Origin of the sequence: Rhizobium sp. NFR12 (genome assembly GCF_900108545.1) — a bacterium.
GTDB classification, from domain to species: Bacteria; Pseudomonadota; Alphaproteobacteria; order Rhizobiales; family Rhizobiaceae; genus Neorhizobium; species Neorhizobium soli.
The window spans coordinates 284,621-514,301 of record NZ_FNWM01000001.1; the positions used below are offsets into that span (position 1 = coordinate 284,621).

208 protein-coding genes (2 of these 208 cut by a window edge) are annotated in these 229,681 nt (G+C 61.4%); 146 read left to right on the forward strand and 62 right to left on the reverse strand.

Annotated features, from left to right (window positions below; all coding sequences use genetic code 11):
• Window positions 1-203 carry the start of a disulfide bond formation protein B gene (locus tag BLW69_RS01360; protein ID WP_092660953.1) on the reverse strand. The gene continues 307 nt to the left of window position 1, outside the view, so 203 of the gene's 510 nt are visible here — the first part of the coding sequence; its start codon is at window positions 201-203; the stop codon falls past the left edge of the window.
• A 219-nt stretch (window positions 204-422) separates the two neighbouring features.
• Here BLW69_RS01360 and BLW69_RS01365 point away from each other — a divergent pair, with 219 nt between their 5' ends.
• Complete coding sequence (locus BLW69_RS01365) at window positions 423-1,172, forward strand: SDR family oxidoreductase (protein WP_092659419.1); 750 nt, start codon at window positions 423-425, stop codon at window positions 1,170-1,172.
• Between the two features lie 40 nt (window positions 1,173-1,212).
• Here the strand turns inward: BLW69_RS01365 and BLW69_RS01370 are convergent, their stop codons facing one another.
• Window positions 1,213-1,647, reverse strand: a complete 435-nt coding sequence (locus BLW69_RS01370) for a winged helix-turn-helix transcriptional regulator (protein ID WP_092659421.1) — start codon at window positions 1,645-1,647, stop codon at window positions 1,213-1,215.
• A gap of 185 nt (window positions 1,648-1,832) precedes the next feature.
• On the opposite strand from BLW69_RS01370, the gene ligD reads away from it, so the two are divergent.
• Entirely contained in the window at window positions 1,833-4,511 is a 2,679-nt protein-coding gene (gene ligD, locus BLW69_RS01375; RefSeq protein ID WP_092659423.1) for a DNA ligase D, read from the forward strand.
• Window positions 4,512-4,877: 366 nt separating this feature from the next.
• Here the strand turns inward: ligD and BLW69_RS01380 are convergent, their stop codons facing one another.
• Window positions 4,878-5,684: a non-homologous end joining protein Ku gene (locus BLW69_RS01380; RefSeq protein WP_092659425.1), complete on the reverse strand. Its 807-nt coding sequence runs from the start codon at window positions 5,682-5,684 to the stop codon at window positions 4,878-4,880.
• Between the two features lie 14 nt (window positions 5,685-5,698).
• Window positions 5,699-6,616 carry a non-homologous end joining protein Ku gene (locus BLW69_RS01385; protein WP_092659426.1) on the reverse strand — a complete coding sequence of 306 codons (918 nt, stop codon included), beginning with the start codon at window positions 6,614-6,616 and terminating at the stop codon, window positions 5,699-5,701.
• Window positions 6,617-6,834: 218 nt separating this feature from the next.
• On the opposite strand from BLW69_RS01385, the gene coxB reads away from it, so the two are divergent.
• Genes coxB through BLW69_RS01410 form a run of 5 tightly spaced genes read left to right on the forward strand, consistent with a single transcriptional unit; the run spans window position 6,835 to window position 12,482 of the window.
• A complete protein-coding gene (gene coxB, locus BLW69_RS01390; RefSeq protein WP_092659428.1) occupies window positions 6,835-7,902 on the forward strand; it encodes a cytochrome c oxidase subunit II in 1,068 nt (355 codons plus the stop codon).
• Window positions 7,899-10,415: a cytochrome c oxidase subunit I gene (ctaD, locus tag BLW69_RS01395; protein ID WP_092659430.1), complete on the forward strand. Its 2,517-nt coding sequence runs from the start codon at window positions 7,899-7,901 to the stop codon at window positions 10,413-10,415. The genes coxB and ctaD overlap by 4 nt, the downstream gene beginning before the upstream one ends.
• Window positions 10,412-10,795, forward strand: a complete 384-nt coding sequence (locus BLW69_RS01400; RefSeq protein WP_062461668.1) for a hypothetical protein — start codon at window positions 10,412-10,414, stop codon at window positions 10,793-10,795. Before ctaD ends, BLW69_RS01400 begins: the two co-directional genes overlap by 4 nt.
• Entirely contained in the window at window positions 10,792-11,433 is a 642-nt protein-coding gene (locus tag BLW69_RS01405; protein WP_092659432.1) for a cytochrome c oxidase assembly protein, read from the forward strand. The genes BLW69_RS01400 and BLW69_RS01405 overlap by 4 nt, the downstream gene beginning before the upstream one ends.
• Window positions 11,430-12,482 carry a c-type cytochrome gene (locus tag BLW69_RS01410; protein WP_244508718.1) on the forward strand — a complete coding sequence of 351 codons (1,053 nt, stop codon included), beginning with the start codon at window positions 11,430-11,432 and terminating at the stop codon, window positions 12,480-12,482. Before BLW69_RS01405 ends, BLW69_RS01410 begins: the two co-directional genes overlap by 4 nt.
• Window positions 12,483-12,537: 55 nt before the next feature.
• Here the strand turns inward: BLW69_RS01410 and katG are convergent, their stop codons facing one another.
• Window positions 12,538-14,742, reverse strand: a complete 2,205-nt coding sequence (katG, locus tag BLW69_RS01415) for a catalase/peroxidase HPI (RefSeq protein WP_092659434.1) — start codon at window positions 14,740-14,742, stop codon at window positions 12,538-12,540.
• A gap of 138 nt (window positions 14,743-14,880) precedes the next feature.
• Here katG and BLW69_RS01420 point away from each other — a divergent pair, with 138 nt between their 5' ends.
• Window positions 14,881-15,873: a hydrogen peroxide-inducible genes activator gene (locus BLW69_RS01420; RefSeq protein WP_092659436.1), complete on the forward strand. Its 993-nt coding sequence runs from the start codon at window positions 14,881-14,883 to the stop codon at window positions 15,871-15,873.
• On the opposite strand, the gene BLW69_RS01425 is transcribed toward BLW69_RS01420, so the two are convergent.
• Complete coding sequence (locus tag BLW69_RS01425) at window positions 15,804-17,237, reverse strand: endo-1,3-1,4-beta-glycanase EglC (RefSeq protein ID WP_092659438.1); 1,434 nt, start codon at window positions 17,235-17,237, stop codon at window positions 15,804-15,806. The two genes, BLW69_RS01420 and BLW69_RS01425, sit on opposite strands and share 70 nt — an antisense overlap.
• 228 nt (window positions 17,238-17,465) lie before the next feature.
• Window positions 17,466-18,371, reverse strand: coding sequence for a LysR substrate-binding domain-containing protein (locus tag BLW69_RS01430; protein WP_092659440.1), 906 nt, complete (start codon window positions 18,369-18,371; stop codon window positions 17,466-17,468).
• 159 nt (window positions 18,372-18,530) lie between these two features.
• Between BLW69_RS01430 and argH the strand changes: the two genes are divergently transcribed.
• The 6 genes from argH to speB all read left to right on the forward strand — a co-directional run bounded on the left by argH (window position 18,531) and on the right by speB (window position 24,621).
• Complete coding sequence (gene argH / locus BLW69_RS01435; RefSeq protein WP_092659442.1) at window positions 18,531-19,991, forward strand: argininosuccinate lyase; 1,461 nt, start codon at window positions 18,531-18,533, stop codon at window positions 19,989-19,991.
• Window positions 19,988-20,860 carry an amino acid ABC transporter permease gene (locus BLW69_RS01440; protein WP_092659444.1) on the forward strand — a complete coding sequence of 291 codons (873 nt, stop codon included), beginning with the start codon at window positions 19,988-19,990 and terminating at the stop codon, window positions 20,858-20,860. The genes argH and BLW69_RS01440 overlap by 4 nt, the downstream gene beginning before the upstream one ends.
• A gap of 8 nt (window positions 20,861-20,868) precedes the next feature.
• Window positions 20,869-21,639, forward strand: coding sequence for an amino acid ABC transporter ATP-binding protein (locus tag BLW69_RS01445; protein ID WP_092659446.1), 771 nt, complete (start codon window positions 20,869-20,871; stop codon window positions 21,637-21,639).
• 50 nt (window positions 21,640-21,689) lie between these two features.
• Window positions 21,690-22,523 (forward strand): ABC transporter substrate-binding protein, encoded by an 834-nt coding sequence (locus tag BLW69_RS01450; RefSeq protein ID WP_062581841.1) that lies wholly within the window; start codon window positions 21,690-21,692, stop codon window positions 22,521-22,523.
• Between the two features lie 145 nt (window positions 22,524-22,668).
• On the forward strand, window positions 22,669-23,547 hold the full coding sequence (locus BLW69_RS01455) for a polysaccharide deacetylase family protein (RefSeq protein WP_092659448.1): 879 nt from the start codon (window positions 22,669-22,671) through the stop codon (window positions 23,545-23,547).
• Between the two features lie 21 nt (window positions 23,548-23,568).
• The gene (gene speB / locus BLW69_RS01460; protein ID WP_092659450.1) at window positions 23,569-24,621 is read left to right on the forward strand and encodes an agmatinase; all 1,053 of its coding nucleotides are present in this window, start codon (window positions 23,569-23,571) and stop codon (window positions 24,619-24,621) included.
• A 4-nt stretch (window positions 24,622-24,625) separates the two neighbouring features.
• On the opposite strand, the gene tsaA is transcribed toward speB, so the two are convergent.
• Window positions 24,626-25,153, reverse strand: coding sequence for a tRNA (N6-threonylcarbamoyladenosine(37)-N6)-methyltransferase TrmO (tsaA, locus tag BLW69_RS01465; RefSeq protein ID WP_092659452.1), 528 nt, complete (start codon window positions 25,151-25,153; stop codon window positions 24,626-24,628).
• Between the two features lie 222 nt (window positions 25,154-25,375).
• On the opposite strand from tsaA, the gene BLW69_RS01470 reads away from it, so the two are divergent.
• Window positions 25,376-26,695 (forward strand): Nramp family divalent metal transporter, encoded by a 1,320-nt coding sequence (locus BLW69_RS01470; protein ID WP_062581848.1) that lies wholly within the window; start codon window positions 25,376-25,378, stop codon window positions 26,693-26,695.
• Here the strand turns inward: BLW69_RS01470 and BLW69_RS01475 are convergent.
• A complete protein-coding gene (locus tag BLW69_RS01475; protein ID WP_092659454.1) occupies window positions 26,667-27,881 on the reverse strand; it encodes a LysR family transcriptional regulator in 1,215 nt (404 codons plus the stop codon). The genes BLW69_RS01470 and BLW69_RS01475 overlap by 29 nt on opposite strands.
• 175 nt (window positions 27,882-28,056) lie before the next feature.
• Here BLW69_RS01475 and BLW69_RS01480 point away from each other — a divergent pair, with 175 nt between their 5' ends.
• The 7 genes from BLW69_RS01480 to minE all read left to right on the forward strand — a co-directional run bounded on the left by BLW69_RS01480 (window position 28,057) and on the right by minE (window position 35,805).
• Window positions 28,057-29,433 (forward strand): dihydroorotase, encoded by a 1,377-nt coding sequence (locus BLW69_RS01480; protein WP_092659456.1) that lies wholly within the window; start codon window positions 28,057-28,059, stop codon window positions 29,431-29,433.
• A 4-nt stretch (window positions 29,434-29,437) separates the two neighbouring features.
• Window positions 29,438-30,676: a Zn-dependent hydrolase gene (locus BLW69_RS01485; RefSeq protein ID WP_092659458.1), complete on the forward strand. Its 1,239-nt coding sequence runs from the start codon at window positions 29,438-29,440 to the stop codon at window positions 30,674-30,676.
• A gap of 13 nt (window positions 30,677-30,689) precedes the next feature.
• On the forward strand, window positions 30,690-31,778 hold the full coding sequence (locus BLW69_RS01490) for a DUF917 domain-containing protein (RefSeq protein ID WP_092659460.1): 1,089 nt from the start codon (window positions 30,690-30,692) through the stop codon (window positions 31,776-31,778).
• A 350-nt stretch (window positions 31,779-32,128) separates the two neighbouring features.
• Complete coding sequence (locus BLW69_RS01495) at window positions 32,129-33,781, forward strand: urocanate hydratase (protein ID WP_092659462.1); 1,653 nt, start codon at window positions 32,129-32,131, stop codon at window positions 33,779-33,781.
• Window positions 33,782-33,872: 91 nt separating this feature from the next.
• Complete coding sequence (gene minC, locus BLW69_RS01500; protein WP_092659464.1) at window positions 33,873-34,676, forward strand: septum site-determining protein MinC; 804 nt, start codon at window positions 33,873-33,875, stop codon at window positions 34,674-34,676.
• Between the two features lie 53 nt (window positions 34,677-34,729).
• The gene (gene minD, locus BLW69_RS01505; RefSeq protein WP_062461610.1) at window positions 34,730-35,545 is read left to right on the forward strand and encodes a septum site-determining protein MinD; all 816 of its coding nucleotides are present in this window, start codon (window positions 34,730-34,732) and stop codon (window positions 35,543-35,545) included.
• On the forward strand, window positions 35,542-35,805 hold the full coding sequence (minE, locus tag BLW69_RS01510; protein ID WP_062461607.1) for a cell division topological specificity factor MinE: 264 nt from the start codon (window positions 35,542-35,544) through the stop codon (window positions 35,803-35,805). Before minD ends, minE begins: the two co-directional genes overlap by 4 nt.
• Before the next feature lie 5 nt (window positions 35,806-35,810).
• On the opposite strand, the gene BLW69_RS01515 is transcribed toward minE, so the two are convergent.
• Window positions 35,811-36,461, reverse strand: a complete 651-nt coding sequence (locus BLW69_RS01515) for a hypothetical protein (protein WP_175487236.1) — start codon at window positions 36,459-36,461, stop codon at window positions 35,811-35,813.
• Window positions 36,462-36,485: 24 nt separating this feature from the next.
• Window positions 36,486-36,704, reverse strand: a complete 219-nt coding sequence (locus BLW69_RS01520; RefSeq protein WP_062461605.1) for a hypothetical protein — start codon at window positions 36,702-36,704, stop codon at window positions 36,486-36,488.
• Between the two features lie 275 nt (window positions 36,705-36,979).
• On the opposite strand from BLW69_RS01520, the gene BLW69_RS01525 reads away from it, so the two are divergent.
• The 3 genes from BLW69_RS01525 (at window position 36,980) to BLW69_RS22660 (ending at window position 40,028) form a co-directional block, all read left to right on the forward strand.
• Window positions 36,980-39,025 carry an NAD(+) synthase gene (locus BLW69_RS01525; RefSeq protein WP_092660957.1) on the forward strand — a complete coding sequence of 682 codons (2,046 nt, stop codon included), beginning with the start codon at window positions 36,980-36,982 and terminating at the stop codon, window positions 39,023-39,025.
• 110 nt (window positions 39,026-39,135) lie between these two features.
• Window positions 39,136-39,831 (forward strand): superoxide dismutase, encoded by a 696-nt coding sequence (locus BLW69_RS01530; protein WP_092659466.1) that lies wholly within the window; start codon window positions 39,136-39,138, stop codon window positions 39,829-39,831.
• A 41-nt stretch (window positions 39,832-39,872) separates the two neighbouring features.
• A complete protein-coding gene (locus tag BLW69_RS22660; RefSeq protein WP_092659468.1) occupies window positions 39,873-40,028 on the forward strand; it encodes a hypothetical protein in 156 nt (51 codons plus the stop codon).
• Window positions 40,029-40,061: 33 nt separating this feature from the next.
• On the opposite strand, the gene BLW69_RS01540 is transcribed toward BLW69_RS22660, so the two are convergent.
• The 4 genes from BLW69_RS01540 to BLW69_RS01555 form a co-directional block, all read right to left on the reverse strand.
• Entirely contained in the window at window positions 40,062-41,087 is a 1,026-nt protein-coding gene (locus BLW69_RS01540; protein WP_092660959.1) for an acyltransferase family protein, read from the reverse strand.
• Between the two features lie 34 nt (window positions 41,088-41,121).
• Window positions 41,122-42,435: an O-antigen ligase family protein gene (locus tag BLW69_RS01545; protein ID WP_082476449.1), complete on the reverse strand. Its 1,314-nt coding sequence runs from the start codon at window positions 42,433-42,435 to the stop codon at window positions 41,122-41,124.
• A 10-nt stretch (window positions 42,436-42,445) separates the two neighbouring features.
• Window positions 42,446-43,813: a polysaccharide biosynthesis/export family protein gene (locus tag BLW69_RS01550; RefSeq protein WP_092659470.1), complete on the reverse strand. Its 1,368-nt coding sequence runs from the start codon at window positions 43,811-43,813 to the stop codon at window positions 42,446-42,448.
• A gap of 151 nt (window positions 43,814-43,964) precedes the next feature.
• Window positions 43,965-44,645: a sugar transferase gene (locus BLW69_RS01555; protein WP_092659472.1), complete on the reverse strand. Its 681-nt coding sequence runs from the start codon at window positions 44,643-44,645 to the stop codon at window positions 43,965-43,967.
• Window positions 44,646-45,387: 742 nt separating this feature from the next.
• Here BLW69_RS01555 and BLW69_RS01560 point away from each other — a divergent pair.
• Complete coding sequence (locus BLW69_RS01560) at window positions 45,388-45,669, forward strand: exopolysaccharide production repressor protein (RefSeq protein ID WP_092659474.1); 282 nt, start codon at window positions 45,388-45,390, stop codon at window positions 45,667-45,669.
• Window positions 45,670-45,771: 102 nt separating this feature from the next.
• A complete protein-coding gene (locus tag BLW69_RS01565) occupies window positions 45,772-46,803 on the forward strand; it encodes a glycosyltransferase family 2 protein (protein WP_092659476.1) in 1,032 nt (343 codons plus the stop codon).
• On the opposite strand, the gene BLW69_RS01570 is transcribed toward BLW69_RS01565, so the two are convergent.
• Window positions 46,794-47,756, reverse strand: coding sequence for a polysaccharide pyruvyl transferase family protein (locus BLW69_RS01570; RefSeq protein WP_092659478.1), 963 nt, complete (start codon window positions 47,754-47,756; stop codon window positions 46,794-46,796). The genes BLW69_RS01565 and BLW69_RS01570 overlap by 10 nt on opposite strands.
• Window positions 47,757-47,801: 45 nt before the next feature.
• Window positions 47,802-48,785 carry a glycosyltransferase family 2 protein gene (locus BLW69_RS01575; protein ID WP_062461584.1) on the reverse strand — a complete coding sequence of 328 codons (984 nt, stop codon included), beginning with the start codon at window positions 48,783-48,785 and terminating at the stop codon, window positions 47,802-47,804.
• 109 nt (window positions 48,786-48,894) lie between these two features.
• Between BLW69_RS01575 and BLW69_RS01580 the strand changes: the two genes are divergently transcribed.
• The 12 genes from BLW69_RS01580 (at window position 48,895) to BLW69_RS01635 (ending at window position 64,495) form a co-directional block, all read left to right on the forward strand.
• On the forward strand, window positions 48,895-50,379 hold the full coding sequence (locus BLW69_RS01580) for a lipopolysaccharide biosynthesis protein (RefSeq protein WP_092659480.1): 1,485 nt from the start codon (window positions 48,895-48,897) through the stop codon (window positions 50,377-50,379).
• Between the two features lie 389 nt (window positions 50,380-50,768).
• Window positions 50,769-51,923: an acyltransferase family protein gene (locus tag BLW69_RS01585; protein ID WP_244508719.1), complete on the forward strand. Its 1,155-nt coding sequence runs from the start codon at window positions 50,769-50,771 to the stop codon at window positions 51,921-51,923.
• A complete protein-coding gene (locus BLW69_RS01590; protein WP_092659484.1) occupies window positions 51,920-52,819 on the forward strand; it encodes an endo-1,3-1,4-beta-glycanase ExoK in 900 nt (299 codons plus the stop codon). Before BLW69_RS01585 ends, BLW69_RS01590 begins: the two co-directional genes overlap by 4 nt.
• Before the next feature lie 22 nt (window positions 52,820-52,841).
• On the forward strand, window positions 52,842-54,035 hold the full coding sequence (locus BLW69_RS01595) for a glycosyltransferase (protein WP_092660961.1): 1,194 nt from the start codon (window positions 52,842-52,844) through the stop codon (window positions 54,033-54,035).
• Window positions 54,036-54,048: 13 nt separating this feature from the next.
• Entirely contained in the window at window positions 54,049-55,068 is a 1,020-nt protein-coding gene (locus BLW69_RS01600) for a glycosyltransferase family 2 protein (protein WP_092659486.1), read from the forward strand.
• Complete coding sequence (locus tag BLW69_RS01605) at window positions 55,065-55,997, forward strand: glycosyltransferase family 2 protein (RefSeq protein WP_092659488.1); 933 nt, start codon at window positions 55,065-55,067, stop codon at window positions 55,995-55,997. The genes BLW69_RS01600 and BLW69_RS01605 overlap by 4 nt, the downstream gene beginning before the upstream one ends.
• Entirely contained in the window at window positions 55,994-56,956 is a 963-nt protein-coding gene (locus BLW69_RS01610) for a glycosyltransferase family 2 protein (RefSeq protein WP_092659490.1), read from the forward strand. Before BLW69_RS01605 ends, BLW69_RS01610 begins: the two co-directional genes overlap by 4 nt.
• A 47-nt stretch (window positions 56,957-57,003) precedes the next feature.
• On the forward strand, window positions 57,004-57,906 hold the full coding sequence (locus BLW69_RS01615) for a UTP--glucose-1-phosphate uridylyltransferase (protein ID WP_092659492.1): 903 nt from the start codon (window positions 57,004-57,006) through the stop codon (window positions 57,904-57,906).
• A gap of 93 nt (window positions 57,907-57,999) precedes the next feature.
• Window positions 58,000-60,339, forward strand: a complete 2,340-nt coding sequence (locus BLW69_RS01620) for a Wzz/FepE/Etk N-terminal domain-containing protein (RefSeq protein WP_092659494.1) — start codon at window positions 58,000-58,002, stop codon at window positions 60,337-60,339.
• A 175-nt stretch (window positions 60,340-60,514) separates the two neighbouring features.
• Window positions 60,515-62,317 carry an adenine deaminase gene (locus tag BLW69_RS01625; protein ID WP_092660963.1) on the forward strand — a complete coding sequence of 601 codons (1,803 nt, stop codon included), beginning with the start codon at window positions 60,515-60,517 and terminating at the stop codon, window positions 62,315-62,317.
• A 10-nt stretch (window positions 62,318-62,327) separates the two neighbouring features.
• On the forward strand, window positions 62,328-63,701 hold the full coding sequence (locus BLW69_RS01630) for a M20/M25/M40 family metallo-hydrolase (RefSeq protein WP_092659496.1): 1,374 nt from the start codon (window positions 62,328-62,330) through the stop codon (window positions 63,699-63,701).
• 191 nt (window positions 63,702-63,892) lie between these two features.
• Window positions 63,893-64,495, forward strand: a complete 603-nt coding sequence (locus BLW69_RS01635) for a DUF2026 family protein (protein WP_092659498.1) — start codon at window positions 63,893-63,895, stop codon at window positions 64,493-64,495.
• A gap of 101 nt (window positions 64,496-64,596) precedes the next feature.
• Here the strand turns inward: BLW69_RS01635 and BLW69_RS01640 are convergent, their stop codons facing one another.
• The 3 genes from BLW69_RS01640 to BLW69_RS01650 all read right to left on the reverse strand — a co-directional run bounded on the left by BLW69_RS01640 (window position 64,597) and on the right by BLW69_RS01650 (window position 67,389).
• A complete protein-coding gene (locus BLW69_RS01640; RefSeq protein WP_092659500.1) occupies window positions 64,597-65,520 on the reverse strand; it encodes a pseudouridine-5'-phosphate glycosidase in 924 nt (307 codons plus the stop codon).
• Window positions 65,521-65,615: 95 nt separating this feature from the next.
• On the reverse strand, window positions 65,616-66,722 hold the full coding sequence (locus tag BLW69_RS01645; RefSeq protein WP_092659502.1) for a carbohydrate kinase: 1,107 nt from the start codon (window positions 66,720-66,722) through the stop codon (window positions 65,616-65,618).
• Window positions 66,723-66,801: 79 nt separating this feature from the next.
• Window positions 66,802-67,389 carry a TetR/AcrR family transcriptional regulator gene (locus BLW69_RS01650; RefSeq protein ID WP_244508720.1) on the reverse strand — a complete coding sequence of 196 codons (588 nt, stop codon included), beginning with the start codon at window positions 67,387-67,389 and terminating at the stop codon, window positions 66,802-66,804.
• A 323-nt stretch (window positions 67,390-67,712) separates the two neighbouring features.
• Between BLW69_RS01650 and BLW69_RS01655 the strand changes: the two genes are divergently transcribed.
• From BLW69_RS01655 to BLW69_RS01665, 3 genes are read left to right on the forward strand one after another with little or no spacing between them, the layout of a single operon-like run.
• Window positions 67,713-68,216: a (2Fe-2S)-binding protein gene (locus BLW69_RS01655; RefSeq protein WP_092659505.1), complete on the forward strand. Its 504-nt coding sequence runs from the start codon at window positions 67,713-67,715 to the stop codon at window positions 68,214-68,216.
• Entirely contained in the window at window positions 68,209-69,207 is a 999-nt protein-coding gene (locus tag BLW69_RS01660) for an FAD binding domain-containing protein (protein ID WP_092659507.1), read from the forward strand. Before BLW69_RS01655 ends, BLW69_RS01660 begins: the two co-directional genes overlap by 8 nt.
• The gene (locus BLW69_RS01665; RefSeq protein ID WP_092659509.1) at window positions 69,204-71,495 is read left to right on the forward strand and encodes a xanthine dehydrogenase family protein molybdopterin-binding subunit; all 2,292 of its coding nucleotides are present in this window, start codon (window positions 69,204-69,206) and stop codon (window positions 71,493-71,495) included. Before BLW69_RS01660 ends, BLW69_RS01665 begins: the two co-directional genes overlap by 4 nt.
• A gap of 334 nt (window positions 71,496-71,829) precedes the next feature.
• Here BLW69_RS01665 and BLW69_RS01670 read toward each other — a convergent pair whose 3' ends face one another.
• On the reverse strand, window positions 71,830-72,489 hold the full coding sequence (locus BLW69_RS01670) for a sulfite oxidase-like oxidoreductase (protein ID WP_092659511.1): 660 nt from the start codon (window positions 72,487-72,489) through the stop codon (window positions 71,830-71,832).
• A gap of 90 nt (window positions 72,490-72,579) precedes the next feature.
• Here BLW69_RS01670 and BLW69_RS01675 point away from each other — a divergent pair, with 90 nt between their 5' ends.
• The 3 genes from BLW69_RS01675 to alaE all read left to right on the forward strand — a co-directional run bounded on the left by BLW69_RS01675 (window position 72,580) and on the right by alaE (window position 75,609).
• Window positions 72,580-73,776 carry an aminotransferase gene (locus tag BLW69_RS01675; RefSeq protein WP_092659513.1) on the forward strand — a complete coding sequence of 399 codons (1,197 nt, stop codon included), beginning with the start codon at window positions 72,580-72,582 and terminating at the stop codon, window positions 73,774-73,776.
• A 26-nt stretch (window positions 73,777-73,802) separates the two neighbouring features.
• Window positions 73,803-75,059, forward strand: a complete 1,257-nt coding sequence (locus BLW69_RS01680) for a DUF763 domain-containing protein (protein WP_092659515.1) — start codon at window positions 73,803-73,805, stop codon at window positions 75,057-75,059.
• An 85-nt stretch (window positions 75,060-75,144) separates the two neighbouring features.
• Entirely contained in the window at window positions 75,145-75,609 is a 465-nt protein-coding gene (gene alaE, locus BLW69_RS01685) for an L-alanine exporter AlaE (protein ID WP_092659516.1), read from the forward strand.
• 51 nt (window positions 75,610-75,660) lie between these two features.
• On the opposite strand, the gene BLW69_RS01690 is transcribed toward alaE, so the two are convergent.
• Window positions 75,661-76,722 carry an SDR family oxidoreductase gene (locus BLW69_RS01690; RefSeq protein ID WP_092659518.1) on the reverse strand — a complete coding sequence of 354 codons (1,062 nt, stop codon included), beginning with the start codon at window positions 76,720-76,722 and terminating at the stop codon, window positions 75,661-75,663.
• A gap of 108 nt (window positions 76,723-76,830) precedes the next feature.
• Here BLW69_RS01690 and BLW69_RS01695 point away from each other — a divergent pair, with 108 nt between their 5' ends.
• Both BLW69_RS01695 and BLW69_RS01700 read left to right on the forward strand, forming a co-directional pair.
• Complete coding sequence (locus tag BLW69_RS01695) at window positions 76,831-77,208, forward strand: winged helix-turn-helix transcriptional regulator (protein WP_092659520.1); 378 nt, start codon at window positions 76,831-76,833, stop codon at window positions 77,206-77,208.
• 79 nt (window positions 77,209-77,287) lie between these two features.
• The gene (locus BLW69_RS01700; protein WP_092659522.1) at window positions 77,288-77,593 is read left to right on the forward strand and encodes a hypothetical protein; all 306 of its coding nucleotides are present in this window, start codon (window positions 77,288-77,290) and stop codon (window positions 77,591-77,593) included.
• A 32-nt stretch (window positions 77,594-77,625) separates the two neighbouring features.
• Here BLW69_RS01700 and BLW69_RS01705 read toward each other — a convergent pair whose 3' ends face one another.
• Both BLW69_RS01705 and BLW69_RS01710 read right to left on the reverse strand, forming a co-directional pair.
• Entirely contained in the window at window positions 77,626-78,828 is a 1,203-nt protein-coding gene (locus tag BLW69_RS01705) for a pyridoxal phosphate-dependent aminotransferase (protein ID WP_092659524.1), read from the reverse strand.
• An 89-nt stretch (window positions 78,829-78,917) separates the two neighbouring features.
• Window positions 78,918-80,282, reverse strand: coding sequence for an LLM class flavin-dependent oxidoreductase (locus BLW69_RS01710; RefSeq protein WP_244508721.1), 1,365 nt, complete (start codon window positions 80,280-80,282; stop codon window positions 78,918-78,920).
• Between the two features lie 95 nt (window positions 80,283-80,377).
• On the opposite strand from BLW69_RS01710, the gene BLW69_RS01715 reads away from it, so the two are divergent.
• Window positions 80,378-80,932 (forward strand): helix-turn-helix domain-containing protein, encoded by a 555-nt coding sequence (locus tag BLW69_RS01715; protein WP_092659526.1) that lies wholly within the window; start codon window positions 80,378-80,380, stop codon window positions 80,930-80,932.
• A 61-nt stretch (window positions 80,933-80,993) separates the two neighbouring features.
• Window positions 80,994-81,899: a phosphoribosyltransferase gene (locus BLW69_RS01720; RefSeq protein WP_244508722.1), complete on the forward strand. Its 906-nt coding sequence runs from the start codon at window positions 80,994-80,996 to the stop codon at window positions 81,897-81,899.
• Here the strand turns inward: BLW69_RS01720 and BLW69_RS01725 are convergent.
• Entirely contained in the window at window positions 81,896-82,669 is a 774-nt protein-coding gene (locus tag BLW69_RS01725; RefSeq protein ID WP_092659528.1) for an endonuclease/exonuclease/phosphatase family protein, read from the reverse strand. The genes BLW69_RS01720 and BLW69_RS01725 overlap by 4 nt on opposite strands.
• 61 nt (window positions 82,670-82,730) lie before the next feature.
• On the opposite strand from BLW69_RS01725, the gene BLW69_RS01730 reads away from it, so the two are divergent.
• A complete protein-coding gene (locus tag BLW69_RS01730; RefSeq protein ID WP_092659529.1) occupies window positions 82,731-83,681 on the forward strand; it encodes a putative bifunctional lysylphosphatidylglycerol flippase/synthetase in 951 nt (316 codons plus the stop codon).
• On the opposite strand, the gene BLW69_RS01735 is transcribed toward BLW69_RS01730, so the two are convergent.
• Window positions 83,652-85,190, reverse strand: coding sequence for a phospholipase D-like domain-containing protein (locus BLW69_RS01735; RefSeq protein ID WP_244508723.1), 1,539 nt, complete (start codon window positions 85,188-85,190; stop codon window positions 83,652-83,654). The genes BLW69_RS01730 and BLW69_RS01735 overlap by 30 nt on opposite strands.
• A 153-nt stretch (window positions 85,191-85,343) precedes the next feature.
• On the opposite strand from BLW69_RS01735, the gene BLW69_RS01740 reads away from it, so the two are divergent.
• Window positions 85,344-85,850 carry a ferritin-like domain-containing protein gene (locus tag BLW69_RS01740; RefSeq protein ID WP_092659532.1) on the forward strand — a complete coding sequence of 169 codons (507 nt, stop codon included), beginning with the start codon at window positions 85,344-85,346 and terminating at the stop codon, window positions 85,848-85,850.
• Window positions 85,851-85,864: 14 nt separating this feature from the next.
• Here BLW69_RS01740 and BLW69_RS01745 read toward each other — a convergent pair whose 3' ends face one another.
• The 3 genes from BLW69_RS01745 to BLW69_RS01755 all read right to left on the reverse strand — a co-directional run bounded on the left by BLW69_RS01745 (window position 85,865) and on the right by BLW69_RS01755 (window position 88,165).
• Window positions 85,865-86,086 (reverse strand): hypothetical protein, encoded by a 222-nt coding sequence (locus tag BLW69_RS01745; protein WP_062461504.1) that lies wholly within the window; start codon window positions 86,084-86,086, stop codon window positions 85,865-85,867.
• Between the two features lie 209 nt (window positions 86,087-86,295).
• Window positions 86,296-87,675, reverse strand: a complete 1,380-nt coding sequence (locus BLW69_RS01750; protein ID WP_210184905.1) for an FAD-containing oxidoreductase — start codon at window positions 87,673-87,675, stop codon at window positions 86,296-86,298.
• A 13-nt stretch (window positions 87,676-87,688) separates the two neighbouring features.
• On the reverse strand, window positions 87,689-88,165 hold the full coding sequence (locus BLW69_RS01755; protein ID WP_062461499.1) for a DUF4126 family protein: 477 nt from the start codon (window positions 88,163-88,165) through the stop codon (window positions 87,689-87,691).
• 168 nt (window positions 88,166-88,333) lie between these two features.
• On the opposite strand from BLW69_RS01755, the gene BLW69_RS01760 reads away from it, so the two are divergent.
• The 5 genes from BLW69_RS01760 (at window position 88,334) to BLW69_RS01780 (ending at window position 94,975) form a co-directional block, all read left to right on the forward strand.
• Complete coding sequence (locus BLW69_RS01760) at window positions 88,334-90,136, forward strand: sensor histidine kinase (protein WP_092660969.1); 1,803 nt, start codon at window positions 88,334-88,336, stop codon at window positions 90,134-90,136.
• The gene (locus BLW69_RS01765; RefSeq protein WP_092659536.1) at window positions 90,133-91,521 is read left to right on the forward strand and encodes a sigma-54-dependent transcriptional regulator; all 1,389 of its coding nucleotides are present in this window, start codon (window positions 90,133-90,135) and stop codon (window positions 91,519-91,521) included. Before BLW69_RS01760 ends, BLW69_RS01765 begins: the two co-directional genes overlap by 4 nt.
• A gap of 232 nt (window positions 91,522-91,753) precedes the next feature.
• Complete coding sequence (locus BLW69_RS01770) at window positions 91,754-92,737, forward strand: tripartite tricarboxylate transporter substrate-binding protein (RefSeq protein WP_062461492.1); 984 nt, start codon at window positions 91,754-91,756, stop codon at window positions 92,735-92,737.
• Between the two features lie 258 nt (window positions 92,738-92,995).
• Window positions 92,996-93,457 carry a tripartite tricarboxylate transporter TctB family protein gene (locus BLW69_RS01775; RefSeq protein ID WP_062461489.1) on the forward strand — a complete coding sequence of 154 codons (462 nt, stop codon included), beginning with the start codon at window positions 92,996-92,998 and terminating at the stop codon, window positions 93,455-93,457.
• Window positions 93,458-93,469: 12 nt separating this feature from the next.
• Entirely contained in the window at window positions 93,470-94,975 is a 1,506-nt protein-coding gene (locus BLW69_RS01780) for a tripartite tricarboxylate transporter permease (RefSeq protein ID WP_062581938.1), read from the forward strand.
• 285 nt (window positions 94,976-95,260) lie between these two features.
• On the opposite strand, the gene BLW69_RS01790 is transcribed toward BLW69_RS01780, so the two are convergent.
• Entirely contained in the window at window positions 95,261-96,349 is a 1,089-nt protein-coding gene (locus BLW69_RS01790) for a LacI family transcriptional regulator (RefSeq protein WP_082471978.1), read from the reverse strand.
• Between the two features lie 254 nt (window positions 96,350-96,603).
• Here BLW69_RS01790 and BLW69_RS01795 point away from each other — a divergent pair, with 254 nt between their 5' ends.
• From BLW69_RS01795 to BLW69_RS01825, 7 genes are all read left to right on the forward strand, one after another.
• The gene (locus BLW69_RS01795; RefSeq protein WP_174197229.1) at window positions 96,604-97,854 is read left to right on the forward strand and encodes an ABC transporter substrate-binding protein; all 1,251 of its coding nucleotides are present in this window, start codon (window positions 96,604-96,606) and stop codon (window positions 97,852-97,854) included.
• 217 nt (window positions 97,855-98,071) lie between these two features.
• Window positions 98,072-98,974: a carbohydrate ABC transporter permease gene (locus BLW69_RS01800; RefSeq protein ID WP_062461963.1), complete on the forward strand. Its 903-nt coding sequence runs from the start codon at window positions 98,072-98,074 to the stop codon at window positions 98,972-98,974.
• Window positions 98,971-99,852 carry a carbohydrate ABC transporter permease gene (locus tag BLW69_RS01805; RefSeq protein ID WP_062461481.1) on the forward strand — a complete coding sequence of 294 codons (882 nt, stop codon included), beginning with the start codon at window positions 98,971-98,973 and terminating at the stop codon, window positions 99,850-99,852. Before BLW69_RS01800 ends, BLW69_RS01805 begins: the two co-directional genes overlap by 4 nt.
• Before the next feature lie 6 nt (window positions 99,853-99,858).
• Window positions 99,859-100,950: an ABC transporter ATP-binding protein gene (locus BLW69_RS01810; protein WP_092659538.1), complete on the forward strand. Its 1,092-nt coding sequence runs from the start codon at window positions 99,859-99,861 to the stop codon at window positions 100,948-100,950.
• Between the two features lie 134 nt (window positions 100,951-101,084).
• Window positions 101,085-102,995, forward strand: coding sequence for a malto-oligosyltrehalose trehalohydrolase (treZ, locus tag BLW69_RS01815; RefSeq protein WP_092659540.1), 1,911 nt, complete (start codon window positions 101,085-101,087; stop codon window positions 102,993-102,995).
• Window positions 102,996-103,143: 148 nt separating this feature from the next.
• On the forward strand, window positions 103,144-104,865 hold the full coding sequence (locus BLW69_RS01820; RefSeq protein WP_092659542.1) for a sensor histidine kinase: 1,722 nt from the start codon (window positions 103,144-103,146) through the stop codon (window positions 104,863-104,865).
• An 85-nt stretch (window positions 104,866-104,950) separates the two neighbouring features.
• Complete coding sequence (locus BLW69_RS01825) at window positions 104,951-105,976, forward strand: DNA topoisomerase IB (protein ID WP_162759493.1); 1,026 nt, start codon at window positions 104,951-104,953, stop codon at window positions 105,974-105,976.
• A gap of 110 nt (window positions 105,977-106,086) precedes the next feature.
• On the opposite strand, the gene BLW69_RS01830 is transcribed toward BLW69_RS01825, so the two are convergent.
• The 3 genes from BLW69_RS01830 to BLW69_RS01840 all read right to left on the reverse strand — a co-directional run bounded on the left by BLW69_RS01830 (window position 106,087) and on the right by BLW69_RS01840 (window position 107,577).
• A complete protein-coding gene (locus BLW69_RS01830; protein ID WP_062461469.1) occupies window positions 106,087-106,647 on the reverse strand; it encodes a type 1 glutamine amidotransferase domain-containing protein in 561 nt (186 codons plus the stop codon).
• Window positions 106,648-106,694: 47 nt separating this feature from the next.
• Window positions 106,695-106,901, reverse strand: a complete 207-nt coding sequence (locus BLW69_RS01835) for a hypothetical protein (protein WP_092659546.1) — start codon at window positions 106,899-106,901, stop codon at window positions 106,695-106,697.
• A 409-nt stretch (window positions 106,902-107,310) separates the two neighbouring features.
• Entirely contained in the window at window positions 107,311-107,577 is a 267-nt protein-coding gene (locus tag BLW69_RS01840) for a hypothetical protein (RefSeq protein WP_092659548.1), read from the reverse strand.
• Between the two features lie 188 nt (window positions 107,578-107,765).
• On the opposite strand from BLW69_RS01840, the gene glgX reads away from it, so the two are divergent.
• Both glgX and BLW69_RS01850 read left to right on the forward strand, forming a co-directional pair.
• Window positions 107,766-109,841 (forward strand): glycogen debranching protein GlgX, encoded by a 2,076-nt coding sequence (gene glgX / locus BLW69_RS01845; RefSeq protein ID WP_062461460.1) that lies wholly within the window; start codon window positions 107,766-107,768, stop codon window positions 109,839-109,841.
• Between the two features lie 173 nt (window positions 109,842-110,014).
• Window positions 110,015-110,719, forward strand: a complete 705-nt coding sequence (locus BLW69_RS01850; RefSeq protein WP_092659550.1) for an SDR family oxidoreductase — start codon at window positions 110,015-110,017, stop codon at window positions 110,717-110,719.
• Window positions 110,720-110,808: 89 nt separating this feature from the next.
• Here the strand turns inward: BLW69_RS01850 and glgA are convergent, their stop codons facing one another.
• Window positions 110,809-112,284 (reverse strand): glycogen synthase GlgA, encoded by a 1,476-nt coding sequence (glgA, locus tag BLW69_RS01855; RefSeq protein ID WP_162759489.1) that lies wholly within the window; start codon window positions 112,282-112,284, stop codon window positions 110,809-110,811.
• Between the two features lie 379 nt (window positions 112,285-112,663).
• Entirely contained in the window at window positions 112,664-113,029 is a 366-nt protein-coding gene (locus BLW69_RS01860; protein WP_062461451.1) for a DUF2934 domain-containing protein, read from the reverse strand.
• Between the two features lie 165 nt (window positions 113,030-113,194).
• Here BLW69_RS01860 and BLW69_RS22485 point away from each other — a divergent pair, with 165 nt between their 5' ends.
• Window positions 113,195-113,434, forward strand: coding sequence for a hypothetical protein (locus BLW69_RS22485; protein WP_139283771.1), 240 nt, complete (start codon window positions 113,195-113,197; stop codon window positions 113,432-113,434).
• Between the two features lie 216 nt (window positions 113,435-113,650).
• Here the strand turns inward: BLW69_RS22485 and BLW69_RS01865 are convergent, their stop codons facing one another.
• The 3 genes from BLW69_RS01865 to BLW69_RS01875 all read right to left on the reverse strand — a co-directional run bounded on the left by BLW69_RS01865 (window position 113,651) and on the right by BLW69_RS01875 (window position 114,912).
• Entirely contained in the window at window positions 113,651-114,151 is a 501-nt protein-coding gene (locus BLW69_RS01865; protein ID WP_062461448.1) for a YciE/YciF ferroxidase family protein, read from the reverse strand.
• Window positions 114,152-114,317: 166 nt separating this feature from the next.
• Window positions 114,318-114,497: a hypothetical protein gene (locus BLW69_RS01870; protein WP_062461446.1), complete on the reverse strand. Its 180-nt coding sequence runs from the start codon at window positions 114,495-114,497 to the stop codon at window positions 114,318-114,320.
• A gap of 193 nt (window positions 114,498-114,690) precedes the next feature.
• Window positions 114,691-114,912, reverse strand: a complete 222-nt coding sequence (locus BLW69_RS01875; protein WP_062581961.1) for a hypothetical protein — start codon at window positions 114,910-114,912, stop codon at window positions 114,691-114,693.
• 249 nt (window positions 114,913-115,161) lie between these two features.
• On the opposite strand from BLW69_RS01875, the gene BLW69_RS01880 reads away from it, so the two are divergent.
• A complete protein-coding gene (locus BLW69_RS01880; protein ID WP_082472028.1) occupies window positions 115,162-115,623 on the forward strand; it encodes a sigma-70 family RNA polymerase sigma factor in 462 nt (153 codons plus the stop codon).
• 160 nt (window positions 115,624-115,783) lie between these two features.
• On the opposite strand, the gene BLW69_RS01885 is transcribed toward BLW69_RS01880, so the two are convergent.
• The gene (locus BLW69_RS01885) at window positions 115,784-116,512 is read right to left on the reverse strand and encodes a glutathione S-transferase (RefSeq protein ID WP_092659554.1); all 729 of its coding nucleotides are present in this window, start codon (window positions 116,510-116,512) and stop codon (window positions 115,784-115,786) included.
• 221 nt (window positions 116,513-116,733) lie between these two features.
• Between BLW69_RS01885 and BLW69_RS01890 the strand changes: the two genes are divergently transcribed.
• Window positions 116,734-119,076 carry a glucose/quinate/shikimate family membrane-bound PQQ-dependent dehydrogenase gene (locus tag BLW69_RS01890; protein WP_092659556.1) on the forward strand — a complete coding sequence of 781 codons (2,343 nt, stop codon included), beginning with the start codon at window positions 116,734-116,736 and terminating at the stop codon, window positions 119,074-119,076.
• A 91-nt stretch (window positions 119,077-119,167) separates the two neighbouring features.
• Here BLW69_RS01890 and BLW69_RS01895 read toward each other — a convergent pair whose 3' ends face one another.
• Together BLW69_RS01895 and BLW69_RS01900 are read right to left on the reverse strand one after the other, a co-directional pair.
• Entirely contained in the window at window positions 119,168-119,452 is a 285-nt protein-coding gene (locus BLW69_RS01895) for a BON domain-containing protein (protein WP_062461431.1), read from the reverse strand.
• Between the two features lie 109 nt (window positions 119,453-119,561).
• Window positions 119,562-121,502 carry a hybrid sensor histidine kinase/response regulator gene (locus tag BLW69_RS01900; RefSeq protein ID WP_244508762.1) on the reverse strand — a complete coding sequence of 647 codons (1,941 nt, stop codon included), beginning with the start codon at window positions 121,500-121,502 and terminating at the stop codon, window positions 119,562-119,564.
• A gap of 185 nt (window positions 121,503-121,687) precedes the next feature.
• Between BLW69_RS01900 and BLW69_RS01905 the strand changes: the two genes are divergently transcribed.
• The 10 genes from BLW69_RS01905 (at window position 121,688) to BLW69_RS22940 (ending at window position 133,809) form a co-directional block, all read left to right on the forward strand.
• A complete protein-coding gene (locus tag BLW69_RS01905; protein WP_062581968.1) occupies window positions 121,688-122,290 on the forward strand; it encodes a TetR/AcrR family transcriptional regulator in 603 nt (200 codons plus the stop codon).
• A 49-nt stretch (window positions 122,291-122,339) separates the two neighbouring features.
• On the forward strand, window positions 122,340-123,509 hold the full coding sequence (locus BLW69_RS01910) for an efflux RND transporter periplasmic adaptor subunit (protein ID WP_092659558.1): 1,170 nt from the start codon (window positions 122,340-122,342) through the stop codon (window positions 123,507-123,509).
• A gap of 25 nt (window positions 123,510-123,534) precedes the next feature.
• On the forward strand, window positions 123,535-126,714 hold the full coding sequence (locus tag BLW69_RS01915) for an efflux RND transporter permease subunit (protein WP_092659560.1): 3,180 nt from the start codon (window positions 123,535-123,537) through the stop codon (window positions 126,712-126,714).
• A 180-nt stretch (window positions 126,715-126,894) separates the two neighbouring features.
• Window positions 126,895-127,980, forward strand: coding sequence for an enoyl-CoA hydratase/isomerase family protein (locus BLW69_RS01920; protein ID WP_092659562.1), 1,086 nt, complete (start codon window positions 126,895-126,897; stop codon window positions 127,978-127,980).
• Between the two features lie 556 nt (window positions 127,981-128,536).
• Window positions 128,537-129,520, forward strand: a complete 984-nt coding sequence (gene cysP / locus BLW69_RS01925; RefSeq protein ID WP_092659564.1) for a thiosulfate ABC transporter substrate-binding protein CysP — start codon at window positions 128,537-128,539, stop codon at window positions 129,518-129,520.
• A gap of 261 nt (window positions 129,521-129,781) precedes the next feature.
• Window positions 129,782-130,606: a sulfate ABC transporter permease subunit CysT gene (gene cysT / locus BLW69_RS01930; RefSeq protein ID WP_092659566.1), complete on the forward strand. Its 825-nt coding sequence runs from the start codon at window positions 129,782-129,784 to the stop codon at window positions 130,604-130,606.
• Between the two features lie 4 nt (window positions 130,607-130,610).
• Entirely contained in the window at window positions 130,611-131,489 is an 879-nt protein-coding gene (gene cysW / locus BLW69_RS01935) for a sulfate ABC transporter permease subunit CysW (RefSeq protein WP_092659568.1), read from the forward strand.
• Window positions 131,486-132,505 (forward strand): sulfate/molybdate ABC transporter ATP-binding protein, encoded by a 1,020-nt coding sequence (locus tag BLW69_RS01940; RefSeq protein WP_092659570.1) that lies wholly within the window; start codon window positions 131,486-131,488, stop codon window positions 132,503-132,505. Before cysW ends, BLW69_RS01940 begins: the two co-directional genes overlap by 4 nt.
• Window positions 132,506-132,639: 134 nt before the next feature.
• On the forward strand, window positions 132,640-133,338 hold the full coding sequence (locus BLW69_RS01945; protein ID WP_092659572.1) for an HAD family hydrolase: 699 nt from the start codon (window positions 132,640-132,642) through the stop codon (window positions 133,336-133,338).
• Between the two features lie 132 nt (window positions 133,339-133,470).
• Complete coding sequence (locus BLW69_RS22940; RefSeq protein ID WP_244508724.1) at window positions 133,471-133,809, forward strand: nucleoside triphosphate pyrophosphohydrolase family protein; 339 nt, start codon at window positions 133,471-133,473, stop codon at window positions 133,807-133,809.
• A 12-nt stretch (window positions 133,810-133,821) separates the two neighbouring features.
• Here BLW69_RS22940 and BLW69_RS01955 read toward each other — a convergent pair whose 3' ends face one another.
• Window positions 133,822-134,403: a DUF1349 domain-containing protein gene (locus BLW69_RS01955; RefSeq protein WP_092659574.1), complete on the reverse strand. Its 582-nt coding sequence runs from the start codon at window positions 134,401-134,403 to the stop codon at window positions 133,822-133,824.
• A gap of 440 nt (window positions 134,404-134,843) precedes the next feature.
• Between BLW69_RS01955 and BLW69_RS01960 the strand changes: the two genes are divergently transcribed.
• Window positions 134,844-136,865, forward strand: coding sequence for a DEAD/DEAH box helicase (locus BLW69_RS01960; RefSeq protein WP_092659576.1), 2,022 nt, complete (start codon window positions 134,844-134,846; stop codon window positions 136,863-136,865).
• Between the two features lie 69 nt (window positions 136,866-136,934).
• Here BLW69_RS01960 and BLW69_RS01965 read toward each other — a convergent pair whose 3' ends face one another.
• A complete protein-coding gene (locus BLW69_RS01965) occupies window positions 136,935-137,669 on the reverse strand; it encodes an SDR family oxidoreductase (protein WP_092659578.1) in 735 nt (244 codons plus the stop codon).
• Between the two features lie 187 nt (window positions 137,670-137,856).
• On the opposite strand from BLW69_RS01965, the gene BLW69_RS01970 reads away from it, so the two are divergent.
• Complete coding sequence (locus tag BLW69_RS01970) at window positions 137,857-138,756, forward strand: AraC family transcriptional regulator (RefSeq protein WP_244508725.1); 900 nt, start codon at window positions 137,857-137,859, stop codon at window positions 138,754-138,756.
• Window positions 138,757-138,827: 71 nt separating this feature from the next.
• Here the strand turns inward: BLW69_RS01970 and BLW69_RS01975 are convergent, their stop codons facing one another.
• Window positions 138,828-139,274 carry a MarR family winged helix-turn-helix transcriptional regulator gene (locus BLW69_RS01975; protein WP_092659580.1) on the reverse strand — a complete coding sequence of 149 codons (447 nt, stop codon included), beginning with the start codon at window positions 139,272-139,274 and terminating at the stop codon, window positions 138,828-138,830.
• 72 nt (window positions 139,275-139,346) lie between these two features.
• Here BLW69_RS01975 and BLW69_RS01980 point away from each other — a divergent pair, with 72 nt between their 5' ends.
• Together BLW69_RS01980 and BLW69_RS01985 are read left to right on the forward strand one after the other, a co-directional pair.
• The gene (locus tag BLW69_RS01980; RefSeq protein ID WP_092659581.1) at window positions 139,347-139,718 is read left to right on the forward strand and encodes a VOC family protein; all 372 of its coding nucleotides are present in this window, start codon (window positions 139,347-139,349) and stop codon (window positions 139,716-139,718) included.
• A gap of 341 nt (window positions 139,719-140,059) precedes the next feature.
• The gene (locus BLW69_RS01985) at window positions 140,060-140,524 is read left to right on the forward strand and encodes a hypothetical protein (protein ID WP_092659582.1); all 465 of its coding nucleotides are present in this window, start codon (window positions 140,060-140,062) and stop codon (window positions 140,522-140,524) included.
• Between the two features lie 106 nt (window positions 140,525-140,630).
• Here BLW69_RS01985 and BLW69_RS01990 read toward each other — a convergent pair whose 3' ends face one another.
• The 4 genes from BLW69_RS01990 to BLW69_RS02005 all read right to left on the reverse strand — a co-directional run bounded on the left by BLW69_RS01990 (window position 140,631) and on the right by BLW69_RS02005 (window position 146,163).
• Window positions 140,631-142,067 carry an NAD-dependent succinate-semialdehyde dehydrogenase gene (locus BLW69_RS01990; protein ID WP_092659613.1) on the reverse strand — a complete coding sequence of 479 codons (1,437 nt, stop codon included), beginning with the start codon at window positions 142,065-142,067 and terminating at the stop codon, window positions 140,631-140,633.
• 196 nt (window positions 142,068-142,263) lie between these two features.
• Entirely contained in the window at window positions 142,264-142,854 is a 591-nt protein-coding gene (locus BLW69_RS01995; protein ID WP_092659615.1) for a cupin domain-containing protein, read from the reverse strand.
• 218 nt (window positions 142,855-143,072) lie between these two features.
• On the reverse strand, window positions 143,073-144,653 hold the full coding sequence (locus BLW69_RS02000; RefSeq protein ID WP_092659617.1) for a GmrSD restriction endonuclease domain-containing protein: 1,581 nt from the start codon (window positions 144,651-144,653) through the stop codon (window positions 143,073-143,075).
• A gap of 334 nt (window positions 144,654-144,987) precedes the next feature.
• Window positions 144,988-146,163 (reverse strand): acyl-CoA dehydrogenase, encoded by a 1,176-nt coding sequence (locus tag BLW69_RS02005; protein WP_092659619.1) that lies wholly within the window; start codon window positions 146,161-146,163, stop codon window positions 144,988-144,990.
• 110 nt (window positions 146,164-146,273) lie between these two features.
• Here BLW69_RS02005 and BLW69_RS02010 point away from each other — a divergent pair, with 110 nt between their 5' ends.
• The gene (locus tag BLW69_RS02010) at window positions 146,274-147,191 is read left to right on the forward strand and encodes a LysR family transcriptional regulator (RefSeq protein WP_092659621.1); all 918 of its coding nucleotides are present in this window, start codon (window positions 146,274-146,276) and stop codon (window positions 147,189-147,191) included.
• Window positions 147,192-147,250: 59 nt separating this feature from the next.
• Here the strand turns inward: BLW69_RS02010 and BLW69_RS02015 are convergent, their stop codons facing one another.
• On the reverse strand, window positions 147,251-148,174 hold the full coding sequence (locus tag BLW69_RS02015) for an NAD(P)/FAD-dependent oxidoreductase (RefSeq protein WP_092659623.1): 924 nt from the start codon (window positions 148,172-148,174) through the stop codon (window positions 147,251-147,253).
• 129 nt (window positions 148,175-148,303) lie between these two features.
• On the opposite strand from BLW69_RS02015, the gene BLW69_RS02020 reads away from it, so the two are divergent.
• The 21 genes from BLW69_RS02020 to BLW69_RS02125 all read left to right on the forward strand — a co-directional run bounded on the left by BLW69_RS02020 (window position 148,304) and on the right by BLW69_RS02125 (window position 170,463).
• Window positions 148,304-148,753 carry an Rrf2 family transcriptional regulator gene (locus tag BLW69_RS02020; RefSeq protein ID WP_062461367.1) on the forward strand — a complete coding sequence of 150 codons (450 nt, stop codon included), beginning with the start codon at window positions 148,304-148,306 and terminating at the stop codon, window positions 148,751-148,753.
• A 212-nt stretch (window positions 148,754-148,965) separates the two neighbouring features.
• Window positions 148,966-150,045, forward strand: coding sequence for a LacI family DNA-binding transcriptional regulator (locus BLW69_RS02025; RefSeq protein ID WP_062461364.1), 1,080 nt, complete (start codon window positions 148,966-148,968; stop codon window positions 150,043-150,045).
• Window positions 150,042-151,064, forward strand: a complete 1,023-nt coding sequence (locus tag BLW69_RS02030; protein WP_092659625.1) for an ABC transporter substrate-binding protein — start codon at window positions 150,042-150,044, stop codon at window positions 151,062-151,064. The genes BLW69_RS02025 and BLW69_RS02030 overlap by 4 nt, the downstream gene beginning before the upstream one ends.
• Window positions 151,065-151,193: 129 nt before the next feature.
• Window positions 151,194-152,039 (forward strand): ABC transporter permease, encoded by an 846-nt coding sequence (locus BLW69_RS02035; RefSeq protein ID WP_062581997.1) that lies wholly within the window; start codon window positions 151,194-151,196, stop codon window positions 152,037-152,039.
• On the forward strand, window positions 152,036-152,818 hold the full coding sequence (locus tag BLW69_RS02040; RefSeq protein ID WP_092659627.1) for an ABC transporter permease: 783 nt from the start codon (window positions 152,036-152,038) through the stop codon (window positions 152,816-152,818). The genes BLW69_RS02035 and BLW69_RS02040 overlap by 4 nt, the downstream gene beginning before the upstream one ends.
• The gene (locus BLW69_RS02045; protein WP_092659629.1) at window positions 152,811-153,848 is read left to right on the forward strand and encodes an ABC transporter ATP-binding protein; all 1,038 of its coding nucleotides are present in this window, start codon (window positions 152,811-152,813) and stop codon (window positions 153,846-153,848) included. Before BLW69_RS02040 ends, BLW69_RS02045 begins: the two co-directional genes overlap by 8 nt.
• A gap of 12 nt (window positions 153,849-153,860) precedes the next feature.
• Window positions 153,861-154,790 carry a nucleoside hydrolase gene (locus BLW69_RS02050; RefSeq protein ID WP_092659631.1) on the forward strand — a complete coding sequence of 310 codons (930 nt, stop codon included), beginning with the start codon at window positions 153,861-153,863 and terminating at the stop codon, window positions 154,788-154,790.
• Window positions 154,790-156,589: an adenine deaminase gene (locus BLW69_RS02055; protein ID WP_092659632.1), complete on the forward strand. Its 1,800-nt coding sequence runs from the start codon at window positions 154,790-154,792 to the stop codon at window positions 156,587-156,589. Before BLW69_RS02050 ends, BLW69_RS02055 begins: the two co-directional genes overlap by 1 nt.
• Before the next feature lie 9 nt (window positions 156,590-156,598).
• The gene (locus tag BLW69_RS02060) at window positions 156,599-157,276 is read left to right on the forward strand and encodes a phosphoribosyltransferase (RefSeq protein WP_092659634.1); all 678 of its coding nucleotides are present in this window, start codon (window positions 156,599-156,601) and stop codon (window positions 157,274-157,276) included.
• A gap of 246 nt (window positions 157,277-157,522) precedes the next feature.
• Window positions 157,523-158,572, forward strand: coding sequence for a dipeptidase (locus tag BLW69_RS02065; protein ID WP_092659636.1), 1,050 nt, complete (start codon window positions 157,523-157,525; stop codon window positions 158,570-158,572).
• Window positions 158,573-158,639: 67 nt separating this feature from the next.
• Window positions 158,640-160,298 carry an ABC transporter substrate-binding protein gene (locus BLW69_RS02070; protein ID WP_092659638.1) on the forward strand — a complete coding sequence of 553 codons (1,659 nt, stop codon included), beginning with the start codon at window positions 158,640-158,642 and terminating at the stop codon, window positions 160,296-160,298.
• Window positions 160,299-160,317: 19 nt separating this feature from the next.
• Complete coding sequence (locus tag BLW69_RS02075; protein ID WP_092659639.1) at window positions 160,318-161,382, forward strand: ABC transporter permease; 1,065 nt, start codon at window positions 160,318-160,320, stop codon at window positions 161,380-161,382.
• The gene (locus tag BLW69_RS02080; protein WP_062582012.1) at window positions 161,379-162,308 is read left to right on the forward strand and encodes an ABC transporter permease; all 930 of its coding nucleotides are present in this window, start codon (window positions 161,379-161,381) and stop codon (window positions 162,306-162,308) included. The genes BLW69_RS02075 and BLW69_RS02080 overlap by 4 nt, the downstream gene beginning before the upstream one ends.
• Before the next feature lie 19 nt (window positions 162,309-162,327).
• Window positions 162,328-163,197, forward strand: a complete 870-nt coding sequence (locus BLW69_RS02085) for an ABC transporter ATP-binding protein (RefSeq protein ID WP_244508763.1) — start codon at window positions 162,328-162,330, stop codon at window positions 163,195-163,197.
• Entirely contained in the window at window positions 163,194-163,943 is a 750-nt protein-coding gene (locus tag BLW69_RS02090; RefSeq protein ID WP_092659641.1) for an ABC transporter ATP-binding protein, read from the forward strand. Before BLW69_RS02085 ends, BLW69_RS02090 begins: the two co-directional genes overlap by 4 nt.
• Before the next feature lie 90 nt (window positions 163,944-164,033).
• A complete protein-coding gene (locus tag BLW69_RS02095) occupies window positions 164,034-165,560 on the forward strand; it encodes an ABC transporter substrate-binding protein (protein WP_092659643.1) in 1,527 nt (508 codons plus the stop codon).
• A gap of 647 nt (window positions 165,561-166,207) precedes the next feature.
• Complete coding sequence (locus BLW69_RS02105) at window positions 166,208-167,158, forward strand: ABC transporter permease (protein ID WP_092659647.1); 951 nt, start codon at window positions 166,208-166,210, stop codon at window positions 167,156-167,158.
• On the forward strand, window positions 167,155-167,973 hold the full coding sequence (locus BLW69_RS02110) for an ABC transporter permease (RefSeq protein WP_092659649.1): 819 nt from the start codon (window positions 167,155-167,157) through the stop codon (window positions 167,971-167,973). Before BLW69_RS02105 ends, BLW69_RS02110 begins: the two co-directional genes overlap by 4 nt.
• 33 nt (window positions 167,974-168,006) lie before the next feature.
• Window positions 168,007-169,404: an amidase gene (locus tag BLW69_RS02115; RefSeq protein WP_092659651.1), complete on the forward strand. Its 1,398-nt coding sequence runs from the start codon at window positions 168,007-168,009 to the stop codon at window positions 169,402-169,404.
• A 256-nt stretch (window positions 169,405-169,660) separates the two neighbouring features.
• The gene (locus BLW69_RS02120; protein WP_062461311.1) at window positions 169,661-170,011 is read left to right on the forward strand and encodes an ElaB/YgaM/YqjD family protein; all 351 of its coding nucleotides are present in this window, start codon (window positions 169,661-169,663) and stop codon (window positions 170,009-170,011) included.
• Between the two features lie 5 nt (window positions 170,012-170,016).
• Complete coding sequence (locus BLW69_RS02125) at window positions 170,017-170,463, forward strand: hypothetical protein (RefSeq protein WP_113469344.1); 447 nt, start codon at window positions 170,017-170,019, stop codon at window positions 170,461-170,463.
• Window positions 170,464-170,700: 237 nt separating this feature from the next.
• On the opposite strand, the gene BLW69_RS02130 is transcribed toward BLW69_RS02125, so the two are convergent.
• Together BLW69_RS02130 and BLW69_RS02135 are read right to left on the reverse strand one after the other, a co-directional pair.
• On the reverse strand, window positions 170,701-171,267 hold the full coding sequence (locus BLW69_RS02130; RefSeq protein WP_062461307.1) for an RNA polymerase sigma factor: 567 nt from the start codon (window positions 171,265-171,267) through the stop codon (window positions 170,701-170,703).
• The gene (locus tag BLW69_RS02135; RefSeq protein ID WP_062461941.1) at window positions 171,264-171,446 is read right to left on the reverse strand and encodes a NepR family anti-sigma factor; all 183 of its coding nucleotides are present in this window, start codon (window positions 171,444-171,446) and stop codon (window positions 171,264-171,266) included. The genes BLW69_RS02130 and BLW69_RS02135 overlap by 4 nt, the downstream gene beginning before the upstream one ends.
• 168 nt (window positions 171,447-171,614) lie before the next feature.
• On the opposite strand from BLW69_RS02135, the gene BLW69_RS02140 reads away from it, so the two are divergent.
• Together BLW69_RS02140 and BLW69_RS02145 are read left to right on the forward strand one after the other, a co-directional pair.
• Complete coding sequence (locus BLW69_RS02140) at window positions 171,615-172,409, forward strand: response regulator (RefSeq protein ID WP_062461304.1); 795 nt, start codon at window positions 171,615-171,617, stop codon at window positions 172,407-172,409.
• A gap of 381 nt (window positions 172,410-172,790) precedes the next feature.
• Entirely contained in the window at window positions 172,791-173,732 is a 942-nt protein-coding gene (locus BLW69_RS02145; RefSeq protein WP_244474087.1) for an HWE histidine kinase domain-containing protein, read from the forward strand.
• 414 nt (window positions 173,733-174,146) lie between these two features.
• Here the strand turns inward: BLW69_RS02145 and BLW69_RS02150 are convergent, their stop codons facing one another.
• The 3 genes from BLW69_RS02150 to BLW69_RS02160 form a co-directional block, all read right to left on the reverse strand.
• Entirely contained in the window at window positions 174,147-175,073 is a 927-nt protein-coding gene (locus BLW69_RS02150; RefSeq protein ID WP_092659653.1) for an ABC transporter permease, read from the reverse strand.
• Window positions 175,066-176,076, reverse strand: coding sequence for an ABC transporter permease (locus BLW69_RS02155; protein ID WP_092659655.1), 1,011 nt, complete (start codon window positions 176,074-176,076; stop codon window positions 175,066-175,068). Before BLW69_RS02155 ends, BLW69_RS02150 begins: the two co-directional genes overlap by 8 nt.
• Window positions 176,077-176,246: 170 nt before the next feature.
• A complete protein-coding gene (locus tag BLW69_RS02160) occupies window positions 176,247-177,956 on the reverse strand; it encodes a peptide ABC transporter substrate-binding protein (RefSeq protein ID WP_092660974.1) in 1,710 nt (569 codons plus the stop codon).
• 321 nt (window positions 177,957-178,277) lie between these two features.
• Between BLW69_RS02160 and BLW69_RS02165 the strand changes: the two genes are divergently transcribed.
• From BLW69_RS02165 to BLW69_RS02220, 12 genes are all read left to right on the forward strand, one after another.
• Window positions 178,278-179,441 (forward strand): M20 aminoacylase family protein, encoded by a 1,164-nt coding sequence (locus BLW69_RS02165; protein ID WP_092659657.1) that lies wholly within the window; start codon window positions 178,278-178,280, stop codon window positions 179,439-179,441.
• Window positions 179,442-179,517: 76 nt separating this feature from the next.
• The gene (locus BLW69_RS02170) at window positions 179,518-181,365 is read left to right on the forward strand and encodes an ABC transporter ATP-binding protein (RefSeq protein WP_092659659.1); all 1,848 of its coding nucleotides are present in this window, start codon (window positions 179,518-179,520) and stop codon (window positions 181,363-181,365) included.
• Between the two features lie 99 nt (window positions 181,366-181,464).
• A complete protein-coding gene (locus BLW69_RS02175) occupies window positions 181,465-181,659 on the forward strand; it encodes a hypothetical protein (RefSeq protein WP_092659661.1) in 195 nt (64 codons plus the stop codon).
• Window positions 181,656-182,231, forward strand: coding sequence for a Fic/DOC family protein (locus BLW69_RS02180; RefSeq protein WP_092659663.1), 576 nt, complete (start codon window positions 181,656-181,658; stop codon window positions 182,229-182,231). Before BLW69_RS02175 ends, BLW69_RS02180 begins: the two co-directional genes overlap by 4 nt.
• A 77-nt stretch (window positions 182,232-182,308) precedes the next feature.
• Entirely contained in the window at window positions 182,309-183,262 is a 954-nt protein-coding gene (locus tag BLW69_RS02185; RefSeq protein WP_062461275.1) for a sugar-binding transcriptional regulator, read from the forward strand.
• A gap of 153 nt (window positions 183,263-183,415) precedes the next feature.
• Complete coding sequence (locus BLW69_RS02190) at window positions 183,416-184,732, forward strand: ABC transporter substrate-binding protein (protein WP_092659665.1); 1,317 nt, start codon at window positions 183,416-183,418, stop codon at window positions 184,730-184,732.
• Between the two features lie 177 nt (window positions 184,733-184,909).
• Window positions 184,910-185,782, forward strand: coding sequence for a carbohydrate ABC transporter permease (locus BLW69_RS02195; protein WP_092659667.1), 873 nt, complete (start codon window positions 184,910-184,912; stop codon window positions 185,780-185,782).
• Window positions 185,783-185,793: 11 nt separating this feature from the next.
• The gene (locus BLW69_RS02200) at window positions 185,794-186,618 is read left to right on the forward strand and encodes a carbohydrate ABC transporter permease (protein ID WP_062461266.1); all 825 of its coding nucleotides are present in this window, start codon (window positions 185,794-185,796) and stop codon (window positions 186,616-186,618) included.
• 11 nt (window positions 186,619-186,629) lie between these two features.
• The gene (locus tag BLW69_RS02205) at window positions 186,630-187,634 is read left to right on the forward strand and encodes an ABC transporter ATP-binding protein (protein WP_062461262.1); all 1,005 of its coding nucleotides are present in this window, start codon (window positions 186,630-186,632) and stop codon (window positions 187,632-187,634) included.
• A 45-nt stretch (window positions 187,635-187,679) separates the two neighbouring features.
• On the forward strand, window positions 187,680-189,164 hold the full coding sequence (locus BLW69_RS02210) for a mannitol dehydrogenase family protein (protein WP_092659669.1): 1,485 nt from the start codon (window positions 187,680-187,682) through the stop codon (window positions 189,162-189,164).
• Window positions 189,165-189,174: 10 nt separating this feature from the next.
• Window positions 189,175-189,894: an HAD family hydrolase gene (locus tag BLW69_RS02215; protein WP_244508726.1), complete on the forward strand. Its 720-nt coding sequence runs from the start codon at window positions 189,175-189,177 to the stop codon at window positions 189,892-189,894.
• A gap of 73 nt (window positions 189,895-189,967) precedes the next feature.
• Complete coding sequence (locus tag BLW69_RS02220; RefSeq protein WP_092659670.1) at window positions 189,968-191,560, forward strand: FGGY-family carbohydrate kinase; 1,593 nt, start codon at window positions 189,968-189,970, stop codon at window positions 191,558-191,560.
• Between the two features lie 8 nt (window positions 191,561-191,568).
• Here the strand turns inward: BLW69_RS02220 and BLW69_RS02225 are convergent, their stop codons facing one another.
• Window positions 191,569-192,219 (reverse strand): NAD(P)H-binding protein, encoded by a 651-nt coding sequence (locus tag BLW69_RS02225; protein ID WP_092659672.1) that lies wholly within the window; start codon window positions 192,217-192,219, stop codon window positions 191,569-191,571.
• Between the two features lie 141 nt (window positions 192,220-192,360).
• Between BLW69_RS02225 and BLW69_RS02230 the strand changes: the two genes are divergently transcribed.
• Window positions 192,361-193,089 (forward strand): sulfate transporter family protein, encoded by a 729-nt coding sequence (locus tag BLW69_RS02230; protein WP_092659674.1) that lies wholly within the window; start codon window positions 192,361-192,363, stop codon window positions 193,087-193,089.
• Here BLW69_RS02230 and nth read toward each other — a convergent pair.
• Complete coding sequence (nth, locus tag BLW69_RS02235; protein WP_092659676.1) at window positions 193,071-193,841, reverse strand: endonuclease III; 771 nt, start codon at window positions 193,839-193,841, stop codon at window positions 193,071-193,073. The two genes, BLW69_RS02230 and nth, sit on opposite strands and share 19 nt — an antisense overlap.
• A 21-nt stretch (window positions 193,842-193,862) precedes the next feature.
• On the opposite strand from nth, the gene BLW69_RS02240 reads away from it, so the two are divergent.
• The 5 genes from BLW69_RS02240 to BLW69_RS02260 all read left to right on the forward strand — a co-directional run bounded on the left by BLW69_RS02240 (window position 193,863) and on the right by BLW69_RS02260 (window position 196,588).
• Window positions 193,863-194,360 (forward strand): DUF2244 domain-containing protein, encoded by a 498-nt coding sequence (locus BLW69_RS02240; RefSeq protein ID WP_092659678.1) that lies wholly within the window; start codon window positions 193,863-193,865, stop codon window positions 194,358-194,360.
• Between the two features lie 66 nt (window positions 194,361-194,426).
• Entirely contained in the window at window positions 194,427-195,323 is an 897-nt protein-coding gene (locus tag BLW69_RS02245; RefSeq protein ID WP_092659680.1) for a methylated-DNA--[protein]-cysteine S-methyltransferase, read from the forward strand.
• Between the two features lie 94 nt (window positions 195,324-195,417).
• Entirely contained in the window at window positions 195,418-196,026 is a 609-nt protein-coding gene (locus tag BLW69_RS02250) for a dual specificity protein phosphatase family protein (protein ID WP_244508727.1), read from the forward strand.
• 54 nt (window positions 196,027-196,080) lie between these two features.
• Window positions 196,081-196,275 (forward strand): ribbon-helix-helix domain-containing protein, encoded by a 195-nt coding sequence (locus tag BLW69_RS02255; RefSeq protein ID WP_244508728.1) that lies wholly within the window; start codon window positions 196,081-196,083, stop codon window positions 196,273-196,275.
• The gene (locus BLW69_RS02260; RefSeq protein ID WP_092659683.1) at window positions 196,217-196,588 is read left to right on the forward strand and encodes a type II toxin-antitoxin system RelE/ParE family toxin; all 372 of its coding nucleotides are present in this window, start codon (window positions 196,217-196,219) and stop codon (window positions 196,586-196,588) included. The genes BLW69_RS02255 and BLW69_RS02260 overlap by 59 nt, the downstream gene beginning before the upstream one ends.
• Here the strand turns inward: BLW69_RS02260 and BLW69_RS02265 are convergent.
• Window positions 196,585-197,568, reverse strand: a complete 984-nt coding sequence (locus BLW69_RS02265; protein ID WP_092659685.1) for a sugar-binding transcriptional regulator — start codon at window positions 197,566-197,568, stop codon at window positions 196,585-196,587. The two genes, BLW69_RS02260 and BLW69_RS02265, sit on opposite strands and share 4 nt — an antisense overlap.
• Before the next feature lie 173 nt (window positions 197,569-197,741).
• Here BLW69_RS02265 and tal point away from each other — a divergent pair, with 173 nt between their 5' ends.
• The 3 genes from tal to BLW69_RS02280 all read left to right on the forward strand — a co-directional run bounded on the left by tal (window position 197,742) and on the right by BLW69_RS02280 (window position 202,262).
• Window positions 197,742-198,707 carry a transaldolase gene (gene tal, locus BLW69_RS02270; protein ID WP_062461231.1) on the forward strand — a complete coding sequence of 322 codons (966 nt, stop codon included), beginning with the start codon at window positions 197,742-197,744 and terminating at the stop codon, window positions 198,705-198,707.
• 152 nt (window positions 198,708-198,859) lie between these two features.
• Window positions 198,860-200,566 carry a methyl-accepting chemotaxis protein gene (locus BLW69_RS02275; RefSeq protein WP_092659687.1) on the forward strand — a complete coding sequence of 569 codons (1,707 nt, stop codon included), beginning with the start codon at window positions 198,860-198,862 and terminating at the stop codon, window positions 200,564-200,566.
• A gap of 247 nt (window positions 200,567-200,813) precedes the next feature.
• The gene (locus BLW69_RS02280; RefSeq protein WP_092659689.1) at window positions 200,814-202,262 is read left to right on the forward strand and encodes a prolipoprotein diacylglyceryl transferase; all 1,449 of its coding nucleotides are present in this window, start codon (window positions 200,814-200,816) and stop codon (window positions 202,260-202,262) included.
• A gap of 441 nt (window positions 202,263-202,703) precedes the next feature.
• On the opposite strand, the gene lysS is transcribed toward BLW69_RS02280, so the two are convergent.
• The 3 genes from lysS to BLW69_RS02295 all read right to left on the reverse strand — a co-directional run bounded on the left by lysS (window position 202,704) and on the right by BLW69_RS02295 (window position 207,786).
• On the reverse strand, window positions 202,704-204,203 hold the full coding sequence (lysS, locus tag BLW69_RS02285) for a lysine--tRNA ligase (protein ID WP_062461227.1): 1,500 nt from the start codon (window positions 204,201-204,203) through the stop codon (window positions 202,704-202,706).
• 175 nt (window positions 204,204-204,378) lie between these two features.
• Window positions 204,379-205,836 carry a glutamate--tRNA ligase gene (gene gltX, locus BLW69_RS02290; protein WP_092659691.1) on the reverse strand — a complete coding sequence of 486 codons (1,458 nt, stop codon included), beginning with the start codon at window positions 205,834-205,836 and terminating at the stop codon, window positions 204,379-204,381.
• A gap of 177 nt (window positions 205,837-206,013) precedes the next feature.
• Entirely contained in the window at window positions 206,014-207,786 is a 1,773-nt protein-coding gene (locus tag BLW69_RS02295) for an SLC13 family permease (RefSeq protein ID WP_092659693.1), read from the reverse strand.
• A 240-nt stretch (window positions 207,787-208,026) separates the two neighbouring features.
• On the opposite strand from BLW69_RS02295, the gene BLW69_RS02300 reads away from it, so the two are divergent.
• On the forward strand, window positions 208,027-208,569 hold the full coding sequence (locus BLW69_RS02300; protein WP_092659694.1) for a glutathione peroxidase: 543 nt from the start codon (window positions 208,027-208,029) through the stop codon (window positions 208,567-208,569).
• An 81-nt stretch (window positions 208,570-208,650) separates the two neighbouring features.
• Here BLW69_RS02300 and BLW69_RS02305 read toward each other — a convergent pair whose 3' ends face one another.
• Window positions 208,651-209,412, reverse strand: coding sequence for a TerC family protein (locus BLW69_RS02305; RefSeq protein WP_062461215.1), 762 nt, complete (start codon window positions 209,410-209,412; stop codon window positions 208,651-208,653).
• Between the two features lie 98 nt (window positions 209,413-209,510).
• Window positions 209,511-210,215, reverse strand: coding sequence for a TetR/AcrR family transcriptional regulator (locus BLW69_RS02310; RefSeq protein ID WP_062461212.1), 705 nt, complete (start codon window positions 210,213-210,215; stop codon window positions 209,511-209,513).
• A 134-nt stretch (window positions 210,216-210,349) separates the two neighbouring features.
• Between BLW69_RS02310 and BLW69_RS02315 the strand changes: the two genes are divergently transcribed.
• From BLW69_RS02315 to BLW69_RS02400, 18 genes are all read left to right on the forward strand, one after another.
• A complete protein-coding gene (locus BLW69_RS02315) occupies window positions 210,350-211,549 on the forward strand; it encodes an HlyD family secretion protein (RefSeq protein WP_062582076.1) in 1,200 nt (399 codons plus the stop codon).
• 43 nt (window positions 211,550-211,592) lie between these two features.
• Window positions 211,593-213,206 carry a DHA2 family efflux MFS transporter permease subunit gene (locus tag BLW69_RS02320; protein ID WP_092659696.1) on the forward strand — a complete coding sequence of 538 codons (1,614 nt, stop codon included), beginning with the start codon at window positions 211,593-211,595 and terminating at the stop codon, window positions 213,204-213,206.
• Window positions 213,207-213,362: 156 nt separating this feature from the next.
• A complete protein-coding gene (locus BLW69_RS02325; RefSeq protein WP_062582080.1) occupies window positions 213,363-214,388 on the forward strand; it encodes a LacI family DNA-binding transcriptional regulator in 1,026 nt (341 codons plus the stop codon).
• A gap of 98 nt (window positions 214,389-214,486) precedes the next feature.
• On the forward strand, window positions 214,487-215,941 hold the full coding sequence (xylB, locus tag BLW69_RS02330; protein ID WP_092659698.1) for a xylulokinase: 1,455 nt from the start codon (window positions 214,487-214,489) through the stop codon (window positions 215,939-215,941).
• A 132-nt stretch (window positions 215,942-216,073) separates the two neighbouring features.
• Complete coding sequence (xylA, locus tag BLW69_RS02335; protein WP_092659699.1) at window positions 216,074-217,384, forward strand: xylose isomerase; 1,311 nt, start codon at window positions 216,074-216,076, stop codon at window positions 217,382-217,384.
• Window positions 217,385-217,600: 216 nt separating this feature from the next.
• Complete coding sequence (gene pqqA / locus BLW69_RS02340; RefSeq protein ID WP_062461193.1) at window positions 217,601-217,696, forward strand: pyrroloquinoline quinone precursor peptide PqqA; 96 nt, start codon at window positions 217,601-217,603, stop codon at window positions 217,694-217,696.
• A 2-nt stretch (window positions 217,697-217,698) separates the two neighbouring features.
• The gene (gene pqqB / locus BLW69_RS02345) at window positions 217,699-218,634 is read left to right on the forward strand and encodes a pyrroloquinoline quinone biosynthesis protein PqqB (RefSeq protein ID WP_092659701.1); all 936 of its coding nucleotides are present in this window, start codon (window positions 217,699-217,701) and stop codon (window positions 218,632-218,634) included.
• Window positions 218,606-219,430, forward strand: coding sequence for a pyrroloquinoline-quinone synthase PqqC (pqqC, locus tag BLW69_RS02350; protein ID WP_092659703.1), 825 nt, complete (start codon window positions 218,606-218,608; stop codon window positions 219,428-219,430). The genes pqqB and pqqC overlap by 29 nt, the downstream gene beginning before the upstream one ends.
• The gene (gene pqqD, locus BLW69_RS02355) at window positions 219,427-219,726 is read left to right on the forward strand and encodes a pyrroloquinoline quinone biosynthesis peptide chaperone PqqD (RefSeq protein WP_062461184.1); all 300 of its coding nucleotides are present in this window, start codon (window positions 219,427-219,429) and stop codon (window positions 219,724-219,726) included. The genes pqqC and pqqD overlap by 4 nt, the downstream gene beginning before the upstream one ends.
• A gap of 74 nt (window positions 219,727-219,800) precedes the next feature.
• The gene (gene pqqE, locus BLW69_RS02360; RefSeq protein ID WP_244508764.1) at window positions 219,801-220,892 is read left to right on the forward strand and encodes a pyrroloquinoline quinone biosynthesis protein PqqE; all 1,092 of its coding nucleotides are present in this window, start codon (window positions 219,801-219,803) and stop codon (window positions 220,890-220,892) included.
• A 191-nt stretch (window positions 220,893-221,083) separates the two neighbouring features.
• Window positions 221,084-222,619 carry a sugar ABC transporter ATP-binding protein gene (locus BLW69_RS02365; RefSeq protein ID WP_092659705.1) on the forward strand — a complete coding sequence of 512 codons (1,536 nt, stop codon included), beginning with the start codon at window positions 221,084-221,086 and terminating at the stop codon, window positions 222,617-222,619.
• 202 nt (window positions 222,620-222,821) lie between these two features.
• Entirely contained in the window at window positions 222,822-223,820 is a 999-nt protein-coding gene (locus tag BLW69_RS02370) for an ABC transporter permease (protein WP_062461179.1), read from the forward strand.
• 234 nt (window positions 223,821-224,054) lie between these two features.
• A complete protein-coding gene (locus BLW69_RS02375; RefSeq protein WP_062582095.1) occupies window positions 224,055-225,020 on the forward strand; it encodes a substrate-binding domain-containing protein in 966 nt (321 codons plus the stop codon).
• A 229-nt stretch (window positions 225,021-225,249) separates the two neighbouring features.
• Window positions 225,250-226,305, forward strand: coding sequence for a sugar phosphate isomerase/epimerase family protein (locus BLW69_RS02380; RefSeq protein WP_092659707.1), 1,056 nt, complete (start codon window positions 225,250-225,252; stop codon window positions 226,303-226,305).
• 151 nt (window positions 226,306-226,456) lie between these two features.
• Window positions 226,457-227,644 carry a Gfo/Idh/MocA family protein gene (locus BLW69_RS02385; protein ID WP_092660982.1) on the forward strand — a complete coding sequence of 396 codons (1,188 nt, stop codon included), beginning with the start codon at window positions 226,457-226,459 and terminating at the stop codon, window positions 227,642-227,644.
• Between the two features lie 288 nt (window positions 227,645-227,932).
• Window positions 227,933-228,184, forward strand: a complete 252-nt coding sequence (locus BLW69_RS02390) for a type II toxin-antitoxin system Phd/YefM family antitoxin (protein WP_092659709.1) — start codon at window positions 227,933-227,935, stop codon at window positions 228,182-228,184.
• Window position 228,185: 1 nt separating this feature from the next.
• Entirely contained in the window at window positions 228,186-228,458 is a 273-nt protein-coding gene (locus BLW69_RS02395) for a Txe/YoeB family addiction module toxin (protein WP_062461172.1), read from the forward strand.
• Window positions 228,459-228,617: 159 nt separating this feature from the next.
• On the forward strand, window positions 228,618-229,681 hold the 5' portion of the coding sequence (locus BLW69_RS02400) for a GH1 family beta-glucosidase (protein ID WP_062583082.1). The gene runs 313 nt beyond the window's last position; only the first 1,064 of its 1,377 coding nucleotides appear in the window; the start codon lies at window positions 228,618-228,620; the stop codon falls past the right edge of the window.

The following is a 229,681-nucleotide window of genomic DNA, read 5'->3' on the forward strand; positions in this document are numbered from 1 at the left end:
CCGAAGGCGAGGGCGCCCATGGCAAGAATGCCGACCGGGATTGCGTAGTAATAGGGTTCGCGCTGCAGCAGGCACATCGCACAGGGAATATAGCCGCCGAGATACTGGAAGCCGAGCGCTGTGCCGACGGTTGCCGCCATGCCGAGCGTGACGATGACCGCATGGCCGAGACCCTTGCGGGCATGGGTGGTGGAAGCAGTCAGCGCCATCGGCTTATCCTTGTATTCCCGACGAGATTTCGGGCGCAGCTGTAAATCAGAACCGGCCACCCTGTAAACCGTGCGCCCCTTGTCAGGCAGGCCGTGTGCGGCACATTGCCGTGATGGCCCCATCCGATTTCCCATTTCTTACGAAAAGGTGCCTTCTTACTAAAAGTTACTATGGATGATATTGAAGCGCATCAGCAGCATTGGAGAATGCAAATGGATTTCACGAAAGCAACAATCCTGATCACCGGCGGCAATTCCGGCATCGGCCGCGGTCTCGCCATCGCCCTTTCCGAACGCGGCGCGAAGGTGATCGTCACCGGGCGCAACGAGGCGAGCCTGAACGAGACGCTGAAGGACAATCCGGCGCTATCCGGATACCAGCTCGATGTCACGGACAAGGACGGCCTGAACGCATTCGCCGCATCGGTCGTGACGGATCATCCGGATCTCAACGTCGTCATCCACAATGCCGGCATCATGGAGCGCGAGAACGTGCTCGCTGACGTCTATGACGTCGATGTGGCCGAGCGCACCATCACCACCAACCTTCTCGCGCCGATCTGGCTGACCTCGGCCCTGCTTCCGCATCTGCGCCAGAAGCCGGAAGCTGCGATCGTCACCGTCTCCTCCGGCCTCGCCTTCGTGCCGCGCACCGATTCCATGACCTACAGCGCCACCAAGGCGGCCATTCACTCGTGGACAATGAGCCTGCGGCACGAATTGCGCAGCACCAAGATTGCCGTGGTGGAGCTTGCCCCGCCGCAGGTGGCAACGGAGCTGACACCCGGCCAGTCGAAATTCGCGACGGCCATGCCGCTTGCCGATTTCGTGTCTGAATCCGTCGGTCTGCTCTGCGCCGATCCGACGCCATCTGAAGTGATGGTTCAGCGGGTCATGCGGCAGCGCACGGCCGAAGCCACCGGCAATTTCGACCAGGTGTTTGCGATGATCAACCCGAGCTGACGGCTGCAATCTCTGGAGGCGTCGGTATCGTCTGGCGCCTTCAGCCTTCGTCGTCGAACGCGGTCCTCGCTTTTGCCACCGCATCGTGGTTCTCGACCGCCCATATCCAGACATTGCAGAAGGCAGCCCCCAGCGTCAGGCCGAGCGGCGAGAGGCTGTATTCCACCTTGGGCGGCACGCAGGCATAGGTCTTGCGAATGACCAGGCCGTCGCGTTCCATGCGCCGAAGCGTCTGGGTCAGCATTTTCTGGCTTATGCCGGTGACGCGGCGGGCGAGGTCGGAAAACCTCAAGATACCTTCGTCCCACAGCGTATCGAGGATGACCACCGTCCACTTGTCGGCAAAGCCCGAGATCATCTGGCGGACGAGGTCTTCCACCTTCGGATCGACATTATCAGGATAGTCGCGCGCCTTGTAGCTCTCTGCCCGCGCCACGTCTTCCGCCGTGAAGACCGGCTTCTGCTGGATGCTCATGGCGGCGTGTCCCCTGCTGTCGACCTTGAGTGCGTTTGTATCGAAAAGAGAGTTAGGCAGCAAGGCGAGGGCATTCTGTCACCTGCTGTTGAGGTGATTAACGGTGTTCGATCCGTCCACCGTGCGTTGTGGAACTATTGCGCCGGTGGGACATTCGGACTCCCTAGCCGTGCCGGGAGCGTTCCATGTCCGATACTCTTTCAACCTACCGCAGCAAGCGTGATTTCAAGAAGACCAAGGAGCCGAGCGGCGCCGCTGAAGTGCGGCCGTCCAAACGCGGCCGCTTCGTTATTCAGAAGCACGATGCGACGCGGCTGCATTACGATCTGCGGCTGGAAATGGATGGCGTTTTCAAGTCCTGGGCGGTGACCCGCGGCCCGTCGCTCGATCCTCAGGACAAGCGGCTTGCGGTCGAGGTCGAGGATCATCCTCTCGATTACGGCGATTTCGAAGGGACCATTCCGAAAGGCGAGTATGGCGGCGGCACGGTCATGCTCTGGGATCGGGGATACTGGGAAGTGGATGGCGCGCTTCCACTCGAAAAGGCGCTGGCCAAGGGCGATTTCAAGTTCATCCTGGATGGCGAGAGGCTGCAGGGCGGCTTCGTGCTGGTGCGGATGAAAATGGACCGCGATGGCGGCAAGCGCACCAACTGGCTGCTGATCAAGCATCACGACGATCATTCGGTCGACAAGGACGGTGATGCCATCCTGAAGGAGGCCGAGACGTCGGTCGCTTCCGGTCGCGACATGGCGACGATCGCTGCTGGCAAGGGGCGCAAGCCGAAGCCTTTCATGCTGACCAGCAGCGCGGTCGATGCGGATGCGGTCTGGGACAGCAGCGAAGGACTGGCGGCTGACGAACGGAAGGCCGGGGGCAAGGGCGCAGATAAGGGCAAGAGTGCAGATAAGGCCAAGCCTGCTTCGGTGAAGATGCCGGATTTCATCGCACCGCAGCTCTGCCAGATCCGCGACCGTCCACCGTCGGCAGAAGGCTGGCTGCATGAGATCAAGTTCGATGGATATCGGGTTCAGATGCGCGTGCAGGATGGCAAGGCCATTTTGAGGACCCGCAAGGGGCTCGACTGGACGGATCGGTTTTCGCAGATTGCCGAGGATGCCGAAGTTCTGCCGGATACGGTGATCGACGGAGAGATCTGCGCGCTTGATCATGACGGTGCGCCGGATTTCGCAGCGCTGCAGGCGGCACTTTCCGAGGACAAGACAGACGACCTCGTCTATTTCGCCTTCGATCTCCTCTTCCACGAGGGCCAAGACCTGCGCGACATGCCGCTCGATGAGCGCAAATCGAGACTTTCGCAGTTGATTGCCGAGGCGGAAGCGGGCGCCCGGATCCGCTATGTCGACCATTTCGAAACCGGTGGCGATGCGGTTCTGCGTTCCGCCTGCCGTCTCTCGCTCGAAGGCATCGTCTCGAAACAGGCGGACGCGCCGTACCGGTCGGGGCGAAGCGACACCTGGGTCAAGGCCAAGTGCCGGGCCGGCCACGAAGTGGTGATCGGCGGCTATGCGACAACCGAAGGCAAGTTCCGCTCGCTTCTCGCCGGGGTCTATCGCGACAACCATTTCGTCTATGTCGGACGCGTCGGAACCGGTTTTGGCGCGGGCAGGGCTGCGGATCTGATGTCCAAGCTCGAACCACTTTCAGCCGAGAAAAGTCCGTTTACCGGTATCGGCGCGCCGAAGAAGACCAAGGACATGCATTGGGTGAAACCGGAGCTGGTTGCCGAGATCCAGTTCGCGGGCTGGACCAATGATGGTCAGGTGCGCCAGGCGGCATTCAAGGGCCTGCGCGAAGACAAGCCGGCTGATGAAGTTGAGGCGGAAAAGCCGGCTTCACCGGATCAGGAGACGCCGCAGCCAAAGGCGGAAAAGACCGCCAGCGGCGCGAAACCCACGAAGGTGCCGCGCGGCAGGGGCGGCAAGGCGGAAGTGATGGGCGTGATGCTCTCCAATCCCGACAAGCCGCTCTGGCCAAGCGATGCCCAGAACGGTGACACGCCTGTTACCAAGGAGGATCTCGGCCATTACTACGAATCGGTCGCGGGCTGGATGATAGAGCACATCAAGGGTCGGCCCTGCTCGGTCATCCGCGCGCCCGACGGGATCGGCGGCGAGCAGTTCTTCCAGCGGCATGCCATGCAGGGCACATCGAACCTTCTGGAACTGGTCAAGGTCCATGGCGACAAGAAGGAGTATCTGCAGGTCGATCGCATCGAGGGACTGGCAGCTCTCGCGCAGGTCGGATCGCTGGAACTGCACCCATGGAACTGCCAGCCGAACAAGCCCGAGGTTCCCGGAAGGCTCGTCTTCGACCTCGATCCCGCTCCCGATGTCGCCTTTCCGAAGGTAGTCGAGGCGGCGCGGGAAATCCGCGATCGGCTCGACGAACTGGGGCTGATGAGCTTTTGCAAGACGACGGGCGGCAAGGGCCTGCACGTGGTCGTGCCGCTGAAGACGGGCGGCCGCAAGGAGATTACCTGGGATGAGGCCAAGGATTTCGCGCACCGGGTCTCCAACCTGATGGCGCAGGACGAGCCCGATCTTTACTTGACGAAAATGTCGAAGAAGCTGCGCGAAGGCCGTATCTTTATCGACTACCTCCGCAACGATCGCATGGCGACGGCGGTCGCACCGCTTTCGCCACGGGCGCGCGAGGGTGCGACCGTGTCCATGCCGCTCACCTGGACCCAGGTCAAAGCCGACCTCGACCCCCAGCGCTTCACCATTCACACGGTGCCGGCGCTGATAGCGAAAAGCGAAGCGTGGAAGGACTATTGCGACGCCGAACGGCCGCTTGCCGAGGCGATCAAGCGGTTGAAGAAGGTTGAGGCTCGGGGCTGAGGGGTGAGGACAGTAGGCCGGCGTTCGGCCTACTCACGCAGCTGACAATGCTGTTATCGAACAACTCTACAGTCAATTGGAAAAGTGAGCCTAGTCCCAAACGCCCCTCATCCTCGCCCTTGTGGCGTGGATCCAGTCAGCTCAAGTCCTTGAGCTGACAAGAGTCTTCGACCCGACAGACGTCGTGTCGCTGGATCCCCGCCACAAGGGCGAGGATGAGGGAAGTGGGGCGTCGCTCTCGTCAAGCAACGCGCGGCTGGGGGACTTTCAAGGCCTGCGCGACCGAGGTATCGCCTGCATCCTGAGCAGTAGCTTCTTCAGTGGTTGTCAGCAGCCTGAGGCCACCGTTCCCCAAAAGCCGTTAGCCTACTTGCTTTTCCGCTTGTCTGCCGCCAGCGAGCGTTTCAGCGCATCCATGATGTCGATGACGTTGCTGGGCTTGTCCGACTCTTCCTTCTCGGCCTTTTTCGGTGTCGGGCGGCGTTGTTTCTTTTTCGACTTGATGATGTCGAGCAGATTGTCCTGCACCGGATCTGTCACGAATTTTGCGTCCCAGGGGCGGGTCTGCTGTTCGATCAGCTTGCGGATCAGCGGAAGTGTCTCTTTCTCGGGCTCCGCCTTGTCCAGTCCGTCGAAATAGTCCTTGGCTTCTCGCACCTCGTCGCCGTAGCGCAGCGTCCAGAGAACGATGCCCTTGCCGCGGGGCTCGATCATCACGGCCCGCTCGCGCCGGCCGAGCACCAGTCGCGAGATGCCGACCATCTCCTGGCTGTCCATCGCGGCGCGGATCACCGAGAATGCCTCTTCGCTGACCTTTTCGTTGGGCGTCAGATAGTAGGGCGTATCGAGCCAGATCCAGTCGATTTCGGAACGCGGCGTGAAGGTCGAGATATCGATCGTCTTGGTGCTTTCGAGCGCGACATTGTCGAGCTCCTCGTCTTCCAGCATCACGTAGTCGTCTTCGCCGCGCTGATAGCCTTTGACTTCATCGTCGTCACGCACGGGCTTGCCGGTCACCGAATCCACGTAGTGGCTCTGCACCCGGTTGCCGGTTTCGCGGTTGAGCGTGTGAAAGCGCACCTTCTCGCTTTCCGAGGTCGCCGGTGTCATCTCGACGGAGCAGGTGACGAGCGAAAGCTTCAGATAGCCTTTCCAGTAGGGACGTATCGCCATGGCTGTCGTTTCCCTTAACCGGCCTTGCGGCGCGTGCTTGTCGAGGATGATGGTGCGGATTTGGCAGTCTTGCGTGGCGTCTTGTTGGTGTTGGCGGATTTCGGCTTGGCGGGCGCCTTGGTCTTTGCCTTCGGCTTGTCCGTTGATCCGGACTTGCCGCCCATGCCGGCGCTTTCACGCAGGGCCTGCAGAAGATCGGATGGTTTGGAGGCTGTCGGGGCCTTCCGCTTCGGGATCTTCTTGCCCTCGAGCTTCGCCTTCACCAGTTCGGCCAGCGCTTCTTCATACCGGTCGTCGAACTTGGTCGGGTCGTAGCTACCCTTCTTGGTGCCGATGATATGGGAGGCGAGTTCGAGCATCTCCTTGTCGATCTTGACCTCTGTCACGTCTTCGAAGGCCTTGTCCGTCGAGCGGACCTCGTAATCGAAATTGAGCGTGGTGCCGATCAGCCCGTCGCCGTGGGGACGGATCAGCACTGTCCGCAACCGCCGGAAAAGCACGGTGCTGGCGATCGCTGCGACGCCCGCCTCCTTCATGCCGTCGCGCAGAAGCGCAAAGGCTTCCTCGCCGAGCTTTTGGGGCGCGAGATAATAGGGCTTGTCGAAATAGATGTCGTCGATTTCCGAGCATGGAATGAACGCGTCGATATCGAGTGTCTTGTCGCTCTCGGGGATAGCGGCGGCGATTTCCTCGGGCTCCAGCACCACGTATTTGCCGCTGCCGGTCTCGTAGCCCTTCACCTGGTCGTCGTGCTCGACGGGGTCACCTGTCTCGCTGTCCACAAACTCGCGGCGCACGCGATTTCCGGTCTTGCGATTGAGGATGTTGAAGCTGATCCGGTCCGACGATGAAACCGCCGTATAGAGCGCGACGGGGCAACTCACCTCGCCGAACTTGATATGACCTTTCCAGTTGGCACGTGGTGCACTCATATCAACCTGCTCCCTTGCTTGACGGCGAGATCGTCAACGAACGTGACGTAACGGAGCCAGAGGGCGATAGTTCCTTTTCGCGAGCGGTTGTCATGAAGTTCGATGAGACGCGGTCCTTAACGCTCATCGTTTTCACCGGGTAAAAAAATTTCGTTTGGGGTGGGAACAAATTTAGAAGTCATGCATTGCGCCTGTTCGAGCCGGGGGTGAAGAGCAGAATGAACGATGACCGCGTGACCGGCGACAGCCGGCCAACCCGATCTCAAACCTATTTCGACGATGTCATCGTCCGCGCCCTTCTGCCTGCGGCGAAAGCAGTCCTTTCCCTAATTCTCCTCTGTCCGCTGATGGTTTCCTGCTCCGGCGTGCAGTCGGTGCTTGATCCCGCGGGACGGGAAGCCGCGGGTGTCGCGACACTGTTCTTCGCGATGCTGATCGGCGGCGCGGTGATCTGGGTCGGCGTCGTGGTGCTTCTGTTTTATGCGGCGCGCAAGAAGAACGCCCATTCCGAACGAGGGGCGGGCAGGCTGATCCTCTGGGGCGGCGCCGTGATGCCCTGCATCGTTCTTGGCGCGCTGTTATCCTACGCCATGTGGCTGATGCCGAATGTCCGCCCGTTTTTCTCGGGAGGCGGTGAGGGGCTCCAACAGATCGATGTCACGGGCGAGCAGTACTGGTGGCGCGTCCGTTATCTCGATCCGGACGGTTCCATCGCCTTCGAGACCGCCAACGAGATCCGCATGCCGGTCGGCGAGCGGGTGGCGTTTCAGCTGACCTCACCCGATGTCATCCATTCGTTCTGGATCCCGGTGCTCGGCGGCAAGATGGACATGATCCCCGGCCGTCGCAACGTGTTGACGCTGGAGGGCAACAAGCCCGGCTCCTATCGCGGTGTCTGCGCCGAATTCTGCGGCACCTCGCATGCGCTGATGGGCTTTACCGTGGAGGTAATGGAAAAGCCGGCCTATGACGCCTGGCTCGCCTCCCGCCGCAGCGCTTCGGGTGGCGGCGATGCCGAGGGGCTGGCGCTGTTTTTGAAAAACGGCTGTTCCGCCTGCCATGCGATCTCAGGCACCGAGGCGCGCGGCGTCATCGGTCCGGATCTGACCGCATTCGGCGAGCGCGGTTCTGTCGGTGCCGGAACGCTCGGCAATTCCACCGCCGATATCGCCCGCTTCCTGCGCGATCCCGCCGGCGTCAAGCCGGGCGTGCGGATGCCGCATTACAATATGTTGCCCGAAGCCGAAACCGATCGCATTGCACAGTATCTGAAGGGGCTTCGATGAGCGTTGAACTCGGAAATTTCTCGCCCGAGGAGCGCGCCGCCCAGGAAAAGAGGCTGCGCGACACCTGGGAAACGCCCAAAGGCTGGCGCTACTGGACGTCGGTCAACAACAGCGAGATCGGGCTCTGGTACGGCGTCACCGCATTCGTTTTCATGCTGTTTGCCGGCGTTCTCGGACTGCTGATTCGGATGCAGCTCGTCGTCCCCAACAACGATTTCATGTCGGCCGAGCTGTTCAACCAGGTCTTCACCCTGCATGGCACGGTCATGATGTTCCTGTTCGCGGTGCCGATCTTCGAGGCGATCGCGATCTTTCTTCTGCCGTCCATGCTTGGCGCACGCGAACTGCCGTTCCCGCGGCTGTCGGCCTTCGGCTACTGGAGCTTCCTGCTCGGCGGCATCTTCGTCTGCGGCTCGATCTTCTTCAACGCGGCGCCCAATGCCGGCTGGTTCATGTATCCGCCGCTTGCCACCGACAAGGAATATGCAGGCATCGGCGCCGACATCTGGCTGCTTGGCCTCTCCTTCATCGAGGTGGCATCGATTGCCGCAGCCGTCGAGATCATCGTCGGCATCATGAAATGCCGCGCGCCCGGCATGCGCATCAACATGATGCCGATGTTTGCCTGGTATCTGCTGATCGTTGCGGGGATGATCCTGTTTGCCTTCCCGCCGCTGATTGCCGGCGACATCCTGTTCGAGATGGAGCGGATGTTCAACTGGCCGTTCTTCGATCCATCGCGCGGCGGCGATCCCTTGCTCTGGCAGCATCTGTTCTGGATCTTCGGGCACCCGGAAGTCTATATCGTCTTCCTGCCGGCCATCGCGCTGATGGCAATGATCGTGCCGACGTTCTCGCAGCGTCCGATCGTCGGCTATTCCTGGATCGTGCTGGCGGCTGTCGGCACGGGATTCTTAAGTTTCGGGTTGTGGGTCCACCACATGTTCGCGACCGGCCTGCCGCAGATTTCGCTCGCCTTTTTCTCAGCGGCCTCGGAAGCCGTTGCGATCCCGACGGGGGTGCAGATCTTCGTGTTCATCGCCACCATGCTTGCGGGCCGGGTGATCTTTTCGGTGCCGATGCTGTTTGGCGCGGGCGGGCTGATCATCTTCGTGATCGGCGGGCTGACCGGCGTCATGGTGGCCCTCGTTCCGTTCGACTGGCAGGCGCATGACACCTATTTCATCGTGGCCCACCTGCATTACGTGCTGATCGGCGGCATGTTCTTCCCGATCGTCGCCGGCATCTACTATTACTTCCCCTTCGTGACCGGCAAGAAACTGTCGGATACCTGGGGCAAGGTGTCGTTCTGGCTGATGTTTACGGGCTTCAACACCGCGTTCTTCCCGATGCATTTTTCCGGGCTGCGGGGCATGCCGCGACGCGTCTTTACCTACCCGGAAGAATTCGGCTGGGATATTTTCAACCTCGTCTCGACCATCGGCGCCTTCATCTTTGCGGCAGGCGTGGCAACCTTCGTGATCGATATCTTCCGCCCGAAACCCAAGCCTGCGGAACGCAATCTCAACCCGTGGAATTCCGGGACGCTGGAATGGACCAACGATCCGGACGAGAGCTGGGGCATGCGCTCCGTGCCGATCATCACCAGCCGCTATCCGCTGTGGGACCAGCCCAACCTGCAGGCCGATATCGAGGCGGGCCGCTTCTATCTGCCGGACGCGAAATCCGGCCGGCGCGAGACGCTGGTCACGTCGGTGCTCGATGCAAAGCCGCTGCAGTGCCTGCGCGTCGGCGGCGTGTCCTATGTCACCATCATCGCGGCGCTGGCGCTTGGCGGCGTGTTTATCGCGCTCACTTTCCACTGGTGGATCCCCACCATCATCTGCGCCATCATCACCTTTGTCGCCATCATCTACTGGCTGTGGACGGGCACGGCGCAGATCCCAGATACGGCTGAAACCGATGTCGGGCTGGGCTTAAGCCTGCCGGTCTATGTCTCCGGGCCCGCGTCTGTCGGTTGGTGGGCGATGTTCATCACCATGGTCGGTGACGGTACCGCCTTTGCCAGCCTGATCTTCGGCTATTTCTTCTACTGGACGGTGCATGACGATTATACCGGCGTCAGTGCCGGGCCCGGCGTGTTCTGGCCGATGGTGGCACTACTGCTTTATCTAGCGGCCTGGGGCCTGACGATGCTGGCCCGGCAGCTGAACGAGAAGGGCCCAACGGGTTGCCGCTTTGCCCTCGTTGCAGCCGCAGCCGTTACCATCGCCGCCTCGCTTGCCGGTCTCGCCGGTCCATATCTTACCGGCATGGACCCGACTTCCAACGTCTATCCGGCCACCGTCTGGGTGATTGCCCTCTGGACCGTCATCCACGGCGTGGTCGGCGTCGTGATGCAGCTCTACTGCCTTGCCCGCAGCCTCACCGGCAACATGACAGGCGAATACGATCAGGATATCCGCAACGTCACGCTCTACTGGCATTTCATGGCGTTTACCGCCGTCGTCACGTTCGGCGTGCTCGGTCTCTTTCCGCTGGTGGCATCATGAAGAGCGTTATCCCCCGCGAGGTCGAAACTCTCTGGACCCTGTTTACGGCGCCAGTGGTTTGGGCGCTGCATTTCATCATCTGCTATGCGACGGTCGCGGTTTTCTGCGCCAAGCGTCTGCCGGCGTCGTTCAGCTTCGACACGGTCCGGATCGTGCTTGTCGTCGTGACACTCGCCGCGCTCGCGATGATCGTGCTTTCTGCCTATCTCGCCTGGCGCCAGTGGGGGTTCGGTGCCAAGGACGCGCCGCATGACGAACCGACGCGCTCGTCGCGCACGCTGTTCCAAGGGTTTGCAACGCTGCTGCTGTCGGGCCTGAGCTTCGTGTCGGTCGTCTATGCGGCCATTCCGCTGATCTTCATTGCGGAGTGCCAGCCATGAAACGCCTTGCGCTGATCTCGGGAGCGCTGGTCCTCGGTCTGCTGTGGTTCGGCATCCTGCCGTTTTCCGATCGTGGCTCGTTCTCGGTGCACATGGTCGCGCATATGGGTGTCGTTGCCATCGCGTCGCCGCTGATCGCGTTTGGCATGTCCGGAAGCCGCTTCGATTTCACGGCCGGTCATCTCTGGCTCACACCGATGCTCGCCTCGGTGCTGGAACTGTTTGCCGTCTGGGGCTGGCATATTCCGGCCATGCGCGAGCTATCGGAAGGGTCGGTCCCGTTCGCCGCTCTCGAGCAGATGGTATTTCTCACGGCCGGGCTGACGCTGTGGCTCTCCTGTCTCGGCGGTGCGGCATCGGGACGCGAGGCGCGTCGACTTGCCGGCACGTTCGGCCTCTTGTTTACCTCGATGCATATGACGCTGCTCGGCGCGCTCCTGTCGCTTTCGCCGCGGCCGCTATACGGGGCGGGCGAGGTGAGCTGTTTCGGCATTTCGCTGACGGCACTCGCCGATCAGCAGACAGGCGGTGTGGTGATGCTGCTGGTTGGTGCTATCGTCTATCTTGCAGGCGGCGTGGCGCTGCTCGCCGGCATGCTGAGGCATGATCCGGCTCCTGAGCTTGAGGGGAACGCATGATGACGATCCGCTGGAAGCATCTGATCATTCTTGCCATCCTTGCGCCGATCCTCGGCTTCGGCGTCGCCTGGTCGGGCCTGATCAGCGTGCGCGCCTCGTCGGGACACTGGGCAGCGACCGACTGGTTCCTGCATTGGGTGATGCGCAATTCGGTCAGCACCGCGTCGATGTCCGTTGATCCGCCACCGCTCGACAATCCGGCTTTGGTGCCGGCCGCTGCCGGCCATTTCGAAAGCGGATGCGCCACCTGTCACGGGTCGCCGGCACAGGGCCGGTCCGATGCCGTGCTGTCGATGCTTCCGCCGCCGCCGGATCTGAAAGTAGTCGTGCCGACCTGGACCGACGCGCAGTTGTTCGAGATCGTCAAGCACGGCGTTCGCTTTACCGGCATGCCGGCCTGGCCGGTGCAGACGCGTGACGACGAAGTCTGGGCGATGGTGGCGTTTCTGCGCAAACTGCCTGAGATGGACGGCAAGGCCTATATCGCAGCATCAGGTCTGCACGGCATGGGAACCGCGGGCGAAGTATCGCCGCTGCCGATCACCTGCGAAAGTTGTCATGCGGAAGCAAAGCTCAACGATGGCAGCATAATCCCGCGTCTCGCGGGACAGTCGGAGACCTATCTGCTGGAAAGCCTCAAGGCCTATCACGACAACCGACGGCCGAGCGGTATCATGGGTGTCGCAGTCGGCACGCTCCCGGAAGAAAGCCTGCCGGAACTGGCGCGCTACTATGCCGATCAGCAAAGTCCGAAACGCGATATGCCGCCGAAGGACCAGACGCTTGTGGAAAGAGGCCGCGAGCTTGCCGAAAGGGGAAGGTCTGCGGACAAGATCCCCGTCTGTCTCAGCTGTCATGACAAGGACGGTGCGAACCCTGCCTATCCGAAATTGTCGGGTCAGAATGCCGCCTATCTGAAGCAGCAGCTCGATCTGTTTCGAGGCGGCGTTCGTGGCGGCACGTCGTCGAGCCATCTGATGGTCAATGCCGCAAAATATCTTCAGGACGACGATATCGACGCTCTCTCGGCATTCTTCAGCCAGCGCTGACGCTTGAAAGAGTTCGGCCGGGCGCAACGGGTGTTGCGTCCGGCCGTGTTTGTTTTTAGGCGCGCAGGTCGAAACGGTCTGCGTTCATCACCTTCACCCATGCAGCCACGAAATCCTTGACGAACTTCGTCTTGGCATCGGCCTGGGCATAGATCTCGGCAATCGCGCGCAGCTGCGAATGCGAGCCGAAGATCAGGTCGGCGCGGGTGGCGGTCCACTTCTGCGCGCTGGTGCTGCGGTCGCGACCTTCATAGACGCCACGCTCGCCGGCAACAGGTGCCCAGACGGTGCCCATGTCGAGGAGGTTGACGAAGAAGTCGTTCGTCAGCGTCTCCTTGGCAGTCGTGAACACGCCGTGCTCAGGTGTGCCGACGTTCAGAACACGAAGGCCACCGACCAGAACGGTCATTTCCGGTGCCGTCAGCGTCAGAAGCTGGGCACGGTCGACCAGTGCTTCTTCCGCCTGCATGAACTGCGTGCGCTTTTCGTTTACGTAGTTGCGGAAACCGTCGATGCGGGGCTCGAGTGCGGCAAACGACAGGGCGTCGGTCTGCGCCTCGGAGGCATCCATCCGGCCGGGCGAGAAGGGCACGACGACATCGTGACCAGCAGCCTTCGCCGCCTTTTCAACGCCGGCCGCACCAGCCAGCACGATCAGATCGGCAAGCGAGACCTTCTTTGCGCCGGCATGGGCCGTGTTGAAGGCGGTCTGGATGTCTTCCAGCTGACGGAGAACCTTGGCAAGCTGTTCCGGCTGGTTGACGTCCCAGTCCTTCTGCGGGCTCAGACGGATGCGGGCACCGTTGGCACCGCCGCGCTTGTCGGAACCGCGGAAGCTCGACGCCGAAGCCCAAGCGGTGGACACCAGTTCCTGCACGGAAAGACCAGTTGCCAGAACCTTTTCCTTGAGGTTGGCGATGTCAGCATCGTCGATCAGCGGATGATCGACCGGCGGAATCACGTCCTGCCAGATCAGGTCTTCGGCGGGCACTTCCGGGCCGAGGTAGCGAACCTTCGGTCCCATGTCGCGGTGGGTCAGCTTGAACCAGGCGCGGGCAAACGCATCGGCAAATTCGGCCGGGTTTTCGAGGAAGCGGCGCGAGATCGGCTCGTAGATCGGGTCGAAACGCAGCGCCAGGTCGGACGTCAGCATCGTCGGCACATGCTTGCGGCCGGGAATGTGAGCGTCGGGCACCGAAGCGTCGGCGTTCTTGGCCTGCCACTGGTGGGCACCACCAGGGCTCTTCGTCAGTTCCCATTCAAAGCCGAACAGGTTTTCGAAGAAGTAGTTGCTCCACTGGGTCGGCGTCTGCGACCAGGTCACTTCGAGACCGCTGCCGATCGTGTCGGCGCCCATGCCGGTGCCGTGCTTGCTCGCCCAGCCGAGGCCCTGCGATTCCAGTTCGCCGCCTTCCGGGTCGGTTCCGACCAGCGACGGATCGCCGGCGCCATGGGTCTTGCCGAACGTGTGGCCGCCGGCGACCAGCGCCACGGTTTCCTCGTCGTTCATCGCCATGCGGGCAAAGGTGCTTCTGATGTCGCGGGCAGACGCCAGCGGGTCCGGGTTGCCGTTCGGGCCTTCCGGGTTGACGTAGATGAGGCCCATCTGCACGGCGCCGAGTGGTTCGGCCAGCTCGCGCTCGCCGCTATAGCGCTCGTCGCCCAGCCAGCTGCCTTCGGGACCCCAATAGAGTTCTTCCGGCTCCCACACGTCGGCGCGGCCGCCGGCAAAACCGAAGGTCTTGAAGCCCATCGATTCCAGCGCAACGTTGCCGGTCAGGATCATCAGGTCGGCCCAGGAGATCTTGTTGCCGTATTTCTGCTTGATCGGCCACAGAAGGCGGCGGGCCTTGTCGAGGTTGACGTTGTCAGGCCAGCTGTTGAGCGGTGCGAAACGCTGCTGGCCCATGCCGGCGCCGCCGCGGCCGTCGGTGATGCGATAGGTGCCGGCGCTGTGCCAAGCCATGCGGATGAACAGGCCGCCGTAATGACCGAAGTCGGCCGGCCACCAGTCCTTGCTATCGGTCATCAGCGCGTGAAGGTCCTGCTTCACGGCGTCGAGATCGAGCGTCTTGAATTCTTCGGCATAATCAAACGACTTGCCCAGCGGGTTGGCCAGTGCCGTGTGGGTATGCAAAATCTGAACGTTCAGCTGGCTTGGCCACCAGTCGCGGTTCGAGCGACCGCGGGGCGTATTGCCCTGGGGGTTCTGGCCATGTGCAACGGGACACTTGCCCGCAGTGTCAGTTTTCGTGTCCATGACATTCTCCTTAGATTGTCTGTCGTGCATTGCATGAAAAGGGGAGGATTGTGTGTCGCAACCCGGTGTCTCAAGTCCTACAGGAACATTTCGATAAATTTAAGTTGGATTTCCTGATGGTTGCGATAATTTCACCTTATGACCAATTTTACTCTCAAACAGCTCCGCTATTTCGAGGCTTTGGCGCGCGACGCGAGTTTCCGCAAGGCGGCGGAAGCCTGCGCCATCTCTCAGCCTGCACTGTCGATGCAGATCAAGGAACTCGAGGATCAGGTCGGTCGGGCCCTGTTCGACCGGGGCACGCGCGACGTCCGGCTGACCGCGTTCGGCGAGCTTTTTGCTCTCAGGGCGCGAGATATCGTCCGAGCCGCCGACGAACTCGCCGATCTCTCGCGCGCCTCGCGCGACCGGTTTCTGTCGCGGCTTCGCATCGGTGTCATCCCGACAGTGGCACCCTATCTGCTGCCGTCTGTCATCAACGAGCTCAACCGGGCATTTGATGGCATCCGGGTCGAGATCCGCGAAACGCAGACGACCAAACTAGTCCAGGAAGTCATGCAGGGCGGGCTCGATGTGGCGATCGTCGCGCTACCGGTCTCCGAGCCGTCGCTGACGGAGCTTAAACTGTTCGACGAGGAATTCGTGCTGGTGCGCAGCCGGGAGGATGGCGACAAACCGGTGCCGGAGCCGGATGCGCTGAAAGAAATGCGGCTTCTTCTTCTCGAGGAGGGACATTGTTTCCGCGATCAGGCGCTGTCCTTCTGCGGCATCGGTTCGAACCGCCCGCGCGAGATCCTGTCGCGGGAAATCATGGAGGGGAGCTCGCTGTCGACGCTGGTGCAGATGGTCGGTGCCGGCATCGGCGTTACGCTCATTCCGGAAATGGCGGTGCCGGTCGAGACCCGCTCGGCGCGGGTCTCCATTTCGCGGTTCGATTCACCGCCACCGGCCCGCAGCATCGGCATGATCTGGCGCAATTCGACGCCGCTTGCCAAGCAGTTGCTGCAGGTGGCCGACGTGGTGCTTGGTGCGGCCGCCATCATGCGGCAGCAGCAGACGGCCTATACGAGGCCGTCGTCCGATGCGCTTGAGATCGACGACGTAGGCGCTGCATCGTCGTTGATCTCGTAGGCATGGATATAGTCGATGACCATCTTGGCTCCGCCGGACAGATCACCCGGCTTGCCGGCCGCGCCGCCGACGGCCAGATTGACCAGAAGGTACATCGGGTCATGCATGTCTGACGGTGTCTCGGCGCTGGCAATCGCCACGTCGTCAAAATACCAGACGATTTCCTCTTCGGTCCACAGCATGCCGTAGGTGTGGAAGCCTTCGGTGCTGGGAACGCTGATCGCCGAGGTCTGGGTGGTCTGCTTGCCGGTCTCATTGGAATGCGCGGAAACATGCACCGTGTTCGGGTCCTGGCCGCGCATTTCCACCACGTCGATTTCCGGCGGCCATGAGCCATCCTCAGGCAGCAGCCAGAAGGCTGGCCATGTCGCCTGGTCGGTCGGCATGTCGGCGCGCATTTCGAAATAGCCGTAGGTCTGCGAGAATGTCGAATGGGTGTTCAACATTCCAGACACGTAGTCGTAGCCGTTGACCGCGTCCGAGATCGCATCCGGCGTATTCTTGGCGGTGATCGTCATCGCTCCGTTTGAGACCGAGAACGGGCTGTAGCCGGCGGTCGGCGAATAAAGCGGGTTCACGTACCACTGGCTTTCGCCATTCGTCGGCAGGGAACTGCCCTGGTCCGGCGCCCAGTGGAAGTTTGCGTCCCACGTGCCGCTCGTGCCGTTATTCAGGGAAAGCGCGTTGAACTCGTCGCCGAATGTCTTCGTCAGGACCGAGCGGTCGAGGCTGAGCGCAAACTGGTCGGCAGACAGGTCATCGGCTGTCGTGCCCGCAAACACGAGGCTGTCGCCGTCCCCGAGGTCAAGCCGCAGATTGGCGCCTTCCTGGGTCAGGCTGTTGCCCACCTGTTCGAAGGAGGTGAAGCTGTAGCCATCGAGGCGGATCTTGTCGTCGGCACTGAAATCGGTGATCAGGTCGCTGCCATTGCCCTTGGCGACGATGAATGTGTCGGCCCCGCCGCCACCGGTCAGCACGTCGTTCCCCGCACCGCCATCGAAGGTCTGGCGCGAGGACGAGCCCGAGATGATGTTGTCGAGATCGTTGCCGAAGGCGAAGCGGTTGTCACCGGTGACGCGCAGGTTTTCGATATTGTCCGGCAGCGTGTAGCTCATCCAGGTATCGACCGTGTCGATGCCCTGGCCTGCCGCTTCAGCGGCCCGGTTGATGCTGGAATAGAGATAATAGACATCGTCGCCGGCGCCGCCGCTCATGGTCACGTTGACGGCGCTGTCGCCGTACATGGAGTCATTGGCCGCTGTGCCTGAGAGTGCGGTGCCGGCACCCGTCGCCGAAATCCAGGCTTTGGATGTGCCGCTGTAATACAAAGTTTCGCCAAGGGCGTTCAAAACGGTTTTGGTCATCAAAGTGTCTCCTGTTTGAAAAACGTTGACCTTTGGTCTTCTCCTCCGTTTCGTCAGAGCTCCCTGTTTCAGGCTACCGCGTCGATGCTGCACCGCACAGCGCGAACCGCTGGAGGGCTGAACAAGCTGTTCCCATTTCTGGACGCGACTGTTCGTGCCGTCCTTTTTTGCGACAGAAGCGTGCGGGCATGGGGCAGGTGTGCCAGATCTGGCTGTGGACAGTCGCGGTTACGGGCGATCCAGTTCAGGTCCCAGCTGCGCGGTCAGCCATGTCTTGAATGTCAGCATGGACGGGCTGGAATGGATATGGGGCGTACTGAACCAGTAGCCGAAATCGCTCCGGTAACCGAGGCCGGCCGGATTGATGAGCCTGCCGGTAGCTATCTCGTCGAGGATCAGGCCGCGCGGGATCAGTGCCAAGCCCTGGCCGGCAAGTGCGGCGCGGATCACCATCGTGTAATAGCCGAAGCGGGTAATGTGGCGAACAGTAGCCCCGTCGCGGTTGTGATGAGCTACAAAATGTTGCCAGTGAAACGGCGTCTGGGGATGTTCGAGCATCACGTGTTCGGCAAGGTCGTCGATGTCACAAGGCGTTCCGGCCTTGGCGAAATAGTTCGGTGCGCTCACCAGAAGCACGTCTTGACCGAAGAGATAGGTGCTGTTGTCTCGGTGTTGTGGCGTCGCCGCAAACTCGAAAATGCCGTCCGGGACTTCAGACTGCGACGGCGAGATGAAGGTCGTGAACTGCACCTCGATGTCAGGATGCTGTTCCGCAAACAGATGGAATTTCGGCAGCAGCCAGCGATCGCCGAAAATCGGCAGGACCTGCAGGCGCAGCACGCCCGGGCCGGGCTTCAGCCGTGCGACCAGCAGGGCCGCATCCTCCATGGCTTTCAATGCCACGCGCGCGTGATCGATATAGATGCGGCCGGCCTCGGTCGCGACCATGCCGCGTGGCGTGCGCAGGAAGGCGGGGCTGCCGATCAATTCCTCCAGCGCCAGCAGCTGCTTGCTGACAGCACTCTGGGAGAGCGCCGTCGTTTCCGCCGCAGCACTCGTCGATCCGCGTTCGGCCACCGCCAGCAGAACCTGAAGCGATGCGGTGGACGGCAGGCGCCTGCGACGTTGCTCCATCAGGGTCTCGCTGTTTTGTCGGGATGCGTTCGATCCATTATCGCCAGCGCGCCGTTTTGCGCTAGTCGTTTTTGTCATAGGGCCAAGGAAATAAGTTCGCTTGCCCATTCGTGGTGCACATGGGATCCCTGCCCATTATCTGAACAGAGGGGTTTGCTCATGTCGGCATCCGCACAGCTCTGGGGTGGACGTTTCAAGTCCGGCCCTTCCGAAGCTCTGGCCAATCTTTCACGGGCACCTGCCTCCTATTTCCGTCTCTATCGCGAAGACATCGCCGGCTCCCGGGCGCATGCGTCCGAACTGAAGCGCGCCGGCGTGCTCGATGCGGCCGAGTTTTCGGCCATCCGCTCGACGCTCGACACGATCGAGGCCGATGTCGCGGCAGGCCGCGAAACGCCTGTAGCCGGCGATGAGGATGTGCATACGTTTCTCGAGCGGCTGCTGATGGCCCGTCTCGGCGCTCTCGGCGGCAAGCTGCGCGCCGGTCGGTCGCGCAACGACCAGACCGCCAACAACACCCGTCTCTATCTCCGCCGCATGGCGCGTGAGCTCTCCGCCGGCCTGATCGACGTCGAGGACGCGATCCGCGAGCAGGCGGCACGCCATGTCGAAACCGTCATGCCCGGTTTCACCCATCTGCAGCCGGCGCAGCCCGTCGTGCTTGGTCATCACCTGATGGCGCATGCGCAGTCGCTGTTGCGCGATCTGGAGCGCTTTGGCGATTTCGACCGCCGCTTCGACCGGTCGCCGCTCGGCGCGGCAGCGCTTGCCGGTTCCGGCATCGTCAACCGGCCGGACCTGTCGGCACTTGAGCTCGGGTATTCAGCAGCTGCGGAAAACTCGATCGACTCGGTCGCATCGCGCGATATCGTCGCCGAATTCCTGTTCATCGCCTCGCTGATCGGCGTCAACCTGTCGCGTCTGGCTGAAGAGATCTGCATTTGGAGCTCCAAGCAGTTCTCCTGGGTGCGCCTGCATGACAGCTATTCCACCGGCTCGTCGATCATGCCGCAGAAGAAGAACCCCGATATCGCAGAGCTGACGCGCGGCATGTCCGGCACGCTGATCGGCAATGTCACCGGCTTCCTTGCCACGATGAAGGCAATGCCGCTCGCCTATAACCGCGATCTTGCCGAGGACAAGAAGGTCCTGTTCGAGACGATCGATACGCTGCAGCTCATCCTTCCCGCCTTTGCCGGCATGGTCGCGACGCTTGAGTTCGACGTCGAGAAGCTCAGGGCAGAAGCGCCGCGCGGCTTTACGCTCGCAACGGAAGTGGCCGACTGGCTGGTCAGCCAGAACGTCACCTTTGCCGAAGCCCACGAAATCACCGGCGCTGTGGTGCGCTACTGCGAAGAGCGCGGCCATGATCTTGAAGGGCTGACCGTCGAAGATCTGCCGAAGATCGATCCGCGCCTCGGCCCCGGCCTGCTCGAAGCGATAACGCTCGAACATGCGCTTGCCAGCCGCACCGGTTACGGCTGCACGGCACCCGCTGCGGTGCGCGACCAGATCCGCCGGTTCGAGGTAGCAATCGACGCCCGCCGTCAGTTCGCGCTGGAAGAGATCGGCGCAAAGACGGCTGTTGCCGCAAACTCTGCGGAGGCTGGCACACGATGAGCGCACCCACGACCGTTGCTGTAGACGACAGCGCAAAATACGAGGTCGCCCATCTGAAGCTGGTGCCGAAGCGGCATATCGGCCGCAATGTGGCCGCCGGCATCGTCATTCTGCTGATGGCAGCGCTTATCCGCGCCTTCAGCGTCGGCCAGATCGAATGGTCCTATGTGCGCGACTTCCTGTTTGCGCCCGTCATTCTGCAGGGCCTCGTCAACACGCTGGTCATGACGGTTGCTGCCATGGCGATCGGCATCGTGCTCGGCGTCGTCATCGCCATCATGCGGATCTCGGGCAATCCGGTCCTGTCGTGGATCGCGATCGGCTATCTGTGGATCTTCCGCGGCGCGCCGGCACTGCTGCAGCTGATGCTGTGGTTCAATCTGGCGCTGATCTTCCCCACGCTCGGCATTCCCGGCCTGTTCGAATTCCGCACCGTCGATATCATGACGCCGTTTGTGGCGGCGATGCTCGGTCTTGGTATCCAGCAGGGCGCCTACACGTCGGAAGTGGTGCGAAGCGGTCTTCTGTCGGTCGATAGCGGCCAGTACGAGGCTGCCCGCACGATCGGCATGACGCAGATGAAGATGCTGCGCCGCATCGTTCTGCCGCAGGCCATGCGCGTCATGGTACCGCCTGTCGGCAACGAGGTGATCGGCATGGTCAAGCTCACCTCGCTTGCCAGCGTCATCCAGTTTTCCGAAATCCTACACAATGCGCAGGTCATCTACTACGCCAACACCCGCGTTCTCGAACTCCTGCTGGTGGCAAGCTTCTGGTACCTCGTCGTGGTGTCCGTTCTGTCCGTCATCCAGCAGCGCATCGAGCGCTATTACGGGCGCGGATCGAAGTCTATCAGAGCATCGATGTGAGGTTGGACATGACGAAAGATATTCTGGTCAAGGCAATCGACGTCACCAAGAGCTTCGATGCGTTCAAGGCGCTCGACAAGGTCAGCCTCGAAGTCCGGCGCGGCGAAGTCGCCTGCATCGTCGGACCCTCCGGCTCCGGCAAGAGCACGTTCCTGCGCTGCATCAACCTTCTGGAGCGGATGGACGAAGGTGCCATCTGGGTCAATGACGAGCTGATGGGCTATCGCCGCGAAGGCGACAACCTGCATGAACTGGCGGACAAGGAAATTTCCCGCCAGCGTCGCCGCATCGGCATGGTGTTCCAGCGCTTCAACCTGTTTCCGCATCAGACGGCTGTCGAAAACGTCATGGAAGGACCGGTCCAGGTTCTCGGCCAGCCGGTCGCCAAGGCGCGCGAGGATGCGCTTGCGCTTCTCGCCCGCGTCGGCCTGTCCGACAAGGCGAACCATTACCCTTCAGAACTTTCCGGCGGCCAGCAGCAGCGCGTCGCGATCGCCCGTGCCATGGGCATGCAGCCCGATCTCATCCTGTTCGACGAGCCGACGTCTGCGCTCGATCCGGAACTGGTGTCTGAAGTGCTCGACGTGATGAGGGATCTGGCGGCGTCCGGCATGACCATGATCGTCGTCACCCATGAAATGGGGTTTGCACGCAACGTTGCGAACACCGTCACGTTCATGGAAGCGGGCAAGGTCGTCGAAACCGGCCCTGCTTCGGAAGTGTTGTCGGCGCCGAAAAGCGCGCGCACCGCGGAATTCATCCGGGCAGTCCATAACTGACCGCCTTCACGTTCAACCAGTCGACCAAAAACAAGAGAACAGGGGATATCATGACCAAGACATTCGCAATCGTCGCCCTCGCAGCCGTTGCTGCGGCCAGCTCGGTTTCAGCTCAGGCCCTGCCGGAGCGTATCAAGACCGCCGGCAAGATCGTCGTTGCCAACACGCCGAACTATCCGCCGATGGAATACAAGGACCCGGCCACCAACACGCTGATGGGCCTCGATATCGATCTCGGCCTGGCGCTTGCCAAGCAGCTCGGCGTGACTGTCGAATGGTCGGATATCGGCTTTGAACAGATGGTGCCGTCGGTTGCCACCGGCCGCGTCGACATCATCCATTCGGGCATGAGCGATCTGCCGAAGCGCCGCGACGCTCTCGATTTCGTCGACTACATGAAGTCCGGCGCCCAGTTCTATACGACGGCGGCCCGCAAGGATGAACTGAAGTCCGAAACCGATCTCTGCGGCAAGAATGTCGGCATGAGCCGCCGCACGTCCTTCCCGGACGAAACGGCAAAGTGGAGCGCTGCCAACTGCGAAGCCAAGGGCCTGCCGGCCGTCAAGGTCGTCGGCACTGAAGGTTCGGCCGATGCCCGCACCCAGCTGAAGCAGGGCCGCGTCGATGCCGCCGTCCAGGGTTCGGAAACCGTTCCCTACCTGATGACGCTCGAGAAGGGTGCGTATGTTTCGATCGGCGCGCCGTTCACTGCCATCTACCAGGGCATCGGTTTCTCCAAGAAGGACACCGAACTGCGTGACGCCTATATCGGCGCGATGAAGGCCCTGATGGCCAGCGGCGAATACAAGACGATCCTTGCCAAGTGGAACCTGGAATCGGCTGCCCTCGACGGCATCTACGTCAACAGCGAAGCCCAGAAGTAATCTTTCACGTGTCGCAGAACGGGTGCCTCCGGCCTGATCTCCTTCAGGCCGGACGGTCGGCGGACCAGTCCGTTTTGCATCGGAAGCCGGGCTATCTGTTCAGCGGTGGCCCGGCTTTGCATTCTTCCCGACCGGAGGTTTTATAATGCCCTTCGACCTTTCCCCCCGTCCGCTCAATCCGGCGCCTGCCACACCCGACATGGTCTGGCCGAACGGCGCGAAAAGCGCCGTCTTCATCGGCTTCGACGTGGACGCGGAAACCGCCTGGATCGGCAACAACCCTTCCAATGTCGACCGCATGGTGACCACCTCTCATGGCGGCTACGATGCCCGCGTCGGCATTTCGAAAATCGTGTCGCTGATGAATGAACTGTCGCTGCCGGCGACCTTCTTCATTCCCGGCTGGACGGCATTGGCGCATCCGGCCCAGTGCGAAGCGATCCTCAAGGCCGGCCACGAGATCGGCCATCACGGCTATCTCCACAAGCTGCCCGACCGCGACAAGCTCGACGAGGCCTTCGAGGAAATCGATCGCGGCTACGAGGCGCTGCACCAGGTGCTCGGCGTGCGGCCGATCGGCTACCGCGCGCCATCGGGTGAGAATTTCCCGGAACTGCTCGCCTATCTCTCGAAATCCGGCATGCGCTATTCCAGCTCCTTCCGTGACGACATTCTGCCCTACCGGCATGCGGATCATGGCGGCGAGCGCGGCCTGGTCGAGATACCGGTCAATTTCGCCTTCGACGACTGGAATTTCGGCATGACGAGCCGCACCAGTTCACGGCCAATCTTCGGACGCGACGCGGTGCTGCAGATGTGGATTGACGAATTCGAGGCGACCCATGCCTGGGGCGGCGTCACGACGCTGGTCCTGCATCCGCAGGTTTCGGGACGGCCGATGCGCTGGCATCTGCTGCGCGATTTCCTCATGCATGTGCAAAGCAGAACCGATGTCTGGATTGCCACGGGCGCCGAGATATCGGACCATTTCGACGCGCTGGAAGTGGCCCGCGCAGAGCTTTAAGAAAGACCTGGAGAAACCGACATGACGTTCGACACGAAAAAGCTGGAAGAGCTGAGAGCGAAATACGGCGAAGGCCACGGCGGCAGCATCCATGATCCGGAATTTCGCGCCGTCGCCGACCGGATCTTTTCCGCAAGCGGCACGCGGTCGGCCCCCTATGCGGGCGTTCCGACGCTTCTCGATGCGCCGCTCGTCCACATCGATGCGGACAATCCGGATTTCGGCGATCTTCAGGTGGCGCTGATCGGCGTGCCGATGGATCTCGGCGTCACCAACCGTCCGGGCTCCCGCTTCGGGCCGCGGGCGCTTCGCACGATCGAGCGCGTCGGTCCCTATAACCATGTTCTCAAGACTGCGCCGACCTTCGAGATGAAGGTGGCCGATATCGGCGACGTGCCGTTTCGCAGCCGCTACCGGCTGGAAATGAGCCATGACGATATCGAGGCGCATTTCAACAAGGTGATCGATGCGGGCGTGATCCCCTTGTCGGTCGGCGGCGATCATTCGATCACGCATCCGATCCTCAAGGCGGTCGGCCGCGACCGACCGGTCGGGATGATCCATATCGACGCCCATTGCGATACGGGCGGCGCCTACGATCTCACCAAGTTCCACCATGGCGGCCCGTTCCGCAACGCGGTTCTCGACGGAGTGCTTGATCCGACGCGGGTCATCCAGATCGGCATTCGCGGCGCGGCCGAATATCTGTGGGAGTTCTCCTTCGAAAGCGGCATGACGGTCATTCATGCCGAAGAGATCGGCAAGATGGGCATCGATGCCGTTATCGCCAAGGCGCGCGAAATCGTCGGCGATGGCCCGACCTATCTGTCCTTCGATATCGACAGCCTCGATCCGGCCTATGCGCCCGGCACCGGCACGCCTGAGATCGGCGGGCTGACGAGCCGTCAGGCGCTCGATATCCTGCATGGGCTGAAGGGTCTGAACTTCGTCGGCGGCGACGTCGTCGAAGTGGCGCCGCAATACGATACGACCACCAACACGGCCCATGCGGGCGCTCAGATGCTGTTCGAAATCCTCAGCCTGATCCGTTTCAGCCCGGCTCTGAAGGGCTGATTTCTCACGCCTTCTGACAGTAATGCGCCGTCGGTGCATTACTGTCAGGCTCGGCTTCGCCTGGCTGCGGCGACACGATCGGCTTGAACAGGCTCCGGTCGGGCTTGAGATCAAGAAGCGGCGTGCCGTCGAGGCAATCCATGCCGCGCACCAGAAGCACATTGCCCTCGATGCCTTCGAGAACCACAATCGACGTCCCGATCGGGTTCGGCCGGACAGGAGAGCGCAGCGAGAATGTGCCGTGCACCTTGCCGCTGCTGGCGGGGCTCTGCAGAACCAGATCGCGGCGCGCCTGGTGCAGCCAGTAGAGAATTTCCAGCCTCTCGAATGTCTCGACGCCCTTCAGGGCCGCAACCCATGGCTCGAATATCTCGATCCGGCAAATCGGTCCGGTATGGCTGCCCTGACGCGGCGTTTCGCTGCGTGCGGTCCAGGGGGTCGAAATGCGTCCGATGAAGATCAGCCCCGCATCGTTCGCCTCCGGCGGCGTGACCTGAACCTCGTTCTCGCGGATGCCGTTATCCTGCGCCATGTCATTCTCCGATCAACTGGTTCTGCTCCACGTTTCGCGAAGCAACCAGATCTCCCCAGCATGGCCGAAATACTGCTGTTTCGCAAAATGTGAAGCTGCGCGGAACAGTTTCCCTGTTTCCGGATTTCTTATTGCGAATAATTTGCAACTACGATCTTTATGTGCGAATGAATTGCAATTGCAACAACGAGAGCACGATCGACGATGGATATCCGATCCCGAATGAATTCCAGCGGCTGGCTCAAAAGCGGCGGTGATGCCTCGCTGATGGATGTTCATCGCTCGATCCCGGTGCGCGGACAGGGATCGAAGCTCCGGCGGGCGTTCGCGTTCTTCGGTCCGGGTTATCTCGTCGCCGTCGGCTACATGGATCCGGGCAACTGGGCGACGTCGCTCGCCGGCGGTTCGCAGTTCGGTTACCTGCTCCTGTCGGTCGCACTCTTGTCGAACATCATGGCGATCGTGCTGCAATCGCTCTGCGCCCGGCTGGCGGTCGCTTCCGGCCGCGATCTCGCCCAGGCCTGTCGCGACGCATTCCCGCGTCCCGTCGCCTACATGCTCTGGCTGTTTGCCGAAATCGCCATCATCGCCACCGATATTGCAGAGGTGATCGGCACCGCGATCGGTCTCAACCTGATCTTCGGGATCCCGCTGGAGATCGGTGTTCTCATCACCGCGCTCGACGTCTTCCTCATTCTCTACCTCCAGAAGCTCGGCTTCCGGTTCCTGGAAGCCTTCGTCATCGGCTTGCTGGGCGTCATTACCGCCTGTTTCGCCATCCAGATCGCCATGGCCGATCCGAACTGGGGCGAGGTCATTCGCGGCTTTGCGCCGACCACCGAGATCGTCACCAATCCCAACATGCTCTATCTGGCGCTCGGTATTCTCGGCGCCACCGTCATGCCGCATAACCTCTATCTGCATTCCGGCATCGTCCAGACCCGCAATTACGGGGATAGCGTCGAGGAGAAGCGGGAGGCGATCAAGTTCGCGACGATCGACAGCACCGTCGCCTTGATGTTCGCGCTTCTGATCAACGCATCGATCCTCATTCTGGCGGCCGCCGCTTTTCATGCCAACGGCCATACGGCGGTGGCGGAACTCGGCGACGCGCACAATCTTCTCTCACCGGTTCTCGGCTATGCCATCGCGCCGACGCTGTTCGGGATCGCACTCCTCTGCTGCGGCCTGAATTCCACGGTTACAGCGACCTTGGCGGGCCAGATCGTCATGGAAGGGTTCCTGCATATCCGGCTGGCAGCCTGGGTGCGGCGGCTGATCACCCGCGGCATCGCCATCATCCCGGCGGCAGCGGTCACCATACTCTATGGCGATGGCGGCACGGCGGAGCTTCTGATCCTGACGCAGGTCGTGCTCAGCCTGCAACTGTCCTTCGCAGTCTTCCCGCTGGTGATGTTCACGTCCGACAAGCGCAAAATGGGCGTGTTCGTCGCGCCGCTCTGGCTGCGCGCCTTTGCCTGGCTGATCGCCATCGTCATCGGCGCCCTCAACATCAAGCTGCTGGTGGATTTCGTCCTGTAACCGGAAAAGTCATCGAGCCCAGAATGTGTTCGGCCGTGCGGGCAATCGTCTCGACGGCCGCGCCCTTTTTCCAGGCAAGTGACAGATGCATGTCGTAGGCCTTGGGAAGCGCGATGGCCGCCATCCGCTCGTCCGGCTGCGGAATGGCCCAGAGCGGAAGAAGCGCGATATAACCGTGATCGCTGACCAGATTGGCGATGACGGGAATGGAATCGATTTCGACAAAGGTCAGTGCCGCCCGTTCGTCCGGGGTCAGGATGTCCTCGGTCAGCAACCCGAATTTCTGCCGCAACCCGCTTTTCAGGCTCGGCAGCGCGATTGGATGGCGCAGCAGCAATTGCCGCAGGTCGCCACGATGGTCAGCGATCACGTCGGCTGCTCCCACCATGGCAAGTCCGCTGCGCGAAATCACCCGGTGTTCGACGCCGGGCGGCATGTCGAGCGTGTCGACCAGCACGAGATCGTAGGTCCGGTCGGTAATGCCGGACAGCAGCTCCTCGGCATTGGTGCTGGAAATATAGAGCGGCCGTCGCGGCATGTGCTTCGGCCAGTCGGCGGCGAGCTTTGCGAGGATCCGGGCAATCAGGCTTTCGCGTCCAAGCGGCGTCACGGAACCGATGCGGGTCGTCGATGCGGCACGCCGGAACCGGTCACCCGCATGGTCTGAAATCTTCAGCCAGATCGCTTCGAGCTCTTCTCCGAGAGCGATCACCCGTTGCCCGCTCGCATTGGGAACAGCGCCGGCGGCTGCCCGGTCGAGAAGGGGAAGGCCGAGATCCCGCTCAAGACTGCGGATCTGCCGCGTCAGTTGCGGCTGGCCGATGCCGATCTCCTGCGCCGCCCGCCTTATGCTGCCGCTGCGGCCGACCACGAGGAAACGCTGCAGCGCCAGAAGCGGTACGGAAAGCCGGGCTCCGTCTTCGGGCGAGCCGTCTTTGTCGCCGAGACCCGAGAGCTCGCCAACGAGCATGGCCGCACGCTGCAGATCGCGACCGATCCTGACGCCTTCAAGCGTGGGCTGGATGCGGTTGCCTGATGTCGTCGTCAGCGGCGTCGCAATATGAAACTGCAGCCGCGCCAGCGCGGCGGAGACGCTGGAGACGGGCCGATCCAGCACCTTCGCCGTTTCACGGATGCCGCCCAAGGCCAGCACATGATGGGCGATCAGCAGCGAGGCAAGGTCCATGGCGGCTTCCGGGTGAGCATATAAGAGGATGACAGCAATGATATCGTGCGTTCACGATATGGGATATCCCTCTGCCCATCAAATTCTCCTAGTCTGCCCTCCCAAGCGGTTCCGATCGAACGCGCGCCTCAAGGCTCAAGGGCTCAAGGCTTCAAGGCTTCAAGGAGACAGGCCGATGTCGGATTTCGATCTTGTTCTGAAAGGCACGCTGGTCCTTGCCGACCGCATCGTTCCCCAAGGTTATGTGGCAGTCCGCGACGGTCTGGTTGCGGCTGTTGGTCAGGGCCAGATGCCGTCCGCCCGCGAAAGCCACGATCTCGGCGCATCGCTGATCCTTCCGGGTGCTGTGGATGCGCAGGTGCATTCGCTTTCCCAGAAGAACCAGGAGGATTTCATCTGGTCGACCCGCTCGGCTGCTGCCGGTGGCGTCACCACCATCGTCGACATGCCCTATGACGAGGGCAATCTCGTCTGCTCGGCCGATGCGGTGCGCCGCAAGGCGGCCCATGCGGAGACGCAGGCCAGGGTCGATTTCGCGCTCTATGGCACGGTCGATCCGCAGGAGGGCGCGGTGCGCATCCGCGAACAGGTGGAAGCCGGTGTCGCGGCCTTCAAGTTCTCGACGTTCGGGACAGACCCGAAGCGCTTTCCGCGCATCTTTGCGCCGCTGATGGCCGAGTGCTTTGCTGCGATCGCGCCAACCGGCCTGACGGCCGGCGTCCACAACGAGAACGACGAATATGTCCGCTGGGCGATGGCTGAGGTGAAGGTCTCCGGCATTACCGATTACCGTGCCCACGAAATGTCGCGTCCTCCACTGACCGAGCTTCTGGCGATGACCGAGATCTACGAGATCGGTGCGGCCACCGGCTGTCCGGCCCATGTGGTGCACTGCTCGCTCGGTCGCGGTTACGAGATCGCCGCCGGTTACCGCGCGCAGGGGCATCGCGCCACGGTCGAGTGCCTGATCCATTACCTGACGCTCGACCAGGAAATCGATGCGAGACGGCTCGGCGGCAAGTCGAAATGCAATCCGCCGATCCGGCCGCGGGCGGAGGTGGAAAAGCTCTGGCGACATCTGGCGGCCGGCAATGTCACGCTTCTCTCCACCGATCACGTCAGCTGGTCGCTCGACCGCAAGACCAATCCGGACATGCTTGCCAATGCCTCCGGCCTGCCGGGTCTCGAAGCCATGGTGCCGCTGTTTATCAAGGGCGCACTCGAACGCGGTGTGTCACTCACCTGGGCCGCGAGGCTGATGGCGCTCAATCCCGCCCGGCATTTCCGCATCGATCACGTCAAGGGCGCGCTGGAAGTCGGCAAGCACGCCGATATCGCGGTGCTGACGGCGGAAGAGCATGTGTTCGACGCATCGAAGACCGGCAACAACGTTGTCGGGTGGTCGCCCTATGACGGAATGACCTTGCCCTACAAGGTGGCCGGAACCTATCTTCGCGGCGCACTCGCCTATGACGGATCGACGGTGCTGGCGCAGCCCGGCAACGGCCGGTTTGTGCGGCCCCAGGCCAACCTTTCACTTCAGGATTTTTGATCGCATGACATCCAATCTCGCCGTCAACACCGACCGGATCGCAGCCGATATCGAAGCGCTGGCAGCAATAACCGAGCCGGACCGGCCCTGGACGCGCCGTGCCTTCACGCCGATGTTTCTCAAAGGCCGCGCCTACGTCGAAAAGATCTTTCGCGAGGCGGGCCTCGAGACGCAGATCGATGCCGCCGGCAACATGACCGGGCGCCGCAAGGGAACGGTGGAGGGCAAGGGCACGATCATGCTCGGGTCGCATTCGGATACGGTGCCGAACGGCGGCCGGTTCGATGGCATTGCCGGGGTGATTGCTGGTCTCGAAGTGGCGCGTTCGCTCAAGGATGCCGGCATCGCGCTGGAACACGATCTGGAAATCGTCGATTTTCTCGCCGAGGAAGTCTCGATCTTCGGTGTGTCCTGCATCGGCAGCCGCGGCATGACCGGCGTTCGGCCGCCCGAATGGCTGGAGCGCAGCACCGATGGTGTCACGCTCGCAGACGGCATCCGTCAGGTCGGCGGCGATCCGGACACCGTATTCACGCGCACCGATATCAAAGCCTTCCTCGAACTGCATATCGAGCAGGGCACGGTGCTGGAGCGCGAAAACGTCGATATCGGCATCGTCGGCGCCATCACCGGCATTTCCCGTTTCGAAATCCTGGTGGAAGGCCGTGCCGATCATGCCGGCACCACCCCGATGAATGCACGCTATGATGCGCTGGGGGCCGCATCGATCATCGTGCTCGGCATCGAAGAGATCGCCCGGGAGCTTGCGTCGGGCAAAAGCTATTTTGCCGGCACCGTCGGCGAGTTCTCGATGGAGCCGAACGCCGCCAATGTCATCCCCTCGCATGTCCGCATGCTGATCGATGCGCGCGCCGTCGATGACGCGGTGATGGACGAATTCGTCGCTTCCGTCACCGCGCTTTGTGCACAGACGGCCTCGGAGCGCAGCGTGACGATCGCCGACCCGCGGCGGGTGTCGCATGCGGCGCCGACGCCGATGTCGGACATGGTGACCGGTGTGCTTGCCGAAAGTGCGCAGCGGATCGGCGCGACCAGCCGGCCGATGGTGTCGGGCGCCGGTCACGATGCGGCGTTTCTGTCCAAGGTGGCGCCGGCTGCGATGATCTTCATTGCCAGCAAGGATGGCCGCAGTCACGCGGCGGAAGAATGGTCTGACAACGACGATATCGCGCTGGGCGCTGCCGTTCTCTTCGAAGCGGTGCTGGAACTGGACAAAAGATAGAGGGAAAACCGGGATGGGTCGCATACTGACGGAGAAGGATGTCGAGGCGGCGGTTCGCGGCGGCTCGGTCTATGCGGCGGGCGGCGGCGGCTGGTCGGATCACGGCCGCATGCTCGGCTATGCGGCCGTCTCGGTCGGCAGGCCCGAACTCGTGACGATCGACGAGCTTTCCGACGACGACTGGGTGGCGACGGCTGCCGCGATCGGCGCACCGGCCTCGACCACCGCCTGGGAAATGCAGGGCATCGACTACGTCAAGGCCGTGCAGCTGCTGCAGGATGCGCTCGGCGAAAAGGTTGCGGCGCTGATGATCGGCCAGAACGGCAAATCCTCGACGCTCAACGGCTGGCTGCCATCGGCCATCCTCGGGACCAAGGTGCTCGATGCCGTGGGCGACGTGCGCGCCCATCCGACCGGCGACATGGGCTCGATCGGCATGGCGAATTCGCCCGAACAGATGATCCAGACGGCAGTCGGCGGCAACCGGGCGGAAAACCGCTACATCGAACTCGTCGTGCGCGGCGCCACCGCCAAGGTCTCGCCGATCCTTCGCACCGCCTCGGACATGTCCGGCGGCTTCATCGCCTCCTGCCGCAATCCGCTGCGCGCTTCTTACGTGCGCGACAATGCAGCTCTCGGTGGCATCAGTCTTGCTCTCACGCTTGGCGAGGCGATCATCGAAGCCGATGCCAAGGGTGGATCCGCCGTCATCGACGCGATCGTCAGGACCACCGGCGGTACGATCATTGGCGAGGCGGAGGTCACCGCCAAATCGGTCGTCTATACCAAGGAAGCCTTCGACGTGGGCACCATCACGCTCGGATCCGGTGATAGGGCGATCACCCTGCATGTGATGAATGAATACATGGCGGTGGATGACGCTGGCGGAAACCGTCTCGCGACCTTCCCGGATATCATCTCGACGCTGTCTCCGCAGGGCGAACCGATGAGCGTCGGTCAGTTGCGGGTCGGCATGCGGGTGTTTCTACTGCATGTGCCAAAGACGCTCATTCCGCTGTCGTCCAGTGTCAAGGATCCGTCGGTCTACCCGATCTGCGAGACGGCACTGGGGATCAGTATTGCGGATTATGCGCTGGGGTAGGGTCGGAAAGACCCCGCCCCAAACCCCTCCCCACAAGGGGGAGGGGCTTAACCTGCCGCACCGTCACAGCCTTTTTGGGGCGAGATGGTGCCACACGTCCTCTCCCCCCTCGTGGGGGAGATGGCCGGCAGGCCAGAGGGGGTTTGGCTTGCCCCTCACCCTAACCCTCTCCCCGCTTGCGGGGAGAGGGGACGTGCCTCGATCGGGGCGGGGAGCGTGCGGCATTGACCCTTCTCCCCGCGAGCGGGGAGAAGGTGGCGGCAGCCGGATGAGGGAGCACGCAGCGCAGCAACGCGACGAGACAACAGGTGAGGGGCAAAGTCCCCGACATCAAAGAGGACACGACCCACATGCCAAAGCCCAACCCGCGCCATCCGAACTTCCCGATCCCCGGCGGGCCTGAGCTGCGCGCAAAGGGCTGGCGGCAGGAGGCTCTGCTGCGGCTTCTGGAAAACGTGCTTTCAGTCGGCGAGGATCCGGACAATTTGATCGTCTATGCGGCGCTGGGCAAGGCGGCGCGCAACTGGGCGGCGCATGAGGCGATCGTTAGAGCACTGAAGACGATGGACGAGGATCAGACGCTGATCATCCAGTCCGGCAAGCCGGTCGGGTTGCTCAAGACCCATGACAAGGCGCCGCTCGTCATCATGGCCAATTGCAACATCGTGGGGCAGTGGGCGAAGGCCGAGTATTTCTACGCGTTGCAGGAAAAGGGGCTGATCTGCTGGGGCGGGCTGACGGCCGGGGCGTGGCAGTATATCGGCAGCCAGGGTGTCATTCAGGGCACCTATGAAATCTTCATGCGGATCGCCGAGAAGCGTTTCGGCGGCTCGCTTGCCGGTCGCTTCATCCTGACGGCAGGTCTCGGCGGCATGGGCGGCGCGCAGCCGCTCGCCGGTCGCATGGCGGGCGCTGCGATCCTGGTGGTTGATATTGATCCGGAACGGGTCGCCAAGCGCCGCGAGATCGGGTTTCTCGATGAGGTCGCGCCGGATCTCGATACGGCGCTTGCGATGATCGATGCGGCAGTTCGTGACAAACGCGCTGTCTCGATCGGTCTCGTCGGCAATGCCGCCGACATCTACCCGCAGATCGTCAAGCGCGGCATCGTGCCCGATATCGTCTCCGACCAGACCTCGGCGCACGATCTGGTCTATGGCTATGTCCCGAAGGGGATGAGCCTTGACGAAGTCCGCCGGCTACGCAAGGAAGGCCAGGGCCAGTTGATGGCCGCGAGCCGCGCCTCGATTGCCGATCATGTCCGCGCCATGCTGGCCCTGCAGGAACGGGGTGCGGAAGTGTTCGACAACGGCAACCTCATCCGCACCCAGGCGCGGGAAGGTGGCGTTGCCAACGCGTTCGATATTCCGATTTTCACCGAAGCCTATCTGCGGCCGCTGTTTAGCAAGGCGATCGGGCCCTTTCGCTGGATGGCGCTATCGGGCGAAGATAGCGATATCGCCCGCATCGACGATCTCGTGCTCGAGCTTTTCCCGGATAATTTCATCGTCACCAACTGGATACGGCTGGCGCGCGAAAACGTGCCCTTCGAGGGCCTGCCGGCGCGCATCGCCTGGCTCGGGCATGGCGAGCGCACGAAGCTCGCGTTGGCCGTGAACGCGCTGGTCGCAAGCGGCGAACTTGCCGGGCCGATCGCGTTTTCGCGCGACCATCTCGACGCCGGCGCCATGGCGCATCCCAATATCATGACCGAAAACATGAAGGACGGATCGGATGCGATCGCTGACTGGCCGCTGATCAACGCGATGACGATGTGCGCGTCGATGGCGGACCTTGTCGTTATCCATTCGGGCGGCGGCGGCTATGCGGGTTACATGACATCTGCCGGTGTCACGATCATTGCCGATGGGACGGAAAAAGCCGCCGAACGGCTTGAACATTCGATCACCAACGACACCTCGCTCGGCATTATCCGCTATGCGGATGCCGGCTATGACGAGGCGATCGAGGCTGCCGAAACGGCCGGCCTGAAATTGCCGTAGAAAGGGTCTTCGTTAAAGCTTTGAAGGGGTGCGTTAACCTTTTGTTAACCACCCCGGCGCTACATCTAACGTCAACGATTTGTTTACGTAGATGACCAAAGTGCTAACAGACGCTCGCTCAATCCGTATCAAGGGCCGCTCGTTTTTGGCGGTCGTCTTGTCCCCCGATCTGCCGCTCGACAACTGGCTCTCGCGCCTTGACGATCTGGCAGCCCGCTCGGCCGGCTTCTTTCTCGACCGGCCGGTCGTGCTCGATATTTCCGAGGTCTCGATCGACAAGATCGAGCTGAAGGACCTGCTCGAACAGCTGGCCGAACGCAATGTCCGGATCATGGGTATCGAAGGCGCTCGCCCGTCGATGCTTGGCCCCGGCATGCCGCCGGCGATGCGGGGCGGCAAGGCTGCATCCGATTTCGAAATCCCGGACAAGGCAAGCGATAAGTCGGCTGAAGAAAGCTCCGGACAAGTTGGCGTTGCTACCAAGCAAGGTGCCAAGCAGCCGGAAACGGATACCGACAGTCAGCTCCGCAACGAGCCGATCAAGGTTGCCGAGGTCCGGCCGGTCATCCAGTCGCTGGTGATCAACGAGCCGGTTCGCTCCGGTCAGTCGGTCATCTTCGCGGAAGGTGACGTGACCGTTATCGGTTCGGTTGCCTCCGGTGCCGAAGTGATTGCTGGCGGTTCGGTGCATGTCTACGGCGCAATACGCGGCCGAGTCATGGCTGGATCATTGGGGAATGCAACGGCGCGGATCTTTTGCCGCAAGCTCGAGGCCGAACTGGTCGCGATCGACGGCATCTACAAGATGGCCGAGGACATGGACGCAAGCCTTCGCGGGCAGCCGGTCCAGCTCTGGCTCGACGGCGACATCATCATGGCAGAAACGCTCAGTTAAGAAATGAAAAAAAGCAAATGATAACGGGCCGGCAGGACACAGGAGAGATTGGTATGGGGAAAGTCATAGTTGTGACTTCGGGCAAGGGAGGGGTCGGCAAGACGACCTCGACCGCGGCCCTCGGCGCGGCGCTCGCCAGCCGCGGCGAAAAGGTCGTCGTCGTCGATTTCGATGTCGGGTTGCGTAACCTCGATCTCGTCATGGGTGCCGAGCGCCGGGTCGTCTACGACCTCGTCAACGTCATCCAGGGCGATGCGAAGCTTCCGCAGGCCCTGATCCGCGACAAGCGCCTCGACAACCTGTTCCTGCTACCCGCCTCGCAGACACGCGACAAGGATGCCCTGACATCCGAAGGTGTCGAGCGCGTGATGGCCGATCTGAAGCGCTACTTCGACTGGATCATCTGCGACAGCCCTGCCGGCATCGAGCGCGGTGCAACGCTTGCCATGCGCCATGCGGATATGGCCGTCGTGGTCACCAATCCGGAAGTCTCTTCGGTGCGCGACAGCGACCGCATCATCGGTCTTCTCGATTCCAAGACGCTCAAGGCCGAAAACGGCGAGCGGATGGAAAAGTATCTTTTGCTGACCCGCTACGACGTCAACCGTGCCGAGCGTGGCGACATGCTGAAGGTGGACGACGTTCTGGAAATCCTGTCGATCCCGCTGATCGGCATCATTCCGGAAAGCATGGATGTGCTGCGCGCCTCCAACATCGGTGCACCGGTGACGCTGGCCGACGCCAAGAGCGCTCCGGCCCAGGCTTATTTCGATGCCGCGCGGCGTCTCGCCGGCGAGGTCCTGCCAATGACCATCCCGGGCGAAAAGCGCGGTCTCTTCGGCAAGATCTTCGGAAGGAAGGCCGCATGAACATGTTCCGCCTTTTCAACAGGCCGAAATCGGCGCCCGCGGCCCGCGAGCGTCTCCAGGTACTGCTTGCTCATGAACGCATGGTTGTCGGCACCGATCTGGTCGCCGTGCTGCGCGAGGAAATTCTGGCCGTCATCGCCAAGCACGTCCAGCTGGACGCCGACCGTGTGACGGTAAAGATGGATCGCGACGAACACTGCACCATTCTGGAGATCGACGTCGAGATCCCGCTCAATGCGAGCGCCCAGGCCGCAGCCTGAACGACCTAACGAGTTAGCCTCCCAAGGCTGGTTTGAAAGGCGGGTATGTCCGGCGGGACATGCCCGCCTTTTGCGTCGTCCCAGCGGACTTCCAGATGGCCGCCGAGCGCCCGGACGCCCTTGTCGATGGCTTTGAAATCCGGGTAGCGGCTCTTGTATCCGCGGGTCTGGAAATACTGGCCGGTGCCGGCCTCTTCATCCATATCGCGCATGATCCACCGGATCGCGTAGCAGCGGCTTCGCAGCTGATCGAGCGCCGGAATGCCTGTCAGCTTGTAGGGCTTCCGGCTGCGGCGAAAACCGTAATAGCGGGCCGCCGCCTGGATCCGGTCCCAGCTGACGCCCGGAAACGCGTCGCAGATCTCTTTCCGGTCTGCGTCGGGATAGAGCCTGCGCAATTTCTGCCGGGCCGACCATCCCCAGGCCTGCCGGCGTGGTGCAAGACCCAGTCTCTGGCAGCGTGTCTGTATGGCCTTTTTCGACCGGGCATGCAGAACCTGGCTTATGGCAAAGTAATCGGGATGAAAGATCCGGCAGATCAGGTCTTCCTCATCCGTCCAGAGCTTGTGTCCGCTGATGGTGAAGCCCGAACGCAGTATCTTCAGTCGTGTCCGCTCTGTGACAGCTAAGTCTTTCGCAAGCTGCGCCAGGTCCATTGCAGGGCCCTCTGACGCCGGCGGCTATGGCTTCTTGACGTTCAGCGCCCGGAATGAGTTGAACGTTCCTCCCTTGTCGGTGAACAGGTCCACAAGCGGCTTCGGCAGACCGTTCAGCTCCCGCAGCTTGAGCGCGAGGAAGGCAAATTCCAGCTTGAGGCGATCGATTTCCTGCGCCCGGGCATCGAGAATGCGTGCCTCGATCTCAGCTTTCTGGCGAAGAAGATCATCCAGTACGGACATGACAACGCTCCAAAATATGACGTTTGAATTTGGCTTTCTTGAAAAATTGCATGCGGGAAAAACCGTGTGCGGTCACACGTTCGGACAAGCTGTCACGGAAATTCGATTTTGCCAATCGCCGTCGCCATTTCCAACGTCACCCGATTCTGATGTCGCTATGCTGGCGCGTGTTTACAGAGGTGCTATACAGGCCAATGATTTAGGGAGGCGTCTCGGGCAGTCGCAAATGCGAGACGTCACGATCGCGGCCAATGACCATGCCTTCGGAGTGCCAGATGAATTTCCATTCGCCCTATAGCCACGGCTTCATTCGCGGCGCCGCCTGCACGCCCGTCTGCGAACTCGGCGACCCGGACTTCAACGCGCGTGCAACGCTCGACCTCGCCCGTGAAGGTCACGCGCGCAGCGTTGCGCTGATGGTGTTTCCGGAGCTTGGCATTTCCGGCTATTCGATCGACGATCTGCTCGGCCAGGACGTTCTACTCGATGCGGTCGAAAGCGCGCTCGCAACGATCGTCGAGGAAAGCAAGGCGCTGCTTCCCGTGCTTCTTGTCGGCGCACCGCTGCGTCACGAAGGACGTCTGTTCAACTGCGCCGTCGTCATCCATGCAGGCCGCATTCTCGGTGTGGTGCCGAAGACCCATATCCCGAATTACCGCGAATTCTACGAGAAGCGCTGGTTCGCATCCGGCCGCAGCGTGCGCGACATGATGATTTCGGTTGCCGGACAATCGGTGCCCTTCGGCATCGATCTGCAGTTTGCCGCTGAAAATATCCGCGATTTCATCTTCCACGTGGAGATCTGCGAAGACGTCTGGCTGCCAGCGCCGCCGAGCGATTTCGGCGCCATGGCCGGTGCTCTGATCCTCACCAACCTGTCGGCCAGCAACATCACCGTCGGCAAGGCGGAGATGCGCAAGCTGCTTTGCGCCACCCAGTCGGCGCGCAACTTTGCGGCCTATCTCTATTCGGCGGCCGGCCCCGGCGAATCCACCACCGATCTGGCCTGGGACGGCCAGGCCTGCATCTACGAACTGGGCGATCTGTTGGGCGAGACCGAGCGGTTTCCGGCCGGCCCGCAGATGTGCGTCGCCGATATCGATGTCGAGCGGCTGCGTCTCGAGAGAATGCGCACCGGCACGTTCAACGATGCCGCAACGCTGCATCTGACGGCAGGCAAGACGTTCCGGCGCGTCCTGTTCGACTTCGAGCGGCCGCAAGAAACGCTTGATCTGGAGCGGGCCATCCAGCGCTATCCGTTCGTGCCATCAGATCCGAAGCGGCTCGACCAGGATTGCTACGAAACCTTCAACATCCAGGTCCAGGGCCTGATGAAGCGGTTGAAATCGACCGGCATCAAGCGGCTCTGCATCGGCATTTCGGGCGGCCTCGATTCGACCCATGCGCTGCTGGTCGCTGCCAAGGCCTATGACCAGCTCGGCTGGCCGCGCACCGATATCCTCGGCTTTACCATGCCGGGCTTTGCCACCGGCGACGACACGAAGTCGAATGCCTGGGCGCTGATGCGCGGCATGGGCATTACGGCCGAAGAGGTCGACATCAAGCCTCTCTCGACCCAGCTCCTGCACGATCTCAAACATCCGTTCAGCGGCGGCGAGCCGGTCTATGACGTGACGTTTGAAAATGTGCAGGCGGGTCTGCGAACCGATTTCCTGTTCCGCGCCGCCAACCAGCGCAACGCGCTTGTGCTCGGTACCGGCGACCTGTCGGAGATCGCGCTCGGCTGGTCGACCTACGGCGTCGGTGACCAGATGAGCCATTACAACGTCAACGCTTCGGTGCCGAAGACGCTCATCCAGCACCTCATCCGCTGGGTCATCGAGGCCGAGAGCTTCGATGACGAAACCAATGCAACGCTGCAGCGCATCCTCAACACGCTGATCTCGCCGGAACTGGTGCCGGCGGGCGCCGATGGCGCCATGCAGAGCACGGAAGACAAGATCGGCCCCTACGATCTGCATGATTTCACGCTCTACTATCTCACCCGTTTCGGCCTGAAGCCGTCGAAGATCGCCTATATGGCGCTGCAGGCCTGGAAGGATGCCGGCGCTGGCGCCTGGCCGTCGCATTTCCCGGAGGAGAAGAAGCGGCAGTTCGATCTGCCCGTCATCAAGCGCTGGATGGAGACGTTCCTGTTCCGGTTCTTCACAATCAGCCAGTTCAAGCGCTCCGCATCGCCGAACGGGCCGAAGGTGACATCCGGCGGATCGCTGTCGCCGCGCGGCGACTGGCGGGCGCCGTCGGATGGCAACGGCCGGATCTGGATCAAAGAGCTCAATGACAACGTGCCGGACGCATGACGTCCGTGCTCCGCAATACGCAATTGTCAGGCGGAATCGGCGAAATCGGGAAACCGATGGGCGCCTAAGGGGTTGTTCCTTCCAGAGACAACAGGGAAGGAGCTCAATTCATGGAACTCAACCGTCGAACCGTTCTCACCGCAACCGCTTTCACAGCGGCCGCTGCGGTGTTTCCAATTCCCAATATTGCACGGGCCGCCGCGCCGTTTGCACAGCCGAAGCTGCCATTCGGCGAGGGCGATCTGGCACCCGTCATTTCCGCAAAGACCGTGGGCCTGCATTACGGCAAGCATCACAAGGCCTATTTCGACAAGCTGAACACGCTGTCGACCGGCACCAAGTATGCCGACATGGATCTTGAGGCGATCGTTGTGGAATCAGCCAAGTCCGATGCCGATGCGGACAAGAAGATCTTCAACAATGCCGCCCAGGCCTGGAACCATGTGGCCTACTGGGATCAGTTCGTTCCCGGTGGCCCGAACCGGCCGCAGGGCGAGGTTGCAACGACGATCAACGAGACGTTCGGCGACTATGATGGCTTCATCAAGCGCGCCGTCGATATCTCGGATACCGTGTTCGGCACCGGCTGGGTGTGGCTTACCCGCGACGATGCCGGCAAGCTGGCGCTGATCGGCTATGAAGACGGCAATAACCCGATCGCTGTCGGTCGCCCCGCCTATCTCGGCATCGATATCTGGGAGCATGCCTATTACGTCGATTACGAGAACCGCAAGCCGGAGCATATCCGTGCCGTTCTCGACAAGCTCGTGAACTGGCGTGCGGTCGAGGAACGCATGGCAGCCTGAGGCTGCAACGTTCCCTTTAGTCAACAGAGAGAGGAGTGCCCATGGCGCAGGATCCATTTGAACCCGTACCCGGCCCAATCCCGCCAACACCCGCTCCGCCGGTCCCTCCGATCGGTGAGCCGGAGCCCGACAGGTTGCCGGATGAAGATCCGGTGCCGAACCCGGATGAAAACGACGATCCGCCGCAATACGCCTGAGTTAGCGGCTCACCACGAAGAACGGACGGCCGGTCAGGGGATCGGCCGTCTCTCCGTTTGCTTGGCCGGAAAACGCCACAGGCCTGTCCGCTTTCCCCTCACCAGTGCCTGCATCGGCCGTTCCAGCGCCTCATAGGCGAGGACACCGATCAGCGTGCCGGCGACCACCGCGATCGTGGTTGCCGCGACAGGCGGCAGGGCTGCGGAGGAGAGGATCTTGACCGCGACCGACACAGCAAACGTATGCCAGATGTAGATCGAGTAGGACGCATCGCCGAGATAGGCGAGGGCAGGGATCTTCGGCACCGAGCGGCTTTTTTCAAGGCTGAGCGCGCCGGTCACCAGCATGATCGCAAGCGGTCCACAGGACCATGCATCGAATTCCAGCTTGAAAATCTGGATCGCCGCGAACCCGGCGATCGACAGGCAGATCAGCGCCAAGCCGATCGGGCCCGGAGGCACTGCGCCGCGCTGCCAGAGTTTCGCAAGCGCTGCACCTGCGACGAATTCCAGAATGACCGGGGCTGTGTAGAAGGCGAGCGACGGATTTTCGGGCGGCATGACGAGGCCGATTGCGACAAGCGTTCCGAACACCAGCGCCAGCAACGGAAGCCGGGCCGATGGGCGCGCAAACAGGGTGAGCGCAAACACGGCGTAGAAGAAGATCTCGTAGTTCAGCGTCCAGCCCTGCACGAGGACAGGCCACAGTGCGCCGGTGCTGGGCGAGGCAACGGGCAGGAACAGCAGCGAGCCCAGCACATGCGGCAGGCTCAGCACGAGGTTTGGAAACGCACCGGCGAGGGCGCCGGCGATCATCAGAAGTGTCGCCGCCCAGTAGATCGGCACGATGCGCAGCAGCCGGTTTTTGAAGAACTTGCCGGGACTTGCCGAGCGGGCGTCGCTGATCGCCATCATGATAAAGCCGCTGACAACGAAGAACACGTCGACACCCGCCGCACCGATGGTGAAGTGCAGGCCGCTTTTCTCGCCGGCATGAAACAGCACCACGGCCAGCGCCGCAAAGGCTCTCAGATACTGGATCGAATAGAGAGTAGGCATTGTCTTCACGTCCTTCGACGCCCGTTTGGGCGTGTCAGCCTGCCGGAATGCCCGGTTCGCCATTTTGCCCGCGCTCGGGCCCCGTGGGTGAATTCGGCATGAAACCGTATTGAGGGCGGTCCGCCTTTGCCTTGACCGGCCTGACCGCCAGCGTCAGACGACCGGCCATGAAGTAGAACAGGAAAGACCCGACCTGGTATGGGTTGAGGATGTCGATCTCCACGAAGGACCGAATCACAAGCAGGGTCGACAGGCCGACAAACAGCAGCGATTCCGGCGTGCGCGAGATGGTCAGCAGCCGTTTCAGATGGCCGGTGAGGCAGGCGATCAGGATGAAGACAAGCAGGCCCGTGCCGATGATGCCAGTCTCCACCATGCTTTCGATATAGGTGTTGTGGAAATGGAAACCGCTGCGGCCGGTGATGAAGAATTCCTGCCAGAGGCGTTCGGCCTCGGAGGCGCCTGGAACCCAGTATCCCTGGTAGCCCATGCCGATGATGGGAGACTGTGCAGCGGCGGCAATGCCCTGCTGCCACAGATAGGTGCGGCCCGTCAGGGTCGAGTCCTTGCCGAACACGCCGAGGATCGCATCCATCGCGCCAAACTGCAGCGCACCGACGATGCCGGCAAGCCCGAACACGAGCGCAATCGCAAAGAAGCCGCGTCGGTGCTTCGGCGAAAAGAACATGAACCCCTGCAGGCCGATGCAGAGCGCCACGACACCGGCCGTGGTGATGACAGAGGTCGCAGATTGCGAGGCGAGGAGGCAATAGGCCGACAGGAGCGCGCCGCCGCCGGCACCGATCATCCAGATGCCGCGCATGCGAAACAGCATCACCGCCGCATAGGAGAAGATCACGCCGAGCGACGCGAAGAAACCCAGCTGGTTCTTGGAGGAAAATGCGCCGACGAAGCTGAACGTATTGTCCATCGCGTCCATCAGATAGGTGCCGAACAGGATCGAATAGACGAGCACGATCCCGGTTCCGATCAGGCCGCCGCGCAGTAGCGTCTTGGTGCTGAGCATCCGCATGGCAATCAACGCGCAGACGATATGCGTCAGATACTGGATGGCCGTGCGCAGCGACACGCCAAAGGCTGGCGACCAGAAAGCGGAGATGAAGCAGAAGATGCCGAACGAGAAGATCCAAAGAAACCGGGAATAGCGGCCCAGCACCCGTCGGTAGTCGGTCACGACCGGAAGGAACCATACGCCGTAATAGGCAAGGATCGAGATCTGCCCGAACCTGCTCGAATAGGCGAAGACGAAAAAGGACAGCGCGACAGCGGCAATCCCGTAGATCTCATTCTTCTCCGGGTCGATCAGGGACGACTTGGCAATCTTCATCCGGTTACCCCTATTGCATCAGCAGTTCGGAGGTCACCTTCACCACGTCGCCCGGCATCAGACGGGCATTCTCGTCGACGGCCACTTCCTTGGGGCCGTCGCCTTCGTCGCGCACGACAGTGTATTTGATCGTCGCGGCTGTCTTGCTCGGGTCGAAGCGCAGCGCCTCGGCAGACTGTGCAACTGCCTCCGAGATCAGTTGGCGGCTGGTGGTCAGCTGCAGGCCGAGCTTTTCAAGTTCCGCTTCGGTATCCTGAAGCTCCTTTGCCCGGTCTGCTTCCCAGTCGTTGCGCAGGTTGATCTCGTCCTGGTTCGCCTGGCTGATATCCTGCTTTGCCTTCAAGGTCGACGTGTCGATGTCGAGCAGGGTCGACTGGATGCTGGCCGTGCGCTCCTCGATGGTCAGAAGGCGGCTGCTGGTAGCCAGACCCTGTTCGGTGAGCCGGGACATCTTGTCCCGGTTTTCCGACACGAGATCGAGCTGGCGCTGTTGCGTCTCTGTCTTTTGCGCGAGCGACTTCACTTCGCTTTCGAGAAGGCTGCGCAGCTCGTTGAGGGCCTGCAGCTGCAGCTCATAGCGGTCGCGGCGCGATTTCATCAGCGATGTCTCGCTGGCAATCAGCTGCGCGGCATTGGGCACGTCTTTCAGTTCCGCCGGGATTGGCAGATCGCGCGATCCGGAAACCTCGGCCACAAGCCGTGCCCGGCGGGCAATCAGGCGGCCGCGCTGGTTGTCGTAGACGGCAACGTCGCCCTGCGCGTTGATGAAATCCTTGGCGAAGCGCTGACCAGCATCTGAACGGCGCAAGCCGCCGGCAAGGCTTACCGCCTTCAGCACGGTCAGGTTCGGGGAATAGGGAAACTCTCCCGGTGTCGTGACGTCGCCGGCGAGATAGACCGGCCGGTACTGGCTGATTTCAACCGAGGCAGAGGGCAGGTTTCGAAGTGCGAACTTGTCGCGCAGCTGCTGGCCGATCAGACCGGCAACTTCGGCGGTCGTCTTTCCGGCTGCGTCGAGATCGCCGATAAACGGAAGCGACAGCGCCCCGGACGGGCCGACCGTGTATTCGCCGCCGACCACGTCCCAGTCGCGCACCGTGCCATCGGCCGGCTGCCATTCGGCCACGCGGATGCGCAGCTTGTCCATGACGCCGAGCTTATAGCCGCCGCTGGCGGGACCGCTTGCGGCAGCCGCTGCAGGGGTCTTGGGTGCCGCAGCCTTGCCAGGTGTTGCGGTTTCGGCCTCAGTGGAGGTCTGTTGTGTGGTCTTCGGGGCTTTGTCCTGCGCCAGGACTGGCGCGACTGAACTCAGCAGCAGGGCGCCGGCTGCAAAAAGGAGCGCCGGCGAACCGCTTTTCGAATGATCGTTCTTCAACATCTACGGGTCCTTCAATCGCATTCAAACGCAAATCCGTGGGAGGTCGGCTTGCGCTTGTTTCGACTGTTGAGTTCGTCTGGTGACTTGTTCTTGGTTTTTCTTGCGGCCGGTGACCGACCAGGATTTCTCAGGCTATCAAAAGAAACTCAGATCAATAGCTGCCGCGGGCAAAGCAGACCGCAGGGATGGTCTTTGCAATGATGGCGATGTCGCGAACCAGCGACCAGTTCTGGACGTATTGCGTGTCGAAAGCGATGCGGGTCTCGTATGACACATCGTTGCGACCGCTGATCTGCCACAGGCCTGTGAGGCCAGGACGGGTGCGAAGGTAGTAGACGGCAAAGGCGTCATAGACTTTCAGTTCCTCGTCCACGACGGGACGCGGTCCAACCACGCTCATTTCGCCACGCACGATGTTGAGCAACTGCGGCAGCTCGTCGAGCGAGAGCTTGCGCAGGACTTTGCCAACGGAAGTCACGCGTGGGTCGTCTTTCAGCTTGCGCGTCAGACGCCATTCTTCAGCGGCATGCGGATTGTCACGCAGATAGGTGCGCAGCAATTCGTCGCCGTCGGTCGCCATGGTCCGGAACTTGAGGCATTTGAAAATGCGTCCGTTATGGCCAATGCGGCTATGGCCGTAAAAGGCCGGGCCCTTATCGGTGAGTTTCACCAAGGCCATGATCATCAGAAATAGCGGGCTGAACAGGATCAGCGCGCATGCAGCTGCGGTCATATCGAAGCTGCGTTTAGCGAGGCCACCGATCGGGAGGGTACCGAAGGCCTGGTCGGAGTCTACAAACGGCGAACTAGCCGAACGTGTCGCTGACTTCATAGAGGGTAACTCCATTTAGGTTTTGCGATAGTCGGTGATGCCTTTCGGCGGGTCTTTTCGTCGACAATTTGATAATAAGTCTGTGTTCGGAATTTGATGCCAGCCAATTTTTTCCGGGAGCGCTGTCCCGATGCGGGTCGATGCGCGCCAAAATCCGATCAGCACTCCGATTTTTTTACAATCGATTGAATAGCCACCCCAGGTCTACTGTTCTTTTCTGGCAACTATACCCGGAGTTAGAATAATACCCGTGCCATTAGCGTATTGGGGGGCTTCTGCGCAGGGCCAGTCCAGAGCTAAACCTGTGATTGCTTCTTTGCGCAGGGCCAGGAAGTAGCTTGCGTATAAGACCAAAGGCCTACGCATTTCGCACCGCAATACAATGATGCAGCGCAATATGGCTTCGTCGAGTCTCGTCACCTTTGTAACAAAAGTTGAACGCCGGTGACCCCGACTCTGCGACATCCAGCAGCGGAATGTTCCAGACGGCGAGCTTCACGTCCAAATTGTGGCGGAAATGCGATTGGGGGCTGTGGTACCAAGGTAAGAAACCATTCACGCTAATCGCAAGGAACTGCCATGGCGGGGCAGGGAACCGGCAAACCTTACGAAAGTTTCATTAATACTCGGCATAGCAGATGCTGTATTGCTTGCATCCGACTACTGCCGGTCCTATCGTGACAGTGCAGGGAGGAGCCTGCGTCTAGAAGCCAAGAACTATAAGCTGCTCGGGAGGGCGATCATGTATGCGCCGCGCGTATTTATAAGTATCCTTTGCGTCCTGGTCGTTTTCGCGCTCGCGTCCTTTTTCATCAGCGGGTCCGTCTACACAGCATTTATACACACGCTCCTCTGCGCGGTTATTATCCAGGTGGGTTATTTCGTTGGCATCGTTTACCTCGTTCACCGCGAGAAGCTCGCGGGTAGCAGGGGTCGGACAGATACCGCCGTCGCTGCGCGCTCCAGAGAGGTTTCCAACATTCCGTCCGAAGTGACGTCACACCTGCCTGCCCGGGATATCTAGCCGGCGCTCTCAGTCCCATTTCAGTTTTTGTTGCAGTGCTTCCATATGGAGGCCATCTTCCTGCGTTCAGGTCCTCGCACGACGAACGATGGAGACAGTCTCATGGAGAGCGCAACGGCCCACCCCGATGTTCAGACGATTTGCGTCGTCATCGCAGCCAAGAACGCGGCAGACACGATCGCCACCGCCGTCCGGTCCGCGTTGCAGGAAGCGCTTGTCAGCGAAGTCGTCGTGGTCGATGACGGCTCGAGCGACGACACGGCCGGCGCTGCCCGCAGTGTGGATGATGGCAGCGGGCGGTTGCAGATCATCTCGCTGGAGAAGAACCAGGGCCCGTCTGCTGCGAGAAACCGGGCGATCGCCGCCTCCAGTGCACCGCTGATCGCCATTCTCGATGCGGACGATTTCTTCTTTCCTGGACGGTTCGAGCCAATGCTGGCGCTTGGCGACTGGGACATGCTGGCCGACAACATCGCCTTCATCTCCGATCCTGCCGCCGCATTGCCGCCCGAAAAGTTCGAGTCGAGGGCGCGGACGATCTCGCTCATCGAATTCGTCGAGGGCAATATTTCCGAGCGCGGAAAGCCGCGCGGCGAGACAGGGTTTCTGAAGCCGATTATTCGTCGCTCGTTCCTCGATGCCCATCGTCTTCGGTACGACGAGGGCCTGAGGCTTGGCGAGGATTACGATCTATATCTGCGGGCTCTGGCCAAGGGTGCGCGCTACAAGGTGATCGAGCATTGCGGCTACGGCGCCGTCGTCAGGGCCGATTCGCTCAGCAGCCGCCACCGCACCCATGATCTGAAAACGCTATACGAAGCGGATGAGGCGATCCTGTCGGATCCGCTTCTGCCGACGCAGGCAAGGGCGGTAATTACCCGTCACCGCGACCACATCCGGGAACGCTACGAGCATCGCGCCTTCCTTGATACCAAGTCGAATTCGGGGATTGTCGCGGCCGCTAGCTACATGTTCGGCCGGCCGCAGTTCCTGCCCTATGTCGCGCAGGCGATCCTGCTGGACAAGATGGAGGCAAGACGTGGCGGACCGGTTCCGGTCGCCACGCCGCATGCCATGCGCTATCTGCTTGCCGGGGTTCCGGCCGCAGCGGACCCTGCCGCCGTTCAGAAGTAGTCGCGGCGGATCTCGTCCAGAACAGCGCGAAAACGCTGCTTCTTGTCTTGAAGCATCGAATCCGGGCTGAGCTGTGGCTCGGTCCGGCTGGCCTGCCAGAGCGCCAGGATCGACGGTGCCGCAAGGACCTGCTTCGCCATGCCGCGAAGGCCTGACTGAGCAGGAGCTGTGGGCGCAGACGTCCGCGTCATTACCGATGCATCTGCGCTTGCAGGTTCGTGATGGGCCGGCTGCTGCTGGCCGCCGCCGCCGTCGAAGCTCATTCCCCAGAACTTGGTTTTCTTGGCCACTGCCTCGGCGCGCGTCGAAACCGGCACGAAGTGCGGATTGTAGGTCGCACCGACGGACTGTGCCCAGTCGTTCCACTTGAAATTGTTGATGGATCTGGATGTGCTCACCGCAATCCACGGCACCCGGAATGCATCGGCCAGGATCGCGCCGTGCATGGACTCGGCAACGATCATCTCGGACTGGGCAATCGCCCGGATGACCGATTTCGCCTCGCCGCGCGGGTCGAGCCAAGTCAGTCCGGCGGGCTCGCAGACCGATTGCCACATGCCGAATTCCGCCGATTCCCAATGGGGAACAAAGGTCTTCTTGTGGATCTTCGGCAGGTTCTGGAATTCCGGCATATCGGGGATGAGGGCCGCGGGGTCAGTGATCCCCCTGTCGAGGGGAAGACCGAGCTTCGCCGCCGTCAATGGTCCGCGCACGCAGCGCACGTCCCATTCGGGATCATTGATATCGGGTGCCTCGCCATAGCCATAGCCGCTGCCGATCACTAGTTTCTTCTGCCCGGGCGGAAGCAGGACGGGGTTGAGAACGGTACCGACGCCGACCAGCATCGTATCGGCGTGGACGTCGCGAAAGCCCGGAAGAAGATAATCCCAGAGCCACAGATTGAGGTCGTCGCCGAAATTGCCGTGGTGGGATGCCCAGTAATAAGGTTGCATGCAAGCCTCCTGATGGGAGTGAAGTCTTTGTAAAAAATGCGAAGTTTACGTCGCCGAGCGCTCGCGCGCACCCATACCGAGTTTCCCTGCGCCCAGTTCGAAGGCCGCGCGGATCAGCGCCGGATCGCGCATCACCCATTTGGCCAGCAGGCCGAATTCCGGGCTCTGGCGCCGCTTCATCCGCCCGGCCTGGCTCCACAATGCCTGCCGTCTTGCGGTGTTCTTATAACCTGCAATCGACGCGACGTCGCCCGGCCTGTTGCTGAAACGCTGTTCCAGCGTATCAAGCGCCACCCAGGTGTTGAACTGCTGGCGCAGGAATTCCGGCGACTGGTTGTCGATCGAATGGAAGATGTTGATGCCCATGCCGCGGGCAGCGCCCGGCTCGTCGCAGAGGATCGTCCGCTTCGATTTCAGGATGCAGTCGCAGAAGAACAGCACGTCTTCGGCGGCCAGTCTCAATTCGGGCTCGAAGCGGACAGCCTCGAAGACCGGACGGGACATCACCATGCAGGTGAGATGCAGAAAGCTCCAGTTGCGCAGCATGACGCTTGCCAGGTCCTGAAGCTCGATGATGAGCGGCTTTTCCGATAGCCGTGTGCCGCCTTCGGTCTTCTCCAACTGCGCCATGCCGAAGTGGTAATAGAACTCTTCGCTCGCCTGCATCGAGGCCCAGTAGCACTCGGCGCCGAAGCGGCTCATACTCTCGAATGCGTTTGTGAGATGATCCGGAAGCCACACGTCGTCGCTGTCGAGAAGCGCCACAAAACGCGTTTCGGCGGGCACCGCGTCCAGCCCGGTATTGCGCGCCGCCCCTGGCCCGCCATTCTTTTGTTCGATGATTCGGATGCGCTCGAGCCAGGTCGGATCGGCGTCCTGAAGTTCGATTTTCGCGTTATGGGGTGACTCGTCGTCCACGACGATGATATCAAAATCCACGAAGCTCTGGCTGAAAACGGATTGCAGGGCCCGGGTAAGGATACCCGGTTCCCGTTGATAAAAGGGAATAATTACGGTGAATGTCGCCATGTTTTTGCCCCTGCTTTTTTCAAGTATTGCAAACCGCTAGCCGCCTGGACGGCTTGGATTGCGGCTTCACGCTGGCTCTCAATCAGTATCCAACAATAGGAATTCGAAGATGGCCCCAACCCAAGGCGTGAAGACGATCACGACAAATGTCGGTTGGAGTGTGCTGTCAAAGACCGCCACATTCGGGCTGAAATTTGTCACTGTACCGATATTGGCAAGACTGTTGACCCCGGAAGATTTCGGAACGGTGGCTGTCGCACTCACCGTTGTACAGTTTTTGGCGATGATCGGTGGTGCCGGTTTGACGTCGGCGCTGATCGTCGATCGGGACAGCGGCATGGATACGGTGCACACCGTTTTCTGGGCCAATCTCGCGATGTCTCTGATCATGTCGGTGATCCTTTTCCTCGGCGCAAACGGCATCGGCAGCTGGATGGGTGCGGCCCAGAGCGCCGATCTCCTGCGTATCATGGCCTTTCTCATTCCGCTGCAATTGACGGCCGATGTCGCCTATTCGCTGCTCGCCCGCGAGATGAATTTCAGCAAGGACGCGATCCTCAGCACCGTATCGGAAACCACGGCGGCGCTGGTCGCCCTGGCGCTTGCCTTCATGGGGTTCGGCATCTGGGCGCTGGTCGTGCAGCTGTTTTCCTCGGCGGTGATCCGGCTTGTCGGCCTCTACTCGATCACGCGCTACGTGCCGCGTTTCGTCATCAAGCCCGATCGCATGGGGCCGCTGGTGCGCTATTCTTCAGGGCTGATGGGGTCCGAGATCGCCAATTTCGTGACCTTTCAGGCGCCGATGGTGGTGATCGCGCGTATGTTGACGCTTGCCGATGCGGGTGCCTATTCGGCCGCCAACCGGTTTGCCAGCATTCCGAACCAGGTCGTGCTGTCGGCGGTAATGGGCGTGCTGTTCCCCGCCTTCAGCCTGATGGGCGACGACCGCAAACGCCGCACCGACGCCCTGATGCTGTCCACCCAGGTGATGACGGTCGTGCTGGCGCCGGCCATGTTCGGGCTGTGGGCGGTGGCGGAACCGGCGATGCTGGTGCTGTTCGGGCCGCAATGGGCCTATGCCTGGCCGGTGCTTGGCCTGCTCGCGCTGTCGAAGGCGATCGTGACGCCCTGCAGCACGTTCATCCCCTACCTCAAGGGCACCGGCCAAAGCCGTGTGCTGTTCTGGTCGGCGGTGCTGCGCGCCATTGCAACGACACTCGCCATCATGCTCGGCGCCACCTATGGCAGCCTTGTCGATGCCATGGTGGCGCTTTGCGTCGTCAACGCCATCACGCTGGTCGGTTATTCCTGGGCCGTGTTCCGGGTCGACGGCATTCCGTTCTTTTGGGGTCTGATGACCAGCAGCCGGTCGATGCTCACCTCGCTCGTCATGGGCGTCGGGGTCCGGTTGACCCTTTCCACCTTCGAAGCACAGCTCACCAGTCCCTATCTCCAGCTCCTCGTTGGCGCTGTCGTGGGCGGCGTGCTCTACGGCGCCATGTTCCTCGTGACGGAAAGGGCGCTGGTCAAAAAAACAATCGGCATGGTCAAGCGGCGTCGTGGTGGGGCGGTTGCGGGCGCACCTCCTGCATAACGAAGGATGCCCTTGCCTCATCGTTGAGACGTATTTTTGCCTTAATCGCGCCGCATTCGGGCGAGGATGCGAACCGATTTGATTGAGTGTCGTCTGAGGTCGAAGTTATTTTCACGACGAATTGATTTTTTTCTCTGTTGTGCAGTGCAGCATAAGAAATCAGTGATCCCCCCGGAATCCATAGCGTTTCAGCACTCGCGAAAGTAGAACTCGCGAATGGAACGGGTAAGGGGATGCCGCTGCGGGCCGGGCGGATCCCGGCTTTTCGCTGCGCCGCCACATTTTGTGCCAAACTGCACCTGATCCTTGGCACTCGAAAATGCGGGCTCAAAGTCTGCTCTGATTGAAACGGTGGTGACGGGAGGCGCCGCCCAAAAAGGGTAGTTCGTTTGACTGTTGATCAAACCATTTCCTCCCGTATCAATTTGATGCGCATCCTTCTGATCTCGGGCATCGTGTTCGTCCACGTCCCGTTCGATCCGCAGACCAGCCCGTTCCTCGGCCAGAACGGTTTCTTCGATTGGCTCCGCGTGTTTTTCGGCGACAGCCTGTTTCGTATCGGCGTACCGTGCCTCAGCGCGATTTCCGGCTATCTGCTGTTTCGCCGTGGCTGGGATGCTTTCGACTACGGCAAGGTGATGCAATCCAAGGCGCGAACCGTGCTTGTGCCGTTCCTGTTGTGGAACCTCGGCCTGTTCGCCGTCGTCCTTCTGGTGCAGCGCGCCGGCATGGGCATCGGGTATTTCCCGGACCTGTGGAATGCATCCTCCCGTGAACTGGCGAACTATGCGTTTGCGAGCGAGAATTTTCCCGTCGACATCCCGCTCTATTTCCTGCGTGACCTTGTCGTCTGCATCGCCCTGTCGCCAATCCTTGCCTTCTTCGTGCGCAAGGCTGCGGTGCCGACGCTGGTCATCCTGTTCGTGGTGGCGATCTTGCCGGATCTCACGCTCTTCATCGTTTTGAAGAAGTCGATCCTGTTCTCTTTTACCTTCGGCATCTTCCTCGCTTTGAACCGGATCGATCTCTCGGCGCTCGACCGTTTTGCCGTTCCCGGCACTGCGCTGGTTGTGGCCGCCGCCGTCCTGTTGTCGATCGCGCTTTATCAGACGGGACCGGACTATTCCTGGTCGCTTGAGCTTCTGCGCAACGCACTGTCGATTATCGGTGCCGGTGGATTCTGGCTGATGTCGGCACTTGCTATCCGCTCGACGCTCGGCAAACGGCTGGCCGCCACCGGTAGCCTCAGCTTCTGGATCTTCTGCGCCCATTACCCGCTGCTCGTGGTGATGTGGATGGTCTGGAACCGCATTGCGGGCGATCAGCTTTACCCGCTGTTCTATGTCGGCGCGATTTCCTCGGCCCTCGTGATCCTGGTGATTTCGAATGCGCTGGTGTCGCGCCTTATGCCCGGCCTTTACCAGACGCTGACGGGCAGTCGCGGCCGCAAGGCAAAGCTTGCGCAGACACAAAACTCCATTTCGTCCGGGCAATCCGCGCATGGCCGCGAGCCCGCCCTGACCCACAGAAGAGGTGAAACATGACGGCATCCGCCAGACAGATTCGACCCGCTTTCCGGGCCGCTGCAACGGCATTCGCCGCGCTGGCAGTGCTCGCCTGCGCTCCAGCTTATGCCCAGGCACCGCCAGCCCCCGAAGCTCCGGCGACCCAAGCGCAGGATCCGGCCGCAAAGCACCGTCCTGATACCAAACCCCATCCGGGCGGCAAGCCGCAGCCGGATGCCAAGGGCACGTCCTTCGTCGAGAATTTTGATCGGCTCGACCGGTCGTTCTGGTTCGTTTCGAACGGCTGGAACAACGGCGCCCATCAGAACTGCACCTGGTCGCAGCGCCAGGTGACGACGGATGGCGGCAATCTGAAGCTCACCTTCGAGGAGCGCCAGAACAAGGACCGCAAAAACGTCTGCGGCGAGATCCAGACCCGCGCCCGCTTCGGTTACGGTACCTATGAGGCGCGCTACAAGTCGGCGACCGGTCCTGGCCTCAACTCAGCCTTCTTCACCTATATCGGCCCGACCGACAAAAAGCCGTGGGACGAGATCGACTTCGAGGTGCTCGGCAAGAACGTCGATCAGGTTCAGCTCAACCAGTATATCAACGGCAAGGGCAAGAACGAGAAGATCGTTCCCGTCGCCGGTGGCGCCGACAAGGGCTTCAATGACTACGCCTTCATCTGGGAGCCGGAGCGGTTGCGCTACTTCCTCAACGGCAAGCTGGTGCAGGAAGTCACCGACCCGTCGAAGATCCCGCAGAACGCCCAGAAGATCTTTCTGAGCCTGTGGGGCAGCGATACGCTGAAATCCTGGATGGGCCCGTTCGCCTATTCCGGTCCCACCACGATGGAAGTCGATCGCATCGCCTATACGTCGCTCGGCGAAGACTGTGCTTTCCCGCAATCCGTGCTCTGCACGCTCGACTGATCTCGACAGGGAGTTGAACGACGTGACACTGCAGGTCCTCTATCTGGCCCATGATCTTGCCGACCCGGCTATTCGCCGGCGGGTGCTGACGTTGAAGACCGGCGGCGCCAGCGTCACGGTCGCAGGCTTCAGGCGCGCGGGAAACCTGCTGGGTCAGGAGGAAGGCGTGCGCTCCATCGATCTCGGTTCAACGCAGGACGGACAGTTCAGCCAGCGCATCAAGGCCGTGATTGCTGCCCGGATGCAGTTGCAAAAGAGGCTTGTCGGCGTTCCGATGCCGGATGTCATCATCGCCCGCAATCTGGAAATGCTGGTTCTCGCCGAGGGGGCAGCGTCGCTGTTCGGCGGCGACGTTCCTGTCGTCTACGAATGTCTCGATATCCACCGCCTGCTGCTTGACGAGGGTGTGAAGGGGCGGGTGCTGCGTGCCGTGCAGCGGCATTTCGCAAAGTCGGCCCGGCTGCTGATCACCAGCTCGCCGGCCTTTGTCGAAAACTTCTTCAAGCCGAAATCCGGGCTCGATCTTCCGGTCCTTCTGCTCGAGAACAAGGTTCTGCAGCTGGGCGAAGCGTCCGTCGCAAAGCCGCAACCGCGTCTGCCCAAGCAGGGTGAGCCCTGGAAGATCGGCTGGTTCGGTGCGATCCGCTGCCGCAAGTCGCTCGATATCCTGACGGCCTTCGCCGAAAAGATGAACGGCGGGGTCGAGGTCATCATCCGCGGACGGCCGGCCTATAGCGAGTTTGCCGATTTCGACGCGCAGGTGAAGAACGCGCCGTTCGTGCGTTTCGAGGGTCCCTACCGCAATCCGGAGGATCTGGCGGAGATCTACAACGAGGTGCAGTTCACCTGGGCGATCGATTTCTTCGAGGAAGGGCTGAACTCCGAGTGGCTTTTGCCGAACCGTCTCTATGAAGGCGGGCTGCATGGCGCGGTTCCGATCGCGCTTGCGCGCACCGAGACCGGCCGCTTTGTGGCTAAGCGCGATATCGGCATCCTTCTCGACAACGCGACGCCTACCGATCTGGAAACCCTGTTCTCGGGCATGACCGACGCACTCTACCTCGATCGGTTCGCCCGGCTTGCGGCCGTCGATCGCAGCCAGTGGGTTACTGATGCAGACGATTGCCGCGCCCTGGTCGACAGGCTTGCGGGCCTCAATCGCAATATTTCGCTGGCCGTACCGTCGGTACCGGCCGTTTCAACCGTGCAGTCGTGAGGTGAGATAGGTCATGCGTGTGCCTTCGAATGCCGATGTTTCCCATGGCGACCTGTCCTTGATCCGGACACTGATCGTCGTTCCGTGCCTTGATGAGGCAAAGACCATCGAGCCGCTTTTGCGCAAGCTCGACCAGCAGCGTAGCTCGGCCAGCGACATGATCGTCGTTGCCGATGGCGGCAGCAAGGACGGCACGCAGGAGATCGTCCTTCGCGTCGCTCAGGAACTGCCGAACGTGGCGCTGATGCACAATGCCAAGCGCATCCAGAGTGCGGCGATCAATCTAGCCGTCCAGCGGTTCGGCGCGGAGTTCGAATATCTCATCCGCATCGACGCCCATGGCGATTATCCCGACGATTACTGCCGGACGCTTCTGCAGGAGGCGGTATCGCTGGAGGCGGATTCCATCGTGGTCGGCATGGAAACGGTCGGCTTTGGCCTGTTCCAGCGGGCAACGGCTGCGGCGCAGAATTCCAAGCTCGGCAATGGCGGCTCCAAGCACCGGGCCGGCGGCGGCGGCGAGTGGGTTGATCACGGTCACCATGCGCTGATGCGCATCTTCGCGTTTCAGGCTGTCGGCGGCTACGACGAGAGCTTCAGCCATAACGAGGATGCGGAACTGGATTTCCGCCTTCGCCAATCCGGTTTCCGCATCTGGATGACCGGCAAGACTTACATGACCTATTATCCGCGCTCCACCGCCTCGGCGCTGTTCCGGCAGTATCTCGGCTATGGCCGGGGCCGGGCAAAGAACCTTCTGAAGCATCGGTCGATCCCCAAGATCCGCCAGGCCATTCCGCTGGCGGTCGCACCGGTCGTGATCGGCGCCGTGCTTGCCGTCCTCTACTGGTGGGCGGCAATTCCGCTGGTTGTCTGGGCGGTCGCCTGCCTCGGCTACGGCGTCTGGATGGCTGTGGGCCAAAATAACCCGCTCGGCCCGCTTGCTGCGGTGTCCGCGATGATCATGCACTTCGCCTGGTCGGCAGGCTTCTGGATGGAACTGATCGGCATCAAATCGAGGAGGCGTGCATGATCGTGGCTGGCAGCGGCAAGCTCCGCATCGATATCGGCATCTGCACCTATCGGCGCCCGGAACTGGAGGTCACGTTGCGGTCGCTGTTCGCGCTCGACGTGCCCGAACACACGCAGGTCCGGCTGATCGTCGCCGACAATGACGCGGAGCCAAGCGCGCAAGCCTTGGTCGAGCGGCTGAAAGCCGTCTCGCCCTTCGAGATCGAGTATGTCCATTGCCCGAAATCGAACATCTCGATTGCCCGCAATGCCTGCCTTGCCGCCTGCCAGGCCGATTATCTGGCCTTTATCGACGACGACGAGACGGCCGGTCCCGGTTGGCTCGCAGCGCTTGTCGATCGCGCCGAAGCGACGTCCGCCGATGCGGTTCTAGGACCCGTGCGCGCCGTCTATCCGGACGATGTTCCGGCCTGGATGCGCAGCGGTGATTTTCACTCGACCAATCCCGTCTGGGTCAATGGCCGTATCGTCACCGGCTATACCTGCAACGTGCTTCTCGACATGCGCTCGCCGAAGCTTGCGGCCCGCAAGTTCGCACTGTCGCTCGGCCAGAGCGGTGGCGAGGATACGCACTATTTCACCCAGCTGACAGATGCCGGCGGACAAATCGAGTTTGCCCGCGAGGCCCTGCTCGAAGAGCCGGTGCCGCAGAAGCGCGCCAGCTTCTCGTGGCTTGCCAAGCGCCGCTTCCGCTCCGGCCAGACCCATGGCCGCATCGTTGCGGCAAAGAGTGCCGGTCTGTCGCGGATCAAGAAGGCCGCAATCGCTGCGGTGAAATTTGGCTATTGCGCCGTGGTGACAGTGGGAGCGGTCGCCGTTCCCGTCACCCGCACACGCTATGCCCTGCGCGCAGCACTGCACGCCGGTTCGGTCATGGGGACGCTCGGCATGCGCGAGATCCGCCAGTACGGCATGGTGGAGGCCACATGACTTCCGTTGTCACCGCACCCGATGTCAGCTTCGTGATCGCCGCCTACAATGCTGAGGAGACGCTGGAAAGCGCGATCGATAGCGCGCTTGCCCAGGTCGAAGTGTCCCTGGAAGTGATCGTCGTCGACGACTGCTCCTGCGACGGCACCCGCGAGCTTGCGCTTCGCTGCCGCGATCGCGACGATCGCGTCAAGCTCATCGTTCAGCCCGCCAATGGTGGGCCTGCGGCCGCGCGCAATGCCGGGTTCGACGCCGCAACCGGCCGCTGGATCGCCGTGCTCGATGCCGACGACACGATTCATCCTCAGCGCCTGAAGCGGATGATCGCACGCGCCGAGGCGATGGATGCACGGATCGTGGTCGACAATATCGACGTCGTCCCGCTCGAAGGCGGCGAGCCGACAGCGATGTTTTCGCGCTCCGATCTGGAAGCGCGGAACACGCTTGAGCTCGCCGATTTCATCGAATCCAACATCATCTTCGAAAGCACGTTCAATTTCGGTTACATGAAGCCGATTTTCCGCCGCGATTTCCTCAATCAGCACGGCTTGCGCTTTGATGAGAACCTGCGGATCGGCGAGGATTACATCCTGCTTGCATCTGCGATTGCGAGCGGCGGCATCTGCGCCATCGAGCCCGAGGCCGGTTACGTCTACCACCTGCGCCACGGTTCGATCTCGCGGGTCCTCAAACCCGAACACCTCACGGCGATGCTTGCCGGCGACGAGAAGTTCCTCGGACGCTTCTCTCTCGAACGGCAGGCAATGGCAGCACAGCTGCGCCGCACGCAGAGCATTCGCGAGGCGGCATCCTTCCTCACACTCGTCGACCAGATCAAGAAACGATCATTCGGCGGGATTCTGAAAACGGCAATCGACAATCCGCGGGCGCTCAAGCACCTGCGCATGCCGATTGCCGTCCGTATGCGCCGGTTCGCAAGAGCTTCCGGCGTTTCTTGACAATCCGATCGACGGGGCGGGGGCGCCCCGGAAAGGACAACGACACTATGGACATGAGACCCGTTCGCAAGGCGGTCATTCCGGTTGCAGGCAATGGAACGCGGTTCCTGCCGGCCACCAAGGCAATGCCAAAGGAAATGCTGACGATCGTCGACAGGCCCGTCGTGCAATATGCGGTGGATGAGGCCATGCAGGCCGGCATCGAGCACATCATCTTCGTGACCAGCCGCAACAAGACGGCCATCGAAGACTATTTCGACAGCAATCCCGAGCTGATCGCCAGCCTCACCCGCGCCGGCAAGACGGTTCAGGTGACCCAGCTCGAAAAGATGCTGCCGCTCGCCGGCACTGTCAGCTACACCCGCCAGCAGGTTCCGCTCGGTCTCGGCCACGCCGTCTGGTGCGCCCGCGAGCTGGTGGGCAACGAGCCCTTCGCGCTGCTGCTGCCGGATATGGTGTCCTATGGCGCCCGCGGCTGCATGGCCGGCCTCGTCGATCTCTATGAAGAAGTCGGCGGCAACGTCTTCGGCGTCGAGCAGTGTGCGCCCGAGGAGACGTCCAGCTACGGCGTCGTCGCGATCGGCGAAAGCAAGCAGCACGGCTTCGAAGTGACCGGCATGGTCGAAAAGCCGGCACCTGCCGATGCACCGTCGAACTATTACCTTAATGGTCGCTATATCCTGCAGCCGCAGATCTTCGAACTGCTGGAAAGCCAGGAACGCGGAGCCGGCAACGAGATCCAGCTGACCGACAGCATGCAGAAACTGCTGCAGAAGCAGCCGTTCCACGCACAGCCCTACACCGGACGGACCTTCGACTGCGGTTCCAAGCGCGGTTTCATCGAAGCCAATGTGGCCTTCGCGATGTTGCGGAGCGATATGGGCGAGGAGATCTATCACTCCGTCAAGGAGCTTCTCGCCAACCACGAATCGAAGGTTAAGGCGGCTTAAGGGCCGCTCCAACGTCGCAGTCAGACCAAAGCCCGAGGAACGGCAGTCCATTTCTGCCGTTCCTCTCGACAATTCCGGAAAGCGGACAAAGCCATGGACCAGGTTAATTATAGGCCGATGAACATCTTCCCGAACGAGCAAAAAGAAACTGACACGTTCATCGACCTCGACAAGTTGTGGTCGGCAGCCATGCGTCGGCTTGGCGTGATCATCATCTGCGTGGTCGCCATGGTCGCGCTTGCGGCAGCCTATCTGTTTACGGCGCAGCCGAAATACACGGCCGCGACGCAGATATTGGTGGACGACAACCTGTCCCGCTATGCGGAAGAGGAAACCGAAGGCCAGACCGCGCAGCAGATCGACAACCGCATGTCCAGTTCGGTCGAGATCCTGAAATCCAAGGCGCTGGCGCTGAGCGTCGTCGACAAGGGCAAGTTTGCGGAAAACGATCTGATCGTCGATCCGCCCAAATCGCCGGTCGATCTTGCCAAGGACATGGTGAAAAGCGTTGTCTCGCTGGTGTCATCAGGCGGCCCGTTGCCGAGCGAAGACCAGGTGCGCGCCGGACGCCGTGAAAAGGCTGCCGCCATCCTTCAGCAGTCGATCACCGTCGAGCGCGTCGGACGCAGCTCGGTCATCTCGCTTTCCGTCCGCTCGCCAGACCCGGTTCTTTCCGCCCAGCTTGCCAAGACCTATGCCAGTTCCTTCCTCACGGAAGAGCTTAACGCCAATTTCGACGCGACCGAGCGCGCTTCCGTGTGGCTCCAGGAACGTTTGAACGACCTCAATATCCGGGCACAGCAGGCATCGCTGACCGTCGAGCAGTACAAGCGCGACAACGGCCTCGTATCGCCGCGCGGCGAGCTGATGTCGGCCCAGCAGCTGTCCGATCTCAATACCCAGCTGATCTCGGCGCAGGCCGAAGTCGCCAGCGCCCAGGCCCGCTACAACCAGTACAAGGTGATCATCGACAAGGGCTCGGAAGCAGCCGTCGCAAATGCTGTCGTCGCCAACCGCGATACCGACAACACGGTGCTGCAGAACCTTCGCCAGCGCTACACGACGGTCAACGATCGTGAAAAGGGCGTGGTCGAGCAGTTCGGCGCCGATCATCCGCAGGCAGTCGCACTTCGCTCCGAAAAGCAGGACCTGGCACAACAGATCCTGCGCGAGTTGCAGCAGCTGACCGGTTCGTTCCGCAACGAGCTGGATGTCGCAAGCTCGCGCGAGCAGTCGTTGCGCGCCAGCATCGAAAGCGTCGCCGGCCGCAACCAGGATGCCAATGTCTCCATGGTGCAGTTGCAGGAGCTGCAGCAGCGTGCCGATGCGCTGAAGACGCTCTACCAGTCCTATCTGCAGCGGTTCGAACAGGCTTCGCAGCTGCAGTCGCTGCCGATTGCCAAGGCCCGCATCATCTCGGAAGCCGGCGTGCCGATCTCGCCATCCAGCCCGCGCAAGACGCTCACCATGGCTCTGTCCGTCGTGCTTGGACTGCTGCTCGGCGGCGCACTTGCAGCGCTTCTGGAATTTCGCGAGCGCTTCTTCCGCACCGGCGCCGACGTGCAGGACAAGCTCGGCGTCCGCTTCCTCGGTTACCTCCCGAAGATTGGCAGCGCCCAGACCGACGACAACGGCTCCGACAAGCCGGCCGATGCGATCGACGGCCAGATCCTGCCGGAGGGCGATCCGATCGCGCTTCGCCGCAAGATGCGGGTTGCCGTCGAAGCGCCGCGCTCGCAGTTTGCCGAGACGCTGCGCAATGCCAAGCTTGCCGCCGATATCGTGCTGCAGGGTCGCAAATGCTCTGTCATCGGCGTCGTCTCCTGCCTTCCCGGCGAAGGCAAGTCGATGGTTGCGGCAAACCTTGCCGGCCTGATCTCGTCCAACGGCGTTCGCACGCTGGTCATCGATGGCGATCTGCGCAATCCGGGTCTGTCCAAGATGCTGGCGAGCGAACCGGATGTCGGCCTGATCGACGTCGTGCTGCAGAAGGTTCCGTGGACGGCGGCCGCCCGCGTCGACCGCCGCTCGCGCCTGACGATCCTGCCGATGACCACCCGCAGCCGCCAGCTTGCCCATACATCGGAGCTTCTCGCCTCGACCGGCATGAGCCAGTTCCTCGAAAGCATCAAGGACACGTTTGACGTCATCATCGTCGACCTGGCACCGCTGATCCCTGTTATCGATGCGAAGGCCTTCGAGCCCTATGTCGACGGCTTCATCTTCGTCACCGAATGGGGTGTCACGCCGGTCAAGGCCGTGCAGAGCGTGCTTCAGTCGGAACCGCAGATCGCCGCAAAGACGATCGGCGTCATTCTCAACAAGACCGAGATGGGCGAACTGCGCAAATATGCCGATCCGGGCGCGCCTGAGCGCCTGCATTCGAGCTACTCGTCCTATTACAAGGATGCCATTCCCGGCGTGCCGCGCTAAGTCGCGACACGTTCCGAAAGACTGATCGAAGGCCGCCGCTCCCTGAGGAACCGGCGGCCTTTGCGTTTCAATGGTTTGACCTGTCCATTTTCCAGATTTGCACCGATCCGCGCTTCCGTGCGGGAACAGAATTCCTTACCATGCCCAGATACCGATGATCAGCGAGGCCGATTTCATGAGCACTCTCAACCGTTTCTCCGTTCAACCGCTGGCATCCATGACGCGGCTGCTCGCCGACGTCGCGTCGGCACGGCGCGAGCCGGATCTGGTCATCCGGGATGCACGGATGCTCTCCACCTATTCGGAACGTATCCTGCCCGGGCGGGAAATCTGGCTCTCCGGCGGCCGTATCGCCGCGGTAAAGCCCACCGGTTCCTACAAGGGAACATCGGCCAAGATTTACGACGCAAAGGGCGGCATTCTCGCCCCCGGCCTTGTCGATCCGCATATCCATATCGAATCCTCGATGGTGACGGCCTGCGCCTATGCGGAGGCCGCCCTTCTCAACGGCACCACCACGATCTTCTGCGACAGCCACGAGATCGGCAATGTCATGGATGTCGCCGGTGTTGAGGCGATGCTGGAAGACGCGCGCATGGCGCCGCTGTCGATCTTCCTGACGGTGCCGAGCACCGTTCCCGCCACCTCGCCGGAACTGGAAACCGCCGGTGGCGACCTGACGCCGGACAAGATCGCGGCGCTGTTCGACAAATGGCCGGAAGCGGTAGCGCTCGGCGAAAAGATGGATTTCGTTCCCGTCGCGATGGGCGACGAACGCAGCCATGCGATCCTCGCTGCCGCACTGTCGCGCGGCCGTCCCGTATCGGGCCATGTCTATGGCCGCGAATTCGTCGCGGCCTATGCGGCCTCCGGCGTCACCGACACCCATGAGGCGATCGACCGCGATATTGCCGACGATCTGCTGGAAGCGGGCGTCTGGCTGTTCCTGCGCGGCGGCCCGCCGACCACGCCCTGGCATTCGCTGCCACAGGCGATCAAGACCATCACCGAGCTTGGCGCCTCGCACAAGCGCGTCGCTGTCTGCACCGACGACCGCGACGCCGAGGATCTGCTCGCATTCGGCATGGACTGGGTCACCCGCGAGGCGGTCAAATACGGCATGACGCCGGAACAGGCCTGGGCGATGGGCTCGCTGCATGGCGCGACCCGCTTCGGCATGGAAAACGAGATCGGCGGTCTCGGCGGCGGACGGCGTGCCGATCTGGTGCTCCTGTCCGATAAGCTGGAGCCGGTCAGCACCTGGTATGGCGGCGAACTGGTCGTGGACCAGAAGAAGATCACGCCGGTTCTCGATGAGGCTTTGTCCAAACCCTATCGCTATCCGGAAGCCGCCTATCATACGGTCAAGCTGCCGAAGAACCTCAAGCTGACGCCTGACCTGCCGACCGAGACCGTCATTGCCCACACGATCAAGACGGAGCTGCCCGGCATCACGCTCGGCCACGTCACCGTCACGCTCGAGCCCGCCAACGACTGGCAGACCCAGTTCGATCGCCACGGGCTTTGCTTTGTCACGGTCGTGGAACGTCACGGCAAATCGCCGGGCAATGTCGCGCACGGTCTGCTCAACGGCTTCGGCCTGAAGAAGGGGGCCGTCGCCTCCTCGGTCGGGCATGACAGCCACAATATCATCGTTGCCGGCACCAATGAACGCGACATGCAGGTGGCGCTCGATGCCATCGAGGCGGTCCAGGGCGGCGTCTGCGTGGTGATGGATGGCAAGGTGACCGCCATGGTGCCGCTGCCGATCGCGGGGCTCTTGTCCGACAAGCGCGTCCACGAGGTCGCCGACGAGGTGAAGGCGTTGAAGCTCGAATGGGAAAAGGCCGAATGCACGATCGCCTATATGGGCTTCAACCTCATTCCGCTGTCGGTCATTCCGGATATCCGCATTACCGACAAGGGCCTCGTGCTGGTGCCGGAAATGCAGATCCAGACCCTGTTCGAACCGGCATGAGTTTTTGAGAATGACACCTGAAAACACCGATCTCGCCCGCGTTCTCGCCCATATCGATGCCAACAGCGACAGTTTTGTCGAACGGGTGATGGAGTATGTGAAGCACAAGTCGATCAGCGCCTCCAACGAGGGGATCACGGAAGCCGCCGATATCCTCGTCGGCATCCTCAATGGCCTCGGCATGCAGGCCCAGACGATCACCACCCGCAACCACCCGATGGTGATCGGACGGATGGAGAACCAGCCCGGCAAGCCGACCGTGCTGCTCTACGGCCATTACGACGTGCAGCCGCCCGAGCCGCTGGATCTCTGGAAGAGCCCGCCCTTCAAGCCCGAAATCCGTGACGGCCGCATCTACGCGCGCGGCATCGGCGACAACAAGGGCCAGCATTTCGCCCAGTTGCTGGCGATTGAATCCTATCTCAAGGTGGTTGGCGAACTGCCTTGCAATGTGATCTTCCTGCTCGAAGGCGAGGAGGAGATCGGCAGTCCCCATATGGCGGAATTCGTCGCGGAGCATGCCGACAAGCTCAATGCCGATCTCGTCGTCACCTCGGATGGCTCGCTGCATGACAGCGGCCGCCCCGTCGTCACGTTCGGCGTGCGCGGAGTCGCTTCGTTCGAGCTGCGCGCAAAGACTGCCATTCGCGATGCCCATTCCGGCAATTTCGGAGGCGTCATGCCGAATGCGATCTGGAAGCTCGTGCATCTGCTCGCAACCATGAAGAACGACCGCGGCGAGATTACCATAGACGGCATTTACGATCCCGTCGTGCCGCCGACCGATCTGGAACTGCAGGCGATGGCGGCTTTGCCGCTCGATGTCGAGAAGATCAAGGCCGAGCTTGGCATGACGGCGATCGAAGAGCCGCTGGATCGTCCCTATTACGAGCGGCTGATGTTCCAGCCGACGCTCACCATCAACGGGCTGCATGGCGGCTATGGCGGGCCGGGGCAAAAGACGGTTCTTCCGAGCGAAGCCTATGCCAAATGCGATATTCGCCTCGTCGAGAGCCTGACGCCGGACTACGTGTTCGAAAAGGTCCGGGCGCATGTGGAAAGATACGCGCCTGACGTGGAGTTCGTGCCGCAAAACTCCATGCTGCCGTCGAAAACCCCGATGGACAGCCCGTTCGCATCCGTGATCCGCGAAGCGATCGTCGCTGCCCGCGGCGTCGAGCCACTACTCTACCCAAGCCTCGGCGGCAGCCTCCCGGACTACGTCTTCACCAAAATCCTCGGCAAGCCCGCTTTCGTCGTGCCCTATGCCAATGCCGACCAGGCAAACCACGCCCCCAACGAAAACCTCAAGCTCGACCTCTTCCACGCCGGCATCCGCACCGGTGCTGCGCTGCTGGCGAAGCTGGGCGAGATGAAGGGGTGAATGGTAGGGCAGGGACGGTGGAGTGGGGTGCCGAGGCGCTATAATTTACCATAATTAGGGTCAATCAGAAAATTGACCCTAATTATGGTTCAAAGCTCAGGCTGTCCGGCCCCACTGCAACGCCGCAGTTTACATTGCCGCGCTGGCCGCCTAGGCAGGGTGCCACATCAGGATTGGGCAGGTTACGGATCATGTTGATCAAGCAGAGCGACTATCACCGCATTTACCGGGTCATCAACAGCCTGCTGGTCAACGAGAACGCCAACACCGCCGTTGCCGGCATGTATTTCAGCACGTTCGGCGCGTTCATCCTGCGCCAGCATTACGGGGTCACTGCGACGCCGAAGAGTGGGCTGGCCGCCTACAATCTCGGCGGCACCCGCATCCTCTTCGCAGACCAGCGCGAAGACGGGTATGTCACGGGTGCTGGCGAGAATTTTCATTGCTGGGTGGAGGCCGACGGCTGGGCGATCGATTTCATGGCGCCGGCGTTTTCGCAGAGCGCGTCCGAGCTTCGGGTGCCCTCTAAGATGTTCCAGAGGCCTCTTTCGGCCATGGCTTCAAGCATCAACGATCTCGAGCAATCCGGCGATTTCTTCTATCAGTCGGAGCCGCAAGCAAGCGCAAGGCGCTTCGCGGATTGGCACAAGCACGCGATGATCGGTGATCTCGCCTCGGTTGCCGCAAACTGGTTCCGGAAGTCGCCTAAGCAGATGCCGAAGTCACTGTCCATCGCGAGCGAGCCGGGAAAGAGCGTGCCGTTGCTGGGGAATGCGCTTTCGGGCGCCTGGTGATGGCGGAGGCTTGCGGGCCGGGACAGGTTCGCCGATAGCGGCCAGCTCCGCTACGGGGGCGTTAGAGGGCGGGATGCTGTCGCACCCCGCCGCACGTGATGTCAGCCCTTCTTCAGCGCCGCATAGGCCACGGCCATCTTGGCGGCGAGGCGGGCGTTGTTTCGGACCAGCTCGATATTGGCTTTCAGGCTTTCGCCCTTCGACAGCTCGTTGATGCGGGCGAGCAGGAACGGGGTCAGTTCCTTGCGGCCGATGCCGCGCTCATCTGCTTCGCGCACCGCATCGGCAATCGTGCCGTCGATGAAGTCAGGGGTCAGGGCGGCTTCTTCCGGGATCGGGTTGGCGATCAGGAGGCCGGTGCCGGTGCCGAGCTGGTGGTGGAGATACATGGCGCGGGCAATCTCTTCTGCCGTATCCAGCCGGTGATCGGCCTTGTAGCCGCTCTGGCGGGTGAAGAAGGCCGGGAAGTCCTCGGTGCCGTAGGCAATGACCGGGACGCGCTGGGTTTCCAGGTATTCCAGCGTCTTTGCGATATCGAGGATCGATTTCACGCCGGCGCAGACGACGGCTGTCCTGGTGCGGCCAAGCTCGGTCAGGTCGGCGGAGATGTCGAATGTCTGTTCGGCGCCGCGATGCACGCCGCCGACGCCGCCGGTCGCGAAGATCTCGATACCGGCGAGGTCTGCCAGAAGCATGGTGGCGGACACCGTCGTACCCGCCGTCTGGCCGCGCACCATGGCAACGGCGAGATCACGGCCGGAGGCCTTTACCACGCCCTTGGCCTGGGCCAGCTTTTCCAGCTCGTCCCGTTCCAGGCCGACGCGGAGTTCACCGTCGATGACGGCGATGGTCGCCGGCACGGCGCCGTTTTCACGCACCACTGCCTCGACCGAAAGCGCCGTCTCCAGATTGGCCGGGTAGGGCATGCCATGGGTGATGATGGTCGATTCGAGCGCCACGATGGCACCGCCCTTCGCAAGAGCATCTGCAACTTCCGGGCTGAGTTTCGGCTTCAGCAATGACATGGGATTTCCTTTCTGGAAGCAGTTCCGGCAAAGCCGTGAAGCGGTTTTGCGTCTGGACCTGCGTTGGGATTAAACACTGGAAGCACTCACGTGCTTCAGGACAAACGGTGCATGTGGGCCTGCAAAAAGGCCTCGGAGAGTTCGGGGTGGACGCTTGCCGCGCTTTCGGTCGTGAGCGTCGCAACCAGTGCGCCGATGCGGGCAGCGGTGTGAATGTCGTCGCCGGCAATCACGCGGTGCAGGGTGCCGGCAATCATCGCGTCGCCAGCGCCGGTCATGTCGATCGCCTTGGCTTCGACTGCTTCGAAACTGGCTGAAGCGTCGATGCCGGCGACCGCAATGCCGGCCGCCCCCATCGTCACCACCGCCTCGCGGGCACCGGCCGCCTGCAGGCCGCGTGCCGCCTTCAGCGCGTCGTCGATCGTCTCGCGGGCCGACAGGCCGAGAATGGCGTTGGCCTCGTCGATATTCATGAACAGAAGGTCGATACCGGCAAGGTCCTTCGGCAGGCGCATGGCCTTGACGGTCGAGACCGCATCGATCGCCAGCCGGAACCGCGCGTCGCGTCGCCGCGTGATCAGCGCTGCCAGCGTCTCGGCGGGCGGGTTACAGTCGGAGAACACGAAGCTTGCCGACGCCAGATGCGGCCAGACGCGGTCGAGATGTTCGGGTCGCAGCAGATCGAATATGCCCATGTCAGCGATACCGAGCGAAAGATCGCCGCGCGGATCGAGGATGGCCGCATATTCGGCGGTCGGTCGCTCGGTGCTGATGATCATCTGGCTGACGTCGATGCCGCGCTCGCGCATATAGGTCATCAGCGTGCGGCCGCCCTCGTCGTCGCCGACGATCGAGATGAAACCGGTTTGCGTGCCGAGACGGGCGAGGTTTTCGGCGACGTTGCGGGCGACGCCACCCATCGAGCGGGTGCTGTCGACCGGGTTCGACGTACCCGGCACGATCTCCTGCTTCGCGTGATATTTCCGGTCGAGAACGGCGCCGCCGAGACAGATCGCGCGCGACGGCTGCGGCATGACATAGCCGCGGCCGAGGACATGCCCCTTCTGCATCAGCTGCACGATATGCGCTGCCACCGTGGAGCGGGCGAGCCCCAGCATCTCGGCAATCTCCTGCTGTCCCGCAAAAGGATTGTCCCTGATAATGCCGAGAACGGCGGCTTCCTGGCTGGTCAGATCGTCCATCGTGGCTTCCCGTGAAGGATCACGGTTTATAAACAACTGTTCATCGCGTCAACAGTTGTTTTGCGCGCGCTTCACGCCGTCAGTTGCGCACCCGAAGACCGTCCATCAAAAGCATAATCAGCCGATTGCCGCTGGCGCGCCATTCGGGCGAATCCGGAATGGAATAGATGCTCGACATGGCGTGCATCAGATCCGCCTGGCCTATATCGCTGCGGATGAGATTTGCCTCGCGGCCGTTTACGAGAAGCCGGTCGAGCGCCTGCCGTATGGTCCCGAACCCCTCCGCAAACAGTGTCGTGTTGGAACTGGCGATGATTTTCAGGCTGTTGGCCATGCCGCGCTTGGTCGCCATATAGCCCACGAAGCGCAGCATCCAGAGCTCCAGTGCCTTGTCGGCCGGGTGGGTGGCTGCAAGTTCGTCCGCTGCTGCCGCCAGTGCCGTCAGCTCGCGGCGATAGACGAGTTCGACCAGATGTTCGCGGGTCGGGAAATGCCGATAGAGCGTGCCGATGCCGACGCCGGCCTGGCGGGCAATCTCTTCCAATGAGGTCTCGACGCCCTTTTCCGCAAATGCCTGCGCTGCCACCTCGACCAGCTTGTCGCGGTTGCGGCGAGCGTCCGCGCGAAGTTTCGGAGCCGGGGTCTGTGCATTTTTCGGCGTGGCCAAAGCCCGAAATCCTGTTCCAGTGGTTAGGCTCTCTGGGGTCGTAATCCTGGTTTCCGGCATCCTGAAACGGATGTTTTCGAAATCCAGCCTTGACTGATCTCAGCGAGCGGCTAGTTTAAACGGAGTTGCCTCCGTTTGAGGCGGCGCATATGTCTTTTTAGATCAGAAGGCGGCCGGATGTCATGTCGAAAGATGTCGCTCCGCCTTATCGACCGCGATCGGCGGCGCGCGTTTAGACGATATCAGGGACCCATGCCCTCGCCAGACGGCCGGTCCAGCCTAATTCTTTGAAATTATCTTCGTGAAGATTGCAGGAGCCTGTCATGACACGAACCATTCACCTCAACCTCGATATCAACGGCAAGGGTTACGACCTTAATGTCGAGCCGCGCGTGACGCTGCTCGATGCGCTGCGCGACCATCTTGTTCTCACCGGCACCAAAAAGGGTTGCGACCAGGGCCAGTGCGGCGCCTGCACGTGCCATGTGGATGGCAGACGGGTGTTATCCTGTCTCACCCTGGCGGCCCAGGTCGAAGGCCGTCAGGTAGAAACGATCGAAGGACTGTCCGCCGCCGACGGAACCCTGCATGCGGTTCAGGCTGCCTTCCTGGAGCAGGACGCTTTCCAGTGCGGCTATTGCACGCCGGGCCAAATCATGTCGGCAGTCGCCTGTATCCGTGAGGGTCATGCGGGATCGGATGCGGAAATCCGCGAATATATGTCCGGCAATCTCTGTCGCTGCGGCGCCTATAACAGCATCGTGGCTGCGGTGCGCCAGGCGGCGCAGGCCGTCGTTCCCTCGAATAAGGAGATGGCCGATGCGTGATTTTTCCTATCTTCGCGCTGCCACCCTCGATGAGGCCCGCCAGGCGGTGCTGCAGGCAGGGGCGTCCATTCTTGCCGGCGGTACGACCCTGATCGATCTTGCCAAATGCGGCGTCGCCGAACCGGAAACGGTCGTCGATATCTCCCATCTGAAAGGGCTCTCCGGCATCGAGGTCACGCCCCAGTCCGTCACCATCGGCGCTCTCGCGCGCATGTCTGACGTGGCCGATCATGCGGGCATCCAAGCGGAACTCCCGGCTGTCTCGGAATCGCTGCTGCTTGCGGCGTCGGCGCAGCTACGCAATATGGCGACGATCGGCGGGAACGTGATGCAGCGCACGCGCTGTACGTATTTCCGCGATCCCGGCACGTTCCCGGCCTGCAACAAGCGCAATCCCGGCTCCGGCTGTTCGGCACTTGGCGGCATCACCCGCAACCATGCGGTTCTCGGCACCAGCGAGCACTGTATCGCCTCCAATCCGGGCGATCTGGCTGTGGCGCTGGTCGCATTCGATGCGGTCGTCGATCTAGGGTCCCGCACGGTTCCGTTTGATGAGTTCTTCCTCCTGCCCGGCGATACCCCGGACAGGGAAACAGTGCTTCAGCCCGGCGAGATGATCGTCGGTCTGTCGATCCCGAAAAGCGCTGCCGCGAAAAACTCCACCTACCTGAAGGTCCGCGATCGCCAGTCCTACGAGTTTGCCGCCGCAAGCGCTGCCGTCGGCCTGGAACTGGAGGACGATGGCCGCACGGTCAGGGATATCCGCGTTGGGCTCGGCGGCGTTGCCACCAAGCCATGGCGGTCTCGCGCCGTCGAACAGGCGCTGATCGGCAAAGTGCTCGACGCTGCCACCATCCGTGCGGCAAGCCTGCTTGCCGTCGAGGGCGCCGTTGCCCAGGGCGACAATCAATACAAGATCGATCTTGCGCCACGGGTCGTTGCCCGGGCGATCGAGACGGTCTCGACGGACAAATCTGGAGGTCTCGCATGACAATTATGCCCCCCCGCAAACACGGCGATGCCTCAGACGGCATGGTCGGCGGACGTCTGACCCGGTTCGAAGGCAGCCTCAAGCTCACAGGTGCTGCGACCTATGCGCTGGAATACCCGATCGACAACCTTGCCCACGCGGCCCTCGTGCAGAGCACGATCGCTGCAGGCCGCGTCGTCAGCGTCGATGCGACCCGCGCGCTCGCTTCGCCCGGCGTCCTGATGGTGCTGACACCGGAAGACGATCTCGGACTGCGTGTCTCCGCCGACTGGCAGGGCAACCGGCCGGAAGACAAGCCCTATCATCCGCTGCCGCGCGAGGTTCAGTTCAACGGCCAGTCGATTGCAGCCGTGATTGCCGAAAGCCGCGAACAGGCGACAGAAGCCGCAAAGCTTGTTGTCGTCACTTATGAAGAAACGTCGCCGGTCATGAGCATCGAAGATCCGGCGGCTGGCGAAGGCAAGCTGATGGACAATCTCACCATCGGCTGGGGAGATGCAGAGGCCGCCCTTGCGGCATCGCCGGTCCGGATCGAAAGCGAATACAGCACGCCGCGCGAATACCACTGCGCCATGGAGCCGCACGGGCTGACGGCCAAGTGGGACGGCGACGAGCTGACGATCTGGGAGCCCAGCCAGTGGTCGCATGGCATGGCCCGCATGTATGCCGAATGGTTCGCCATGGACTATGAAAAGGTGCGGATCATCTCGCCCTATATCGGCGGCGGTTTCGGCTCCAAGGGCCAGCCGCTCGCTTATGGCGCGGTGGCGGTTGCGGCGGCGAGAAAGCTTGGCCGACCGGTCCAGCTTGCCGTCACACGGCCGCAGAACTTCACCAGCTATGGCGGTCGTGCGGCAACTCGCCAGACGATTGCGCTCGGCGCTTCCGAAGACGGCGTGCTGCAGGCGATCGTCCACCGCGGCCGGACCGAGACGTCCGTCTACATGGATTACCCGGAACAGACGGGGGCGGCGACGCCTATCCTCTACAAGGTGGAAAACTTCTCCTCCCAGTCACGCGTCGTGCCGGTCAATACCGTTACGCCAGGCGCGCTTCGGGGACCGGGCAAGAACCCCAGCGCCTACGGCATCGAAAGCGCGATGGAAGAGCTTGCCTACAAGCTGGATATGGATCCGCTGGAACTGCGGCTGAAGAACTACGCCGATCACGACTATCAGTCGGGCAAGCCGTGGTCGACGCGGATGCTGCGCGAAGCCTTGACGCAAGGGGCTGCCGCCTTCGGCTGGGAAAAGCGCAGCCATCAGCCCCGCTCGATGCGGGACGGCAAGACGCTGATCGGCTGGGGCATCGGTTGCGGCACGTTCCCGGTCATCCGGGCACCGTCCGAAGCGATGATCCGCGTTCTCGCGAACGGCCGCGTCGAGGTGGTCAGCGGCTCGATCGACATGGGGCAGGGCACTTATACGATCCTTGCCCAGACGGCAGCCGAAGCACTCGGCGTGCCGGTCTCGCAGGTCGACGTGCTCCTGGGTGACAGCCGCATGCCGGGTTCGTCGATCGCCGGCGGATCGATGCTGGCGGGATCCATCACCGGTGCCGTCCACAAGGCAGCGATCGCAGCGCGCGACGAGTTGATCGGCCTTGCGCTCAACGAGACCGGCTCGCCGTTCCGCGATACCGGCGCCAACACGCTTTCGATGGTTGGCGGGCGTATCGAGGCATCGCGTGGCGGTGGACCTTCGCTGTCGCTGCAGGAGCTGATGCAGGCGGTCGGCCGCAATGAGCTGGAGATCCGCCGCAACACGCTTGCCGAAAACGCGCAGACGCCTGATGATCAGAAACAGGCCTGGACCACCATGTCGAAAGTGCAGGGGCCGACCTCGGGCGACCTCTCCATGCACAGCTGGGCTGCCCATTTCGTCGAAGTCCGCATCGATGAGGATTTCGGGACGATCCGGGTGTCGCGCATGGTCTCTGCCTTCGATTGCGGCCGTCTCTACAATCCGAAGCTGGTGGAAAGCCAGTGGAAGGGCGGCATCATCATGGGCATCGGCCAGGCGCTGCTTGAGGAAGGTGTCGTCGATCCGCGCAACGGCCGCACCATCAACAGCAACATGGCCGATTATCTGGTGCCAACCAATGCCGACATTCCGGATATCGAGGTGATCTCGGTCGGCGTGCCGGATCTCGACGCATCCACGCTCGGCGGTAAGGGTGTAGGCGAAGTCGGCATCGTCGGCGTCGCCCCGGCAATCGCCAACGCCGTCTTCCACGCGACCGGCAAACGCATCCGCGACCTGCCGATCACGCTGGAAAAACTGATGTGATCTTATGGGCTGTCGCCTCTGGCGGCAGCCCTCAGGCCTCTGCCAGAGGTAGTCAAAAAACTCTGTAGGTCACTTTGGAGTTGAGCCGGTTGCTCCAAACTCCCCTCATACTCGGCCTCGTGGCGAGGATCCAGTCAGCTCAAGTCTTTGAGCTGTAAAGACTCTTTGACACGACAGACGTCGTGTCGCTGGATCCCCGCCACAAGGGCGAGGATGAGGGAGAGTGGAGCGTCGCTCTCGTCAAACAAGCTTCTTCGGTGTTTGGCGGCAGCCCTTCCCACATTTCGCGGTGTCGGCAGGAGTGAACCCTCGCTCGTGGAGGGTCCAACTCTCCTCAATCCTCCGAATACCGTTCCTCGGCCCAAGGGTCACCGCGCATGTGGTAGCCGTTCTTTTCCCAGAAGCCGGCATTGTCGATGCCGAGGAAGTCGATCCGTTTCAGCCATTTCGCGCTTTTCCAGAAGTAGAGATGCGGCACGACGAGGCGCACCGGTCCGCCATGCTCTTCGGTCAGCGGCTTGCCGTCCCAGTGGGTCACGATGAGCGCGTCGGCCACGGCGAAATCGGAGAGGAGAACGTTGGTCGTGTAGCCGTCATAGGCGGTCAGCATCACCGCGGTTGCCTTGTCGGTCGGCTCCACGGCATCAAGCAGGTCGCGGGTGGACACGCCCTTCCAGTCGTTGTCGTAGCGCGACCAGGTCGTCACGCAGTGGATATCGGAGCGCATCTCGGTCTGCGGCAGCGCCTGGAAACTGTCCCAGTTGAAGGTCGTCGGCTTGTTGACGAGCCCGTAGATGTCGAGCTTCCACTGCGACGGCGAAATGCTGGGCTGCTGGCCGAGATCGAGCACCGGCCAGTTCTTGACCAGATGCTGGCCGGGCGGCAGGCGGTCGGTATCGGGCCGTGCATGCCGGCCCGTCAGGAATTTCCCCTCATCGGCCCATTTGCGCTTGGTGCTGGTGAGCTTGGAATCCTGCGGAAGATTGTCGTCCATAAGTGGTTCTCCTTGCCTCCGAGGATAATCTGATAAACAACAAGGGCAATCAATTCCTGACGCCCCCTCCCAAGATTTCGTCGAGACCCCATGCCCGCCACCCATCCGCGCCTGAATGCCCGCTTCAACCCCTTGATCGAACAACTGTCGCTGCCACCGGTTCCCGCCGTCGCGGCCTGGGGGCGTGCCTATGACAAGGCTCTGGGGCCGCTGATCGATCTGTCGCAGGCAGTGCCCGGCTATCCCGCTCATCCGGACATGCTGCGGCTTCTGGGCGAGACGGCGTCGTCCAAGGCCTATACCGGCTACGGCCCGATCGAGGGCGAGGCGGTTCTGCGCACCGCCTATGCAAGCCACGTCGCGGAAGTCTATGGCGCAGCGCTTGGCGAGGCAAACATCCACATCACCTCCGGCTGCAACCAGGCTTTCGTCTGCGCGGCGATGACGGTCGCGGGCCCCGGCAGCACCATCCTGATGACCGAGCCGTTCTATTTCAACCATGAAACGACGCTTGCCATGATGGGCATCGGCACCGCCTTCGTGCCTTGTTCTGCCGAAAACGGGTTCCTGCCGGATCTGGTCTCGCTCGAAGCGGCGATGACGGATGGGGTGAAAGCGCTGGCGCTGGTGTCGCCTAACAATCCGACCGGCGCCATCTATCCGCCGTCCCTGCTCGAGGCGATCTTTAGGCTATGCCAGGACAAAGGCATCTGGCTGATCCTCGACGAGACCTATCGCGATTTTCTGCCGCAAGCCGGAAGTCGTGCCCATGGCCTGTTTTCGCAGTCCGGCTGGGAAGAAACGCTGATCAGCCTCTACAGCTTTTCCAAATCCTTCTGCATTCCCGGCCACCGTCTCGGCGCCATCACCGCCGGTGAGGCGGCGATCGGCCAGATCGCCAAGATCATGGACAATCTGCAGATCTGCGCGCCGAGAGCCGCCCAGGCAGCCGTTGCCGAAGCACTGCCGCTGCTCACCGCCTGGCGCGAGGAAAACCGTGAGGAAATCGGCCGCCGTGCCGAAGCGCTGAAAACGGTCATGCGCGGCGTCTCCGGTTGGAAGCTCGATGCGATCGGTGCCTATTTCGCCTTCGTTCGGCATCCTTTTCCGGGCAGGGGCTCGGCGGAAGTGGCCGAACAGCTTGCCAAACGCGCCGGCATCAGCTGCATCCCCGGCGTCTATTTCGGGCAAGCGCAGGATGGCTATTTGCGGTTTGCCTTCGCCAATGCGGATGTCGGAACCATCGGTCTTCTGGAAGAACGTTTGCGGAACTTTTCGCTGTCGTAAAGCGGCGGCCGGTTCTATAAGGAACCATGGTTCAAAGAGCAGGCAGCGCCGATCTTCCGCTTCATGGTGGCCGGGTTCCCCGGTGGCTGGGCGACCGCATGACCAAGCTCGGCGCCGTCATCACCGAAGCCATCGTCCTTCACTACGGCCGTGACGAGCTGCTCAGCCGTTTGGCGCATCCGTTCTGGTTTCAATCCTTCGGGTCGGTGATGGGCATGGACTGGCACTCGTCCGGCATCACCACCAGCGTCATCGGCGCGCTCAAACGCGGACTGACGCCCATGTCGGGCGAACTCGGCATTCATGTCTGCGGCGGTCGCGGCCGCAATTCGCGGCAGACGCCGGACGAACTGATCGCCATCGGCAACCGCGTCGGCATCGATGGTTTCGCGCTTGCCAAGACCAGCCGGCTCGTCGCCAAGGTCGACAGCGCCGCGGTGCAGGATGGTTTCGATCTCTATCTGCACGGCTTCATCGTCACCGACGATGGCAAATGGGTCGTCGTCCAGCAGGGCATGAACGGTGACCGGAAGCAGGCGCGACGCTATCACTGGCAGTCGCAGGGCCTGAAAAGCTTCGTGGATTCGCCGCATGCGGCGATCGAGGGCCGCGGCCAGGGCGACATCGTCAACCTCGCCGATCACCGGGCAGAGGCCTCGCGCCACGGCCAGCTCGATCTGCTCGCATCGCTCGGTCCCGACCGCATTGTCCGCGAAGTGATCGCGATCGATCCGGGCCGGCAGCGCAAGAAGGATCTGTCGCAGCCGATGCTGCCGCATCTGATCATGCCTGATCATCACGACGTCCGCGAAGAAGACGTCAACATGAAGCGCCTGCATGGCACGCTTGCCGCCGCTGCCGATCGTGGCCCGAAGGATTTCGAGGATCTGCTTCTGACGCCTGGCGTCGGAGCCCGCACGGTGTCGGCGCTCGCCATGGTCGCCGAAGTCGTGCACGGCGCACCCTGCCGTTTTTCCGATCCGGCGCGGTTTTCACTCGCCCATGGCGGCAAGGACCGGCATCCGTTCCCGGTGCCGATCCGGGTCTATGACGAGACGATCAGGGTGATGAAATCGGCCGTCGGCAAGGCAAGGCTTGGCCGCGACGAGGAAATGCAGGCACTGCGCCGCCTAGACGACCAGGCCCGCCAGCTCGAAAAATACGTGACCGGCCCCGACCTCAAGGAAATCGTCGCCGGCGAATTTTCCCGCTCGCACGAATGGGGTGGACGCAGCGTGTTCGGCTGGGAGCCGGAGGCGGAAGACGATAAACGGACGGGGTAAGTGCGCTTGCCGTCGACGGTCATCGTCCCATATCGACCTCAACACGAAGGCGCCTCGTTCCAGAGATGGCCGGGAGACCAGCAATTTGACGCATGAAACGGAGACGCGAAGCGCCGGGTGGCGATCGTTCGCGGCCGATACGTTAGCCCTCATCCTGTTCTTCACCACGACCGGCATCATCAACGAGCGGTTCGTTGCAGGAATGAGCTGGGAGCAGGTTTTTGACGCGCGCCTTCTCGGTGCCGTGCTGATGGTTCCGTCGGGACGTCCATACGGGCTCTGGCGAGACTGGGTGATGCGCTTTGCCGGCCCCGGGCGCCTGTCGCAGATCCTGTGGGATACGCTCGCGCTCGTCAGCTTCCAGGTGCCGCTCTATGCCGCAATCCTCGCCATCACCGGGGCTGATAGCGCTGAGCTTTTGCGGGGAACACTGGGTGTGATCGTGATCATGCTGGCATCGGGTCGGCCCTACGGAGCCTTCCTCAACTTCATCAGGCGCCGCTTCGGTCTGTCGCCGGGCGGAACGAAGCCAATGTCGCTCAACACGTGAATGCGCCCGGGAAGAACGCCCGGGCGCATGATTCTATCGGCGCTCGCTTCCTTACGGGATCAGACGGTTTGCGCGCAGATCTTCAAACAGATCGAAGAAGGCATCGTCGGTTGGCTGGTACTCGAGGAAGCCGAGACGGCGGCTTTTCGACATGTCGGTGACGACTTCGATCGGGCGTCCGAGATCGGCGTCCGTATGCCACGGCGAGACGAGTCGGTTCATATCCGGTTCGGCAAGATTGTGGCGTTCGGCAATCTCGCGCCAGATCGCGGCATCCTCGGCCATCTGCTTTTCGAGCGGCTGCACGGTCCCGTCGAAGGTGGCGGGTTCCAGCTCGAACCAGGCGGCGATGCGGCTCCACATCCACTTCCAGCGGAAGACATCGCCATTGACGACGTTGAATTCGCCGTTGGCTGCACCCGGTGTCGTGGAAGCCCAGAGGAGATGGCGGGCGAGAAGGTTGGCGCTGGTCATGTCGGTCAGCCCCTCCCACTGCATCTCGACGCCCGGGAAGCGGAAGGGGCGGCCGGTGTGCTTGCAGATGGCAGCGTAGACGGCAAGCGTCGTGCCCATGTTCATGGCATTGCCGACAGCCTTGCCGACGATCGTGTGCGGGCGATGGACGCTCCAGGTAAAGCCGTCGCGGGCGGCTGCCGCAAACACTTCGTCTTCCTGGGCGTAGTAGAAATTATCGATTTCGAGCCGGCCCTGTTCCTCGCGGAACGGGGTCTGCGGCAGGGCGCCCTTGCCGTAGTTTTCGAACGGGCCGAGGTAATGCTTGAGGCCCGTCACCAGCGCCACGTGCTTGACGGAGCCTGCCGGAGACAGCGCGTCGAGGACGTTGCGTACCATCGACGAATTAACGCGGATGTTTTCGGCTTCCGTCGACTGCCGCAGCCAGCTCGAGATGAACACATGCGAGGGATCAAGACCCGCCAGCGCTTTTTTAAGCGAGGCCGGATCGAGAAGATCCGCTGCCACCGGTGTCACGTTGGTCTGCTGCTGCGGTGTGCGCGACAGGCCGAGAACCTGCCAGCCGTCGTCACCCAGAACCTTTGCCGTTGCGCTGCCGACAATGCCGCTTGCGCCCACGATCAATGCTTTTTTCGTCATAATTGCTCCTGTCGTTCTGACGGTGATCTAGTGTCTTGCGGCAGACTGTGCCAGAAGGCACCCGAATGGGACATAGGCACCCTGACGTAACCAGATGGGAAACAGATCATGCAGCCAGGCTCACCAGACAACGAATGGCGCGAAGACTGCGCACCGCGCCGCGTCCTCGACCTTTTCTCCTCGAAATGGACGAGCATGATCCTGCATGTGCTGGATACGCGGCTGGATGGCTGTGCGCGGACCGGCGTTCTCCTGCGCAGCCTGCCCGGCATTTCCAAGAAAATGCTGACTCAGACCCTGCGTGACATGGAAGCCTCGGGTCTTGTCGTCAGGCGCGTCTATGGCACAGTGCCGCCGGCAGTCGATTATACGCTGACCCCGCTTGGCAAGCGCTTCGTCGAGTTGATCGATCTGCTCTACGGTTGGGGTCGAGACAATGCCGATGCGCTGGACGCGCTCAAAGCGAGGAAGGGCGAGGGAGCCTAGATCAGGGATTGGGCCTCCCAGTTCGGATGGAACGATGGTGGCCGGCCCGTGTTCTCCTTGGGAACAAGGGAGACTTGCTATGTCAGACCACAAAGACGTCGACCCCGCAGCCGATACGGCTTCCAAGGAAGCGACCCGGTTCGGCAGCAGCCAGCCCAAGGTTTCCGAACAGTCAAGGGATAGCATCCACCCGGCCGCCGATGCGGCTGAGGATGTACAGGCTGACCACAAGGTCGAGAAGAGCTTTGGTACGGGCGAGGATGGGTCAGTGCGCAAGACGGATGCGGCAACCGTCGAACTCAATCGCGCCCGCAAGGCGGCTGGCGCCGAGGGCTCCGGCGTCCCGAGCGATCATGAGGCCGACGCCGGCGACATCGGCGGCTGAGACTTCCACCCGCGGTCGCCGCGGGTGAGAGACTACTGGATATGCGGCGGCGCTTCTTCGCGCGCCGCGATCCGACCGGCGAGTTCGCCGATGCGGCGGATCGCTCCCTCCAGCACATCATCAGGCACCGTCAGCGATATGCGTAGAAAGCCTGCCGCCTGATCGCCGAAGGATGTGCCGGGCATGACTGCCACCTTTTCCTCGCGCAGCAGTTCCCAGGCAAACTCCTCGCCACCGAGGCCTGTTGCCGTCACGTCGAGCAGGATGAACATTCCACCTTCCGGCATCATCGGCTTGACCAGATTGTTGCCCTTCAGCACAGTTTCGACGATCGCGGCGCGCCTGTGATAATTGGCGCGCATCACGTCGGCTGTCGGGAAGTTTTGAGACAGCGCCATGGCGGTCATGTCGGCAATGAAGGGCTGCACGCCGAACAGCATGATTTCAGACACCGGCAGCAGACGTTCGCAAAATTCCTCCGGGCCGGCTGCCCAGCCGGATCGGAAACCGGGTGCCGCATGCGACTTGGAGATGGACGAGACCACGATCGTGCGCTCCGCCAGTTCCGCCATGTCAAAGGGTGAGGCAAAGCTGGTGCCGTCGAAGATCAGCTGCTCATAAACCTCGTCGCAGATGATCCAGAGATCGTGCTTGCGGCAGATCTCGCCGATCCTTGCGATTTCGGAGGCTGACAGAACGGCACCGGTCGGGTTGTGCGGCGTGTTCAGAAGCAGCACGCGTGCTTCAGGCGTCACCGCCCGTTCCAGATCGTCCGGCTGCATGTGGAATTTCTTCTCCGGCCGCAGCGGCACGGGGATCATATGGGCGCCGGTGGAGGCAATCACGCCTTCATAGGTCGCGTAAAGCGGATCGCCGACCAGCACGCCGTCGCCAGCGCCAACCAGCCCGGTCATGACGCAGTAGAGTGCGCTCTGGGTGCCGGGAAAGCAGAGGAAGTTCTTTTCCGTCACGTTGCTGCGGCGTTTCGAATATTTCGCAACGAGCGCCTTCAGCGTCTCCGGCTCGCCTCTTCCGTTGGAATAGCGGGTGCGGCCGGCATACATGGCGCGCGCGGCTTCATCCAGCAGCGCCTTGTCGGGCACGACGTCAGGCTCGCCGATCGTCAGCTCGATCACGTCCTCACCTTCCGCCTTCATGCGCCTTGCGGTCAGATGCAGCGCCCAGCGGCCTGAACCGAGATGGGCGAGACGGTCGGTGATCGTGGCATAGCGCATGGATAGGCCTCATGTTCGAGGATTAGGATGGGCCGCCTCTAGCAAATACGCCGCGCCGGGGCAAATGGCGCGGCATGGGTGATCGGCACTTAAGCGTGGCTTCCCGTCCGGTAACGACCACCCACATGACGGGCCGGCAATCGCGGTGCACCGAACAGTTTTTCGCGCAGTGTGCCCTCGCGATAGCCGGTCTTATAGACACCGCGTTCCTGCAGAATGGGGATCACCAGCTCGATCACGTCGTCGAAACATTCGGGCACGACTGTGCGCGACAGGTTGAAACCGTCGACATCGGCCTTTTCCATCCACTCCTGGAGACGGTCGGCGATCTGCTCGGCAGAGCCCACCATCGGCATCTGGCGGCTGCCGAGAATCATCTGGTCGAGCAGCTTGCGCTTCGTCCATTGCGGTCCCGCGCTGCGGGTCATCGCCTCGACATTGGAGACGATGGCATCGCTTTTGCCGGTCTGGATCGGTTCGTCGAGATCGTAGCGCGCAAAATCGATGCCGAGCGATGCGCTGGCATGCACAAGGGCCGCCTCGGAGCTGGCATGGCTGCGATAATCCTCGAACTTCTCCTGCGCTTCCTTTTCCGTGCGGCCGGTGATGATCGTTGCGCCAACAAAGACTTTGAGATCATCGGCGGTTCGGCCTCCGGCAATCGCGCGGGCGCGAATATCGTCGACGAGGTCGCGCACGCCTTCCATCTTCTGGCCGTTGACGAAGACGCATTCCGCATGGGTGGCGGCAAAGGCCCGGCCGCGGGTGGAAGAGCCGGCCTGATAGAGAACCGGCGTTCTCTGCGGGGAGGGGGCGGACAGATGCATCGCGTCCAGCCGGTACTGCCGGCCTTGGTGACTGATCTTTCGAACCTTGGCCGGGTCGGCGTAGACACCGGCGGCGCGGTCGAACACGACGGCATCGTCGTCCCAGCTGCCTTCCAGCAGCTTGTAGATCACGTCCATATATTCGTCGGCGAGGTCGTAGCGATCGTCATGCGCCATCTGCGCGTCGAGCCCGATCGCCTTGGCCGCGCTGTCGAGATAGCCGGTCACGATGTTCCAGCCGATCCGCCCTCCGGTTAGGTGATCGAGCGTCGACATGCGCCGCGCAAACAGGAAGGGCTGCTCGTAGGTGAGGTTCGCGGTCACACCGAAGGAAAGGTGCTTCGTCACCGCCGCCAACGCCGGCACCAGCAGCATCGGATCGTTGACCGGCACCTGCACGGCGCCCCTCAAGGCCGCATCCGGGCTTTCGCCATAGACGTCGTAGACGCCCACCACGTCTGCCAGGAAAATCCCGTCGAACAGGCCGGCTTCCAGCCGTTTGGCGTAATCCGTCCAATAGGCGAGTTCGGTGTAACGGTTGGACTGGTCGCGCGGATGCGTCCACAATCCGTGCTGGATATGGCTGACACAGTTCATGTCGAAGGCGTTGAATCGGATTTCGCGCAAAGAGCATTCCCCCGCGTTGCAGATCTGGTGCGTCTCTTATAAGTTCCTATCGTCCACTATAGAAGACGATCGTTCGGAGGCAAGCGGATAAAGCCATGGAAGCAGATGTTGGAGATGCCATCGCATCGCGCCTCAGAACCGAGCGCGAGACCCGCAAATGGTCGCTTGCTGACCTTGCCGAACGATCCGGCGTGTCGAAGGCGATGATCAGCAAGATCGAGCGCGGCGAGGCGAGCCCGTCGGCCGCCGTGCTCGGCCGGCTGTCCGGCGCTTTCGGCCTGCCGCTGTCGGTGCTTCTGGCACTGGCGGAAGGCGGGGAGGAGCGGCTGCGCGTCCAGTCGGGCCAGCCGGTCTGGACCGATCCCGAGACCGGCTATACCCGCCGGGCCCTGTCGCCGCCCAATGCGCCGCTCGAACTGATCGAGGTTCTGCTGCCGCCTGCCGTGCGCGTTCCCTATCCGGCCTCCGCCTTCGCCTTCCAGCATCAGCAGATCTGGCTTCTCGCGGGCGCGCTCGATTTCATCGAAGGCACGGTGCTGCATTCTTTGAAGGAGGGCGATTGTCTCATGCTGGGGCCGCCCGCCGACTGCGTCTTCTTCAATCCCGGTAAGGTCCCGGCGCGTTACGTTGTGGCGCTTTCCCGAAGGTAACGGAGCAGAACGGCAGACGTGAAAAAGGCGCTTCCCGAAGGAAGCGCCAGTTGGGGAGATTGTGACTTTGCCGGTCGCGCTGATGGATGCGACCTACAAGTCCGTGAACACGAACCCCTGGCGGTTTGTTCCCGCAGAAAGTGTGAAATCCTTTTCTTGCCCGGAACGATCCGATATCCTGTCGGTTACACCGCAAGAACGGATCGAAGCCTGGGAGGAGGATGCGATGCTGGGATTGGGTCATTTCTGGAAACGGGTGCAGGCCCGCAAGGCGGAAACGGCAACGCCCGAGTTTGCCGATCGCAGTGATGCCGGCCGGCAGCTGACCGAGGCACTGCAAATCTCACAATCCTTGTCCTCTGTCGCCGGCGATCCCGTGGTGGTCGCCATGCCGCGCGGCGGCGTGCCGGTGGCGTTCGAAGTGGCGCAGCGGCTTGGACTGCATCTCGATCTCTTGATCCTGCGCAGGATCGCTGCCCCCGGCCACCCGGAATTTAACATCGGCGCCGTTGTCGACGCCAAAGAACCAATCGTCCATATCGACGAGGCAAGCGTGCGGCGCTTTCCCCTGCCTCCTGGCTATCTTAACACGGAGCGGCAGCATCAGATCGCCGAGGTCGACCGCCATCACCGGATGTATTTCGGCGAGGATCACGCCGACGAGCACGATCTTGCCGGGCGTCACGTCATACTGATCGATGAGGGGCTTTCCGATGCCGGGTCGATGGAGGTCAGCATCCACGCGCTCAGGCAGCTGGGTGTCGCGATCATTACAGTTGCCTTACCGGTCGCCTCGCAGGACACGCTCGATGCAATCAGGGACAAGGTTGAAGACGTGGTCTGCCTGTCGATCCCGCCAACATTCGGCGATGTGGGTGACCACTACGAGGATTTCCCGGAAACCACCGATCAGGACGTCGTCCGGCTGCTCAAGGAAGCCAGACGGTCGGAGCGGTTGCTCAACTAGATTTCAATCGTCGCCAACAACGGCAGGTGGTCGGATGCCCGCCGCGTCAGCGGTGTCGAGACCACTTCGGCATCGATCACCTTGATGCTGTCGGAAACAAAGATGTGGTCGAGCCGAAGCAGCGGAAAGCGGGACGGAAACGTTGCCCGCCAAGGTTTGACAAGCGCCGTCTGCACATCGGTCAGGCGCTTGGCCGCATGCCGGTAGGTCCTCGTGATCGGTGTCGAGTTGAAGTCGCCGATCAGAATGCGCGCCGGGTTTTCCTTTTCGAGGCCGCCGAGCCAGTCCGGGCCCGTCAGCTCCGTCATCTGCGCCATCCGGTCTTTACCGCGGAGTCCGAGATGGGTGTTGAAGACCTGCAGCGGTTTGCCACCGACGTCGATTTCCACCCAGACTGCGCCGCGCTGCTCGCCGATCGAGGAAAGCATGTCGGCCTTGATCACTTTCAGCGGCAGGGATGTCAGAATGGCGTCGCCGTAGCGTTCCTCGGCCACATGCAGCGCCGCGTGAAAATGGTAGTCCATCTCCACCTCGCGGGCGATGATATCGACCTGATCGACGCCACCGGTGCGCGAGCGGCCGACATCCAGTTCCTGCAGGCCGATAATATCAGGCTTCAACTCCGAGATGACGTCGGCGATCCGCGCGGGATCGAGCTGTCGATCGGTGCCGATGCAGCTATGCACGTTGTAGCTCAGAATTTTCAGGCGGCGCCGGGAGGAAGTTTGAGGCGAGGTGTCGGAGGGCGGTTTGGGAAGCGCATCGATCATAGCGCGGGAACACCTTGGACAGTCATTTCGTTCCACCCTGCACAGCATGAATGGAGATGGAATGAAGATCTGGCGGCCCCTCATCAAATGTCTTGTGGTTGCCGCGGTCTGCCTTGCCGCACTCCTCGTCTACCGCAGCCTGCAACGCTACACATGGGACGAAATCGAGGAGTCCGTGCTGTCCATCGCCGGCATTCGGTTGGTGGCCGCGTTCGGCTTCGTCATTCTCTCCTATGCCTGCCTTGGCATGTTCGATGCGCTTGGCGTGCGCTATGCGGGCAAGCCGCTTGCCTACCATAAGACGGCACTCGCGTCCTTCGCAAGCCTGTCGATCGGCCACAATGTCGGCATGGCAGCGCTCAGCAGCGGCGCGGTCCGTTACCGGTTCTACTCCCGCTGGGGCCTTCAGCCTCAGGACATTGCCAAGGTCATCGTGTTTTGCGGCGCGACTGTTGGGTTGGGGCTTGCCACACTGGGCGGCATTGCCATGCTGCTCGATGTCAATGGATCGGACGACTTCTTCGGCCTTGGCAGGGGAGAGAGGGCCGCCATCGGTTTCGCCTGTCTGGCCGTGCCGGCTGCCTATCTACTGCTTTGCGCTTTCGTGCGCCGGCCGTTGCCCGTCCGCTCGTGGCGTTTCACGCCGCCGGATCTGTCGCTCGCGATCGGCCAGATCATCGTCGGCACACTGAATTTCCTCTGTGTCGCCTCCGCGATCCGCCAGCTGCTGCTTGCGTTTACCAATGTCGGATTCCTGCAGGTCGCCAGCGCCTACGTGACCGCCAATCTCGGCGCGCTGGTTAGCCACGTGCCTGGCGGTCTCGGCGTGCTGGAAGCGGTCATGCTGAACCTGTTGCCGGGCACATCGGCGATCGGCGCACTGATCGCCTTCCGCGTCCTCTACTTCTTCGTGCCGCTCGCGATCGGCGTACCGGTGCTGATCGCAAGCGAGGCCTATTACCGGCGTCAGGGAAGTGCTTATTCAGGCCGCACGGCGGAAGGAAAGGCGTGAAAACAGCTTCCTGATCCCGGACTTGATCTCCGGGATCGGCCAGAACGGCTGTTTTGGATCGACAATGCCGGTGCCGATCAGCGAGGTGATCTCGCCCTTCAGCGTATCCACCTCGAAAGGCCGCAGGCAACGTGGATTGACGTTCAGGATGTCGATTGCCGCCAACATCGATCCGGTCTGCTGAATGATGCGGGAGACGTCTTCCTTGTTGGCGCAGAGATGCTCGGCCAGAAGATCGTCGCGCAGATCAAGGATTGCCTTCTGCGACGCGGCCTCGACAGTCTCGAGCGCGATATCGCATTCCGTATCGAGCCCTTCCGATCGGTTGTTGAGGTTGGACGAGCCAACCCGCACGAAGCGGTCGTCGACGACGATCAGCTTGGAATGGACGATGATCTCGCGATCGTTGCCGTCGGCATCCGGGGTCGTGGCGTAGTAGATCCGCAGCCGGCCGTAGCGATCGGCGCGCTTCAGGCGGCGGATCAGGCGGGTGCGGTTGTTGCCCATCATCAGCTTTTCGAGGAAGCCGTGGGATTCGCGCGTCACGATGATGACGATTTCCGGGCCTTGCGCCGCCTTGAGCTTGCGGGCAAGTGTGCGCGCCACGCCGAAGGAGGCGAGATACTGTGTCTCGATATAAAGGTGTCGCTCGGCTGCCTTCAGCGCATCATGAGTAAGCTTGATCGCCTCGCGGTGGCCGCGGCGTCCCTTCCATTTCCACGGCTCGGTCAGCGCAAGGCCGCTGCGGCAGTTGGTGAGATTGGGTTCGAGATCCTGCGGCCAGGCGGCTTCGCCCGCAACCGTGACCGGTTCGAGCGCGATCTTCGTCACCTTTTTCCAGCGCCGGCGCGTCACGTCGCCGATCAGCCGGGCGATATCGCCGGTGACGATCGTCTGCATGTCGTGAACGGGACCATAGGTTGTGCCGTCGGGGGAGGTGCGGGCCGGGTTGATGCAGGCATGCCCACGGTCGTCCCAGCGGCGCGCGGTCAGATCGATGCCGCCGACAAAGGCGGTCCTGTCGTCGACCACGACGATTTTCTGGTGATGGCTGGCACGCAGCGGATGCTCGAAATCGAAGCGCAATTCGATGCGCGGATGGTCGTTCCAGTCCATCTTGCCGAACATCTTCAGGCTCTTGCCGGAATAGACCGGGCCCATGCCCCAGACGAGAATGCGGATTTCCAGTTCCGGCTTTTCCTCGACCATGCGGCGCAGCGTAGCACCAAGCGTCGGGCAATCAGGGTCGCGCGGGTGCAGCTTGATACCAGGGTTGAAGTCCCAGCCGAGGATCATCACGGACCGTTCGGCCTGCTTCAACACGTCGTCCAGGCGCTGGTAGTATTCCTCGCCATCGATCAGGAAGCCGACGCGCTCGGCCTCGGCGCTGCGCCAGACGTTGCGGCCGGGTCGAATGATCGCACGGCCGGATGGCTCCGACCGGCGCCAGGACGAAAGTGCGGAAGAGCCTGTCTGGCTCGGCGAAGTTTTTGAAGAAAAATTAGACACGTCCACCTTTTGACCCCCGTCAATTGCGTGGCCCATTAACGCGCTAAGCTGCAAGATGTTCCAGGGACGCTGGAACATCGCGGACGTTGACGGGTTTACAGTCGTTGCGTACCAAATCGACCCGGGGGAAGACGTAACGAGGAGGACGTGAACATGACGCATGCGCGGGACAATTTCATTACTTGGCTACGCAATGCCCATGCGATGGAGGAACAGGCAGTCACGCTTCTGACAGCGCAGGCACGCCGGATCGACAGCTACCCGGATCTCAAGGACCGCGTTCTGGAGCATCTCGAGGAAACCCGCGGCCACGTCGCGGCGCTGACCGAGATGCTGGAGAAGTTCGCCGTGACGACGCCGACCTTCAAGGACATGACCGCCAAGCTTGCCGCGACGGCCCAAGGTGTCGGCGGATTGCTGGTCAGCGACGAGGTCATCAAGACCATGACGACTGCCTTCGCATTCGAACACACGGAAATCGCGACCTATAAGGTGCTGATTGCCGCTGCCGACGAACTGGACGAACCGGAAGCCGTCGCCGTCTTCGAACACATCCTGTCCGAGGAAGAAGACATGGCGAAATGGCTGAACGACAATATCGACAGCATCACGCGGATATTCCTGATGCGCGACGAGCGGGATCTCCAGGCGAAGCGGTAGGAGACGCCTCTGCTTCAGTCCTGACTTTTCAGAAGACCTGACAGGTCCAGCCGATGCTGGAGGGCGCCTTCGTCGCAGGCGCCGTGCTGGTAGAGATCGATGATCTCGGCCGCGAGGTTCTTTGCCGCCGTGCTTTCGCCAGACAAGCCGCGTTCGGCGCAGGCGGCATCGAAGACGTGCTGCAGGAAATCCAGTTCCCGCGGTTCCATCGCCGCATTGAATGCAGGTGTATTCATCTGTGGCCTCCCGTCGTGGAATGGATGTTGGGGGAGATCGCTCTGATGTCTTCCCGTCGCCGGCGGCCTTCGATTGTGCCGACGATGGGTGAAGTCTAAGCAAACTCCCCCCCGTTGCAAAGGGAGGGAGAAGGTTAAATTCCTGTAATGACGGGATTGTCAGCGAGCGCGCCGCAGCGCGTGAACGCCCGTCATTCCGGATGGTTTCGTCAGCCTGCCGGCTTCATCGACTGGACCACGGTCGGCCACAGTTCCGAAACGGTGGGGTGGATCGGCACGGCCCAGCGCAGGGCATCATAAGTCGCGCCGGCATTCATCATGTCCAGCACGCCGTGGATCGCCTCGTCGCCGCCGGTGCCGAGAAGGGCGGCGCCCAGGATCTTTTTCGTCTGCGCATCAGCCACGATCTTCATCAGGCCGATCGTCTCGCCCTTTTCCACGGCGCGTCCCACCTGGCTCATCGGCCGCGTGCCGACGAGAACCTTGTGGCCAGCCTTCACCGCCTGGTGTTCGGTCATGCCGACACGGCCGAGCGGCGGGTCGGTATAGAGCGCATACCCGAGCAGGCGGTCGGAAACCTTGCGGCTTTCGCCATCGAACAGATTGGCCGCAACGATCTCGAAATCGTTGTAGGCGGTGTGGGTAAACGCCCCGCGGCCGTTGCAGTCGCCCATCGCCCAGATGCCCTCGACATTGGTCGACAGATCGTCGCCCACCTCAATGTAGCCGCGCTCATCGAGCGTTACGCCTGCCTTGTCGAGCCCGAGATCGTCGGTGTTGGGACGGCGTCCGACCGCCAGCAGCACGTCGGAGCCGATGACTTCAGGCTCGCCTTCGTCGCAACTGAGGCCGACTGCAATGCCGTCGTCCGTCTTCCTGAAGCGGATGCAGTCGGCACCCGTTCTGATGACGATCCCTTCGGCTTCCAGCATCTCATGGATGGATTGCGAGATCTCCGCATCCTCGCGGCTGACGATACGCTCGCCGCGCTCCACGACGGTTACCTTCGCGCCGAAGCGGCGATACATCTGCGCATATTCAAGCCCGATATAACTGCCGCCGATGATCACCAGATGCTCCGGCACCCTGTCCAGCCCGACGATGTCGCTGTTGGTCATATAGGGGATGTCGTCGACGCCCTCGAAATCCGGAATGGTGGCGCGGGCGCCGACATTCAGGAAAATCTGCGGCGCCGTCAGCAATTCGTCGCCGACGCGGATCGTCTCGGCGCTCTCAAAGCGCGCATGGCCGCGGATCAGCGTGCAGTGGGGCATCTTCTCCAGCCAGCTTTCGTTGCTGCCGCGGCTGTCCATCGTCACTTTCAACGCCCGCCGCATCACAGCCGGCATGTCGATCGTCACGTCGCCGCCGATGCCGATGCCGTAATCGGCGCTGCGGCGCGCGAGATGCGCCGCATAGGCGCTGGCCACCAGCGTCTTGGTCGGCTTGCAGCCGGTGTTGACGCAGGTGCCGCCCACATGCTTGCGCTCGACGATGGCGACGGTCTTGCCCGCGTCGTTGAAGCGTCCGGCAAGCGATGGCCCGGCCTGGCCGGCGCCGATGATGATCGCGTCGAATGTCTGCATGATGCTCAGATCTCCGTTAGGCGGCCGGCGTTCCCGGCAAAAGCAGGATGACAATCAGGGCTGCGACGACGGCCACGCCGTCCTCGATAAAGGCTGCCGGTGCATCCTTGCCGAAATGGGCAGCAAGCTTTGCCCGCACTGCGGCGCCACCCAGCGTTCCGATCACGGCGCCGATAATGCCGGAGACGAGGCCGGCCAGCCAGTAGCCGTAGGGCATTCCGATCGCAGCACCCGAAAGCGCGCCAGTCAAGATGCGCGCACCGAATTGCTGCGGCACCTTGCGGCTCGGCGTCGAGGGCAACTGGTCGGTGATGAATTCGACGATGGCGATCAGCGTCAGGATCAGCACGGCCCATTTGGAGCCCATGAAGGCGAGCCAGGTGCCGGAGAGATCAAGCCAGCCGAGACCGGCCGCCCAGCTGACGATCGCCGGTGCCGTCATGGCGCGAAGTCCGGCCACCGCGCCGATGACGAGTGCAAGCATGTAACTCATGATGATTCCCTTTGCCGCCGCCGACGGATGCCGGTGAAATCAAGTCTTCGCAAGTTTTAGTGGAATTCGCCAGTGGCGGATTTTAAGGTGACGACCGAGGACGAGTTGGGAGGAGGAGCCCGGCATCTGGTGAGATACGCAATTCTTGCAGCGGCGGGCGTGGCGGTCATGATCGGTCTGGGCATCTATGTCCAGGGCGCCGGCATGATCGCGAGCGGCTACATGGAGGAGGCGAAGGCGCAGGCCAACACCACGCTGAGGCTTGCCGTTTCCGGTCTCGACGGGCACCTGAAGCGCTACGAGGCGCTGCCGGCCCTGATCGCCGACCAGCAGAATGTCGAGGCTTTCGTGCTCGATCCGTCCAACACAACCCTGCAGGCCGCCACCAACGCCTATTTGAAAGACACCAACGCGCTCCTCAAATCCTCCGACATCTATCTGATGACGATGGACGGGCAGACGATCGCTGCCAGCAACCATGACAGCGACGTCAGTTTCGTCGGCGAGAATTTTTCCTACCGTCCGTATTTCCAGGAAGCTGCAAAGGGCCGCCAGTCTCGCTTTTATGCGCTCGGCACCACGTCGCTCAAGCGCGGCTACTACTTCTCGTCGCCGATCGAGATCGCCGGGGTGATCCGCGGCGTCATCGTCTTCAAGGTCGATATCGATCTGGTCGAGGACAGCTGGGGGAAGGGGACCGCCCAGGGCACCGAAGACCGCATCTTCGTTGCCGACCCCGAGGGCATCATCTTCATGACCAGCCGGCCGGAATGGCTCTATGCCACGACCCTGCCGCTGTCGCCGGGGCGCATCGCCCGCACCCAGACCTCGCGGCGCTATGCGGATGCGAAACTGCGCGAACTGCCGGTGCGGCGCGGCGAATTCGCCGGTCACGAGGTGATGACGATTGCCGACAACGGTGGCGACCGGGAATATCTCGTCGTGTCGCAGTCAATGCCCGACGCCGGATGGACTGTCAGCGTGCTGATGGATACCGGGTCCGTGCATGCCCAGGCAAAGACCACCGTCGCCGCCCTGCTTCTATCCTTGTGTCTCGCCGTCCTCGGGCTTGCGGTCATCCTGCAGCGCCGGGCGCGGCTTGCCGAGCGCATGCATCTGCAGGCGGAAGCGCAGAATGCGCTCGAACACCGGGTTGCAGAGCGCACCGCCGATCTTGCCCGAGTCAACGCCCAGATCGAGGAGGAGGTGGCCGAGCGCCGGGCGACCGAACAGCGGTTGCGCCAGACCCAGGCCGATCTCATCCAGGCCGGCAAGCTTGCCGGTCTCGGCCAGATGTCGGCAGCACTGTCGCACGAGCTCAACCAGCCACTTGCGGCCGCGAAAACCTATGCGGAGACGGCCGGCGTGCTGATGGACCTTAACCGCACGGAAGAGGCGCGCGACAACGTTAGACGCATATCGGCACTGATCGATCGCATGGCCTCGATCAGCAAGCATCTGCGCAACTTTGCCCGCAAGCCGAACGAGAAGCTCGGCGCCGTTTCGCTGCAGGAGGTGATGGACGACACGCTGGAAATCGTCGCGGCGCGGCTGAAGGCGGCCGATGCGGATCTCGTCGTCGACATCCCAGCGAACCTTCCGAAGGTAAGGGCCGGTTCGATCCGTCTGCAGCAGGTGCTGGTCAACGTCATCGGCAATGCGGCAGATGCCGTCGAGGGACTACCCGACCGGCGCATCGCCGTTTCGGCATCAAGAACCCACGATACCATCACGGTGCAGGTGCGCGATGGCGGGCCGGGTGTGCCGGCGTCGATCCGCGAGCGCATCTTCGATCCCTTCTTTACCACCAAGGGCATCGGCAAGGGGCTCGGCCTCGGGCTGTCGATCTCCTACAACATCGTCAAGGATTTCGGTGGTAGCCTTTCCGTCACCGATGATCCCGATGGGGGGGCCGTGTTCACCATCGAGCTCGATATTGCCGATGAAAACCTGATGGAGGCTGCCGAGTGAGCGAAGCAAGGGATGCGGCGCAAAGGGTTTTGCTGGTTGACGACGAAGAGGAGCTGCGCCGATCCACCGCCCAGGCGCTGGAGCTGTTCGGGCTCTCAGTGCAGACCTTTTCCAATGCCGATCATGTTCTCGAACTCGCCGGTTTCGGCTTCGAGGGCGTTATCGTCAGCGATATCCGCATGCCCGGAACAGACGGCATGACGCTTCTGCAGCGGGTGTGCGAACTCGATGCGGAAATCCCGATCATTCTCGTCACCGGCCACGGCGATGTGCAGCTGGCGGTCAAGGCGATGCGCGAAGGTGCCTATGATTTCCTCGAAAAGCCGTTCACACCGCAGCATCTGGCTGGTGTCATCCGAAGGGCGCTGGATCGCCGCGCGCTGGTCATGGAGAACCGCCGACTGAAGGCGGTGGCCGGCAAGCGCGACGATCTGGAAACCCGCATGCCCGGCCGCACCCAGGTGATGGTCGACCTGCGCTACCGGATCCGCGCGATCGGCGCCACCGATGCCGATACGCTGATCATCGGCGAGACCGGCGCCGGCAAGGAAGTGGTGGCGCGGGCGCTGCACGATGTCAGCCCGCGCGCCAACCGGCCGTTTATCGCCATCAACTGCGCGGCACTTCCGGAAACGCTGATCGAAAGCGAGTTGTTCGGCCACGAGGCGGGCGCCTTTCCCGGCGCGATCAGGCCGCGCTACGGCAAGTTCGAGCACGGCCGCGGCGGCACGATCCTGCTCGACGAGATCGGTTCTATGCCCTTCGACCTGCAGGCAAAATTCCTGCGCGTCCTGCAGGAGCGGGTCATCACCCGGCTCGGCTCCAACGAAACCGTGGCGCTCGACGTCCGCTTTATCGCCACCAGCAAGGTGGATCTGGAGGCGGAGGTCGCAGCCGGCCGGTTCCGTGCCGATCTCCTCTACCGTCTCAACGTCGCAACCATCCATGTGCCGTCGCTGCGGGAGCGGCGGGCCGATATCGCGCTTCTGTTTCTGCAGCTGGTCCGCGAAGCCTCCGCCCGCTATGGCCGTGACGATCTCGACGTTCCCGTCGATGTGATTGCCACGATCGGCGACCAGGCCTGGCCGGGGAATGTCCGCGAGTTGCGCAACGCCGCCGATCGGCTGGTGCTGGGTCTCGATCTTCCGTCGACGGATTCCAACGGCAGGCTTCGCGATCCGGCCGGTCGGCTGGCAGACAAGGTCGCCGCCTTCGAGCGCAACCTGATCGCCGGCGAAATCGCTGCCCATGGCGGTGCCCTGCGCCCCGTCTACGAATCGCTCGGCATTTCCCGCAAGACGCTCTACGAAAAGATGCAGAAACACGGGCTGGACAAGCGGCTGATCTCGGCCGACCAGATGCTTCAGGACGATCTGAACGGGTGACGAACTAAGTCTTGAAACCCCGCACTGGGTGGATTTCCACCCAGGCTTTGATGTGATTGTTCCCTAATCCACCCATGCTGCATTGCACGCCAGCGATAAACTTAGCAACGCTGCCTCCCCCCTGATTGCGGCCAGTGATTTCACTACTGCAAATGGCACCCACGCTGGCGAGGGAGGACTATCGCCAGCACACCAGTTTGCATGCTGATTTTCACGCTCGGGAGGACAATTCATGAAAATCGTCAACGCCATGATCGGCGCAACGGCTCTGGCCGCAATGTCGCTGTTTTCGGCTTCTGCCAATGCGCAGAGCTATCCGGAACGCCAGATCACGATGATCGTACCGTTTGCGGCCGGTGGCCCGACCGATACGGTTGCGCGTCTTGTGGCTGAATCCATGTCGCGCGATCTCGGCCAGCAGATCGTCGTGGAAAACGTCGGCGGTGCCGGTGGCTCGCTCGGTGCCGGCCGCGTCGCCAATGCGGAAGCAGACGGTTATACCGTCCTCCTGCACCATATCGGCATGGCGACCAGCGCCACGCTCTATCGCAAGCTCGCCTATGACACGCTGAACGCGTTCGAATATGTCGGTCTCGTCACGGAAGTGCCGATGACGCTTCTCGCCCGCAAGGACATGGAAGCCACCGATTTCAAGGGCCTTATCGAATACGCCAAAGCCAACAAGGACAAGGTGACGGTCGCCAATGCCGGCATCGGCGCTGCGTCGCATCTCTGCGGCATGCTGTTCATGAGCTCGATCGAAACGCCGCTCGTGACCGTTCCCTACAAGGGCACCGGCCCGGCCATGACCGATCTCCTCGGCGGACAGGTCGACATCATGTGCGACCAGACCACCAATACGACAAAGCAGATCCAGGGCGGCACGGTAAAGGCCTACGCCGTCACCTCCGCTGACCGCCTCGACATCCTCAAGGACCTGCCGACCGTCAAGGAAGCCGGTTATCCGCAGATGGAAGTGGGCATCTGGCACGGCATCTACACGCCGAAGGGCACGCCGAAGGAAGCCAACGACAAGCTGTCTGCGGCGCTTAAAGTCGCACTGAAAGACCCGAACGTCGTTGCCCGTTTCGGTGAACTCGGCACCAAGCCTTCACCGGAAGCCGACGCCACGCCTGAGGCGCTGAAGACCAAGCTGGAAAGCGAAATCGCCCGCTGGAAGCCGGTCATCGAGGCAGCCGGCCAGTACGCCGACTGATCTCTCGTCACGGCACTGCCCCTCACCCTGGCCCCTCTCTGGGCAGGGTGAGGGGTTCTGCTCGATCGGCCTTGGAGCCCGCAACCTTTCGTCCTTCTCCCCCGCGGGGGAGAAATTGCCGGCAAGCTGATCGCTCAGATCGACCGCTGATCGGCGCGAACGTCTGCAAGGACCCCACCGGCAAGCGACACTCCTGCTAGCGACCATGCCGACCCGCGGCGCAGATCCACAGAGCTCTTCCAATATTTCGGAGCCATCATGAATTCACTCAATATCGACAGGACCAATCTGGTCTGCGGGCTGGCGCTCATGCTGACCGGCCTGTTCTTTGCCTATCAATCGATCGAACTGGAACTCGGCACGGCGCTTCGCATGGGGCCGGGCTATTTTCCGTTCATCCTCGCCTGCGTTCTCGTGCTCTTGGGCGGCGTGATCGTCTTCCAGGCCATTCGCGTTCACGGCGAACCGGTGGGTGCGCTTGCCTGGCGCGGAATGGCCTTCATCCTGCCGGCACCGATCTTCTTTGGTCTCACCGTGCGCGGTTTAGGCTTCGTGCCGGCGATCTTCTTTACGGCGCTGATCGCGGCATTCGCCTCGCACAAGATGAAGCCGTTGATGGCCGTCATCCTGGCGGCTCTGCTCACGGTCTTTTCGGTTCTCGTCTTCAGCTATGGTCTTGGTCTGCCGTTCCGGCGGTTCGGGCCGTGGCTGGGCATGTAAGGGGCTCGGTTCATGGAATTATTCAATAATCTCGCCCTCGGTTTCTCCACCGCCACGTCGATCGAGAACCTGTTCTTCTGCCTCATCGGGGTGCTGCTTGGCACGCTGATCGGCGTCCTGCCCGGCATCGGCGCAACCGCGACGATCGCCATGCTGTTGCCGATCACCTTCCAGCTCGAACCCGTGTCGTCGCTGATCATGCTGGCCGGCATCTACTACGGCGCGCAGTATGGCGGCTCCACCACGGCCATCCTCATCAATATGCCGGGCGAATCCTCGTCGGCGGTCACCGCCATCGACGGTTACCAGATGGCGCGCAAGGGCAAGGCGGGACCGGCGCTGGCCATCGCTGCCATCGGATCGTTCTTTGCCGGCACGGTTTCCACCTTTCTTGTGGCGATCTTCGCGCCGCCGCTGACCTCGATCGCCCTGCAGTTCGGTGCGGCGGAATATTTCTCGCTGATGGTCGTCGGTCTCGTCTCGTCGATCGCGCTTGCTCACGGGTCGATCATCAAGGCGCTTGCCATGGTCTGCCTTGGCCTGCTGCTTGGCCTCGTCGGCACCGATATCTACACCGGCACGCCGCGCTTCACGCTCGGAATACGGGAATATGCCGACGGTCTGAACTTCGTCGCGGTCGCGGTCGGCGTCTTCGGTATCGCTGAAATCCTGCGCAATCTCGAAAGCGAAAAGACCCGCACCGTGCTGATGGCGAAGGTATCCAACCTGATGCCGTCGCGCGAGGACTTCAAGGCGATGGTCGGCCCCGTTCTGCGCGGCACGGCGATCGGCTCCATCCTCGGCATCCTGCCGGGCGGCGGCGCGATCCTTGCGGCATTTGCGTCCTATACGGTCGAGAAGAAGGTATCGAAACATCCGGAAGAATTCGGCCACGGCGCGGTCGCCGGCGTTGCCGGGCCGGAATCGGCCAACAATGCGGGTGCACAGACCTCGTTCATCCCGCTCCTGACGCTCGGCATTCCGGCCAACCCGGTCATGGCGCTGATGGTCGGCGCGATGATCATCCAGGGCATCGTTCCAGGTCCGAACGTTGCCGTCGAACAGCCGGCGCTGTTCTGGGGCATCATCGCGTCCATGTGGATCGGCAACCTGATGCTTGTGATCCTCAACCTGCCGCTGATCGGGTTGTGGGTAAAGCTTCTGACGATCCCCTATTACGTGCTCTTCCCGATCATCATGGCGTTCTGCGCCATCGGGGTCTACAGCGTCAATTCCAACGTCTTCGATCTCTATGCCGTCGCCTTCTTCGGTCTGCTCGGGTACGTGCTTTTGAAGCTGCGCTGCGAGCCGGCACCGCTTCTGCTCGGTTTCGTTCTTGGCCCGCTCCTGGAAGAAAACCTGCGTCGCGCAATGATCCTCTCGCGCGGCGACGCCACCACCTTCATCACCCGCCCCATCAGCGCCGGCCTGCTCGCGCTTGCCGCCATCGTGCTCATCGTCGTCTTCCTGCCAAGCGTCCGCAAGAAGCGCGAAGAGGTGTTTGTCGAAGAGGATTGAGGGGTGGCGGCTCTTACAGGCCGTCGCGGACGAGTATGAGTTGCCGGTAGATCTTGGGGGAGGAGGGGAAGCGTTTCCTCTCCTCCTCATCCCTGTGCCTGTCACAGGGATCCAGCCACGCGAAGTCATTCGCGTGAAAAGACCCTTCAGCGCCGCAGACGCGGCGCTACTGGATTCCTGTGACAAGCACAGGAATGAGGGGGGCGGGGGTTGCGGACGCGTCGGCTGGGTTCCTGTGGCGAGCACAAAAATGAGGGGAGGTTGGGGCTGCCGAAGTCCCCTTCATCACACCGTCTGCAGCGCCTGCAGTTCCTCGACCGGCACCTCTCCACCCATCTGCTTCAGAAGCAGCGCGGCCATAAGACGACCCGCCTCCGCGAGGTCCTCGTAGATCGTTTCGATACGCGGGCGGACCTGGTCGAACAGGCCGGACGTCTGTTTGGCGACCAGGCGCACATCTTGGCCGATGATGCGGCCGGTGTCGTAGGCTGCCGACATCACGGCCATGGCGGAGACCTCGCCGCCGCAGATGAAGCCGTCGGGCGCGTCGTCGGCCGCCAGTCGTTCCGCCACGTGATCGCGGATCGCATCGGACTTGCTGTCGAGCGAGACACGGTCGGAAATCTCGAAGGCAACGCCTTCCTCGCGCACCGCCGTCATGAAGCCGTGGCGCATGTGATGGGCGAAGGTGAACTGGGCGGGCGGCAGGATGATGAACAGCCGCCGACAGCCAGCAGCGATCAGGCTTTTCGCGGCACGATAGCTAAAGGCGTAATTGTCGTAATCCACGTAAGGATGCGGCGTCGCAAGCTCGGTGCGGCCGTGGCACACGAAGGGAAAACCCTGTTCCATCAGGAATTTCACGCGCTCGTCGGCGGCTTCGGTGCGGCTGAACAGGATGCCGTCGGCCATCCGGTTGCGGACGATATGCTTCACCGGATCGATCTGCGGCGTGTCTGAAAAATGCGGCGTGATCACCAAGTGGTACCTCGTGCCGCGCAGTGCCGCACTCATGCCGCGGATCATCGATGTGCCGTAGCCGAGGATTTCCTCGTGCGGATCAAGGACGAGGCTGATCACGTTGGTGCGTCCGGTGCGCAACCGCTGCGCCGCGCGATCCGGCAGATAGCCGACATCTTCGGCCGCCTGGCGCACGCGGATGCGGGTTTCGAGCGCAATCTGGGGATCGTCGGAGAGCGCTCTCGATACGGTCGTGACCGCAAGCTCGGTCAGTTCGGCGACGGTCTTCAGCGTCGGTTTCTTCTGGGCTGTATCGCGGGGCAAGCGGTTCGCGTGCGGCCGCGCCGGGCGTCCCTGCTGCAGCGTATCCGGGTCGATGTCCTCACCCCGGTCATCCCGGTCGTCAAGCGGCATTCCTGTCTCCTCCAGCTCCCCTCCAGGCGCCCTGTTTGTATCGTTGCAAAACGCCGCAAATTCGGCAAGTGCAAATCAACTCTTCACCGTCGCAAACGGGAAATATCGCTTTTATCGTTTTATAACAAGGTGATACCGGATCTTTGACATCACTGAAATTCTGTCCGCTACGGGGTTGACACTTACATCAGTTATATCGTTATAAATCGATGTCCGGAGAGGAGCCCGGCTTTGAGGGAGATATTTCAATGACTATTCGTTTGATCGGCAAACTGGCCGCCGGTGCGGCTATGATTGCGCTGACCGCTGGCGCCGCAAAGGCAGCCGAACAGGTTGAAGTTCTGCACTGGTGGACGTCCGGCGGCGAAGCCGCGGCGCTCAACGTGCTCAAGGAAAACCTGGCCAAGCAGGGTATCGGCTGGAAAGACATGCCGGTTGCCGGTGGTGCCGGTTCTGCCGCGATGACGGCGCTGCGCGCCCGCGTGACCGCCGGCGATCCGCCGACCGCCGTCCAGCTGCTCGGCTTCGACCTGCGCGACTGGTCCGAGATGGGCGTTGCCGCCAATCTTGACGATCTCGCCGCCAAGGAAGGCTGGGACAAGGTCATTCCGGAAGCGCTGCAGGCGTTTTCCAAGTATGATGGCCACTGGGTTGCTGCCCCCGTCAACATTCACTCCACCAACTGGCTGTGGCTGAACAAGGCTGCCTTCGACAAGGCCGGCGGCAAGCAGCCGACGAATATGGACGAGCTGTTCACCATGCTCGACGCCTTCAAGGCGCAAGGCATCACCGCGCTCGCCCATGGCGGCGTTCCGTGGCAGGACGGCACCCTCTGGGAAGCCGTGGTTCTCTCCGTCGGCGGTCCTGATTTCTACAAGAAGGCCGTGCTCGACGCCGATCCGACAGCGCTGTCGGGTGATACGATGAAGAAGGTGTTCGACGATATGTCGAAGCTTCGCACCTATTTCGATCCCAACTTCTCCGGCCGCGAATGGAACCTCTCCACCGCGCTCGTCATCGAAGGCAAGGCCGGCGCCCAGGAAATGGGCGACTGGTCGAAGGGCGAATGGCTGCGCGCCAAGAAGACCCCCGGCACCGATTTTGTCTGCATGCGCTTCCCCGGCACACAGGGCTCCGTCCTGTTCAACGCTGACCAGTTCATGATGTTCGACGTGGGTGAAGAGCAGAAGGACGCACAGATGAAGATGGCATCCGCCGTCGAAGATCCCGCGTTCCAGATCGCCTTCAACACGGTCAAGGGTTCCGTGCCTGCCCGTACCGACGTCTCGGACGAAAAGTTCGACGATTGCGCCAAGAAGGGCATGAAGGATCTGGCGGAAGCCTCGTCCAAGGGCACGCTGATGGGCTCGCTTGCCCATGGTTACGCCCAGCCGGCCGCCGTCAAGGAAGCCATGCTTGACGTCATCACCCAGCATCTGAATGGCCAGCTGACCACGGATGCCGCGCTGAAGCGTCTGCCGGAAGCGGTTGCTGCCGCGAAGTAGTCAAAAAGACCCCGCCCCAAACCCCTCCCCACAAGGGGGAGGGACTTAACCCAGCCGCACTGTCTGGGCCCGATTTGGTCGGTGGGTGCCCACAGGTTTTCTCCCCCCTTGTGGGGGAGATGGCCGGCAGGCCAGAGGGGGCTTTTTTGTTGGCGCACCTTCAAACGTCTCTACTCGCATCCGGAGATCCCCCATGACGACAATCGAACCGGCTCCGATGGTGACGCCGACCAGGCCGCGGCGGTCCATGGCCGATGGTTTGCGCAACGGCTTGCCGAAGCTTGTTCTGGCGCCGTCCTTTGCCATCATCCTGGTGTTCGTCTACGGCTTCATCCTGTGGACGGTCTATCTGTCGTTCACCACGTCGAAGATGATGCCGATCTACAAGTGGGGCGGGTTCGATGCCTATTACCGGCTCTGGTCGCAGCCCAACTGGTATGTGGCGATGCAGAACCTTGCCATATTCGGCGTGCTCTACATCGTTCTCTGCACCGCGATCGGGCTTTTCATCGCCATCCTGATGGATCAGCGCATCCGCGCCGAGGGGGTGCTCCGGCCGATCTTTCTCTATCCGATGGCGCTGTCCTTCGTCGTGACAGGCACGGCCTGGAAGTGGTTCCTCAACCCGGGCCTCGGGCTTGAGAACACGATGCACAATCTCGGCTGGGAAAGCTTCAAGTTCGACTGGCTGGTCAACCCGAAAATGGCGATCTACACCGTCGTCATTGCCGGCGTCTGGCAGGCCTCGGGCTTCATCATGGCGATGTTTCTGGCGGGCCTTCGCGGCATCGACGGCGAAATCGTCAAGGCGGCCCAGATCGATGGCGCCTCGACCGTGTCGATCTATCGCCGCATCATCATTCCCATGCTGCGTCCGGTCTTCCTGTCGGCCTTCATCGTGCTCGCTCATATGGCGATCAAGTCCTATGACCTTGTCATCGCGCTCACGGGCGGCGGGCCGGGCAATGCCACCGAACTTCCGTCCACCTTCATGTATTCCTACACGTTTACCCGCAACCAGATGAATGTGGGCTCGGCCAGCGCCGTAATGATGCTGATGGGCATTACCGCGATCATCGTCCCCTATCTCTATTCCGAGCTTCGGGAGAAGAACCATTGAGCGCGATCCCTGAAAATGTCAGCGCCGGGTCGGTCCGCACCGTCCGCTATTTCATCTATGGCGCACTGATCATCCTTGCCGCCGTCTATCTGCTACCGCTCTATGTGATGCTTACCACGTCGCTGAAGTCGCTGGATGAGATCCGCGGCGGCGACATGCTGGCGCTGCCGTCCGATCCGTCCATCGCCGCCTGGGTCAAGGCCTGGGGCGAGGCCTGCATCGGCGTCTCCTGCGTCGGCATCAAGGGCTACTTCTGGAACTCGCTGAAGATGGTGGTTCCGGCTGTGGCCATCTCGACGCTGCTCGGCGCGCTCAATGGCTATGTTCTCACCAAGTGGCGCTTTCCCGGCCACAAGCTGGTGTTCGGCATGATGCTGTTTGCCTGCTTCATTCCGTTCCAGGCGGTGCTGATCCCGATGGCGCGTCTGCTGGGTGCGATGGGTATGTCCAATTCCACCGCCGGCCTCGTCTTCGTCCATGTGGTCTACGGCCTCGGCTTCACCACCTTGTTCTTCCGCAACTATTACGAGGCGTTTCCGGACGAGCTGGTCAAGGCTGCGATGATGGATGGCGCCGGCTTCTTCAAGATCTTCTGGCGCATCCTGCTGCCAAGCTCCGGCCCGATCATCGTCGTTACGGTCATCTACCAGTTCACCAATATCTGGAACGACTTCCTGTTCGGCGTCTCCTTCTCGTCGGGCGAAGCATCGCCGATGACGGTGGCGCTCAACAACCTCGTTTCGTCTTCCACCGGCGTCAAGGAATACAATGTCGACATGGCCGCCGCCGTGTTTGCGGCATTGCCGACGCTGTTCGTCTACGTCGTCGCCGGACGTTATTTCGTGCGTGGCCTGATGGCCGGCGCAGTCAAGGGTTGATCCAACATGAGCTTTCTCGAGATCAAGAATATCCGCAAGAAGATCGGCAATGTCGAGATCCTCAAGGGCATCGACATCGATCTGGAAAAGGGCGGCTTTCTGGTGCTGGTCGGCCCGTCCGGCTGCGGCAAGTCCACGCTGCTCAACGCCATTGCCGGCCTGCTGCCACCGACATCCGGTGACATCGTCATCGATGGCGAGGTGGTGACGGACCTGCATCCGTCCAAGCGCGACATCGCCATGGTGTTCCAGTCCTACGCGCTCTATCCGAACATGACGGTGGAGGAGAACATCGCGTTTGCGCTGGAGATGCGCGGCATCGACAAGGCGGAGCGGGAAACGGCCGTCGCAAGCGTGGCAAAGACCCTGCAGATCGAGCATCTTCTGAAGCGCCGCCCGAGCCAGCTTTCCGGCGGCCAGCGGCAGCGCGTCGCCATGGGCCGGGCGCTGGTTCGCAAGCCGCGCGTGTTCCTGTTCGACGAACCGCTTTCCAACCTTGATGCGAAGCTGCGCGTCGAGGTGCGGGCGGAAATCAAGGCGCTGCACCAGAACACCAACGCCACGATCGTCTACGTCACCCACGACCAGATCGAGGCGATGACGCTTGCGACCAAGATCGTTGTCCTCAAGGAAGGCATCGTACAGCAGGTCGGAACGCCTGCCGAAATCTACAATCTGCCGGCCAATCTGTTTGTCGCCGATTTCATGGGCTCGCCGGCAATGAACATGCTGAAGGGCAAGGTCGTCTCCGGCGGCGTCGCCCTGTTCGGCGGTTCGACGACGGTTGCCGTGCCGCCAACAGTGACGTCTGCTTTGCCCGCGGGCAAGGATGTCATTCTCGGCCTGCGCCCCGAAGCGATCACCGATTCCGGCCTTGCCGATCCGACGGCGCATGCGATTGCATTCGTTGATGCGCAGGTAACTATGGTCGAGCCGACGGGCTCCGACACGTTCGTGACCGGTCGGATGGACGGGGTGAATTTCACGGGACGCGCTCGCGCCGAAGTACCGGTCACGCTTGGCCAGACATTCCGCTTCGCCTTCAATCTCGACAAGGCCGTCGTGTTTGATCCGGAAAGCGGCAACCGCATCGGCTAAGTCCATGATCGGGCCAGAAAATTGACTTGACAAAAGACAATTTTCCTATCCCGAATCCGGTCGTTACGGGGCAATAGGGAACTATTCCTGTCCGCCCCGTGTTTCCCTTGTGACTGAAACAAGGGAGAGATGCCATGTCGCTGACCCGCGATTTCACGCCCTACGATTCGCGCCGGACCGCTTCCGGCCACGTCTCGTCCGGCGCGCCCGTGCGCCGATCCTTCCCCAAATCCTGGGGTGCCGAACATGTCGGCGAAAACAGCGTTCTGTTCCGCCTCTGGGCGCCGGACATCGAGCGCCTGCGCCTCCGCATCGCCGGCCGCAACCGCGAAATGCTGCCGGCCGGGCAGGGCTGGTTCACGCTGACCGTCGAGGGCGTCGAGCCCGGCACGCCCTACCAGTTCGTCATGCCCGACGGTAAGGCCTTCGCGGATCCCGCATCGCGAGCGCAGGACGGTGGCGTCGATGGCCACTCGATGATCGTCGATCCGGCCTTCTACCGCTGGAACATGCCGGCCTGGAAGGGGCATGCCTGGGAAGAGGCTGTGATTTACGAGATGCATATCGGCACCTTCACGTCCGAGGGCACGTTTCGCGCCGCAGCGTCGCGTCTCGCCGACCTTGCCGATCTCGGCTTCACTGTCATTCAGCTGATGCCGGTCAGCGAATTTCCGGGCGATCGCGGCTGGGGCTATGACAGCGCGCTCCCCTATGCCCCGCACCACGCCTACGGTTCGCCTGATGACATGAAGGCTTTCGTCGATGCCGCCCACCGGGTCGGCCTGTCGGTCATGCTGGATGTCGTCTACAACCACTTCGGCCCGGCTGGAAACCTGATCGTCTCGAACATCCCGTCTTTCTTCGATCCGCAGTTTATCACGCCGTGGGGTCCGTCGATCAACTTTGCCCAACCAGCCGTGCGTGCTTTCTTCATCGAAAACGCGCTCTACTGGCTGGAAGAGTTCAATCTCGATGGCCTTCGCATCGATGCGGTGGACGAGATCCTGGATGAAACGTCCGAGAAGCACATTCTCGTCGAACTTGCAGAGCGCGTTCATTCCGAAACGACCGGTCGGCGGCGCCATCTCGTGATGGAGGACCATCGCGCCATCCTGCGCAACCCGGAACGTGGGGGTACGCCGGATGCCTTTGTGGCCGGATGGAACAACGACGCCTACCACGCCGCACATGTGATCGCGACAGGCGAGGCCGTGGGCCATGCCGGACCTTTTGCCGCGCAGCCGGTCGCCAAGCTCGCCGCTTGCCTCGCGCATGGCGGCATGCCGTCGCAGGACGATGACGAGCAAGACGCGAGGTCAGACGCGGACGCGGGTGGATCTTCGCCGCTGACCTCGTATATCCACTTCCTGCAGAACCACGATCATGTGGGCAATCGCGCCCATGGGGAACGATTGATCTCCCTGTCGGAGCCGGGGCTTCTCGACGTCATGACGTCAATGCTGCTTCTGTCGCCGCAGGTGCCGATGATGTTCATGGGCGAGGAATATGGGGAAGTGCAGCCGTTCGCGTTCTTTGCCGAATACGAGGGCGACATCGCCATGACCACCTGGGCCAACCGGTTGATCGAGGCGGAAAAATTCGGCGGCCTGCCGGAAGGCGTCACAGAACCTTGGCAGTTGGACAATCCGAATGCGCCGGAAGCGTTCGAGAAATCGAAACTGCGCTGGGAGCGTCGCGACACGGCGGAGGGCTCTGCCGCCTACGGGAAGATCCGGGATCTGATCGGAAAGCGGCGCGAGCACGTGGTTCCGGGGCTTTCCGGCATGCCTCACAGCGTCGGTCGCGTTCTTGCCTCCGCGCCGGAGACGATTGCAATCGACTGGCAGCTGTCGGATCGTCTCGTGCAACTGCGTGCCAATCTGAGCGCGTCTGAGGTCGAAGCACCTGGCATTTCCGGGTTTGTGATCCACCGGGTGCCGGAAACCGTCGTTGCCGATGGAACTGGGCCGCTCGTCATGCCGGCAACGTCGCTGCTTGCTGCGATTTCGCGGCACCGAATATTCGAATATTCATCGGAAAGGTGACGGCCGCATCACCAAGTCCTTGGCCAGTGTTCCAAAAGCCGCTAGAACTCATGGCGTTGCTTTCAAAGCCAAGGGACGGGGCTAAGAATGGATCACCAGCGCGGCGGCTCTGCTGCCTGCCAACCTTCCCGCGCAACGGTCGTGCGGGATGGCTAGGTTTGCGCGGCTCTTCCCGACGGCACCGATCGGGGCTTATCTGATCGCGCTCGTCGTGGGCGTGGCTTTACCGCTGCTTGTCTTCGGCGCCTTTCTCATGCTGCAGCTGGAAGAGCACGAACGGGACATGCTCTCCTCGAATACGGCAGAAGACGCCCAGATGATCGCTCGTGCGGTCGACCGCGAGCTGCAGGACATGGCAACGACGCTGCGCCTGCTGGTCAGTTCTCCCGAGCTGGAGTCCGGTGACCTTCGCGCCTTCCACGAGCGAACCCGGTCGAGCCTGCGTTCCACCAAGCTTTTCGTGATCGTCGCAGACCGGGACGGACAGCTTCGGCTGAATACCCGCGTCCCCTTCGATACGCCGCTCGGCAAGACCGCCAACATGCCAGCGCTCGAATCCATGCTGCGCAGCGGCTTGACGGAAGCCTCCAGCATGTTTCGCGGCACGACCAGCGGAAAGTGGGTCTTCAACGTCGCGATGCCGCTGTCTGAGAAGATAAACGCCTCGGGCGCTGCGATGATCATCACGCAAGATGCCGAGGATCTGCAAAAGCTACTGTCCGTCGATGGCCTGCCGGATGGCTGGTCTGCCGCGGTCCTCGATGGCAGCGGTCAGGTTGTCACCTCGGTCGGTGCCGCAAAGATGGCGGAGGGCGCCAGGTTTCCCAGCGAAACTCTGCGGCTGATGACCGGTTTTCGCGGCACGATCGAAGATGTCGATGGTGCGGGCAAACAGATGTACGGCTATGCGCAGATTACCGGCTGGGCCTGGAAGACCGTCGTCTGGGGGCCGATCGCGTCCGCGCAGGAAAACATTATCTCCACCTGGCGGCAGCTCGTTGCGGGCGGCATCGTCTTTCTCGCCATAGCCATGGTCGTCGCCTACCTCGTCGCCTGGCAGCTGCGGATCCCGATTAGGCAGATCGCCGACATGGCCGAACGGATCGGCAAGGGCGAAATCGTCTCGCCGGTGGAGACCAAGATCACCGAGGCGAACCAGATCGCCGTCGCGCTTTCGAACGCCTCGTTCGACCGGAGCCAGGCGGAAGACCGTATTCATCTCATCCTGCACGAGCTGGTTCACCGGACAAAGAACATCCTCACGCTTGTCCAGGCTATGATGCGCCAGCTGGCACGCAAGGATACGCCGATGGACGAGTTCCAGAGGGCAATCAGCACCCGCCTCCAGGGGCTGGGGAAATCGATCGAGGCTCTCGCCGAAGAGCAATGGGGCGGTGTTCCGATGCATCGGGTCGTCGAGATCCACATGAGCACGTTTGCGGAAGCGGCGGAACGCGTCCAGATCCAGGGCGAGGATTTCGTGCTGAAGGCGGGAGCAGTTCAGAATCTCGGCTTGGTGCTGCATGAACTCGCCACCAATTCCGTCAAATACGGCGCATTGTCTGTACCCCATGGTACGGTACGGATCTCATGGAGCGATATCGCCGAGGAGACCGTCTCGGATGCAGACGGCGAGAGCAGTGGTGTGAACCTGCTTCTGGTCTGGGAAGAAAGCGGCGGCCCGACGGTAAAGCCGCCCACCCGCACCGGGTTCGGCACGACCATCATCAAGCGCCACGCGACCGCTGCATTCAGCGGCACTGTCGATATCGATTTCCGGCCCGGCGGCCTGGTCTGGCGGATGACGGTACCGCGTGCCAACCTGGAGCGCCCGGACGCTTCGGAAGGCTTGCGCGACGTCCCTCTTTAAGTTCTCCGGGTGTTTCAACGCGTGGGAACGAAGCGATATCCATCTCAGTTTAGCGGTTATGGATACGTTAGTCAGCACCATTGAAATTGACGTCGAGTCTCTCAAGACGATCGGCCTCACCTATGTCAACGATACCGAACCCGGCATTCGGCGGGAACGACGCGGCAAGGGGTTCAGTTACCGGTTGCCGGATGGCGGCTTGCTGGTTGAGGATGACCACCATACCCGCATCTCCGCACTCGGCCTGCCGCCAGCCTACGAAAACGTCTGGATCTGTCTCGATGCCAGCGGCCATCTCCAGGCAACCGGCTATGACAGCCGCGGCCGCAAGCAGTATCGCTATCACACGGACTGGCAGAATTTCCGCAGCGAGCGAAAGTTCGACCAGCTTGCCCAGTTTGGCGAGGCCTTGCCGCGCATCAGGTCCAGAGCTGCCCGCGATCTGTCGCATGGTCTCGACAAGTCCGAGGCGGTGATCGCAGCGCTTGTGGCGCTGATGGATATGACGCATCTGAGGGTCGGTAACCGCGCCTATGCCAAGGAAAACCGCACCTATGGCGCAACGACGCTTCTGAAGCGGCACATGGTTTTGTCCGGCGACGGTATCCTTTTGAAATTCACCGCCAAGGGTGGCAAGCGGGTGCAGCACACGCTGAAACATCCGCGTCTCCAACGTATCCTGGAAGACGTCGCCGACCTTCCGGGACGCCAGCTGTTTTCGTTTCCCGATGAACACGGTACGCCGCGACCGATCGATTCTGGCCGGCTTAACGCCTATCTTGCCAAGGCCGCCGGTTTTCCGGTCACGGCAAAGACGTTCCGCACCTGGGGTGGAAGCCTCGCAGCCTTCATGTCAGCCTGGAATACAATGGCTGAGGACGGACACCGCCCCAAGATCAAGGCACTGTGCAACGCGGCTTCCGAAGCGCTGCACAACACGCCTGCCGTCTGCCGCACCAGCTATATCCATCCGCAGATCCTGAGCCTTGCCGAGGATGTCTCGCCGCTCGAAAAGATCATGAACGCGAAGACCCTGCCGACGGACGGCCGCCGTGGTCTGCGCATGAACGAGCGCCGGCTTCTGGCATTCCTGAAGCAGGAACAGATCTGACCGAACCGGTTCTCGCTCAGTCAGCCAGCGTATGATCTCGTGGCACCCAGACAAGAGAAAGCCCGCACCGACGATGTCGGAGCGGGCTTTCGTTATCAGTCATTCTGCAATCAAGCGGCCTGTCTGTTGTGACGGCCTTCGTTGACTTCCTCGACGATCTTGTCGACGAACTGCTGCAGGTCGTCGGGTGACCGCGATGTGATGATGCCGTTATCGCAGACCACGGCTTCGTCCTGCCAGGACGCGCCTGCATTGCGAACGTCGGTCCGGATCGACGGGTAGGATGTCGCCTTGCGGCCACGCAGGGCATCCGCCTCTATCAGCAGCCATGGACCATGGCAGATGGCAGCAACAGGCTTGCCGCTCGCCACAAAATCTCGCACGACGCTGATTGCCGTTTCATCCTTGCGCAGCACATCGGGATTGATCTGTCCGCCGGGCAGAACCAGCGCATCAAAATCGCTTGCCTTGACGTCCTTCGCTTCAAGGTCGACCGCGACAGAGTCACCCCAGTCGGTCTCGTCCCAGCTTCTGATCTCTCCAGACTTGATCGAAGCGATCTTCACGTCGGCACCACGTTTGCGCAGTTCATCGAGCGGAAACCGGAGCTCCGAGCGCTCGTAGCCGTCGGTTGCTAGAATCAGGATGGAAGCGGACTTCATGTCAGCCATGTTTCACTCCTTTTTATTGTCATGGACTGTTGTCGTGGCCGGCCCGGTTAAAGGCGGCCAGTCGAGAGATCCCTGCCATTGATCGACGCGGGGACACTGATCTCCTCTCGCGCTGTTCTGGGAAGCGGCAGTACGACGACATCGGGCACCAGGACCCTAAGCTCTTGCGGGCTTTTGGCCGCAAGATGCTTTGGCTGGCCGAAGCTGCGATGCGAAAGGAACCGGGTCTTCAGCATTGTCAGAACGTGATGCATGATGGATCTCCCGTCGTGAACACAAGGTTTTTCGCCCGGTCACTGGATGTCCAACCCGACCGGTGTCATTTCGTTCCAGATCTTACACGATGTAATATTACGTTACTGAACGACTCGAACGCGCCAAGCTCACAGGAAGTCTCGCCGATAAAAGGTTGGCGTCAGCGAAGAGGCCAGCCACAGTTATGCGTCGCTGGTGTCAATCAATCGGATGATCTGTCGATCGCTAGATCGGAACGACCATCATGTAACAGGCCGCAATGACCATCACGAAACCTGCAGCCTCGATCCATTCCTTGACCATGATTGCCTCCCGCCACACTCCTAAAGCCTATCAGCTGCGATACGGAATCATGGTTCCACGAAATGGCCACAAATGCGGCGAAACGGCCTTATTCATAAAATTTGATCAACTCTTGTCGGCTTTTTCCCTTGCACGTGCCGCTTCCAGCACCGAGCGCACTTCGCGGGCCATGGCGTTTTCGATCGCGAAGGCACCATCGGGGGAGAAACCGGGATCTTCCTCGTTGTCCTTGAATGTAGCGTCGTCACGCAGCCGCTGCACGAAACGGGTGGTCGTCAGCTCGCCGCCAATCATTGCAGCGATCAAATCGATCATCAGTTCGCGATGCGCGTTCAGCCGGCCTTCGAGCTCTTCCGGGGGCATGGTCGTCATGGTCTTCTCCCTGTTGTTATGGGTACCAACAGAGAGATAGGGGAGGCGGCCCATCCGGAAACGCGTGCCGCCCTCAAAATTTCGCGGGCAACTTGCGAAACCTCCTAAATTGCAGGGCCTCTGGAACGAATTGCAGCCTCGCACCTTCTATAGGCGAAAGTTTCAATTGGTATGACCAGCGGGGAAATATGGATACGAAATCGAGCCACTTTGTCGTTCACCCGGGTTCCTGGCTTCAGCTGGGTGCAAATTACGACGGCGATGGCGTCAACTTCGCGATTTTCTCGGCGCATGCCGAGCGCGTTGAACTCTGCCTGTACGACCCGAGCGGCAAGGTGGAAATCGCCCGCCTTGAGCTGCCGGAATACACCCACGAGATCTGGCACGGCTATATCCCCGGCCTGAAGCCCGGCGCCCTCTACGGCTACCGCGTCCATGGCCCCTATGACCCGGAAAACGGCCATCGCTTCAACCCCAACAAGCTGCTGATCGACCCCTATGCACGCGAACTGTTCGGCGACGTTGAGTGGAACGAGGCACACTTTGCCTATGACCTCCTTGCCGAAGACAAGGACCTGACCTTCGACGAACGCGACAGCGGTCCCTATACACCGAAGGGCGTCGTCATCGACCCCAATTTCGACTGGCACGACAACAACCGTCCGAAGATCAGCTGGCCACAGACAGTCCTCTACGAAACGCATGTGAAGGGCTTCACCCAGCTCAATCCCGGCGTTCCGATCGATCTGCGCGGCACGTATGAAGGCATGGGCCACAAGGCGACCGTCGATTACATCAAGAACCTCGGCATCACCTCGGTGGAGCTGCTGCCGGTCCACTCCTTCCCGGACGATCAGCACCTGCTCGATCGTGGCCTGAAGAATTTCTGGGGCTACAACACCCTCAACTTCTTCTCGCCGGCCTCGCGCTACTTCGGACCGAAGGGCATCCAGGGTTTCCGCGAGATGGTGCGGAACTTCCACGATGCCGGCGTCGAGGTCATTCTCGACGTGGTCTACAACCACACGGCCGAAGGCAACGAGCTTGGACCGACCCTGTCGTTCAAGGGCATCGACAACTTCTCCTACTACCGTACCATGCCGGACCAGCATCGTTACTACATCAACGACACCGGCACCGGGAACACCGTCAACACTTCGCATCCGCGTGTACTGCAGATGGTCACCGACTCCCTGCGCTACTGGGCCGAAGCGATGCATATCGACGGCTTCCGCTTCGATCTTGGCACCATTCTCGGTCGCGAGCCGGAAGGCTTCAACGAGCGCGGTGGCTTCTTCGATGCCATCACGCAGGATCCGGTCCTTTCCAAGGTCAAGCTGATCGGCGAGCCTTGGGATATCGGTCCGGGCGGCTACCAGGTCGGCGGCTTTCCGCCTGGCTGGGCCGAATGGAACGACAAGTACCGCGATACGGTGCGCGAATACTGGAAGGGCGACAACGTCTCGACGGACTTTGCGGCGCGCCTTCTCGGTTCCGGCGATCTTTACGATCAGCGCGGTCGTCGTCCCTGGGCATCGGTCAACTTCATCACCGCCCATGACGGCTTCACCTTGAACGACATGGTTTCGTACAACGAGAAGCACAACGACGAGAACGGCGAAGACAATAACGACGGCCATAACGACAACCGTAGCTACAATTACGGTGAGGAAGGCCCGACGGAAGACGAGGGCATCAACGCGGTGCGTGAGCGCCAGAAGCGCAACTTCCTCGCCACGCTCATGTTCTCGCACGGCACGCCGATGCTGCTGGCCGGTGACGAGTTCGGTCGCAGCCAGCTCGGCAATAACAACGGCTACTGCCAGGACAGCGAGATCTCCTGGGTTGCCTGGGAAAACCTGCCTGAAAGCAACGAGCAGCTGCGCGAGTTTACCCGCCAGATCATCAAGCTCCGGCACGAGCAGCCATTGCTGCGCCGCGAGAACTGGCGCGATGGCATGGACATCAAGTGGTTCAACGCCGGCGGTGGTTTCCAGACCTCCGAACAGTGGGACGAAGGCTCGACGATCGGTCTGTACATTGGCCGTGGCGACCTGAAGGAAGAGGAAGGCATCTGGCACGACGTGCTGCTGCTGTTCAACCCGTTCGAAGGCAACGTGCCGTTCCAGATCCCGCAGTTCGGCGAAGGTGGCTGGGTGCTGGAGATGACCACATCGGATTATTCCAAGAAGGGTCTCGTGATCACCAAGGAACGGGACTTCGAACTCGAAGGCCGCAGCCTGGCACTGTTCCGCCGTCCGTGATGGCAGCCTGAATACTCTGATCTCCAAGCCCCGCCGGTCTCCGGCGGGGTTTTTCGTTTGGGTGGTATGCCCCAAGGGCAGAACTCACCAGCCTTCAGCCGAACTCATTCGATGACAGCTTTTCCTCATGCTATGTCTCTGTTCACACCACGATGCAGGGAGGGAAGCACAGTATGTCGGCAGAAAAGGTAGCGATCGTCACAGCGGGCGGAAGCGGTATGGGAGCGGCGTCTGCGAAGAAGCTCGCGGCTGATGGGTTCAAGGTAGCGATCCTATCCTCTTCAGGTAAGGGCGAGGCCTTGGCGCAGGAACTCGGGGGGCTCGGCATCACCGGCTCCAACCAGTCCAACGATGATCTCAAGCGGCTGGTCGATACGGTCATGGAGACATGGGGACGGATCGACGTGCTGGTCAACAGCGCCGGCCATGGACCACGTGCGCAGATCGTCGAAATCACCGACGACCAGTGGCATACCGGCCTCGATGTTTATCTGCTCAACGTCATCCGTCCGGTGCGGCTGGTGGCACCGATCATGCAGGCCCAGAAGTCGGGCTCTATCGTCAATATCTCGACCGCCTGGGCGTTCGAGCCGTCCGCGATGTTCCCGACATCGGCGGTGTTTCGCGCCGGGCTCGCCGCTTATACGAAAATCTTTGCAGATACCTACGCGGCCGACAATGTGCGCATCAACAACGTTTTGCCCGGATGGATCGACAGCCTGCCGGCAACCGATGACCGGCGCGACAGCGTGCCGATGAAGCGCTACGGCACAAGCGAGGAAATCGCCGCAACCGTGGCATTCCTGGCATCCGAAGGTGCCGGGTACATCACCGGGCAGAACCTGAAGGTGGACGGTGGTTTGACGCGGTCGGTCTGAGACCTGCGGTTCTCGTTAGCCGAACGCTGTGTGCGCCGTGTTCGTCAAGGAATCAAACGACGCAGGTGCCGATCACGGCACCTGCCGGATCAGTAGCTCGCTCGTCGGTCCGCGGAGGAGTTGCCAGCCTTACGCACCAGGTTGGTGTAGACTGTGGCGTATTGCTGGGCGCTGCGCTCCCAGGAGAATTTCGCCTTCATCGCCTGGTTCTGCAACCGGGCCCACATTTTCGGTTCCTGGTAGGCGTGCATGGCCCGGCGCAGCGCGAGACGCAGTCCGTCGGTCGTCACAGGGTGGAACTGGAAGCCGGTCGCAACCCGTGCCGACATCGCTGCATCATTCGCATCGATGATGGTTTCCGACAGCCCGCCTGTGCGCGAGACGACGGGCACGGTGCCGTAGCGAAGCGCGTAAAGCTGCGTCAGGCCGCACGGCTCGAACCGCGATGGCTGCACGATCGCATCCGAACCGGCATGGATGAGATGCGCGGTCGGTTCGTCGTAGCCGATGTGGACGGCCATCTTGCCGGGATAGCGCGCAGCCGTATCCAGCAGCGACTGTTCGATATCCTTGTCGCCCTGGCCGAACACGATGATACGACCGCCATTGTGGATGACCTCGTCCGCCGTATCGGCGAACATGTCGAAACCCTTTTGCCAGGTGAGGCGGCTGACGGCGGAAAAGATCGGTCCGTTGCCTTCAGGGTCGAGCCCGAACTTTTCCATCAATACGGTCTTGTTGTCGCGCTTGCGCTTCAGCGAACTGACATCGTAATTGCGCGGAATATGCGGATCCGTTGCCGGGTCCCAGATGTCGAGGTCTGTGCCGTTGACGATGCCGCGCAACACGGTCACGCGCTCGTTCAGGACACCGTCAAGGCCCATGCCGAAACGCGGCGTGAGGATCTCTCGGGCATAGGTGGGGCTGACCGTGGTGATCGCGTCGGCCGTCAGCAATCCGCCCTTCAGGTAGCTGATGCCACCGAAATATTCGATCCCGTTGATTGAAAACAGCGAGCTGGGAAGGCCGATCGCGGGAAGGATGTCTGCGGAATACTGGCCCTGGAACGCGATGTTGTGGATGGTGATCACGCTCGGAATGGCGCAGCCCATTTCGCGCATGTAGACCGACGTCATCGCCGATTGCCAGTCATGGGTATGAACGACATCGGGTACGAAACCCGGGAGAAGCCCACCGGCGATTTCCGCCGCAGCCTTCGACAGAGCTGCGAAGCGCCGCCAGTTGTCGTGGTGGTCGTTGCCATGCTCGTCGACATAAGGTCCGCCAAGCCGGTCATAGAGTTCCGGCGCGTCGAGCACGAACAGGTTCAGGCCTTCGATTTTCACATGCAGCAGCGACGCGCGGGTACCGAGCAGGTCGTCGAACAGAGCAAGCGGCGTCACGCCGGAGCTTACCTGGGCCATCACTTTCGGATAACCCGGAATGAGCGTTATGGTATCGATCCCGAGGGCAGCAAGCGCCTTCGGCAGCGATCCTGTCACATCGGCCAATCCGCCGGTCTTGACCAGCGGGAAGATTTCCGAGGTGACCGACAATACTTTCATCGCGAAATTTTCCCCACTGCGTCCCCCAAGGCTCCGCTGCGTGCTACGCCCGGGAACGGCGTCCGACGAGTGCGAACGGCCAGTACTCTGACTGGCAACCGGGTCATCAACTGATGCTATTTCGATGGGGCCATCCAAGGGGCCGTACGCGTCCATCATGCCAACTCCCACCCTTGTCCATGCCATTTCACATCAGTGCCGGAGGGGAGACCTGTGTCAGCGACCGCCGAAATGGGAAAACCAGTCAGAGAAATACACGAATACGCAAAAGCCATTGCCGTCTTTCAGATGTAATGATTACCCCGCGGCAGAGACTGCCGCGGCCCGTCATGTCCGCTCTTGTCTGCGTGACCCGGCTGGCGTCAAAGGCCAGCCCGGCCTATCGGGACCGCTTCTTGGCAGGCTGTTTGCCCGCGGGAACCGGGGCCGGAGAAACCGGCACTGACTTCTTTTCGCTTGAGGCCTCGGAGGCGAGCGCTTTTTTCGATTTTTCGGACCCCGCCGCCGCTGACTTGGCAGGCTTGGCTGCTTTGGCGGTGGAATCCTTGGCATTTGCGGTGGGCAGTTTCGGCGCGGATGCTGCAGGCTGTTCGTGGGCGGCCGGTGCCGACGCAGTCGGCTTCAGCGTCGCAAACTCCAGTTTGGCGCGCTCCCAGTGCTCCGTATCTTTGCCTGAAGGATACCCCTCTTCCTCCCAGAGCGCATACGCGCGGTGCTTGATCCAGTCTTGTTCGGAATCAGCCATCTTTGTCTCCATTCACCCAAAAGCCGAAACGACCTTGTTGGGAATAAGTTCCATGGATTTCACGACAGAAATTCGATTGATTCAAATCGTGTTGGCACAAACAACCGACCGGACGGAACTATTCGAGGAGTTACGCGTTCGAGACCGCCGGGAGGAGACGCTGCAATGCAAAACTACTGCGATATTGTTCCAGACGCAACGGGCTGGGTCTATGTAATTGACGGGGTACATTCAACTTCGTACTTCCATACAGTGGAACTTGCCGTGGAGGCGGCGAAGGTCCAACTGCTGCGGCGTGGACGATTCCATGCCGGAGTTTTCCGCAGGCTTGGTGTGGATGGAAAGATGGCTCCGATCGAAATGCTGCCGAAATCCGGCATTCCGAAAGCCGCTTACCATAGCTGATTGACACCGTTTTTTTTGGCTGCCAAGTCATTCATACGTCTTCGCAATCCTGTGGGACTGAGGAGCGTTTTTGTTTTGGCGATAGTCCGCGCGCCGATGTAGCAGACCGCAAATCAATCCAAAAAAGTCCGGCATGTGCCGGACTTTTCGTTTTTCTGGCGTCACGTTCGCGAGGAGACACCCGATCTGGTGATCGGGCGTTTGTCGCTGTGGCGATCAGGCTGCCTTCTTGGCAGCGGCGTTGACGGTGGACTGTGCCAGTGCAGACAGCGCTTCGTCGGTCTTGCTTTCTTCGGCAAGCGTCTCGTCGAGAAGCTTTGCCACGTCCTTCAGGCCGAGTTCGGTCGCCCATGTGCGCAGCGTGCCGTAACGGCTGATCTCATAGTGTTCGACTGCCTGTGCAGCGGCCAGAAGGCCGGCGTCGAGAGCCGATGTGCCCTTGAATTCTTCGAGGATTTCCTCGCCTTCGGACAGGATGCCTTCGATCGCGTCGCAGGTCTTGCCCTGAGCGCGCTTGCCGATCAGTTCGAAAACCTGCTTCAGGCGTTCGATCTGGCCTTCGGTCTCTTCCTTATGGGTCTCGAAAGCGGCCTTCAGCTTCGGATCCTGGGCACCGCGGGCCATTTTCGGCAGCGCTTTCACGATCTGGCGCTCGGCGTAGTAGATGTCCTTCAGCGTTTCGTAGAACAGGTCTTCGAGGGTTTTGTCTTTAGCCATGGTGGATCTCCTTGAGAGTCGAATTCGCACCCAATGAACCAAAGCAGAAGCTGAAAGTTCCTCACATATTTGTGAAAAAGGTCGAGATGGGGCGACAGCTTGCGGTTGGTCCGCAGATCAGATGTTCGCGCATGCGCCGGCGGGCGCTCATCTCGAGGTCAGGCGGTCAGCTGCCTTTACCGTCGAGCTTTTCGGACAATTCCTTCTGAAGCTGCAGGGCAAGACCGAGCAGGCGATCGGGCACGTCTTCCTTCTCGATCTCCGCCAACAGAACGGAAACCTTGCGGTTGACGCTGCGTCCGAAACTCGCGTCTTTTTCTTCCACCGGCTTGCTCTGCTTCTTCATTCCGACCTCTGACGTCACCGCCACCGAAAACACCCTCTGCCGGACGCTTTCGCCCGCATTCCCGAGCCCTTTAGAAACCTCTTATACCAATAAGATTAATTTCGGATATCCCGAAAAAGTCACAGCGAAGAATGAAAAAGGGCGACCTCCTATTCGGAGGCCGCCCACTTTGTTCCAATGGTCCGGGTCGGTATCAGTTCTTCGGCGGCTCCGGGGTGCCGGCCGGAATGGACGTTATTGTTGCGGCGACCGGATCGCTCGCCGGAAACGTATCTTCCAGGCCCTCGTCGAGCTGCTGTTCGAGGTCAGCGTCGCTGCCCTTTTCGCGCGCCGACTGCTCAGCCTTCTTGGCCTTCCACTCGTCGCTCTGTGCGCTGTTCTGGTCGTTGTCGTTGGTTTTGTCGGTAAAGCTCATGACATTCCCTCCTTGGTGTTGCGGATGATGCGGAAAAAACGGCTTGCTGCTTCAGTTTGTTCCGGCAGGCCGGCAAGAGCCCCATATTTTCAAGGTGATCTGCCGGCAATCTCCGGGTGGGGTTGGGAGGGCGGAACCAAAATGAAGGGGCACGCGTTTGCAGAAGTCAATCCGGCCGTCGAGACTTGGGAGAGGTAGGCAACGGTGTCTGAATCACAGTTGAATGGCGATCCTGCGCGGGCAGATATCGTGAAGCTTATACCGGCGCTTCGTGCCTTCGCGCGTACGTTCTGCCGCAATACGACGGATGCCGACGATCTCGTGCAGGAAACACTGATGAAGGCGCTGGCCAACCTCGACAAGTTCGAGCGCGGCACGCGGCTGAAGTCCTGGCTCTTCACCATCATGCGCAACACGTTCTATACCCGATCCAAGATTTTAGGCCGCGAGGCTCCAGGGCTCGAAGAAAACGTGTCGGGCGATACGCCGATAGCTGCTTCGCAGGAAATGGCAATCAGGGCGAAGGAAGTTCGCGACGCTCTCGTAAAGCTGCCTCCCCATTACCGCGAGGTACTGACGCTGGTTGCCATTCTCGGTGAGAGCTACGAGGCAACGGCCGAAATCTGCGGCTGCGCTGTTGGAACGGTCAAGAGTCGTCTCAATCGCGCACGGCACCAGATCCTTCAGGAACTGGGGGAGGAAGCAAGATAACCCCGCTCGTCATCCAAACGCGGCTGCCCGAAGAGGCAGCCATCAATGCCCAGGAGCGCAAGGACATGAAGTTTGTACTGATCGCGACCGCGATCATGATTGCTACGGTCGCTCCTGTCTTCGCATTTATCTAGGCAGAAACGTCAAGGCGCCAAAGCGCCTACGCCGGATCCTCGTCGAGTTCGGGATAGTGGCGAAAGATACCGCTCTCGTTGAAAGCGATGCGTCGCTCCGATTTGAGATAGGCTGCGATCCTCGGCCTTTTCCCAACGGCCTCGCGAAGTCTCGCCACGTTCGGATACCGGCTGTCCAGCGATGCCATTGCCCGCGGGAAAGCGTAGGTCAACCCTTCGGCGATCTGGAAGAGCGACAGGTCCACATAGGTGATCGCGCCGCCGACAGCCCAGCCTTCGCCGGTCGGGTTTGATCCGATCACGCCGTCGAAATAACCGAGAAACTTTGGCACCCGCTGCGCAAGAAACGCCTTTGTGCGCGCCTTGGCTTCCGGCTTCTGATCCTCGTAATAGTCCCCGGTGCTGATCGGATGGTGGGTGTCGTGAACCTCGGCCACGAAGTCGGTGATCGTCAGCTGCAGACCCTGCGCAAACACACGCAACCGTTCGTCATCGGGAGCAAGCCCGAGCTTCGGGCCGAGATAGTGCAGGATGTTGGCGACATGCGAGACGACGATCTCGCCATCTTTCAGAAACGGCGGAGCGAAAGGCAGGTCGGGATAGGCTTGGTTGCCCTTCAGGTAATTCATCATCTTTTCGGACCCGTCCGTGGTTCTCGCCACGTCGAGATAGTCCGCACCGGCGTCTTCCAGCGCCAGTCTGACGAATTCGCCGCGACCCTGCAGGCCGTCCCAGTAGTAGAGTTCATATGCCATGGCTGTGCTTGCAATCCCTGTTTGAGTGGGTCGCCGTCGATCGCTGCGGCGTTCTCTTTCCGAACGAGCAGAGCGCCCGTTTGTTCTCGCACTTCTGCACGGCTGGCATTCCGTATCGTATCTTGAACATCTCCGGAGAGCGCTAGATTACCACGCGACACCGGCTGAATGTCCGGCTTGCCACCTATAATGCCCGTCTTCAGTTCGGAACGGAAACCACCATGGCTCTCAAGATCACCGCCATCATCTTCACCCTGCTCGGGCTCGCTCTCGCCATCGGCGGCGGGCAGCTCGTCATGCTGGGAGGTAGCGTTTATTATCTCATCTGCGGCCTTGCCTTCGTGCTGACCGCCATTCTGCTTTTCCTTAAGAAACGCGCGGCACTGCATGTCTATGCCGGTATTGTCATCGTTTCGCTCGTCTGGGCGCTTTGGGAAGTCGGTTTCGACTGGTGGCAGCTCGGCCCGCGCGGCGGTCTCATCATCGTCCTCGGCTTCTGGCTGCTGACCCCGTGGATCCGCAAGCCGCTCGGCTTTCTCAGCCCATCCGGCATGCAATACAGCGCCAGTGCCGTACCGCTGGCCATCGCCTCGGTCATTGCCGTGGTCGTCGCCGTCGCCTCGATGTTCTTCGACCCCTACGACCAGAGCGGCGAGCTGCCGGACCAGTCGGTCGCAGCCGCCCCAAAGCTCGGTGGTGATGTGCCGGATGGCGAATGGCACCAGTATGGCCGCACGCCCTATGGCCAGCGCTATTCGCCGCTCGACCAGGTCAATGTGGACAACGTTGCCAACCTCACGGAAGTTTGGCGCTACCAGACCGGTGACGTGAAGCGGCCGGACGACGTGGGCGAGACGACCTATCAGGTCACGCCGCTCAAGGTCGGCAGCTCGCTTTATCTCTGCACGCCGCACAATCTCGCCATCGCGCTCGATGCGACGACCGGCAAGGAGAAATGGCGTTACGACCCGAATTCCGGCATGAACCCGGACCGCCAGCACCAGACCTGCCGCGGCGTCAGCTATTACAAGGACCAGGCGGCAGCCGCGGGTTCGGCATGCGCCGAGCGCGTCTATCTCCCGACATCCGATGCCCGTCTGATCGCGCTTGATGCGGCCAACGGTCAGGTCTGCCCGGCCTTTGCCCAGAACGGCACGCTGCGTCTGGAAACCGGCATGCAGCACAACCCGGCCGGCTATTACTATTCCACATCGCCGCCTGCGATCGTCGGCAACAAGATCATCATCGGCGGCGCCGTCAACGACAACTACTCGACGCAGGAACAGTCCGGCGTCATCCGCGCCTTCGACGTCAACACCGGCGCACTGATCTGGAACTGGGATTCGGGCAATCCGAGCCAGACCCAGCCGATTGCCGAGGGCCAGACCTACACGACCAATTCGCCCAACAGCTGGTCGGTCTTCTCGGTCGATGAGGAACTCGGCCTCGTCTACATTCCGCTCGGCAACCAGGTGCCCGACCAGCTCGGCATGAACCGTTCGGAAAGCGTCGAGAAATACTCGTCCTCGATCGTTGCGCTCGACATCAATACCGGTGCCGACCGTTGGGTTCGCCAGACGGTGCATCACGATCTCTGGGACATGGACGTGCCGGCCCAGCCGGTGCTGATCGACCTGTCGCGCCCGGATAATTCCGTGGTGCCGGCGCTGGTCGGCCCTACCAAGCAGGGCGACATCTACGTTCTCGACCGTCGCACCGGCGAGCCGATCTTCCCGATCACCGAAGAGCCTGCTCCGAAGGGTGCCATTCCGGAGGACTTTTCCGCACCGACCCAGCCCACCTCGGCCGTCTCCTTCAAGCCGGAGCCGCTGAAAGAAAGCGACATGTGGGGCGTTTCGATGCTCGACCAGATGGTGTGCCGCATCTGGTACCACCAGTATAACTACGAGGGTCGCTATACCCCGCCGTCGCTCAACGGCTCGATCATCTATCCCGGCAATTTCGGCACGTTCAACTGGGGCTCCGTCGCAGTCGATCCGGAACGCCAGGTGATGTTCGGCATGCCGACCTATCTCGCCTTTACCTCCAAGCTGGTTCCGCGTGCGGATATCCCGGCGAAGGGTCAGGACGAAAAGGGTTCGGAACAGGGTCTCAACCGCAATGATGGCGCTCCTTACGGCGTGTTGATGGGTCCGTTCCTCGGTCCGTTGAACATTCCTTGCCAGGCACCGCCATGGGGTTATGTCGCCGGCGTCGATCTTCGCACCGGCAAGACCGCCTACAAGCATCGCAACGGTACTGTCCACGACATGACCCCGCTGCCGCTGCCGTTCAAGGTTGGCGTTCCCGGCATCGGTGGCCCGATGATCACCAAGGGTGGCGTTGCCTTCCTCGGTGCCGCCGTCGACAACTACCTGCGTGCCTATGACCTGAAGAACGGCAAGACGCTGTGGGAAGCCCGGCTTCCGGCCGGCGGTCAGGCGACGCCGATGACCTACGCGGTCGAGGACGGACGCCAGTTTGTCGTCATGGTCGCAGGCGGCCACGGCTCGGTCGGCACCACACCCGGCGACTACGTCATCGCCTACGCGCTGCCGCGTTAAGCGGCAGTCGATCAGGCGGCCTGCTCTTAGCCAACAAAAAAGCCCGGAAGCGTCTGCTTCCGGGCTTTTTGCATTGAAGGCTTTCGAACCCTCAGGTGAGATGGCTGCCGGCTTCGGCGGTTATGCTGTTGCGCACCTCGGTCACGCCTTCAACGCTGCGGACCACTTCCTCGGCGCGGGCGATCTCGCGGGCGTCGGCGACCCGGCCTGCCAGGGCAATGGAGGTTCCGGTGACGGTGACGGTCACTTCGCTTGCATCAATGCCGCCGGCCGAGGCAAGCGCGTCGGCGACCTTGCCTTCCAGCTGGGCGTAAGCCGGGAACTCGACTTCGATCTCCGGAGCGGTTTCGTTAAACTGCGGATGTTTGAATACCATGTGACGTTCTCCCTGATGTCGTCGCGTCCGGCAGGAGATGAGGGCGAAACGACCCTCGCGCGTCACCTGCGGATCATCAGGAGATACAACGCGGCGCACAGCCGTTGGTTCAGCTCGCGCTTCCGAGCATGGTGGCGATCACGTCCGCCAGCTGGTTCTGGGAGAACGGCTTCGGCAATCGCGGCAGTTGCAGGCGGTCGTCCTCGCCGGGCGGCAGTTCGGCATAGCCGGTGGCCAGCACCACCGGCAGGCCCGGCCACTGGCGGTTGATCTCCGACGCGAGTTCGCTTCCGGTCATTCCCGGCATGGAATGGTCCGTGACGACGAGATCGATCGTATCCGTGCGGGCTAGCGCATCCAGCGCTTCGCGGCCGTTATAAGCTTCGATCACCGTGTGGCCGAGATCCTCCAGCATCAGGGATGTGTTCATCAGCACCAGCGCGTCGTCGTCGACGGCCAGCACCGTCAGCCTCTCCTTCGGTCGCGCCGCAGAGAGATCCGAGGCGGGCTTCTTTTCCTCCGGGCAGTCTTCAAGACGGGCAACGGGCAGAAACAGGGAAACCGTGGTTCCCTTGCCCTCTTCGCTGTCGATCGAAAGCCGGCCGCCCGACTGCTCGGTCAGGCCCTGCACCATGGGCAGGCCGAGACCCGTTCCCTTGCCGACGCCCTTGGTGGTGAAGAACGGTGTGGTGGCGCGGGCAAGCGTTTCCGGATCCATGCCTTCGCCCGTATCGGAAACGCTGATCTTGACGTAGTGACCCGGCTGGAGCTTGTCGTCGCCTTGCGCGAAGTGCACATCAATGGCGGTGATCGTCACGGTTCCGCCTGTTGTCATCGCGTCACGGGCATTGACGACGAGGTTCAGAAGCGCGCTCTCGAGCTGCACAGCGTCACTTAGAACCGGGGGCAGGCTGTCGGGAATGTCGGTTCTGATTGTGAGGTCCGATCTCAGCGAACGCTCGAAGAAATTCATCATGCCATCGATCAGACCGGCAACGCCGATCGGGGCCATGTGGAGTTCCTGCCGCCTCGAAAAGGCCAGCATGCGCTGCGTCAGCGCTGCACCGCGCTCGGCGCCCTGAATGGCGTTTTGCAGAAGCGGCATCAGCGACGGGTCGTCCGGCAATCTCTTCTTGAGGATTTCGAGGCTTCCCAGCACCGCCATCAGCAGGTTGTTGAAGTCATGGGCGATGCCGCCAGTCAGTTGGCCGATCGCTTCCAGTTTCTGCGCCTGGAACAGATCCTCACGGGCGACGGTCAGCGCCTTCTGCGCCTCGACCCTTTCCGTGATGTCGCGGGTGATCTTGGCGAACCCTTTCAGCTCTCCGGTCTCGTCGCGGATCGCGTCAATGATCACATGCGCCCAGAAACGGGTGCCGTCCTTGCGGTGGCGCCAACCCTCGCCCTCGAAGCGGCCGTCCCGCAGGGCCGTTGCAAGATTTTTTGTCGGTTCGCCGGCGGCGCGGTCGTCCACCGTGTAGAAGGTCGAAAAATGCTCGCCGACGATCTCCTCGGCGCGGTAGCCCTTGATGCGTTCGGCACCGTGGTTCCAGTTGCTGACATTGCCCTTGCCATCGAGCATGTAGAGCGCGTAGTCGCTGACCCCTTGCACCAGGACCTCGAACTGCCGCTCGCTGCGTTTCAGGTCTGCTTCGGCATTCCTGCGCTCGGTGAGATCGCGGGTGACCTTGGCAAAGCCGAGGAGCTGGCCATCGCCGTCGCGGATAGGATCGATGATGACATGCGCCCAGAAACGGCTGCCGTCCTTGCGAACCCTCCAGCCTTCGTTCTCGAACCGGCCTTCCGCCGCAGCAATCCTCAGTGCGCGTTCCGGCAGATGGTCAAGCCGATCTTCTTCCGTATAGAATCTGGAGAAATGCTGGCCGAGGATTTCGGATTCCTCGAACCCCTTGAAGCGCCGGGCGCCCGGATTCCAGCTGGCGATGTGGCCTTTCGGATCCAGCATGTAGATCGCGTAATCCGTGATGGAATCAATCAGAAGCCGATACCGCTCCTCGTTAAACGGGGATACCTGATGGCCTTCCTGCACGGTCTTCAACTTTCCCACCGCCCAAACTCAATATGCGATGTACCCCGAGCTTACGTCTCGAGGCGCCAGTGGGTCCACCATGCCTTGCATTGCAAAAAAATACGAGTGCCTTGACACAATGAGGTTAAAGATGAATAGTGACGAAAAATGAAATTCGTCAGTCGTTAATTGAAAGCCATTACGTTATGGACGTTCCCGTCAGCACTCCCGAGGATACACGCCAGGAAAACGTGGTCCGCATCCTCGAAGCGGCCGAGCGACTGTTCAAGCATTACGGTTACGCCAAGACGACAGTGGCCGATATCGCCAAGGATCTCGGCATGTCGCCGGCCAATATCTACCGGTTCTTCGGGTCGAAATCCGAGATCCACAAGGCGCTTGCCAACCGGATGCTCGAGGCGAGCCGAGCCGTTGCCTGGGAGAATGCAAAGCGCGCTGTCAGTGCCACCGAGCGACTGCGTGACCATTTTCTGCAGCAGCACCGCATCACGGTCGAGACGCTGCTGCACGAAAACAAGGTCCACGAGATGGTTGTCGTGGCGATCGAGGAACAGTGGTCGGTGATCGAAGACCATATCATGCAGCTTCGAGCGATCGTCGCAGGCCTCGTAGAGGAGGGGATTGCAATGGGAGAGTTCCGCGCTCAGGACGCCGAGCTTGCCGCAGAATGCCTCTGTGACTGCACGGTTACGCTGTGTCACCCGCAGATCATTGCCGAATGTCTGTTTGAAACCCGGCGCGCCACGCCGGCCGATGTCGTCGATTTCGCCCTCAGGGCGCTGAAATAAGAACCTGCGCTTGTCGCGCTCACCGTAACCCGCCTTATGGAGTGGGATCATGTCTTTCCGAGGAAAGTCTTTCGTCGCAGCCCGTCAATTTTCTTCCGCCTTGAAAGGCGTTGCAGTCGCTGCGGCGCTTCTTTCGCTCGCGGCATGTTCCGAAGAGAAAAAGGCCGAGGCGCCGGAGATCGTGCGGCCGGTCAAGGTGACGCAGATCGGTGCGCCGGATGAGGGCCGCAAGCTCGTCTATTCCGGTTCCGTGCGTGCCCGCACCGAAATGAATCTCGGCTTCAGGGTCGCGGGCAAGATCACCGAGCGGCTTGTGGATGTAGGCGACCGCGTCACGCCGGGCGAAGTGCTCGCTCGGATCGATTCCACCGATTACAAGCTTGATCTCGGCAGCGCCGAAGCCGATCTCGCATCGGCCACCAAGCAGGTCGAGATCTCCGGTCTTGCGCTTCGCCGCGCGGAAACGCTGGCGGCCAAGGACGTCACGTCGAAATCGCAGCTGGAACAGGCGCAGCTCAGCAGCGAGCAGGCCCTGGCACAACGGGATTCAGCGCAGTCTGCGCTCGAAAAGGCCCGCAATCAGGTTGCCTATTCCGAACTCAAATCCGACCGCGACGGTATCGTCACGGCCGTCAGCGCCGATCGCGGCCAGGTGGTGAGCACCGGCACCTCCGTCGTCACGGTCGCCGTCGATGGCGAGAAGGAAGTCCAGATCGCGGTTCCGGAAATGGATGTCTCGCATTTCAAGCCGGGCGACGGGGTCAAGGCGCGGATCTGGTCGTCCGCCGATCTCGTGATCGACGGCAAGGTGCGTGAAGTCGCGCAGAGCGCCGATGCCCAGTCACGCACGTTCGCGGTGCGGGTGAGCCTTCCGGCCGACCCGAAGATCCTGCTCGGCATGACCGCATCGATCGAGGCTGTCGCCGGCAACGCGGTCAAGGCCTTTGCCATTCCGCTTGCAGCGCTTTCCAAGAAGGGTGACCAGCCGATCGTCTGGGTGGTCGATCGCGGCAAGGGAATTGTCGCGTCGCGTCCGGTCAAGGTGGCGGATTTTTCCGATGACGGCGTGCGCATCTCGGAAGGCCTTGCCGAAGGCGATCTCATCGTCTCGGCCGGCACCCAGTTCATGAAGGACGATATGAAGGTGAAGCTGCCGGAAACGGTCGCGACACGCTTCGGCTCGGTGTCGAGCCAGTCCACCGCTTCCGTCCAGCCCTGATATTTCCGGTTAGAGGATCAAGATCATGAGTTCCGATCATCAGGCCAATCCGCTGGAAAAGCAGAAGGAAAAGGGCAGTTTCAACCTGTCCCGCTGGGCCATCGGCCATCCCAGCATCGCGCGTTTTCTGTTCGGTCTCATCATCGTCATGGGTGCGCTTGGCATCATGAACATGGGCCAGAAGGAAGATCCGGACTTTACCTTCCGCGTCATGGTCGTGCAGGCCCAGTGGCCGGGTGCCTCGATCGAGGACATGCAGAACCAGGTGGTCAACAAGATCGAGCGCAAGCTGCAGGAAACCCCGCATCTCGACTGGGTCAAATCCTACACCCGCGCCGGCATCTCGATCACCACGATCCAGGTGAAGGGCGACACGAATGCGCAGGACGTTGCAGATGCCTTCTACCAGGTGCGCAAGAAGATCGGCGACATTCGCCAGGATCTCCCGTCCGGTATCTACGGGCCCTATTTCAACGACGAGTTCGGCGATACCTATATCACCCTCAACGCCATTACCGGCGAGGGCTACAGCTATCCGGAGCTGAAGCAATACGCCATCCAGGCCCGCGACATGCTGCTGGCCACGCCCGGCGTCGAAAAGGCAACGATCCTCGGCGACCAGCCGCAGAAGATCTTCATCGACGTGTCGTCGCAGGCGCTTGCCGAGCGCGGCCTCACCGTCAATGACATCAGCACCGCGCTGGCCGGTCAGAACGATGTCGATGCGTCCGGCTCGGTGGAAACCGCGGACCGCTCGGTGCGGATCTCGGTCGAGGGTGGGGTGACAACGCCAGATGATATCAAGGCGCTGCGGCTGCGCGCCGGCGACCAGGTCTTCCGTCTCGGCGATATCGCCACGGTGAAGGAAGGTCTCGAGGACCCGTATCAGCGCAAGTTCCGCTTCAACGGCCATGACAGCGTGCAGCTCGGCGTGGTGATGGCGAACGGTTACAAGGTGACCGACGTCGGTCATGCGGTGGAGGAAACCTACAAGCGCTTCGAGGAGACGCTGCCGGTCGGCGTCCAGGTAGAGCAGATCTCCAACCAGCCTGAGGTCGTCACCGAAGCCGTCGGCGAGTTCACGCAGGCGCTTCTCGAAGCGCTGGTCATCGTGCTGGTCGTGTCGCTGATCTCGATCGGCTGGCGCTCGGGCATCGTGATTGCGATCGCCATTCCGCTGGTTCTCTCGGCAACGCTTGCCATCATGTTCTATCTCGGCATCGAGCTGCAGCGTATCTCGCTCGGCGCGCTGATCATCGCGCTTGGACTGCTCGTCGACGATGCGATGATCGTCGTCGAGTTGATGGAAAGAAAGCTGGAGGAGGGGTTCGAGCGGCTCGATGCGGCAAGCTTTGCCTATTCCTCCACCGCCTTCCCGATGCTGACCGGGACGCTGATCACCACCGCCGGCTTTATCCCCGTCGGCTTCGCGGATTCGACCGCCGGCGAATACGTACGGTCGCTGTTCTACGTCGTCGGCATCGCGCTCGTCGTATCCTGGTTCGTGGCCGTCTATTTCACCCCGTGGCTCGGCTACATGATCCTCAAGCAGCGGAGCCATGCGGGCAGCGGCGATCATCACGATGCCTATGATACCCGCATGTATCGCGGCGTGCGCCATGCGGTTGGCTGGTCCGTGCGCCACAAGGCGATCGTGCTCATCGCCACGCTCGGCGCGTTTGCAGCCAGCCTCTGGTCGTTTCAGTTCATTCCGCAGAGCTTCTTCCCGCAGTCGTCGCGACCAGAAATTCTGGTCGACATGTGGCTGCCGGAGGGCACCGCGATCAAGGAAGTGGAACGTCAGGCCAAGGCGCTCGAAGACCGGATCCTCGACGACCCCGACAAGAGCTTTGTCGCCACCTATATCGGCGAGGGTGCGCCCCGGTTCTTCCTGCCGCTCGACCAGCAGTTGCGCAACCCGAACTACGCCCAGCTCCTGATCATGTCGAACGGTCTCGAAGAACGCGAGCGGATGATCGTCAAGCTGCGAAAGATCCTTGCCGAAGAATTCCCGACGGTCCGCGGCAAGGTCGACCGTCTCTTCCTCGGCCCGCCCACGGGCTGGGCCGTGCAGATGCGCGTCGTTGGCCCGGACAAGGCGGAAGTCCGCCGCATCGCCGACCAGGTCAAGGCGCGGTACGAAAGCCAACCAGATTTCGGCGCCATTCACGACGACTGGATGGAGCCGGTCGCGGGTATGAAGCTCGTCATCGACCAGGACCGCGCCCGTGCGCTCGGCGTCTCGTCGCAGCGGGTTCGGCAGATGCTGCAGGCGGCAACGTCAGGCGCTCCGATCAGCGACTTCCGCGATGGCGAGGAGACCGTATCGATCGTGGTGCGCGAGCCGGATGCCACCCGCAACCTGCTGGCCGCCGTCCAGTCGGTCTATATTCCGACCGATCTCGGCACCTTCGTGCCGGCTTCGCAGGTGGCCCGTGTCGAGCCTGTCCTCGAACAGGGTATCGAGTGGCGTCGCGACCGTCTCCCGACGATTACCGTCAAGGCGACCCTGCCTGACGGCGTCGAGCCGACGCAGGCCTCGGTGAACCTCTATAACTCGATGGCGGACCTGCGCGCGGCCCTGCCGGCCGGCTATTCCGTGGACATCCAGGGCGGCGCCGAAGATGCGGCCGAAAGCCAGGCCTCGATCGCGGCAAAGGCCCCGATCATGCTGCTGGTCATCATGCTGCTCCTGATGATGCAGCTCAAGCATTTCGGCAAGGCGATGCTGGTTCTGTCGACCGGTCCGCTCGGCATCATCGGTGCTGCGATGGCGCTTCTGATCACCGGTGCACCGTTCGGCTTCGTCGCCATCCTCGGCGTCATCGCGCTGCTCGGCATCATCATCCGCAACTCGATCATCCTGATCGACCAGATCGACCAGGATATCGCGGCTGGCATGCACCGCCAGGAAGCGATCGTCGGCGCCGCCGTCAGGCGTTTCCGGCCGATCATGTTGACGGCGCTCACGGCGGTGCTGGCACTGATCCCGATCTCGCGCGGCCTGTTCTGGGGACCGCTCGCCTATGCCATGATGGGCGGCATCCTAGTCGCCACCGTCCTCACCATCATCGTGCTCCCCGCCGGCTACTCCCTCTTCTTCGGCCGCGAGCCGAAGGTGAAGAAAGACGACAAGTCCGAGACGCCCGCCAACCAGGGCGAGCTGTTCGAGGACAAGCATGATATGCCGATGGCGGCGGAGTGAGGGAAGCTTTCTTGCTCGGGCAGCGCCACCATCTCCCTCATCCCTGTGCTTGTCACAGGGATCCAGCTGCCCCAAGTCCTTGGGGCTGCAAACCCTCTTTCGCCACGCAGACGCGTGTCGGCTGGATCCCTGTGACGAGCACAGGAATGAGGGTGGGTGGGGTAGAGGATGGAGGACACAATGGCCAATCCAGTGCAACCTGCAACTGAAGCCGAGGTGCTGTTCAGTCGCCGCGGGTCTGCTGCGGTGGTCTCGCTCAACCGGCCGAAGGCGCTGAACAGCCTCAATCTGTCCATGGTGCGGGCGCTCGATGAGATACTCGACCGCTGCGCCGCTGACCCTGAGATCTCCTGCGTCATCATCAGGGGCGAGGGCGAGCGTGGCCTGTGTGCTGGTGGCGATATCCGGGCCATTCATCAGGCAGGGCGGGCGTCCGACCCCGAGGTGACGCGGTTCTGGCGGGAGGAGATGCCGTTTAATTATCGCATCTCGCGCTACGAGAAGCCCTATGTGGCGCTGATGGACGGGATTGTGATGGGCGGCGGTGTCGGCATTTCGGCGCATGGCAGCCACCGCATCGTTACCGAGCGCACGAAACTCGCCATGCCTGAAACCGGGATCGGCTATGTGCCGGATGTGGGCGCGACGTGGCTGCTGCCCCGGGCGCCCGGCGAGGCGGGAACCTGGATGGGCCTGACCGGTGACGTGGTTGACGGTGCCGATGCGATCCATGCCGGGTTGGCGGATTCGTTCGTGCCATCAGAGAAGTTGAATGATCTCGTCGCCGCACTTGGACGGCTTCCCGGAGACTCAGAGGCGGAGGCAGTCCGGGCCGTGATCGATGGTTTCACCGTGTCCGCCGAAGGTGGCAGGCTTGCGCGGAACCGTGACGTGATCGACCGGGCCTTCGCCCATGATACGGTCGAGGAGATCCTCGCGGCGCTCAGCCGCGAGACGGGAGAATTCGCCGCCCAGACGCTCGAGACTCTGTCGAAGCGCTCTCCGACCAGCCTCAAGCTGACGCTGAAACTGCTTCGTTTCGGCCATGAGAGTTCAAGCCTTGTCGAATGCCTGGAGCGGGAATTCACCGCCGCTTGCGAACTGCTGAAGCACCATGATTTCTACGAGGGCGTGCGGGCCGCCGTGATCGACAAGGACCGTAACCCGCGCTGGCAACCGGCAAGCCTTGCCGAGGTGACCGATGCCGATCTCGCTCCCTATCTTGCGGCCGATCACCCGGTCCTGTTTGCCGATCATCGGTTGTAGCAGCAAAACCGTCCACACCGGCGAAACCGGCATGGTTGAAACGGGAGTGGGGCAGGCAGCGGTATCGTGGGTATGAGGGAGGTGATGATCTGCCTGCCCCGATCGAGTTTCCTGCGATATTTTCGGGAGATGTCAGTTCCCGAGAGACCGCATGTCGTTCGACCATCACCGGAAACCGAGCTTCGTCCTCAGAAGCGCTGAACCGTCGGGGACCGGTTCGCGAAAACGGTTTCCCATCCGATGACGACGCCATTATCGCGTGGCTTTCAGGCGTGAGGATGAAAAAGGCTACGACGAATTTTTCTTCGCTTGTCTTTCAGGGGCTTAACAAAAACATGCTGCGCGTTTCGTCCTCACGGCCCAAAACAGCCGTATCCTCTTTGCCCCCGGATCGTGGCGATCCACTGCGCTTTGGCGCCTTCCGGCAAAACCATCGCCGAATGCTGCGATAAATGGATGAAATTTCTCCGTGTATCGCCTGCGGGAGAGGGCGGTTCCTCGCGGTCTACCGATACTCCCGGTAGTGTCGCCTCAACTTCCCATTCCGGAGACACTGATGAACCGCCTTCTTATCCTCGGCACGGCACTTGCCGCCCTCTTCGTGCAGCCGGCGTTTGCGCAGGAGCAGAAACTGCTCAACGCTTCCTATGACGTCGCCCGCGAGCTGTTCGTGGCCGAGAACGAGGCCTTCGTAAAGGCGCATCCGGGCGTCACGATCGATCAGTCGCATGCGGGTACGTCCAAGCAGGCACGCTCGATCGTCGAGGGGCTCGAGGCTGACGTCGTCACCTTCAACCAGTCGACCGACGTCGATTTCCTGGCAAAGCAGGGTTTTGTTGCAGCAGACTGGAACAAGGCGTTCCCGAACAACGCCTCGCCCTTCTATTCCTTCCCGGCCTTCCTCGTGCGCGCCGGCAATCCGAAAAATATCAAGGATTGGGGCGATCTCGCCCGTGACGACGTCCACGCGATCTTCCCGAACCCGAAAACATCTGGCAACGCCCGCTACACCTATCTCGCGGCAACGGCCTGGGCGAAAGAAGAGTTCAAGGACGACCAGGAGAAGATCGAAGCCTATATCACGAAGATCTTCGACAACGTGCCGGTGTTTGATACCGGCGGCCGCGCCGCCACGACGACCTTCGTCGAACGCGGCCAGGGCGACGTGCTGATCACCTTTGAGGCCGAAACCCGCGGCATCGAAAAGCAGTTCGGCAAGGACAAGGTCGAAAACGTCATTCCGTCGGTCTCGCTGCTTGCCGAATTCCCGGTCGCAGTCGTCGACAAGGTCGCCAAGAAGCATGGCACGGAAGCGCTGGCAAAGACCTATCTGGAATTCCTCTACACGGAGGAAGGCCAGAAGATCGCCGCCGAATTCGGCCACCGCGTCCATAACGAAAAGGTCGCGGCCGAGTTCAAGAGCCAGTTCCCCGAAATCCGCCTCGTCAAGGTCGACGACGTATTCGGCGGCTGGTCCAAGATCCAATCCGAACACTTCGCCTCCGGCGGCACGCTCGACAAGCTCTACGGCAGCCGTTGAGTGGCTGTTGTTGCTTGGCTGAGGTGAGTTGTCTCGCAATGACTGCCACCTTCGCTTCCTCATTCCTGTGCTTGTCACAGGAAACCAGCCAGCCTAAGTCCTTAGGCTGAAAAACCCTTCCCCCCGGCACGCGTCGGGTTCTGTGTGACCGCCACAGGAATGAGGGACGTTAAAGAACTGCGAAACCAGACCGGTGGATATTTGTCCGCCGGTTCTTGCTGTTGAAGACTTTGTTGCAGTTGAAAACGAGGAACTGATCATTTGAGACGACGCAATGTCCTGCCTGGCTTGCCGTTATCGCTGGGCGTGACCCTGTTTTATGTCGGCCTGATCGTGGTGCTGCCGCTGGCGGCCCTTGTCATCAAGGCAGCGAGCCTGGGGCCTGAAGACTACTGGCGGATCGTTTCCTCGTCGCGGGCGATTGCCAGCTACCGGGTCACGGTGCTTTCGGCGCTGGGTGCCACCGTGTTCAACCTGTTCTTCGGTCTGTCGCTTGCCTGGGTGATCACCCGCTACCGGTTTCCCGGCCGCCGCATCATCGATGCGATGGTCGATCTGCCGTTTGCGCTGCCGACGGCGGTTGCCGGTATTGCGCTGACGGCGCTGTTTGCCAACAATGGCTGGTTCGGTTCGGTGCTGGAGGGCTACGGCATCAAGGTCGCCTACACGCCGCTAGGCATCATGATCGCCATGTGTTTCACCTCGCTGCCGTTTATCGTGCGCACGGTGCAGCCGGTGCTGGAAGATCTCGATCCGGCGCTGGAAGAAGCGGCGCAATCGCTTGGCGGTTCCGACTGGACGATCTTTACCAAGGTCATCCTGCCGCTTCTGACGCCGGCGCTGCTGGCCGGCCTTTCCCTGTCGTTTGCCCGCAGCCTTGGCGAATTCGGGGCGATCATCTTTATTGCCGGCAACCAGCCGATGTCGACGGAGATCACAGCGCTGCTGATCTTCATCCGGCTTGAGGAATACGATTACCAGGCGGCTGCCGCGATCGCCTCGGTGCTGCTGCTCGCCGCCTTTACGATGCTGGCCGTTACCAACTGGCTGCAGTCGCGGGCGCTGCGTTACACGGTGAAGGGATAAGACCATGAGCGCTGTTTCCCCCCATCGCAAACCGCCGCGCGTCGGCGATAACACGGTGTTTCGCCGCACGCTGATCGGCATCGTCCTGGTTCTCGTCGCCTTCGTCATCGTCGCGCCGCTGATCATAATCGGCGTCGAGGCATTCTCGAAAGGCTGGGCGGTCTATCGCGACACGATCCTCCATCCGGATACCCGCCACGCCATCATGCTCACGGTACTGGCAGCGCTGATTGCCGTGCCCGTCAACACCGCCTTCGGCATCGCCGCCGCCTGGGCGATCACCAAGTTCGATTTCTGGGGCCGTCGCTTTCTGCTGGTGGTGATCGAGATCCCGTTTTCGGTCTCGCCCATCGTTGCCGGCGTCGCCTATCTGTTCGTTTATGGCCTGCAGGGCCTGTTCGGGCCTGTTCTCGATGCCTACGGGATCAAGATCCTGTTTGCGGTGCCCGGCATCATCATCGCCTCGATGTTCGTGACCGCACCCTTCGTTGCCCGCGAACTCATTCCGCTGATGCAGGCGCAGGGCCGCGATCTCGAGGAGGCCTCGACCTCGCTTGGCGCATCCGGCTTCCGCACCTTCTTTTCGGTGACGCTGCCAAACGTCAAATGGGCGCTGCTCTACGGCGTCATTCTCTGCAATGCGCGCGTGATGGGCGAATTCGGCGCCGTTTCGGTCGTGTCGGGCAATATCCGCGGCCAGACCAATACGCTGCCGTTGCATATCGAGCTGCTCTATCACGACTATCAGGCGGCGGGCGCCTTCGCGTCGGCCTCCATCCTGGCGTTGATCGCCGTCCTTACCATCATCGCCAAGGTCGCGCTCGAGCGCCAGGGTGCGGGCCGCGTCCGCAAAACCGCCATTCCGGCAGAGAAAACAGCATGAAGATCCGTCTCGAAAACGTCGTCAAAACCTTCGACACCTTCCGTGCCGTCAAGGGCGTGTCGCTCGATATCGAAAGCGGCGAACTGGTGGCGCTTCTCGGCCCCTCCGGCTCCGGCAAGACGACCATCCTGCGCATGGTGGCGGGTCTCGAATATGCCGATGGCGGCGCCATCTATTTTGGCGATCAGGATGCGACCGACATTCCGGTGCGCGACCGCGGCGTCGGCTTCGTGTTCCAGCATTACGCGCTGTTTCCGCATATGACGGTGGCACAGAACATCGCCTTCGGCATGAAGGTTTCCAAGGTGAAGCGCGACAAGGCGGCGATCGATGCCCGCGTCACGGACCTGTTGCGGCTGGTACGGCTGGATGGTTTAGGCGATCGTTTCCCGGCGCAGATTTCCGGCGGTCAGCGGCAGCGCGTGGCGCTTGCTCGGGCGCTGTCGGTCGATCCGAAGGTACTGCTGCTCGACGAACCGTTCGGTGCGCTCGATGCAAACGTCCGGCACGATCTCCGCCGCTGGCTGCGCGAGATCCATTCGGAACTCGGCATCACCACGATCTTCGTCACCCACGACCAGGAAGAGGCGCTCGATCTCGCCGACCGGGTGGTGATCCTGAAGGACGGCCAGATCGTGCAGCAGGGCACGCCGCAGCAAGTCTGCCGCGATCCGCAATCGGCCTTCGTGATGAAGTTCCTGGGCGATGCCAACGTGCTCTCAGCCCAGGTCCGCGACGGCCGCGCCCATGCCGGCGGCCTTTCGGTCGATGCATTGGGGATACCAGACGGCAAGGCCGAGCTCTACGCCCGCCCCGCCGATCTCGACTGGTCGGCACAGGCGCCCGGCATTACGGCAACCATCACCCGCGTCCTCGACCGCCCCGACAGCCGCCGCGTGCTGGCGGTAACGGAAACCGGCGAACAGCTGGAATTCGATGTGGAGCCGGAACGGCGCGTTTCAGCCGGCGAGGGCGGGTTCGTGACGCTGCGGCGGGCGAAGGTGTTTGCGGTTTAGGGGGTGTGGGGAGTCAAACGTCTGCCATCGCAAGACGCGGTCATTGCGGATGATCGCGAACCACTGTCATCCGCCCGACGCACGCACAGCCTAGATCACAGACTTACCTAGCCCCCTTGGAATTGGGACGTCGCATGATTGATGCCGTGCTGTTCGATTTGGATGAGACATTGTTCGACAGATCGTCGTCCTTGAACGCTTTTGTCCAGCATCAGTTTTCAAACGTCGATATCGGCGACTTCTCCAGCTTGAGCGAGGTGGCTGCTCGGTTTCTTGAACTGGATCGCCGGGGATGCGTGTCGAAGCTCGACGTCTACGGCACACTGCTTGGCGAAATCGGCAATTCCGATGAAAGGCTGATCAAGGACCTGTTTGACGATTACGAAGCGAACGCTTGGCGTCATGCGCGGCCCTTCGAAGGGATGAGCGATGTCATCCTGGAGCTGAGGCGATCAGGCAAAAAGATCGGCATCGTCAGTAACGGCCAAACCCATATACAGTTGAGGTCATTGCTGGCGCTGAACCTCGATCGGCTGGCAGACGCCTACCTCATTTCAGAACAAGAAGGGTGCAGGAAGCCGGATACGGAAATCTTCCTCAAAGGCGCGATGAGACTGTCTGTCACAGCAAGCAAATGCGTTTTCGTCGGCGATTCGCCGGAGGCAGATATTATAGGGGCTCACGCTGCTGGCATGCGAACGGTCTGGTTCCCGAACGGAGCGGTGTGGCCGGATGGCGCGGCGGTCAGGGCCGACGGAATGATCACGAGTCTGATGGAACTCCCGGCTTTGATCGCGCAGTGGATAGCTGATGCCGATGACTGGCTCTCCTAGCGGATGTCGTCTTCTGAGCGAAACGGGTAGCTCCCTTGCAACAATCCGCCACTTGCGGTCATCGCAGCGGTCCTGTCGCAAATCGGTGGTAGCGTCGACAAACTGTGTCTTTCTACGATTGCCGAGGACAGAATGAGTGCGACCTTCAAGGAGCTGAGTGACCGGATTGGTCACGTCGGGGACCTCTACGCCAGAGTCCATGCCATTGAACGGAGCGCCGATTGGTATCTTCTGAAGCTGACCGAGGAACTTGGCGAACTGACCGCTGAGCATCTCCTGATGGCCGGTCGGGCGAAGCCAAATGCTGATGGTTCAGGCGGCACGCGCGAAGCCCTGGAAAACGAAGCGGCCGACTTGTTCGGGCAGTTCGTTTTGTATCTTCGGGCGAACGAAATCGACATCGAGGCGGCCATCGAGCGCAAATGGCTCAGGCATCTCGATAAGTATGTTGCTCTCGGCACGGAAATTTAAGCGCTCTTGCGGCTACGACAGGTCGTGGAGGTCCTTGCCCAAGGCCGGCCCCAATTGCCACTCACTGAATCTTACCTCCAGGCCGGCTCTTTCGGGAGTACAGCACATCGGGCCAACGAAATAATGATCCGCTTTTGGGAATGGGCAAAGGCGGACGAGTGGCCAACTTTGGCCATCGGCTGACGCTTGTATTCTCAGAACGCCGCTATGGACGGTCACTCTTATCCAAAAATCTGATGGGTCGCCGTCGTATCGTCCCGTGGCCCAGTCGGAGGCGTCATTCGTCAGCACACTGCCGAGCAAGCCATAGCCGTCCGAGAACTCGATCCCGGTCTTGACCCAACGTCTTTCGTCGAGCCTGACCATGAGGCCAGCCTGGTCGTAAAGATGCTCAAAAACGGCCTGGACTCGAACCTGGGCGGTGAAATCGCCTTCGGCCTTGAATGCGTAGAAGTGGCCGTTGTCGCGGACAAAGCCGTAATGGGTCTCTCGCCAGAAATCCGTGTTGGCGTCGGTCGTGACAGATAGTGCGATATCCGAAGCTTCTGAATTTGCGGGCTGATTGAGCCACCGTCCATTCTTAAGGCTCTGCAATAGTGGCTCCTATGACAACCGGCGGATTTGCTTTGCCGCATATTTCGTCGAGAGATTATTGCTAGAGCGCATGAACTGCCAACGAAAAAGGAGTGAAAGGGAAATTCTGCGTCGCTCCAAGAGCTGCCAGGAGAGTGTGGAATGATCGCGCACCACGATAGCTCTTCCTTCGGCCAGCAGCATAGCGGCTGCGCGGCGCAGGAGTGGTTGTGGTGGGACATAAAAAGATAGGGCATTCCTCCCTCATTCGGGCCGAACTCAGCTCCGCGCCCGGGCATCGGTCGGGGTGAGGGACAGATCTACTCGCGACCAACCGTAACCCCGCGGCCACCCATCCTTTGACTTTTCGCGCCGAAGCCTATAGGGACGGCGCAAACGTTCGGCTGCGATCGTTGCAGCCATGGGGCCTTTGAGCCCGACATATCCGAAAGACAGATTTGATGACCGATATCAACGGCGCCGCCCCGGCGATCGCGAAGGCTTTGCAAAAGCGCGGCTATGAGACGCTAACCCCCGTCCAGCTGGCCATGCTCGATCCTGCGCTCGAAACCGCCGATGCGCTCGTTTCCGCACAGACCGGCTCCGGCAAGACGGTTGCCTTCGGCATGGCCATGGCGCGCACGCTGCTCGACGATGGCGAGAAATTCGGCCGCGCTGCTGCACCTCTCGCACTCGTCATTGCGCCGACCCGCGAGCTTGCCATGCAGGTGAAGCGCGAACTCGACTGGCTCTATGCCGAAGCAGACGCCGTGATCACCTCCTGCGTCGGCGGCATGGATATCCGCGCCGAGCGTCGTTCGCTGGAACGCGGTGCCCATATCGTCGTCGGCACGCCTGGCCGTATCTGCGACCACATCCGCCGCAACGCGCTCGACATGACGGAAATCCGCGTGGCCGTGCTCGACGAAGCCGACGAGATGCTCGATCTCGGTTTCCGCGAAGATCTCGAATACATTCTCGAGGCAGCACCTGCCGAACGCCGTACGCTGATGTTCTCGGCAACCGTTCCCTCGGCCATTGCCAAGCTTGCCAAGAGCTACCAGCGCAATGCCGTGCGCATTGCAACCGCATCCGAACAGAAGCAGCATGTGGATATCGAATATCGCGCGCTGGTCGTCACGCCGTCGGACCGCGAGCATGCGATCGTCAATGCGCTTCGCTTTTACGAGGCGCCGAACGCAATCGTGTTCTGCTCGACGCGTGCTGCCGTCAACCATCTGCATGCCCGTCTTGCCAATCGCAATTTCTCCGTTGTGGCCCTTTCGGGCGAGCTGACGCAGACCGAGCGCACCCATGCGCTGCAGGCCATGCGTGATGGCCGCGCCCGCGTCTGCATCGCAACCGACGTCGCTGCCCGCGGTATCGACCTGCCGGGTCTCGAACTCGTCATCCATGCGGATCTGCCGACCAATTCGGAAACGCTGCTGCACCGTTCGGGCCGCACCGGCCGTGCGGGGCGCAAGGGCGTCAGCGCCCTGATCGTTCCGGTCAGCCAGCGCCGCAAGGCCGAGCGTCTTCTCAACGGCGCGCAGGTCGAGCCCACCTGGGCCCGCCCGCCATCGGCCGAAGAGGTGACCGCGCGCGACGAGGAACGTCTGTTTGCCGATCCGATCTTTGAAGAGATCGCCAAGGACGAGGAAGAACAGGGCCTGATCGACAAGCTGGTGGCGCGTTTTGACGCGACGAAGCTGGCGTCCGCCTTCGTCAGCCTCTATCGCGGCAAGAATTCGGCGCCGGAAGATATTACCGAAGTCTCGCTGGAGACCCGCAAGCCCCGCGAAGGCGGCAATGATTCCGCACCGAGGCCGCTGACGCCGCGTGGCGATTTCGGTGCAGCCGTGTGGTTCTCGCTGTCGGTCGGTCGCAAGCAGCGCGCCGAACCGCGCTGGCTGATCCCCACCATCTGCCGCGCCGGTGATCTCACCAAGCAGGAGATCGGCGCGATCAAGATGCAGGCCGACGAGACTTTCGTGGAAATTGCCGCCGCCCATGCCGACAAGTTCATGGCCAAGCTCGGCAAGGACGGAATGATGGAACGCGGCGTGCGCGTGACGCGTCTCGACGGCGTTCCGGACTTCAGCAAGTTCTCGCGCGGCGATGACGAAGGCTTCGTCAAGCGCGAAGGCCCGCGTCTCGACAAGCCCTACAAGGACAACAAGCCGTTCAGCAAGGATGGCCCGCGCAGCGACAAGCCTTTCAACAAAGACAAGCCCTACGGCGACAAGCCTTTCAACAAGGACAAGCCGGCCGGAGCCAAGCCTTACGGCGATGCACCGCGCAAGGACTGGAAAGCCAAGCCCGCCGGCGCCAATGTCGACCGCCGCGTTGACGACGAGGTCTGGGGCGAAAAGCCGAAGTCCAACTTCGCCAAGAAGCCGGGTGACAAGCCGTTCAACAAGGCTGGCGGCGACAAGCCGTTCAAGAAGCCGGCCCCTAAGGGCGGGTTCGACAAGCGCAAGTAGTTCGAAGCGGGGGACGAGGTTTCGTCCCCCGTTTGTTTATTGGGAGATCTGGCGGGCAGGTTACATCCCCTAGCCCTCGAAGCTGCCGCCATAGTCCTTCGGGACGAGGTCGGCTTGCGCATTGCCGCTCCGCACCAGCTCAAGGATCATGTCTGCCACACGTTCCGGCGGGTGTGCGAAGGATGCGGTTTGGATCTCCTGCGCCTTTGCCGATTCCAGCCCAGACCTGACGGCGCCGTAAAACTCGGTCGCGGTGATGAACGGATGCATGATCGAGACGGCAATGCCGGCATCGGCAAGCTCCAGGCGAGCGACACTTGAAAGCATGTTCAGCGCTGCCTTGGAGCTGGTATAGGCAGCCGAGCCCGGATAGGTGGCAAGCGTTGCGCCTGAGCTGACATTGACGATGCTGCCGGCACCTTGGCTGCGCATATGGGGAATGACCGCCTGCATCATGACCAACGGCGCTACGCAGTTGAGATCGAGCACATCTTTGAAATCCTCAATGCCGATCTCTTCGATCGTGGCATGCAGGCCCTGTCCGGCGTTGTTGACCAGAACATCGATGCGACCGTATTTCTGAGCGGCGGCCTGGACGGCTTGTTTAACCTGCTCCGGGTGCGTGACATCACAAACCACCGCCAGCGCCTCATTGCCAATCTCCCGTGCCAGCGCTTCGATGCGATCTTTCCTGCGGGCCAGCAAAACGACCCGCGCGCCGGACAAGGCCGCAGCGCGCGCCGTTGCTTCGCCGATACCCGAGGAAGCGCCGGTGACAATCACAACCGCGTCTTTGATTTCCATCTGGAATGTTCCTTCATAAAATGGTGTCCCGCGCAGCATCGCAACAAGGCTGCGCGGGTGAGTATCCGTAGACCGGAGGCGATCCCGTCGCGCGTCCGATCCGGTCTGAAATTTGCACATTCCTGCTTATGCGTTGCTCTGGACGGAAAGCCGTGCCACATCTCTGCTCATGAGCGATGCCATCAGGATGTTGAAGGAGTTTGTGGAAGAACGCGCTGCAGGCGTGCTCACGACCACGGGCATTCCCCGCGTTGACATCCTCAAGGTGACCGAACCGACCGAGCTGTTTCCCGAAATCTATCAGCCTCTGGTTAGCCTGATCCTGCAGGGAGAAAAGCGCCTGCTGATCGGGAGCGAGGTGATGAATTACACCGCAGGGCAGACGTTCATCGCGTCGGTGGCGCTCCCCGTCATCGGCGAAATCGTTCACGCGAGTGCGAAGGGTCCCTATCTCGCGGTCAGGCTCACCTTCGATCGCGCGATGATCGCCGATTTGCTGCTGGACGATCCCGGCCCGGCGATATCAGTCGACACGCCCAGCTTTTGCGTCAGTCACGCAAGCGACAGACTGATCGACGCCTGGCTGAGAATGCTGCGCCTGATGGAGCAGCCGGACGAGATTGCGGTGATGGCACCGCTGCTGGAACGGGAAATCCTGTTCCGACTGCTGCGCGGCCCGCAAGGTGCCGTGCTGCGGCAAGTCGCCAGCATCGACGATCGGTTCTCGCAGATCAGGAACGCGCTGGTCCGGCTGCGCAAGGACTATGCCACCACCTTCCACGTGGACGATCTTGCCTCCGCTTCAAACATGAGCCCGTCCGCCTTTCAGCGGCGCTTCAAGACGAGCACCGGCCTGTCGCCGATCCAGTATCAAAAGCAGATCAGGCTCTACGAGGCGCGCGGCATGCTGTTTGCACGGCCGGGCGATGTGGCAGCCGTCGCACTCGCCGTCGGCTATGAAAGCCTGTCCCAGTTCACCCGGGAATACGCAAGAATGTTCGGATCGCCACCCGCCCGCGACATTAGGAATCTGCGGATGATCTCGACGGTGGGGCCGCCGGGGTATGGTGGGTTGATGAGGGAGTAGGTGGGTGGCTCTCTGGCTGCGGTAGTGAGCGGCAGGGAGCTATGGTCGGGCGTTAGGTTCGACCAATCAGTTTAACGCATTGCCTCTGCTATACGGAGCAGGGCCGCGTATATGATCTCCGGGTTGTCAGGTGCTACGGCATTTCGGGCGATGGTTTCGGCGTCACCGGCGATTTTATGGGCCGCACACAATGCGGTTCGGCCCTTCGGTGTCAGTTCGGTTGTGAGAACCCGGCCGCGTACCGGATGAGCCATGCGCTTGATCAGGCCGTCCCGTTCGAGTGTGGCTATGATGGACTGCATCGTCTGCGGTGTCACGAAGGCGCGCCGGGCCAAGTCCGCACTTGATAAGCCCGCGCTGAACTCCAATCCCGCCAGTACCGAATATTGTGGGGTCGTCAGTCCGATATGTCTCAGCTGGTTGTCGAGATGGCCCCGCAGCGCTTGCTGCGCTCGCTTCAGCGCGTATCCGAGCGAACGGTATGTGTCATCGACCGGTGGATCCATGAGAGTGGACATATCAGGGCCCTTATACTATTAGATGTCAGTACCCTGATAATAGCGGGTCTCATTGAAAAGGATAGGCAGCCTATGGCTCGATTAATTGGACCAGATTTCATCGGCATCCAGACGAAGGATCTGGACGCCGCACTCACCTTCTATCGGGATGTCGTCGGGCTCACGCCCTCGGCAAAAGCACCTCCCGGCGCGGTTGTTTTCGAAACGTACCCTATTCCATTCGCCGTTCGCACGCCGATCGAGGACTTTGATGAGACGGTAAAGCTCGGAACGGGCGTTGCAATCTGGTTTGGTTGTGACGACGCTGACGAACTGCACGCGCATCTTTCCGAGAGGGATGTGCCGATAGTATTCCCGCCCAAAGACGGGCCGTTCGGGCGCTACTTCGCATTCGTTGATCCATTTGGATATACGATAACGGCGCATAACGTCTCAACGCTGTGATCAGAGCATTTGGCTTCAGGTGACGGCAGCCTGAGGCGGATCAAATGCTTTAGCGTCATAAGACTAGAGAGAAGTGCGTTCGATGAAAGCACTTCGCTCTAAAACAGCGCCCGAAAATCCCGACACCTGCCATTTTGTGTTTTCCGCCAGAAGGAACGGAAGCAATATGAACACGTTTAGCTAAGTTCAGAGCAACTCTTTTAATTTTCGTATCATTATTATGAAATATTCGAAAATATTGTCGATTTATGTCTATTTCCAAGGCCAAGAGGCCGAAATGCTTGGCGCAAGCTCTGCATTCGATAGTGCAGTACCATTTCTATACTTAAGGTATTGCTACAATGAAAATCGACACATCAACAAGTCGCCTCTACGCGAGCCAGAGCACGCAGACATCTGCGGCTTCCGACGACACCTCGGCCTCGTTTTCGGCCGCGCTGAACTCGGCCACAGCGGGTACGTCCCAGTCGGATGCAGAGGGCGCCGAACAGACTGACTTTACCAGCATGACCCGCCAGGAAATGCAGGACTGGAGCAATGAGCAGATCCGCAGCGGCAACATGTCGCTCGATTATGGCCTGCCCTTTATGGCGATGACGATGAAGATTCCGGTGGGTGGCGGTACTGCCGGCGCGTTGCAGGCTTCCGATGATGGCGAACGCGTTGATTTTACGGAAAAGGTTCGCGCCGGCATCGAGGGAGCGATTTCACGCAACGACGAGGACGCGCTCAAGATGCTCGAGAAGGCCATGGAGACGATGCAGCAGTATCAGGACGAAACATCCGGCGACGACGCCCGGGCTTAAAACCCCTCAGCCGAACATGCCTGCCTGAACCCACACCATCGCCACCGCACAAAAAAAACGGCCGGAGCTCTCACTCCGGCCGTTCCGCATTTCACCAATCAGCCGATCAGTTCATCTGGCTGACATACTTCGTTTCCAGATAGGCCGCGACGGCTTCGGAGCCGCCTTCGGTGCCGTAGCCGGAATCCTTGACGCCGCCGAAGGGCACTTCCGGCAGGGCGAGGCCGTTGTGGTTGATGGTCAGCATGCCGGCTTCGACTTCACGGCCGAGCGCGTGGGCGGTCTTGACCGAGCCGGTGAAGGCGTAGGATGCGAGACCGAAGGGCAGGCGGTTTGCCTCGGTGATGGCTTCTTCATAGGTCGAGAAGCGGTTGACGATGGCGATCGGGCCGAAGGGCTCGTCGTTCATGATCTTGGCAGAGGTCGGCACATTGGCAAGAACCGTTGGTTCGAAGAAGTTGCCCTTGTTGCCGATGCGCTTGCCGCCGGTCTTCAGTTCGGCGCCGGACGAGACGGCGTCCTGGATCAGCGCTTCCATGGCCGGGATGCGGCGTTCGTTGGCAAGCGGGCCCATCGTGGTGCCGGCATCCATGCCGTTGCCAACCTTGAGGGCTTCTGCAGCCTTGACGAAGCCTTCGAGGAACTTGTCGGCGACGCCGTCCTGGATCAGGAAGCGGGTGGGCGCGACGCAGACCTGGCCGGCGTTGCGGAATTTTGACATGGCGGTCACTTCGATCGCCTTGTCGAGATCGGCGTCATTGAAGATCAGGACCGGTGCGTGGCCGCCGAGTTCCATCGTGGCGCGCTTCATGTGCTTGCCGGCGAGGCTCGCGAGATGCTTGCCGATCGGCGTCGAGCCGGTGAACGAGATCTTGCGGATGACCGGATGCGGAATGAGGTATTCCGAAACTTCCGACGGTATGCCGTAGACCAGGCCGATGACGCCTGCAGGCACGCCGGCGTCTGCAAAGGCGCGGATCAGTTCGGCCGGCGATGCCGGGGTTTCCTCAGGTGCCTTGACGATGATCGAGCAGCCGGTGGCAACCGCTGCAGACAGCTTGCGGACGATCTGGTTGATCGGGAAGTTCCACGGCGTAAAGGCCGCGACCGGGCCGACGGGCAGCTTGATCGTCATCTGGTTGACGCCGGAGAAACGGGCCGGAATGATCTGGCCATAGGTGCGGCGGGCTTCTTCGGCAAACCAGTCGATCGTATCGGCGGCGCCCATGATTTCCATCTTCGACTGGGCAAGCGGCTTGCCCTGTTCGCGGGTCATCATGAAGGCAATGCTATCGGCGCGCTCGCGCAGCAGGTCGGCTGCCTTGCGCATCATCTTGGAACGGTCGAAGGGCGAGGTGTCGCGCCAGATCTTGAAACCCTTGTCGGCCGCTTCGAGCGCGAGATCGAGATCCGCCTTACGGGCATGGGCAATCTTGCCAATCACTTCGTCGGTCGCGGGATCGGTGACTTCGATCGTCTCGCCGGCGATCGCATCGCGCCATTCGCCGTTGATGAAGAGCTTTACGTCGGGATAGGTCTGCATAGGGTCCACTTTCGTTCGTGAAATTCGCGCAAGGGCAGGGGCTGAGGAGGTGCATCCGGCCGCCGGCAGAGGTGTCAAATGTTCCGGTGCCTGAGTTAAGACAAAGACGGGAGACAATCAACGGCGGGCATCGAATAAGTCATACTTATATCGATTAAACCGGGCAGCGTTTTCAGCTGCCGTGCCCCCGCGTGCTCTATAGATAGGGAGGCGTGACGGCGCTGACCACCTCGCAGCGCACAGGTCCGACATTTCGGTAGCGATGCGGCAGGCGGCTGTCGAACAGATAGGCGTCGCCGCGCTTCAGAATACGGGTCTGGGTGCCGACGGTGACTTCCAGTTCGCCGGCAACAACGACGCCGCCTTCCTCCGCCTCGTGGCTGAGCATGGTTTCGCCGGTATCGGCGCCCGGCTCATAGAATTCGTGAAACACCTGCACGCTATGGGATTTGGCATCACCCACCTGCAACAGCGTCAGCGCGCCTGTCGACAAGGGCGTCAGTTCGTCGGCACGGTAAAAGATCTGGTCGACCGGCGGCAGCGTCAGCGCAAAGAAATCGGTCATCGGATAGTTGATCGCTTCCAGGATCTTCTTCAGCGAGGCGACCGAGGGGCTGACCTTGTTCTTTTCAATCAGCGACACCAGCGAATGGGTAACGCCGGCCTTCACCGCCAGGGCCCGCTGCGACAGCCCGTGCGCCTGGCGCACCAGCCGGAGCCGATCGCCGACATCGAACGCCGCTTCGGGTTCGCTGTGATCGGTTTCCGGTTTTTCCGTTCCGTGCATTCTTCGTGCGCGCCTTCATGCATCGCCAGCGCCTCAAGCGGCGGCAGGGACTTGTGATACACCGAAGGGTGGGGGATGGCCAATGACGAAAAGCGGCGTGGGTGGTGAGGGGGATGTGGGACGAAGGGGGCGCGATGGGCGGGGCTGGGGGCAGCTTTGCGCCCCCATATCGGTCGTTCAGGCCAAGTCAGCCACATCCCGAAAGCTGACTCTTTGCTTCATATGACACAGAGGGATTTGGCAATTACAGTCAGGTCGTCGGCACGCTGCTCGACGAAGGGCTTGTAAGCGTCACTGAACAGCACGTCTGTAGCTACAGCCGTAGCTAGGATCGAATTTACCTTTGCTAGTTCCTGCGGCATGTGAGCCCGATACACCGAGGGGGCCGCACCTCCAAGCTTCCGGTTGTCAGAACGCGCCAAGAAGCACAGGTTGGCTAGGATGTTTTCGCTGTAGTCGTCCTGGTTGGATTTCTTGAGAAAGTCCTTCGGCATCATATGATGGAATTCTGACCGGTTCGCGGCCTTTAGGGTTGCTGCCAAACCGATAGGTTGCCCAGAGATGAACGACTCCGGTTTTTTTGTCGCCAACATCAGCAAGAACGTCTTGGTGTTCACATTGCCCATACTAAAATTGTTGGTCAGGAAGAAGTCTGCATCAATGGTGGTATCGAATTCACCGAGCGCTGACGGTTTCCCGTCCCTTAGCGCCGCCATCTCTGCGATGTCGGTCTTTAGGTTTCTCAATACGCCGGAACTGTACCTACGCGAGAACGCCGTGCGCCAGAACCATCGATTGATCTGGTCCCGTTGCTTGTCCGAGTAAGAAGCTTCCTGATTTCCGGGAACAGCAAAGAAAACAGCCAGCGGCACCAGCATCGTCACGAACGGGAGGTTCGTCAGCGTCTGAGCCTGAAAGTTCTGCCGGAGGTAGTCTACCGCATGCTTCACACCGTTTGTCACTGTGTCAAATTGGTCCCGAACCTGGGCCCCGTTCAGTTCCATCAACGCCTTCGGCGACGCGTCTCCGGCCAAGACTGCAGAACAACAACGCAACAGCAGGTCGGTGTCGCCGCCGACTTCAGCGAACCCAAACGGCCGCAACTCGTCCGCGAGATCTTCGAATTGGTCGGCGAGCTGAAATTCCTCGCTCCACGTCCAAGCCGACAGTAGTTGCAAGGTATCAAGTTCAACACCCTGTCGGTTCACACGCTCGAAGATGATGGCGACCGTCGCCTTGTCTTCGGTTTTCGAGACCTGGACGGGGATCTTGGTCTCTTTGAAAATAGCCTGCATGTCGTCGATCCGCTTAATCGTAGCGACGTCCATACCCTCGGTAGCAGCACGGTAAGCGGTTGTGTCGAACAGGGTCTTTAACGGGAAATGCTTGTCTTTTTGCACTTGGTCAGAACGGAGGGCCACGAACTGACTGTCTTGCGCGGTCTGCTCCGCCGACAGGTCGAAATAGATATCGAGCCAGTCGGAGGCGATCTCCGGTTTCATATCGGTCTGGAACACACCAAAAATGGATGTCACCCGTTGCTGCCCGTCTAGCACATAGTCGACGGGATAATCCTCTTTCGGGTCAGGCAGTTTGAATGGTCCCAGATCTCGGTCGAACTTGAGTTGCTCCTTTGTGCGCCAGAACATGAGCGAGCCGAAGGGGTAAGATTTGTATATGCTGTCCATAAGGTATGCCACGCGCTCTGGATCCCACACGAAGCCTCGCTGAAAAGCTGGAATACGGATCTGCCCCCTTGATACGGCTTCGACAATCGTACGAATACTGAAGTCTTCCATCCAAATTCCCCTCATAAAACAGAATCAGCAAAGAGCGTCTTGTGCAGAGATGTTTTCAGCGATTAGGCGGGATTGCAATCGCGGGAGGAGAAGTTGCCGCCTGCTTGCCCGCTTCGCGCGATATTCGGACATCACAATCGGACTTCAGATTTCCGCTTTCAAACTGGACGTACCAAGAGCGGTCGGTCCGCCACCGGCCCCAAATCCGACAGTGCTGTTGCTGGAAGCCGATCGTCCCCATTACCCCAAACCAACCGCCCCCATCCCCATCTCGCGCAAAAAAAAGCCCGGCACGCAACAGCGCGCCGGGCTAGGTTCACACCAAAATCCCGCCTCAGAAAAACGCCTGTATCCCCGTCTGCGCGCGGCCGAGGATCAGCGCATGCACATCATGCGTGCCCTCATACGTGTTGACCGTTTCCAGGTTCTGGGCGTGGCGCATGACGTGGTATTCGATCTGGATGCCGTTGCCGCCGTGCATGTCGCGGGCTTGGCGGGCGATGTCGAGTGCCTTGCCGCAGTTGTTGCGCTTGACGATGGAGATCATTTCCGGCGCCATCTTGTGCTGGTCCATCAGCTGGCCGACGCGAAGCGATGCCTGTAGCCCGAGCGTGATTTCGGTCTGCATGTCGGCGAGCTTCTTCTGGTAGAGCTGGGTGCCGGCGAGCGGCTTGCCGAACTGCTTGCGATCCAGCCCATACTGGCGGGCGCGGAACCAGCAGTCTTCGGCAGCGCCCATCACGCCCCAGGAAATGCCATAGCGGGCGCGGTTGAGGCAGCCGAACGGACCTTTCAGGCCCGTTACGTTGGGCAGGATGGCATCTTCGGTCACTTCCACGCCGTCCATGACGATTTCGCCTGTGATCGAGGCGCGCAGCGAAAGCTTGCCGCCGATCTTCGGGGCCGAGAGACCCTTCATGCCCTTTTCGAGCACAAAGCCGCGGATCTCGTTGTTATGGGCTTCCGATTTCGCCCAGACGACGAAGACGTCGGCGATCGGGGCGTTGGAGATCCAGGTTTTTGCGCCGCGCAGGCGATAACCACCCTCGATTTTTTCGGCGCGGGTCTTCATGCCGCCGGGGTCGGAGCCGGCGTCCGGTTCGGTCAGGCCGAAACAGCCGATCAGATCACCGGAGACGAGGCCGGGCAGATACTTCTGTTTCTGCTCATCGGAGCCGTAGGTGAAGATCGGATAGATCACCAGCGAGGACTGGACGCTCATCATCGAGCGATAGCCAGAGTCGATGCGCTCGATCTCGCGGGCGACGAGGCCGTAGGCGACATAAGAAGCGTTGGCGGCGCCATATTCCTCGGGCAGCGTCACGCCGAGAAGGCCGGTCTGGCCCATCAGCTTGAACAGGTCCTTGTCGGTGGTCTCGTCGAGATAGGCATCGTTGATGCGGGGCGCGAGTTCGGCCTTGGCAAAGCTTGCGGCCGCATCGCGGATCATCCGCTCTTCGTCGCTCAGTTGGTCTTCGATGAGAAAGGGATCGTTCCAGTTAAACGCCATGCTTCTGAGGCCTCCGGATTTCAGCAATTCTGTTGATGGCGATTATCGCCGTGGGGCGCGCAAGGGCAAGACCCGTTTACTCAAACTGTCATGATCTATAGTCATAGGGCATGCTCACCCTGTCGCGAAAGCTTCTGCCGTCCACCTCGGCGCTTGCCGCCTTCGATTCCGTTGCCAGGCTCGGCAGTTTTTCGGCGGCTGCCGAAGAGCTGTCCTTGACCCAAGGGGCTATCAGCCGGCAGGTTTCCGGGCTCGAGGAGCAGCTGGGCATGCCGCTGTTTGCGCGCACCAGCCGCGGCGTGGTGCTGACCGAGACCGGGGCGGACTATGCCAAATCGATCAGCGTGGCGCTCTCTCAGATCCGCTCGGCCTCGCTTGCCGCCATGAGCAAACGGCATGGCGACCAGCTGAACCTTGCGATCTTGCCGACATTCGGCACCCGCTGGCTGATGCCGCGCATTCCGCAATTCGTCGCCCGGCATCCGCAGGTGACGCTGAATTTCGCGACCCGTATCGGCGTGTTCGATTTCGACCGCGAGGGCATCGACATGGCGATCCATGTGGGCACGCCCGACTGGCCGGGGGCCGAGTGCACCTATCTGATGAGCGAAATGGTGGCGCCGGTCTGCTCGCCGGAGTTTCTGGCCAGCCACCCGATCCGCGCGGGCGAAGACCTGCTGCGGCTGCCGCTTCTGCACATGGCATCGCGCCCCGGCGCCTGGAGCCACTGGTTCGCAAGCCTTGGCATCGACACGGCACCCTCCCAGGCAATGCGCTTTGAACAGTTCTCAAGCGTTGCGCAGGCGGCGATTGCGGGGCTGGGCGTGGCGCTGATGCCGCTGTTCCTGATCGATTCCGAACTGGCGAGCGGCCAGCTCGTCGAAGCCTTCCCGCATGAAGTTACGAGCCCCAGCGCCTATTACGCGGTCGCACCCATCAGCAAACGCGATTTTAGGCCGGTGGTGGCGTTTCGGGAGTGGCTGCTGGAGGAGGTGGCGCGGTATGGGCAGGAGGTGGTGGGGTGGTGAAGGGTGACGGAACGGTGCGTCCCGCCCCTTCACCATGATCCATCCATCGCTCCTTGAGCCTATTCATCGTTGATGGTCGCAAACAGCAACGACCGGTGAACAGCCACACCCGCCAGGCTTCCATCGCCGACCGCGAGTGCAACAGAGGCCATCGGCCGCGCGGCGTCGCCGCAGGCGAAGACGCCGGGCAGGCTGGTTTCCTTCATCGCATCAGTCTTGATGGTGGCGCCAAGGGGGCCTTGCTCCATGTCGAGGCCGAGCTGCTGCGCGATCGAGGTGGAGACCTCGAAGGGAGCAAGCGCGAACAGGCCGGAGAAAGACAGGGTTCTTCCATCTACAAGCTGCACATCGGCGCGATCGGTGAGGGCCTTCACGGGGGAGCGCTCGATGACGACGCCGCGCGCTGCGAGGGATTGAAGCTGATCTCTATCCGGCTCGAATGCCTGGTTGAGAAGCAGGGTTGTCGGTCCCCAGTCGGGAAGCATCAGCGCATGGTGCATCGAGAGCGCCGAGCCGGCGATGACGCCGATCTTGCCCTGGTTGAGTTCGTAGCCGTGGCAGTAGGGGCAATGGAACACGCTTTTGCCCCAACGCTCCTTCAGCCCCTCGATGTCGGGAAGAATGTCGCGTACGCCCAGCGCCAGGATCAGCCGGCGCGAACGGTAACGGGTGTCTCTCACCAAAACGGTGACATGAGCCGCTCCGGAGCCTTTCTCACCGTTGCGCTGAACAGTCTCTGCACGACCCGAGACCCAATCCACCGTTGGGTACTCCATGACCTGTGACCGGGCCTCGGCTGCAATTTCAGCGGGATCGACATGGTCCTGGGTGAGGAAGCCATGCGAGTGGGATGCGAACCGATTGCGTCTGAGGCTTTCGTCGATCATCAGGACCTTTCGACGCGCGCGGCCGAGTTGAAGCGCTGCCGACAGCCCGGCGTAGCTGCCTCCGATGATGATGACGTCGTAGATCGTGTCGCTCATGACTTTCTCCTTTATCTCGCAACAACATAAGTGTCGTGAAAAGATGGGTCAAGCCTCATGACACTTCGATTGTATCGTGAATGACGATCGTGCTAGTGTCGGTGGGGAAAGCACGAGAGGGAGCAGAGGATGAGGCAGGACAGTCGGCTATCGCGCATGCTGCATGTGTTGATCCATATGGGGCGACATGACGGGGCGATGACATCCGAGATGATCGCACAGATGCTCGACGCCAACCCTGTCGTCATCCGGCGCACCATGGCGGGATTGCGCGACGAAGGGTATGTCAGCTCCGTAAAAGGGCATGGTGGCGGCTGGACGCTGGCGCGTCCTCTCGAGGAACTGACGCTTCTCGATATCTACCGGGCGGTCGGAGAACCGTCGATCTTTGCGGTTGGACCCGCTTACGACATGCCGGGATGTCCGATCGAACAGGCGGTCAACGGGACTTTGACGGACGTCTTCAACGAAGCAGAGGACCTGCTGCGCAAGAGGTTTGCCGGGGTAACGCTTGCCGATATCGCCAACGGGTTTCAAGGCTCGAGCGAACAGGACGGCGGTCAACGATGCACGCCATGACCGCAGGCGACACCCCAGCCATGTCTTCGGCCGCGGATTGACCCCTCTGTAGACCAAGCCCTCTGCTTCACGCTGGGTGTGCCCCAAGCCCATGCTGTGGTGCCGGATTTTCGCTCTGGCCGCCCAGGGCGTGAGTTTGCAACCATCCGGCAGGACTCGACTCCTCATCCGTTTTCTGCTTTTCTGATTAAACGATTAATCAGAGCGCCTCGATGGCTCCCATCCGCCCCGGTTCGAACATGACTGCGATAGCGAGCGCCCTTGGCGTGTCGGCGGCCACCGTGTCGAATGCGTTGTCGGGCAAGGGGCGGGTTTCGCCGGAGCTTGGGGCGAAGATACGGGCGAAGGCCGAGGAGCTTGGGTATGTGCCGAGCGTGACGGCGCGGGCGCTTCGCACGGGGCGCAGCCGCGTCATCGGGCTGGTGCTTCCCGATATTGCCAATCCGCTTTTCCCGCAGATCGCCCAGGCGATCGAGAATGCTGCAGCCGATGCCGGTTACGGCGTTTTGATCGCCGACAGCCGTGGCGACAGTTCGATGCAGACGCTTGCGATCCAGCGGCTGGTCGAGCGCCAGGTCGACGGGATCGTCATCGTGCCGCGGCTCGGTACCCGCATTGCCGACCTCGGTTGCCCGGTCGCCGTCATCGACAGCCCGTCGACTCCAGGCAACACGGTTTCTTCCGATCATTGGCAGGGTGGCCAGGTGGTCGCCGATCATCTGGTCGGGCTCGGGCACCGGAATTTCGTGCTGATCGGCGCCAATCCGCTCTCGAACGTTCAGAACGATCGCATCGGCGGCATGAAATCGCGCCTGCCGAAGGGTGCCCGCTTCGAGACGATCTGGATCGAAAAGCTTGAGGCACTGGCGGGAGCCGGTTGTTCGCTCGGTTTGAAGCAGAAGGTCGAGCTCGGCTTTACCGCCTTTGCCGCCACGAGCGATCTGCATGCGCTGCGTGCGCTGACCGAATTGCAGCAATCCGGCATCCGCATTCCGCAGCAGGCAAGCGTCACCGGCTTCGACGATCTCGTCTGGTCGTCGGTGGTTTCGCCGGGCCTTACCACCGTGCGCCAGGATATGGCGGCGATTGCCGAGATTGCCGTCGGCGCGCTGGTCGGCGTGATCGGTGACGATGCGGCCGAGCCTGATGCCGCGACCATAACGGTCGGCGTCACAGCCGTTGCAAAGACCGATCGCGTGCCGATGACACTCGTTGCCCGCCAGACCACCGCATCCGTTTCCAGCCCCCAATTTTCACCCGCATCCCCAGCCTTGGAAGGGAATGACCCATGAAGACCCTGATTACCGCATCCGCCGCAGTTTTGCTTGCCACGACAGGCCTTGCCCAGGCCCAGGAAAAGACGCTGACCATTTCCGTCTATGCGCTGGCGCAGGACGAGTACAAGCAGATCGTCTATGATCCCTTCCAGGCGATCTGCGGCTGCAAGCTGGTGGTCGAGACCGGCAACAGCGTCGAGCGGGTGGCCAAGATGGAGGCCAACAAGGCCAATCCGGTCATCGACATGGCCGTCGTCTCCATGGCCGATGCGCTGTCTGCGTCCCGCAAGGATCTGACCGACACGATCGATACGGCCAAGCTCAAGAGCTTCAACGCGCTGTACGACATCGCCAAGGATCCCAACCAGGACGGCAAGAGCGTCGGCTACACGTTCTACGCCAACTCGATCGTCTACCGGTCCGACAAGATGAAGATCGAAAGCTGGGCGGATCTGTTCAAGCCGGAATATGTCGGCCATATCGCGTTTCCGAACATCACCACCAATGGCGCGGCACCAACGCTCTACATGCTCGGCCAGGCGCTGGGGAAGGATACGCCTGACCTTGCCGCCCCGATCGCGACGATCGGCGAGAACAAGGACGAGATCGTCACCTTCTACGAGAAGTCCTCGCAGCTGGTGCAGCTGATGAAGCAGGAAGAGATCTGGGCAGCGCCCGCCGGTCGTTTCGCCTGGGCGCCGTTTACCAAGCTCGGCCTGCCGATGGCATGGGCGACGCCTAAGGAAGGCCAGGCCGGCGGCATGAATGTCATGGTCGTCACCAAGGGTTCCAAGAACCGTGACCTCGCGCTGCAGTTCATGGATTTCTGGCTGTCGACCGAGATCCAGACCAAGCTTGCCGAAAAGCTGGTGGATAGCCCTGCCAATAGCGAGGTGAAGGTGTCGGACGAAGTCGCCGGCAATCTCACCTTCGGCAAGGCAACCGCCGAAAGCCTCAAGTTCATCCCGTCTGCCGTCGCTCTCGACAACCGCGCGGGCTGGATCAAGACCTGGAACGACAAGGTCGGGCAGTAAGCTTCAGCAAACCGCGCGCCTTTCGGCGCCGCAAACCTTTCGGCCCGGGTTCCGGGCTGAAAGGGCGTGGCCTGTGAAGCGCGCGGGAATGATGACGAGACACAGTCCGACGATTACCGGAGACCACGCATGTTTCAAAACCGGGCCGAGGCGTTTGCACTTGCGCTGCCTGCCGCGATTTTCGCGGCGGCGGTGTTTCTGGTGCCGGTGCTGATCCTTCTTTCTGACGGGTTCAGGAGCCTTGATGGCGGCTGGACGCTTGCGGCTTACGGCGAGTTCTTTTCCTCGCCGCTCAACCAGGCAGTGTTTTTGCGCACGCTGAAGCTTGGCGCGCTGGTGACGGTGGTTTCGGCGGTGATCGGATATGCGGCGGCATTTTCCATCGTCAGCCTGTCGCCCACCGCCAAGGGGCGGATGACCGGGCTGGTCGTTTTGCCGCTGATGATTTCGCCGGTGGCGCGCACCTATGCGTGGATTGTCATTCTGGGCCGGACCGGCATCGTCAACCAGGCCTTCCAGGCGCTGGGGCTGAGCGAGGCGCCGCTGCGCATCCTGTTTTCCGAAACGGCGATCTTTATCGGCCTGCTGCAGCTGTTCCTGCCGCTGATGATCATCTCGCTGATCTCGGCGCTCGAGAATATGCCGAAGGATGCGGTTCCGGCAGCACGGGTGCTCGGCGCCAACTGGTTCCAGGTGTTCTGGAAGGTGATCCTGCCGCTCACCAAGGAAGGGCTTGTGATCGGCGGAACGCTGGTCTTCACCGGTTGCCTCACCGCCTATATCACGCCGGCCATCCTTGGCGGCTCCAAGGTGCTGATGCTGGAAACGCTGATGTACCAGCAGGTTGCCGTCAGCAACAATTTCGTCGCCGCAAGCGTCATCGCCTGCATCCTGATTGTCATGAGCTTTGCCGCCAACCTTCTCCTGAAGCGGGTGGCAACGGCGCGCAACACGCAGAGAAAGGCCGCCCGATGACCGCTCGCAGCCTGTTCGTCCCCGCCACGCTGTTTCTGCTGGCGACCTTTCTGATCGGGCCATTTCTGATCATCGTCGCGGCGTCGTTTTCGGCTGGCGAGACATTGGCGTTTCCGCCGCAGGGCTTTTCGCTGCAGTGGATCCTCAAGGTCTTCACGGTCGAAAGCTTCCGCGCCTCGTTTGCGATGTCGATGTTTCTCGCCATCGGCGGCACGGCGGCAGCGCTGGTGCTCGGCATTCCCGCATCCTACGCGCTGTCGCGCTACCGGCTGCCGGGGGCGGAAATCATCCGCACCATCGTTTCCGCGCCGATCATCGTGCCCGGCATCATCGTCGGCCTTTCGCTGCTGCGCTACGTGGTCGTGCCGTTCGGCGTCGGCATCACGCTTGCGCTGTTTCTCGCCCATACCGCGCTGATCCTGCCCTATGCGGTGCGCGTCGTGTCGGCGAGCCTCGACAATCTGCGCTCGGATATAGAGGAGGCGGCGGTGCTGCTGGGTTCCTCCCGGCTCGGTGCCTTCTTCCGGGTGGTCATGCCCAACATCAAGGGCGGCATTCTTTCGGCCTTCATCCTCGGCTTCGTCACCTCGTTCAACCAGGTGCCCGTATCGCTGTTCCTGTCCGGTCCCGGTGTGCGCACGCTGCCGATCGACATGATGGCCTATATGGAAATCGTCTTCGATCCGTCGGTTGCGGCGCTCTCGTCGCTGCTCGCCTTCCTGTCCATCGGCATCGTTTTTGCTGCTGAACGCTTTCTCGGATTTTCCCGCTATGTCTGATCAATCCTATCTCTCGCTTGAAAAGCTGACGCTTGCCTATGGCGACAGCGTGGCCGTTGCCGATCTCGACCTGTCGGTCCGGCGCGGCGAACTCATCGCGCTGCTCGGCCCCTCCGGCTGCGGCAAGACGACGACCATGCGGGCAATCGCCGGGCTGTTGCCTGTGAAATCCGGCAAGGTCATCCTCGACGGCGAGGACATGACGCGCACGGCGCCGAACAAGCGTGCCGTGGGGCTGGTGTTCCAGTCCTATGCACTGTTCCCGCATCTCTCCGTCTACGAAAACGTTGCCTTCGGGTTGCGGCTGAAGGGCATGAAAGGCGCCGGACTGGATGCCAAGGTGCAGTCCGGCATCGCTTCCGTCGGGCTGGCAAAATTTGCCGACCGCAAGCCGGCCGAGCTTTCCGGCGGCCAGCAGCAGCGCGTGGCCCTTGCCCGCTCGATGGTGATGGAGCCGAAGGTTCTGCTGCTCGACGAGCCGCTGTCCAATCTCGATGCCCGGCTGCGGCTGGAAATGCGCACCGAATTGCAGCGCGTCCAGCGCGAAACCGGCGTGACGATGATCTTCGTCACCCACGACCAGGCCGAAGCCCTGTCGCTTGCCGACCGGATCGTCGTCATGAAGAACGGCGCGATCGAGCAGATCGGCACGCCGGAAGATATCTACAACCGGCCGACGTCCTCGTTCGTGGCGGATTTCGTCGGGTTCGAGAACATCTTTGCGCTGGAAGGCGGCGGGCTGAAGACGGACAACGGCAGCGTTCCGCTCTCGGTCGCACCCGGCCTGGAGGCGCCTAAGGCTGCGGGTCTCGCCTGGCGTCCGCGCATGGTGACGCTTGGAACCGGTCCGTTTCGCGGAACCGTGCGCGGCACATCGTTTGCCGGCCATTCCCGCGAATATTTGCTGGACAGCGCGCTCGGTCCGATCAAGGCTGAGGTGGATGCTTCCGAACCGGTGCATGTGTCCGGCTCGGACCTGTCCTTCGACCTGCCGGTACACAAGGCCGCGCAACTTTCGCGCATTGCCTGAGGAGATATAGCCATGGGCATCTGGATCGACACCGATATGGGCTTCGACGACATCGCAGCGATCATGGTCGCAGCGCATGCCGGCCTCGGCGTGGACGGGGTTTCGCTTGTGTTCGGCAATGCACCGATTGAACGGGTGCGCGGCAATGCGGCCGGTGCCTGTGCGGCCTTCGTCTGGCCGTTCCCGGTTCACGCGGGCCGCGCCTTTCCAGTGATGGGCAGGCTTGAGACGGCGCAGGACGTGCTGGGCGATGAAGGCATGCCGAGCGCCGGTCTGCACCTGCCGGACATGCCCGACACGATTACCGACGATGCTTTCGAGGCGCTGTGCCGGTGGCTGGAAACGAGCGACGGCGACGCGCGCCGGATCCTGGCGCTGGGGCCGCTCACCAATATCGCAGCCGTTGCGCTGGCACGGCCGGATCTTGCCGCCAAGATCACCGATCTCACCTGGATGGGCGGCAGCCTGACGGCCGGAAATCAGACAGCATCTGCCGAATTCAACGCCTGGGCGGATCCGGAAGCTGTGGCCATCGTGCTTGCGCATCAGATCCCGCTCAGGATGGTCGATCTCGATATCTGCCGCAAGGTTTTGTGCTTTCCAGACGATGTGGCGCCGATCCGGGCTGCCGGCGGACGCAATGCGACGCTGGTGGCCGATCTCCTGGCCGGCTTCGTCGAGATCGCCACCAGCCGCGGCCGGCCGGCGATGGCGCTTTACGATGCGGTTGCCGCTTTCGCCTTCGCCTATCCGGATCACGTCACCTGGCGCGAGGCGCGCATCGACATGGAAACCGCCGGTACCGTGACGCGTGGGCGGACCGTGGTGGAGACCCGGGCGGCCAAGGTTAGCGGTTTCAACGGATCCTATGCGGCCGAGATAGACGTCGAAAAGGCGCGCGATACGATCCTTGAAACCCTAAAGGCGGAGGCAACGTGGTGATGAGCGGCGAGATGAAGACCATCGTGACTGACATCTACGGGTTTACCGATGCGGGCTTGCGCGACCGGGCCGTGATCGCTGCCCGCGGCGATGCGCCTTTCGATATCCTGATCACCGGCGGCACCCTCGTCGACATGGTGACGGGCGAACTCCGCGCGGCCGATATCGGCATTGTCGGGCCGCTGATCGCCAGCGTCCACGCGCCTGCTAGCCGCAGCGATGCCGACCGGGTGATCGATGCCGGCGGTGCCTTCGTGTCGCCGGGGCTGATCGATACGCATATGCATATCGAAAGCTCGATGGTGACGCCGGCCACTTACGCGCAAACCGTGCTGCCGCGCGGCGTCACCACCGTCGTGTGGGATCCGCACGAATTCGGCAACGTCAACGGTGTCGATGGCGTGCGCTGGGCGGTCGAGGCGGTGAAGTGCCTGCCGCTGCGATGCCTGGTTCTTGCGCCGTCTTGCGTACCGTCTGCACCGGGGCTCGAAATGGCGGGCGCCAGTTTCGAAGCCGATGCGATCGAGGAAATGCTTTACTGGCCGAAGATCGCCGGTCTGGCCGAAGTGATGAACATGCGCGGCGTGATTGATCGCGACCCGCGCATGAGCGAGATCGTCCAAGTGGCGCTGGCTGCGGAAAAGCTGGTCTGCGGCCATGCCCGCGGGCTTGCCGATGCGGATCTCAATGCCTTCATGGCATCCGGCATCACCTCCGACCACGAGCTTGTTTCCGGCGCCGACCTGATCGCCAAGCTGCGCGCCGGACTGACGGTGGAGCTGCGCGGCAGCCATGACCATCTTCTGCCGGAGTTCGTCGCTGCACTTGGCGAACTCGGCCGTCTGCCGCAGACGCTGACGCTCTGCACCGACGATGTGTTTCCGGACGATCTCGTCGATGGCGGCGGGCTGGACGATGTGGTGCGCAGGCTGGTGCGCTACGGCATGAGGCCGGAATGGGCGCTTCAGGCCGCCACGCTAAACGCGGCCCAGCGCATCTGCCGGGCCGATCTCGGCCTGATTGCCGCCGGGCGTCGTGCCGATATCGCTATCTTCGAGGATCTTACGGATTTCCGCGCCCGGCATGTGCTGGCCAGCGGTACGGAAGTTGGCTGCCGCGGAGCGATCTCGGTCGAGATCAAACCGACCGATCCGGCTCCGCTGACGGCTTCGGTCAAGCTCAAGCCTTTGCAAGCGGACGATTTCCGGGTTCGGTCGGAAGGCGCAAAGGTGCGCCTTGCCACGATCGACCGGCCACGGTTCACCCGCTGGGGGACAGCGGATGCCGATGTCGTCGATGGTTTCGTGGTGCCCCCCGAAGGCGCGACGCTGATCGCCGTGACCCACCGCCATGGCCGGGCCGACTGCCGCACGCGCGTCGGTTTTCTCACCGGCTGGGGCACATGGCGCGGCGCTTTTGCCACCACGCTTGCGCATGACAGCCATAACCTGACCGTGTTCGGCGCCGATCCAGTCGATATGGCCGTTGCCGCCAATGCGGTGATTTCCGCCGGTGGCGGCATGGCGGTGGCGATCAACGGCAAGGTGGAGGTGCTGCTGCCGCTGCCGCTCTCGGGTCTCGTTTCGGAAGCGCCGATGGAAGAGGTAGCAGACGGCTTTCGTGCCATCCGCGCCGCGATGGACGGCATCGTCGACTGGACGCCGCCCTATCTTGTGTTCAAGGCCTGCTTTGGCGCGACGCTTGCCTGCAATCCCGGTCCGCACCAGACCGACAGGGGCATCGCCGATGTCGCAACAGGCAAGGTGCTGGAAAGCCCCGTTCTCGAAATTCTCGGATAAGGGGCGTTCATGCAGCCGCACGACTTCTGGCAGGATATCCATCCGGCGGGCACGTTTTCGGGCGAGGCGCCGTTTTCAGGGTTCTTTCCCGTCAGTCTCGATGACGGGCAACAGCTGCGCCTGCCGATCCGACCGCTTTCCGACGGCAAACACGCACTCGCCTCGCTGATCATCAACCAGGCGAGTTTCGAGGTGCAGGATGCGCTGGCGGCGGATCTCGCAAAGAAACTCGAACCCTACCGCCCCGAGGTGATCGTCGGCCTGCCGACGCTTGGCCTAACGCTCGCCTCAGCCGTCGCCCGCGCGCTCGGCCTGCCACGCTACGTTCCCCTCGGGACCTCCAGGAAATTCTGGTACGACGAGACGATGTCCGTGCCGCTGTCGTCGATCACCACACCCGACCAGGTGAAGCGCCTCTATGTCGATCCGCGCATGCTGCCTCTCATCACGGGCAAGCGCGTGGTGCTGGTGGACGACGTCATTTCCTCCGGTACCTCGATCGTCGCCGGTCTGACGCTGCTGGCGTCGCAGGGCATCGAACCGGTCGCGATCGGGGCGGCAATGCTGCAATCGGTGCGCTGGCATGACAGGCTCGACGGGTTCGGGGCCGAGTGGCGGGAGAGGGTTGTAGGGGTGTTTGGGACGCCGATGCTGGTAAGGGCGGGTGAGGGGTTGTGGGGTTTGTGATGTCTGTCCAAAAAGTGTTCTCTCACGCGAAGGACTTCGCGCGGCTGGGTTCCTGTGACGAGCAAAGTGATGAGGGAGCTTGTCACAGGAATCCAGTGCCATCGCGTCCGCAATGCGGGGAGCTCTTGATTGGCTATGATTTCGACAGGTGCATCAGAGCGCATTTCCACCTTGCGAAACACGGCCGGCGGGATAGGATCGCGATCACCCACCGCTTCTGACAATCACGATATCGGGAATGAAATCATGCAATTGGTGTTCGACGGCCATAACGATGTGCTTTTGCGGCTCTGGCGGAACATGAAGGCTGGTGGGGATCCGGTGGCGGAGTTTGCCGGGGGGACGGCGGGGGGGCATATCGATGCGCCGCGGGCGAAAAAGGGCGGTCTCGTCGGTGGGCTTTGCGCCATCTACATTCCCTCGGGCGATCTGGTTCTGTCGGATCCGGATGCGGACGGACATTATGCGACGCCGCTGGCAGCGCCGCTCGACTATGCGCCGTCGCTCGATATCGCGCTGGAAATGGCCTCCATCGCATTGCGGCTCGACCGGGCCGGGGCTTGGCGGTTGTGCCGGTCCGTCAGCGAGATCCGCAAGGCGGTCGAGGACGGCGTGTTTGCGGCGGTGATGCATATGGAGGGCTGCGAGGCGATCGATGCGGATCTTGTCAATCTTGACGTGTTCCATGCGGCGGGCCTGCGGTCGCTCGGTCCCGTCTGGAGCCGCCACAACATCTTTGGCCATGGCGTGCCCTTCGCGTTTCCGATGACGACCGATACGGGGCCGGGGCTGACCGATGCGGGCTTCCGGCTGGTGAAGGAATGCAACCGGCTCGGGATCGCGATCGACCTTTCGCATATCACCGAGAAGGGGTTCTGGGATGTGGCGAAGACCACCGACCAGCCGCTGATCGCCAGCCATTCCAACGCGCATGCGCTGACGCCGGTTGCCCGCAACCTGACGGACAGGCAGATGGACGCGATCAAGGAAAGCGGAGGTCTGGCCGGGCTGAACTATGCGGTAACCATGCTGCGGCCCGACGGGCGCGACGATGCGGCGACCCCGCTTTCCGACATGGTGCGCCACATCAACTACATGGTCGAGCGGATGGGGATCGACTGCGTGGCGCTCGGATCGGACTTCGACGGCGCCACGATACCGCAGCAGATCAGCGATGCTGCAGGCAATCAAAATCTGGTTGCGGCCCTCAAAACTGAGGGATACGCTGACGAGGATCTCGCAAAGCTTTGCCGTGAAAACTGGTTGAGGGTTCTGGGCAAGGCTTGGCAGGAATAGGCTCGGAAGACGGGCTTCGAACGGGTTAGAAACAGGCTTCCGCAACGTACGGAACAGGGGAAATCATATGCTTCATCTTCGCTCCCACACTCTTCGAATGCTGTCGGCGACCGCCGCGCTGTCGCTGCTTTCGTTTGCCGCACCCTATGGTCTTTCCGGAGAGGCGATGGCCGCAACGCCGGCCGATACGCTGGTCGAAGGCTTTGCGATCGACGACATTATCAGCATCGATCCGGGCGAAGCTTTCGAGCTTTCGGCGGCTGAAGTGACCGCCAACAGCTATAGCAAGCTCGTGACGCTCGATCCGTCCGACACGTCGAAGGTGATCGGCGATCTCGCCGACAGCTGGACGGTGTCCGACGATGGCATGACCTATACGTTCAAGCTGAAGCCCAACCTGAAATTTGCGTCCGGCAACCCGATCACCGCAGAAGACGTCGCCTTCTCGTTCGAGCGCGCCGTCAAGCTCGACAAGTCGCCGGCGTTCCTTCTGACCCAGTTCGGCCTGAAGGCCGACAACGTCACTGAGAAGGCGAAGGCATCCGGCGCCGACACGTTTACCTTCGTGGTCGACAAGGCCTATGCGCCGAGCTTCGTGCTGAACGTGCTGACCGCAACAGTGACCGCCGTGGTCGACAAGAAGGTGGTGATGGAGCATGCGAAATCCGTGACCCCGACTGCCGAATACAAGTTCGACACCGATTTCGGCAATGAATGGATGAAGACCGGCTATGCGGGGTCCGGCCCGTTCAAGGTGGTCGCATGGCGCGCCAACGAGGCGGTCGTGATGGAAGCCAACCCCAATTATTACGGCGAGAAGCCGAAGCTGAAACGGGTCATCTACCGCCACATGAAGGAAAGCTCGGGCCAGCGCCTGGCGCTTGAGAACGGCGATATCGACGTCGCCCGCAATCTCGAGCCGAACGACATGGACGCCGTGTCGAAGAAGGAGGGCATCTCGCTCACCTCAGCGCCGAAGGGCACCGTCTACTATTTCAGCCTCAACCAGAAGAACAAGAACCTCGCCAAGCCGGAAGTGGTCGAGGCGATGAAGTATCTGGTCGACTATGATGCGATCGGCGCGACGCTGATCAAGGGTATCGGCGAAATCCACCAGACCTTCCTGCCGAAGGGCCAGCTCGGCGCTCTCTCCGACAACCCCTACAAGCTGGATGTGGCGAAGGCGAAGGAACTGTTGGCCAAGGCGGGTCTTGCCGACGGCTTTACGGTGACCATGGACGTGCGCAACACGCAGCCGGTGACCGGCATTGCCGAAAGCGTGCAGCAGACGTTGGCCCAGGCCAATATCAAGCTGGAAATCATTCCGGGCGACGGCAAGCAGACGCTGACCAAGTACCGCGCCCGCACCCACGACATCTATATCGGCCAGTGGGGTTCGGACTATTTCGACCCTAACTCGAATGCCGAGACGTTTACCGTCAACCCTGACAATGCCGATACGGGCACTACGAAGACGCTCGCCTGGCGCAATGCCTGGGACGTGCCGAAGGAACTGTCGGACGCCAGCAAGGGTGCACTTCTGGAAAAGGATGCCGCCAAGCGCGCTGCCACCTACGAAGACCTGCAGAGAAAGGTTCTGGCCACCAGCCCGTTCGTGATCGTCTTCCAGCAGACGGAAGTGGCCGGCTATTCATCCAAGGTGAAGAATTATAAGCTCGGCCCGAGCTTCGACACCAACTTCGTTGCTCCGGTCTCGAAGGAATAGCCGATAGGGGACGATTTCCTTGACGCTTCCTGATGTAACGACTGTGACACGGCGCAACAGGCGCCGTGCTCCCTCCATTGTCAAAGGTACGCTGCGGTTTCTCATCACCGCGGCGACCACTTTTCTCGGCCTGTTGGCCGTCACCTTTTTCATCGGTCGCGTGGTGCCGATCGATCCGGCATTGGCGATCGTCGGTGACCGGGCTCCGGCCCATGTGGTGGAGCGGGTGCGCGAGCAACTAGGCCTCAACCTGCCGCTTTATCATCAGTTCTGGATCTACATAAAACAGGCGCTGACCGGCGATTTCGGCACCTCTGTGCTGACGACGAACCCTGTGATGACAGATATCGCCCGGGTGTTTCCGGCAACGATCGAGCTTGCCACGATCGGCACGCTGATCGGTGCCGTCATCGGCGTGCCGCTCGGCGTGCTGGCGGCCGTCAAGCGGGGCTCGATCGCCGACCAGATCGTGCGTATCATCGGCCTGATCGGCTATTCGGTACCGATCTTCTGGCTGGGACTGCTGTCGCTTGTCGTGTTCTATGCGAAGCTCCGCTGGGTCGCCTATCCCGGCCGTATCGACATCGCCTACGAATACACGTTCACGTCCGTGACCGGCTTCTTCCTCGTCGATGCCATCTGGCAGGGGGAGTGGGAGGTGGTGTGGGACCTGTTCCGTCACATCATCCTGCCCGGATGCCTGCTCGGCTATTTCTCGCTCGCCTATATCAGCCGCATGACGCGCTCGTTCATGCTGACCGAGCTTGCGCAGGAATACGTGGTTGCGGCGCGTGCCAAGGGCCTGTCGGAAACGCGGATCATCTGGTTCCACGCGCTGCGCAACGCGGCCGTGCCGCTGATAACAGTCATCGCACTGTCCTATGCGGGGTTGCTTGAAGGCTCGGTTTTGACTGAAACCATCTTCTCCTGGCCGGGGCTTGGCCTCTACATCACCAACTCGCTGCAAAATGCCGACATGAACGCGGTGCTCGGGGGCACACTTGTGATCGGCATGGTGTTCGTCGCCATCAACCTGTTTTCCGATCTTCTCTATCGGACGCTCGACCCGAGGACGCGCCGATGAGTGTCGTTGAACCGTTGAAACCCTATAGCCGGGCGTGGCTGCTGTCCGACCGGCCGACCTCCCGCCATCAGGCCCGCGTCGGCCGCGCCTATGTGGTCTGGCGGCAGTTTTCCGAAAACCGGCTGGCACTGCTTGGCCTGTTCATCATTCTGGGCCTGATTTTCATCGCCATCTTCGCCAACGTTCTTGCGCCGCATAACCCGGTGCAGGGCGACCTGCGCAATTCGCGGCTGCTGCCGCCGGGTTCGGCCGGCTTCCTGCTCGGCACCGACGACCAGGGCCGCGATATCCTCTCGCGGCTGCTCTACGGGTCGAGACTGACGCTGTTCGTCGTGGTGCTGGTTGCGGTCATCGCCGCGCCGGTCGGGCTGATCGTCGGCACCGTCTCGGGTTACGCCGGCGGATGGGTGGATGCGGTCCTGATGCGGATCACCGACATCTTTCTCGCCTTTCCGAAGCTCGTTCTGGCGCTGGCGCTGGTCGCGGCATTGGGACCCGGCATCGAGAACGCGGTGCTTGCCATCGCGGTTACGTCCTGGCCGCCCTATGCGCGTATCGCCCGCGCCGAAACGATGACGTTCCGCAACTCGGAATTCATTTCGGCCGTGAAGCTGATGGGTGCGTCGCCGTTTCGCATTGTGCTGCGCCACGTCATGCCGCTCTGCATGTCGTCGCTGATCGTGCGCGTCACGCTCGATATGGCAGGCATCATCCTGACCGCCGCCGGCCTCGGCTTTCTGGGTCTCGGCGCACAGCCGCCGCTGCCGGAATGGGGTGCGATGATCGCATCCGGTCGTCGCTTCATTCTCGACCAGTGGTGGGTAGCCGCCATGCCCGGTATCGCCATCCTGATCGTCAGCCTCGGCTTCAACCTTCTCGGCGACGGATTGCGCGATGCGCTGGATCCGAAGGAGGCCGGACAATGACGGAGAAAGGCCAATGATGATGGGCAATCCTTCCGTCAACATGACTGATGCCACCGAGGCGCCGCTGCTGGCCGTCGACGACCTGCGCGTGACGTTTCCGACCCGCACCGGCGAGGTGAGCGCGGTGCGCGGTGTTTCGTTCACGCTCGGCAAGGAACGGCTCGGCATCGTCGGTGAATCCGGTTCCGGCAAATCGCAGACCGGCCGCGCCATCATGGGGCTGACTGCCGGCCATGCGAAGATCACCGCGAACAAGCTGGAATTTCGAGGTCGCGATCTTCTGTCGATGCCGAAATCGGAGCGGCGGCATATTCGCGGCAAGCAGATCGCGATGATCCTGCAGGACCCGAAATATTCGCTCAATCCGGTCATGACCATCGGCCGGCAGATCGTCGAAACGCTGAAGACCCATGAAAAGCTCTCGGGATCGCAGGCCAAGGACCGCGTGATTGCGATGCTCGAAGCGGTGCAGATCCGCGATCCGGGCCGCGTCTACGATCTCTATCCGCACGAGGTTTCCGGCGGCATGGGGCAGCGGGTAATGATCGCGATGATGCTGATCTGCGGGCCGGAGCTTCTGATCGCTGACGAACCCACCTCGGCGCTCGACGTGACCGTGCAGCTCGACGTTCTCGACATTCTCGACAAGCTGGTGTCCGAGCGCGGCATGGGGCTGATCTTCGTGTCTCACGATCTGCGTCTGGTCTCCTCCTTCTGCGACCGGGTGCTGGTGATGTATGCCGGACGGGTGGTGGAGGAACTGGCGTCTGCCGATCTTTCCAAGGCCAGCCATCCCTATACGCTGGGGCTACTCAATTGCCTGCCGACGATAGGCTCGAACCGGCATCCGCTGCCGGTGCTCGACCGCAAGCCGGAGTGGTCGCTATGAGTGCCATGATCTCCATCAGGGACATGCTCGTCACCTATGACGATTTTGCAGCTCTCGATCATGTCAGCCTGGATGTGGAAGAGGGCGAAAGCTTTGGCATCGTCGGTGAATCGGGCTCGGGGAAATCGACGCTGCTGCGCGCCGTTTCCGGGCTGGCAGGGTTCGACAGCGGCACGCTGACGGTCGCGGGGAAGACCTATTCGGGGCAGAGTAGGACCAAGGAATTCTACCGCACCGTCCAGATGGTGTTCCAGGATCCCTACGGCTCCCTGCATCCCCGACAGACGGTGGACCGGCTGCTGTTGGAGCCTCTGGCGATCCACGGTTTTAGCGACGTCGATGTGCGGATTGCCCGCGCGCTGGATGAGGTCGGGCTGGGAGCGGGTTTCCGCTTCCGGTATTCGCACCAGCTTTCCGGCGGCCAGCGGCAGCGCATCGCGATTGCCCGGGCGCTCATCCTCGAACCGAAGATCCTGCTGCTGGACGAGCCGACTTCGGCGCTCGATGCGTCGATCCAGGCGGAAATCCTCAATTTGCTGGAGCAGGCAAAGCGCGACCGCGGATTGACCTTTGTGATGGTCAGCCATGATCTCGGTGTGATCAGCCATATGTGCGGCCGTCTAGCGGTGATGAAGAGCGGCAAGGTGGTGGAAACCGTGCCGGCGCAGGCGCTGGAAAACCGCGAATTCTCGGCGGATTACACCCGACAGCTGCTGGTGGCGAGCGAAGGCTTCAGCCGCGGCTAATCCTTGTGGCGGGCGGCAGATTGCTATTGTGCACCTGCGAAATGCCCGTAAGATCGCGGTTAAGAGATCAATAAGCAGGGGAACAATGCCATGAAGACGGTTGCTGGTTGGGGTGTGTTTTCGCGCCGGAGCGTGATTGCGGCGTCTGTTGCGCTTGGCCTTGCCGCCTCGATGGGAAGCGGGGCGTTTGCCGCGGCAAAGACGTCGGTCACGATCGGCATGACGATCGAACCCATCGGTCTCGATCCGACGATTGCCGCCCCTGTGGCGATCGGCCAGGTGAGCTGGCAGAATATCTTTGAGGGCCTGACGACGGTAGACAGCGCCGGCAAGGTGCAGCCGCAGCTTGCGGAAAGCTGGGAGATTTCCCCGGATGGGAAGACCTATACGTTCAAGCTGCGCCAGGGCGTGACCTTCCACAACGGCGTCGCCTTCGACTCGTCGGTTGCGAAATTCACGATCGACCGGGCTCGCGGCGCCGACAGCGTCAATCCGCAGAAGCGCTATTTCGCCTCGATCGAGACAGTGGAGACGCCCGATGCCGCAACGCTGGTGCTGAAGCTGAAGCAGCCGGCGGGCAGCCTGCTCTACTGGCTCGGCTGGCCGGCATCTGTCATGGTCGAGCCGAAATCCGCTGCCGACAACAAGACCACGCCGGTCGGCACCGGTCCGTTCAAGTTCGTGTCCTGGCAGAAGGGCTCGAAGGTCGATCTGGCGAAGAATGCGGAATACTGGAACAAGTCCGTTTCGGTGAAGCTCGAGACAGCGGTTTTCCGGTTCATCGCCGATCCGCAGGCGCAGGCAGCGGCCCTGAAGGCCGGCGATGTCGACGCGTTTCCGGAGTTCGGCGCGCCGGAACTGGTCTCCTCCTTCGAGGGCGACACGAAGCTCACGACCGTGATCGGCAATACCGAGCTCAAGGTCGTGGCTGGCATGAACAATTCGCGCAAGCCATTCGACGACAAGAAGGTTCGCCAAGCGCTGATGATGGCGGTGGATCGTGCGACCGTTGTCGAAGGTGCATGGTCGGGTTACGGCACGCCGATCGGCAGCCACTACACGCCGAACGACCGCGGCTTCAAGGACCTCACCGGCGTCTACCCCTACGACGCCGAAAAGGCGAAGGCGCTTTTGAGCGAGGCCGGATATCCGAACGGCTTCTCCTTCACCATGAAGGCGCCGCAGATGGCCTATGCGCAGCGCTCGTCGCAGATCCTGCAGGCGATGTTTGCCGAAATCGGCGTGACGATGAATATCGAAACGACCGAGTTTCCCGCAAAATGGGTATCGGACGTGCTGAAAGCCGGCGACTACGACATGACCATCGTTGCCCATGCGGAGCCGATGGACATCGATATCTACGCCCGCGACCCCTATTACTTCCACTACAAGAACCCCGCCTTCAACGAGATCCTCGCCAAGGTCGAGGCGACCGCCGATCCTGCGGAACAGGACAAGCTCTACGGCGAGGCGCAGACGATCCTCGCAGAGGACGTGCCGGCACTGTTCCTGTTCGTAATGCCGAAGCTCGGCATATGGGACGCGAAGCTGAAGGGGCTGTGGGAGAACGAGCCGATCCCATCGAACGTGCTGACCGAGGTGTTCTGGGAAGAATGACGATGCGTCTCGCCGTGATCTGCGCCGGTGACGTTTCCGACAACGCGAGAGGCGTTAAGCTTTGCGATGAGGTGGCCTTGGGAAAGATGGGGCTTAATCGCGGATGACTGAAATCCCCCTCTGGCCTGCCGGCCATCTCCCCCACAAGGGGGGAGAAGGTATGCGGCACCCGATTGCCTCGATCGTGGCCCGGCGGTTCGGCCGGGTGATATTCCGAGGGGAAACCGCAGGAGTGATCCAGATGTGGCCGCGCACTTTTTGGGAGTGGGTTCTCGTTATCTTCGTGCTCGGAACGGCAGCTGTTTTCATTCTCGTCCCAGCCTACGCAATGATCTTCATCACTATTCATGGCTACTGATGATGATCCTATTAGCAGTAGGGGAGCAGGGACGTGCCTCAAGTGAGCAATATGCCTGGATCGAGGGAGGTGCTTCAGCAGAGGCGTCGGGAGGGTACGGCATTGGTCCTTCTCCCCGCGCGGGGAGAAGCTGCCGGCAGGCGGATGAGGGGTGGGATGCAGCAGGAACGTGCGGAATGTGGATCCAAGCCGCCCAGGCGGAACTCGGGGACTGTCTGCCTCGCATCTGTGAGCTCTCCCTCATTCCTGTGCACGTCACAGGAATGAGGGATCTTGGAGGGTGTGCCCCATGATCTCCATCCTTATCCGGCGCATCCTGTCGCTCGTCGTCACGCTTCTCGTCGTGTCGTTGCTGATCTTCGTCGTCATGGGTCTCTTGCCGGGGGATCCGGCGGCGATTGTGCTCGGGACGTCGGCAAGCCCGGAGACGCTGGCGGCGCTTCGAACCCAGATGGGGCTCGATCAGCCGCTGCCGGTGCGTTATCTCGCCTGGCTCTGGGGTGTTTTTCAGGGCGATTTCGGGCAGTCCTATACCTATGGCGTGCCGGTCGCGGGGCTGATCGCGGAGCGGCTGACGGTGACGCTGCCGTTGGCGCTGATGGCGGTTCTGATGTCGGTCGGAATTGCCGTGCCACTCGGCGTGCAGGCCGCGAAAAAGCATAACGGCATGTTCGACGCCGTTGTCGGCGCAGTCTCTTACGTCAGTATCGCGGTGCCGGCCTTCTGGGTGGGGCTGCTGTCGATCATCCTGTTTTCGACGCTGCTCGGCTGGATGCCGGCAGGTGGATTCCCGGGCTGGGACGCGGGGCTGCTGGCCGGGTTGCAGGCGTTGCTGCTGCCAGCGATCGCGCTGGCGCTGCCGCAGGCGGGCGTGTTGACACGCGTTGCGCGGGCCGCGGTGCTGGACGTGATGAACGAGGATTATGTGCGCACCGCCCGCGCCAAGGGGCTGGGCGAGGGGGCGGCACTCTGGCGCCATGCGGTGCCGAATGCGCTTGTGCCTGTGGTGACGATGATCGGCATGCAGTTCACCTTTCTGATCGCCGGTGCAGTGCTGGTCGAAAACGTCTTCAACCTGCCGGGTCTGGGAAGGCTTGCCTACCAGTCGCTGGCGCAGCGTGACATCGTGGTCATGCAGGACGTCGTCCTGTTTTTCTCAGCCCTTGTCATCGTCGTCAATTTCCTCGTCGACCTTCTTTACCTGGTGATCGATCCGCGGCTGAGGGTGGGGGTGAGATGAGGCAACTTCTGCGCCGTCCCGTTCTTCTTGCCGGGCTTGTCGTGACGCTGTTCCTGTTTCTGGTGGCGTTGCTTTCGCTGGTCTGGACGCCTTATCCGCCGTCGAAGATGAACATCGTCCACAAGCTGAAGCCGCCATTCGAATTCGGCCTGCTCGGGACCGACCAGTTCGGACGCGATGTGGCTTCCGCGCTGATGGTCGGCGCCTGGAATTCGCTGTCGACGGCGCTGCTTGCGGTGGCGATCGGTGCCACGATCGGCACGGCTGTCGGCACGGTGGTGGCGATGCGGCGCGGCTGGGTGGAGCAGATCGTGATGCGCGGCTGCGATATCATCTTCGCGGTTCCGCCAATCCTGTCGGCAATGATGCTCGGCGCCTTTATCGGATCAGGCCGGTTCACGGCGGTCATTGCCATTGCCACGTTCATGGTGCCGGTGTTTGCGCGGCTGACGCTTGCCGCGGCGCGCCAGATCTGGACGCGCGACTATGTAGCAGCGGCTATCGGCATGGGGCGTTCGAAGCTGAAGATCACGTTCGTCCACATCCTGCCCAATATTTCGAACCAGATCATCGTGCAGGTGACGATCCAGCTCGGTCTCGCGATCCTGACCGAGGCGGGGCTTTCCTATCTCGGGCTCGGCATGCCGCCGCCGAACCCGACCTGGGGGCGTATGCTTGCGGATTCGCAGACGTTCCTTGGACAAGCGCCTTGGCTCGCCTTGATGCCGGGTCTGGCGATCGCGATCGCGGTGCTGGGCCTCAACATGCTCGGTGATGGTCTGCGCGACCTTCTCGATCCGCGCTCGACACCCTGATTTTTAAACGACGACCTGAGTGAAAGACTTTTCATGAACGCCCTTTTGAAACTGACGATCCGGGACATTCTTTCTCTTTATGCGCAGAAGAAGCTTTCGCCGCTGGAATACTGGGAGGTGGTCGAGGCACGGGTTGCGGCGTTCGAACACCAAGTTCAGGCGCTCTACCTCTACGATCCGGAAAGCGCACGGCAACAGGCGAAAGCCTCCACCGAGCGCTGGGCGAAGGGCGAGACGCTGGGGATGCTCGACGGCATTCCGGTGACGATCAAGGAACTGATCGCCACGAAAGGGCATCCGGTGCCGCTCGGGACCGCCGCGACGGAGCTGACGGCGGCGGCCAGCGATGCGCCGGCCGCTGCACGGCTGCGCGAGGACGGCGCGGTGATCTTCGCAAAGACCACATGTCCCGATTACGGCATGCTGTCGTCAGGGCTTTCCAGCTTTCACCCCTTAAGCCGCAATCCCTGGAACCTGACGCAGAACCCGGGCGGATCCAGTGCCGGCGCGGCGTCGGCTGCGGCTTCGAGCTTCGGACCCCTGCATATCGGCACCGATATCGGCGGTTCGATCCGGCTGCCGGCCGGCTGGACGGGGCTTTTCGGCTTCAAGCCCAGCCAGGGCCGCATTCCGGTCGATCCGTTCTTTGTCGGGCGCTGTGCCGGGCCGATGACGCGGACGGTGGACGACAGTGCGATCGCCATGGCGACCCTGTCGCGCCCCGACTGGCGCGACGCGACATCGCTGCCGCCCAACGCCTTCGACTGGGTGGATCTCGACATCGACGTCAAGGGGATGAAGATCGGGCTTATGCTGGATGCGGGCATCGGGATCTCTCTCGACGACGAGGTCCGCGCGGCGGTGACGGCTGCGGCAAAGCGGTTCGAGGCGGCGGGGGCCGAGATCGTGGAGGTTGCGCCCGTCATGACGCGGACGATGCTGGACGGGCTCGACAGTTTCTGGCGGGCGCGGTTCTGGGGCGATATCGAGACGATGCCGGACGAGCGCAAGGTGCAGATCCTGCCCTACATCTTCGAATGGGCAAAGGGCGGGGCTTCGGTTTCCGGCGTCGAGGCGGTGCGCGGTTTCAACCAGACGAACGAGATGCGCAAGGCCTGTGCGAGACTCTTCTCCGGCGTCGATGCGGTTTTGTCGCCGACCAACCCGATCGTCTCCTATCCGGCCGACTGGGCATCGCCGACCAACGATCCTCTGAAACCGTTCGAGCATATCGGCTACACGGTGCCGTGGAACATGTCGGAGCAGCCGGCCGCCTCGATCAACTGCGGTTTCTCCCGCAGCGGAATGCCAATCGGGCTGCAGATCGTCGGGCCCCGGTTCGCAGACGTGCTCGTTCTGAAGCTGTCGCATGCGTTTGAGCAGTGGACCGGCGGCGTGACCAACTGGCCAGAGCCGAGACTTACGCCCTGATCTGCGCATCGAGTGACGGTCCGAGCGCAAAAATCGGCGATGGAACCTTCACGGTTTCGCCGCGTTTCATTTTGGCAGACGAATGCGTGCACTTTGCGTCTGGTGGAGTATGATGTGCGAGAGGCAACCTTTCGAACATGACCGGGCCTGATATCCCGATCTTCGCCAAGCCTCACAGTTTGCATGTCGTTTGAACCTTTCCGCAAAGCCCGCGCCTTCCGCGCGGCGCCAAGATCCGTAGAAACAGGAGATCTCCATGGCCGCAGCTACTTCCACGAATGCCGAAATTGCCCGCGCTCGCACCGCCGCCGGTGCTGCTACGACGTCTGACATCGAAGCGCAGCTGCAGCAGCTCCGCGAAGATATCTCGTCGCTTGCCAAGACCGTCGGCGCCGTCGGCAGCAGCACGGCGAGTGAAGTGAAGGGCAAGGCCCGTCGCGCCGCATCCGATGCGACCGATGCGTCCATGCAGATGGTTGAAGCTGCCCGCGAGCAGGCGATCTCGTTCGAGCGCGACCTGGAAGCGAAGATCCGCAAGGCACCGATCCAGTCGATCGCGATCGCAGCCGGCGTTGGCTTCGTCTTCGCTCTTCTGTCGCGTCGCTAAAGATGATGGGCCTTGGTCCCCTTATCGCTTCGTTTGCCGCGATGGATATCGCGGCATTTACGGAGCGGCTGAAGCGCAACATCATGCTGTATGGGCTCGCTGCACTTTTCGTGCTGACGGCCTATGTGCTGGGCGTTGCGGCACTTGCCGTTCATCTGTCGCAGTTCTGGGGCCTTCCCATAGCGCTTCTGGTGGTTGCAGGCGGCGCGCTGCTGCTGGCCGTTATTTTCTACCTTTCGGTGACGCTCACCGCGAGAGCGGAAGTCAAGCGCAAGAAGCAGGCAGTGGCCGCCAATAGCGGCAAGACGCTGGCTTTGACGGCAGCACTCACAGCGGTTCCGCTTCTTCTGAAGTCGAAGCCCCTGATGTTTGCATCGATCGCGGGGGGCCTCGGCTTCCTCGCCCTGAGCGGTGGCAGGACGCGTCGTCGCTTTACAAATCCTGGAGAGTAACACCAGCCGTTACTCGTCTTTCGATCATCGAGCTGCCGGACAAATTCCGGCAGCTTTTTTTGTGTCTTGTCGGATTGTCATGAGGCTCTGGTCGACGCTCGCGCGGAGCGAAGGGATGCGTGCTATTCAGAATTCTGCAAACACGGGGGAGGGCAGTTGTCTGGCGCTACGCGAAACACACAAAAACGCCGCCCGTGAAGGCGGCGTCTATGAGTTTACATGCAGTTCGCCGAACCCTCAGCCGCCGAAGGCGCGGGACGTGATGGCTGCGTCACCGGCATCCGGGCCATAATCGACCTCGCCGGATACGCCAAGCAGCTCCTGCAAGCGGGTACGAGCGCGCGAGACACGGCTCTTGATCGTGCCGACAGCGCAACCGCAGATCTCCGCCGCTTCCTCATAGGCAAAGCCTGCTGCGCCGACGAGAACAATCGCTTCGCGCTGATCGTCCGGAAGCTTGTCGAGCGCTGCACGAAAGTCCTGCAGGTCGAGGCGACCATACTGTTCGGGGTGCACGGAAAATCGTTCGGAGAACAGGCCGTCGCTGTCTTGCACTTCGCGGCCACGCTTGCGCATCTGGCTGTAGAATTCGTTGCGCAGGATCGTGAACAGCCAGGCCCGCATGTTAGTGCCGGCCGTAAAGCTCTTCTGGTTCGCCCACGCCTTCATGATCGTGTCCTGGACAAGGTCATCGGCCTTGTCGTGACGACCGGTCAGCGAGACGGCAAAAGCGCGCAGGTTCGGCAGCGATGCCAAAAGGTCGCGCTTAAAAATGCGATCGTCGTTGTCTTCTTCCTTGCTCATTTCGCATCCACCGACTTGGCGTTGCGCTCGGCATGGTCGAGCCGTTCGAGCAGATCGAGGAAGCGATCGGGGATACCCTCCTCCTGGACTGCGTCATAAAATTCACGCAGTTTGCGAGAGATCGAGGCGTTGGGAGACACTGACCCAGGCCTTGCTTCTTGAGATTGGCTTGTTGTCATGTCATCTTTTTTTGTGTTGTCGTCACTCATCACTCAAATGGCCTGTTCGATATCGTCACCTCACAATTCGCGGATCGAAAAAAAGTTCCACCCTTGCGGAACTTTTTTTAAGTACCCACGTTATTAGTCCGTCAATTGCCCTCATTGGGTCCCGGGGAGTATTTTTTTATGTCACTGACCTCACGCGTTGCGTCTCATCTTCCATATCTGCGCCGCTATGCGCGGGCCGTTACCGGATCGCAGACATCGGGAGACGCCTATGTCGCGGCGGTCCTCGAGGCCCTGATCGCGGACGTCTCCATCTTTCCGGAGTCGTCTAAGGATCGTGTATCGCTTTACAAACTGTTTGTCGCAATTTTTGGTTCCACTTCAATCGAGATCCGGCCGATCGACTCGCCGTTTGCTTGGGAACAGCGCGCAGCGGCTAACCTTTCGAACCTTCCGTCGCAGTCCCGTCATGCCTTCCTTCTGATTTCGGTCGAAGGCTTCACGATTGAGGAAGCGGCTGAAGTTCTCGATATCAGCGTTGGTGAAGTGAACAAGCTTCTCGATGAAGCCTCGCGCGAAATTTCCCGCCAGGTCGCGACCGATATCATGATCATCGAAGACGAGCCGCTGATCGCGCTCGACATCGAGCAGATGGTACAGGACCTTGGTCACCGCGTCACGGGTATCGCCCGTACCCACAAGGAAGCGGTATCGCTGTTCCAGACATCGCAGCCGAAGATGGTTCTCGCCGATATCCAGCTGGCGGACGGAAGCTCCGGCATCGACGCGGTCAACGAGATCCTGAAGTCCTCCAATGTCCCTGTGATCTTCATCACGGCATTCCCGGAGCGTCTGCTGACCGGCGAGCGGCCTGAGCCTGCTTTCCTCGTCACCAAGCCTTTCAATCCGGATATGGTGAAGGCTCTGATCAGCCAGGCCTTGTTCTTCAATGACGCGGTTAAGGCTGCTGCCTGATCTATCTGCCATCGATCGATTTCAGGCAGGAACAAACCCCAAAGAGAGGCGTTCTGGGATATCGGAACGCCCCGCTTGCTTTCCCGTTATGATGCCGAGCGATGTCTTCCCTTGATTTAAAGCGTCCGTGGGATACTTACCTGCGGATATTGAAAAAGAGATTTGGCCTGGTTGGTACGTCTCGTTAGAGCTAAGGATTACCAAAGGGTTGGGTTGTTTCGACAAGACCGACACTTTATAAGATTTTGAACTTGAATGAGTTGCGGAAGTCTATATTCAGACTTCCGTTCGCCTGGAAGTCGCAACGGAGTTTACCAAGTGACGCATCCGCTGACATGGCAGCAAGCTGGTCAGAGTGATGACAAGTTGCGTGAGTTTTTCATGCCAGCGCTGATTGATCTCGGCGCATGCATCATTATCCAGGACACCCAGCAGAATTACCTTCTCGTTGCCAACCTGCCTCAGGTCTGGTCGCTTCAAGGCGTGGATGCGCCAAGCGATGCGAGCCTGTTCGGCGACGACGTGGCCGCGAAACTCCACACGCTGAAATCGGAAATGACCGAGCTTGGCCGCAAAGGCCATATCGAGGTCACGGCGGGTTCGGACCAGGTCTTCGAATTCCGCGTCCAGGCCGTCGGCGTCGAAGGCGGGAACCTGCATCTGGTCACCACGATCAATGACCGGTCGGAAGAGCGGCATCGTGAGCGGTTGCTCCGGGCCTTGCTGCGCGAAGTCAGTCACCGCTCCAAGAACCTGCTTGCGATCATCCAGAGCATCGCGCTGCAGACGGCGCGCTATTCAGGGTCGCTCGATCTTTTCCTGCACAAGTTCCGTGGGCGGCTCTATTCGCTGTCGCAGAGTCAGGACCTTATCACCGATTCGAGTTGGCGCGGCGCCTATCTTTTCGATCTGGTTCAGCAACAGACCGAAAAGTATCTTCCTGATAACAAGCATCTCGTCCGCATGGGCGGTGACAACGTGCTGCTGACGCCCAATGCATCGCTGCATGTGGGGCTGGCACTGCACGAACTGGTGGTCAACGCCGTCAGTCACGGCTCCGTCATGCGCAGCCGCCTGCCGATCGAAGTGGCGGCCAACCGGGTGCACGTGGATGGGCATGACGTTCTTGAGATCGTCTGGGACGAGGCGTTGATTGAAAACGACAGCGTCGACGTCAGCGAGGACGGGATGCGATCGCATTTCGGCAGCACCGTTCTCGAACGGGTGGTACCTGCGTCCGTCAACGGGAAGGCACGATATGTGATCTCCAACGATCGCATTCAGTACCGCCTGAGCTTTCCGCTCGAAGGCGCCAGCGACTAAAGGTCGGGCCAACCAATTCCCCACATGATGCGAAGGCCCGATGATCGAAGCATCGGGCTGTTCGCGAATGTCGAGCCACGGGGATAGCCCCATGCGAGGCTCGTTGCTTGGCGCCATGTTTTCACGTCACAAGGGAACAAGTCGTGCCGGCGATAGCGGCTGCCCAAAACGGAGCTGGCTCGGTTCCACTAGGGAGCCGAGCCAGTTCTTCTCTTCGAGGGGGATTGAAGAGTATGTCCGAAGGCTCTTTGTAGGGCGGGGGACGGGGGGTCGCCTTCAGACATCAGTAGAACGGGCGTCCGGGAATTAGGTTCCGGCATATTTTCAAAAAATCGAAGAAAAAATGAGAGCGGACGACGCAACGGAAAACGGCGGCTTTCGCCGCCGTTCCGGGTCGTATCTGGAGCGCTGAAATCAGCGCTTCAGGGTTCTCGGATCGAGCGCATCGCGGATTGCATCGCCCATGTAGTTGACGCTCAGAACCGTTGCAGAAATCGCAAGGCCTGGCCACAGCACGCGTGATGGCGTCAGCTGCAGGAAGTTGGCGCCGTCAAACAGCAATCGTCCCCATGTCGGAAAATCCGACGGGAAGCCCAAGCCGAGGAAGGACAGCGACGATTCCGTGATGATGGCCGAGGCGATCCCGAGCGTCGCAGACACCATGATCGAGGACAGGACGTTGGGCAGGATATGCCGCAGCACGATCCGGTATTCCCGCATGCCGCTCGATTTCGCCGCCAGGATGAATTCCTGGCTTTTGACCGCAAGCACATCGCCACGCACGATACGTGCCGTGTGCATCCAGCTCGTGACGCCGATGACGACCACGATCAGGATGAAGATGCCGGTCTCCGGTCCGAAGGCTGCGCGCAGCGTATCGCGGAACAGAAGCAGGATCACGAGCAGGAGCGGCAGAAGCGGCAGGGCCAGGAACAGGTCCGTCAACCGCATCAACGGCCCATCCAGCCTGCGAAAGTAGCCCGAGAGGACCCCCACCAGCGTGCCGAGGAAGAGCGCGAGCAGCATGGCGGTGATGCCGACCGCAAGCGAGATGCGGCCGCCGGCCAGAACCTGGGCCAGCATGTCCTTGCCGAGATTGTCGGTGCCGAACGGATGCGCCAGCGATGGCCACTGGTTCTTCTCGCGGATGTTCAGCTGGTTGGGCGCGACCCTGTGGATATAGGGGCCGACATAGACAGCCAGAACGATGAAGGTGAAGACGATGAGGCCGGCGACGCCGCCCTTGTGCGCCCTAAACTGCCGCCACATGTCGGCCATCGCGGAGCGTGTCGGGGATGACGCCCTGGCGGGTGCGGGGTTTGCGATTGTCGCGTCAGTCATACCGGATCCTCGGGTCAAGAATGCCGTAGAGAACGTCGGCGATTAGGTTGAAGAGTACGATCAGCACCGCGAAGATGAAGGTCAGTGTCTGAACGAGAGGAATATCGGCGCCCTGGACGGCGACGATCAGCAACTGCCCCAGCCCGTTCACGCGGAAGATCTGTTCGGTGATGATGGCGCCGGAGAAGATGGTGGGTACGCCGAGCGCAATCACCGTCACGACCGGGATCAGGCTGTTGCGCAGAACGTGGACGAGCAGCACGACGTTTTCCTTGACGCCCTTGGCGCGGGCGGTGCGGACATAGTCCTGATGCAGGTTGTCGAGCATCGACGCGCGCACGAAGCGGGTAATCTGGGACGCGTTGTAAAGCGCCAGAACCGCGACCGGCATGGCCATCTGCTTTGCCTGTGCAACGAAGGTGGCAAAGCTCGTGACCTGCAGATTGGTGTCGTAGACCGACGGGAACCACTGGAGGTAGGACGAGAAGATGACGATCAGAAGCACGCCGGTGAAGAAGGTCGGCACCGAATAGCCGACCATCGAGACGAAGGTGCCGACCTGGTCGAAGATCGAATACTGCTTGTAGGCGGAGACGACGCCGATCGGAACGGCGATCAGAATGCCGAACAGATAGGCGAGGCCAATGACCCAGAGCGTCTGCGGCAGGCGCTGGACGATGAGATCAACGACAGGGCTGCGCGTTGCCCAGGAGAGGACACGCATGCGCTGCCCATCGCCGAACTGCCAGCCTGTGAGGCGTTCGATAATATTCAGCGGCTCGTTGATGAAGAATTGCTGCAGCCAGTAGAGATAGCGCAGGAGGAAGGGCTGATCCATGCCGAGCGAGGCACGGATCTGTGCGCGGACTTCCGGCGGGATCGTCAGGGGCAGGTCGCCAGTCGGATCGTTTGGTGCCAGATCGAGCAGCGCGAAGATGACGAAGCTGATGATCAGCAGGGTCGGTATTGCGAAGAACAATCGTCGCAACGTGTATGTGAACATGTACGAATTTCTCCAGACGACGCCGGATCATGCCGCAGAATGCGGTGATAGGGCGCGAAGTCCTGATGTGCCGCATCAGATTTTCCCGGGCCGATGAGCCCCGGGAAGATCATGCCATACGAAGCGTGAGACAGAGCGCCGGCAACCGCTGAGGGCTGCCGGCTGTCTCCTTACTTCTTGCGCGACCAGTCTGCGATGTTCCACACCTGGCTGTCCCAGGAGTTCATCTTGATGCCGTCGAGCGTGAGCGCGAAGGACGACTGGTCACCGCGGTGGACGAGCGCGATATGTGCGCCTTCCTCGGTCAGCATGTCGTTGAGCTGCTTGGCGATTGCTGCGCGCTTATCGAGATCTGCGGTTCTGGACAGTTCGCTGACCAGCTTGTCGTAGTCAGGGTTGCAGTAGCGCGGGATGTTCTGCCCCTGCCAGCCGTTTGCCGGACCGGGGATCTTGTCGCACAGCCATTCCGCCATGTACTTTTCAGGATCGGTGCCATCGAAGTTGTTGGTGTACATTTCAACGTCGGCATAGAACTTCTGGAACGTGTCCGGGCTTGCCGGGTCGCCACCGAAGAAGACGGAGGCAGACGCGTTGCGGAGTTCCGCATCAACGCCGATTTCCGCCCACATCGCCTTGACCAGTTCCTGGGTCGCCTGGCGAACCGAGTTGGTCGAGGTGGAGTAAAGGTAGGAAAGGCGTACGCCATCCTTGGCGCGGATGCCATCGGAACCCTTCTTCCAGCCGGCATCTTCGAGCAGCTTGTTGGCACCCTCGATATCCTGCTTCAGGCACCAGCTGTCGTTCTTGGTGGAAGCAACGACTTCCGGAGCGGGCAGGATGTTGCAGGTGGCCCTGCCGGACTGGCCGTAGCCGGCCTCGACGATGATGTCGCGGTCGATGGCAAGCGACAGTGCACGGCGAACGGCCGGATCCTTGAGCGACGGATGCGGGCCGGCTTCCTTGGTGGAGCGCTTGGCGCCCAGCGAAGGATCTGCATTGAAGTGGTTGAGGTTGATACGCTCGACCTGGGTGCCGAACGAAATTTCAAGACGGCCCTTGCCGGCAGCGAGCATGGTCTGCAGCACTTCAGGCTCGACCTGGGCATTCCAGGCGTAATCGTATTCGCCGGTTTCAAGCACGGCGCGGGCAGCAGACGCAGCGTCGCCACCGCCCTTCAGCGTGATCGAGGCGAAGGCTGGCTTTGCCGGATCGCGGTAGTTCGGGTTGGCCTTGAAGGTGATGACGTCGTTCGGCTTGAAATCGGCGACCATGAAGGCGCCGGTGCCGATCGGACCGAAGTTGGCGGCCGTGCAGCCGGGAGCCTTGGCGCCGACGCAATCCTTGAACTGCTTGGCCTGGATGACCGGCGACTGGGCGCCCACAAAAGCCGAATAGGGGTAGGGCTTGGGCTCGGTAAAGGTAATCTTGACGGTGTTCGGGTCGATCGCCTCGACGTTCTTGACGCCTTCGTACTGAGCCGCCTGGGCGCAGCCGCCATCCGGCGCCGTGCAGTATTTCCAGGTGAAGATCACGTCTTCAGCGGTAAACGCCGTGCCGTCGGACCATTTGACGCCCGGCTTGATCTTCCAGGTCATGCTGAGAAGGTCTTTTGCCACGCCGCCGTTTTCGACGGTCGGGATCTCGGTCACCAGCCACGGAACCAGTTCACCCTTCTCGTCGTAGCGGGCAAGGGGCTCAATCACGATCGAGGACGCATAGACTTCCTTCGTGCCGGCGGAAAGATACGGATTCAGCGTGGAAACCGCCTGCCAGAACAGGGCCTTCAGGTCTCCGTCAGTGCCGCGCTCGGCGTGGGCTGCGGTGCCACCCAGGGCGAGCACGGCCACCGTGCCGACCAATAGGTGCTTCAACTTCTTCATGCTGCTATTCCCCTTGATGTTGATTTGTCTCGATTTTAGTGCCCGGATCGCCCGTTTGCCGGTGTCGATGCCGTCGAGCTGCATGGCGCCCTGTCTTCCCTGGCGCGTCGCAGATTAGAATTCCCGCATCCTCCTGAAAAGTAAGTCAGATATTACATTTGATACCCGCAATATGCCGAGGTGATCAAAATTTGAGCCATCTAAGCATAGGCCTATTTTGTGTTCAAGGGCGAAAATTGACGCTTGCAAATTCCGACGAAGCCGTCGCAATATCGCAGCCTTCGAGACTGGAAATACCAATAAATCTAGAGGATTGCCCAAATGCCTGTCATCAATCGCGTCGCCGAAATGCAGGATCAGGTTGCAGAATGGAGACGCCATCTGCACAAGAATCCGGAGCTTCTCTACGACGTTCACTACACATCCGCCTTCGTTGCCGAGAAGCTGAAAGCCTTTGGTTGCGACGTGGTTGAGAGCGGCATCGGCAAGACGGGCGTCGTCGGCATCATCAAGGGCAGCCAGGGCGATGGCCCGGTTATCGGCTTCCGTGCCGACATGGATGCGCTGCCGATTCTTGAGACATCGGGCGTGCCGTGGGCTTCGAAAACACCGGGCAAGGCGCATTCCTGCGGCCATGACGGACATACCGCAATGCTTCTGGGTGCGGCCCAGTATCTCGCCGAGACCCGCAATTTCAAGGGTTCCGTCGCTGTGATTTTCCAGCCGGCCGAAGAGGGCGGTGCGGGCGCACTTGCGATGATCGAGGACGGAATGATGGATAAGTTTTCCATCAAGGAAGTCTACGGCATGCACAATGCACCGGCGCTCCCGGTCGGCAGTTTCTCGATCCGCAAGGGCGGCATCATGGCGGCGGCCGATACGTTCGAGATCAACATTTCCGGCCGTGGCAGCCATGCCGCCCAGCCGCATCTGTCGATCGACCCGGTACTGACCGCGTCGCATGTGGTGATCGCGCTACAGTCGGTCGTTTCGCGCGAGACGGATCCGCTCAAATCCCTCGTCGTCACCGTCGCTTCCATCCATGGCGGCCAGGCGAGCAACGTCATCCCGGCCTTCGTGACGCTGGCCGGTACCGTGCGCACGCTTCTACCGGAAACCCGCGACTTTGCCGAAAAGCGCCTGAAGGAAGTGGCTGAGGCAACCGCAATCGCACATGGTGCTACGGCCGAGGTCGTCTACAATCGCGGCTATCCGGTCACCTTCAACCATGACAACGAGACCGATTTTGCTGTCGGGATCGCCTCGAAAGTGGCGGGCCAGGGCAAGGTCGACGCCAATGCGGCACCGCATATGGGCGCTGAAGACTTCTCCTACATGCTGGAGCAGCGGCCGGGTGCCTTCATCTTCCTCGGCAATGGCGATACCGCCAATCTTCACAATGCGGCCTACGACTTTAACGACGAGGCCATTCCCTATGGCGTGAGCTACTGGGTTTCGCTTGCCGAAACGGCGCTCGCCGCCTGATCGTATCCTCTTCCGACCGGCCCCTCGCGATGCCGCCACCAGTCGCGACGGGGCCGCCCAAATCAAGGAAACATGCATGCTGCTTTCCGGACCTGCGATGGAACAGTCTGGCGGATCGGTCACTCCGGTCCTGTCTGTGAAGAACCTCACGACGTCGTTCAAGGTGAACGACGAATGGAAGACGGTTGTGCGCAACATCTCGTTTGATGTGGCACCGCGCGAGACGGTTGCGATCGTGGGCGAAAGCGGCTCCGGCAAATCGGTGACGTCGCTGTCGATCATGCGGCTGTTGCAGAAGAATTCGAGCCGGATCGAGGGGCAGGTCTTCCTGCAGGGCAAGGAGCTTCTCGGTCTGCCTGAGGAGGAGATGCGGCGGGTGCGCGGCAACGACATCTCGATGATCTTCCAGGAGCCGATGACCTCGCTCAATCCGATCTTTCCGATCGGAAAGCAGATCGCCGAGGCGCTGACGGTTCACACCAACATCTCCAAGGCCGAGGCAAAGGCGGAGGTGATACGGCTTCTCGAGAAGGTTCGCATCCCCAACGCCAAGAGCCGTTTCGACGAATACCCGCACCAGTTTTCCGGCGGCATGCGCCAGCGCGTGATGATCGCCATGGCACTTGCGGCCAAGCCGAAGCTTCTGATCGCCGACGAGCCGACGACGGCGCTGGACGTGACGATCCAGGGGCAGATCCTTGATCTCATCAAGATGCTGCAGGAAGAGGAGGGCATGTCGGTCCTGTTCATCACCCATGACATGGGCGTTGTGGCGGAAGTGGCCGACCGGACGATCGTGATGTTCCGTGGCGACGCGGTGGAAACCGGCCAGACCGGCGATATCTTCCATCGCGGCCAGCATGCCTACACGCGGGCGCTTCTTTCCGCCGTGCCGCGGCTGGGCTCGATGGGGCAGAGCAAGCTGCCGATGCGGTTTCCGCTGATCGACGTCAACACCGGCGAACAGCAGGTTCTGGGCGAAGTGTTCGACACGGTTGCCAAGGGCAAGACGCCGATCCTCGACGTGAAGGACCTGACGACGCGGTTCGACATCCATTCCGGCCTTCTCGGACGCAAGTCCGGGGCGGTGCATGCGGTGGAAAAGGTCTCGTTCGATCTCTATGCCGGCGAAACGCTTGCGCTGGTGGGTGAATCCGGTTGCGGCAAGTCGACCACCGGACGATCCGTCACGCGGCTGATCACGCCGACCAGCGGCACCGTGCAGGTGGACGGCTACGACGTGATGAGCCTCGATCAGCATGCGCTTCGAACCATGCGCCGGTCGATCCAGATGGTGTTCCAGGATCCGTTCGCTTCCTTGAACCCGCGCATGAGCGTGGGGTCTGCCGTCGCCGAACCGTTTATCGAGCACAAGCTCGGCACCAAGGCGCAGGCGCGCGAAAAGGCGGCGAACCTTCTCGAAAAGGTCGGACTTTCGGCCGACATGATGCGGCGCTTCCCGCACGAGTTTTCCGGCGGCCAGCGGCAGCGCATCGCGATCGCCAGGGCTTTGATGCTCGATCCGAAGGTGATCGTTGCCGACGAAGCGGTGTCGGCGCTGGACGTGTCGATCAAGGCGCAGGTCTGCAACCTGCTGCTCGACCTGCAGCAGTCTCTGAACCTCGCCTTCCTGTTCATCTCCCACGACATGGCCGTGGTGGAGCGCGTGAGCCACCGGGTGGCAGTGATGTATCTGGGCGAAATCGTCGAGATCGGCCCGCGTGCGGCGGTGTTTGAAAACCCGCAGCATCCCTACACGAAGAAACTGATGTCGGCGGTGCCGGTGCCGGATCCGTCACGGCGCCGGATCAAGCGCAACCTTTCCACCGAAGAGATCAAGAGCCCGATCCGGTCTGTCGATTTCGTGCCGCCGGTGCGGGAATATCGCGAAGTCGGCGCAGGCCACGTCGTGCAGGTGGCCTGACGTCGGACGGCCCGGAACGAACGCGAAGGCGGCGCAAACTGGGGCGCCGCCTCGCATCTATCATTTGTCGGATTTCGCGATCTGCAGTATGATGGCTGCATGAGCAACAGGGATGATATCCGCCAGCGGACACTGGAAGCAGCGCACCTGCAGATGATCGAGGGCAACCCGCTCGACGCTGAGCAAATTGCCATGTTCGAAATGTTCGATCGGGAACGCTGGCCTGAAGAAAAACAGGTTGCTTATATTCTGGGGCGTGCACGCGATGCATCGCTTTCCGACGCTGCAGAATGAACGACGACCCCTACGTTTATCCGGGGACGCGCACGCTTAAAAATAAACTAGGAATTTCGGACGTCGATAAGCTTGATTATCACGAGCGCGAAATCGTGACGATGCGTAGTCGCCAGAAAATCCCCGTGGGTAATTTCGACCTGAAGCATCTGCGGGCCATCCACCGTCATCTCTTTCAGGATATGTACGACTGGGCGGGCGAGATCCGGACGGTGGAGATTTCCAAAGGGTCGAGCCAGTTCCAGTTCCGGCAGTATATCGAGACCGGCATGGCCGATGTGCATCGACGCATCACGGCGGGCAATTATCTGCGTGGTCTCCAGAGATCGGAATTTGCCGCAAAAGTCGCGCCGATCATTGGTGATGTTAACTATGTCCATCCGTTCCGCGAGGGCAATGGCCGCACGCAGGCACATTATCTGAAACAGCTTTGCGGACAGGCCGGACATTGGCTCGATCTGACGAAAATCGATCCCGCAGGTTGGATCGAGGCTTCGAAACAGGCGCAAATTAGCAATTATCAAATGATGGAGACCGTCCTCTCCGAGGCGCTGAGCAAAAGCTCTCTTTGAGGGCGTCGTTGCACCATCGCCATTTGACAGCCCCTCAAAAAACATGTCAGCAAATCGACCAGAGGAGATTTACTGCCATGGCTAAGCGGAGTGACACCCAAGGCCGGCTCGACGATGCTGCGCGCGCGGGCTGGCTCTATTACGTCGCGGGGAGGACCCAGGACGAGATCGCCAATGCCATGGGCATTTCCCGCCAGTCGGCCCAGCGGCTCGTGTCGCTTGCGGTTGCCGAGCGGTTGATCAAGGTCCGGCTCGACCATCCGATCTCCGCCTGTCTCGAACTCGCTGAAGGGCTGCGCAAGAAATACGATCTCAAGCATGCGGAAATCGTGCCAAGCGATCCGGGCGGCAGCTCGTCCACCGTCGGCATTGCCGAAGCCGGGGCGGGCGAGATCGAGCGCTGGCTGAAACGGCCGGATCCGATCATTATCGCCGTCGGGACAGGTCGGACGCTGAAAGCCGCTGTCGATCAGCTGCCGCCGATGGAATGCCCGCAGCACCGTATCGTGTCGCTGACCGGCAATATCGGGCCGGACGGGTCGGCCGCCTATTACAACGTCATCTTCTCGATGGCCGATGCCATCAAGGCGCGGCATTTTCCCATGCCGCTGCCGGTCCTTTGTGCCTCCATCGAGGAGCGCGACACGCTGCATGACCAGGCGCTCGTGCGCTCGACACTTGCGCTCGGGGCACAAGCCGACGTCACCTTTGTCGGGATCGGCGAACTCGGCGTCGATGCGCCGCTTTGCGTCGACGGATTTCTGGATCGCGACGAAATGGTGTCGCTGGTGGATCGCGGTGCCGCGGGTGAAATTTGCGGCTGGATTTACGATCAGCAGGGTGAGTTGCTCGACAGTGCCGTCAACGGCCGGGTGGCCTCCGTGCCGATCCCGTCGCGCGAGACCTGCTGTGTCATTGGCATTGCCCAAGGCAAGAAGAAGTGGGTCGCCATGCGCGCAGCCCTGAAAGGCGGACTGCTCAACGGCATCATCACCGACGAGGCCGCAGCGCGGTATCTGCTTACTGCTTAAGCGCGGCAGATAGAATTCTGCCTGAAATTTCAGTGAATTGTCGCTTTCGGTTGCATCGCAGCGATGAATTCCCATTGACTTGCGCTAGCTTTATGTGGGTAATTGCCCATGAGCAAAGCGAATGCTCGCATTCCATCTTCTCGGGAGGAAGATATGACCATGAAAACTATTCTGCTGGGCGCCTGCTCAGCTCTGGCCTTTGTGGCCACGACTGCATCTGCCGAAACCCTCACCATTGCGACAGTCAACAACGGCGACATGGTCCGCATGCAGGGCCTGACGTCCGAGTTCACCAAGGCGAACCCGGACATCCAAGTCGAGTGGGTCACGCTCGAAGAAAACGTCCTGCGCGAACGCGTGACGACCGATATCGCGGCTGGTGGCGGCCAGTACGACATCGTCACGATCGGCAACTACGAAGTTCCGATCTGGGCCAAGCAGAAGTGGCTTCTGCCGCTCGAAGGTCTCGGCGACAAGTACGACATGGACGACCTGCTGCCGGCGATCCGCGGTGGTCTTTCGGTTGAAAACAAGCTCTATGCGGCACCGTTCTACGGCGAATCCGCCATGATCATGTACCGCAAGGACCTGTTCGAAAAAGCCGGCCTGAAAATGCCGGAAACCCCGACCTGGGAATTCATCGCTGACGCTGCCAAGAAGATGACCGACCGCAAGGCCGACATCAGCGGCATGTGCCTTCGTGGCAAGGCCGGCTGGGGCGAGAACATGGCCTTCGTTTCGGCGCTGACCAACTCGTTCGGCGGACGCTGGTTCGACGAAAACTGGAAGCCGCAGTTCGATCAGCCGGAATGGAAGGCAGCACTTACCTTCTACGCCGACATGATGAAGAATTCCGGCCCGTCGGGCGCTTCTTCCAACGGCTTCAACGAAAACCTGACGCTGTTCCAGCAGGGCAAGTGCGGCATGTGGATCGACGCGACCGTCGCTGCATCGTTCGTATCGAACCCGAAGGACTCCAAGGTTGCCGACAAGGTCGGTTATGCGCTCTTCCCAAGCAAGGAAGGCGTTGCCAACCACGGCAACTGGCTGTGGTCCTGGAACCTTGCCGTTCCGGCATCGTCCAAGAAGGCTGAATCGGCTCAGAAGTTCATCTCCTGGGCAACCAGCAAGGAATACACGACGCTTGTTGCTGCCAAGGAAGGCTGGGCCAACGTTCCTCCGGGCACGCGCACCTCGCTCTACAAGAACGCGGACTATCAGAAGGCCGCTGCCTTCGCAGCTCCGACGCTTGCTGCCATGGACGCTGCCGACATCACCAAGCCAACGGTCAAGCCGGTTCCTTATACCGGTGGCCAGTTCGTCGCGATCCCTGAATTCCAGGCTCTCGGCACCACTGTCGGTCAGTTGTTCTCGGCTGTCATCGCCGGCCAGTCCACGGTCGATGACGCTCTTGCCGCCGCTCAGGCAACGGCAACCCGCGACATGACCCGCGCCGGTTACATTAAGTAAGCTTGGTCAAGACACTGCTGTCCGGCATCCGTGCCGGGCAGCAGATCACAGGATGACGATTGGATGCTGAACCGCATCTCGCTGTTCCAGCACGCTACCCTATAAAAACAAGATCATGCCTTCGCGTCCTCCTCTGGCCGCGTGCGGCGCGCTTACCTCCGGGGAGGGGCCTCAAAGATGGCAACGCAAAATACCAAGACGTTGGCACGCCTGATGATGGCGCCCTCCGTCATCGTTCTTTTGGTTTGGATGGCCGTACCGCTCGCAATGACGCTGTACTACTCGTTCCAGAACTACAACCTGCTGACGCCGCAGAACGTGAGCTTCGCAGGCTTCTTCAATTACCAGTATTTCTACACGGACCCGGCCTTCTTCCAGTCGATCTGGAACACGATGCTGCTGGTGCTCGGCGTGCTCGGCATTACCGTCATCGGCGGTGTCGCGATCGCGCTTCTGCTCGACCAGCCGATCTTCGGCCAGGGCATTGTCCGCATTCTGGTGATCTCGCCTTTCTTCGTGATGCCGCCGGTGGCCGCGCTGATCTGGAAGAACATGATCATGCATCCGGGCTACGGCGTGCTGGCGGATCTCGCGCGGTTCTTCGGGGTTCAGCCGATCGACTGGTTTGCCCAGTATCCGCTGTTTGCGGTGATCATCATCGTTGCCTGGCAATGGTTGCCGTTTGCGACGCTTATCCTTCTGACGGCGCTTCAGTCGCTCAACAGCGAGCAGCGCGAAGCAGCCGAAATGGATGGCGCCAACTTCTTCAACCGCTTCATCTACCTGACGCTGCCGCACCTTTCGCGCGCGATCACTGTCGTCATCCTGATCCAGACGATCTTCCTGCTCGGCATTTACGCTGAAATCCTGGTCACCACCAATGGCGGTCCGGGCTATGCGTCCACCAACCTCACCTTCCTCATCTACCGCACTGCACGTCTCGGCTATGACGTCGGCGGGGGTGCAGCGGGAGGTATCATCGCCGTCGTGCTTGCCAACATCGTCGCCTTCTTCCTGATGCGCGCCGTCGGCAAGAACCTGGACAAGTAGGAGGAACGATCATGGCTCGCAAAGTAACAACCGGAGCGAAGATCGGCTGGACAATCCTGGCCTGGGTCGTCGCACTCCTGATCTTCTTCCCGATCCTCTACGCGCTGATCACCAGCCTGAAGACGGAGCAGGAAGCGATCGCCGGCTTCAGCCTGATCCCATCGGGCACGCTTGAGAACTACATCACGGTGCAGACGCAGCGCGACTATTTCAAGCCGTTCATGAACTCGGTGATCCTGTCGGTCGGCTCCACCATCCTCGCGCTGATCATCGCGATCCCCGGGGCCTGGGCGATGGCGTTCGCGCCCGGCAAGCGTACCAAGGACATCCTGATGTGGATGCTGTCGACCAAGATGATGCCGGCCGTGGCGGTGCTGCTGCCAATCTTCATCCTGTTCCGCAACTTCGGCCTGCTCGACAGCCGCATCGGCCTCACCATCATGCTGACGCTGATCAACCTGCCGATCGTGGTGTGGATGCTCTACACATACTTCCGCGAAATTCCGGGCGAAATCTTGGAAGCGGCACGGATGGACGGCGCCAACCTGTGGAAGGAAATCGTCTACGTGCTGACGCCGATGGCGGTTCCCGGCATCGCCTCGACGCTGCTCCTCAACATCATCCTTGCCTGGAACGAAGCGTTCTGGACGATCCAGCTGACCACGACAAACGCGGCTCCGCTCACGGCCTTTATCGCCTCCTTCTCCTCGCCGCAGGGTCTGTTCTGGGCAAAGCTTTCGGCGGCCTCGACCATGGCCATCGCGCCGATCCTCATCCTCGGCTGGTTCAGCCAGAAGCAACTCGTTCGCGGCCTCACGTTTGGCGCGGTTAAGTAAGGATCACTTTCATGGGCAGCATTACTCTTTCCAAAGTGTCGAAGACGTTCGGCGAAGCCAAGGTCATCCCGTCGATCGATCTCGAAATCAACGACGGCGAGTTCGTCGTGTTCGTCGGACCTTCGGGTTGCGGCAAGTCCACGCTTCTGCGTCTCATTGCGGGGCTTGAAGACGTGACCGGCGGCCAGATCAAGATCGACGGTCGCGACGTGACGGACGCCGCTCCGGCCGAACGCGGCCTTGCGATGGTGTTCCAGTCCTATGCGCTGTATCCGCATATGAGCGTGCGCAAGAACATCGCTTTCCCGCTCAAGATGGCGAAGATGGAACAGTCGGCGATCGACAAGAAGGTCGCCGATGCGGCGCACATCCTCAACCTCACCGATTATCTCGAGCGTCGCCCCGGTCAGCTGTCGGGCGGCCAGCGCCAGCGCGTGGCCATCGGCCGTGCGATCGTGCGCGAACCTTCGGCCTTCCTGTTCGACGAGCCGCTCTCCAACCTCGATGCGGCACTGCGCGGCACGATGCGTCTGGAGATCAGCGACCTGCACAACCAGCTGAAGACCACGATGGTCTACGTTACCCACGACCAGATCGAAGCCATGACCATGGCCGACAAGATCGTGGTGCTCAACCGCGGCAATATCGAGCAGGTCGGCTCGCCGCTCGAGCTCTACAAGTCGCCGCGCAATCTGTTTGTCGCAGGCTTTATCGGTTCGCCGAAGATGAACCTGCTCGAAGGTGACTACGCCAAGGCGAAAAACGGCAAGACCGTGGGCGTTCGTCCCGAACATATCGGGCTTTCCAAGGACAGCGGTCTGTGGAAAGGCCGGGTTTCGGTTGCCGAACATCTGGGCGCCGACACGTTCCTGCATCTCGACGTCGATGGTATCGGCCCGATCACGGCGCGTGCCGGCGGCGAGTTCGGCGCGAGCTACGGCGACACGGTCTACCTGACGCCGGATGAAACCAAACTGCATCGCTTCGACGACAAGGGTCTTGCGATCCGGGCCTGAATGATCCCAAAGGCCTGAACAGCAGGCCAATCGGAGTATGAGAAAATGACTGTGAAGCTTTCGTTGGCAACTCTCAAGGATGCCGCAGCGACCGCTGGCGTGCCCGCCTACGATCCGAAGACACTCTCCCCCGGCATCGTACATTTCGGCGTCGGCAACTTCCACCGCGCCCACCAGGCGATCTACCTGGACGACCTGTTCAACATCGGCAAGGGCCACGACTGGGCCATCATCGGCGCCGGCGTGATGCCGTCCGATGCCGCCATGCGCGACAAGCTGAAGGCGCAGGATTTCCTCACCACCGTCGTGGAGCAGGACAACAACAAGACCGGTGCCCGTGTGACCGCGCCGATGATCGACATCATTGCGCCTGACGACAAGCAGGCGCTGATCGAGAAGCTGGCCGATCCGACCATCCGCATCGTCTCCATGACGATCACCGAGGGCGGCTATTTCATCGACGCGTCCGGCCATTTCAACCCGGCCCATCCGGCTATGGTCGAAGACGGCAGCAACCCGGATGCGCCGAAGTCGGTGTTCGGGCTGATCCTTGCCGGCCTCAAGCTTCGCCGTTCGCGCGGCCTTGCGCCGTTCACGATCATGTCCTGCGACAACATTCCGGGCAACGGCCACGTGACGGAAAACACCGTCGTTGGTCTCGCCAAGCTGTCGGATCCGGATTTTGCGACCTGGATCCACGACAATGTCGCCTTCCCGAATTCGATGGTCGACCGCATCACGCCGGCCACCGGTCCGCGCGAAGTCGATATCCTCAAGAATGACTACAATATCGACGATAACTGGCCGGTATTCTGCGAAGAGTTCAAGCAGTGGGTGATGGAAGATCATTTCCCGCTCGGCCGTCCGGCGCTTGAAGAAGTCGGCGTTCAGTTCGTGCCCGACGTCGCGCCCTACGAGCTGATGAAGCTGCGCATCCTCAATGGAGGCCATGCGACGATCGCTTATCCCGGCGAGTTGCTGGACATCCATTTCGTGCACGAGGCAATGGAGCATCCGCTGATCCGGGCTTTCCTCGCCAAGCTCGAGAAGGAAGAGATCATCCCGATCGTGCCGCCGGTTCCAGATACCAGCCTCGACGACTATTTCGACCTGATCGAGCACCGCTTCCTCAACCCGAAGATCGGCGATACCATTCCGCGCCTGGCGCAGGACGGCTCCAACCGCCAGCCGAAGTTCATCCTGCCATCGACCCGCGACCGGCTGGACCAGGGTCTCGATATCGTTGGCCTGTCGCTTGTATCGGCGCTGTGGTGCCGTTATTTTGCGGGCACGTCGGACAGCGGTCGCCAGATCGTGTTCAACGATACGAGTGCCGAGAAGCTGCAGGCGGCCGCGATCAAGGCCAAGGACGACCCGGATGCGTTCCTGGTGTTCGACGAGATCTTCGGCGAAGTCTCGACGTCTGAGTTGTTCCGCAAGCGGTTTGCGCATGCGCTGAAGACGCTCTGGACACAGGGCACGGCCAAGACGCTGCAGCTCTATCTCGACGACCAGCTCGTCAAGGATTGAGGTGAACACCGTGACGGGACTTAGCGCAATCAAACCACGCCATCTCGTGATCTTCGATTGCGACGGCGTCCTCGTCGACAGCGAGCCGCTTTCGGTGCGGGTTCTGGTCTCAGCGCTTAACCGCCACGGTATCGAAATGGCCGAGGAGGAAGCCTATGAGCGCTTCCTCGGTCGCAGCCTGGCGACCATGCGCCAGGTCATGGACGAGGAATACGGTTTCCACACCGGGCCGGAATTTCTGGACGGCATGCGCACCGATCTCTACAGCCTGTTCAAGGCCGAGCTGAAGCCGATCCCCGGCATTGCCGAAACGCTCGAGGCGCTCGGGCTTCAAGCCTGCGTCGCATCCTCCAGCAATCCCGACCGCATCCGGCTGTCGCTGACGATTACCGGCCTGATCGACAAGCTCGATCCCCATATCTTTAGTGCCACGATGGTGAAGAACGGCAAGCCGGCGCCGGACCTTTTTCTGCATGCTGCGAGCGAAATGGGATTTGCGCCGGAAGATTGCATCGTCATCGAAGACAGCCCCGCCGGCATCGAGGCGGCCCAGCGGGCGGGCATGGCAGCTTTCGCCTTTACCGGCGGATCGCACACCCACACTTCCGGATACCGTGACCGGATCGAGGCGCTATCGCCCGACGTCGTGTTTGACGCGATGCCGGATTTGCTCCACCTTGTCCAAAAATATATCGAGGATCGCAACGGTTCGGTTTCCGCAAACACCTGAAGCTCGGCTTTCAGGCTGGCGGGACGCGACGGGGACAGTCTGCGCGACTTACAGGGACAGGAAACAAATCGGGATGCGTGATTTTCTCGTTGCGGTCGATATCGGCACGGCAAGCGCCCGTGCCGGCGTGTTCGGCCGCGACGGAACGCTGATTGCGAAATCCAAACATCCGATCCTGATGTTCCGCCCGCGGGACAAGCACGCCGAACATTCCTCCGAAGACATCTGGTCCGCAACCTGCATCTCCGTGAAAGCGGCGTTGGCGGAGGCGGGCATTTCCGCGAGCCAAGTGGCGGCGATCGGCTTTGACGCGACTTGCTCGCTTGTTGCGCGGGACCGCGACGGCGCACCGCTCAGCGTATCTGTCAGCGGCAACGCGCATCAGGATACGATTGTCTGGCACGACCACCGGGCGATCAGTCAGGCGGAGACGCTGTCAAGAAGCGGCCATGCGGTGCTCGATTTCGCCGGGGGATCGATCTCGCCGGAAATGGAAATGCCCAAGCTGATGTGGCTGAAGCAGAACCTTCCAGACAGCTGGAGCCGGGCCGGTTATTTCTTCGATCTTGCCGATTTCCTGACCTGGAAAGCCACAGGTTCCGCGTCGCGTTCGCGCTGCACGCTGACGGCCAAATGGAATTACCTGGCGCATGAGACGCCGGGCTGGAGCGCGGATTATCTGGCGCTTGCCGGGCTCGACGACCTTATTGAGAAGGGCGGTCTGCCGGACGATACGATCGGTGTCGGCGGCTCGATCGGACCGCTCAGCGAAAAGGCGGCGGCCGAACTTGGCCTCGATACCGGCGTTCAGGTCGCGCCGGGAATGATCGACGCTTACGCGGGTGCCTATGGCGTGCTTGGCGGTGTTGGGGCGAAAAGCTTTCCAGGCTCGTCGCTGGAGACGAGCGTTGCCCTGATCGGGGGTACATCGAGCTGCATCGTCGCCTTCACCAGGGAGCCGAAACCCGGTCGCAGCCTTTGGGGCCCATATTACGAGGCGGTACTGCCCGACCATTGGCTGGTCGAAGGCGGACAGTCGGCGGCGGGCGCGCTGCTCGATCATATCGTCATGATGCACGCAGCCGGCGGCGAGCCGACCACCGAGCTGCATGAGCGGATCATTGCCCGCGTCGGCGAGATGCGTGCAGCGGCAGGCGGCGAGGAGATCGCGCCGGATCTGCACATTCTGCCGGATTTTCACGGCAACCGTTCGCCGCTTGCCGACCCGCATGCGACCGGCGTCATCAGCGGGCTGACGCTCGATACGTCCTTCGACGGGCTTTGCCGCCGCTATTGGCGGACCTGCGTGTCGATCGCGCTCGGCATCCGTCATATTCTCGATGCGATGGCTGACTTTGGGTACCGGTTCGAGACGCTGCACGTGACCGGCGGGCATGTGAACAATCCGCTGCTGGTGGAACTCTATGCGGATGTTACGGGCTGCAGGGTAGTCATCCCGAACAACCGCGACGCGGTTCTGCTTGGAACGGCCATGGCTGCCGCGGTCGCGGGCGGTCTGCACGGCTCGTTGCTTGATGCCGGACATGCGATGAACAGCGGCGGCAGCGAGCGGCTACCCAGCACGGGACGAGACCTTTATGAGCGCGACTACCGGCGGTTCCTTGCGATGATCCGTCACCGCGAAGAGCTGCGGTCGCTGGACTAAGCTGCAACTCAGCCCGAAAGCTGATCCGCCTCGACGATGCGCTCTCCCTTTTCACCGCCGATTGCCGCATCCAGCAGAACTTTTGCCACCACATGGGCCGGGCTGATGCGCAGCCGTCGCGGCAGGATGGGATGGGCGATCTTCAGCGCCATGCTTGCAAGCCGTTCGCCGAGCCGGAATTCGCTGCGGTCGCCGCCGAGAAGGCCGGGCCTGACAATGGTGAGCGTGGAAAAGCCGATGCCGCGGATGGCATCTTCAAGCTCGCCCTTGGTGCGCAGGTAAAGCAGGCTGGACTTCGAATTGGCGCCGGTGGACGAGACGAGCGAGAAACGGGTTGCACCTCGTTCATGCGCGCGCCGGGCCGCACCGAGCGGCGTGGCGTAATCCACCAGGCGGAAGGCCTCGTCCGATCCCGCCTTTGCCCGCGTGGTGCCGAGCGCCGAAATGACCGCGTCGACGGTCCACCAGTCCGCGTCGGGAAGACCGCTGCTGAGATCGGTGATGGGATTTTCGAGCTTCGGATGGGCCGGCAAGGCGGTCGGAGGCAGCGGCCGGCGGGTGGGCGCGACGACGCGGGTGACCCGGTCGTCCTTGAGCGCCAGTTCGAGGACGTGGCCGCCGACCAGTCCGGTCGCGCCAAGGAGCAGCAGGCTTGTCATGCGGATCTCCGTCACTACCACGCCCGGTGCGGGTGTCTGCCGGTGAGTATATGATTCTCGCGGCGAGATTCCTATATCCACCGGCGCTTGTTCCAGGGCGATGGTTGACCTACATGCTGCGAGCCTAACCTGGAGACGCCGATGATCCTCGACGCCGCACGCCTATCGCTGATCAACCTGTTTGCGCCCGAGACGAGATCGGCCTTCTGGAAGACGCTGGGGCTGACATTCCTGATCCTGATCGGGTTGTGGTTCGGCTTGCGCGAGCTCTTCGCTCTCTACCTCTGGCCGTGGTTTGCCGCCTTTTTTCCGGATGTGCCTGATTGGACGGGATGGCTGACGCTGTTTGCGGCGATCGCGGCCGGCATCGGACTGGCGCTGGTGCTGGCTCTGCTGATCGCGCCGATCACTGCGCTCATCGCGGGTCTGTTTCTCGACGATGTGGCGGCAGTGATCGAAAAACGGGACTATCCCGATGACGTGCCGGGCCGGGAAATGCCGCTCGGACAGGCGATCCTAGGGTCGATCCAGTTTCTCGGCATCGTCATCATCGGCAATATCATCGCGCTGCTTTTGCTGTTCATTCCCGGCGTCAACCTCATCGCGTTCTTCCTGGTGAACGGGTATCTGCTGGGGCGCGAGTTCTTCGAGTTCGCCGCGATGCGGTTCCGGCCGCCGGCAGAGGCGCGGGCTTTCCGCTCGAAGCATTCCTCTACCGTGTTCGTGGCGGGCCTGCTGATCGCCGGCTTCCTGGCGATCCCCTTCATCAACCTGCTGACGCCGCTGTTTGCGGCCGGGCTGATGGTGCATCTGCACAAGAAGGTATCGAAGCGCGATCCGTCCTTCCGGCTTCAGACGCCGATCACCTGAGGCGGTAGCTCGACCAGCGGTGCTGGTATGGGACAGGTCTTTTCGGGCGATCGACAGAGGTCCGCGATGACGCAGTGCTCGCATTCGGGCTTGCGTGCCTTGCAGGTATAGCGGCCGTGCAGGATCAGCCAGTGATGGGCGTGGAACAGGTACTGGTCGGGGATGACCTTCAGGAACTGCTCTTCGACCTCATCCGGCGTTTTACCGGGCGCCATCAGGCAGCGGTTGCCGATGCGAAACACGTGGGTATCGACGGCAAGCGTCGGGATGCCGAAGGCCATGGACATCACCACATTGGCCGTCTTGCGGCCGACGCCCGGCAGGCGCACCAGGTCCTCGCGTGTGCTTGGCACCTCGGATCCGAACTCGTCGATCAGCATGCGACAGAGCGCGATGACGTTCTTGGCCTTGTTGCGGTAGAGCCCGATCGTCCTGATATGGGCGATGACGCCGTCCTCGCCGAGCGCCAGCATCTTTTCCGGCGTGTCGGCGATCTTGAACAGCTCGCGGGTCGCCCTGTTGACGCCGACATCGGTTGCCTGCGCCGACAGCGCCACGGCGACCACGAGCGTGAACGGATTGACGTGCTCGAGCTCTCCCTTCGGCTCCGGCCGTTGCACCGAGAATCGGCGGAATATCTCCACCATTTCGTCAGGCGTATAGGCCGGCTTGAAGCGTTTCGGCTTCCGGCCTTTGGTGGTGCTGCTTTTTGTCGCCGGGGTTTTCGTGGATTTGATTTTCGCAAGGGCCATGACACTGTATAGTCTCGCCCCATGACGGAAATCAACGCGCAGCCGATCGATGAGAAACCGGTCTTTGCAGCCGAACTGACGCCCTATCGGTCGCTAGGCCGACGGGGGTTTTTCGTCGTGCTGTCGATATCGGGTGCCGTCTGCCTGTTCTACGGCCTTTTCTTCCTGGCGACCGGCGCCTGGCAGATCGGCTTGTTTCTCGGTTTCGATTTCCTGCTTCTCTATGGCGCGCTGAAACTCAGCTACCGTTCCGGCCGGCAGCGCGAGGAAGTCACGGTGTCGAGGACCAATCTGTCGATCCGGAAATTTTCTCCAACGGGGCGGATGGTGGAGCATCGCTACAACCCGTTTTGGGCGCGATTCAATGTCAGCAGGCACGAGGAATTCGGGATTACGGCGATGCAGGTCTCGGGTGAGGGACGGCAGACCGAAATCGGTTCGTTTCTGAACCCGGACGATCGTGAGAGCTTTGCGAGGGCATTTCGCGGAGCGCTTGCGACCGTCACGAGACGGTTGTGATCCTGTCAAGAAACGGGTGGCTCTGATGGGATCGAGCGTGCATCTATAGGGCACAGGGAGATTGCCATGAACGCTCTTGCTTCGCTTTCCAGGCCCGAGATGTCCGCACCCGGCATCGATGTGACGCCTGACGGCTCCGACTATGAAACCGTGCGGCGTGTCATCGAGATGCTGACGCTCGATTATCGCGCGCAGCCTTCGCTCGAAACGATCGCGGCCGAACTTGGCCAGTCGCCGACGCAGCTGCAAAAGGTGTTCACCCGTTGGGCGGGCCTATCGCCCAAGGCGTTCCTGCAGGCGGTGACGCTTGACCATGCCAAGCGGCTGCTTGGCCAGGAAGGTCTGCCGCTTCTGGAGACGTCCTATGAACTCGGACTGTCGGGACCCGGCCGGCTGCACGATCTGTTCGTGACCCATGAGGCGATGTCGCCGGGCGAATGGAAGGGAAGGGGCGCGGGTCTGACGATCCGCTACGGGTTCCATCCGTCGCCATTCGGCATGGCGCTGGTCATGGCGACGGAGCGTGGGCTGTCGGGACTAGCGTTCTCCGATCTCGGCGGCGAAAAACCGGCCTTCGAGGACATGGTGCGGCGCTGGCCGAATGCCGCCTATGTCGAGGACAAAGAAGCGACGGCGCCTTATATCGGCCGCATCTTCGACCGGGGCCAATGGTCTGCGGACCGGCCGCTCAACGTCGTTCTGATCGGGACCGATTTTCAGCTCAAGGTGTGGCAGAGCCTGTTGAAGATCCCGTTCGGCAAGGCGGTCACCTATTCCGCCGTCGCCTCGGACATCGGCCAGCCGACGGCAAGCCGGGCGGTGGGAGCGGCCATCGGCGCCAACCCGATCTCCTTCGTCGTGCCCTGCCACCGGGCTGTGGCGAAGAACGGGGCTTTGACCGGGTATCACTGGGGTCTGACCCGCAAGCGGGCGATCCTGGGCTGGGAGACAGGCAACGCCTGAACCGCACAGTCCGCCCGACAACCTGCCGTCCTTCAGGTGCGTGTCAGCAAACAGGCCGAAATGATTGCCATCCTGCACTTCAACGGACGGCAGCATGGAACAGTCACGCGTCAGAAGCTGGTTTCGCATGGGAGCCTCGGCGATTTTCGCTGCCGCTCTGGGTTTGGGGGCCTATCTCGGGTATCTGCAGCTCAGCGGAAATTTCCATACGGTGATCGACGGCGAGCTCTACCGGTCTGCGCAGCCCGGTGCCGCCGATATCGAGACCTATGCAAAGACCTACGGCATCCGCACCATCGTCAACCTGCGCGGTGAGGACGACAAGGCCGGATGGTATGCTGAGGAGGTCTCCGCCGCAAATAGGCTTGGCCTGACGCATCTCGATTTCCGGATGTCGGCTTCCAGGCAGTTGAGCGAAGCGGAGGCGGACCGGCTTGTCACGATGATGCGGGACGCACCGAAGCCGATCCTGATCCATTGCCGCTCGGGTTCCGACCGCACCGGCCTTGCCGCCGGACTTTACAGCAGCGAGATTGCCGGCATGTCCGAAGAGATCGCCGAGCGCCAGCTTTCCCTCTACTTCGGCCATATCGGCATTCCTGTCATCTCGTCGGCTTATGCCATGGACAGGACATGGGAGAGGCTCGAGCACCATTCCTGGCGCGACAGGATTGCATTGCTGACAACGGATATCGACCTCTGACGTCGTTGCGGCCGAGGCTGGGAAACTCCTGTGGCAGTTGGCGGGTCGTGCCCAATGCGCTACGATATCGGCCAGTTCCAAGGAGCCATCATGCCACCATGCAACGTCGTTCTGACAGAGCACCACCAGCAGGTGATCGCGCAGCTTCTGGAAACGGGACGCTATCAGAACGCCAGCGAAATCGTGGGCGATGCACTGCGGCTTATCTGCCCAGGCCGACATCACCAAGATCATTGCCTATACGGATGAGAACTTCGGACGCGGCGCAAGGCGCCGTGACGAACAGCTTCTCGTGACTGCCTTTCGCGATTTGTCGCAAGACCCGACCCGGCCGGACTCAATCGATAGGGCGGAGCTTGGGGCAGGCATACGCAGCTTCCATCTCAGGCGTAGCCGGACGAGGCCGAAGCACGCAAGCGGGCTGGTCGTGCAGCCTCGCCACTTCATTCTCTATCGGTATCTTGAATTGTCGCTTATCGGGATCGGTCGCGTGCTTCATGACGCTGTCGATCTCGAAAGGCACCTCCCGTCAGCATTCGACGATGAAAGCAGGCGGTCCTAATCCACCTCCGCCAGCCGCAGCAGCTCCACTGCGGCGGTTTCGTCGGTGATGAGGGTGTTGCAGCCGATGCGGCGGATGGTGGCGCGGATGGCGATGGCGCGGTGTGTGCCGCCGGAGGAGAGGACGATGTGTTTTGCCTTGGCGAGCGTATCGAGGTCGACGGACATGACCCGCTCGTTGAGCTTCTGATCGACGGACCGGCCTTCCTCGTCGAGGAAATTGAACATCGTGTCGCAGACACAGCCGGCGGCGATCAGCCGCTCGAGTTCGGTGGCTGAAATGAACCCCTCCGACAGCGAGGTCGAATGCGGGCCGATATCACCGCAGCTGACGACCGCGAGATCGAGGTTCTCGGCGAGGTCATAGACGGCATCGAGGCCGCATTTGTCGATCAGAGCCCGTTTGGTGGCGACGCTGTCGACCAGAAGCGGGGCGAGGAACATGAAGCATTCGGCGCCCAGCTGGCCGGCAAAGCGCCACGTGAAGTCGATCGGGTTGGTCTGGTGGACAGCGACAATGCCGCCGAGCAGCGAGACGACCTTGCAGCGTTCGCGACGGGGCGGGCGGAAGCTCGAAAGCGCTGCCGTCATCGTGCGGCCCCAGCCGACGCCGATCGTCATGTCGTTCTGGATTGCTTCCGACAGGAACTGGCCGAGCGCCAGACCGACGGCGCCGGCCAGTGCATCGGCGCTGTTGTCGCGCGGGGCGGGCACCACGACCGCCTCATCCAGTCCGTAGGCGCGTTCCAGCTTGGTCGCCAGCTCGACGCAGGTGTCGATGCCTTCCGAGATCCAGATCTGCACTTCGGAGCGTTTCATTGCCTCGTCGAGAAGGCGGATGACGGTCGAGCGACTGATGCCGAGCCGCTCGGCTACCTCCTTCTGCGTCAGGCCCTGGTTGTAGTAGAGCCAGGCAGCGCGAAGCCGCAGGGAGGACGCTTCCGAATATGCGGTGTGGGTATCGCGTCTCAGCTTGGCCAAATTCTGATGTCCTTTTTCATTCAGGACCATAGGGCTGACGTGAAACATATGTCAATTGTGAAGGACAAATGTCTTGACTTCTTTACCCTGAAGGGTTGTTATCCGGTCAACAGCGATCCAGAAACCATACGACGCCCCGAGCGTTTGTATTCGCTTAACAAGGATTTATTCGGATGACGTCGAAACTAGAGCAGCTTCGTTCCATGACAACGGTCGTCGCCGACACGGGCGACATCGAGGCGGTGACCCGCCTCAAGCCGGTCGATTGCACCACCAACCCGTCGATCGTTCTGAAGGCGATCGGTTCGCCGGCATTTGCCGACACGTTCCAGGAAACGGTTGCCTGGGGCCGCAAACAGGGCGGCAGCGACGACGCGATCACGGTTGCCATAGCTGACAAGCTCGCCATCGACGTGGGCGCGGCGCTTGCTGGAATTGTCCCCGGCCGCGTTTCGACCGAAGTCGACGCCGACCTTTCCTTCGACACCGAAGGTTCGATCACCAAGGCGCACAAGATCATCGCAGCCTACAAGGATCGCGGCATCGAGCGCGAACGCATCCTGATCAAGCTGGCATCGACCTGGGAAGGCATCAAGGCCGCCGAAGTTCTGCAGGCCGAAGGGATCGACTGCAACCTGACGCTTCTGTTCAGCCACGCCCAGGCCGTTGCCTGCGCGGACGCCAAGGCGTTCCTGATCTCGCCCTTTGTCGGGCGCATTCTCGACTGGTACAAGAAGTCGACCGGCGAGGACTACACGTCCGAGACCGATCCCGGCGTCGTCTCGGTGCGTTCGATCTACAATTACTACAAGGCGAACGGCATCTCGACGATCGTCATGGGCGCTTCGTTCCGCAATGTCGGCGAGATCGAAGCTCTTGCCGGTTGCGACCGCCTGACGATTTCGCCGAACCTGCTCGACGAGCTCGACAAGGCGGAAGGCACGCTGGAGCGCAAGCTTTCGCCTGAAAAGTTCGAGCCGGCCGCGCCGATCAAGATGGACGAAAAGACCTTCCGCTGGATGCTCAACGAAGACCAGATGGCGACCGAAAAGCTTTCGGACGGCATCCGGGCGTTCAACAAGGATCTCGGCGCGCTCCGCGAGCTCGTGAAGAAGGAACTGGTCCGCGCCGCGGCCTGATTTCCTCAACGTTTTCCAATGACAAGGCCCGCCTCGTGCGGGTCTTTTTCGTTTTCCTAATGTGCGCGGCCGAGGCACAGGGTTAACCGAACGTTTAGCCGGAACTCCTAGATCTTTCAGCCTACAAATCACTTTGAAGCTGGAGCGCATCGATGGCTGGGATTTCTTTTGGCCGTATCTTGTCCAACGCCGCCGTGATCAAGGCCCTCAATCGGTCGCAGGCGATCATCGAATTCGACCTGAAGGGCATCATACTCGATGCCAACGAAAACTTCTGCAATGCGCTCGGCTACCGCCTGGACGAGATCGTCGGCAGGCATCACAGCATGTTCGTCGATCCGGCCGATGCAGCTTCCTCAGATTACTCGGCGTTCTGGGCACGGCTTTCCACAGGCGCGTTCGATCAGGGCAAATACAAACGCGTGGGCAAAGGCGGCCGCGAGATCTGGATCGAAGCCACCTACAATCCGATTCTGAAAGGCGGCAAGCCTTACAAGGTCGTGAAGTTTGCGACCGACATCACGGAAGCCCGCAAGCGGGCGCTCGAGGACCGGGGCAAGCTTGAGGCACTGTCGCGGGCGCAGGCGATCATCGAATTTTCGCCGACAGGCAAGATTCTCAACGCCAACGACAATTTCTGTGCCGCCGTCGGCTACCGTCTCGATGAGATCGTCGGCAAGCACCATTCTATCTTCTGCGAACCCGACTATGCGCGCTCGCCGGACTATCAGGAGTTCTGGAAGAAGCTCGGACGCGGCACCTTTTCGGCCGATCAGTTCACCCGCATCACCAAGACCGGCGAGAAGATCTATATCCAGGCATCCTACAACCCGATCATCGACGACAGCGGACGGGTGTTCAAGGTCGTCAAGTTCGCAACGGATGTGAGCGAACGGGTAAGGGTGGTCAACGATCTCGGCACCGGACTTGCACGTCTCGCCGATTGCAATATCCAGCAGACGCTGGATACGCCCTTCATCGTGGAATTCGAGCCGCTGCGCCGGGACTTCAACGCCTCGATCGGGGCGTTCCAGAAGACGCTGATGGGGGTCCTGCAGCAGACTTCCAGCCTCAACGACAGCAGCCAGGACATGCAGGTGGCGGCCGACCAGCTGTCCGCCCGCACCAAGGAGCAGGCAGCGTCGCTTCGAGAAACGACGGCGGCGCTGGAGCAGGTGACGGAGACGGTAAGGTCCTCCAACACCAATGCGGAGGAAACCCGCAAGCTGGTCAAGGGGGCGCTGCAATCTGCGACCACGTCCTCCTGCGTGGTGCAGGAAACCATCACGGCGATGAAGCGGATCGAAGGCGCATCGTCCGAGATTACCAAGATCATCAGCGTGATCGACGAGATCGCGTTCCAGACCAATCTTCTGGCGCTCAATGCCGGCGTCGAGGCGGCCCGTGCGGGCGAGGCGGGCAAGGGCTTTGCGGTTGTGGCACAGGAGGTGCGTGAACTGGCGCAGCGTTCCGCCAAAGCCGCCAAGGAGATCAAGGGACTGATCGAGAATTCCGGCCGGCAGGTCACGGAGGGCGTGCGCCTTGTCGACGCGACGGGCGCCGCGCTGCACGAGATCGAACGGTTTGTCGCCTCGATCGACCAGAATGTCCAGTCGCTGGCCACTGCGGCGCAGGAACAGTCGGGTGGCCTGTCCGACATCAACCAGACGGTTTCGCAGCTCGACCGGATGACGCAGCAGAACGCGGCGATGGTGGAGCACACGACCGGCATCAGCCGCCAGCTTGCAAGCGGCGCGGCTCTGTTGTCGGAACTGGTCGGACATTTCAAGCTCAACAGGCGCGGCGAAATGCGCGAAACGGGTTCACCGCGTGCCGGCGGCGGCCGCCGGGCCGCTTGACGCAACAGCGAGCGACGACCGGTGGAGAGGCCCGCGTCATGCGGGCCTTTTGTCGTCTGAAGGTCAGGCATGATGGGCGATGGGCCGGCCGGAGCGCGGATGCGCTTCGGGAGCCTCATTCCGGGACAGGCGTTGGGCGAAGAAAAGCCCAGGCTTAAAGCTTCTTCAATCAGAGTAGCGCAGACTGCGGCTTGAGTATTCCATGTCTTGTTGTGCGTGATGGGGTGATGATGCCGGAGTTCGGCGCGTGAAGATACGGCTATCGAAGAAGCTGCTCGCGGTCGTCGGCGGTGTTTCCGTGCTCTGCGCCGGCAGCGGCGCGGCGGCCGTGTTCGTGGGCAAGGAAAAGTTTTTCGGCCCGTCCTACGCCGATCTCAACGGCCTGACCTGTTCTGTGTTGCAGACGTTCACGACCAAGCGCGACGGACGCACCTGGGTGCGCCGCTATGTGAATGCCGACGAGGTTGCCTCGGCGGATGGCGTTGGTGACGGCATGGCACGCATCCGCACCGCGTTGCGCGTGGCAAAATCCATCCAGGAAAAGGAAAAGGCCGACATCGTGCAGGTGGCGATGGTCGACAAGGCGGGTCCGAAGGACCGCGCCGAAATGCGCGGCCGCATGATTGGCGCGCAGGTCGTCTACATTCCAGATGTTTCCAAGGCACCTGACGGCGCGGCGCGGGAACCCTATTCCGCGTTCTATGTCGAGGGTGCTGCGACATCCAAGGGCGAGTATTACGGCCAGCGCATCGACATGCCGCTCGCCGATATCGAGCATCTCGAAGCACGTCTCACCGACAAGACCGATTGTATCGACCCCGTGGCGATCGCCGCAGCCGAGGCTGCAGCCGCAGAAGGACATGGCGCGGCCAAGGGGCATGACAAGAAGCCTGCCAAGGGGCATGAACCCGCCGGACATGGCGAAGCCTCCGGTGGGCATGACGCACCAGCCGCTGAAGGAGAAGCGCCGGCAGCCGAGCACGGCAGCGCGCCTACGGAAGGCCATGGCGAGGCAGCGGCCTCGGGCCATGGCGAGGGTGGGGAACCTGCCGCCAAGGAAAGCGGCGGTCTCCTGAGTTCGGTGACCGGCATGCTCTTCGGTTCGAAAGAGGAAGCAGCGCCTGCCGCCGCCGCGCATGCGCCGGACGGCGAGGGGCACGCTGCACCGCAAGGCGGCGAGCATCCAATCGACTCGAAGCAGGATGGTCATGCACCAGCTCCAGCCGCAGCGGGGGATGACACAGCCGAGGGTTCGAAAGAGCATGCCGCAAAGGGTGAGCCTATCTCTGCGCCGGCAGAAACACCTGCACCGACCGAAGAGAAGAGTTTTGTCTCTTCCATGAAGGAGATGCTCTTCGGTTCCAGTGACAAGGCTCCGGACGCGGCGCCGGATGCCACACATGACGAAGCCTCGGCTGAGCCGGCTTCGCCAAAGACCGAGCCCGCGCCAGAGCCCCGCACCTCTGCCGAGGGCGGCAGGCGCTGGTCGAAGCAGGATGGCAACGACGAGATCCGTTCCGGCGGGCCTTCGGCTGCCGACGCCGTGCATGACGACAAGGCCGCCGAGCCAGCCGCTACGGTCGCGTCGGATCAGCCGGGCGCGGCAGCAGGCGGGTCCAATGCCGCGGATGCGGCCGGTGCCGCGTGGCTTGAGAAGCTGCGGGCGCAACAGGCTGGTTCGGCCAGCAAGCCCTAGTCAAAAAACAACCTATCGGTTGCTCCATCGTCCAGAGAGGCCCTTGCCATCGAGCCCCGTTGGCGCGGCGGGGCGGGGACAGCATGTTGGCTGTTGCTGCGTATGGTCGGAACTTGCGAGAAGATCCACTAATCCTCTGCCCGTTTCAGGGAGAGGAGTCAGGCTGCTGACAAAGGTTTTATCAAACAACTCTTGATGTCACTTTGGAACCGATGCGGTTCGCAACCTCCCCTCATCCCCGCCCTTTTGGCGGGGATCCCGTCAGCTCAAGTCCTTGAGCTGAGAGAGTCTTTGACCCGACGGACGTCGTGTCGCTGGATCCCCGCCACAAGGGCGGGGATGAGGGAGCGTGGGGTATCGCTCTCGCCAAACAAGCTTCTTCAGCGTTTGTCGGCAGTCTGACCTTTCCCTGTTTCAGGGGAGAGGAGCAGGTCTGTCTGATCAATCCGCCTTGGCGCGGCGGGCCGGGAAGAGGATGACGTCGCGGATGGACGGGGCGTTGGTCAGGAGCATGATCAGGCGGTCGACGCCGATGCCGAGGCCGCCGGCGGGGGGCATGCCCTGGTCGATGGCATCGAGGAACTCGTCGTCGAGCTGCTTGTCTTTTTCACCGCGGGCATGGGCCTGTTCGAGCTGTTCGACCATGCGCTTGCGCTGCTCTTCAGGATCGTTGAGTTCCGAGAAGGCATTGCCCAGTTCCCAGGCGTTGCAATAGGTCTCGAAACGCTCGACGAGGCGCGGCTCGCCCGGGACTTCCTTGGCGAAGGGCGAGATGTCCTTCGGGAAATGGGTGACGTGGCTTGGCTGGATCAGCGTCGCCTCGACCTTTTCCTCGAAGATGAAGGCGAGGCATTCGCCCCAGGTCCAGTCCTTCTCGACTTCGAAGCCGGCAGCCTTGGCGGCGGTGCGGGCTTCCTCGTCGGTCTTCATGCTCAAGAAGTCGATACCGGTGACTTCCTTGACAGCGTCGGGCATCGGCACGCGCTTGAACGGGCCCTTGAACGACAGTTGCTTGTCGCCATAGGCGAACTCGGTCGAGCCGTGGATCTTCATGGCAAGGTCGGCGAACAGGCGTTCGACGAGGTCCATGATGTCCTCGTAGTCGGCATAGGCCCAGTAGCATTCCATCATGGTGAATTCAGGATTGTGCCGGGTGGAGACGCCTTCGTTGCGGAAGTTGCGGTTGATCTCGAACACCTTGTCGGTGAGACCCGACACCAGCGTGCGCTTCAAGAACAGTTCCGGCGCAATGCGCAGGTACATGTCGAGCTTCAGCGTGTTGTGGTGGGTCTTGAAGGGTTCGGCCGTGGCACCGCCATAGACGGAATGCAGCATCGGCGTTTCGACTTCCATGAAGCCGTCGTCTTCCATGAAGCGGCGGATGCCCGACACGATCTTCGAGCGCTGCTGGAAGCGCAGCTTGCTTTCCTCGTTGCTGAGGATGTCGAGGTGGCGCTTGCGGTAGCGGATCTCGACATCGGCAATGCCGTTCCACTTTTCCGGCATCGGCAAAAGCGACTTGGTCAGCATGGTGATTTCGCGGGCGCTGATCGACAGTTCGCCGCGCTTGGTGCGGCGCACGATGCCGGTGACGCCGATGATGTCGCCAAGATCGATCATCGACAGCATCGCCCGGGCTTCCTCGGGCGTCACGTCCTTGTGGGAGAAGATCTGGATCTTGCCGCCGGCGTCATGGATATCCATGAACATTCCGGAATTGCGCGAGGAAAAGACGCGGCCGGCAACCGTGACGACATCGGTGGTTTCGACGTCTGCCTCGAGATCCTTGTACTTTTCCGCCAGTTCCGCATTGGTCATGGTGCGGTGGAAATGCGCCGGATAGACGTCGCCGACGGTTTCGCGCAGCTTCGCCAGTTTCTGGGCGCGCACTTCTGTGGCGTCGGAGGAGAGGGCGGTTTCGGTCTTGGTGTTCTCGGTCATGGTTTTTGCCTTCGAGGCTGGTTGTTCTGGTTCGCCGATGCGGCGGGCTCGGCTAACCCTCCCCCTTGTGGGGAGGGTCGGAGCGCAGCGACGGGGAGGGGTATCCCGGATTGCGAAAGAAAAGGCCCCTCCCTAACCCTCCCCACACGGGGGAGGGAAGCTGTCGCCGCAGGTATTACTTCTGCGCACCCACCATGGACGACACCACGGCGGCGGCGATCTTCAGGCGCTGGCGCACGACCGAGCGGCCGAGGATTGCCATGCTGTCGAACAGCGGCAGCGAACGCTGCGAGCCGGACATGGCGATGAACAGCGGCGGGGTGACGACGCGCAGCTTCTTTTCGAGCTTGTCGGCAACCGAGCGCAGTTCGGCATCGATCGCCTCGACGTTCCATTCGATCATCTTCTCGATGTCGGCCTGGACCATGGTGATGATGGCAAGCGTGTCTTCCGGCGAGGTCTTGAGACCCGCAAACGAGGCCGGGGTCAGGTTGACGTCGGCGGCGAGCAGGAAGCCTGCGAGGTTCGGCAGGTCGCCGAGCTTGGAAACGCGGCTCTGCGAGTGCTTGAGACCCTCGATCAGGCGCTGGTTTTCCATCGCCCATTCCAGCGTGCGCGACACGAACTCTTCCGGCGACAGCTTTTCGCGCAGCCAGCGGCCGTTCACCCAGTCCAGCTTCTGCAGGTCGAAGATGGCGCCGGCCTTGGACAGGGCTTCCGGATCGAAGCTGCTGATCATCTCATCCATGGTCAGAAGCTCTTCGCCTTCGGCGATCTGCACGAAGAACAGGCCGAGGAAGTTCATCAGGGCTTCCGGCAGGTAGCCGAGCGCCGAGTAATAGCTGATCGAGGTCGGGTTCTTGCGCTTGGACAGTTTCGACTTGTCGGCATTTCTCATGAGGGAGAGATGCATGAAGACAGGCGCTTCCCAGCCGAAATAGCGATAGAGAAGAATGTGCTTGGGCACCGATGCCAGCCACTCTTCGCCGCGCGCCACATGGGTGATCTTCATCAGATGGTCGTCGATGACGTTGGCCATATGATAGGTCGGCATGCCGTCGCCCTTGATCAGGACCTGCATGTCGACCGAATCCCACGGGATCGAGACATCGCCATAGACGCCGTCTGTGAAATCGCACGAACCTTCGGTCGGGATCTTCATACGCACGACGGACTGTTCGCCGGCCGCCATCTTTTCGGTGACTTCCTCGGCCGAGTATTTCAGGCAGAGACCGTCATACTTCGGCGGCTTGCCGGCGGCGCGCTGGCCTTCGCGCATCTGCTCCAGACGCTCCGGCGTGCAGAAGCAGCGGAAGGCGTGGCCCTTGTCGAGCAGGTCCTGGGCGTGCGGCCAGTACATGTCCTTGCGGTCCGACTGACGGTAGGGGCCGTAGGGACCGCCGATATCTGGACCTTCCGCCCAGGTAAGCCCGGTCCATTTCAGCGCGTCCAGCACCTTCTGCTCGTATTCGAGCGTCGAGCGGGTCGCGTCGGTATCTTCGATGCGCAGGATGAATTCGCCGCCGTGCTTTTTCGCGAAAAGGTAGTTGAAGAGGGCGATGTAAGCGGTGCCGACATGGGGCTCGCCGGTGGGCGATGGGGCAATGCGGACGCGAGGGGTCGGATTGATCATGGATACTGCTCTTTCCACGGCGCGCATGGCTGCGCAAAGCCTGTGCCTTTGAATAGGGATTGGCGCAGGCTTAGGCCATATTCAGGCGAGAGCGTCAAGGTTTTTGGCGAAAACGGCCGCCACCCCGTCCCTCATTGAGGGACGGGGTTAGCCTGGGTCCGTTGAGCGCGGGGAGGACTAATTTACCGGCCAGATATAGAGGAGGGCGGGGACGCTGACGACGATGATCAGGAACGACAAAGGCAGGCCAAGCCGCGGATAATCGGAGAACTTGTAGCCCCCCGGGCCGAACACCAGTGTGTTGCACTGATGGCCGACCGGCGTGAGGAAATCGCAGCCTGCGCCGATCGCCACCGCCATCAGGAAGGGCTCGGGGCGAAAGCCGAGATTGGTGGCAAAGCTTGCGGCGATCGGCCCCATGACCAGCACGGTTGCTGCGTTGTTGAGGAAGGGCGTGACGGCCATGGCGGTGATGAGGATCAGACCGATCGCGCCCCAGGCAGGCAAGGTCGCCGCTGCCTGGCCGAGCCATCCGGCGATCAGTTCGCTACCGCCGGAGGTTCGCAGAGAATCCGAAACCGGGATGAGCGCCGCCAGCATGACGAGGATCGGGCCATCAACGGATTTGTAGAAATCGGTCAGCGGAATGGCGCGGAAAACCACCATACCGAGAGCGGCCGCGAAGAAAGCGACCGGCACAGGGGCGAGCCCGACGGCCGTCGTGCCCATCGCCAGTGCCAGGATGATCAGTGGAATGAAGGCCTGCCTCCGCGTGCCGAGCAGCACTTCGCGCTGAGCAAGCGGCAAAAGCGAGAAGTCCTGCATCACCGTCGGCATGTTCTTGCGGCTGCCCTGCAACACGATCACGTCGCCCGCCATCAGGGTGATGCTGCCAAGCCGCTGCTTGAGGCGTTCGCCATGCCGGCTGATGGCCAGGAGGTTGACGCCGCGGGTGTAGGACAGCGCCAGTTCCTTGGCGGAAAGCCCCTTCAGCGGCGAATCCTGGGTGATGATCGCTTCGATCGAGATCACGTCGGCCTGAGCCTGGCCGTTTTCCATCAGCGGCTTGCCGGAAAGCTGCAGCTTGCCGCCGGAGACCATCCGGTCGAGCGCCTTCGATGGGCCTTCGAGCAGTACCACATCGTTTTCGCGCAGGATGAGGTCCGGGAACGGCGCCATGCGCGAGGGGCCGCGCAGGACGGCATTGGCAATCACCTCGCCATCGCCGATCTTCAACAGCTCCGCGACCGTCTTTTCGAGAACGGTGGACAGCGGGGTAATCATCACTTCGGATGTGTAGTTGGTGATCTCGACAGCTTCCTCGAGGGAATCGTTCTGCTTGGTGCGGCTCGGCACCAGCCAGTGGAAGAACAGGAGGAAGGTAATGCCGACAAAGGCGAGGATCGCACCCATCGGGGTAAAGTCGAACATCGTGAAGGATTCGCCGGTCAGTTCCTGGCGGATCCGCGACACGACGATATTGGGCGAGGTGCCGATCTGCGTCATCAGGCCACCGAGCAAAGCGGCGAAAGCCATCGGCATCAGGTATTTCGACGGCGAGGCGCCGGATTTGCGGGCGAACTGGAACGCCACCGGCATCATGATGGCAAGCGCGCCGATATTCTTGATGAAGGCCGACAGCACGGCGACGACGATCATCAGCAAGGCCAGCTGGGTGTGCAGCGTGTTGAGGTTGGGGAAGAATTTCTTGATCGCCATGTCGACGATGCCGGAGCGGGCAACGCCTGCCGAAACGACCAGCGCGCTGCCGACGATGATGACGATATCATCCGAGAACCCGGAAAACGCCTGGTCGACCGGAACGATCCCCACCGTCACCGCCACGACGAGCGCACAGCAGGCGACCACATCGTAGCGGAAGCGATCCCAGATGAAGACGGCCATCATCACGGCGATGACGGAAAAGGCAAGGATCTGCTGGGTTGTCATGTGGCTCCGGGGGCGCTGGAAATGGGATGCAGCGAGAGGCGATGATCGGCGTGGTGATAAGATCGTGCCCTAGAATGCCCCAGTGCCACAAATGTTGCAAAGTCTGATGACGTTTCGCAAAAGGCGTTTATCGCCGCTCAGGGCGTGTCTGCTGGACAAACCGTGGTGGACGCATAAGTAGACGATATCAACTGCAGTTGTTTGCGCCAATTCCCCTGCGCCAAAGCCCCCGGAGCCGTCATGACCGATATCCTTGCCATCCCCGTCAAGCTTGCCGACGGCCGGAACACGACGCTTGCCGAATACCGTGGAAAAGTCATGCTGGTGGTCAACGTCGCGTCCAAATGCGGCCTGACCACGCAGTATGAAGGGTTGGAAAAACTCTACGAGCAAAAGCGGGACAGGGGCTTTGTCATCGCAGCCTTTCCGGCCAACGACTTCATGGGGCAGGAGCCCGGCTCGGATACGGAGATCGTCGAATTCTGCCAGCTGACCTATGACGTGAAGTTTCCGATCTTCTCAAAGATTTCCGTCAAGGGCGATGCCAAGCATCCGCTCTACAAGGCGCTGACCGCAGATCCGGTGCCCACCACCGGCGACGGTCCGATGAAGGCGCGCCTGCGCGGCCGCGGCATGGAGGTCAAGGATGGCGAGATCGTCTGGAATTTCGAAAAGTTTCTGATCGGACGCGATGGCCGGATCAAGGCACGCTTCGCGCCTGACGTGACCGCAGACGATAACCGGCTGCTCGAAGCGCTGGACCGGGAACTGTCCGAGCGGTGATCCGCCGGGACCAGGCGTTTGGACTGAACACAAAAAGGGCGCCTCGCGGGCGCCCTTTGCGTGTCGATGTTTGTAGCAACGTCAATGCAGCGTGCCGGAGGCCTTTTTCTTGGCGCGGGCGCCCTTCGCGAACATGTTGAGGGCCTCGACGCCGGCCGAGAAGGCCATGGCGGCGTAGATATAGCCCTTCGGAACGTGCACGCCGAAGCCTTCGACGATCAAGGTGCCGCCGATCATCAGCAGGAAGGCGAGAGCCAGCATGACGATGGTCGGGTTTCTCTCGATGAAGTTGGCAAGCGGGGTTGCTGCCAGAAGCATCACGGTGACAGCGGCGACGACGGCCACGATCATGATCGGCAGATGCGGCGTCATGCCGACTGCGGTGATGATGCTGTCGATCGAGAAAACCAGGTCGAGGATCAGGATCTGCACGATGGCGGCGCTGAAGCTCATCTGCACGACTTCCTTGCCGGCGCCGACCATGTCTTCCTTGTTGTCGACCACATCCACGGAATGGTGGATTTCCTTGGTCGCCTTGTAAACGAGGAACAGACCACCGGCGATCAGGATCATGTCCTTCCAGGAGAAGGGGTGACCGAAGGCTTCAAAGACCGGATTGGTAAGCTGTACAATCCAGGCAACGGTGCCGAGCAGACCAAGACGCATGACCAGCGCCAGGCCGATACCGATCTTGCGTGCCTTTTCCCGATGCTCAGGTGGTAGCTTGTTGGTGAGGATGGAGATGAAGATCAGGTTGTCGATGCCAAGCACCACTTCCATGACCACAAGTGTAACGAGCGCTACCCAGGCCGTCGGGTCTGCTACCAGCGCTGCAATGTCCATCCATCTCTCCTGTTTTCAATCAAAGGGCGCAATTTCCCGCCGCATTTGGGGATCGACCCATTAAAAACAAGAGTAGGTTGAATATGGACCGACCAGAATCAGGCGGAATCAGCCCCATTATCGATCACGGGTTTGTTATGACAACCATAGGCCGCCATGAAAACGCGGACTGCACCTTGGATGGTCCGGTGGATTTCCTCGTCTGACGGGGCGTCTTCCATCGACCCGAACAGACGAACCTTGAAATAGCCGCCGCTGACGAGGTCGATATACTGGCCTGCGGCAAGTTCGATATCGTCGATATTCAGCCTGCCGGCCTCGACGTGGAGGGCGAGAAAGTCGCGCATCACGGTGCGCAGATTTTCGGGTCCGCGGAAAAAGCGCCGACACAGGTCCGGCATACGCTCGCGGACGCCAAGCACGGTCCGCATCGCGGTGATGATTTTCTCTTCCGTCATGTGGCTGAGGAACGAGACGCCAAAATCGTAGAGGCTCTTTTCCACATTGCCGTTGGTCGACAGAACGGACCGAACAGTGGCGAGGAAGGCGGCGCGCTCCTGTTCCACCATGGCGACGAACAGATCTTCCTTGTTCTGGAAGTAGACGTAGATCGTTCCCTTCGAAACGCCGGCCTCGCGCGTGATGTCGTTCATGCTTGCGGCTTCGAAACCAAGCTTCATGAAAACCCGCGTCGCGCCTTCCATGATCTGGCTGCGCTTGGCTGGATCCTCGCCCGCAGCAAAACGCCCTGCAGTGCGGGGGGACGTGTCTCGCGGCGCGGATCTCTTTAACGGTTTCGGCATTATAATTCAGCATTCCGGTTTTTTTCGAACCGATTGGTTCGATGTGGTCTTGATATGTGTGATCGAAGGCTTTATGTCAACGCTCCGAACTGATCGGTTCGATCGGTTTTCGCTTTTCAAAGATGGTTACGACAATGACGGCCTCCAAGAATGCCGGCGCGCTGCGCACCGTAAAAAACGAAGATGTGAATGCCGATGACACGGCGCGCGACGACGCGTCGCCGGCTGCCGAGAAACCTGCGGCACCTGTTGCAACGCCATCGCCCGAAGCCAAGGCCGACGCACCGGCAAAGAAGGGCAAGCGTGGCCTTATCCTGCCGATCATCGTGCTGGCGCTGCTCGCCGGTGGCGGCTGGTATGGATATCAGTGGTGGACGACGGGCCGTTTCATGGTGTCGACGGACGATGCCTATATCGAAGGCGATATTGCCACGATTTCCCCAAAGGTCACGGCTTTCGTTTCGAAAGTGAATGTCGCCGCCAACCAGCAGGTCAAGGCCGGCGATGTGCTGGCGACGCTCGACAATGGCGATTACCAGAACGCGCTTGATCAGGCCAATGCCGCCATCGAAACCGGCAAGCTGTCGCTGACCCGCATCGATGCACAGGTCGAAGGTGCGCAGGCAACCCTTGCCCAGGCGCAGGCCTCCAAGGTTGCACTGCAGGCAGCGGTCCGCGGTGCCGAGATCACGCTCAAGCGCCAGACCGAGCTTGCGGCCAAGTCGGTCGGCACGACCGCCGATCTCGACAGCGCCACGATTGCGCTCGATCAGGCCAAGGCCAACCTTGTCGGCGGCGATGCCTCGATCAAGTCGGCAGAAGCCAACATCACCATTCTTGAAGCGCAGCGCAAGGAAGCCGAAGGCCAGGTCCGGACGCTGGAACTGCAGCGCGACAAGGCGGCCCGCGACTTGTCCTTTACCGTTCTGAAGGCGCCCTATGACGGGATTGTCGGCAATCGCTCGGTGCAGGAAGGCGATCTCGTTTCGCCGGGACAGCGGCTGATGGCGCTGGTGCCGACGCGCCAGCTCTATATCGACGCCAATTTCAAGGAAACGCAGATCCAGCATCTGGAGATCGGCTCCAAGGTGGAAGTGCATGTGGATGCCTATAGCGAGGAGCCGATCATCGGGACGGTAGAATCGCTTGCGCCGGCTTCCGGCTCGGTATTCTCGCTGCTGCCGCCGGAAAACGCGACGGGCAACTTTACCAAGATCATCCAGCGCGTTCCGGTCAGGATCGCCCTGCCGCAGGATGCGCTCGACAGCGGTCGTCTCAGGGCGGGTCTGAGCGTTGTCGTCGACGTGGACATCCGCACCGCACCCAAAAAGTAACTGGGCTTTGGCCTAACAGCCCCATCGGGGCGGAGGTGGTCCCATGGCTGGGAGCGCAACGACAACTGCAGGATCGATATCGTCCGCGGCACAGGCATCGTCTGCTCCCAAGGTGGACGAGAAGATGCCGACCGGCCGGCTGATCGCGTTTTTCGCGATGGTGGTCGGCATGTTCATGTCGATCCTCGACATCCAGATCGTGTCTGCCTCGCTGTCTGAAATCCAGGCGGGCCTTTCGGCAGGTTCCGACGAGATCGGCTGGGTGCAGACGTCGTATCTGATCGCCGAAGTGATCATGATCCCGCTTTCTGGCACCTTGGCGCGTATCGTCTCGACGCGCTATCTGTTTGCGTTCTCGGCTGCCGGCTTTACGGCTGCGAGCGCGCTTGCGGCGACGGCATCCAATATCGACCAGATGATCGTCTACCGCGCGATCCAGGGTTTTATCGGCGGCGGCATGATTCCGTCTGTGTTTGCGGCAGCCTTCACCATTTTCCCGCCGTCGAAGCGGGCGTTCGTCTCCCCAATCATCGGGCTGATCGCGACGCTTGCGCCCACCATCGGGCCGACGGTCGGCGGCTATCTCTCGAATGCGTTTTCGTGGCACTGGCTGTTTCTGGTCAACATCATTCCCGGCATCTTCGTGACGATCCTGACTTGGCGGTTCATCGACTTCGACAAGCCGGAACTGTCGCTGTTCAAGAAGTTTGACTGGTGGGGTCTTGCCGCGATGGGCGTGTTCCTCGGCGGTCTTGAGTATGTGCTGGAAGAGGGCAATTCCAACGATTGGTTCAACGACCATATGATCGTCATCGGTGCCATCGCATCGGGGCTTGGCTGCCTGGTCTTCTTCTATCGCGCCTTTACCTCGGAATTTCCCGTCGTGGACCTGACGGCGTTTACGAACCGGAACTTCGCGTTCGGCTCGATCTTCTCCTTCGTGATGGGTATCGGGCTCTACGGGCTCACCTATATCTACCCGGTCTATCTCAGCCGCATCCGCGGTTACGACAGCCAGATGATCGGCGAGACCATGTTCGTCTCGGGCCTTGCCATGTTCGTCACGGCGCCGATCGCAGGCAAGCTGTCGACCAAGATGGACCTGAGAGCGATGATGGTGATCGGTTTCATCAGCTTTGCCTCCGGCACCTATATCATGACCGGCATCACCGCCGATTGGGACTTCTACGAGCTTCTGATCCCGCAGATCCTGCGCGGTTTTGGCCTGATGATGTGCATGGTGCCGATCAATAATATCGCGCTTGGCACTTTGTCTCCGGCCCGCATCCGGGGGGCGTCCGGCCTGTTCAACCTGACCCGCAACCTTGGTGGCGCGGTGGGGCTTGCGATCATCAGCACGCTTTTGTCCAACCGCCAGGACGTGCATTACGAGCGGCTGCGCGAGCATCTCGACTGGGGCAACCGGATCGCTTCCGACCAGCTCGACTCGATGGCGTCCAATCTGAACACCTACGGTCTAGATGGCGCGACCGGCGCGATCCGGCAGATGGTGCAGCTGGTGACCAAGCAGGCCGTGGTGATGTCATTCTCGGACGTTTTCCTGATCCTGACCGTGCTGTTTGCGATGATGATCCTCGGCGTTGCCGCCATCGAAAAGCCAGCCCCCCAGGGCGGTGGCGGTGGTAGCGGCCACTGATCGCGGACTTCGCGCTGAAGATTTCTAAGAACCACCGCCTGCAGAGGGGTCGTCGCAAACCGCGGCGGCCCCTTTGCGATTCATCCAGCGCGTTGTTCGAATAAATTTGATTTACGTACCTCAAATTCTCCGTTACGAAGATCGGCGGAGGACCGCATGAAGCCAACCGTACACGATATCGCGCGTAGCGCCGGCGTCAGCCTGGCGACCGTCGACCGTGTGCTCAACGGTCGGCCGGGCGTGCGGCGCATCACCCAGGAGAAGGTCGAGGAGGCGATCGCCGTCCTCGGCTACGTGCGGGACGTGGCGGCTGCGAACCTTGCCAAGGGACGGACTTACGCCTTCACCTTCGTGCTGCCTGAGAACGACAACTCGTTTATGATCGGCTTGCGCGAAGAGGTGGAGCAGGCGGTTGGTCGCTCCGGCGCCGAACGAACCCGTATCCGCGTCGTCGACGTGCCGCCTTTCGACGGGCAGGCCTTGTCGACCATGCTGGACGGCGTGCTTGCCGACAGGCCTGACGGTGTCGCGTTCGTGGCGGTGGAAAGCAGCGACGTGCAGGCGGCGGTCGCAAGGCTGCGGGAGGCGGGCATCGCCGTCGTGACGCTGGTGTCGGACCTGCCGGGCTCGCAGCGGCACCATTTCGCCGGGATCGACAACCACGCGGCCGGGCGCACCGCTGCCAATCTCCTCGGAAGGTTTCTCAGCGGTCGCGACGGGCGGGTGGCGATGGTTGCCGGATCGATGCTGGTGCGCGATCACCGCGAGCGGCTGGAGGGGTTTTTGTCCGTGCTATCGGAGGATTTTCCGCGGCTTGCGATCCTTCCCGTGATCGAGGCCCGCGACGATCCTGCTATTGCCGAGGAATTGGTGACGGGCCTGTTCCGTCGCTATCCGGATGTGATCGGGCTCTACAGCCTCGGCGCCGGCAATCGCGGGATCCTGAAGGCTGTGCGCAGCCTGCCGGAAGCACGCAGACCTGTGATTATCGCGCATGAGCTGACGCGATCGACGCGGGCAGCGCTTGCCGACGGTGTCGTCGATGCGGTGCTGAACCAGGATGCGGGCCATGAAGTGCGCAGCGCCATAAGGGTGCTGAAGGCGAAGGCGGACGGGCTTCCCGTGATCGCCGCGCAGGAGCGCATTCGTATCGACATATTCTTGAAGGATAACCTGCCCTGACGGGCAAATCGCGCTCCGGAACGTGTTAAGCGGCTCGGACACGACGCGTGGCGAAACAAAGATCTGCCGAAACGCGGCAGCAACAGGAGAAGGCAAGCATGTATCTCGGTCTCGATCTGGGCACTTCCGGCGTCAAGGCGATGCTGATCGACGACGATCAGACGATCATCGGCTCGGGGAACGGGACGCTCGACGTATCGCGCCCGCATTCGGGTTGGTCGGAACAGGAGCCGGCTCACTGGATCCGCGCCTGCGAAGAGGCGATCGACGGGCTGAAGGCGAAGTTTCCCAAGGAGCTTGCCGCAGTAAAGGGCATCGGCCTTTCCGGCCAGATGCATGGTGCGACCTTGCTCGATGCCGACGACAAGGTGCTGCGGCCCTGCATTTTGTGGAACGACACACGCTCGTTTAAGGAGGCGGCAGCGCTCGATGCGGATCCGCGTTTCAGGGCCATCACCGGCAATATCGTATTTCCGGGCTTTACGGCGCCGAAGCTTGCCTGGGTGAAGAACAACGAGCCCGAGATCTTTGCCAAGGTCGCCAAGGTTCTGTTGCCGAAGGATTACCTGCGGCTATGGCTGACCGGTGAGCACATTTCGGAAATGTCCGATTCGGCCGGCACGTCCTGGCTCGATACGGGTGCGCGCAAGTGGTCATCCGAGCTACTGGCGGCGACCGATCTTACCGAGGATCAGATGCCGACGCTGGTGGAAGGGACCGAGGAAGCTGGCCGCCTGCGGGGCGAGCTGAAGGCGAAATGGGGAATTGCCGGCGATGTCGTGGTGGCCGGCGGTGCCGGCGACAATGCGGCCTCCGCCTGCGGCATGGGCACCGTCGCCGAAGGGCATGCGTTCGTCTCGCTTGGCACATCCGGCGTGCTGTTTGCCGCCAATGCTTCCTATCTGCCGAAGCCGGAAAGTGCGGTCCATGCGTTCTGCCACGCGCTGCCGAAGACCTGGCACCAGATGGGCGTGATCCTGTCGGCGACCGATGCGCTGAACTGGCATTCGAAAGTGTCGGGCAAGCCGGCCGCGGATCTGGTTGCCGAACTTGGCGAAGGCCTCAAGGCGCCGACCGGGGTGACTTTCCTTCCCTACCTTTCCGGCGAGCGCACGCCGCATAACGATGCCGTCATCCGCGGCGCCTTTCTCGGGCTCGAACATGAGAGCAGCCGTGCGGTGCTGACCCAGGCGGTGCTGGAAGGCGTGACCTTTGCGATCCGCGACAATCTCGAAGCGCTGAAATCCGCGGGAACCTCGATCTCCCGCGTCACCGCTATCGGCGGCGGTTCGCGCTCGCGCTACTGGCTATCGTCGATTGCCACCTCGCTTGGCGTTCCCGTGGATATTCCAGCCGACGGCGATTTCGGTGCAGCGTTTGGCGCGGCGCGGCTGGGGTTGATCGCGGCGACCGGTGCCGATCCGGTTGCGGTGTGCTCCGCTCCCAAAACGGAAGCGGTGATCGAACCTGAAGCCGGCCTTCACGACGCCTATGAGGCGGCATACCAGCGCTACCGGGCTGCCTATCCAGCAATTCGCGGCTTGATGAACTAACCGGCAAAGGGGAGGAGACATCTCCTCCGCCAAGTCGGGCAACTCGAACCACGCTTTACCCGCTACAGTGAGGTACGTACCTCACCTTGGCGCACTTACCAGAACCAAGTTCCTACCAAGGAGGAAACCACCATGAGCACAGGCTTTTTCGGCGATATCACCAAGATCAAGTACGAAGGTCCTGACAGCACCAATCCGCTGGCATTCCGGCACTACAACCCGGATGAAATGGTCGGCGGCAAGCGGATGGAAGACCATCTGCGCTTTGCCGTTGCCTATTGGCACACGTTCACATGGCCGGGCGGCGATCCCTTCGGCGGCCAGACATTCGAGCGTCCGTGGTTCGACGACAGCATGCAGGCAGCCAAGCTGAAGGCGGATGTTGCCTTCGAATTCTTCGATCTGCTCGGGTCGCCTTACTACTGCTTCCACGATGCGGATGTGCGTCCTGAAGGCGCAAACTTTGCGGAAAACACGAAGAACCTCAACGAGATCGTCGACTACTTCGAAAAGAAGCAGGCCGAGACCGGCGTAAAGCTTCTGTGGGGCACGGCGAACCTGTTTTCGCATCGCCGCTATATGTCCGGCGCTGCCACCAATCCCGATCCTGATGTGTTTGCCTTTTCGGCGGCGACCGTCAAAACCTGCCTGGACGCCACCAAGCGTCTCGGCGGTGCGAACTATGTCCTGTGGGGCGGTCGCGAAGGTTACGAGACGATCCTCAATACCGATTTCACCCGCGAGCTGGACCAGATGGGGCGCTTCCTCAACCTGGTGGTCGAATACAAGTACAAGATCGGCTTTGAAGGCACGATCCTGATTGAGCCGAAGCCTCAGGAGCCGACCAAGCACCAGTACGACTACGACGTTTCCACCGTGTATGCCTTCCTGCAAAAGCACGGCCTGGACAAGGAAGTGAAGGTCAATATCGAGCAGGGCCACGCGGTTCTCGCCGGCCATTCCTTCGAGCATGAAATCGCCATGGCGAACACGTTCGGCATTTTCGGCTCGATCGACATGAACCGCAACGACTACCAGTCGGGCTGGGATACGGACCAGTTCCCGAACAACGTGCCGGAAATGGCGCTGGCCTATTATCACGTGCTCGCTGGCGGCGGGTTCAAGAACGGCGGTACCAACTTCGATTCCAAGCTGCGCCGCCAGTCGCTCGATCCGGCAGATCTGCTGATCGGTCATATCGGCGGTATGGATTGCTGCGCCCGTGGCCTGAAGGCTGCGGCGAAGATGATCGATGACGGTGCGCTGAAGACGCCGCTCGATGCACGCTACGAAAAGTGGGACAGCCCTGAGGCTCAAAAGATGCTGCGCGGCGAGTACAAGCTCGACGAAATCGCTGCCCGCGTCGAGAAGGAAGGGATCAATCCCGAGCCGAAGTCCGGACGTCAGGAATATCTCGAAAACGTGATAAACCGCTACGTCTGATACAAGCAGCCCAGTCTCCTTGTGACAAAGGCGTGAACGGCCCCGGAATGGCGAGAAATCGCGCAACATTTCGGGGCTGGAAACGTTTGATCCCGTGCTTATGTTAAGGCTTGGCGAACGGGATCATCCTGCGACCCTTTCAAACGTGAGTTCTGCCGGGGCCTCGGTCGCGAAAGCGGTCGGCTTATGGCCTCCAACGACACGAAGGAGAATGACATGAAGTGGACTGCACCTAAGTTTGTCGAAGTAAGCTGCGGCATGGAAATCAACCGTTACGCACCTGCAGACGGCAGCGAGCCGGTTCTGTTTTAATCATGAAGAGCACGGGACCCACGACCGGTCTCCGGTTTCTGGTGCTCGGCTCTGCAGCCGGCGGCGGATTACCGCAGTGGAACTGCAATTGTTCCAACTGCGCCGCCGCCCGCGATCCGTCTTCGGGAATCCTGCCGCAGACGCAGTCGTCGCTAGCCGTCAGTGTTGACGAAGAGACCTGGGCGATCTTCAACGCCTCGCCGGACATTCGCCTGCAGATCCAGCAGACGCCGCAGCTTCATCCGAAAGCCCTCCGCCACAGCCCGATCGCAAGCGTCGTCATCACCAATGCCGATGTGGATCATATCGGCGGCCTTCTGACGATCCGCGAGAAGCAGGCGTTTTCGCTTTTCTCGACCGCCGCGATCGGCTCGGTGCTCGATGCCAGCCCTGTCTTCCGGGTCCTCGATCCTGATTTTGTGGCGCGCAAGACGATCCGTCTCGACGAAGATTTTTCACCGCTCGACGGGCTTGAGGCGCGCATCTTCGCCGTGCCCGGCAAGGTCGCCCTGTTTCTTGAGGATGGCGAGCCGGAGCTTGGTCTCGAAGGCGAGCAGACAATCGGCGTCGAATTCGTGGCGAACGGCAGACGGGCCTACTATATTCCGGGCTGTGCGACGCTTCCGGACTGGCTTTGCGACCGCATCCGCGGCGCCGACCTCGTGTTCTTCGATGGCACCGTGTTTACCGATGATGAGATGATCCGCGTCGGTACCGGCATCAAGACCGGCCAGCGAATGGGACACATGCCGATCACGGGCGACGACGCCGGGGGCGGCGGTAGCCTGGAAGCGCTGTCCAAGCTCAGCATAGGCCGCATGGTCTATGTCCATATCAACAATACGAACCCGATCTGGCGCCAAGGTCCGGAGCGGGACGCGGTCACAGACGCCGGCTTCGAAGTCGGCCATGACGGCATGGAGATCGAACTTGCCTGACGCCCAGAACGCTGCTCTGAACAGAACCGATTTTGAAGCCCGGCTGCGCGCCATCGGTGCGGCTCGCTATCACGACAAGCATCCGTTTCACGGCATGCTGCATGGCGGCGGATGCTCGATGACGCAGGTGCGCGCCTGGGTGATCAACCGGTTCTATTATCAGAGCCGTATTCCGCTGAAGGATGCCGCCTTTATGTCGCGCTGCGAGGATATCTCGATCCGGCGCGCGTGGCGCAAGCGTATCGAGGACCATGACGGCGGGCGGGAAGAGGGCGGCGGTATCCGGCGCTGGCTGAAGCTTGCCGAGGCGGTCGGGCTTGATCCGGATTACGTCGAATCAACCCGGGGCGTTCTGCCGGGCACGCGGTTTGCCTGCGATGCCTATGTGCGTTTCGTGCGTGACATGCCGATGCTCGATGCGGTTGCCGCGTCGCTGACCGAGCTTTTCGCGCCCACCATTCACAAGAACCGCATTGCAGGACTGCTCGAGCACTACGCTTTCGCCAATGAAGACGCGCTCTCTTATTTCCGCAAGCGGCTCGATGAGGCGCCGGTCGATGTCGCCTTCGGGCTCAACTACGTTCTCGACCATGCGGACACGTTGGAAAAGCAGGATGCGGCCGCGGCTGCGCTGACCTTCAAGACGGACGTTTTGTGGGCGCAGCTTGATGCGTTGCAGAGCGCTTATGTATCGCCGGCACTTCTGCCGCCGGGTGGATGGGACGGCAAGGAGGGCGTGATTGGCGCTCTCGATCAGCCGGCTCTGAGAGAACCTGCGCGGGGAGCGGCGGAATGAGCGAACCTTCCGCAGTCACCGTGACCGCGCAGACGGTCGCCAAACTTGCCCGCGGCGTGCGGCTTCGGGAGGACCCGGTGCGCGGCCAGACGGTGCTGCTTGCGCCGGAACGGGCGCTGGCGCTCGATGAGATCGCCGTGATGATCGTCAACGCGCTCGACGGTGTGCGTGATCTGGACGCGATCGCGCAGGAATTCTCCGTAAAATTCGAAGCGCCCAAGGAGCAGATCCTGGTCGACGTGATTGCCTTCGTCGACGAGTTTTCCAAGCGGCGCATGCTGGAGTTGAAATCGTGAATGAGCATGTCAGCATTGCGCGGACAAGTGCCAAGACTACCGACAGAACGAGCGAATGGACCGACCGGGACGGCGTGACGGGTCGTATCCGCATCCCGGCACCGATCGCTATGCTTGCGGAGCTGACGCATCGCTGTCCGCTGGCCTGCCCCTATTGCTCCAATCCGCTGGAGCTGGAAGGCATCAGCACCGAGCTTTCCACGCAGGAATGGATCCGGGTGTTTCAGGAGGCGGCAGCGCTCGGGGTGCTGCACCTGCATCTCTCCGGCGGCGAACCGGCGTCGCGGCGCGATCTGGTGGAGCTGACGGCGGCGGCCGCCAAGGCCGGGCTTTATACCAACCTGATTACGTCGGGCATTGGCCTCAATGAGAAGCGCATCGCCGAGCTGTCCGCAGCCGGGCTCGATCATCTGCAGCTTTCAATCCAGGGCGCTACGCCTGTTCTTGCCGACAAGGTGGGTGGTTACAGAGGCGGTTACGATCGCAAGATCGCGGTGGCCGAGTGGACACATGCGGCCGGCATTCCGCTCACCGTCAACGCCGTCTGCCACAAGCAGAACATGGACGAGCTGGGCGCCATGCTGGATCTTGCCGTCGAACTCGGTGCGCGCCGCATTGAGATCGCCACCGTGCAGTTTCACGGCTGGGCCGAGAAGAACCGCAAAGCGCTGATGCCGACCAAGGAACAGGTGCTGCACGCCAACGCTTTCGTTGAGGAAGCGCGCAAGCGGCTGGAAGGCATTATCGTGATCGATTACGTGCCGGCCGACCACCATTCGACCTTTCCGAAGGCCTGCATGGGCGGCTGGGGACGCACGGGCCTCAATGTGACGCCATCAGGCAAGGTATTGCCCTGCCACGCGGCCGAAAGCATTCCGTCACTGAATTTTGAGACGGTGCGCGACATGTCGCTGACCGACATCTGGTATGACAGCCAGGCATTCAACGCCTACAGGGGCGACAGCTGGATGCCGGACCTCTGCCGTTCCTGCGATCGCAAGGGCGTCGATTTCGGCGGTTGCCGTTGCCAGGCGATGGCTTTGGCCGGCGACGCTGCCACCACCGACCCGGTCTGCATCCTGTCGCCGATGCGCCATCTCCTGGTCGAGCAGGCAGAGATCGACAGCCGCGCCGAGCCGCCTGAATTCGTCTATCGCGGCCGCTAACGCCACTCCCGGTGGTGTCGCGAATGTGAACGAAGCTCATGAGCTGAAACTGCTTTACGTACCTCAAATTCTTCGATAGCCTGAAATTCAGGGAGGAATTTCAGTGCATCACACCACTTGCGAGGAGGCAGGTGTTGTGGGCGTGCCGCGTTGCGGCTGCTTCACGACGCTTCTGATTTTGAGGCCGGTGCATGGTTGATGCGTCCGGGCATACGGCTGCGCCTCTGCTCGATGCGCGCGGCCTTTCAAAGACGTTCGGCATTGTCGAAGTCCTCAAGGATATCGCGCTCACTGTTCGTGCCGGAGAGGTCCACGCGATCATCGGCGAAAACGGCGCCGGCAAATCCACATTGATGAAGATCCTTGCCGGCAACCATCACCCGACAAGCGGCGAACTTGCGATCGACGGACAGGTCGTCAGCTTTTCGGGGCCGGTCGATGCGGAAAAGCATGGCATCGTGCTGGTGCATCAGGAGATCCTTCTCGCACCGGATCTGACGGTGGCGCAGAACATCTATCTCGGACGCGAGGTTCGAAAGGGCATCGCTCTCGACGACCGGGCGATGAATGCAGGCGCCGCAGAGGCGATCCGCGATCTCGGTGCCGATATCGATCCCGAGACGATCGTGTCGCGGCTTTCGATCGCGCAGCGCCAGCTGGTGCAGATCGCGCGGGTCCTGCTGGTGCCGCATCGCATCGTCATCTTCGACGAACCGACGGCTTCGCTGACGCCGCACGAAACCGAAGCGCTGTTGAAGGTCATCACCGATATCCGCGCCAAGGGCGTCGGCGTGCTCTACATCTCGCACCGGCTGCCGGAGGTGAAGGAGATCGCCGACCGCGTGACGGTGCTGCGCGACGGGCGACTGGTCGCTTCGCACCCGACAAGCGAGCTGGAACCGGCCGACATGGCGCGTCTGATGGTGGGCCGCGACGTGGCAAAGCTCTATCCGGACCGGCAGGCGGCCATCGCGCCCGAAACGGTGCTTCAGGTGGAAGGATTCGATGTGCCGGGCTACGCGCGCGATGCCGGGTTTACCCTGCACAAGGGTGAGATCCTCGGTTTTGCCGGGCTGATCGGCGCCGGTCGCACCGAACTGATGGAAGGGCTGGTCGGACTTCGACCGGCCAAGGGCAAGGTGACGCTACGGGGCCGGCCGGTTCAGTTTACCGACGTGCATTCGAGCCTCAAGGCGGGCGTCGCCTATCTTTCCGAAGACCGCAAGGGCAAGGGCCTGCTTCTCACCAAGGACCTCACCGTAAACCTGACGCTCGCCTCGCTTGGCAAGTTCATCCGCGGCCTGCAGATCGATCGCAAGCGGGAAGCGCAGGCGCTCGACAAGGCGATCGAGGATTTCGACATCCGCACCGGCACGAAGACGATCCTCGCAGGACAGCTTTCCGGCGGCAACCAGCAGAAGCTGCTGCTTGCCAAGATGATGCTGCTCGATCCGCAGGTCGTCATCATCGACGAGCCGACGCGCGGCATCGATATCGGCAACAAGGAACAGATCTACAAATTCATCGCCGCTCTGGCTGCGGAAGGGCGCTCGATCATCGTCGTCTCTTCCGAAATGCCGGAGCTGATCGGCATCTGCGACCGCATTCTGGTGATGCGCGGCGGCCGGATCGTCGGCGAAGTTCAGGGAGACCACATGACGGAAAACGAGATCGTCCAGCTTGCAACCGGGGTCAATGTCGGCCGTGATGCGGGGGAGGCGGCATGAGAAGAAACCCCTCCCCACCCTCCCCACAAGGGGGAGGGCTTAACCCGGCGGTGCCGTCGCAGCCCGGCATCAGGCTTGCCGATCGTCAGGGCGAGTTTGGCAGGCGGGTGCCTCGCGTCTTCTCCCCCCTTGTGGGGGAGATGGCCGGCAGGCCAGAGGGGGTTTTACGACCCGCGCCACAACTCGCTAAGGGGGAGGCGGCATGAGTGCAGTCGTAACTGAGACGAAGGCGCCGAAGACTTCGCGCGACTGGGACATGGCGGCCATCGCGCCGTTTGTTGCGCTGGCGCTGCTTCTGGTGCTCGGCTATTTCGCCAACCCGAATTTCGTGTCGCTTGCCAACCTCACCAATGTCATCACCCGCAGCGCCTTTATCGCGGTGATCGCGCTTGGGGCGACCTATGTGATTTCGGCCGGGGGACTGGATCTCTCGGTCGGGGCGATGGTCGCTTTCGTCGCAAGCCTGATGATCCTGTTCATGAATTCCGGCGTGATTGCCGATCCGATGCTGATGCTGATGGCCGGCATGGCGGTGGCGCTGGTTCTGGGGGCGGCCTGCGGGCTGGCGAACGGGCTGATCACGACGCTCGGGCGGATCGAGCCGTTTATTGCGACGCTCGGCACGATGGGCATCTATCGCGGCCTGACGACCTGGCTTTCCCAGGGCGGCGCGATCACGCTCAAGGACCGGCAGTTGCAGCAGCTTTACCGGCCGGTCTATTTCGGCGACGTGTTCGGCGTGCCGATCCCGATCATCGTGATCTTCGTGACGGCGGCGCTCGCTGCCTTCGTGCTCTACCGCACCCGGTATGGCCGTCATGTGATCGCCGTCGGATCGAACGAGGAAGTGGCGCGCTATTCGGGCATTTCGGTCAACAAGGTGCGCACCATCGCCTATGTGGTGCAGGGCCTCTGCGTGGCTGTTGCTGTCATGATCTACGTGCCGCGGCTGGGATCGACGTCTGCGACGACAGGCATCCTGTGGGAATTGCAGGCGATCACGGCGGTCGTTGTTGGCGGGACGGCACTTCGGGGCGGGGTGGGTCGCATCTGGGGCACGATCTGCGGCGCTTTCATTCTGGAAATCGTCGGCAACATCATGATTCTGTCGAACTTCGTGTCGGAATATCTGATCGGAGCGATCCAGGGCGCGATCATCATCATCGCCATGCTGGTGCAGAGGTCGCTGATGCGAAAGTAAGAGGTTGTTACGGGACCCCTCCGGCCTGCCGGCCATCTCCCCAACAAGGGGGGGAGAAGACTTGCCGCAATCGCCTGCCTCGATCGAGTGTTGGCGATAGCTGCCGGGTTAAGCCCGCCCCCTTGTGGGCAGGGCGGGGAGGGGTTTCGGGTCGCTGAGACCAATGGTTTGGCCGGGCCTCTGGGGCGGGTCCGGTTTCGGGAGGATGACCCCTTAAACTCTGGGAGAGAGAACATGCATAGAAGAACATTCGGTCTCGGCGTTGCAGGTCTTGCAGCGTCGGTTGCCGCCGCACCAAGCCTCGGGCTTGCACAGGAGGCGAAGAAGGTCACGATCGGCGTGTCCATTCCGGCAGCCGACCATGGCTGGACGGCGGGCGTGGTGTTCCATGCCGAACGCGTCGCGAAACTTCTGATGGCCGAGCACAAGGGCCTCAATGTCATCGTGAAGACCTCGGCGGATCCGGCGAGCCAGGCAAACGCGGTGCAGGATCTGGCGGTGCAGGGCATCGATGCGCTCGTCATCCTGCCGAGCGATCCGGATCAGCTGGTCACCGCGATCCAGCAGGTGAAGGACGACGGCAAGTTCGTGGCGCTGGTCGACCGTGCACCATCGGTCAACGACAACACGATCCGTAATCTCTACGTGGCCGGCAACAACCCGGCGCTTGGCGAAGTGGCTGGAAAGTACATCGCCGAGAAGACGCCGGAAGCGCAGGTCGTCGTGATCCGCGGCCTGCCGATCCCGATCGACCAGCAGCGCCAAGACGGGTTCGACAAGGGGATCGCCGGTTCCAAGGTGAAGGTGCTGGAGCGCCAATACGGCAACTGGAGCCGCGACGACGCCTTCAAGGTGATGCAGGATTTTCTGACCAAGCATCAGAAGATCGATGTGGTCTGGTGCCAGGACGACGACATGGCCGTCGGCGTGCTGGAGGCGATCGAGCAGGCGAAGCGCACCGACATTCAGTATGTCGTTGGTGGTGCCGGCTCCAAGGACATGATCAAGCGCGTCATGGACGGCGATAAGATGATGCCGGTCGACGTGCTCTATCCGCCGGCGATGGTGGCAACCGCCATGCAGCTGACGGCGGCCAACTTCTACGATCAGGTCCCGGTCAGCGGCAACTATATCCTCGACGCCACGCTGGTGACGAAGGAGAATGCGCAGAACTTCTACTTCGCCGACTCGCCGTTCTGAGATCACCAAGGCGAGAGGGGGCGTTTGTCGCAAGACGCCCTCTTTCCTCGCGTCATCCCTGTGCTCGTGACAGGGATTCAAGCCAGCCCAAGTCGCTGGGCTGAAGAAAATTGCTCTGACCCGCCGGAAATCGGGTCACTGGATTCCTGTGACAAGCACAGGAATGCCGGAGAGTTTGCGGAACGCACCGAGCCCGACATCGAGGGCGGCATATCGGAAAGGAAACACCATGAAGACGATCAAGGGTCCGGGCATTTTTCTCGGTCAGTTTGCCGGAGACAAGGCGCCGTTTGACAGCTGGGACGGCATCACCAAATGGGCGGCCGACAAGGGTTATCTCGGTGTGCAGGTGCCGACCTGGGCTGGCCAGCTGATCGACCTCAGACAAGCTGCCTCGTCGAAGGATTACTGCGACGAGTTCGCCGGTGTCGCCCGCCAGAACGGTGTCGAAGTGACCGAATTGTCCACCCATCTTCAGGGGCAGCTGGTCGCCGTGCATCCGGCCTATGATGACGCCTTCGACGGCTTCGCTGCGCCGGAAGTGCGCGGCAATCCGAAGGCACGTCAGGAATGGGCGGTCGAGCAGGTGAAGATGGCGATCACAGCCTCGAAGCATCTCGGCATCACGGCGCATGCCACCTTTTCCGGCGCGCTCGCCTGGCCCTACATCTATCCCTGGCCGCAGCGCCCGGCCGGTCTGGTCGAGACCGCCTTCGACGAGCTTGCCCGCCGTTGGACGCCGATCCTCGACCATGCGGAAGAGAACGGCGTCGACGTCTGCTACGAAATCCACCCCGGCGAGGACCTGCATGACGGCGTCACGTTCGAGATGTTCCTGGAGCGGGTAAAGAACCATCCGCGCGCCAACATGCTCTACGATCCCTCGCATTACGTGCTGCAATGCCTGGATTATCTCGACAATATCGACATCTACAAAGACCGGATCAAGATGTTCCACGTCAAGGACGCGGAGTTCAATCCGACCGGGCGGCAGGGCGTCTATGGCGGCTTCCAGAGCTGGGTGAACCGGGCCGGACGGTTCCGTTCGCCGGGCGATGGTCAGGTGGATTTCGGGGCGATCTTTTCCAAGATGGCGGCCAACGATTTCGACGGCTGGGCCGTGGTCGAATGGGAATGCGCCCTGAAGCATCCCGAAGACGGAGCCCGCGAAGGCGCGGAATTCGTCAAGCACCACATCATCCGCGTGACGGAACATGCATTCGACGACTTTGCCGCCGGCGGCACGGACGAGGCGGCCAACAGGCGGATGCTGGGGCTTTCATAGAAACCCCTCCCCACAAGGGGAGGGCTTAACCTGCCGCACCCTTCGGTCATGACCCGAGACGTTGCGGAGGGGTCTCTCCCCCCTTGTGGGGGAGATGGCCTGCAGGCCAGAGGGGACTTTCCCCGCAATGAATTTCCAAGGAGACATCATCGTGACCATCGAAGCCAAGGACGAACAGACACGCGCACCCCGTATCCGGCTCGGCATGGTCGGCGGCGGATCAGGTGCCTTTATCGGCGCGGTGCACCGGATGGCGGCGCGGCTGGATGACCGGTTCGAGCTTGTCGCCGGCGCGCTTTCCTCGACGGCGGAGAAATCGGCGGCATCGGGGCGGGAACTCGGGCTTGATACGGACCGAACCTACGGCTCCTATGAGGAGATGGCGAGCCGCGAGGCGGAGCGTGAGGACGGCATCGAGGCGGTGTCGATCGTCACGCCGAACCATGTTCATTTCGATGCCGCCAAAGCTTTTCTCAAGCGCGGTATCCACGTCATCTGCGACAAGCCGCTGACCTCCAACCTTGCCGACGCGAAGGCGCTGAAGCAGGTAGCCGACGAGAGCGGCGCACTGTTCATCCTCACCCACAACTACACCGGCTATCCGATGGTGCGCCAGGCCCGCGAGATGGTCGAGAGTGGCGTGCTCGGCGATATCCGTATCGTCCAGGCGGAATATCCGCAGGACTGGCTGACCGAGGCGGTCGAACAGACCGGCGCCAAGCAGGCGGTGTGGCGTACCGATCCGGCCCAATCGGGTGCCGGCGGCTCGACCGGCGATATCGGCACGCATGCCTATAACCTTGCCTGCTTCATCACCGGCTTGAAGCTCGATAGCCTTGCCGCGGATCTAGACAGTTTCGTTGAGGGCCGCCGGCTCGACGACAATGCCCATGTCATGCTGCGCTTCGCGGCAAGACACGGCGAGAAGCCGGCCAAGGGCATGCTCTGGTGCAGCCAGGTGGCGCCGGGCCACGAGAACGGCCTGAAAATCCGCGTCTACGGCACCAAGGGCGGCATCGAATGGGTGCAGGCCGATCCGAACTACCTGTGGTTCACGCCGTTCGGGCAAGAAAAGCGGCTGATCACCCGCAATGGCGCCGGTTCCGGCGCCGCTGCTGCGCGTGTCTCCCGCATTCCATCGGGTCATCCGGAAGGTTATCTCGAAGCCTTTGCAACGATCTACACGGAGGCGGCACTGGCAATTCACGCCCACCGGACGGGCGCGAAACTGGACGAGGCGGTTATCTATCCAACCGTCGACGACGGCGTGAAGGGCGTCGCCTTTGTCGAGGCCTGCGTGGAGTCGTCTCGGAACAATGGTGCTTGGGTGAAGGTGTAAAGACTTGGTGGGCGGCGTCTGCCCCACCCTAACCCTCTCCCCGTAGACGGGGAGAGGGGACGTGGCTCGATCGGGGCAAGGCGCGTGCGGCAAAGGACCTTCTCCCCAACTGCGGAGAGAAGGGTCCGCAGGACGCAGCCGGATGAGGGGCCTGGGGAAGAGGTGGCGGCACCCGGATAGGCGTTGGAACCCTCGCCGCGGCCGGATCTACCTCCAGTGTCAGGAGCCCAATATTGACATTTCCATTCAATCTGTACAGATATATGTACATTCTGAGAGGAGAGCATTGTGGCCCACGTTCGTTTGACCGAGTTTAGGCAGAACATTGCGACCCACTTCGACAACGTGATCGCCTCTCGCGCTCCTTTGCTGGTCACGCGTCAGGGGTCAGAGGCGTTGGTTCTGATTGCTGAGGGCGAATACGAGAGCATGCAGGAAACTCTGCACCTTCTTTCCACTCCAGCGAATTCTGATCGGCTGCGCGAGAGTATTGCGCAGCTTCGCGGAGAAGAGCTGATCGAAAAAGACCCGACTCTCTGACATGAACCTTCTCTGGACGGGAAACGCCTGGGAAGAGTACCAATACTGGCAAAGCGTCGATCAATCGATGGTCGAGAAAATCAACGAGCTGATCAGGGATACGAAGAGATCGCCCTTCAAGGGGCTTGGAAAACCGGAACCGCTGAAGGGCAGTCTCTCCGGGTTTTGGTCGAGGCGCATTCTTGGGGAGCATCGACTGGTGTATTGTGTGTCGGGTAAAGGAAGCACCCAGCAACTTCAAATCATCCAGTGCCGTTTTCACTATGAGAGATAGTATAGAGCGTACTTAAGACGATAATCGCGAACGAGCTCGTCGCGCTGAACGGGTTTTCGCGCTCCAAAACCTGTACAACGGGCGGGCATTTGGGTACACGTCGCTGCTATGACGGTCGGGGTCATTGTCTCGGTCGCACCTCCATATGGCGGCATCCTCATGACTGATCCCAAAATTCTCGCAGCCCGCTTCCCGGGTGACTTCACGTTTGGCGTTGCGACCGCCGCCTACCAGATCGAGGGATCGACCAAGGCGGATGGCAGGAAGCCGTCCATTTGGGATGCGTTTTCCAACATGCCGGGGCGGGTTCACAACCGCGACAATGGCGATATCGCCTGCGATCACTACAATCGCTGGGAAGCGGATCTCGATCTGATCGCGGACATGGGCGTTTCCGCCTACCGGTTCTCGCTGGCGTGGCCGCGGATCATTCCTGAGGGCACCGGCCGGATCAACGAGCAGGGGCTCGATTTCTACGACAAGCTGATCGACGGATTGAAGGCGCGCGGCATCAAGGCCTTCGCGACGCTCTATCACTGGGACCTGCCGCTGGCGCTGATGGGCGACGGCGGCTGGGCCGCGCGATCGACTGCCTACGCCTTCCAGCGCTACGCCAAGGTGGTGATGGCGCGTCTTGGGGACCGGCTGGATTCGGTTGCGACATTCAACGAACCGTGGTGCTCGGTGTGGCTGAGCCACCTCTACGGCGAGCATGCGCCGGGCGAGCGCAACATGGAGGCGGCCCTTGCCGCCATGCACCACACCAATCTCGCGCATGGACTGGCGGTCGAAGCGATCCGGCATGTGACGCCGAATGTGCCTGTTGGTCTCGTCCTCAACGCACATTCCGTCATTGCGGGTTCCGATAGCGCCGAAGATAGCGCTGCTGCCGAGCGTGCCTTCGACTTCCACAACGGCGCCTTTTTCGGCCCGGTGTTCAAGGGCGAATATCCGGCGTCGCTGATGTCGGCGCTTGGCGATCGGATGCCGAAAGTGGAAGACGGCGATCTTGCCGTCATCAACCAGAAACTCGACTGGTGGGGCCTCAATTATTACACGCCGATGCGCGTTCTTGCCGATACCGCTGAGGGTGCGGAATTCCCGGCAACGCAGCCTGCGCCCTTCGTCGAAACGGCGGTGACCGATATCGGCTGGGAGATCTATGCGCCCGCCATGAAATTGCTGGTCGAGGATCTCTACCGTCGCTACGACCTGCCGGAATG

Coding starts and splice junctions, on each gene's coding strand:
- BLW69_RS01775 (WP_062461489.1), top strand. CDS start 92,996: ATGAATTCACTCAATATCGACAGGACCAATCTGGTCTGCGGGCTGGCG.
- BLW69_RS01695 (WP_092659520.1), top strand. CDS start 76,831: ATGCAGCCAGGCTCACCAGACAACGAATGGCGCGAAGACTGCGCACCG.
- BLW69_RS01745 (WP_062461504.1), bottom strand. CDS start 86,086: ATGAATACACCTGCATTCAATGCGGCGATGGAACCGCGGGAACTGGAT.
- BLW69_RS01715 (WP_092659526.1), top strand. CDS start 80,378: ATGGAAGCAGATGTTGGAGATGCCATCGCATCGCGCCTCAGAACCGAG.
- BLW69_RS01620 (WP_092659494.1), top strand. CDS start 58,000: ATGGACCAGGTTAATTATAGGCCGATGAACATCTTCCCGAACGAGCAA.
- BLW69_RS02255 (WP_244508728.1), top strand. CDS start 196,081: ATGCGCTACGATATCGGCCAGTTCCAAGGAGCCATCATGCCACCATGC.
- BLW69_RS01575 (WP_062461584.1), bottom strand. CDS start 48,785: ATGGCGACATTCACCGTAATTATTCCCTTTTATCAACGGGAACCGGGT.
- BLW69_RS02275 (WP_092659687.1), top strand. CDS start 198,860: ATGGCTGGGATTTCTTTTGGCCGTATCTTGTCCAACGCCGCCGTGATC.
- BLW69_RS02125 (WP_113469344.1), top strand. CDS start 170,017: ATGGGCCTTGGTCCCCTTATCGCTTCGTTTGCCGCGATGGATATCGCG.
- BLW69_RS02030 (WP_092659625.1), top strand. CDS start 150,042: ATGAAGACCCTGATTACCGCATCCGCCGCAGTTTTGCTTGCCACGACA.
- BLW69_RS01540 (WP_092660959.1), bottom strand. CDS start 41,087: ATGCCTACTCTCTATTCGATCCAGTATCTGAGAGCCTTTGCGGCGCTG.
- BLW69_RS01665 (WP_092659509.1), top strand. CDS start 69,204: ATGACAATTATGCCCCCCCGCAAACACGGCGATGCCTCAGACGGCATG.
- BLW69_RS01910 (WP_092659558.1), top strand. CDS start 122,340: ATGTCTTTCCGAGGAAAGTCTTTCGTCGCAGCCCGTCAATTTTCTTCC.
- BLW69_RS01810 (WP_092659538.1), top strand. CDS start 99,859: ATGAGCTTTCTCGAGATCAAGAATATCCGCAAGAAGATCGGCAATGTC.
- BLW69_RS01450 (WP_062581841.1), top strand. CDS start 21,690: ATGACCAAGACATTCGCAATCGTCGCCCTCGCAGCCGTTGCTGCGGCC.
- BLW69_RS01985 (WP_092659582.1), top strand. CDS start 140,060: ATGAAAATCGACACATCAACAAGTCGCCTCTACGCGAGCCAGAGCACG.
- pqqD (WP_062461184.1), top strand. CDS start 219,427: ATGAGCGAACCTTCCGCAGTCACCGTGACCGCGCAGACGGTCGCCAAA.
- BLW69_RS01995 (WP_092659615.1), bottom strand. CDS start 142,854: ATGCACGGAACGGAAAAACCGGAAACCGATCACAGCGAACCCGAAGCG.
- BLW69_RS02020 (WP_062461367.1), top strand. CDS start 148,304: ATGAGGCAGGACAGTCGGCTATCGCGCATGCTGCATGTGTTGATCCAT.
- BLW69_RS02090 (WP_092659641.1), top strand. CDS start 163,194: ATGAGTGCCATGATCTCCATCAGGGACATGCTCGTCACCTATGACGAT.
- nth (WP_092659676.1), bottom strand. CDS start 193,841: ATGGCCCTTGCGAAAATCAAATCCACGAAAACCCCGGCGACAAAAAGC.
- lysS (WP_062461227.1), bottom strand. CDS start 204,203: ATGACCGAGAACACCAAGACCGAAACCGCCCTCTCCTCCGACGCCACA.
- BLW69_RS01870 (WP_062461446.1), bottom strand. CDS start 114,497: ATGAAGAAGCAGAGCAAGCCGGTGGAAGAAAAAGACGCGAGTTTCGGA.
- BLW69_RS01525 (WP_092660957.1), top strand. CDS start 36,980: ATGAATTTCCATTCGCCCTATAGCCACGGCTTCATTCGCGGCGCCGCC.
- BLW69_RS01730 (WP_092659529.1), top strand. CDS start 82,731: ATGAAGATCTGGCGGCCCCTCATCAAATGTCTTGTGGTTGCCGCGGTC.
- glgA (WP_162759489.1), bottom strand. CDS start 112,284: ATGAAAGTATTGTCGGTCACCTCGGAAATCTTCCCGCTGGTCAAGACC.
- BLW69_RS02315 (WP_062582076.1), top strand. CDS start 210,350: ATGACGGCCTCCAAGAATGCCGGCGCGCTGCGCACCGTAAAAAACGAA.
- BLW69_RS01970 (WP_244508725.1), top strand. CDS start 137,857: ATGTTGAAGGAGTTTGTGGAAGAACGCGCTGCAGGCGTGCTCACGACC.
- BLW69_RS02080 (WP_062582012.1), top strand. CDS start 161,379: ATGAGTGTCGTTGAACCGTTGAAACCCTATAGCCGGGCGTGGCTGCTG.
- BLW69_RS02305 (WP_062461215.1), bottom strand. CDS start 209,412: ATGGACATTGCAGCGCTGGTAGCAGACCCGACGGCCTGGGTAGCGCTC.
- BLW69_RS02115 (WP_092659651.1), top strand. CDS start 168,007: ATGAACGCCCTTTTGAAACTGACGATCCGGGACATTCTTTCTCTTTAT.
- cysP (WP_092659564.1), top strand. CDS start 128,537: ATGAACCGCCTTCTTATCCTCGGCACGGCACTTGCCGCCCTCTTCGTG.
- coxB (WP_092659428.1), top strand. CDS start 6,835: ATGAACGATGACCGCGTGACCGGCGACAGCCGGCCAACCCGATCTCAA.
- BLW69_RS02000 (WP_092659617.1), bottom strand. CDS start 144,653: ATGGAAGACTTCAGTATTCGTACGATTGTCGAAGCCGTATCAAGGGGG.
- BLW69_RS01905 (WP_062581968.1), top strand. CDS start 121,688: ATGGACGTTCCCGTCAGCACTCCCGAGGATACACGCCAGGAAAACGTG.
- BLW69_RS02395 (WP_062461172.1), top strand. CDS start 228,186: ATGAACCTTCTCTGGACGGGAAACGCCTGGGAAGAGTACCAATACTGG.
- BLW69_RS02105 (WP_092659647.1), top strand. CDS start 166,208: ATGATCTCCATCCTTATCCGGCGCATCCTGTCGCTCGTCGTCACGCTT.
- BLW69_RS01630 (WP_092659496.1), top strand. CDS start 62,328: ATGACACCTGAAAACACCGATCTCGCCCGCGTTCTCGCCCATATCGAT.
- BLW69_RS02300 (WP_092659694.1), top strand. CDS start 208,027: ATGACCGATATCCTTGCCATCCCCGTCAAGCTTGCCGACGGCCGGAAC.
- BLW69_RS01990 (WP_092659613.1), bottom strand. CDS start 142,067: ATGCAGACCTATCCCGACGTAAAGCTCTTCATCAACGGCGAATGGCGC.
- BLW69_RS01405 (WP_092659432.1), top strand. CDS start 10,792: ATGAAACGCCTTGCGCTGATCTCGGGAGCGCTGGTCCTCGGTCTGCTG.
- glgX (WP_062461460.1), top strand. CDS start 107,766: ATGGATACGAAATCGAGCCACTTTGTCGTTCACCCGGGTTCCTGGCTT.
- BLW69_RS01655 (WP_092659505.1), top strand. CDS start 67,713: ATGACACGAACCATTCACCTCAACCTCGATATCAACGGCAAGGGTTAC.
- BLW69_RS01520 (WP_062461605.1), bottom strand. CDS start 36,704: ATGTCCGTACTGGATGATCTTCTTCGCCAGAAAGCTGAGATCGAGGCA.
- katG (WP_092659434.1), bottom strand. CDS start 14,742: ATGGACACGAAAACTGACACTGCGGGCAAGTGTCCCGTTGCACATGGC.
- BLW69_RS01640 (WP_092659500.1), bottom strand. CDS start 65,520: ATGTCATTGCTGAAGCCGAAACTCAGCCCGGAAGTTGCAGATGCTCTT.
- BLW69_RS01475 (WP_092659454.1), bottom strand. CDS start 27,881: ATGGACCTTGCCTCGCTGCTGATCGCCCATCATGTGCTGGCCTTGGGC.
- tsaA (WP_092659452.1), bottom strand. CDS start 25,153: ATGGCGCAGGATAACGGCATCCGCGAGAACGAGGTTCAGGTCACGCCG.
- BLW69_RS01980 (WP_092659581.1), top strand. CDS start 139,347: ATGGCTCGATTAATTGGACCAGATTTCATCGGCATCCAGACGAAGGAT.
- BLW69_RS01890 (WP_092659556.1), top strand. CDS start 116,734: ATGGCTCTCAAGATCACCGCCATCATCTTCACCCTGCTCGGGCTCGCT.
- BLW69_RS02150 (WP_092659653.1), bottom strand. CDS start 175,073: ATGACTGACGCGACAATCGCAAACCCCGCACCCGCCAGGGCGTCATCC.
- BLW69_RS22485 (WP_139283771.1), top strand. CDS start 113,195: ATGCAAAACTACTGCGATATTGTTCCAGACGCAACGGGCTGGGTCTAT.
- BLW69_RS01625 (WP_092660963.1), top strand. CDS start 60,515: ATGAGCACTCTCAACCGTTTCTCCGTTCAACCGCTGGCATCCATGACG.
- speB (WP_092659450.1), top strand. CDS start 23,569: ATGACGTTCGACACGAAAAAGCTGGAAGAGCTGAGAGCGAAATACGGC.
- BLW69_RS02160 (WP_092660974.1), bottom strand. CDS start 177,956: ATGAAGAAGTTGAAGCACCTATTGGTCGGCACGGTGGCCGTGCTCGCC.
- BLW69_RS01830 (WP_062461469.1), bottom strand. CDS start 106,647: ATGGCTGACATGAAGTCCGCTTCCATCCTGATTCTAGCAACCGACGGC.
- BLW69_RS02060 (WP_092659634.1), top strand. CDS start 156,599: ATGCAGCCGCACGACTTCTGGCAGGATATCCATCCGGCGGGCACGTTT.
- BLW69_RS02005 (WP_092659619.1), bottom strand. CDS start 146,163: ATGGCGTTTAACTGGAACGATCCCTTTCTCATCGAAGACCAACTGAGC.
- BLW69_RS01790 (WP_082471978.1), bottom strand. CDS start 96,349: ATGCCGCTTGACGACCGGGATGACCGGGGTGAGGACATCGACCCGGAT.
- BLW69_RS02320 (WP_092659696.1), top strand. CDS start 211,593: ATGGCTGGGAGCGCAACGACAACTGCAGGATCGATATCGTCCGCGGCA.
- gltX (WP_092659691.1), bottom strand. CDS start 205,836: ATGATCAATCCGACCCCTCGCGTCCGCATTGCCCCATCGCCCACCGGC.
- BLW69_RS01420 (WP_092659436.1), top strand. CDS start 14,881: ATGACCAATTTTACTCTCAAACAGCTCCGCTATTTCGAGGCTTTGGCG.
- BLW69_RS01545 (WP_082476449.1), bottom strand. CDS start 42,435: ATGAAGATTGCCAAGTCGTCCCTGATCGACCCGGAGAAGAATGAGATC.
- BLW69_RS02040 (WP_092659627.1), top strand. CDS start 152,036: ATGACCGCTCGCAGCCTGTTCGTCCCCGCCACGCTGTTTCTGCTGGCG.
- BLW69_RS01770 (WP_062461492.1), top strand. CDS start 91,754: ATGAAAATCGTCAACGCCATGATCGGCGCAACGGCTCTGGCCGCAATG.
- BLW69_RS02200 (WP_062461266.1), top strand. CDS start 185,794: ATGGCTCGCAAAGTAACAACCGGAGCGAAGATCGGCTGGACAATCCTG.
- BLW69_RS02365 (WP_092659705.1), top strand. CDS start 221,084: ATGGTTGATGCGTCCGGGCATACGGCTGCGCCTCTGCTCGATGCGCGC.
- BLW69_RS02120 (WP_062461311.1), top strand. CDS start 169,661: ATGGCCGCAGCTACTTCCACGAATGCCGAAATTGCCCGCGCTCGCACC.
- BLW69_RS02045 (WP_092659629.1), top strand. CDS start 152,811: ATGTCTGATCAATCCTATCTCTCGCTTGAAAAGCTGACGCTTGCCTAT.
- BLW69_RS02050 (WP_092659631.1), top strand. CDS start 153,861: ATGGGCATCTGGATCGACACCGATATGGGCTTCGACGACATCGCAGCG.
- BLW69_RS01945 (WP_092659572.1), top strand. CDS start 132,640: ATGATTGATGCCGTGCTGTTCGATTTGGATGAGACATTGTTCGACAGA.
- pqqA (WP_062461193.1), top strand. CDS start 217,601: ATGAAGTGGACTGCACCTAAGTTTGTCGAAGTAAGCTGCGGCATGGAA.
- BLW69_RS02135 (WP_062461941.1), bottom strand. CDS start 171,446: ATGACAACAAGCCAATCTCAAGAAGCAAGGCCTGGGTCAGTGTCTCCC.
- BLW69_RS02140 (WP_062461304.1), top strand. CDS start 171,615: ATGTCACTGACCTCACGCGTTGCGTCTCATCTTCCATATCTGCGCCGC.
- ligD (WP_092659423.1), top strand. CDS start 1,833: ATGTCCGATACTCTTTCAACCTACCGCAGCAAGCGTGATTTCAAGAAG.
- BLW69_RS01605 (WP_092659488.1), top strand. CDS start 55,065: ATGATCGTGGCTGGCAGCGGCAAGCTCCGCATCGATATCGGCATCTGC.
- BLW69_RS01565 (WP_092659476.1), top strand. CDS start 45,772: ATGGAGAGCGCAACGGCCCACCCCGATGTTCAGACGATTTGCGTCGTC.
- BLW69_RS01490 (WP_092659460.1), top strand. CDS start 30,690: ATGGGTCGCATACTGACGGAGAAGGATGTCGAGGCGGCGGTTCGCGGC.
- BLW69_RS02245 (WP_092659680.1), top strand. CDS start 194,427: ATGAACGCTCTTGCTTCGCTTTCCAGGCCCGAGATGTCCGCACCCGGC.
- BLW69_RS22940 (WP_244508724.1), top strand. CDS start 133,471: ATGAGTGCGACCTTCAAGGAGCTGAGTGACCGGATTGGTCACGTCGGG.
- BLW69_RS01580 (WP_092659480.1), top strand. CDS start 48,895: ATGGCCCCAACCCAAGGCGTGAAGACGATCACGACAAATGTCGGTTGG.
- BLW69_RS02185 (WP_062461275.1), top strand. CDS start 182,309: ATGGCTAAGCGGAGTGACACCCAAGGCCGGCTCGACGATGCTGCGCGC.
- BLW69_RS01725 (WP_092659528.1), bottom strand. CDS start 82,669: ATGATCGATGCGCTTCCCAAACCGCCCTCCGACACCTCGCCTCAAACT.
- minC (WP_092659464.1), top strand. CDS start 33,873: ATGACCAAAGTGCTAACAGACGCTCGCTCAATCCGTATCAAGGGCCGC.
- BLW69_RS02065 (WP_092659636.1), top strand. CDS start 157,523: ATGCAATTGGTGTTCGACGGCCATAACGATGTGCTTTTGCGGCTCTGG.
- BLW69_RS01645 (WP_092659502.1), bottom strand. CDS start 66,722: ATGGACGATCTGACCAGCCAGGAAGCCGCCGTTCTCGGCATTATCAGG.
- BLW69_RS02220 (WP_092659670.1), top strand. CDS start 189,968: ATGCGTGATTTTCTCGTTGCGGTCGATATCGGCACGGCAAGCGCCCGT.
- BLW69_RS01865 (WP_062461448.1), bottom strand. CDS start 114,151: ATGGCTAAAGACAAAACCCTCGAAGACCTGTTCTACGAAACGCTGAAG.
- pqqB (WP_092659701.1), top strand. CDS start 217,699: ATGAAGAGCACGGGACCCACGACCGGTCTCCGGTTTCTGGTGCTCGGC.
- BLW69_RS02070 (WP_092659638.1), top strand. CDS start 158,640: ATGCTTCATCTTCGCTCCCACACTCTTCGAATGCTGTCGGCGACCGCC.
- BLW69_RS02260 (WP_092659683.1), top strand. CDS start 196,217: ATGCACTGCGGCTTATCTGCCCAGGCCGACATCACCAAGATCATTGCC.
- BLW69_RS02375 (WP_062582095.1), top strand. CDS start 224,055: ATGCATAGAAGAACATTCGGTCTCGGCGTTGCAGGTCTTGCAGCGTCG.
- BLW69_RS02170 (WP_092659659.1), top strand. CDS start 179,518: ATGCTGCTTTCCGGACCTGCGATGGAACAGTCTGGCGGATCGGTCACT.
- BLW69_RS02295 (WP_092659693.1), bottom strand. CDS start 207,786: ATGACAACCCAGCAGATCCTTGCCTTTTCCGTCATCGCCGTGATGATG.
- BLW69_RS01740 (WP_092659532.1), top strand. CDS start 85,344: ATGACGCATGCGCGGGACAATTTCATTACTTGGCTACGCAATGCCCAT.
- BLW69_RS02250 (WP_244508727.1), top strand. CDS start 195,418: ATGGAACAGTCACGCGTCAGAAGCTGGTTTCGCATGGGAGCCTCGGCG.
- BLW69_RS02190 (WP_092659665.1), top strand. CDS start 183,416: ATGACCATGAAAACTATTCTGCTGGGCGCCTGCTCAGCTCTGGCCTTT.
- BLW69_RS02175 (WP_092659661.1), top strand. CDS start 181,465: ATGAGCAACAGGGATGATATCCGCCAGCGGACACTGGAAGCAGCGCAC.
- BLW69_RS01960 (WP_092659576.1), top strand. CDS start 134,844: ATGACCGATATCAACGGCGCCGCCCCGGCGATCGCGAAGGCTTTGCAA.
- BLW69_RS02130 (WP_062461307.1), bottom strand. CDS start 171,267: ATGAGCAAGGAAGAAGACAACGACGATCGCATTTTTAAGCGCGACCTT.
- BLW69_RS02310 (WP_062461212.1), bottom strand. CDS start 210,215: ATGCCGAAACCGTTAAAGAGATCCGCGCCGCGAGACACGTCCCCCCGC.
- BLW69_RS02110 (WP_092659649.1), top strand. CDS start 167,155: ATGAGGCAACTTCTGCGCCGTCCCGTTCTTCTTGCCGGGCTTGTCGTG.
- BLW69_RS01760 (WP_092660969.1), top strand. CDS start 88,334: ATGATCGGTCTGGGCATCTATGTCCAGGGCGCCGGCATGATCGCGAGC.
- BLW69_RS01555 (WP_092659472.1), bottom strand. CDS start 44,645: ATGAAGTCAGCGACACGTTCGGCTAGTTCGCCGTTTGTAGACTCCGAC.
- BLW69_RS01590 (WP_092659484.1), top strand. CDS start 51,920: ATGACGGCATCCGCCAGACAGATTCGACCCGCTTTCCGGGCCGCTGCA.
- BLW69_RS02210 (WP_092659669.1), top strand. CDS start 187,680: ATGACTGTGAAGCTTTCGTTGGCAACTCTCAAGGATGCCGCAGCGACC.
- BLW69_RS02095 (WP_092659643.1), top strand. CDS start 164,034: ATGAAGACGGTTGCTGGTTGGGGTGTGTTTTCGCGCCGGAGCGTGATT.
- BLW69_RS01485 (WP_092659458.1), top strand. CDS start 29,438: ATGACATCCAATCTCGCCGTCAACACCGACCGGATCGCAGCCGATATC.
- BLW69_RS02035 (WP_062581997.1), top strand. CDS start 151,194: ATGTTTCAAAACCGGGCCGAGGCGTTTGCACTTGCGCTGCCTGCCGCG.
- pqqC (WP_092659703.1), top strand. CDS start 218,606: ATGACGGCATGGAGATCGAACTTGCCTGACGCCCAGAACGCTGCTCTG.
- BLW69_RS01610 (WP_092659490.1), top strand. CDS start 55,994: ATGACTTCCGTTGTCACCGCACCCGATGTCAGCTTCGTGATCGCCGCC.
- BLW69_RS02180 (WP_092659663.1), top strand. CDS start 181,656: ATGAACGACGACCCCTACGTTTATCCGGGGACGCGCACGCTTAAAAAT.
- BLW69_RS02015 (WP_092659623.1), bottom strand. CDS start 148,174: ATGAGCGACACGATCTACGACGTCATCATCATCGGAGGCAGCTACGCC.
- BLW69_RS02165 (WP_092659657.1), top strand. CDS start 178,278: ATGCCTGTCATCAATCGCGTCGCCGAAATGCAGGATCAGGTTGCAGAA.
- BLW69_RS01430 (WP_092659440.1), bottom strand. CDS start 18,371: ATGGAGCAACGTCGCAGGCGCCTGCCGTCCACCGCATCGCTTCAGGTT.
- BLW69_RS01920 (WP_092659562.1), top strand. CDS start 126,895: ATGGCCAATCCAGTGCAACCTGCAACTGAAGCCGAGGTGCTGTTCAGT.
- argH (WP_092659442.1), top strand. CDS start 18,531: ATGTCGGCATCCGCACAGCTCTGGGGTGGACGTTTCAAGTCCGGCCCT.
- BLW69_RS02145 (WP_244474087.1), top strand. CDS start 172,791: ATGCCAGCGCTGATTGATCTCGGCGCATGCATCATTATCCAGGACACC.
- BLW69_RS01470 (WP_062581848.1), top strand. CDS start 25,376: ATGAATTCCAGCGGCTGGCTCAAAAGCGGCGGTGATGCCTCGCTGATG.
- BLW69_RS01380 (WP_092659425.1), bottom strand. CDS start 5,684: ATGGCGATACGTCCCTACTGGAAAGGCTATCTGAAGCTTTCGCTCGTC.
- BLW69_RS01550 (WP_092659470.1), bottom strand. CDS start 43,813: ATGTTGAAGAACGATCATTCGAAAAGCGGTTCGCCGGCGCTCCTTTTT.
- BLW69_RS02195 (WP_092659667.1), top strand. CDS start 184,910: ATGGCAACGCAAAATACCAAGACGTTGGCACGCCTGATGATGGCGCCC.
- BLW69_RS02085 (WP_244508763.1), top strand. CDS start 162,328: ATGGGCAATCCTTCCGTCAACATGACTGATGCCACCGAGGCGCCGCTG.
- BLW69_RS01560 (WP_092659474.1), top strand. CDS start 45,388: ATGTATGCGCCGCGCGTATTTATAAGTATCCTTTGCGTCCTGGTCGTT.
- BLW69_RS01615 (WP_092659492.1), top strand. CDS start 57,004: ATGGACATGAGACCCGTTCGCAAGGCGGTCATTCCGGTTGCAGGCAAT.
- ctaD (WP_092659430.1), top strand. CDS start 7,899: ATGAGCGTTGAACTCGGAAATTTCTCGCCCGAGGAGCGCGCCGCCCAG.
- BLW69_RS01455 (WP_092659448.1), top strand. CDS start 22,669: ATGCCCTTCGACCTTTCCCCCCGTCCGCTCAATCCGGCGCCTGCCACA.
- BLW69_RS01400 (WP_062461668.1), top strand. CDS start 10,412: ATGAAGAGCGTTATCCCCCGCGAGGTCGAAACTCTCTGGACCCTGTTT.
- minD (WP_062461610.1), top strand. CDS start 34,730: ATGGGGAAAGTCATAGTTGTGACTTCGGGCAAGGGAGGGGTCGGCAAG.
- BLW69_RS01895 (WP_062461431.1), bottom strand. CDS start 119,452: ATGGTATTCAAACATCCGCAGTTTAACGAAACCGCTCCGGAGATCGAA.
- BLW69_RS01975 (WP_092659580.1), bottom strand. CDS start 139,274: ATGTCCACTCTCATGGATCCACCGGTCGATGACACATACCGTTCGCTC.
- BLW69_RS01445 (WP_092659446.1), top strand. CDS start 20,869: ATGACGAAAGATATTCTGGTCAAGGCAATCGACGTCACCAAGAGCTTC.
- BLW69_RS01440 (WP_092659444.1), top strand. CDS start 19,988: ATGAGCGCACCCACGACCGTTGCTGTAGACGACAGCGCAAAATACGAG.
- BLW69_RS02010 (WP_092659621.1), top strand. CDS start 146,274: ATGCTCACCCTGTCGCGAAAGCTTCTGCCGTCCACCTCGGCGCTTGCC.
- BLW69_RS01840 (WP_092659548.1), bottom strand. CDS start 107,577: ATGACGACCATGCCCCCGGAAGAGCTCGAAGGCCGGCTGAACGCGCAT.
- BLW69_RS01690 (WP_092659518.1), bottom strand. CDS start 76,722: ATGACGAAAAAAGCATTGATCGTGGGCGCAAGCGGCATTGTCGGCAGC.
- xylA (WP_092659699.1), top strand. CDS start 216,074: ATGAGCACAGGCTTTTTCGGCGATATCACCAAGATCAAGTACGAAGGT.
- BLW69_RS01915 (WP_092659560.1), top strand. CDS start 123,535: ATGAGTTCCGATCATCAGGCCAATCCGCTGGAAAAGCAGAAGGAAAAG.
- minE (WP_062461607.1), top strand. CDS start 35,542: ATGAACATGTTCCGCCTTTTCAACAGGCCGAAATCGGCGCCCGCGGCC.
- BLW69_RS02055 (WP_092659632.1), top strand. CDS start 154,790: ATGAGCGGCGAGATGAAGACCATCGTGACTGACATCTACGGGTTTACC.
- BLW69_RS01530 (WP_092659466.1), top strand. CDS start 39,136: ATGGAACTCAACCGTCGAACCGTTCTCACCGCAACCGCTTTCACAGCG.
- BLW69_RS01885 (WP_092659554.1), bottom strand. CDS start 116,512: ATGGCATATGAACTCTACTACTGGGACGGCCTGCAGGGTCGCGGCGAA.
- BLW69_RS01800 (WP_062461963.1), top strand. CDS start 98,072: ATGGTGACGCCGACCAGGCCGCGGCGGTCCATGGCCGATGGTTTGCGC.
- xylB (WP_092659698.1), top strand. CDS start 214,487: ATGTATCTCGGTCTCGATCTGGGCACTTCCGGCGTCAAGGCGATGCTG.
- BLW69_RS01675 (WP_092659513.1), top strand. CDS start 72,580: ATGCCCGCCACCCATCCGCGCCTGAATGCCCGCTTCAACCCCTTGATC.
- BLW69_RS01875 (WP_062581961.1), bottom strand. CDS start 114,912: ATGAGCTTTACCGACAAAACCAACGACAACGACCAGAACAGCGCACAG.
- BLW69_RS01820 (WP_092659542.1), top strand. CDS start 103,144: ATGGCTAGGTTTGCGCGGCTCTTCCCGACGGCACCGATCGGGGCTTAT.
- BLW69_RS01965 (WP_092659578.1), bottom strand. CDS start 137,669: ATGGAAATCAAAGACGCGGTTGTGATTGTCACCGGCGCTTCCTCGGGT.
- BLW69_RS01705 (WP_092659524.1), bottom strand. CDS start 78,828: ATGCGCTATGCCACGATCACCGACCGTCTCGCCCATCTCGGTTCAGGC.
- cysW (WP_092659568.1), top strand. CDS start 130,611: ATGAGCGCTGTTTCCCCCCATCGCAAACCGCCGCGCGTCGGCGATAAC.
- BLW69_RS01600 (WP_092659486.1), top strand. CDS start 54,049: ATGCGTGTGCCTTCGAATGCCGATGTTTCCCATGGCGACCTGTCCTTG.
- BLW69_RS02380 (WP_092659707.1), top strand. CDS start 225,250: ATGAAGACGATCAAGGGTCCGGGCATTTTTCTCGGTCAGTTTGCCGGA.
- BLW69_RS02025 (WP_062461364.1), top strand. CDS start 148,966: ATGGCTCCCATCCGCCCCGGTTCGAACATGACTGCGATAGCGAGCGCC.
- BLW69_RS01680 (WP_092659515.1), top strand. CDS start 73,803: ATGGTTCAAAGAGCAGGCAGCGCCGATCTTCCGCTTCATGGTGGCCGG.
- treZ (WP_092659540.1), top strand. CDS start 101,085: ATGTCGCTGACCCGCGATTTCACGCCCTACGATTCGCGCCGGACCGCT.
- BLW69_RS01755 (WP_062461499.1), bottom strand. CDS start 88,165: ATGAGTTACATGCTTGCACTCGTCATCGGCGCGGTGGCCGGACTTCGC.
- BLW69_RS01850 (WP_092659550.1), top strand. CDS start 110,015: ATGTCGGCAGAAAAGGTAGCGATCGTCACAGCGGGCGGAAGCGGTATG.
- BLW69_RS01365 (WP_092659419.1), top strand. CDS start 423: ATGGATTTCACGAAAGCAACAATCCTGATCACCGGCGGCAATTCCGGC.
- BLW69_RS02240 (WP_092659678.1), top strand. CDS start 193,863: ATGACGGAAATCAACGCGCAGCCGATCGATGAGAAACCGGTCTTTGCA.
- BLW69_RS01660 (WP_092659507.1), top strand. CDS start 68,209: ATGCGTGATTTTTCCTATCTTCGCGCTGCCACCCTCGATGAGGCCCGC.
- BLW69_RS01670 (WP_092659511.1), bottom strand. CDS start 72,489: ATGGACGACAATCTTCCGCAGGATTCCAAGCTCACCAGCACCAAGCGC.
- BLW69_RS01860 (WP_062461451.1), bottom strand. CDS start 113,029: ATGGCTGATTCCGAACAAGACTGGATCAAGCACCGCGCGTATGCGCTC.
- BLW69_RS01495 (WP_092659462.1), top strand. CDS start 32,129: ATGCCAAAGCCCAACCCGCGCCATCCGAACTTCCCGATCCCCGGCGGG.
- BLW69_RS01410 (WP_244508718.1), top strand. CDS start 11,430: ATGATGACGATCCGCTGGAAGCATCTGATCATTCTTGCCATCCTTGCG.
- BLW69_RS02230 (WP_092659674.1), top strand. CDS start 192,361: ATGATCCTCGACGCCGCACGCCTATCGCTGATCAACCTGTTTGCGCCC.
- BLW69_RS01635 (WP_092659498.1), top strand. CDS start 63,893: ATGTTGATCAAGCAGAGCGACTATCACCGCATTTACCGGGTCATCAAC.
- BLW69_RS01425 (WP_092659438.1), bottom strand. CDS start 17,237: ATGACCAAAACCGTTTTGAACGCCCTTGGCGAAACTTTGTATTACAGC.
- BLW69_RS02370 (WP_062461179.1), top strand. CDS start 222,822: ATGAGTGCAGTCGTAACTGAGACGAAGGCGCCGAAGACTTCGCGCGAC.
- BLW69_RS22660 (WP_092659468.1), top strand. CDS start 39,873: ATGGCGCAGGATCCATTTGAACCCGTACCCGGCCCAATCCCGCCAACA.
- BLW69_RS02155 (WP_092659655.1), bottom strand. CDS start 176,076: ATGTTCACATACACGTTGCGACGATTGTTCTTCGCAATACCGACCCTG.
- BLW69_RS01385 (WP_092659426.1), bottom strand. CDS start 6,616: ATGAGTGCACCACGTGCCAACTGGAAAGGTCATATCAAGTTCGGCGAG.
- BLW69_RS02325 (WP_062582080.1), top strand. CDS start 213,363: ATGAAGCCAACCGTACACGATATCGCGCGTAGCGCCGGCGTCAGCCTG.
- tal (WP_062461231.1), top strand. CDS start 197,742: ATGACGTCGAAACTAGAGCAGCTTCGTTCCATGACAACGGTCGTCGCC.
- BLW69_RS01700 (WP_092659522.1), top strand. CDS start 77,288: ATGTCAGACCACAAAGACGTCGACCCCGCAGCCGATACGGCTTCCAAG.
- BLW69_RS01570 (WP_092659478.1), bottom strand. CDS start 47,756: ATGCAACCTTATTACTGGGCATCCCACCACGGCAATTTCGGCGACGAC.
- BLW69_RS01940 (WP_092659570.1), top strand. CDS start 131,486: ATGAAGATCCGTCTCGAAAACGTCGTCAAAACCTTCGACACCTTCCGT.
- BLW69_RS01780 (WP_062581938.1), top strand. CDS start 93,470: ATGGAATTATTCAATAATCTCGCCCTCGGTTTCTCCACCGCCACGTCG.
- BLW69_RS02225 (WP_092659672.1), bottom strand. CDS start 192,219: ATGACAAGCCTGCTGCTCCTTGGCGCGACCGGACTGGTCGGCGGCCAC.
- BLW69_RS01835 (WP_092659546.1), bottom strand. CDS start 106,901: ATGCATCACGTTCTGACAATGCTGAAGACCCGGTTCCTTTCGCATCGC.
- BLW69_RS02205 (WP_062461262.1), top strand. CDS start 186,630: ATGGGCAGCATTACTCTTTCCAAAGTGTCGAAGACGTTCGGCGAAGCC.
- BLW69_RS01480 (WP_092659456.1), top strand. CDS start 28,057: ATGTCGGATTTCGATCTTGTTCTGAAAGGCACGCTGGTCCTTGCCGAC.
- BLW69_RS01515 (WP_175487236.1), bottom strand. CDS start 36,461: ATGGACCTGGCGCAGCTTGCGAAAGACTTAGCTGTCACAGAGCGGACA.
- BLW69_RS01370 (WP_092659421.1), bottom strand. CDS start 1,647: ATGAGCATCCAGCAGAAGCCGGTCTTCACGGCGGAAGACGTGGCGCGG.